The sequence below is a fragment of the Puniceibacterium antarcticum genome, assembly GCF_002760615.1.
In the GTDB taxonomy this organism is placed as follows: Bacteria; Pseudomonadota; Alphaproteobacteria; order Rhodobacterales; family Rhodobacteraceae; genus Puniceibacterium; species Puniceibacterium antarcticum.
This window is the reverse complement of record NZ_AWWI01000182.1, coordinates 57,672-219,556: the sequence shown is the minus strand read 5'-3', so window position 1 is coordinate 219,556 and position 161,885 is coordinate 57,672. Positions and strand designations below refer to the sequence as shown.

Below are 161,885 nucleotides of genomic sequence, written 5' to 3'. Positions count from 1 at the left end.
GCGGGCGGCCACCCCGATCTGCCTCTGCCCGATGTGCACCTGGCAGAGGATATTGCCCTGGCCCGTGCCCTTGGCGCGCGGTTCACGAGCCTTCCGATCAATGCCGCAATCAGCGCCGCCGCCTACGCTCCGCAGGGCCTGGTGCGGCGTGAGGCGCGCACCGCGCTCAGCCTGCTGCGCAGTCGCTGCACCGGGCGGGGCTGAACCGCCGCGGGGGCGTCTTCAGGCGGCGTCGAACTGCAGGCTGTGCAGATCGGCATAGACGCCGCCGCGCGCGATCAGCTCGTCATGGGTGCCCTGATCGACCACACGGCCCTGATCCATCACCACAATCTTGTCGGCATTGCGCACGGTGGACAGACGGTGCGCGATGACCAGCGTGGTGCGGCCCTCGGACAGCCGGTCCAGCGCCTTCTGCACCACCGCCTCGGATTGCGCATCAAGGGCCGAGGTCGCCTCGTCCAGCAACAGCACCGGTGTGTTGCGCAGAAGGGCACGCGCGATGGCCACGCGCTGGCGCTGACCGCCCGACAGGTTGGTCCCACGCGGCCCGACCGGGCTGTCCAGCCCATCCGACAACCGTGGCAGGAAATCCGACACATGCGCCGCATCGAGCGCCGTCTTCAGCATCTCTTCGGTGACATCGCTTCGCCCCAGCAGGATGTTTTCCCGCAGGGTCTCGTCGAACAGCAGCGAATCCTGTGACACGACAGAATAAAGACTGCGCAGATCGCCCAGCCGCATCGCCGCCACCGGCACCCCACCGATGCTGACCTCGCCGGACTCCGGATCGACCAGCCGTGTCAGCAGGTTGAACACCGTCGATTTCCCCGCACCCGACGCCCCGACCAACGCTGTGGTCTTGCCCGCCTCTGCGACAAAGGTGGCCCCGCGCAGGATCGGGGTGTCGCCATATTCCATATGCACATCGTTCAGCACGATCCCCGGCACGCCTTTTGGCGCCGGTTGCGGGATCGCGGGATCGCGCAGCTCGGGCACCATCTCCAGCAACTCCTTGATCCGCTCAAGGCTCGCCGCGGCAACTTGCCAGACGCCGCTGAACGCGCCCAGACGGCGCAGCGGTTCGAAGGCCAGACCCAGAGCGGTAAAGAACGCCATCGTGTCTCCGACGGTCTTTTCACCCGACAGGATTTCCGATCCGCCATACATCAGCACAACCACGAACCCGAGGCCGGACATGATGTCGATCAACCCGGGCACCGCCGCCTGACCCAGGCTCGACTTGACCTCAAGCTCGATCCGCTGGCGGGTCAGCTTGCGATAGCGTTTCGACTGATAGGCCTCCAGCCGGTTCAGCTTGACCGGGACGATGCCGTGAAACACCTCGTTCAGGCGTGTGGACAGCCGGGCAGAGACATCGCGCGAAATCCGCGCATTGCCGCGCACGTAGCGCTGCAGCAGAAAGGTCGGCAAGACCAGCAGCGGCACGCCGGCCAGTGCGGCAACCGTCCAGCGCCAGTCGACGTTGATCGCCACAGCAAACAGCGAGATCAGCGCAATCACATCGCGCCCGGCGCCGGTGATGATGGTCTTCCAGACCTTGTTCACGGCTTCCACGTCACCCTCGATGCGCTGCATCAGATAGCCGGGCGGGTAATTCTGGTGAAACGTTCCGTCGAGCGTCATCAGATGCGCCATCATCTCCATGCGCACATCAGAAACCGTCAGCTGGGAAATCCGCGTCAGCAGCACCTTCTGCAGCACGCTGGAAATGGCGCGCAGTGCGAAGATGCCAAAGATCGCCGCCGCCACCCAGATCAGCGCGGTTTGCGACCCGCCCACCAGCACCTGATCGAACATCGGCTTCATCATGTAGCTGAGAAAGCCGAACATCGACCCTTCCAGCATCATGAAGGCCAGCGCCACCAGCAATAGCCCGGTGTGCCGTTTCAGATATCCGTTCCACAGCCACAGCAGCAGACCGGTGGCGCTGGGGGTCACGCTTTCGGTCTGGGACGTCTTGGCGGGCTTGGACGCGCCTGCGGTTTTGAATGTGCCGCTCATTGGGAGTTTGCCATTTCTGCCGCGATGCTCGCCGGGTCGGTCTTGGTGTCAAACCCACGCTGCAACGGCTTGTTTGCGTATTCGGTGCGGATCCACTGTTCGAACCCGATCTTGCCCTGCGCCACACGGGCTGCATAGACGTCCAAGATATAGTCCTGAATGCCGGTCTTGGTGAAATCCAGATGGATGTATTTCAGTCCCAGCTGTTTGCGCGCCACCTCGACCGGCTGATCCTCGAAGACCATCAGATACATGGCGGCGACAAATCCCGCCCGGTCGGCGCCGGATTTGCAATGAAACAGCAGCGGCTTTTGCGCCGCGCGCAGCACGTCGATGGCATGCACGATATTGTCGCGCTTGGCGGCATGGCGCGCCCAGAGCTTGGCAGTCACCATAGTGATGCCCAGCCCCTCCAGCGTCTCTTTCTCGAACAGGTAATGGGAAAACTTCTCTTCGCCGCGCAGGTTCACCACCGTGCGGATGCCAAGGCGCGCATATTTCACGAACCGTGCATGGGTCGGCTGGTTCGACCGGTAAACGCCCGGGGCGATCTCGAAAAAGTTGGTCCAGAATTTGCGCAGAAAGGCGTGATCGAACACATTATAGTGCAGCACAGACCAGCGCCGCGCCACGGGGTCGGTGATATCCTTGCCAAAGGATCGCCGAAACCGACGTTCGCCCCGCTCTATCCGACTCCAAAGCTGTGAAAACATCATGATCCCTTTTCCTCATGGCGGTTTAAGGGCTGAGGCCCAAGCTGGCAAGCGTCGCAGGGGCGATTGACGCGGCGCTGTGGTTGGCTAGTGTCGCGCCGTCGGGCGACAGGCCCGATGTTCATCAAAAGGAATTGCGCATGTCATTGGCCAACGGTCGCCCTTATCTGGCCATTCCCGGCCCGTCTGTCATGCCCGATGCCGTGCTGCGCGCGATGCATGCCGCCTCACCCAACATCTACGAAGGCGAACTGCCAGAAACGGTGGCTGGCATCATCACCGACCTGCGCCGCGTGGCGCGCACGGACGGCCATGTCGCGATCTACATCGCCAACGGCCACGGCGCATGGGAGGCAGCACTCTCCAACGTCGTCGCCCCCGGCGAGTCCATTCTCGTCCCCTCTACGGGCCGGTTCGGCATGGGCTGGGCGGACACCGCCACCGGCATGGGGATCGATGCGACCATCCTCGACTTTGGCCGCAAGGACCCGATTGACCTCGACCGCGTGGCAGAGGCGCTCAAGGCAGACACCGCTCACAAGTACCGCGCCGTGCTGGCACAGCACGTGGACACCTCCTCTTCGGTGCGCAACGACATCGCGGGCCTGCGCCGCGTGCTTGATGATCTGGGCCACCCCGCGCTGCTCATGGCGGACTGCATCGCCTCGCTCGCCTGTGACCGATTCGAGATGGACGCCTGGGGCGCCGATGTCATGGTCGCGGCCTCGCAAAAGGGGCTGATGGTCCCCCCTGGCCTGGGCTTTGTCTTCTTCAACGACCGTGCCGCCGCACAGCGCGAGCAGATGCCCCGCGTCACGCGCTACTGGGACTGGGTGCCGCGCACCAATCCCGAAATGCTCTATCAGTATTTCAACGGAACGGCGCCAACGCACCATATCCTCGGGCTGCGCGCCTCACTCGACATGATCCATGCCGAAGGGATGGAAGCTGTCTGGAACCGGCACGCTCATCTGTCCCGCGCCATATGGGCCGCGTGCGATGCCTGGGGGCAGGGCGGTCCGCTCAGCCTGAATGTGACCGACCCGGCCAACCGAAGCCACGCTGTCACCGCCCTGCGCGTCGGCGCGCCCTATGGCATGAAACTGCGCGAATGGACCAACTCAAAGGCCGGTGTCGTGCTGGGCATCGGCCTTGGCATGTCCGAAGAGGCTGATCCCGACGGCACCGGCTTTTTCCGGTTCGGCCATATGGGTCACATCAATGCCCATATGATCATGGGCCTGCTCGGCGTGGTCGAGGCGGGTCTGATCGCGCTGGGTGTTCCTCACGGCAAAGGCGCACTTTCCGCCGCGGCCGAGGTTATCTCTCAGGCCTGACAGGTCTGTGGGGCCTGAAAAACTTTTGGGGTCTGAAAAATCTGCGGGGCTTGATCATCAGGCCCCGCCTGCCGCTTCAGTTCGCGGGGGTGATATCCTGTTTGGCCAGCCAGTCGGTCATCCAGGCAATCTCGGCCTCCTGCGCGGCAATCACCTCTTCGGCCAGTTTGCGCACATCGGGGTCGGATCCATGCTCCAGCACCACACGCGCCATGGCAACGGCGCCCTCGTGATGCGGAATCATGCCTTGGATGAAATCGACATCCGCATTGCCGGTCATCGGCATCATCATCTTCTCATGCATTTCGGTATTGGCATCCATGTAGGCCTGCGTGGCTTCGGATGCCGATGCCGGTTCCTGCATGGTGCTGTGGGCGCTGTGATCCATGGTTTGCGCCCAGGCCGGCAGGGTCGGCAGGCAGCACAGCAGGGCGAGCGAGAACGAACGCATGGCAGTCTCCGGTTATCGTTTGTTTCTGCCGCAACACTCGCCGCAAACCGGCTCACGCGCACGTCACATCCTCGTGTCGGACGCCGTTCAGGCAGAAACCCCCGCCCGCGCCTCCTCCAGCGCCAGCGGCAGCACCTCAGCCAGTGCGTCGAGATCCTTGGGCGTTCCCGCGCTGATGCGGATGCAGCGATCCTGTGGCGCCACAAACGGCATCCGCACGAATATCCCGCGCGCCACCAGCGCGCGCAGCACAGCCCGGGCAAAATCGCCGTCCCGCCCGCAATCCACCGCCACGAAATTGGCCGCCGACGGCAGCGCGTTCAGCCCGTTCGCCGCTGCAATCTGTCCGATCCGCACCTTCGCCGCATTTACCTGCGCAATCACATCCTGCAACCAGATCTCATCCTGCAGGGCCGCCAGCGCGCCAACCTGTGCCGCGCGGTTCATGCCAAAATGGTTGCGGATCTTGTCGAAACTGCGGATCAGATCCGCCGCCCCGATGCCATAGCCCACGCGCGCCCCGGCCATGCCGTAACCCTTGGAAAAGGTGCGCATCCGGATCACGCGCGGATCCTGCACATCAATGGCTGGCACCGCATCGGCTGGTGCGAATTCCACATAGGCCTCGTCCAGAACCAGCAGCGTGCCGTCGGGCAATGTCTCCACCGCCGCTTCGATCTCGGCGCCACTGTGCCAACTGCCCATGGGATTGTCGGGATTGGCCAGATAGACGATCTTGGCATCGACCTCCACCGCCTTGGCGATCAGCGCGGGCAGATCCTCGCGGTCGTCGCGATAGGGCACCTTGACCAGCGCGCCACCGAATCCGGTCACATGATAGTTGAAGGTCGGATAGGCGCCGTCGGATGTCACCACCCGGTCGCCCTGTGAAACCAGCAGACGGACAAGATAGCCCAGCAGCCCGTCGATTCCCTCGCCAAAGATCAGGTTTTCGGGCGAACAGCCCAGCTTTGCCGACAGTGCGGCCTTCAGATCAAAATTGGTCGCATCGGCATATTTCCAGATCTGCGCCGCTTCCCGCTCCATCGCGACAATCGCATGGGGCGAGGGGCCAAAGACGTTTTCATTCGCCCCAAGCCGGGCGCGAAAGGTCTGGCCCATGTCGCGCTCCTGCACCTCGGGGCCGACAAACGGCACGGTTGCGGGAAGGGTCTGAACAAGCGGGGTGTATCGAGGATCTGTCATGGCGCGCAGTATGCTGATCCGCCGTGCGCTGGGCAAGAGGGCCTGCGCGCGGCCTCTGCTTCTTCTCTTTCCAAATACGCAAAATCCTCCCTGTCCGCCGGAACTGCCCGCGCCGCATCGCCGCCATACGGATTCCATATCAAAACCATACGCTTTCCATACGGGTCAAATCCGCCTAAACACGCCCTCTGCCCACCGGCAGAAATCCCCACCCCGGCTTGACCTTGTGGCCCTCAGCGACCACGTTCCAGCCCGACCAGACACCGCGAAAGGCACATAGATTGGCCCGTACCCCACCGCCCTTTGCCGCATTCGAATGGATGATCGCCTGGCGCTATCTGCGCGCCAAACGGGCCGAAGGCGGGGTCAGCGTCATGACCTGGATCAGCCTTGCCGGCATCACCCTCGCGGTCTTTGCCCTGATCGCGACCCTCGCCGTAAGGTCTGGATTTCGCACGGAATTCGTTGACACCATCGTCGGCTCCAGCGCCCATGTGACCGTCTATTACACGGGGGAGCAGGATGATCTTGGCCGCGTGACACGCACCATTTCCGACTACGATGCCCTCGCCGCCAAACTCGCGCAGGTCCCCGGTGTCACCCGCGCGACGCCCACCGTCAAAGGGCAGGTGATGACCACCGCCGACGGGCGCAATTCGGGTGTCGAAGTCTTTGGGATTTCCGAACAAAACCTCGAATCCATCCCCCGCATCGCCGATCCCGAAACATCGCAGGGCGACATCGCCCGCTTCAACGACGGCGTCGCCATCGGCTCGGGCGTGGCCCGCGAACTGGGCGTCGGCATTGGCGATACGATCAAGCTGATCTCGCCCGATGGGGTCAAAACTGCCTTTGGCACCAGCCCCCGGGTCAAGTCTTATGATGTGGTCTATATTTTCACCGCCGGGCGCTATGACATTGATCGCACACGGCTTTACATGCCGATCGCCGAGGCGCAGCTGTATTTCAACCGCGAAAATGCCGTCGATGAAATCGAACTCGCGGTCAAGAATCCGGATCAGGTCGACCAATACGCCGCCCCCTTGCTGCAAGCGGCCGGCAACCGCGCCTATCTCTGGACGTGGAAGGATGCCTCGGGCAGTTTCCTCAACGCGCTGCAGGTCGAGGACAATGTGATGTTCATCATCCTGTCGATCCTCGTGCTGATCGCGGCGATGAACATCGTCTCGGGCCTGATCATGCTGGTCAAGAACAAGGGCCGCGACATCGGCATCCTGCGCACAATGGGCCTGAGCGAAGGCTCTGTTCTCAGGGTGTTTTTCATCTGCGGCGCCTTCACCGGGCTGATCGGCACGGCGCTTGGCGTGATCTTTGGCTGCCTCTTCGCACTTTACATTGATCCGATCTTCAGCCTCGTGAATTACATCTCTGGCGGCGGTGTCTGGGACCCGTCCGTGCGCGGCATCTACCAGCTTCCGGCCGAGCTGAAATTTGGCGATGTGATGTCTGCCGTATCTTTGTCCCTTGGGCTGTCGTTTGTTGTCACCATCTTTCCCGCCCGCCGTGCCGCGCGGATGAACCCTGTTGAGGCGCTGCGCTATGAATGATGTGACATTGCAGCTTGAGGGGATCGAAAAGATCTATTTCAAGGGCCTCCCGAACGAGGTGCAGGTTCTGCGCGGTGCGGACCTCACCGTGCACCGGGGTGAAATCGTCGCGCTTGTGGCCCCTTCGGGCGCCGGCAAATCGACGCTGCTGCACATTGCAGGTCTGCTCGACACACCCGATGCCGGGACGGTCGCCATTGGTGGCACTGACATGACCGGGCTGAACGACCGCAAGCGCACAGCGGTGCGCTGCAACGATGTCGGCTTTGTCTATCAGTTCCACCACCTGCTGCCGGAGTTTTCGGCGCTGGAAAACATCACCCTGCCGCAGCTTGCCAATGGCACGTCGAAAAAGGCGGCCGAGGCACGCGGGATGGAGCTGCTGGCCAGCGTCGGTGTCGCGGACCGCGCCAGCCACCGCCCGGCAGCCATGTCCGGCGGCCAACAGCAGCGCGTCGCGTTCTGTCGCGCCATGGCCAATGCGCCGCGCCTGCTGCTGGCGGATGAGCCTACCGGCAATCTGGACTCAGACACCTCGGATCAGGTGTTCGGCGCGCTGATCGCGCTGGTGCGCGACACCGGCATGTCGGCGGTGATCGCGACTCATAACCTTGAACTCGCCGCACGGATGGACCGGACTTTGCGGCTGGATCAGGGGTTGCTCAGGTATATTTGATATTTAATATCAATAACTTAAGAAAAAATCCTGCACAGCGGGTCACGCCCGCTGCGTCACCCAGACCCCCAGCGCCATGATGGAAATGCCCGTCGCCCGCGTCAGGGTCAGCGGGCTGATCCGCGCGCCGAACAGGCCGAAATGGTCGATGGCGGCGGCGCTGAACAACTGGCCCAGCAGGACACAGAACACCGCATTCCCGATCCCGAATGTGGGCGCGATATAGGTGATCGACAGGATATAAAACGCCACGAACAACCCGGCTGCGAACAGGTGCTTGGGCGTCCCTGCCAGCCGGGTCAGCGCCTGTGGTCCGGTCACCAGAACCACCAGCGATGTCGCGGTCAGCGCCACGCAGAACAGGATTGCCGCCGCGGCCGAGGGCGAGCCCAGCCGCGTCCCCAGCGCCGCATTCAGCGCGGCCAGAACGGGAATGCCAAGTCCGGCGGCAAGCATGGTCAGGGCAGCAAGGGGCATGGCAGAATCTCCGCATCAAAGGGGGCTAGAGGCAGGGCGGACAGGGCACAGCCGGTCGATCCGCGCCCCCTTTTGATCTGGTCCCTGATCCAGATCAAGGCGCCTTGTCCCGAATAGGGCTTGAATCGTCACGTCCTGCGGGCAAGACATGTCGGCAACAAGAACTTACACAAAAGGTCACAATCATGGTTCGGATATCCTTTGCTCTCAGCGCCGCCGCCGCCCTGATGATCGCGGCCTGCGCGCCCTCCAACACCATGCCCAGCCCCGAAGACGGGCGTACCCTCTATCTGTCCTATTGCGCTGTCTGCCATGGCAAAGATGCCAAGGGGGACGGCCTCATGGCCCGCGCGATGGCGAAACCGCCCAAGGATCTGACGCTGATTTCCGTCCGCCATGGCGATAAATTCCCCCGCGCGCGCGTCATGTCCACCATCGACGGCTATGCCCGCTCGACCAAGATGGCCGGGCCGAACATGCCCGAATTCGGCGAACTGCTGAAAGGCGATCTGGTGCCCTACGATTCCGGGGACGGCAGGATGACCCCGACACCGCGCAGGCTGGTGGCACTGGCGGAATATCTCGAAACAATCCAGATGACCCGCTAAGTCGCCCTGCACCCCGCCGGACATATCGTTCAAGGACCTGAGATGATGCGCTTTTTGCCTGCCCTGTTGCTGCTTTGCGCCTGCGCCCAGTTCCCTGAACTGGACAGCACCCAGACCCCCGGCGTGGACAGCATGCCCTATCCGCGGCTTGTCCCTGTCGACACGCTGCTGACCGGGGATACGCCAGAGGCGACGCCGGAAATGCGCGACGGGGTGCTGGGGCGCGTCAGTGCGCTGCAATCGCGGGCCGATGGGCTGCGCGCGCCGGTGGTGGATGCCGCAACACAGGCGCAGATGGCGCGTGGCGTGGCTGATCCGCAGTAGGGGGCGCCAAAGCACCCGGTCTGCGGCGAACCGCTCCTGTTGTGCGAACTGTTGCACCGCCTCGGCGAACACACTACAGCAACGCCTGACGAAATTCCCGATCCCGGACCCCATCTCAGGAGATATGCCATGACCGAACCCCTGCGCCTTGGAATTGCGGGTCTTGGCACGGTTGGCGCCGGTGTGGTCAAGATCATCCGCCAGAAGGCCGCATTGCTGACCGAACGCACCGGTCGGCCGATCACCATCAGCGCCGTTGCCGCCCGCAACCGCGACAAGGATCGCGGCGTGTCGCTGTCCGACTATGCCTGGGAAGATGACGCCGTTGCCTTGGCAAAGCGTGACGATGTGGATGTCTTCGTTGAATTGATCGGCGGCAGCGACGGCCCGGCCAAGGCCGCGACCGAAGCCGCGCTCACAGCAGGCAAGGATGTGGTCACCGCCAACAAGGCGATGCTGGCCCACCACGGTCAGGCGCTTGCGCAACTTGCCGAAGACAACGGCTGCGTCCTGCGGTTCGAGGCGGCTGTCGCCGGCGGTATCCCGGTGATCAAGGCCCTGACCGAAGGTCTGGCCGGCAATGATATCACGCAGGTGATGGGTGTGATGAACGGCACCTGCAACTACATCCTGACCCGCATGGAAAATGCCGGGCTCAGCTATGATCAGGCCTTTGATGAGGCGGACAAACTTGGCTACCTTGAGGCCGATCCCGAACTGGACGTGGGTGGCATCGACGCCGGTCACAAGCTGGCGCTGCTGGCCGCCATCGCCTATGGCACTCAGGTTGCCTTTGACGCGGTTGAACTTGAAGGCATCGGCAAGGTCTCCATCGCCGACATCCGTCAGGCCGCCGATATGGGCTACAAGATCAAGCTCTTGGGTGTCTGCCGCATGACGGGCCGGGGGCTGGAACAGCGCATGGCGCCTTGCCTCGTGCCGGCGACCTCTCCCCTTGGCCAGCTGGACGGCGGCACCAATATGGTGATGATCGAGGGGGATCAGGTCGGCCAGATCGTCATGCGCGGCGCCGGTGCAGGCGAAGGCCCGACCGCCAGCGCCGTGATGGGGGATGTCATGGACATCGCCCGCGGCACCCGCCTGTCGACCTTTGGTCAGCCCGCCTCCTCGCTCAAGCTGGTGACGGCGGCCCAGGTCGCGACACCCGCGCCCTATTACCTGAGGATGGGCCTGATCGACAAGCCGGGCGCCCTTGCCAAGGTCGCGACGGCGCTGGGCGAGGCCGGGATTTCCATCAACCGGATGCGCCAGTACGACCAGACCAACGATGCCGCACCGGTTCTGATCGTCACGCACAAGACGACCCGCGCCGCGCTGGACATCGCGCTGGTCGCGATGAACGCCACAGGCGTCGTTGCCGGCGATCCGGTGGCGCTGCGCATCGAAAGTGTCTGACACACCCGTTCCGGCGGTGCTGGCGGTGGTTCTGCGCGGGGCAGCGGTGCTGCTGGTGCGCCGCCGCAACCCGCCCGACGCCGGGCTCTGGGGCTATCCCGGCGGCAAGATTGACCGGGGTGAGACGCTGGAAGAGGCCGCCTTGCGCGAACTGCGCGAAGAAACCGGTGTCACGGCGCGGATGCGCGCCCCGCTCGGCCATCTGGACATCGCCGCCGAAGGTTTTCGCTTCCGGCTGCATATCGCGCTCTGCGACTATGTGGCAGGCATGGCCTGCGCCGCAGATGATGTGGACGCGGCATGCTGGTACCCGGCCCGGGACGTGATCGCTGGTCGGCTGCTGGCCAGTCGGGATGTGGACCGGATCTGCCTGCGCGCCGCTGCCACGCTCAGTTAAGACATTTCGGTTTTAACCTCAGACAGTGAAAAAATCCGGAAGGTCAAAGTCGAAATACTCTGGCGGTGACACTGGCGCCGCGCTGGCTTGCACCAAAGCCTTGGGCCGGGGTAGGTGTGGCGCGAAAAACAAATGCACAACGGAACGCATCATGCCCCCGCCCACAGATTTCAACGACCGGATGCTGTCCCTCGGCCTTGCCCGTGTGTCCGAGGCTGCGGCCATCGCCGCCGCCCCGCTGGTTGGGCGTGGGGATGAGAAAGCGGCAGACGAGGCTGCTGTGAGCGCCATGCACAGCCAGTTGAACCTGCTCGACATCGCCGGTGTTGTGGTGATCGGCGAAGGCGAGCGCGACGAGGCCCCCATACTGTTCATCGGCGAAGAGGTCGGCACCGGCACCGGGCCCGGCGTCGATATCGCGCTGGACCCGCTTGCCGGAACCACGCTGACCGCCAAAGACATGCCCAACGCGATGACGGTGATCGCCATGGGACCGCGCGGATCAATGCTGCAGGCGCCTGACGTCTACATGGACAAGCTGGCCGTGGGGCCGGGCTTCGCCGACGGGGTGGTGACGCTGGACATGTCGCCCGCCGAACGTGTGGCGGCGCTTGCCAAGGCAAAGGGTTGCACTCTGTCGGACATCACCGTCTGCATCCTCGAACGCCCCCGGCACGAGGATATGATCGAAGAGTTGCGCAGCACAGGTGCCTCGATCCGGCTGATCACAGATGGAGATGTGGCCGGCGTCATGCATTGCGCGGATCCGCTGGTGACGGGCATCGACATGTACATGGGATCGGGCGGCGCGCCCGAGGGAGTGCTGGCCGCCTCAGCGCTGAAATGTATGGGTGGGCAGATCTATGGTCGGCTGATCCTGCGCAATGACGATGAAAAACGCCGCGCCCACAAGGCCGGGATCACCGATTTCAGCCGGATCTACGCACGCGACGACATGGTGACGGATCATGTGATCTTTTCCGCGACGGGGGTGACCTCGGGCTCTCTGGTGGCGGGAATCAAGCGCGAGGTCGGGTATCTGACCACCGAAACGCTTCTGATGCGGTCCAAGACCGGGTCGGTGCGGTGTATGATCTATCGCAACCCGACGAGCTGACCTGTCGGCGGCTGCACCTGTTGCAGTGTCGGATTTTGCGTATTTGAAAAGAGAAGAAGCAGGGCCTTGCGCCCGGTTTGGGGCAAGTATGAGCTTTCTGGGTGTTGAGACATCATTGACGGGGCGGCGCTGGGTCGGCCCGGCAGCAGACGTGACACGGCTGGCCGAAGCGATGGCGCAGCAGACCGGGTTCGTCCCGGCACTGTGCCAGACGCTTGCGCGGCTGGGCGTTCCGGCAGAAGAGGCAAAGACCTACCTTGCGCCCACCCTGCGCGATCTGCTGCCCGACCCCCGCTCGCTGCGTGATATGGAAACAGCCGCGCGCCGGGTGCTCGCATCGGTGGAACGCCGCGAACGGGTGGCGGTCTTTGCGGATTACGATGTGGATGGCGGCACCTCGGCGGCGCTCCTGATCGACTGGTTCCGCCAGCAGGGCCGCGAGGTGACCCTGTATATCCCCGACCGGATCGACGAAGGCTATGGACCGAACGATGCCGCGATGTCCGATCTTGCCGCGGGTCACGACCTGATCATCTGCGTTGATTGCGGCACGCTCAGCCACGGGCCGATTGCTGCGGCCAAAGGCGCGGATGTGGTTGTGCTGGATCACCATCTGGGCGGAGAGACCCTGCCAGAGGCGCTGGCCGTGGTGAACCCGAACCGGCAGGACGAATCCGGCGATCTGGCGCATCTCTGTGCTGCGGCCGTTGTCTTTCTGATGCTGGTCGAGGCCGGGCGCCAGATGCGCGAGGCGGGGCGCAGGGGGCCGGACCTCATGGCCATGCTGGATCTGGTGGCGCTGGCGACCGTGGCGGATGTGGCGCCGCTGATCGGGGTTAACCGCGCGCTGGTACGCCAGGGGCTCAAGGTCATGTCTCGGCGCGAACGGGTCGGGCTGGTGGCGCTGTCGGATGTGGCGCGTCTGGATACGGCGCCGACCTCCTACCATCTGGGATTCGTGCTCGGCCCGCGGGTCAATGCCGGCGGGCGCATCGGTCAGGCCGATCTGGGCGCACGGTTGCTTGCCAGCACCGAAGTGCACGAGGCGCAGGCCATGGCCGAGCGGCTGGATCAGCTGAACACCGAACGGCGCGAGATCGAGGGCGCGGTGCGCGCCGCCGCGCTGGAACAGGCCGAGGCGCGCGGTCTCGACGGTCCGCTGGTCTGGGCCGCAGGCGAAGGCTGGCATCCCGGCGTCGTGGGCATCGTCGCCTCGCGGCTCAAGGAAATGACCAACCGGCCGAGCGTCGTCATTGGTTTGGACGGGGCCGAGGGCAAGGGGTCGGGCCGCTCAGTTGCCGGGGTGGACCTAGGTGCCTCGATCCAGCGGCTCGCGGCAGAGGGGCTGCTGGTCAAGGGTGGCGGGCACAAGATGGCCGCCGGTCTGACTGTTGCCCGAGACAAGCTTGACGCGGCGATGGAGCGTCTGGGCGAACTTTTGGAACGGCAGGGTGCGGGGCAGGGCGGTGCGGTCGATCTGCGGCTGGACGGCATTCTGATGCCGGGTGCTGCCAGTCTGGAGCTGATGGAGCAGATCGAGGCCGCAGGCCCCTTTGGCGCCGGTGCCGCCGCACCGCGCTATGTTTTTCCCGATGTTCAGATCCTGCTTGCCAAGCAGGTCGGTCAAAGTCACCTCAAGATCTCGTTCGGGGACGGTCTTGGGGCGCGGATCGAAGCGATCTGCTTCGGTGCGCTCGACGGCCCTCTGGGGCCCGCGCTGCGGGATCACGGTGGCAAACGATTCCATCTGGCAGGCCGACTGGAGGTTAACGAATGGAACGGACGCCGTTCGGTGCAATTGCGGCTGGAAGATGCCGCCGCGGCAAGTGACGCCGCGTGAGCCATGCCGTTTAAGCCGTTGTTATGCCTTGTTTCCCGCGAAAATTCTGCTGCGTATTCTGTCTCTCTAAAAAACTTTCGATCAGATGCGTTTTTTGCAAAATTAGCGCTTGCGCATGTAGCGCGCTTTCCTTAGAACCCGGCTCACGCCACGAGCTGGCCCGTTCGTCTATCGGTTAGGACGCCAGGTTTTCAACCTGGAAAGAGGGGTTCGATTCCCCTACGGGCTGCCACGTCGTGTCTTTTCCCCTCTAGGATCAGTCACTTACGGGGCGGTGTTTCCCTTTATATTTACAGTGTTTCGGATGCGCGTTCCGCGTGTGTTGCCTTGCACTGCTGCTCGACGGTTCATCTCGCGAGTGTAGTCGACGATCTCCGATAGGCTGCGATGGCCTGTGCATGATCCAATTTCCAACTCTGTTGCACCGCTCTCTGCCAGAACTGCTGCTCGCGCCTTGCCGATGGGGGGAGGCAGCAATCATCCGGCCTCGCCGTAACGCCAGATCATGGAAACCGACAACCGCCGGTTCAAATGCCCGCAACGACAGAGTAAGGCTCATCGAGAATGGCGTCTCGAGGCGAAGATGAATTGTGTGAAAGGTCTCGCTCAACGCCCCATGACGCCAACTGCGCCTCCGGCTGAAAGGGCCGGTTCAGGGCAAAAACCGCAGAGATTGAAAACATGTCTGTAGCAGATACTTAGCTTCTGACCGGTTGGTGCGGATTGCGATCGTTGCCAGAGACGTAAATATATGATCAAGCAATCATGAATGGTAAAGGTCGAGCTTTCTGAACCCGTTGTCCTTAGCCCCGGCGATTGCGCCTACTTCGCCAGCACCCTGAAACATGGGCTGCCCACTGTGGATGACACCGAAACCTATGTATTCTGGGCCTGCACCTATCTTAATATGGACAGATGAGCCGTCAGTGGGGCTGATACGTCGAGCGCCTTCTGCAATGATAATCTGGCCGCCCACGGCGGCAGTCCTCTCCCAAAATTCCCTTCCGCAAAGGACATCGCTGACCAATGGCAGATACGCATATGATATCGGTGGAAACGCTGCAAAACCGCGTCCAGAATATTTTTGAAACCTGTGGTGTGCGCGCCCAGGCAGCCGAGGTTGTGGCGCAGGTTATTGTTGCTGGCGAACGCGATAACTGCAAATCGCATGGGATATATCGCATCGAAGGCTGCCTGCGCGTGCTCAAGGCCGGAAGGGTCGACGGGCAGGCCATCCCCGAACTCCATGATTCGGGCAAGGCAGTGATCGAGGTTGATGCCGGGGGAGGTTTCTCAAATCCGGCTTTCGACGCGGCGAAAGCGCTGCTGGCCGCGCGCGCGCGCGAAACGGGTCTGGCCGCGCTGGTGATCCGCGACTGCCTGCATTTTTCGGCCCTGTGGCATGAGGTCGAGGCTCTGGCGGGCGAGGGGCTTGCCGCGCTGTCCATGTGTCCGAGCTACGCATTCGTCGCTCCTGCGGGGGGCAAAGAGCCTCTTCTGGGCACCAACCCGATGGCCTTTGGCTGGCCGCGCGCGGGGGACTACCCCTATGTCTTTGACTTCGCGACCAGCGTCGCCGCCCGGGGCGAGATCGAGCTACACCGTCGCGCGGGCACCCCGATCCCCGAAGGCTGGGCCGTCGATATCGACGGCCGGTCGACAACCGATCCTGACGCTGCCCTCGCGGGCGCGATGCTGCCCTTCGGAGCCCACAAGGGGTCGGCCATTTCGACGATGATCGAACTGCTTGCAGGGGCGATGCTGGGTGAATTCATGAGCAAGGAGGCGCTAGACTTCATGGGCGGGGGTGGCCTGCTGCCGCGCCACGGGGCGCTTGTTCTGGCGCTGGACCCGCAGGTCTTTGCCGCGCGCAGCGGCCGCGATCCGATTGCCGAGGGCGAGAAGCTGTTTGCAGCCTTCGCGGATCAGGGCGCGCGCCTGCCCTCTCAACGCCGCTTCGCCGCCCGCGTAAAGGCTCAGCGCGACGGCATCGCCCTGACAACCGCCGAAATGGACCAGATCAGCCGTTTCGAAACCCTGGGGCTCGACGCGCTCATCGACTGAGATTATGTGAAAGGGGGCCGGACAATCCGGCCCCTCAAACCATTGCCTAAAGCGTTTCGGGTTTAACCTGATACACCGGCAATCGGATTTCGCGTTCGACCAAAGGGAGAGACAGCGAATATCCGATTCAAGGTTAACCCGAAACGCTGCAAAAACAACTAACTCAGCCCAGTGAAAAGCGTTTGCGGCATGTCTGGCATGTGCAGCAACCCGATACGGCCAGAGATCCGCTTTCGTGTAGTTTCAGACAAGGGATGTCTTGTCTGACGTCAGTGCGTCGCGTGACCGGAATGGGCATCCGACGCGGGTGCGTCTTCTGTGCGCGCTTCGACGTTGAATTCCACGTCAATTCGGCCCGCGTGCTCGAATACCAGTGTGGCGGGAACGTGCTCTCCGGCTTTGAAGGCTGCACCGTTCAAGCCCATGAACATCACATGATAGCCGCCGGGGGCAAATGCGACGCTGGCGCCAGGCGCGATCTCAAGCGTCTCGACATGCTCCATGGTCGCAATGCCGTCCTTTTCGAGCGACTGGTGCATCATGACCTTCGGGAAATCCGCCTCGACAGCCAAGAGGGTATCGGGCGTCTCACCGGTGTTGGTCACGGTCAGATAGCCTGCAGCGGTCTGGGCCATGGGGGCGGTTTCAAAAGCATAGGGGTGGCCGACGGTGATATCACCCGACTTAAATTCGTGTGCAGACAGAAGGGCGGGCAGGACGCAGAACAGCGCCGCAGCAAAAAACGGTTTCATTGGATCTTCTCCGGGAAAATGCGGGCGGACAGGGCCGACCCGTTTGTGCAGATTTGGATTGTGACAGACTGGCTCAGGCTTTCGGGGGGGCCCTTGGGCGGGCGTCCAGACCGGGCACCTGCCGTGGCCCCTTCGCCGTCAGACGGGATTTCACGCCCCCTTGCACAAGATCCATACGGATCGGGGAGGGCAGGATCGCTGTCGCCGTGTCGGTGGCATGGACCAGAAGACATTGATGGGCGTTGTGCGTGACCTCGACCGGGGTTCCGTCAGCATTCAGGATCAGCGTCTGAAGGCCGTCACCGGTGCAGATCACCAGCACCTGGCCTCGGATCAGGCCAAGCTCTGCCAGCACCACCGAAGATTTCGGCAGCACGATGCCGGTGAGGACACCAATCACAAGAAGGAAGCGAACCACGCTTTTGATCATAATCGATCTTTAAACGCTGGAGCCACAGTGAGGGAAGCACTTGCGACTGCGACATTCTCGCCCGCGCGCAGATTGCGTCCCGTTCACTTGGTAAGGATCAGCTTGCCCGCCCGTGTGATGCGCAGCGTATAAAGTTGGCCGTCAAGCGTCAGATATGCCTGACCCAGCTCGCCCGTCAGCTCACGCGCATCATAGCTCGCGACATCCTCGGGTGCGCCAGTACGCGGCGGGTTTTGGCGGGTCGTGGTGGTCATGAAGGATGCACCCTCTGTGCGCCAAGAATGCGGTCGGTGAAATCCACACGCTCTCGGCCGCGCGAAGTTGTTGGGGCCAATCTGATTTTCATCATGCACTCCTTGCAATCCTAAAATGTCCTGGCTTCCGAAGGGTGGCTGGGAGTATTTATACCTTAGAGAAATGCTATGGTTAAGCGGGGCGAACTGCAAGAGTGGAGTGGCTGTGTCTTGGTGGACTCTGCTTCTGGAAAGGTTGGTGCCACCCTGCGCCATGATCGTGAAGCCGATGTCGATGGTGTGCTGTTCGGGCACCCTGTCAATGGTGCGCGACAGCAGTGTACTTCCATCGGTCGCGCTCTTTCTCCTGAAAGCCGGAGAGTCAGTTATCGCGCACTCCGTAGCGAGGCTGGATTTGAAGTCACAGGTGAACGGAATTTAGCCCTACGACTTGGACCGGCTCAGCGGGCGAATGCGGCCCCGGTGTGATCTTTATCGCGCATGATCTGACCGTGATGCACGATTTTGCCAACAGGGCTGTCGTGATGCAGGCTGGACGTATTGTACAACAGGGTGCGACACGCCAGATATCCGAGGCCCCGCAATAGGTTTACACCAAAGGCTGCTCGCGGCCTCGCTCGATCCAGACCCTCAAATACAGACCCGCCGCCGCAAGACCCGGCTGGTGCAGGAGACTCTCTGACATGACCAAACCCGATGTGCTGATGCTTTACCCGCAGCGACCCAAGGCGATGCAGCAGCTCGAAGACCGCTACACCCTGCACCGTTTCGACCTTGCCGATAACAAGGACGCCTTTGTCGCGCAACACGGCCCCAAATGCCGCGCAATCGTGACAAACGGCCATGAGCCAGTGACCCGCAATATGATCGTGCATATGCGGGATCTTCGGCTGGTGTCCTGCTCCTCTGCCGGCTTCGATGGCTTTGACGTTGCAGCGATGGCCGAACATGGTGTTGCGCTGACCAACACGTCACAGGCGCTGTGTGACGATGTGGCGGACACGGCTATCATGCTGCTGCTCGCCGCGCGCCGCGGCCTTGTCCCGGCCGAGGCTTACGTGCGTTCTGGCGACTGGGCCGCCAAGGGGGCCTTCCCGCTGCAACGCAGCCTCAAGGGCGGCAAGCTTGGTATCGTTGGCATGGGCACCATCGGTCAGGCGATTGCAGGCCGCGCCATGGCTATGGGCCAGCAGGTCACCTACTGGAACCGTCGGCCCAAGGATCTGCCCTGGACCTTTCAGCCGGATCTGATCCAACTGGCACGCGACAGTGATGCGCTGGTGGTGATCGTCGCAGGCGGAGAGGGGACCCGCCACCTCATCAACAGCGACGTGATGGAGGCACTTGGGCCCAATGGTCTGCTGATCAACGTCGCGCGCGGATCCGTGGTGGACGAAGAGGCGCTGATCGCCTGCCTGTCGGACGGTCGGCTGGGATCGGCAGCGCTGGATGTTTATGCGTCAGAACCCGACGCCGATCCGGCACTGACGCAGCTTCTCAATGTGACCAACTACCCTCATCATGCTTCTGGCACGGTTGAGACGCGCGATGCGATGGCGCAGCTTCTGGTCGACAATCTCGATGCGTTTTTCGCGAATGAACCGCTGCTGAGTCCGGTGGACCTGTCCGGTTACCTTCCTGCTGAAAAGGTCTGATATGTTAAGATATTTTGGATGGGCCTATGGCGTGACCCTGCTGGGTCTGATTCTGGCCTTCTGGCTGGGCTGGACCTATTCCGGCACGCTGTCCGGTGCCCTCGGCTTTCTGATGATTGGCGCGATCCTCGCCGTGCTGGAAATCTCGCTGTCCTTCGACAATGCCATCGTCAATGCCAACAAGCTGGAAAAGATGTCGCCGGTCTGGCGTCGGCGGTTCCTGACCTGGGGCATTGTGATCGCCGTCTTTGGCATGCGCATCCTGTTTCCGCTGCTGGTGGTCGTGGTCGCCGCCCAGATCAACCCGCTCGAGGCAATACGTCTCGCTGCCACCGAACCTGCGCGCTATGCCGAGATCATCAATGGCGCGCATCTCTCCATTGCGGCCTTTGGCGGGGCCTTCCTCATGATGGTCTCGCTCAGCTGGTTCATCGACGCGGAAAAAGAGGTCGACTGGATACAAGGGATTGAGGCGATGATGCGCAAATTCGGTGCCGTGCGTGGGGTCGAGATTGCCATCGTACTGCTGCTTGTACTGGTCTTCTCGATGGTGCTGCCGCCCGCAGAGTCCGGCACATTCCTGTTCGCCGCCATCTTTGGCATCGTGACTTTCCTTGCGGTCGAGATTCTGGGTCATGTGCTGGACAGCTCTGACACCGCCGATCAGGTTGCCAAAGGCGGACTCGGGGCGTTTCTCTACCTCGAAGTCTTAGATGCCTCCTTCAGTTTTGACGGCGTGATCGGCGCCTTTGCCCTGACGCAGAACCTGTTCCTGATCGCGATCGGCCTTGGGATTGGTGCGATGTATGTGCGTTCGATGACCATCATGCTGGTCGAGCGCAAAACACTGGCCGAGTTTCGCTATCTTGAGCACGGCGCCTTCTGGTCCATCCTGATCCTGTCGGTGATCATGTTTGCACAAACGCTGGTTCACGTGCCAGAAGTCATCACCGGCCTGCTGGGTGCGGGCTTCATCGGGTTGTCGCTGATGTCGTCGCTGCGCCACAACCGCCTGCACAGTTCTGGCCAGTGAGGGGGCTGTGCGGCGCCGGACCACGTACCGCGGGCGCGGCTTTCACGCGCCTTTCGGGCCATCTGCGACTCGGCTGCGTTCAGCCGATCGCCGAAAGGTGCTTGACCACATTGGCGACGACTGCAGGCGGTTCGGCTTCGCTGGCGGTGTGGGGTGTCACAAACACTTTGGGATGTGACCAGAACGGATGCTCCGCGACCAGTGGTTCGGGGGCAAAGACATCCAGAGAGGCGCCTGAAATCTGGCCCGTTTCCAGGGCCGACAGCAATGCGCTTTCATCCAGCTGCGCGCCGCGGCCCAGATGGATGAAGGCCGCACCGACAGGCAGAGCGGCGAAAAGATCTATGTCGAACAAACCCTTGGTTGCGGGTGTCATCGGCAGCACGTTGATCAGGATGTCCGTACGGGCCAGAAAGGCCGCCCGATGCGCATCGGTGAAATGCGCCATCCCGGCCTCAGGCTTTGGGGGCAGGTTGCGCGACAGCGTAGCGACGGGATACCCCAAGGCCCGCGCCCCCAGCGCCACAGCCCGGCCCATGAGGCCAAATCCCATGACGCCGACGCGTACTCTGGCGGGTGAGCGGCCCGAGGCGGGGCGTTTCCACACACCTTTGGCCTGATTTTCCAGATGCAGTCCCATCTGGCGGTGATGCCAGACGATATGAAACGCGGCAAACCCGGCCATCTGCGCCGCCTGATCCGGATCTTCGACCCGGATCACCGGCACATTCTTTGGAAGAGACGGGCACGCCAGGATTGCATCCATCCCGGCGGCGATGGAAAAGATGCCGCGCAGGTTGGGATAGGGGCTAAAGGCGTCCTTGGGCGGCACCCAGCTCAGCACAAAATCCACCGCTGCTGGGTCTGTCACCTCATCCGGTGTCAGCAGCGTGATCTCGGGCGCAAGTTCGGTAAAGGCCGCACCAAAGCGCGCACGCAGATCCAGCGTGCGGCAGGTCACAACGCCCGTCCAGCGGGATTGACTCATGCAGTGGCATCCTCTTTTTCCATGGCCCATCCGGCGCCTGGGACGGCGGCCAGCAGTTCGCGCGTATAGGCCTGTTTCGGGGCGTGAAAGACATCGCGCACCGGGCCGACCTCGACCAATCTGCCATATTGCATGACGGCGATCCGGTCGCAGACCTGCGCCGCGACGCGCAGATCATGGGTGATGAACAGGATCGACAGGCCCATCTGGCGCCTCAGATCCGCGAGCAATTCCAGCACCTGCGCTTGGATTGACACATCAAGTGCCGAAACGGCTTCGTCCGCGATGATCAGTTCGGGGTCCATGGCGAGGGCCCGGGCGATGCCGATGCGCTGGCGCTGCCCGCCCGAGAATTCGTGCGGAAAGCGGGTGGCGGCATCGGCGCCCAGCCCGACGATCTCCAGCAGGTCCAGCGCGCGTTTATGGGCCTGCTGTTTGGAAACGCCTTTGGCCATCGGCCCGTCTGACAGTGTCCGCAGGATCCGGTGGCGCGGATTGAGCGAGGCATAGGGGTCCTGAAAAACCATCTGCACCCGGTGGCGCTGCTTGCGCAATTCATTTTCATCAAGCGCGGCCATGTCCACGCCACCCACCAGCACCTGCCCGGAATCCGGAGTGACCAGCCGCACAACGGCGCGGCCCAAGGTCGATTTTCCCGACCCGGATTCTCCTACCAGCCCCACCACTTCGCCCTTGGCGATGGTGAGCGAGACATCGTTGACCGCCCGCACCTCGCGCGCTGCGCGAAATGGGCTGCCACCGGTGCGGTAGATCTTGTTCAGATGGCGGATTTCCAGCGCCGGCGCCGTGGTGATGGGGGCCAGTTCAGGCACGGTCCCGGTCGGGATCGCATCCAGCAGGGCGCGGGTATATTCGTGCTGAGGGCTTTCCAGCACCTGTTTTGCGATCCCAGCCTCAACAATCTGACCGTAGCGCATAACAATTACCCGGTCGGCGATTTCGGCCACTACGCCAAAGTCGTGTGTGATGAACATCACCGCCATGCCGTGTTTTTCCCGCAATGCCAAGATCAGCCGAAGGATCTGTGCCTGCGTGGTCACATCCAGCGCGGTGGTGGGTTCATCCGCAATTAGGATTTCCGGCTCCAGCGCCAGCGCCATGGCAATCATCGCGCGCTGGCGCTGTCCGCCGGACAGCTGAAACGGATAGGCGCGGATGATTTTTTCGGGATCGGGCAGGCCGACCTCTTTCACTAGCGCCAGCGCGCGGGCGCGCCGTTCGGATCCGCTCAGCAGGTTGTGGGCGGCAAAGACCTCTGCAATCTGATCACCGATTCGCATCAGCGGGTTGAGCGCGGTCATCGGTTCCTGAAAGATCATGCCAATCCGCGCGCCACGCATTGCTTGTTTTTGCGCCTCGGGCAGGGTCAGAACGTCCTTGCCGTCAAACATTGCGCGGCCTTTGCCGACGGTCACACCATCTGGCAGCAGACCCATCAGCGCATTCGCGGTCATCGACTTGCCCGAGCCGCTTTCGCCCACAACACAGAGGATTTCACCCTTGTTGAGGTCAAAGCTGACATCCTCGACCGCGTGCGGGCGGTCGGCGCCGATGGGCAGGTCGATGGTCAGGCTGTCTATGGAGAGGATGGCGTCTGTCATGTTCGGCCCTTCTTCAGATGCGGATTGAAGGCATCGTTCAACCCTTCACCGATCAGGTTAAGCGCCAGCACGGTCAGCAGGATCGCAACGCCGGGCATGAAGGACAGCCACCACGCCGATCGGATCACCGTGCGTGCAGCACCAATCATATAGCCCCAGGACATGATGTTGGGATCGCCCAATCCCAGAAAGGACAGCGAGGATTCCAGTAGGATCGCCGTTGCGACCATCAGCGACGCCATCACGATGATCGGCGAGATCGCATTTGGCAGCACTTCACTGACCAGAATTCGGGTATTCGACAGGCCGGCAAGATGCGCCGCCTCGACAAACTCACGCCGCTTCAGCGACATCACCTCGGCCCGGACCAGCCTTGCGACGGGGGGCCAGGAAACTATGGCGATTGCAAGGGTGATGGAACCCAGCGTCGGCTCCAGGATCGCGACAAGCACGATGGCGAGGGCGAAGTTCGGGATCGTCTGGAAGAATTCGGTAAAGCGCATCGCGCCTTCGTCCACGTACCCACCATAGAACCCTGCGAGGGCGCCCAAAGGCACGCCGATCAGCAGCGCCATCACGGTCGAGACCAGCCCGACCAGCAGGGACACTCGCGCGCCATGAACGAGCCCGGCAGCCACGTCGCGGCCCAGCGTATCGGTGCCCAGCGGCAGATCGCCGTTTGTGAAGGGAACAAGGAAGGGGCGTTGCACCATCTTCCACGGGCCGCCGGGGTAGATCACCGGTGCGAGCAGGGCGATGGCGATGACGCAGAGCAGGATGATCAGCCCGATCACCGCGCCCCGGTTGGTGGCAAAGCGTTTCCAGAGGGTCATGATTTTGCTCCGATCCGCGGGTCGACGATGCGGTAAACGATGTCGGTAAGAATGTTGAACACGATGACCATTGCGGCGGACACAAGGAAGACCCCGAGGATTGTGTTGTAGTCGCGCGCCTCAAGGCTTTCGAACATCAGCCGTCCTATGCCGGGCCAGGCAAAGACGGTTTCGGTCAGAACCGCGCCGCCAATCAGCTGCCCGGCCTGCAGGCCCGCTAACGTCACGACAGGCAACAGCGCGTTGCGCAGGATGTGGCGGCGGCGGATGACCGGGCCGGACAGGCCCTTGGCCCGTGCGGTTTTCACGAAATCCATCTGGCTGACCTCAAGCATCGAAGCGCGGGTCATGCGCATATAGACGGCCATGAAGAAAAGCCCCAGCGTCAGCGCCGGCAGGATAAGGTGCTGCAGGATGTCCCAGGCCCGGGCAAGGCCGCTGTAGCCACTGCCCACCGTTTCATAGCCAAAGCCCGGCAGCCAGCCCAACTGAACCGAGAACACCAGAACGGCCATCAGCGCCGCCCAGTAGAGCGGCGTTGCATAGAACAGCAGCGCTATGGTGGTCAGGACGCTGTCAGAGGCCTTGCCCACCCGTGCTGCCGCAGCAACACCAAAAGCGATGCCAAGGCTGAGCGAGATCACGAAAGACGACAGCGTCAGCAGCAGTGTCGCAGGCAGGCGCTGAGCGATCAGATCGTAGACCGGCATGCCCTGACGAAAGGAATACCCAAGGTCGAGCGTAAGGACATTTTTCACGTAGGACCAGAGCTGGACATAAAGCGGTTGATCCAGACCAAAGCGTTCGCGCAACTGGGCGATGAACAGCGGATCAGCGGCACCCGCCTCTCCGGCCAGAACGGCAGCGGGGTCGCCGGGGGCGGCGTGGATCAGAAAGAAGTTGAGAACGGCGATGGCCAGCAGCGTGATCGCTGCTTTGACCAGTCGCCCGAGGATTGTGGTGATCAGGGACATCTGTTGGGGGGGTCCTCAATGACGTCAGGTATGTATCGCGGATATGGCACCAGCGGGTTCAGAACAGGGCACCGGAACTTCCGGCGCCCTGCACGGTGCTATTCCTGCTTGATCCAGGCGTCGCGCAGACCGTCCGAGACACCGATGCCGGTGGTCACGAGATCCTGCACATTGCAATTGTAGATCGTCGGAAATTCGATTTCGAGCAGCCATGCCACCGGCACGTCATCGACGATTTCCTTCTGGATCTCCGAATAGATCTTGGTGCGCTCATCGGGGCTGGGTGAGACGGCGGCAGCTGCCCATTTCGCGTCCATTTCAGGATTGCGGTAACCTTCGACGTTGTTCCAAGGGCTGCCTTTTTCTATCTGGGATTCCACATAGTTGCGTGACACCCCCAGAGCCGGATCGCCGTATTGGTAGAGATAGGTGAAGGCCATGTCGTAGTCCCACTGGGACGTCTTTTCGTTCCAGCCCGCGACATCAGCCGAGTCGATATCAACCGTTATACCGACCTCTTGCAGGTTCTGGCGCACTGCTTCTGCCCAACGCTGCCATGTCTCCCCATAAGGCAGCGGCAGAATGCTGACTGGGGTGCCGTCATAACCCATTTCGGCCAGAAGTTCCTTGGCCTTTTCCGGGTTGTAATCGTATTGCGTCACATCATCGGAATAGAAGTTGGTCTTTGAGGACACAGGTCCCGTCGCGACCTTGCCAAAGCCGTTCCAAACCACGTCTTTGACGAATTCGCGGTCCATGGCGTACATCACCGCCTGGCGGAAACGTACATCAGCAGTCGGCCCTTCGCGATTGTTCAGCCACATGAAGGCGTGCGGCGCAAAGAACTCCCAGCCCTTGCCGGTCGAGCAGGTGTTGTCCAGTTCCGTCAGGCGCTGCACGTCCCAGTTTTCGACAGATCCGCCGGGCAGCACGTCCACTTCACCCGTTTCAAACGCCACGGCGCGCGAGGCCGCGTCGGGAATGACGCGGTAATAGACCTCATCCAGATGGGGCTTGCCCTCAAGGTAATAGTCTTCGTTCTTAACCAGATGGATGTAACTGCCCTTCTCCCAGGATTCAAACTTGAAGGGTCCGGTGCCGATCGGTGTCGCGTTCATTGGGTTGTTGGCGTAATCGGTGCCTTCATAGATGTGCTTGGGGATCATTGGCATAGTGCCTGCCTCGAACACGCCGATGAAGGGGCCGAATGGCGTCTTGAGCTTGAAGACCACGGTCTGATCATCCGGCGCCTCGATGCTGTCCACATAGGCTAGCGAAGAGCGCATGCGTGCATGCGTTTCACGCAGGAACACATCTGCCGAGAACACAACATCGGCCGAGGTGAAGGGTTCGCCGTCATGCCACTTCACACCGTCCTGCAGATGGAAGGTATAGGTTAGGCCATCTTCTGAGATTTCCCAGGATTTGGCGAGGCTGGGCTGCGGTTCAAGATCGGTATTATAGCGCAGCAGGCTTTCGTAGATGTCGCCGGCGACCAGCTGCGTGGGGCCGTTCTGCACAAGACCCAGCATCAGGCTGGGCGGTTCCGGCTGCACGACAATGTCGATCCGCCCGCCAGCGTCTTGCGCCAGCAAAGGCGTGGCCAGGCCCGCCGCAATCAGAAATGTGGTGGTTTTCAAAAAGTTCATCAGTCTTCCCCGTTGTGGTTTATAGTCTTCTAAAGGCGCCCCGGTTGATCCGGGGTCAGTCTGCGTAGTCAGGTGCGGCACGGTTCAGGCGGCGCAGCATGGCGTCCCATTCCGGATCGACGCCTTTGGCGTGGATGCCGTCATAGGCCTTTTCGTATTGGCGAGCAGTGTGTTCGGCCACGTCATCGGGCAGAACCAAAGGCGTCAGCCCCATGCCAAGTGCTGCGATCTGCGCCCGGCAGGACCGTTCCAGATTCATCACCATGGCGACAGCCTCACCAACCGACCGGCCCAGGACCAAAACGCCGTGATTGCGCAGCAACATCACATTCTTTTTGCCCAGATCGGCCACGATGCGTTCGCGTTCGGCAAGGTTCAGCGCGATGCCTTCGTAGTCATGAAAGGCGATGCGATTGTAAAACTGCGCCGACCATTGGTTGAGCGGCAAGAGCCCCTCTTTCACCGAAGAGGTGGCAACACCCGCCACCGTATGGGTGTGCAGCACGCAGGTCGCATCGTGGCGCGCCATGTGCACGGCGGAATGGATGGTGAATCCAGCCGCATTCACGCCCGAACCATAAGGGTCGTCGATCACCGCGCCAGTTTCGTCCACGGTGACCAGATTGCTGGCTGTCACCTCATCAAAACGAAGGCCGTAAGGGTTCAGCAGAAACCGCTTTTCCCCATTCGGGCCATCGGGCAGGCGGGCCGAGATGTGGGTGTAGATGCTGTCGTCCATCCCTTCGAGTGCGATGAGGCGGTAGGCCGCCGCAAGGTCGCGGCGCAGGGCGGAAACAGGTCGGTCGGTCGTGCCATCCGGCATGAAGTCATCCTTGGTCCGATTACGATTTCTGTAAGCATTGCGGTTCCGGACCACGAGTCAAGGAAATTGTCGACAATCGACATTCCTGCAGTTAGGCTTTTTTCCAACGTGCTTTCCATATGGACGCCCACTGCCGTGTTTGACCCGTCGAACCCAACAGCCTCGAAAAAATCGCGGTTTCAGCCGCTCAGCCGTGATGGCCTGGTGGATCGCGTGGCCAATCTGCTGGCCGAGGCGATCATGGCGGGGCGAATCCGACCCGGCGCGCCTTTGTCCGAATCGGCCATTGCCCGAGACATGGGTGTCTCTCGTGCCCCGGTTCGCGAAGCGGCGCGGCTGCTGGAAAGTTCCGGACTGGTTGAATATCGCACAAATCGCGGATTTTTTGTGCAATCGGTCTCTTCTGCCGCACTCGATAACCTGTACGAATTTCGCATCGTCATCGAACGTGCAGCGATTGCCCGTCTGGTGGCAACGGGCGCAGAGGAGACCTTGCCACTGCTGCGCGGCCAACTCAGTGAACTTTACCGTGTCGCTGATGCGGGCGAGGATATGGTGTGCCAGGTCGAGGCGGACATGCACTTTCACCGGCTGATCTGTCAGGGGTCGGGCAATCCGCGCTTTTTGACCGTTTTCGACCAGATCGCCAATGAAACCAAGCTGGGACTGATCCTGATCGGGCGGCTCTATGATGACGCGCACCGGATGGCCGAAACCCACGAGCCGATCATTGATGCCATCGCAGCGGGTGACACCGACGCTGCGGTTGATGCCATAGATTATCACATCGGAACCGCGCGGACGCTTGTCTGCCAACAGTTTCGCTTATTGGAGGACAAATCTGCCCCATGAAGTGCTATTATGCCAAAGAGACCGAGGCCCATGATCCCAAGTTCCGCCTGACCAACGGCGCGCTGATGCGCAATGCCGAACAGGCCGAGCGGGCGACGCTGCTGATTGCCGGACTGGTTCAGCTTGGCCTGAGCACCGAAGAACCGCCCGAGGCGCCGCGCGCCTGTCTTGAGGCGGTGCATACACCGCAATTGCTGACGTTTCTGGAAACTGCCTGGGAGCAGTGGCAGAAACTGCCAAATGCTGGGGCCGAAGTGGTACCCAACGCGTTTGCGCAGAGATATTGGGCAACTTATCCTGACAGCATCGTCGGTCGCGCGGGCTGGCATATGGGCGACACCTCTGCGCCGATGGGGTCAAACAGCTGGACCGCGACCCGCCGCGCTGCAGATTGTGCGGTCGCCGCAGCGGATGCCGTGCTGGGGGGGGAACGCGCCGCATACGCGCTGACACGCCCGCCCGGGCACCATTCCGATGCCGAAACCTGCGCCGGACATTGCTTGATGAACGTCTCGGCCATCGCCGCTGAACGGCTGCGCAGCAAATACGATCGGGTGGCGATTCTTGATATAGATGTGCACCACGGCAATGGCACCCAGTGGATATTCTATGAACGCGACGATGTGCTGTTCATCTCTGTTCACACTGACCCGCACCAGTATTATCCGTTCTTTGCAGGTCATGCTCACGAAACTGGCCGCGGCGCGGGTAAGGGGTTCAACCTCAACCTGCCGATGCCGGCCACCACCGGTGACGATGCATGGTGCGCTACCATTTCCGACGCGCTGGCGCAGATCAAGCAGTTCGATCCGGGCGCGCTTGTGATTAGTCTGGGACTTGATGCACACGAGAACGATCCGCTAAAGGGCATGAAGGTCACTTTTGACGGTTTCCGGCAAGCGGGCGCTTTGATCGCCGGTGCGGATCTGCCCACTGTGCTTGTTCAGGAGGGTGGCTATCTTTCACCCGATCTTACCACATCGCTTGCCTCCTTCCTTGGGGGATTCCTTGGCCGCGACGCGCGCGCCTGATTTTCGGAGAGACTTATGAACGACCTGTCCAACTCGCTTGCCGCGGCCGATATCGCGCACAGCATGCACCCCTATACCAATATGCGCCTGCACGAAAAGCAGGGGCCGATGATCATGGCGCGCGGCGATGGCGTCCGCGTCTATGATGATCAGGGCAAGGAATATATCGAAGGCCTGGCTGGGCTGTGGTCTGTCGCCGTCGGTTTTTCCGAACCGCGACTGCGAGACGCAGCCGTTCGGCAGATGGATCTGCTGCCTTATTACCACAGCTTTGCGCACAAGGCGCATGAGCCAGCGATCCGTCTGGCCGAAAAGCTGGCCGAGATGGCGCCCGAGGGCATGAACCGCGTGTTCTTCACCAACTCCGGTTCCGAAGCAAACGACACCGTCATCAAGATGCTGTGGTTCATGAACAACGGTCTGGGCCGCCCGGAGAAGAAGAAATTCCTCGCCCGCAACAAAGGCTATCACGGGATCACCATCGCCTCGGGGTCGCTGACCGGTCTGCCGGGCAACCACAAGGATTTCGACCTTCCTGCGATTCCCGTCACGCATCTGACCTGCCCACATTTCTGGCGCTGGGGCGAAGAGGGCGAAACCGAGGCTGAATTTACAGCACGTCTGCTGAAAGAGGCCGAGGATGTGATCTTGGCCGAAGGTCCCGAAACCATCGCCGGTTTCATCGGCGAGCCGGTGATGGGTGCCGGCGGCGTGATGACACCGCCCGAAGGCTACTGGCCGGGGATCGAAGCGCTATGCCATAAATACGACATTGTGCTGATTTCGGATGAGGTGATCAACGGTTTTGGGCGTCTTGGCACCACGTTCGGTTGCCAGAAATACGGCTTTACCCCCGATATCATGGTGACGTCGAAGCAGCTGACATCGTCCTACATGCCGCTGGCCGCGATCATCATGAACGACAAGGTTTACAACGCCATTGCCGACAATTCGGAAAAGCTGGGCACATTCGGGCATGGCTATACCGGGTCGGGCCATCCGGTGGCCTGCGCCGTCGGTCTGGAAAACCTTGCCATCATCGAAGAGCGGGATCTGATCGGGAATGCCGCCCGGCTTGAGGCGCAGTTCCAGGGCGGTTTGCGTAAGTTCGCCGACCATCCGCTGGTGGGCGAAGTGCGCGGCGTCGGTCTCATCGCCGGGCTCGAGATGGTGGCGGACAAGGCGACCAAGCGCAGCTTCACTCCGACCGGCAAGGTGTCGGGACAGGTTGCGAAATTCGCCGCGCAGGAAGGTCTGATCTGTCGCGCCGTCTATGACACGGTTGCGCTGTGTCCGCCGCTGATCGTGACCGAGGATGACATCGACCAGATTCTTGCCCGCATGGGCCGCGCGCTGGATCTGACTTGGGATTGGGTGCAGGCTGAGGGTCTGAAGTAAGCTTTCGCTGAGATACGACTATAGGCGCGTCACCCTAGGGGCGGCGCGCCTTTTTATTGCGTAGGGCGCTGTTCATACGATGCCGCCGCCCGCGCCGGTGACCGCGGGACGCTTTGCTGCCACTTTCGCGCGATAGCCGGACTGCCGATAGGCCGCGAGCGGATCGATGGCTGCACCTTTCTCCAGCCGTGCCATGGCGAATATCGGTTGAACATCCGTCCTAAACGCCCGCTTTAGTGTGTTGGAGGCCATCAACGCATCGTTGCTGTCCTAGCACCCGGACAGCGCCACACGATCCACGAGCAGCGCCTGCGCATGGGCGCGCTGAACCTCCGTGGCGCTTTTCTATAGGGTCTGTGACATTGTGGCTCTGGTCCAGCATATGTGCCGGGTCAAATCCGGGTGTGTCGGCGGCATCCACCAACTCGTTGAAGACGAGGAAAAGCCGGTAGGGATCGATGGATCCGGTATCCAGATCATCATCGCCATATTTGGAATCGTTGAAGTGAAAGCCGCCGAGCTTGCCGAACTGGATCAGACGGGCAACGATCATCTCGATATTCGCATTTGGCGCGTGGTGGCCCAGATCGACGAGGCAGAAGTCCCGTACGCCCAATTCCTTGGCGATCAGACAATTGGTGCCCCAGTCCTGCACGATGGTGGAGTAGTTGGCAGGTTCGTACAATTTGTGTTCGGTGAACAGGCGCCAGTCGTCGGGCAGCCCCGCATAGATCGACTGTGCGCTGTCCAGATAGCGTTCGAAAGCTCTGGTGAAATGGCTTTGCCCCGAAAAGTTCGACCCGTCCCCCACCCAGATGGTCAGCGCCTTGGATCCGATCTGCCGCCCCAACTCTATACATGCGAGGTTGTGTTCCACCGCTTGTGTCCGCGTCGCCGCGTCGGTGTGGGAGAGCGAGCCAAACTTGTAGCCGTGCGCCTGATCGCTCTGGTCCTGAAAGGTGTTCGAATTCAGAGCATCAAAGCTCAGGACAACTGCTTCGCCCTTGCTCAGCAGATCCGCCAGAGCGGCGCTGTCCCAGGAAATGTGCAGCGATACCGATGGCGTTGCTGCAGTCAGTTGATGGATCAGGCCGCACTCGTCGAGCTTGTCAAAGATCCTGCGCGGTTCGCCCGCGCCGGGAAAACGCGCAAAGCGGGTGCCCCCCGTACCCACGCCCCAGGACGGGACAGCGTTTCCATAGGCCGCCACCTTATTCTTGATTCCGGCGATGTCGATGCCGCGCCGGTCCAGATGCGCGCCCAGAGCGTCATAATCTGCGCGCAAGGTTTGGGCGGCCTCAATGGTTGAGGTGTCGATCATGTGTCCCCTCCCTCGGGTCACTCAGCGCGTGAACGCCTGCGCATTGCCAGCATCCACGTTGATGATGTTGCCCGTCGATTTGGACGAGAGGTCCGAGGCGAAGAAATAGCAGGCCTCGGCGATATCTTCAGGCAGGACAGAGCGTTTGAGCAGCGAGCGTTCGCGGTACATTTCCTCAAGCCCGCCCTTGTCGGTGCCATAGGTTGCGGCGCGCTGATCGAGCCACTCCCCGGACCAGATCTTTGATCCGCGCAGAACGGCATCCAGGTTTACCACATTGACGCGGATGCCTTCGGGCGTACCTTCGAGGGCGAGACACCGTGCAAGATGGATTTCTGATGCCTTGGCGGTGCGATAGGCTGCGGCCCCGGGCGAGGCGGCAAAACCGTTCTTGGAAGCGACAAAGACAATCGCGCCGCCGATGCCCTGTGTCTTGAGCAGTTTGAATGCCTCGCGGGCGACAAGGAAATAGCCCGTCGACTGGATCGACATATTCTTGTTCCAAAGTTCGAGCGAGGTATCCTCGACCTTGGCCGACGACGCGATTCCGGCATTTGATACCACGATGTCGACGCCGCCGAATTCCACCGCCATATCGGCTTAGGCCCCAATGAAGGCGTCTTCGGAGGTCACGTTCATTTCGACCGTGCGCACGACGTCGTTGCCAAACGTGGTCGACAGCGTCTGCGCTGTGTCGGCCAAGGCTGCCTTGTCGATATCCGCCACCACCACGCAAGCGCCTTCGGTCAGGTACCGCACGGCAGTCGCGGCACCGATGCCACCAGCGCCGCCAGTGACGATGGCCATCCGTCCGGCAAGCGCCTTGGGTTTGGTCATCCGCTGAAGCTTGGCCTCCTCCAGAAGCCAGTATTCGATATCGAAAGATTCTTGTTCCGGCAGACCCTGGTAGTCACTGACCGCATCCGCGCCGCGCATCACGTTGATTGCGTTGACTTAGAATTCACCCGAGATCTGCGCCGTCGCCTTCTCCTTTGCAGAGGTGATCATGCCCACACCGGGGACGAGGTAGACCACCGCGTTTGGGTCCCGGATCGTCGGGCTGTTGTCGTGTTTGCAGCGTTCGTAATATGCGGTGTAATCCGCTCGATATGCCCCGACCATCTCGGTCAGACCCGCAATCGTCGCGTCGATGTCGGGGTTCGCAGGATCGAAATCCACGACCAACGGGCGAATCTTGGTGCGCAGGAAGTGGTCGGGGCAAGAGGGTCCAAGGGCCGCAAGGCGCGGCATGTCCTGCGCACCGACGAATTGCAGCACGGCGTCCTGATCATCAAAATGGTCAACCTTGTGACTGTCACCCGAGATCATTCCGCGAATTGCGGGCATCAGAGCGGTGGCAACGCGGTGACGTTCTGCCGCCGACAGGGTGGGGTGCTTTTCGCCAGCAAGGGCCGGGATATCGGCGGTCTGTTCTTCGAACCAGGCGATGGCGCGGTTGATCGTGTTCAGAGTGGTGGCATAGCAGGTTTCAGCGTCATCATCCCAGCAGAACAACCCGTGGCTTTCCAACACGACGCCCTTGGCATCGGGGTTCCTGAGGCAGAAATCCTCCAACCAGAGACCGAGTTCATATCCGGGCTTTTTCCAAGGCAGCCAGCCGATGGTGTCGCCAAAGATTTTTTGCGTCAGCTCTTTGGAATTGGACGCAGCTGCAATGGCGATGATCGCATCAGAGTGAATGTGATCCACATGCTTTTGGAACATAAGCGTGCAGGGGCGTGTAGATCAACGCCGCACGCGGGTTCAGAGCGAACGTGCAATGGGGCAGATAGGCCACCATCTCATCCTCGAACGCCACACCGCGGTAGAGACCCTTCAGCGCGGTCAGCTTGTTCATGTAGAGCGTCGCAAACTCAGCTTTGTCAATGGTGCCACTGCCGCCACCGTAATTGGTCACCCGCTTGTCTGACCCCAGACGGTTGGAGCGATACAGCAGCTTGTCGGATTCGCTGAGTGTGTCCGCGTGGGTCGCATCCCACAGGTTTTTGATCTGCGATCCGGAGACAGTCTTGAGCATGGAAACTCCTCCCCATGGGGCGAAAAGCGCCCCGTGCCGTTTGATCGCAAGCTTGCGTATTTGCCACAGGATCACTCTATCCGCCATTCAGGCCAAGCCGTTTGTCACGGTGGTCGAAATGGTTGAATTGACGGAGTCCTCTGGAGCCACGATCCGGCGTGACATTGCAACGCTGCGCATGGCCAAGAAGTTGCGCCGGGTGCGGGGATGGGCCGAATCCAATGCGCCGCCTGAATTTGTCGGGTTGGCCGGACGGCCGTTTTCTGTCAATCAAAGCAAGCATGCGCGACAGAAACAGGCGATTGCAAAGGCGGCTGTGGCCCTGTGCGAAGACGGGGATAGATCATCATCAACGGTGGGACGACCACGTTTCAGATGGTCCATCCGCTGGAAACAAACGCTGTCAGGTCTTCACCAACTCGTTTCCGATTGCGGAACATCTGCTCAAGCAGACCAAGAATACGGTCATGCTGTCGGGTGGCACGATCTACCGCGAACAGAACATCATCCTATCTCCGTTCGACAACGATGTGACCCGCAACTTTTATGCGCGGCGCATGTTCACGGGATGTCAGGGCATTGCGCCACTGGGGATCATGGAGGCCGATCTGCTGGTCATTCAGGCCGAACAAAAGCTGATTGGGCAGGCGGATGAGTTGGTTGTCCTGGCGGACAGTTCGAAATTCGACATACGGTCCAGCCTGATCCTGTGCGGGCTGGAAAAGGTCGGCAAGATCATCACGGATGAGGGGATCGAGGATCGCCATGCCGCCATGATGAACGCAGCAGAAGTGACCCTGATCGTCGTGCCCGTGGGCGCGGATGCATCAGCAGTGGAGGCGGGCTATCCATTTACGGAGCGGTGGATGCGGACGACCCCGCAGCGCAGAGGACAATTTGTCAAACTTTGGGAGGAAGATCATGACATTTACCAGAAGGCTTGCCATCGGCGTGTCGCTTGCCGCGACGCCCATGGCGCAGGAGGGCCAGATCGAAGTGATCAACAGGCTGATCGCGCAGCGTGTCGACGCCATTGCGATCTCTGCCAATGACCCGGACGCTGTTGTGCCAGCACCACAAAAGGCGATGCAGCGCGGGATCACCTTGATTTCCTAGGATTCCGGTGTTGCCCCCGAGGGGCATCAGATGCACCTTGCCCCGTCCTCGGACGCGCTGATCGGCAAGACGATCATCAAGCTGGCGGCGGACCATTTGCCCGACGGCGGCAAGGTGGCGGTGCTGTCCGCAACCTCGACCAACCAGAACACCTGGAACGCCGAGATGAACATGGTGATGGGCGACAATCCCAACATCGAAGTGGTCGCGACCGTCTAAGGTGACGATCTTGCCGATAAAACCTGCCGTGAAACACAGGGCTTTATCCAGCCGCACCCTGATCTGGATGCGATCATCGCGCCGACATCCGTTGGGATCGCCGCAGCGGCGCAAGCCGTGGCGGATGCAGGCATGATCGGCAAGGTCAACGTGGCCGGTCTTGGACTGCCGTCGGAAATGGCGGGGGCGGTGGAGTCCGGGGCTTCGCAATCTTTTGCGATCTGGAATCCGGTCGATCTTTGCTACAACACCGCGATGATCGCCCATGCTCTGGCCGCCAAAGAGGTGACGGCAGAGCCGGGCGCCACGATCAGCACAGACCGGATGGGCAGCGTCACGCTGGAAGATACCAACACCGCCGCGATGTCCGAGACGTTCACCTATGACAAGAGCAATATGGAAGAGTTCAAGAGCCTCTTCTGATTGCCACAGGGTCGGCCAGCGCGGCCGACCCGCACCACCTCTTTGCGGCACGTCCGCAAGATGTATCACATTGGGGGCCAGATGAATTTCACAACCCAGATCGCAGAGTCGGCAACGGCGGCTGCAGACCCTGTTCTGCGCCTGTCGGGCATCACCAAGACCTTTCCGGGGGTGCTCGCCCTGTCCGCCGTCGAACTGTCGCTTTATCCGGGGCAGGTGACCGCGCGGGTTGGTGAAAACGGCGCCGGGAAATCGACGCTGGTCAAGATCCTGACCGGGACATACCAGCCGGACGAGGGCCGCATCGAGGTCGACGGGACCGAGACCCGATTTCCCACCGCGACCGCCGCCGCTGACGCTGCCGTCACTGCGTTCCATCAGGAAACGGTGCTGTTCGATGATCTGTCGGTGGCCGAAAACATCTTTCTGGGCCACGCCCCGCGCGGACGGTTCGGCCTGATCGACTGGGCGCGCATGACGGCTGATGCGACCGGGATTCTGACGCGCATCGGGGCACGCCCTGATCAGTGCAGGCAGTTGGGTGATCTGGGCATCGCGAGCAAACATCTGGTCGCCATAGCCCGCGCTCTGTCGGTTCAGGCGCGGGTGGTGGTGATGGACGAACCCACCGCCGCCCTGAGCCGAGCAGAGATCGAAGAGCTTTACGAGCTGGTGAATCGGCTCAAGGCTGAGGGTAAGGCGATCCCGTTCATCAGCCACAAGTTCGACGAGATCTTTCGCATTGCCGACCGCTACACCGTCTTTCGTGATGGAGAGATGGTCGATGCAGAGATGATCGCGGATGTGATCGAAAACCAGCTGGTGGAAAAGATGGTGGGCCGGTCGGTCGATACGATCTTTCTCGAACGCATCCGGTCGGTGGGGGATGTGATCCTGACCGTTGCGGGCTATGCCCATCCGACCGAATTCGCGGACATCAATTTCAAACTGCGCCGGGGCGAGATCCTTGGATTCTACGGCCTTGTCGGGGCAGGGCGGTCGGAGTTCATGCAGGCGCTGTTCGGTGTCACCAAGCCTTCAAATGGTGCGGTCAGGATTGATGGCAAGATCGCCGTGATCCGCTCGCCCGCCGAGGCTGTGGCCAAGGGCATCGTCTATGTGCCCGAGGATCGTGGCAAACAGGGCGCGGTCACCGCCATGCCGATCTTTCAGAATGTCACCCTGCCGTCTCTGTCACGCAGCACGCAACCGATTCCTGAATATGGCTGCGGACTTCGCGCTGGCCCGCACCTATACAGAACGGCTGGAACTGCGCGCCGCCGCACTGGATCAGAACGTGGGTGAGCTGTCTGGCGGCAACCAGCAAATGGTTGTCAGTGCCAAATGGCTGGCGACAAGGCCCAAGGTCATCATTCTGGACGAGCTGACCAAAGGCATCGACGTCGGCTCCAAAGCGGACGTGCACGCCTTCATGGCCGAACTCGCTGCCGAAGGTCTGTCGGCGATCATGGTCAGCTCGGAAATCCCCGAGATCTTGGGCATGTCCGACCGCGTCATCGTCATGCGCAAGGGCCGCATTGCCGCCGAATTTGACCGCGACGGGCTGACGCCCGAAAAACTGGTCCGCGCCGCTGCCGGACACGAGGAAAGTGCCGCATGATCCTGAGATTCCCGAAATCGCGCGAAGCGATCCTGCTTGGCGCGCTTTTGGCGCTATTGGTGCTGGTGGAAAGCCGGTTTTCCGGATTTGCTGCGCCGGGCAATCTGGCAGCGGTGTTCAACGACACCTCGATCCTGATCATTCCGGCGCTGGGTCAAACTTTGGTCATCCTTACCCCCTGCATCGACCTGTCGGTGGCGTCGAATCGGGCGCTGACGGGGATGGTGACGGCAAAGCTGAACGCGGCCTTTCCGGGCATCCATCATCGCGCTTGCCTCGACCGCCATGGGCTGGGCTTTGCAGTACGGCGTTGGCACGCCGGGGCTGATCGTGATCGGGCTGTCAGTTGGCCTGCTCTGTGGTGCATTCAACGGTGTGTTGGTCACGCGCCTCGGCCTACCGTCCATCGTCGTGACCATCGGCACGATTAGCCTTTTTCGCAGCATCAGCTATATCGTGCTGGGGGATCAGGCGTTTAACGGTTAACCGGAAAGCTTCGCCTGGCTCGGGCGCGGCGACGTCTTCTGGGTGATCTCCTCCGAGCTGGTGCTGTTTGTGGCCTTTGCGCTGATCTATGGCGTGATCTTGCATTTCACCAACTTTGGCCGACACGTCTTTACCATCGGCAATAACGCGACCGCCGCCACCTTCAGCGGCATCCGGGTCGGGCGGGTTAAGATGACCCTGTTCCTGCTCACCGGCCTGATGTCCGGCATTGCGGTGGTGTGCCTGACCGCGCGGCTGGAATCGACGCGGCGCTCTATCGCGTCAGCCTGGGAACTTGAGATCGTGAACATGGTCGTGCTGGGCGGGTCGGGCCGCATTTTGGGCGTGGTGATCGCGGCGCTTGTCATGGTCATGGTCACCTTTGGTCTGAGACTGCTGAACGTGCCGGGGATCGTCATGTCGATCTTTATCGGGGCGCTGCTGATCGGGGTGATTGCCCTGCCGCGTCTGATCCGGCTGATCCGGACGGGGACGGCCTGATGCAAAAATACGCCTTTCGCATGACCTTGCTGCCGAGTATCACCGCCGCCACGATGAGATATGGCCCGAACTGTCCGATCTGCTGCGCGACGCGGGTGTCACGGATTATTCGATCCACCATGATTCTGAGAGTAACGCCTTGTTTGCCGTGCTCTGGCGGCACGATGATCATGGCATGGCCGCGCTGCCGGGCCACCCCGTGATGCAGAAATGGTGGGCTCATATGGCGGATCTGATGGAGGTCAACGCGGATCATTCGCCCAAGGTGGTTGTGCTTGAGACGATGTTTCACCTGCCATGAGGATGTCCCGCCATATTGCTGTGATCGACGTTGGCAAGACGAATGCCACGCTGGCGCTGGTCGACGCCGCCACGCTGAACGAGATTGCCGTGGTTACCCGCCCAAATCGCATCCTGCACGGGCCACCCTGGCCGCATTTCGATCTTGAGGGGCATTGGGGTTTTTTCATTGAGGGTTTGCGCACCGTTCGCACCGAACACGGCGTCGATGCCATTTCGATCACCACCCACGGCGCGGCGGCTGTGCTGCTGGACGCCGCCGGTGGATCGGCTGCGCTGATGCTGAACTACGAACATGACGGGCCGGATGCCTTGGCGGCTGAGTATGACACCCTGTGGCCACGGTTCGAACAGACCGGGGCGCCGCGTCCGGGGGCGGGGCTGAACCCTGGCGCACAGTTACATTGGATGCTGCGCACCGATCCCGGGCTGGAAGCGCGGCTGGCGCATGTGGTGACCTATCCGCAGTATTGGGGCTACCGGCTGACCGGGGTGCTGGCGAGCGATGTGACTTCACTGGGCTGTCACTCCGATCTTTGGCAGCCTTTCGCGGCCCGTGCTTCGGATCTTGTGGCGAAGCTGGGAATGAGCGGACGGCTGGCGCCGCCGCGACCGGCGTCTGACGTTCTGGGTGTTGTGACGCCTGATATTGCCGCGCTCACCGGGCTTGCGCCCGACACACCCGTGGCTTGTGGCATCCATGACCCAACGCTTCGCTCTATCCGCATGTGCTGAGTAAGTCTGCTCCGTTTGCGGCGGTGTCGACCGGGACCTGGGTCATTGCCATGGCGGTGGGGGGGGCTGCGGTGCAGCTTGATCCCGACCGCGACACGCTGGTCAATGTCAGCGGCACCGGCGCGCCTGTCCCGTCGGCACGGTTCATGGGCGTGCGTGAATTCGAAATGATCCGCGACGGGTCTGAAAGTCTGGGTACGGATACAGATGCGCAGCGCGTTCTGGAATGCGGAGTCATGCTGCTGCCTGCGGTTGAACCCGGGTTGGGCCCGTTCCGGGGCCGGGCAGGCGGCTGGACGGTAACGCGAGAAAGTGATGGGCAGAAAATGTTTGCGCCGGGCTATCATGTTGCGCTCATGACCGACAGCTGCCTGTCCCTTTCCAGCGCGCGGGGGCCGGGGATCGTCGAGGGGCCGTTTGCCCGCAATCCCTGGTATCTGCAGATGCTTGCGGCATTGCGCCCGGACGGGGTCGAGGCGACGCTTTCCGCCACCGGAACGAGCAGCGGTGCCACGCTGTTGTTTGCCAAGGACCATGTTGTGCGGCGGGGCGAGGAAGAGGTCCGATTGTCATCGGCAAGCTCTTCTGGATGCGCGACGGCGCTGTCATAAAGCCCGGGAAATACAATCGATTCGGAGGAAGCCATGCAGCATCTGCTGGTCATGGGCGTGTGCGGCACGGGGAAATCCACCGTGGCGAAAGCGGTGTCAGACAGCCTTGGCGCAACATTTATCGAGGCGGATGACCATCATTCGCCCGAGGCAAAGGCGCGAATGACCTCTGGCTTGCCGCTGACAGATGCGCATCGCTGGGGCTGGCTGGACCGGATCGCAGGCGCCGCCGATGCTCGGCCGGGCAGGGTGGTTATTGCCTGTTCAGCGCTCAAGGAGGCTTACAGGGAGCGTCTGCGCGTCACGCTGAACCCGATGGGGATCATTCACCTATACGGCGACAAGACGCTGCTAGCCGCGCGTATGGCCGCACGGCGCGATCATTTCATGCCTGTCAGTCTTCTGGAGAGCCAGTTCGCCGATCTTGAAACACCCACGGGCCCCGAGGTTCTGGCCCTTGACGTGGCGCTGTCGCGCAGCGATGTCATTGCCCGGGCCTGCGATTTCTCCAGGACCATGCTGGATAGGGCGTGAACAACATAAGACGTCATCCGATGCTGGAACGACAGGGGCTATTCTGCAAGCGGGCAGGCGGATATCTTTTTCGGCGGTCTGACCGGTCAAAGCCCGTCAGGCGAGCACTGGAGGAGACTTTTCGAACGCCAGAAAGGTCATCGTGCCCATCGGCGGAAGCGTCTTTCGTTCTATCACGGTCAGGGCAGGCTCTCCCATCACGGTAGAAATGCTGAAGTCGGAATGCCAGCCTAGAAATTCCGAGAAAGGCGCGCTGAGCCGTTCGATCACGGCCAGAATGCCCTTGTCGCTGGCGAAATGGTTGGTGATCACGATCTTGCCGCCGGGTTTGCAGACCCGCGCCATTTCGGCCACAACCCGTTCGGGTTCGGGAACAACTGACACGATGTGCATGGCGGCGACCACGTCGAAATGATTGTCGGGAAAATCAAGCGACCGGGCATCCATCTGAAGCAGTTGATCCACATGGCTGAGCTGCTGTGCCTGCACCCGGCGCCGGGCTTTCTTCAGCATGTCTGCGCTGAAATCGATGCCGGTGACCTTCAGATCCTTGCGATAATGCTGCAGCGCCAGCCCGGTGCCGACCCCGACCTCAAGAACACGCTGGACGGGCTGGCTGTTGATATACTGCACCGTCGCGCGGCGTCCGACCTGTGTGATCGCCCCGAAGGTACGGTCGTAGACCGGCGCCCAGCGGGCGTAAGAGGATTTGATTGCGTCGATGTCCATGGGTTATCCTTGCCCGCGCGTCCTGTTCTTGCCGGGCCGTAAGGCCCAGATCACAGTGAGGGCGTAGCCGATACTCAGGAAAGCCAGAGTTGCCCAGAGATAGGTCAGCAGGGCGGTGATCAGCAGCACGAAGCCCAAGACCACAAATTTTGCATTGCGGCGTGAGATCGCGATCTTCTTGAAGGAATAGGTACGGATGTTGCTGATCATCAGCAGCCCCACGGCCACCACATAGCCTGCCAGAACCTCTACCGGCAAGCGCGGCATGTCGGGAAACAGGAAGGCCACGAACATCGGCAGCATCACCAGAAACGCGCCTGCGGGTGAGGGTACACCGACAAAGTAGCCCTTGTCCGCCGCATCATCGCCTTCTTTGCTCGTCACGTTGAACCGCGCCAGACGCAGCACGCAGCAGATCGTGTAGATGAGAACAGCCATCCAGCCCGCCCCGCGCCAATCCTGCAGCGCCCAGACATGCACGATCAGCGCCGGTGCAACGCCGAAATTCAGAAAGTCGGCAAGAGAGTCGAGCTCTGCGCCGATCTTTGATTCACTCTTGAGCATGCGGGCAACGCGCCCGTCCATACCATCGAGCACGCAGGCCAGAAGGATCAGTCGCACGGCGCGTTCAAAATCTGACTGAAAGCCAAACCGGATGGCGGTCAGACCGGCACAGATCGCGGCAATTGTCATGAGGTTGGGGATCAGCTGTGCGAGCTGAAGATCACCTTTCTGACCCGGAAGATCCTCTCTCATCGATCAGCCCGTCCGCCCGCTGCGACGCGGCTCGTCAGAGGTGAGGTCGGCGAGCACGGTTTCGCCTGCGACCATGGTCTGGCCGATGCTGACAAGCGGGGCCACGCCATCGGGCAGGTAGACATCGAGACGCGAGCCAAAGCGGATCAGACCGAACCGCCCACCCGTTGCGATTTCTGTCCCCGGTGTGACAAAGCAGACGATCCGGCGCGCAACCAGACCGGCGATCTGGACCACGGCAATCTGGCGGCCATCCGCCATGTCAATGCACAGGCTGTTGCGTTCATTGTCTTCACTGGCCTTGTCTAGCGAGGCATTGAGGAACTTGCCCGGACGATAGGCGATAGCGCTGATGCGCCCGCCGATCGGAGCGCGGTTCACATGACAGTTAAAGACGTTCATGAACACACTGACCCGGGTCAGCGGCGCGTCGGACATCCCGAGTTCGGCCGGTGGAACCGCTGGTTCGATGAGCGAGATCACGCCATCCGCCGGGCTGATGATCAGCCCGGCGCGTGTGGGCGTGGTCCGCTGCGGGTCGCGAAAGAAGTAATAGCACCAGACCGTCAGGCCAAGTCCGACCCATCCAAGGGGGTCCCAGATCAGAAACAGCACAAGGCTGATCGCGGCAAAAATAGCCACAAACCGGCGCCCTTCCGGGTGCATGGGTTTGATAAAGGTGTCGCGCATCTTCATGTCAGCATGTCGCCCGCTCTCGAAACATGGTCGCTTCCTACCCCGATGTGGCGATCAGATACAACGCGATTGTGCCAATGGGGCGGAGTAAGCGAGGGTGCAGCGTGCCGTGGCAGAGCCATGGAGCGTTAGATGGTGACACGCGCCTGTGTATTGGCGCAAGCGGTTGAGGGGGCTGAGCACGCTTTGCGTCAGATGCAAGGCACAAGCCACCGCGAGAGCGCTTGCGCAGGATCATCTGGTCCCGTGTGCTGACGGCGTGCGGTTGATGAAACACATCACGGCCTTTGCAGAGCGCTCTGTCAGGCAGAGCGCGTCTGTCTTTCGTCCGTCTCCTCCCACGTGCCGCCAGACGGTGTTTGCCCTGCCGTATGAACATCGACCATGCCCGTCAGGCGGAAGCCCGAGACGGCATCGGCCAGGTTGCTGGCTTCGGAATTCAGCGTCATGCTGGCCGCGCTGGTTTCTTCGAACATGGCGGCGTTTTGCTGGGTCACCTGATCGAGTTCGTTGACGGCGGTGTTCACTTCGGAAATGCCGACCGCCTGCTGCTTGGCAGAGGCCGCGATGTCAGACGCCTGCTGAGATACCTCGATCACTGCGCCCGAGATGCGATCCAGCGCAAGTTCCGTCTTGCCCACAAGGGCAACGCCCTGATCAACCTGAATGGTACTTTCGGAAATCAGGCTGTTGATCTCTTTCGCGGCCTCAGAGGAACGCTGCGCAAGGCCGCGGACTTCGGAGGCGACGACGGCAAAGCCGCGCCCCGCCTCGCCGGCCCGGGCCGCCTCGACTCCGGCGTTGAGCGCCAGAAGGTTTGTCTGGAAGGCGATGTCATCGATCACGCCGATGATCTTGCTGATCTTCATAGCCGAATCCTCGATCAGGCGCATCGCGACCACAGTCGATTCGACGATTGTCTTGCCTTCTTCTGCGCTGCTGCGTGCAACGCTCACCACCTGCAGCGCACTTTCGGCACGTTCGGCCGAACCTTGAACCGAAATAGTCATCTGGGCGAGCGCGGCTGCTGTTTCGGCCAGGGTGGCGGCCGCGTGTTCGGTGCGTCGTGCCAGATCGTCCGAGGCGTTCGAAATTTCCGAACTTGAATCGTTGACCGAGGCGGCGCTGTTTGCGATCCGCTGGATCGCGTCATGCAGGGTGCTGGTGGCCTGATTGAAATCCCGGCGCAGCCGTTCGTAGTCTCCGGGGAAGGTCTGGGTGATCTGCACGGCAAGGTCGCCGTCGGCAAGCCGGTTCATGCCCTCGGCCAGCGAGGAAACGATCAACTCCTGTTCTTGTTGGCGCAGCGTGCGCTCTTCTTCTTCTTTCGCCTGCATCTGCTGTTTTTCTACCAGCCCGTCGCGGAAGATCAGCAGGGCGCGGGCCATGCGTCCGACTTCACCGCCTTTCTGCGCAAAGGGGACGTCCTGTTCGAGATCACCCGAGGCCAGTGCTTCGGTCGCGCCGGTCAGGCGTTGCAGAGGCCGCACGAGCGTGAGGAAGGTCAAGGCGATTGCGCCGAGGAAAACGCCCAACGAAATCCAGCCGATGTTCAGAAGCTGGACGCCGGCGCGCTTGGCCTGATCGAGGACCGCAAGACTGTCGGTCTTGATCTGGGATCGGGTTGCCTTGCCAGCCTCGGCCGCAGTTTTGCCGACGCTGCGTACGCTCTCTACGGTCTTTTTTAAAGCGTTTTCGCTTTCGGCGACCGAATCATTGATTGCTTTGCGGTGTTTGAAAATCCCGGTGTCTGGGTCAGAAAATGTGATCAACTGCGCCACTTTTCCGGCCAGCACCACCTCTGAATCGGGGATCATCTGGGTCAGGGATTGCGCCAGTTTCGCAAGTTCGGTGTTAAGAGCGGCAGAGTGTTTCTGGTTTTCCGAAGCGGCCAGTTCAAGAGCCCCGCCGACATAGGCCCAGACGGCCACATCAACACTGGCGAGCATCTTGATCCGGGCAACCGGGCCATCAAGGAGGTTCTGGATCGTTGTCGAGGTGTTTTCTGAGGCTGTTTCGCTTTCTATGGCGAGGGAAAAGATGAGGTCATCCACCTGTGAAGCGACGAGCAGGCCGAGGTCACGCTGTGCCGCCACGATGTTATCCTTTTGGCCCTTGATGACAAAGGTCGAGCTGCTCAGCACCTTTTCGAACAGGGCATAACTGTCTTCGATAGGGGTGGTGTCGAAGGAAAGCGATGTGTTGGCATTTGCCTCGTCCACGGCTAAGCGCAGATCACCCAGCGCGCTTTTCGAAAGATCCTTCAGGATCGATATGAGGGAGTCGTCTGCCGTCTGTGTCAGGGCAAGCGCCACGCCAGTGAGCAGGTTCACGTCTGCATTTATGCGGTAACGATTCTGCAGTGCAGCCACCACCCCATCCACAAGATGGGTCAGCCTGTCGTCCAGCGCGCTGACGGTGTCATCGCCGCCCACGACCAGATCGAAATACGCGGTGGTGCTGACGGATTTGAGGTGGCGATTGGTTTCTGCGGCCGCCGCGCGCAAAGCGGTGATCCGATCTCTAAGGTCGTCAAGGTTGCTGAAATTCGCGGCACGCATCTGGTCCAGCTCTTTGAAATCACGCAGGGCCGCGCCAATTTGCGTGTTCAGGATATCGCCGAGTTCCGGTGGAAAGCTGGCCGAAAGTTCGGTCATTTCCGCCATATGTTTCGCGACCGTGCCAGTTGCCTCTGCCAACGCGGCCTGATCGGACGCAAGAAGAACATCGACCAGTTCGGATTTCAGCTGATCGGCGTTTGTCACAAGCTCTGAAATTGTCGTCAATTCTTCCAGTCGCTGGTTGGCCAGAGTATCCAGGCTGGTCACGGTCTGGCGAAAGACCGAGTTGGATACCAAGATCGAAACACCCACCATTGCCCCCATGGCAACCAGTACGAGCGTGATTTTAAAGGCAATGCTGCCAATAATGGATTTCATTCCACAGACTTTCCAAAAGGGCAGAGAATGGAAGCGGTCAGCCGACCCAGGCTGTGCTGACCCGCCTTCCTCTTGTGTTCAGAGAGGCTCGAAAGTGCCATCCGCCTTCATGCTGGTCAGGAAGACGCTGTCCATTCCCTGATTGTCGCCCGGTCCAAAGGTCATCTCGGCGCCGCCGAAATCCACTGTGCCAAGGTCGAGCATGGTCGCGAGGAACGCTTTGCGAGAGAGATTTTCCCCGGTGCGGTTCAAGATTTCAATGACGAGGCGCCCCGCAAGATACCCTTCGAGAGAGATGAAATCCGGATTGGCCGAGGCATCCACTGCAGTCAGGGCCGCCTGATAGGCCGCAACCACCGGAACGGAAGCATCCCACGGGAAGGGCACGACCTGCGATATGATCACACCTTCGCCCTCGGGGCCGAGTTCGTTTGCGAGCGCCGTGGAGCCGACAAAGGAGATGTTCACGAATTCGGGAGTGAATTTGAGTTTGCGCGAGAGCTTGATGAACTCGGCGATCGGTTTGTAGGCGCCGACCATCACAACCGTGTCCGGTTTTGCCTTGCGGATATCGAGCAGGGCAGATTTCACCGCAACGGTATTGCGGGTATAGCTGCCGGTTGCGGCAAGGGTCATTCCGCGACGTTCGAGGGCCTTGGTCACACCGTCAAGGCCAACACGGCCAAAGCCGTCGTCCTGATAGAGAATGGCGATCTTCTTGAAGCCCTTGTCATCGACAAGATATTTGATCCATGCCTCGGTTTCGGCGTCATAGCTGGCGCGGATGTTCAGGACATTGCCAAGACCGCCATCCCGCAGGAAACCGGCGCCGGTGAAGGCACCGATATAGGGAATGTCGCTCGCGGTGGCGAGCGGCTGGGTCACGGCAGCGGTCGGGGTGCCGACCGCGCCGACCAGTCCCAGATGGTCATCCGCGTCGATGATTTGCTGCACTTCCTTGGCGGATCGGTCGGGTTCATAGCCGTCATCCACGCTGTCAAGCGTCAGCAGCCGACCGTAAACGCCCCCCGCGCGGTTCGCCTCTTCAAAGGCGGCGCGGAGTCCCAGCTGCATTCCGGTGCCAAGGGCGGCGGCGGGCCCGTCAAGGGCAGCAACCTGAGCGAATTTCACGCTCTCCTTGGTGATACCCTCTGCCGCGGAAGAGGCGCCCGCCAGCGACAGGAGGGCGGCGGCGCTGAGCGCCAGGATTTTAAGAGACATCAGCATCCAATCCTCGATTCGTGGTAACGAGTCATGGTCGTCTCAAAGAATGACTATTCCCTTTATTGGCGGGCTTTTGTCGGATGCCGCGTCCCTGCATGGGCAAGCGCAGCGACGTTTGCCTGCCTCAGCGCAGGGTATCGGTCTGCAGCAGATGAATGCGCAGCCCGCCGTGCGAGACGGGCGCAAGCGGGGTCGAAAATGGCAAGGCAGAGGCCTTGGCAAGACCCAGATCGGTGGTCACCATGCCGACGCGCCAGCCGCGGAACCGTTCCAGCAGCGTCTTGCCAAGCGCGCCATAGACCGCGAACAGCAGCTTTTTCTCGCCGATGCGGGTGCCGTAGGGCGGGTTGACCATGACCAGACCCGGGGGACCTTCGGGGCGGATCAGGTCGCTGACAGCATTGTGGCGAAAGTTCGCGATGTCACTGACGCTGGCGCGTTCGGCATTGGCGGTGCTCATGCGGATGGCGCCGGTGTCGCGGTCGCTGCCGTAATAGCGGCTGTCGGTGTGGCGCGGCGTGTTGGCGGTGCGCATCTGCTGCCAGAGGTCGGGATCAAAGCTGGCGAATTGTTCGAACGCAAAGGCGCGGGAGCGGCCTGGGAACAGGCCCTTTGCGATCTCGGCCGCTTCGATCACGAAGGTGCCGGAGCCGCACATAGGGTCCACCACGGATTCGGTGCCAGTATAGCCGCACTGGCGCAGGAAGAGGGAGGCGAGCGTTTCGCGCATCGGGGCCTTGCCCACAGCCTCTTTATGGCCGCGCTTGTGCAGCGGCTCGCCCGAGGTGTCGAGCGAGAAGGTGCACAGATCATCCTCGATCCGCGCCATCAGGCGCAGGGGGGCGTCGGGGGCGATGGTGGCGCCGAGGCTTTCGCGCAGGGCGGTTTCGATGCGCTGGGTGGCGGCACCGGCGTGATAGATGCGCGAGGCCTTGCAGGTGACATCGACGCGGATCGGGATGTCGGGGCGCAGGATGTCGGCCCAGGGAAACTTGCGCGCGCGTTTGTCGAGCTGGGCCAGATGCATGACCCGGATCGCGCCGATGCGTGCCAGCACGCGCGAGGCGCCGCGCAGGGTCAGATTGGCGCGCCAGACCTCGGGCCAGCCGCCGGTCAGGGTGACGCCGCCGGGCGTTATGGTTGCATCGGCAAACCCCTGTTCCAGCGCCTCGGCGCAGAGCAGGGATTCAAGGCCCGGAGGCGCGACGAGAAATATCTCGAATGGGGTGTCTTTGGTCATGGCGCCCTGACTAGCCCCAAAGCGAGGCGCGTTCGAGCGCTATCTTGCGGCCATCAGGCGGGCCATGTCGATCATCCGCGCGGAAAAGCCCCATTCGTTGTCATACCAGCCAAAGATCCGCGCCTGCATGCCGTTCTGGATCGTCTCCGGCAGGGCGATGACCAGCGATTCGGGTCGTGCGCGCAGATCGGTGGACACGGTCGCATCCTCGGTGACGCCAAGTACACTGGACGATTGGGCGAGGTGGTGCAGGTGGTCCCTAAGCGGCTGATCTGGAAGGGTTTCCAACGTCACCACAAGGTCGACGGCAGAGACGCTGATCACCGGAACACGCACTGCGGCGCCGGTGACACGGCCCGCGATATCGGGCAGCACGCGGTCGATCAGGCGGGTGGCGCTGGTGGTGGTGGGCACCATGGAGACAGCACCGGCGCGGCTGCGGGCCAGATCGCCGCGCGGGGCGTCGACCATGGGCTGGCTGCCGGTATAGCAGTGGATCGTGGTCATATGGCCCTGAACCACACCGCAGCTGTCATGCAGGGCGCGCAGCAGGGGCGCGAGCGCATTGGTGGTACAGGAGGCGTTGGAGACGATGCGCGCATCGCCAAGCTGATCCTCGTTCGCGCCCAGCACGATGGTTTGTTCAGCCTCATCACAAGGCCCTGAAATCAGGACATTTTTCGCCCCGGCTGTCAGCCCGCGTGCGGCATGGGCGCGGGTGTTGATGATGCCGGTGCAATCCATCAACACGTCGATGCCCGAAAGATCCAGCTCGGCCAGATCTCTTTTCTGGCTGAACGGGATGAACAGGTCATTAACGGCCAGCGCCCCCGTCTCGGCACGCACGGTCCCGGCAAAGGGGCCGAAGACGGAATCATAGCGAAACAGATAGGCGCAGGTGTCCAGCGGCGCGATGTCGTTGATCAGCGCGATCTCGATATCCGGGTGAGAGGCGAGAAGCTGGCGCAGGATCGTGCGGCCGATCCTGCCAAAACCATTCAGAGCGACGCGCATGTCATTGCCTTTGCGTTAGAAATCGACGTTGATCGCAACGCCGCTTTTTTGCGCAAGCTCCACCACTTTGGCCGCGACTGCAAGGTCTTGCAGGCCGACTCCGGTGCCATCGAACAGGGTGATTTCATCGGCACTGGTGCGGCCCGGGTGGGTCGCGTTGATCACGGCGCCGATTTCCGTGATGTCGGTGTCCTTGATCAGACCCGCAGTGACGGCATGCTGTGCCTCGCCAATGCTGATGCTTTGGGCGATTTCATCGGTAAACACCGTGGCGCGTTGGAGCAGCGCCGCCTCAACCTCTTGTTTTCCCTTGGTATCCGTGCCCATGCAGGCGATGTGCGTGCCGGGGGTGACATGGGCGTCCAGCAGGCTGGGCGCAAAGCTGGAGGTGATCGAGATGATCACATCCGCGTCGCGGCCCAGGGTTTCAAGGCTGGCTTCCTCGAACGGCAGTCCAAGCTGGGCGGCGCAATCGGCAAGGCGCGACAGCATTTCGGGGTGGTAGTTCCAGCCGATGACTTTCTTGAAATTACGTTGCTTTACAGCGGCCTGCATCTGAAAGATCGACTGATGCCCGGCGCCGATCATGCCAAGCACCTGTGCATCGGGCCGCGCGAGGTGTTTGATCGACACGGCAGAGGCGGCGGCGGTGCGCAGCGCGGTCAGCAGATTGCCCCCGACGATGGCGCTGCATTTTCCGGTGTCCGCGTCGAAGAGAAAGATCGTGGACTGGTGGTTGGTCAGGCCCTTGTCGGCATTCCCGGGCCAGTAACCGCCTGATTTCAAACCCAAAGCCAGACTTTCGCGGTCGAACCCGGATTTGAAGCCATAAAGTGCGTCGGCATGTCCGATCGCCTCGCGGATGACCGGAAAGTTGTAGGCGGACTTGCGCGACATGGCGGCAAAGGTCGCTTCGACCGCGTCAAACGCGGCTTCGGGGGTCATCAGGGCGGCAATTTCAGCTTCGGGAACGATCAGCATTTTGGGGTCTTTCTATGGGGCGGTCAGGGCCGGAAAAGCCCGTATGGAAGGCGTCTGGAAAGCGTATGGTTTTCGTATGGCGGAGGTGCGGATTTTGGCAGCCCCAGATGAGGGGACTGCCGGGGCTGTCAGTACGCCTTGCCACGGGCCGAGACGGGCCAAAGGGTTTCGACCTTGCCGCCCCGCACACCGACATACCAGTCGTGCACGTTGCAGGTCGGATCGCAATGGCCGGGGACAAGGCGCAGGGTGTCATTGACCCTGAGCACGCCGTCAGGGTCGGAGACGACGCCATGTTCGTCGGAGCATTTGACATAGGTCACATCGGTGCGGCCAAAGATCACCGGCAGGCCGGAGTCGACCGACTGCGCCTTGAGGCCCGCATCGACGATGGCCTTGTCCGCCTTGGCGTGGCTCATGACGGTGGTCAGGATGAACAGGGCGTTTTCCCATTCGCCCTCGTCGATCCGTTTGCCGTCCTTGTCATGGATCCGGCCATAATCGGCGTCCATGAAGGCGTAAGAGCCGCACTGCAGTTCGTTGAACACGCCAGAGGCGGATTCGAAGTAGTAGGACCCGGTGCCGCCGCCGCCGACGATGTCACAATCGAGGCCTTCGGATTTCAGCGCCGTTATCGCGGCGGTGACCATGTCGATGGCGATCTGGGTCTTGCCTTTGCGGTCCTCATAGCTGTCGAGGTGCTGCATGGCGCCCTGATAGGCCTGAATGCCGGCGAATTTGAGGCTTTGTGCGGCGTCGATGGCCTTGGCCAATTCCACCACCTGCGGTGTTGTCGTCACACCGCAGCGCCCGGCGCCGCAGTCGATTTCCACCAGACATTCGATCTGGGTGCCATGTTTGACGGCAGCGGCCGACAGGTTCGGGATGTTGTCCAAGTCATCGACGCAGCAGATGGTGCGCGCGCCGAGCTTTGGCAGGCGGGCGAGGCGGTCGATCTTGGCCGGGTGCGTGACCTGATTTGATACCAGCACATCCTTGATGCCGCCGCGGGCAAAAACCTCGGCCTCGGACACCTTCTGGCAGCAGACGCCGACGGAGCCGCCAAGGCGTTCCTGCAGCAGGGCCACATCGACGGATTTGTGCATCTTGCCGTGGACGCGGTGGCGCATGCCGTGGGATTTTGCGAAGTCGCCCATCTTGGTGACGTTGCGTTCCAGTGCGTCGAGGTCGAGGATCAGGCAGGGCGTCTGGATGTCGGATTCATCCATGCCGGGCAGGGCAGGAACGTCATAGCCGACGTCGAGGTCGGTAAACTCCGTGATGTCTTTCATGGTCTCATCTCCCGTTGAGAACGTTGAAGTCAGGAAGGTGCGTGAATCACGCACCCTACGGCGCGGGTAGGGTGCGTGATTCACGCACCCGTGGGGTCATTGCATCCAGGGCAGGCTGTCGAGGTCGACATTGCCGCCGGTGATGATCACGCCGACACGTTTGCCCCGGAACAGCTCTGGGTTTTTCAGGATCGTGGCGAGGGGGACGGCGCAGGAGGCTTCGATCACGATCTTCATGCGCTTCCAGGTCAGCTTCATCGCCTCGATGATTTCGTCCTCTGACGCGGTGAGAATGTCGGTCACATGGTGGCTGACAAAGTGCCAGGTGTTTTCCTTGAGTGGCACCTTGAGCCCGTCGGCCACCGTGTCGGGCGCATCGTCGGCGATGATATGCCCCGCCTTGAACGATCGGTAGGCATCGTCGGCCTGTTCAGGCTCGGCCGCATAGATCTGCACCTGCGGCGCGAGGGTCGAGAGGGTCAGACAGGTGCCCGAGATCATGCCGCCGCCGCCGATAGGGGCGATGACCGCATCAAGGTGTTCGACCTGCTCCATCAGCTCTTTCGAGCAGGTGCCTTGGCCCGCGATGACGCGCGGGTCGTTGTAGGGGTGCACAAAATCCGCGCCGGTTTTGGCATGGATCTCGGCAAAGACCGCCTCGCGGCTTGTGGTGGACGGCTCGCATTCGGTGATGATGCCGCCATAGCCGCGCACGGCGTCCTTTTTGGCCTGCGGTGCGGTGCGGGGCATGACCACATGGCAGGGGATGCCCCGCCGACCCGCCGCATAAGACAGCGACAGGGCGTGGTTGCCGGAACTGTGCGTGGCCACACCCTTGGCGGCCATATCCTCGGGCAGGCCGAAGACGGCGTTCGACGCACCACGCACCTTGAAGGCGCCGGCCTTCTGGAAATTCTCGCATTTGAAGAACAGCTCGGCGCCGGTGAGGTCGTTGAGATAGCTGGAGGTCAGCACCGGGGTGCGGTGAATATAGGGTTTGATCCGCTCATGGGCGGCCAGCATATCCTCGTAGGTGGGCAGATGGTCGGGGTGATCCCTCATGCGGCTTTCTCCTGTGCGACGCGTGTCCCCCGGCGATAGACGCCCTGTGCGGCGGCAACGCCGGAACCGAGGGTGACGGGCAGGCCGAGATCAACCATGACCATTTCAGCGGTGGCAATGCCCGAGAGCGCCATGGCGTCGGTCAGCATGCCCAGATGGCCGATACGGAACACCTTGCCCGCCACATCGCCAAGGCCGGTGCCAAAGGCCATGCCATAGTCCAGCGCTGCGCGGTCGACGATTGTCGAGGCGTTGAAACCTTCCGGCGTGCGGATCGCCGTCACCGTGTTGGAATAAAGGTCGGGCGAGACGGCGCAGGGCGTCATGCCCCAGGCCTGCACGGCGGCGCGCACCCCGTTGGCGATGCGGGCGTGGCGTGCAAAGACGTTGTCCAGACCTTCGGCCAGCAGCATTTCGGTGGACAGCTTCAGCCCGTTCAGCAGGCCAACGGAGGGGGTATAAGGATAGGCATTGGCGGCGTAGCCCTTGCGCATGTCATCAATGCTCCAGAACGTGCGGGGCAAGGTGGCTGTCTTGCTTGCCGCCACAGCTTTGGGCGAAAAGCAGGTGATGGCAAGGCCGACGGGCAGCATGAAGCCCTTTTGACTGCCGGTGACCGCAACATCGACGCCCCATTGATCAAATTCGAACGGCATGGAGCCGATGGAGCTGACGCCATCGACCATCAGCAGCGCGCCATGTCCGGCGGCGTCCATGGCGCGGCGCAGGCCCGCAATGTCGGACACCACGCCGGTGGCGGTTTCGTTATGGGTGGCAAGCACCGCCTTGATGCGGGCGTCCGGATCGGCGCGCAGGATCTCCTCGAACTTGGCGACGGGCAGGCCTTCGCCCCAGGGGACATCGACCTGCACGACGTTGAGGCCGAAGCGGTGGCACATGTCGATCCATTTGTGGCTGAACATGCCGTTGCGCGCGGCCAGAATCGTGTCGCCGGGGCTGAGCGTGTTGGACAGCGCGGCCTCCCATCCGCCGGAGCCGGTGGCGGGAAAGATGAACAGCTCGCCTTCGCTGGTTTTAAGAACCTTGCGGCAGCCGTCGATGGCCGGGTGCAGGATCGTTGCAAACAGTGGCGAGCGGTGGTCGATCGTGGGCATATCGCAGGCCTTGCGGATCGCCTCGGGGATGTTGGTGGGGCCGGGAATGAAGACCGGGTTCTGAAGGCTCATGGCGTGTTCTCCTCGCTATGACACAGGTTTACGCCTTGCCTGTTTCCCGGGCAATTTTTTTGAAATTGTTTTTCATAATTGGATAAGGCACAAAAATTACGTTGAATCAGGGGTTTGCATTTTTCATAATGCGGAGGTGTTTTTTATAAAACCGGAGGGTAACAGTGGAGCGGGATGTGGCAGAGCCGGCACGGGGGCGGGGCAGGCCACGCGCCTGGCATGACAAGTCCGAGCAGAACACGATCAAGTCGCTGGACCGCGCGATGGAGGTTCTGGAGCGGCTGAGCGAGATGACAAAAGGCGCCACCCTGTCGCAGCTGGCGGGGGATCTGGGCCAGTCGCCCGCCAGTGTCTACCGCGTGCTGTTCACGCTTGAGGCGCGCGGGATTGTGGATTTCGACGGCGGCCCGCAGACCTGGCATATCGGCGCCGGGGCCTTTCTGATCGGGTCGCGGTTTTTGCGCCGCACCTCGCTGATCGAACGCGCGCTGCCGGTGCTGCGCGCGCTGATGGAGGCCACCGGAGAGACGGCGAATCTGGGTGTGCAGCAGGCGGGGCAGGTGCTGTTTCTGAGCCAGGTCGAAACCCATGCCACAATCCGCGCGTTTTTCCCGCCGGGAACCGTGTCGCCGATGCATGCGAGCGGAATAGGCAAGGCGCTTCTGGCGCAGCGCGGAGCGGGACAGGTGGCACGGATTCTGGACGAGCACGGGCTGGCGCGGTTCACCGAGTTCACGTTTGTGACGCGCGATGCCCTGCTGGCCGATCTGGCCGAGACCCGCGCGCGGGGCTATGCGGTGGATGGTGAGGAAAAAAACATCGGCATGCGCTGCGTGGCGGCGCCGATCTTTGACATGCATGGCGAGGCGGTGGCCGGGATTTCCGTCTCTGGCCCGTCGAGCCGGATTCCGATTGAGGCGATCCCGGCCTTTGGCGCACAGGTGATCGCAGCGGCCCTGCAGGTGACACAGGGGATCGGCGGGCGCGGAGCCGGGTGAGCCGGGACAAAAGTCTTTTAAAGACTTTTGACAAGAATTTTCAGAAAATTCTTGGCCCCGGCGCCACCGTCAGAGCGTGTTGCGTCACACTGACTTCAGGCGACGTTTTCCAGCTTTGCCTCGGGTGTCACGCCCAGGGCGAAACAGACATCGCGGGTCAGTTCCGGGCGGTTAAGCGTGTAGAAATGCAGCTTGTCCACACCGCCCTCGATCAGTTCCGAACAAAGCTCGGTGCACATGGCTGTGGCGAGCAGATCCTGACTGCCGTCGCGCGTGGCGGTTTCGAACGCGTCGATCACCCAGTCGGGGATATGGGTGCCGCAGCCTTCGGCAAAGCGGCGCGCGCCTTTCCAGTTTTCGACCGGAAAGATCCCCGGCACGATCGGCTTGTCGATCCCGGCCTTCACGCAGGCATCGCGAAAGCGAAAGAACGTCTCTGCCTCGAAAAAGAACTGGGTCAGCGCCTCGTCCGCGCCGGCGTCGAGCTTGCGCTTGAGATAGTCCACATCGGCGGTGGCGCTGGGCGCTTCGGGGTGTTTGTCGGGATAGGCGCCGACACGGATGGTGAAATCACCGGTTTCCTTCAGCGCCTCGATCAGCTCAACCGAACTGTGAAACCCCTCGGGGTGGGGCACGAAGCCGTTTGCGCCCTTGGGCGGGTCGCCGCGCAGGGCGACGATGTCCGTGACACCGGCGGCAGCAAAGTCGCGCGCGATCTGCAGGGTTTCTGCGCGGGTGGCATCGACGCAGGTCAGGTGCGCGGCGGTGCGCAGGCCGGAATGTTTGTGCAGGGTCGAGACGACATCGCGGGTCAGATCGCGGGTGGTGCCGCCCGCGCCATAGGTGACGGAGACGAATCGTGGGGCCAGCGGGGCCAGAACCTGCACGGTGTCCCAGAGGCGGAATGTGGCTTCGATATTCTTGGGCGGGAAGAATTCAAAGGAAATCTCGGGGCGGGTCATGGGGTGGTCCTTGTGTTCGATTTCACGTCTTGTCGCATATTGGCCATTGTGAGACAAACTCATATAACTCATCAACAACATGAGGCGGACATGCTTAAAACGTCCTGCCTTCAACGTGACTCGCGTGTTCTCTGCCAGTCGGCTGCGCCTCTGGCGTGAAAAGCGATGCGTGTGTTTTGGTAAAAGGCGGGACGCTATCATGCATATCGAATTCCGGCATCTGCGCACGATCAAGGCGATTTATGAGGCCGGCGGCGTGGCCAAGGCCGCCGATCAGCTGAACATCACACAAAGCGCGCTGAGCCATCAGATCAAGGGGCTGGAGGATCAGGCGGGGGTCGAGCTGTTTGTGCGCCGCTCCAAGCCGATGACCCTGTCGGCGGCGGGGATGCGGCTGTTGCGGCTGGCGGAACAGGTGCTGCCGCAGGTCGAGGCGCTGCAGGATGAATTCAGCGGGCTGCGGGCCGGATCGACGGGGCGCATGCACATCGCCATTGAATGCCACGCCTGTTTTGAATGGCTGTTCCCGGTGCTTGAGGCGTTTCGCAAGATCTGGCCGGATGTGGATGTGGACATCCGCCCCGGGCTGGCCTTTGACGCGCTGCCCGCCCTGTTGAAGGAAGAGGTGGATCTTGTGGTGTCCTCTGATCCCGAGACGATCCCGGGCGTCACCTTTACCGAGCTGTTTGATTACAAGGCCGTCTTTGTTGCGGCCTCGGTGCATCCGCTGGCGCAGAAGCCGTTTGTCGAGGCGCAGGATTTTCGCGGTCAGACGCTGATCACCTATCCGGTGGAACGCTCGCGGCTGGATGTGTTCAGCCAGTTGCTGACCCCCGCCAAGGTGGAGCCCGCCGCGATCCGGCAGGTCGAGCTGACGGCGGTGATCCTGTTGCTGGTGGCCAGCAACAGGGGGGTGGCGGTGTTGCCCGACTGGGTGGTGCGCGAGGTCAAGTACAATTCGGACTACGTGACACGGCCCCTGACCAAGACGGGAATCACCCGCCGGTTGTATGCGGCAACGCGCAGTGCCGATGTGGACAAACCGTTTGTGCGTGATCTGATCGGCCATGCCCGCACCGAAGCGGTGAAGCTGCAGATGGCTTGAAGCGGTCAGCCCGAAAAGGATGGTGGGGCACCGATGGCCGGTCCGGCGCAGTCCCGGCCATCTGTTGCAGAGTTTGGGGTGGGGATCAGAGCAAGGTCAGATCCGCGGCCATTTCCCGACCGTCGCGGCCTTCGCGCATTTCGAACCGGACTTTCTGGTTGTCGGCAAGCCCGGTGAGGCCCGAGCGTTCCACGGCTGAAATATGAACGAACACATCCTTGCCGCCATCATCGGGCGCAATAAACCCGTACCCTTTAGTGGTGTTGAACCATTTCACGGTGCCCGTCGGCATGTCCCGTGTCTCCTTCATGTCTTGCTTTTCCCTGAAAGTGTCAGGGTTTCGGCGCGGCCCCATCGGGTCTGAACGCGGTATGTGCGGCGCGCAGAATACCTGTCCTGGGGCGACCTTTTGGGGCCACGTGAGAAAAAGGATTACATGGGATATGTAAAAAGCAAGCAAAACAGGGTCGCAATGGCCAGACTCTGTGAATAAGTGGACGGGATGATACAGGAGCGGGCATGATCCTTTACGGTTTGAAGACGTGTGACACCTGCCGCAAGGCGCTCAAGGCGCTGGATGGGGTGGAATTTGTGGATGTGCGCGCCGAGGGCGTGCCGCAGGAGGTGCTGGAACGTGCGCTGCTGCTGTTCGGGGACGGTGTGGTGAACACCCGTTCGACCACTTGGCGCGGGCTGGACATGGAGGAGCGGGCGGGCGCCCCGCTGGACCTGCTCAAGGCGCATCCAAGCCTGATGAAGCGGCCTCTGATCGTTGACGGCGACGAGATGTGGCTGGGCTGGGGCAAGGACGTGCAAAGCGCCCTTCAGGGACGCGGCTGAGATGCGCGGTGCTGCGTCAACCTTGGGCATCATTGCGGGCGTGTTCGGGATGATCGTCGGATTCTTCGGGTTCGGCTATACCGAGCTGACGCGCCATTTTGTCGAGATCGAACAGAGTTTCGGCATGTTCGACAACCCCGAGCTGGTGCGCATCGTGTCCATCCTGTCGCCGATGCTGGCGATTGCAGGCGGGGCGATGGCAGTGTCGCGCGCGCTATGGGGTGGGGTGCTGTTGCTGCTGTCGGCGGCGGGGATGTATCTGGCCTTTGGCTTTAACGTCTTTACGATGTTCCCGATTGCCTTTGCCGGGCTGGGCGGCGTTTTGGCGCTGGCGGCGGGCAAGCCGGACGCGCCCACCGCGCATTTCTGACATCCCACTTTGAAAACGCCATAAAAAAGGGCGCCGCGCCTGAGGTCAGGTTCGCGGCGCCCCTTTGGTTTCAGGTCTTAGCGCAGATCGGGCGCGGTGGCCTCGGCGGCAAGGGCGGCAACAGTGTCGTCCAGCGCCACGACAGAGGTCTGCTTTTCCCCCAGACGGCGCAGGGTGAGGGTGCGTTCCTCAACCTCGCGTGCACCGACGGCGAGGATGACAGGCACCTTGCCGACCGAATGTTCACGCACTTTGTAGGTGATCTTTTCGTTGCGAATGTCCGCCTCGGCCCGCACGCCTGCCTTTTGCAGGGCGGCGACGACCTCGTGCACATACTCATCCGCATCGGAGACGATCGATGCGACAACCACCTGACGCGGGGCAAGCCAGAACGGCAGCTTGCCGGCATGTTCCTCGATCAGAATCCCGATGAAGCGTTCGAAACTGCCCAGAACCGCGCGGTGCAGCATGATCGGGCGATGTTTGGAGCCGTCCGCGCCGATGTAGTTGGCATCCAGACGTTCGGGCAGGTTGGGGTCCAGTTGCAGCGTGCCACATTGCCAGTCGCGCCCGATGGCGTCGGTCAGCACAAATTCCAGCTTGGGCGCATAAAAAGCGCCTTCGCCTTCGAAGATCTCGAAGGCGCGGCCGGCGGCGCGGCAGGCATTGCCCAGAGCCTCTTCCATGCGGTCCCAGCTTTCTTCGGAGCCGACGCGCTTTTCGGGACGGGTGGACAATTTAACCCGCCAGCTCGCAAACCCGAGATCGGCATATATTCCAGCGAGGAAGTCGATGAATTTCTTCGACTCCGCCTCGACCTGGTCCATGGTGCAGAAGATATGCGCGTCATCCTGCGTGAATCCGCGCACCCGCATGATGCCATGCAGCGCACCGGAAGGCTCGTAGCGGTTGCACGATCCAAATTCGGCCATGCGCAGGGGCAGGTCGCGATAGCTCTTCAGGCCGTGGTTGTAGATCTGCACATGGCAGGGACAGTTCATCGGCTTGAGCGCGTTGATGGTCTTTTCGCGAGCATGCTCTTCGTCCACCTCGACGATGAACATGTGCTCCTGATAGTTCTCCCAATGCCCGCTTTCTTCCCACAGCTTGCGGTTCACCACCTGCGGTGTGTTCACCTCGACATAGCCGTCGCGGGTCTGCTGGCGGCGCATGTAATCCTGCAGGGTGGTGTAGATCTTCCAGCCGTTGGGGTGCCAGAAGATCTGACCGGGGGCCTCTTCCTGCATGTGGAACAGGTCCATCTCGCGGCCCAGCTTGCGGTGGTCGCGTTTGGCAGCCTCTTCCAGCATGTTCAGATGGGACTTGAGCTCTTCCTTGTTCTGAAAGGCGACGCCGTAGATCCGCTGCAGCATCTGACGGTTGCTGTCGCCGCGCCAATAGGCCCCGGCCACGGACATCAGCTTGAATGAATCGCCCGGCACCTGACCGGTGTTCTGCAGATGCGGACCCCGGCACAAATCCTGCCAGTCGCCGTGCCAGTACATGCGCAGGGCCTCGTTGCCCGGAATCGCGCCGATCAGCTCGACCTTGTAGGGCTCGCCCCGGTCTTCGTAATACTTGATCGCAACGTCGCGGTCCCAGACTTCGGTGCGGACGGGATCGCGTTTGTTGATGATCTCGCGCATCTTTTTCTCTATCAGCCCCAGATCTTCGGGGGTGAAGGGATCGGCGCGGTCGAAATCGTAATACCAGCCGTTGGCGATGACCGGGCCGATGGTGACCTTGACGTCGGGCCACAGCTCTTGCACCGCGCGGGCCATGATATGGGCGAGGTCGTGACGGATCAGCTCCAGCGCGGGCGCGGCATCGGCCAGCGTGTTGATCGCGATCGAGGAATCGGCGTCGATGGGCCATTGCAGATCCCAATGCGCACCGTTCACGGTGGCCGAGATTGCCTTTTTCGACAGGGATTTGGAAATGCTTTCCGCAACGGCAGCAGGGGTCACCCCCGCGTCATAGTCGCGTGCGTTGCCATCGGGAAAGGTGAGGGAGATCTGGGCCATCTGAGGCTCCTCGTCGGTTTGGCGCCTACGGGACGCCCGGTTGCGGGTTATGATGTGCGGCCTAAGTGGCAAAGCGGGAACCGGGTGTCAAGCGCGTGCGTTTCTCGTGGATCAAATTCAAGCAAGCAGAATTGCCAGCCAAAACGAAAGGGCCCCGATGGCCGATTTGAGCAAGGATCTTTACGGAACCGTCACCGATGATGATGGACAGGCCACCCAGCGCGAGGCGCGCAATGGTGGCAAACACATGGTGTCGCTGAGCCTGACCAAGGTGGCCGACGGGCTGATCGACCCCAAGCTGGTGCTGAGCTGGCTGATGAATGCGCTGGGCGCGCCTGCGGTGCTAATCGGCCTGCTGGTCCCGGTGCGAGAGGCGGGCGCGCTGCTGCCGCAGATGCTGATGGCGGGCTGGGTGCAGTCGCTGGAGCATCGCAAATGGGCCTGGGTGCTGGGCTGTCTGGGGCAGGGCGTGGCGGCGTTTGTGATCGCTTTGGCCGCGCTGATGCTGCAAGGCTGGATCGCGGGCGGTGTCATTGTCGCCGCACTTGCGGTGCTGGCGGTCAGCCGCGCGCTGTGCTCGGTCAGCTACAAGGACATTCTGGGCAAGACGATCCCCAAGACCCGGCGCGGCGCGGTCAAGGGGGTGGCGGGGTCCGTGTCTTCGGCGGCGGTCATCGTCTTTGCGCTGTTGCTGATGTCGGGGCTGTTGCAGGATGTGACGCCGCTGGCGCTGGCGGTCGGGTTTGCCGCCTGCCTCTGGCTGCTGGCGGCACTGCTGTTTTCACGGCTTGAGGAAGAGGCGTCAGAGCGCGGCGCGCGGGATACCCTCGATTTCACGCCGATCCGCGAGGATGCGCAGTTTCGCCGGTTCGTGGCTGTGCGTGGCCTGCTGACCGTGACCGCGCTGGCGCCGCCCTATCTGGTGCTGCTGGCGGGCGACAGTGCGTTGCAGGGGTTGGGGGCGATGGTGCTGGCCTCATCGCTTGCCGCTTTCCTCAGCTCTTATGTCTGGGGACGGCTGTCGGATCAGTCGTCGCGCCGGGTGCTGGCGCTGTCGGGTTTTGGCGGGGCGGTTGCGATGGCGCTGGCGGTCGCGGTGTCGCTGGCGGGCTGGGCCGGGCCGATCTGGGTTCTTCCGGTGATCCTTTTTGTGCTGATGATCGCCTATCAGGGGGTGCGCAGCGGGCGCGGCATCTATCTGGTCGACATGGCGCCCGAGGATGGCCGCGCGTCTTATGCCGCCCTCGCCAATACGCTGATCGGCGGGCTGCTGCTGGTCACCGGTCTGATCGGCGGCGGCCTCAGCTTTATCGGTCCCGTGGCGGCGCTGGCGGGGTTTGCCCTGCTCAGCCTTGCCGGGGGGGCGCTGGCGCTGGGGTTGAAAGAGGTCGAACAGGGCTGAAAAAGTTTGCCGCCCGCTCTGGCCTTGGCCTGTGCCGGTTGGCATGGTGCGCCAAAAGACAAAGGAGCGAGCATGGCAGAGGTCACCTATCTGGACAGCGCGGCGGGCCGGCGGCTTGCCTATGCCTACACCCCCGGACGCGGCCCCGTTGTGGTGTTCCTGTCGGGCTACAAATCCGACATGCAAGGCACCAAGGCGGTACATCTTGAGGCTTGGGCACAGGCGCAGGGCCGCGCCTTTCTGCGGCTGGATTATTCCGGACATGGGGTGTCGGACGGTGTGTTCGAAGACGGCTGCATCGGTGACTGGTCGGCGGATGCGCAGGCGGTGATCGAGGCGGTGACGGAGGGGCCGCTGGTGCTGGTCGGCTCCTCCATGGGGGGCTGGATCGGCTGTCTGTTGGTCAGGCGGCTGAGCCGCGTCGCGGGCTTTGTCGGCATCGCCCCGGCGCCGGATTTCACCGAAGACGGGTTCTGGGCCAGCTTTACCGAAGATCAGCGTGAAACCGTGATGAATGACGGCGCGGTGTCGCTGCCGTCTGATTACGGCGATCCCTATGTGATCACCCGCCACCTGATCGAGGATGGGCGCAATCATCTGGTCCTGCGGGGCGCGCTGGTGATGCCCTTTGCAGTGCGGCTGATGCAGGGGACCGAGGATACCGCCGTGACCCGCGACACGGCGCTGCGCTTGCTCGATCATATCGAGTCAGATGATCTGCGGCTAAGTTTCGTGAAAGGCGTCGATCACCGCTTTTCCGACCCCGCCTGTCTGCGGATGATCGAACAGGCGGTGGACGAGGTTTGCAGCGCTTGAAGTCCTTTGCAAACTGCAAAGGCGCATATTTGCAAATCGTAGGAGGGGGCCATGGAACAACGGATCAGTCTGATCACACTCGGCGTGCGGGATGTGGCACGCGCAGCGGCGTTTTATGACGCGCTGGGCTGGAAACAGGTCGAAACGTCAGATGCCATCAGGGTCTATGACCTGATCGGCCAAACCCTCAGCCTCTATCCGCTGGCGGATCTGGCCCGGGATATGGGCGTGCCGGTTGACCGGCTGGGCACTGGCGCGGCGACCTACAGCCACAATGTGCGCCAGCGTGATGATGTGTCTGTGCTGCTGCAGCGGGCAGAGGCGGCGGGGGCCGAGATCCTGAAACCGGCGCATGACGTGTTCTGGGGCGGGCATATCGGGTATTTTGCCGATCCCGAAGGGCATATCTGGGAAGTGGCCTGGAATCCTGCCTCGCCTCTGGCCGAGGATGGACGGTTTCGCTGGGAAGGGCACTGAGCGCGCCTGCCTTTGGTTGGGCAAGGTGACAGTTTCCTGAGCCGTTTTAACCCTTAATCAACCTTAATGGCGGGTTATGGGCCGGGTCGGTCCTGTGTTGTGGCCGGTACGATTTCGGCCAGGACAAGGGTGCGGGCAGTGCAGAATTTTGACCGGAAATTCCGGGACTTCCCCGATTACGTGCTGGGCACCACGGAAGAAATCTGGGAACGGCGCGGGCTTGGTCAACGGTTAAGCCATTATTGCCACCCAGAGGTAATCCAGCGCAGCCCGGCGGGGATCCTTTCTGGCACGGCGGCGGTTGCGGGCGAGCTGGTGGCGCAGCATTTTGCCTTTCCCGACCGGCGGGTGTTGGGCGAGGATGTGATCTGGTGCGGCAATGAAAAGGTCGGCATGCTGGGGTCACATCGCGCGCTGGTGGTGGCGCAATATGGCGGGATGGGGGCGTTTGCAGCCCCGGCAGGGCAGAAGCTGCAGTATCGTGAAATCTCTGAAATTTATGCCAAATCCAATTTGATCAGCGATATCTGGCGGGTGACCGACCGCGCGGCGGTCTGCACGCAGCTGGGCACGACCCCCCGCGATTGGGCACAGGGGCAGCTGGCGGCGCTGGACCCGGAAACCCAGCCCTTCCGCCCCGAGGTGGATGTGACGGGACCCTACACCGGCGGGGGCAACAAGAACCAGTGGGGTGCGGCCTTTGCCGATATTCTGGGGCGGATCATGTCGGGTGATTTTTCCGTGATCGCGGACCAGTATGACCGGGCCTGCCATCTGAACTATTCCGGCGGCCTGTCCGGCCATGGCTTTGAAGAGGCCGAGGTGTTCTGGCTGGGGCTGCGGGCATCGTTCCCGTCTGCCATATTTGAGGTGCATCACCAGATCGGGCTGGAGGCGCCGCATATGCCGCCGCGCGCCGCACTGCGCTGGTCGCTGAGCGGGGCGCATGACGGCTGGGGCCGTTTCGGGCGGCCGAGCGGCGCCCATGTGCATGTGATGGGTATGAGCCATGCGGAGTTCGGCCCCTGGGGGCTGCGGCGGGAATGGAGCCTGCTGGACGAGGTGGCGATCTGGACCCAGATCCTGCAGCATCAGGGGGGATGAGGTCGCTTGCGGTGCGCCGCCGCGATGGCGCGGATGTCCAAGAGGCCGCTCACCCCGCAGGCGTTGCGGGAGCGGGGCCGTTTTGACGGGCTGATCCGCACATAATCGGCCAGACGCGCTTTCCATTGCCGCGATCTTTGTTAGGGTTGCGCAAACACCGGGCATAACCCGGGATCAGGAGCGCGCCCATGACCAAGCACTGCACAGCGCCGCGATGCGGCCTGTCCCCGCAGGACGTTCGCCCGAACGTCTTTCTGGCGTGTGGGCAGAGTTGCGGGATGCACCGGTGAAGGAGCCTCTGGTCCTGTTGCCCGACATGATGTGTGATGCGCGGCTGTTCGCGCCGCAGATCGCCGCCTTTTCCCGCGACACCGCCGTGATGGTGGCCCCGATCACCGGGGGAGAGCGGATCGAGGAAATCAGTTCGGATCTGCTGTCGGTGCTGCCGGCAAAATTTGCACTGGCCGGGGCAGGGATGGGTGGGGCCATCGCGATGGAGCTGCTGCGCCGCGCGCCAGACCGGATCACGCGGATCGCGCTGATCGCCACCACACCGCTGGCCGAAACGCCGCAAGAGGCCGCCGCGCGCGAGCCGCAGATGATCGCGGCCAAGACCGGACGACTGGGCGAGATCCTGCGCGAGCGGCTCAAGGCTGCGGGGATAGGTCCGGGGGCGGGGCGGATGCCGGCGCTGAACATGGCGCTGAGCATGGGGGCCGATCTGGGGGCAGAGATTTTTGTGCGCCAATCGCGCGCGATGCAGCGGCGGCGCGATCAGCAAACCGTGCTGCAGCGCTGCGCGATACCCGCGCTGGTGCTGTGTGGCGCGCATGACACGGTGACCCCGGTCAAGCGGCACGTGTCGATGGCGGATTTCCTTCCTGCGGCCGAGCTTGTCGTGATCGACGCCGCCGGACATCTGCCCAGCCTGGAGACGCCGGAAGAGACCACAGAGGCGCTGGCCGACTGGCTGAAGCGCCCCGGCGCTGCCCGGCGCTAACGTGCCCGCGCCGCCCGGCGCTGACTCTGCGCTGATCTGGCAACGCGCCTTGCGCAGGCAGGTGTCGCCGGCCCCGCCCTGTGGCGATGCTTCGCGGCGGGCAAAGGACCGCTTGCAGGGGCTGACAGAGCTGGCTGCCGCCTGTTTCCTCTGGCTTGCGGTTCGCAAATTCGCTAGAGTTCTGCTCAGACCCGGAAAACCGGGCGTTTTGAGGCAGTGATGGCGGTATTTCCATGACCGAGATGGTTTACGGCACGGTTTCCGTGCGCGACAGCGAACCCGTGTTGCCCAAGTGGTGGCGCACCGTCGACCGATGGTCGCTGTCCTGTATCCTGATGCTGTTCGGCATTGGGATCCTGCTGGGCCTTGCGGCGTCGCCGCCGCTGGCCGAGCGCAACAATCTGGCCCCCTTCTACTATGTGGAACGTCAGGCCTTCTTCGGCTTTCTGGCGCTGACGGCGATGTTTCTGACCTCGCTCGCCTCTCCGGTGTTTGTGCGGCGCATGGCGGTGATCGGCTTCCTGTGTGCCTTTGTGGCGCTGGCGCTGCTGCCTTTTTTTGGGACGGATTTCGGCAAGGGGGCGATCCGCTGGTATTCGCTGGGCTTCGCTTCGCTGCAGCCGAGCGAATTCCTCAAGCCCGGCTTTGTTGTGGTGGTCGCCTGGATGATGGCGGCGAGCCAAGAGGTCAACGGCCCCCCGGGAAAGCTCTGGTCCTTTGCGCTGGCGGTGGCGATCGTGCTGATGCTGGCGCTGCAGCCTGACTTTGGTCAGGCCTGTCTGGTGTTGTTCGGCTGGGGTGTCATGTATTTCGTCGCCGGGGCGCCGATGCTGCTGCTGCTGGGCATGGCGGGCATGGTCGTCTTTGGCGGCACCTTTGCCTATGAGCATTCCGAACACTTTGCGCGGCGCATCGATGGCTTTCTGAGTCCCGAAATCGACCCGAACACCCAGATCGGCTATGCCACCAACGCCATTCAGGAGGGCGGCTTTTTCGGGGTCGGTGTGGGCGAGGGTCAGGTGAAATGGTCGCTGCCCGATGCGCATACGGATTTCATCATCGCCGTTGCGGCCGAGGAATACGGCCTTGTTCTGGTGCTGTGCATCCTTGCCATCTACGCCGCCATCGTGGTGCGCAGCCTGATCCGGCTGATGCGCGAACGCGATCCGTTCATCCGGCTGGCCGGGACCGGTCTTGCCTGCATGTTCGGCGTTCAGGCGATGATCAACATGGGCGTCGCCGTGCGCCTGCTGCCCGCCAAGGGCATGACGCTGCCGTTTGTGAGCTACGGCGGGTCTTCGCTGATTGCGGGGGGGATTGCCGTCGGGATGCTGCTGGCCTTTACGCGGGCACGCCCACAGGGTGAAATCGGCGACATTCTGAGAGGACGCACAAGATGACGACACGATCGAACAGGGCGCCATGTTGCGCCCTCTGGTTGGGCCATGCCTGAGCAGAAACAACCGCTGCTGGTGATCGCAGCGGGCGGAACCGGCGGCCATATGTTCCCCGCACAGGCGCTGGCCGAACTCATGCTGCGGCGCGGCTGGCGGGTGAAGCTGTCGACCGATGCGCGCGGCGCCCGTTACACCGGCGGCTTTCCCCATTCGGTCGAGATCGAGCAGGTCGCGTCAGCCACCTTTGCGCGGGGCGGTGTGATGGCAAAGCTGGCTGTGCCGTTCCGGGTGGCGCAGGGTGTGCTGTCGATGGCGGTAAACATGCTGCGCGACCGCCCGGCGGTGGTGATCGGCTTTGGCGGCTATCCCAGCATCCCGGCGCTGGGTGCTGCGCTGCTGATGGGGCGGCCGCGGATGATCCATGAACAGAACGGCGTGCTGGGGCGGGTGAACCAGATCTTTGCCAAACGTGTGAACACCGTCGCCTGCGGCACCTGGCCGACCGCCCTGCCCGACGGGGTGGCCGTCGTGCATGTGGGCAATCCGGTGCGCCTGTCGGTGCATGAACGCGCTGGCGTGCCCTATATTCCGCCGGGGAATTATCCGATGTCGATCCTGGTGATCGGCGGTTCGCAGGGTGCGCGCATTCTGTCCGATGTGGTGCCCCCCGCCATCGCCGCCCTGCCGATGGAGGTGCTGCAGCATCTGCGCATCTCGCATCAGGCGCGTGACGAAGACGGCGAACGGGTGGCGACGTATTACGCCGAACACGGCATCAATGCGGATGTGCAGCCTTTCTTTCACGACATTCCCACCCGGATGAGCGAGGCACAGCTGGTCATCTCGCGCTCTGGCGCGTCCTCGGTCGCGGACATCAGCGTGATTGGCCGCCCCTCGATCCTCATCCCCTTTGCTGCCGCCACCGGCGATCACCAGACCGCCAATGCCCGGGGTCTGGTCGATGCCGGCGGCGCGATCTCGATCCCCGAGAGCAAGCTGAGCGTTGAGAGCCTGTCGGACTCCATCCTGGCGGTGCTGGATAACCCGGCGGGCGCTTTGCAGATGACACAAGCTGCGTTGTCGGTGGGCCGCCCCGACGCGGCATCAGACCTCGCGGCCCTGGTCGAGGAACTGGCAGAGCAGGAGCCAAGAACATGAACAAGACAGTCAGAGGATCCGAGATGATGCTTGCTGCAACCAAGCTGCCCGGCGATGTCGGGCCGATCCATTTCGTCGGCATCGGCGGCATCGGCATGTCCGGCATTGCCGAGGTGCTGCTGAACCTCGGCTATGTGGTGCAGGGCTCTGACCTCAAACGTTCCAAGATCACCGACCGGCTGGAAACACTGGGCGCCGAGATCTTTGAGGGGCAGGCGGCGCAGAACCTGCAAGGGGCCGAGGTTGTCGTGATCTCGTCCGCCATCAAGCCGGGCAATCCCGAACTGGACGAGGCGCGCCTGCGCGGCCTGCCGGTGGTGCGCCGGGCCGAGATGCTGGCCGAACTCATGCGGCTGAAATCCAACATTGCCGTCGCGGGCACCCATGGCAAGACGACCACCACCACGCTGGTGGCGGAACTGCTGGTGGCCGGTGGGATCGACCCGACTGTGATCAACGGCGGCATCATCCACAACTATGGCTCGAACGCCCGCATGGGCGAGGGCGAATGGATGGTGGTCGAGGCGGACGAAAGCGACGGCACCTTCAACCGGCTGCCCGCCACCATCGCCATCGTGACCAATATCGACCCCGAACATATGGAGCACTGGGGCGATTTCGACGCGCTGCGCAAAGGCTTCTATGACTTTGTGTCGAACATCCCGTTCTATGGCCTTGCCGTCTGCTGCACCGACCATGCCGAGGTGCAGGCGCTGGTGGGCAAGGTCACCGACCGCCGCGTGATGACCTATGGTTTCAACGCGCAGGCCGATGTGCGCGCCGTGAACCTGACCTATGCCAAGGGTGTGGCGCATTTCGACATCGCCTTGCAATCCGAAGGGCTGCGGATCGACGGCTGCACCCTGCCGATGCCGGGGGATCACAACGTGAGCAACGCCCTGTCGGCGGTGGCCGTGGCGCGCCATCTGGGCATGGCGCGGGACGAAATCCGCACGGCGCTTGCGGCCTTTGGTGGCGTCAACCGGCGCTTTACCCGGGTGGGCGAGGTGAACGGTGTCACCATCATCGACGATTACGGCCATCACCCGGTCGAGATTGCCGCTGTGCTGAAAGCCGCGCGTCAGGCAACCGAGGGCCGCGTCATCGCCGTGCACCAGCCACACCGCTATTCGCGCCTGTCCGCCTTGTTCGAGGATTTTTGCACCTGTTTCAACGATGCGGATGTGGTGGCGATTTCCGATGTCTATGCCGCCGGAGAGGAGCCCATTCCCGGCGCCACCCGCGACGATCTGGTGGTCGGTCTGATCCGCCACGGCCACCGCCACGCCCGCGCCCTGCATGACGAGGCGGATCTGGAGCGGCTGGTGCGCGAACAGACCCAGCCGGGCGACATGGTGGTCTGCCTTGGCGCCGGGTCGATCAGTGCCTGGGCCAATGCGCTGCCGGGCAAGTTGTCTGTCTGACACTCGCGTCTGAGTGCCCTGTGGCAGGGGGGCGCTGCCCCCCGTCCTTGCGGACTCCCCCCGGGATATTTTTGGGCAGATGAAGGCGGGGGGCTGCTGCGCGCAGGGGGCGGTTTCGCTGGACGCGGGCGCAGGGCCGGGGCAGTCTGCGGATATGGTTGAGATTTCGGATATCACGGACGAAGAGAGCCTGAAGGCCTGGCTGGAGGCTTTGCCACAGGAGACCGAGGCCGAGCAGGCCGAGGCGCGGCGGTTTGCTGTGACGCTGGCCGTACGGGCGGCAGCGCGGGTGCTGCCGCTGTATTGGCGATGGAGTCTGGGCGCGGATTTGCGGAAACGTGATCTGACCGCTTTGCCGGTTTTGCGGTGTCTTTTGATATCATCCGTTGCGGCTCTTATACCAACAGCTAATCTCTGGGCTAAACCCGCCGCCGACGCCGTCATCTACGTTGCCTACAATAACAATGTCGATGATGCCTCCCGCGCCGCCGAAGGCGCCGCTCTTGCCGTTTTCCACGCTGCCGAAGCCGCTGCTGCCGTCAAAGAACACGCCGCCACCGCCGCTGAAGCCGCCGCCCATGACCAAGCCGCCGACGCTGAATCCAACGCCGCCCTCATCTACGGACATGCGGTCGTCGTCTATTCCTCCGCCTCCAACTCCACCTTCCAATCCGTCAAATCTGTTGCCTTGTCCACCTCCTCCGCCGACGCCGGTTTGAGGGCTGTGCGGCATGATTGTCTGGCTTTGAGCCGAGGTCAGGATGTGTTCGCGCAGAGGCTCTGGCCTGAAGAGTCGCGCTTTGCCGAAGAGTGGGATGACATCAAGCAGGCGCTTGCCACGGGCGGCACAGATCCGACGCCCGAAGATGACTGGCGGTTCTGGTTGGCGTGGTATGATCATGCGCTGAACCCACAGGGCCAGCCGCCGAACTGGACCATGCTCGAAGAGATCGCGCTGATCGACGCAAACATCTGGGACGCCGGGCCGAAAGAGGCGCTGCCGGTGATCAATGCGATCTGGGAGCGGTATCAGCTCGTTGGCGAGGCTATCGATTTGCGGGAGGCATTTTCGTCAGTAAGGTCAGCCAACGCATCGGCCATTCAACGCTCGCACAACAATCCGCCAGAATTGCTGGATGCTTCGCAGCCCGTTGCACACGCTGTCAGTTCAGTTGCGCAGAGCCTTGATGAGACAATTGAGGGATTGTCAAACCCGTCGCCGGACAAGACGCGGCTGGCCAAAATTGCACATGAAATGCTCGCAGCGCTTAAGGCAATCGGTTCATATTGTGGCAAGGTTCTCGATACTGTGACGATGGCGGGCGCGCAGGCGGTTGGGACCGGCAGCGGAGTCTATATTGTTGATCATTACCTGCTGAGCGGCAGGCTTTTGGAATTTGCTCACCGGCTGCTGCAATATTCCAGCGGGCCTTAGAACAGGCTGAAGTTCCACAAGGTGGGTGGTGTTTGGCACAGTCATGGACTTGCCTAGTCGCGTTCCGCCGTTTAGCACCCGTCTCATGACCCAGACCCTTCCCCCTGTGCGTGGCACTCTGACTGCGCAAAAGCCGCTTGCTGATCTCACCTGGCTGCGCGTGGGCGGGCCGGCGGACTGGGTGTTTCAGCCTGCGGACCTGGACGATCTGCAGGCGTTTCTCCGGGAGCTGGCGCCGGGGATCGAGGTCTTTCCCATGGGGGTCGGGTCGAACCTGATCGTGCGGGACGGGGGCTTGCGGGCTGTGGTGATCCGTATGGGGCGGGGGTTCAACGGGATTTCGGTCGACGGCAATCGCGTGACCGCCGGTGTGGCCGCGCTGGATGCGCATGTGGCGCGCCGCGCGGCAGAGGCGGGGGTGGATCTGACCTTTCTGCGCACCATTCCCGGGGCGATCGGCGGGGCCTTGCGCATGAATGCCGGCTGTTACGGGTCCTATGTCAAGGATGTGCTGGTGTCGGCGCAGGCGGTGACACGGCAAGGCGCGCTGGTGACGCTGAGTGCGGATGATCTGAACCTGCGCTACCGGGACAGCGATCTGCCTGAGGGCTGGGTGCTGATCAGCGCGACCTTTGAGGCGCCCTTGGGTGAGCCCGACGCGTTGAATGCGCGGATGACCGCCCAGATTGCCAAGCGTGATGCGACCCAGCCGACCAAAGACCGCACGGCGGGCAGCACATTCCGCAATCCGGCGGGGTTTTCCAGCACCGGGCGGGCGGATGATGTGCACGACCTCAAGGCCTGGAAGGTGATTGACGATGCGGGCATGCGCGGCGCACGGCGCGGCGGGGCGCAGATGAGCGAGATGCACAGCAATTTTCTGGTCAATACCGGCGGCGCAACAGCGGCAGATCTGGAAGGGCTGGGAGAAGAAGTCAGAAAAAAGGTTTTCTTACAGAGCGGAATAGAGCTAGAGTGGGAAATTATGCGTGTCGGCGAAACGACACGCGTCAAAGAGGCCGAAACAGACCTCTGACAAGAAAAGACGCGGCCACAGGCAGGCCGCAGCCAAGAACAAGGGCAACAAGCCCGGGACAGAATGAGGCGGTTTGGGATGTCGAGCAGGACACTCCCGAAAGTGGTGGTGCTGATGGGCGGGCCCTCGGCTGAGCGCGATGTTTCGCTCAGCTCTGGGCGCGAATGCGCGGCTGCTTTGAGGGACTATGGATATCATGTGATCGAGGTCGATGCCGGCCCGGATCTGGCGCAGCGTCTGACGGATGCAGCACCCGACGTGGTGTTTAACGCACTGCATGGGCGCTGGGGCGAAGATGGCTGTGTCCAGGGTCTGCTGGAATGGCTGCGCATACCTTATACCCATTCCGGTGTTCTGGCCTCGGCTCTCGCCATGGACAAGGACCGCAGCAAACAGGTGTTTCGCGATGCCGGACTGCCGGTGGTGCAAAGCGTGCTGGCCCTGCGCGACGAGGTGCGCCGCGCCCATGTGATGGCGCCGCCCTATGTGGTCAAACCCAACAACGAAGGATCCTCGGTCGGCGTCTATCTGGTGAACGAGGCCGCAAACGGCCCGCCGCAGCTGTCTGATGACATGCCAGAGATGGTGATGGTCGAGGCTTTTGCGCCGGGGCGCGAGCTCACCACCACGGTGATGGGGGACCGCGCGCTGACGGTCACCGATATCCTGACCGACGGCTGGTATGATTACGACGCGAAATACAAACCCGGCGGGTCGCGCCACGTGGTCCCGGCAGAGATCCCGCCTCAGATCTTTGAGGCCTGCCTTGACTATTCCCTGCGCGCGCACCGCGCACTGGGGTGTCGCGGGCTGAGCCGGACAGATTTCCGCTGGGATGAAAGCCGGGGCCTTGACGGGCTGATCCTGCTTGAGACGAACACCCAGCCGGGCATGACGCCGACCTCACTTTCGCCCGAACAGGGGCAGGTGCTGGGCATCAGCTTTCCCGAGCTGTGCTCCTGGATGGTCGAGGATGCCTCTTGCCACAGATAAGCCGGTCTGACCCTGCACCGTCGCGGTTGCGCTATCGTCTGCAACGCATGATGCTGACGCCGCTCTACCGGCGTCTGCTGCGGATCGGTCTGCCTCTTGCCATCGTCTTTGGCGGCGCCGCCCTCTGGTTCTCGGATCAGGGCAACCGCGACACGGTGTTTGGCATGGTCACGGAACTGCGCACCGCTTTTGAACAGCGTCCCGAATTCATGGTGACGGAAATGGCGATCAGTGGCGCGAGCGCAGGCGTGGCCGAAGAGGTGCGCCGGGTGCTGACCGTGGCATTGCCGATCTCGTCCTTTGAACTGCCGCTGGATGCCATGCGCGAAAAGGTCAATGGGCTGGACGCGGTCGAAAGCGCGCGGCTGCGCATTGCCCAGGGCGGCATTCTGCAGGTCGATGTGGTGGAACGGCTGCCGGTGGTGGTCTGGCGCTCTGAAGACGGGCTGGAAATTCTGGACAAGAACGGCGTGCATGTGGGCAGCCTTGTGCATCGCGGCGAATATCCGGATCTGCCGCTGATCGCCGGACTCGGCGCGGACAAATATGTGGGCGAGGCGCTGGCGTTGCTGGCGGCGGCGCAGCCGCTCTTGCCCCGGCTGCGCGCGGTGCAGCGGATCGGGCAGCGGCGCTGGGATGTGGTGCTGGACCGCGATCAGCGCATCCTGCTGCCCGAAACCGGCGCGGTGCAGGCGTTGGAACGCGCCATTGCGATGGATCAGGCGGTGGACCTGCTCAGCCGGGATTTGCAACTGGTCGATCTGCGCCTGTCGCAGCGGCCGACCTTGCGGCTGACGGAATATGCAATTCAGGAATTGCGCGAAATGAAGACGATGAAAGTTGGGGATAACAGATGATCGAGCTGTATGAATCGCAGCGCGCCATGCGCAACATGCGCAAGGCCGCGATGCAGAGGGGCGTGATTGCAATTCTGGATGTCGGATCGTCCAAGATTGCCTGCCTGGTCCTGCGATTTGACGGCTCGGAAAAGGGCGGGGACACTGACGGCATCGGCTCGCTGGCCGGGCAGTCGGGTTTTCGCGTGATCGGCGCGGCGACCACCCGGTCGCGTGGTGTGCGCTTTGGCGAAATCGACGCCATGGGCGAAACCGAACGCGCCATCCGCACCGCCGTTCAGGCCGCGCAGAAGATGGCGCAGATCCGGGTTGACCACGTCATCGCCTGCTTTTCTGGGGCCGAGCCGCGCTCTTACGGGCTCGATGGCAAGGTCGAGCTTGAAGGCACCACCGTGTCCGAACAGGATATCGCCCGCGTGCTGAGCGCCTGTGACGTTCCCGATTTCGGCCATGACCGCGAGGTGCTGCACGCCCAGCCGGTGAACTTTGCGCTCGACCACCGCTCTGGACTTGCCGATCCGCGCGGTCAGCTGGGCCAGACGCTGAGCACCGACATGCACATGCTGACGGTCGAAGGCATGGCGATCCAGAACCTTGCCCATTGCGTGAAACGCTGCGATCTGGAACTGGCGGGCATTGCGTCCTCGGCCTATGTCAGCGGCGTCTCGGCGCTGGTCGAAGATGAACAGGAACTGGGGGCCGCCTGCATCGATCTGGGCGGTGGCGCAACCGGCGTTTCGATCTTCATGAAGAAACACATGATCTATGCAGATGCGGTGCGCATGGGCGGCGATCACGTGACCGGCGACATCTCTATGGGCCTTCAGGTGCCGATGGCGACGGCCGAACGGATCAAGACCTTTTACGGCGGCGTCCATGCCACCGGCATGGATGATCGCGAAATGATCGAGATCGGCGGCGACACAGGTGACTGGCATCACGACCGCCGCACCGTCAGCCGGGCCGAACTGATCGGCATCATGCGCCCCCGGGTCGAGGAGATCCTCGAAGAGGTCCGCGCCCGTCTGGACGCCGCCGGGTTCGAGTACCTGCCCAGCCAGCAGATCGTGCTGACCGGCGGGGCGTCGCAGATCCCGGGGCTTGACGGTCTGGCAAGCAAGATCCTTGGCCAGCAGGTCCGTCTGGGCCGCCCGATGCGCGTGCATGGTCTGCCGCAGGCGGCAACGGGACCGGGTTTTGCCAGCGCGGTGGGCCTGTGCCTGTTCGCAGCACATCCGCAGGACGAATGGTGGGATTTCGAAATCCCGGTCGAACGGTACCCGGCACGGTCCCTGAAACGGGCGGTGAAGTGGTTCCGCGACAACTGGTAAAGGCCACGGGGCGTGCCCGGCGCAGGCGGTTTTTGGCCCCTGGCGGGCAAGACGCGCCTGGCGGTGCGCGGCGGGGGGCGGGACGGCTTGCAAAGAACCGCCGAAGGGGCAATTCGCCGTCACAAAGCGCATGACTTTCCCCTGAAAGTAAGCGATATTGCCCAAGACGCCCGACAGAGGCGTGGTGCACAGCACGATGAGGCGACTGGCGGTCGAGCAGCGACCCCTGACAAGAAGACAGAATTCGGGCGCTCCGGGCGTATCTCTGGGGTGTCGATAGGTGTGTCAGGCCCTCAAACCACTACCACTAGTCATAAACCCAAGCAGTTGGCAGAAAATAGCCTGAATAAGCTACAATTTGTGGTATTTTCTAAGTTTTTGCGTGACGTGAGGGCGCTGTCTTGTTAGAATTTAACAAAACCGATGGCAGCAAGCCCGATGAAATCGGGCGGTAAATACAGGCGGACAACTTAAATGGCACTTAACCTTACAATGCCCGGACAGGAAGACTTGAAACCCCGCATCACGGTGTTCGGCGTTGGTGGGGCCGGTGGCAACGCGGTCAATAACATGATCGAGAAAGAGTTGGACGGCGTCGATTTCGTGGTCGCGAACACCGATGCTCAGGCTCTGCAGCAAAGCAAGTCCATCAGCAAGGTCCAGCTGGGCATCAAGGTGACCGAAGGTCTGGGGGCAGGGGCCCGCGCAAGCGTTGGCGCCGCCGCAGCCGAAGAAAGCATCGAGCAGATCGTCGACCATCTGGCGGGTGCGCATATGTGTTTCATCACCGCCGGCATGGGCGGTGGCACCGGGACGGGCGCGGCACCGATCATCGCGCAGGCTGCGCGTGAATTGGGTGTACTGACCGTCGGTGTTGTGACCAAGCCCTTCCAGTTCGAAGGCAACAAGCGGATGCGTCAGGCCGAAGCGGGCGTCGAGGCGCTGCAAAAGGTCGTCGATACGCTGATCATCATTCCCAACCAGAACCTCTTCCGTCTGGCGAATGAAAAGACCACTTTTACCGAAGCCTTCTCGCTGGCCGATGACGTGCTTTATCAGGGCGTCAAGGGCGTGACCGACCTTATGGTGCGTCCGGGCCTCATCAACCTCGACTTTGCGGATGTGCGCGCCGTGATGGACGAGATGGGTAAGGCGATGATGGGCACGGGCGAAGCCGAGGGCGAAGATCGCGCCATCCAGGCCGCCGAAAAGGCCATCGCCAACCCGCTGCTCGACGAAATCAGCCTGCGCGGCGCCAAGGGTGTTCTGATCAACATCACCGGCGGTCACGACCTGACGCTGTTCGAACTGGACGAAGCCGCCAACCGCATCCGCGAAGAAGTGGATCAGGACGCGAACATCATCGTCGGCTCGACTCTCGACAGCACGATGGAAGGCAAGATGCGCGTCAGCGTTGTTGCGACAGGCATCGACGCTATGGATGTGAACACCGAAGTTCCAGTGGCGCGCCGCTCGCTTGCCCAGCCGCTCAAGCAGCAGGTCGATGCGCCGCTTGCCGCCGCACCGGCACCCGCGCCCCTGCAGCCAAGGCCGGCTGCCAAGCCCGCGCCGAAACAACCCGTCGCCGCACAGCGCGCAGAGCTCGAGTATGAGGACGAGGACGAGCACACAGCGCCGTTCAACGGCGTCACCGCTCAGCAAGAGCGTCATCAGGCGTCGTTCGAGCAAGAGGGACGCTACAAGTCCGCAGCTCAGGATGACGGTCTGCCGCCCCCGGCCTACAAGCCCAAGGTTGCGCAGTTCCAGCCCCGCTCCGATATCGAGGCAGAGCCGGACACTTTTGTCGCCCCGCGCGCCCCGGCCCCCGGCACCCCGTCGCAGGAAACAATGTCACGCCTTCAGGCCGCTGCCGCCCGCGTCCGTCCGAATCAGCCCCAGGGCATGGGACGTGCCGCAGCGCCAGCTGCACCGGAACCTGCGGAAAGCGATCGCAACCCGCGCTTTGGCATCAACTCTCTGATCAACCGCATGACCGGCCACGGCCAGGACACACAGGCGCACCGCCGTCAGCAGCCGCCGGTTCAGGCGCGCCAGACCCAGCAGCCGGACCCGATGATCGACCAGGAACCCGACCCGGATCAGGAGCGGATCGAGATCCCCGCATTCCTGCGTCGTCAGGCAAACTGATCTAAGGCGTTTCGGGTTTAACCTCAGGCAACGGGCATCGGATTTCGCGTTCGACCAAACGGATAGACAGTTAATATCCGATCAAAGTTTAACCCGAAACGTTATGGATCACGAAAAATCAACACGTTGTGACGAAAGCGCCCCCAAATTCCGGGGGCGTTTTTATGTTTGAGATCAACAGGTTCCCTAGGGGTTTACGGTCTTGCGCAACTAAGCGCCGACACGCACACAGCGATGTTTCAGTCCGTTGCAATCTTTGATTTGAGACAACAGGCTTGACCCTTTATCTGAAGTCCAAGCGTTAACGGACCTTTGCCGTGCGACGCAATGACGTGAGGATAAAGCCGTGCAGACAACCATCAGATCAGCGATTTCGTTTACGGGTGTGGGACTCCATTCCGGCAAACCCGCGCGTCTGACCATTTGTCCCGCTTCGGCCGAATACGGTGTCTGGTTCAAACGCACCGATATCGCCGTCGGGGATGCCATGGTTCCGGCCCGCTGGGACGCAACCGAACACACCCCGCTGTGCACCCGCATCTGCAACCGTCTCGGGGTATCCGTCTCGACCATCGAACATGTGATGGCCGCGCTTGCAGGCTGCGGCATCCACAATGCGCTGATCGAAATTGACGGCCCCGAAGTACCGATCCTTGACGGATCCGCCGCCCCCTTTGTGCGCGGCATTCTGGCACGCGGCGTGCGCGAGTTGAACGCCGATGTGCGTGTGATCGAGATTCTGAAAAAGGTCGAGGTCAAGACCGATCAGGGCTGGGCGCGGCTGGAACCGGGTTCGGGCGGTCTGACCATGGATTTTCACATCAACTTTGCCGACCGGGCCATCGGGACACAAAATAAATCGCTCGACATGCGCAACGGCACCTTCGTGCGCGAACTCTGTGACAGTCGCACCTTCTGCCGTCAGGCGGATGTCGATGCGATGCGCGAAAAGGGCCTGGCCCTGGGTGGCACAATGGACAACGCCGTTGTTGTCGATGGCGACCGCGTGCTCAGCCCCGGTGGTCTGCGCCACAAGGACGAGGCTGTGCGCCACAAGATGCTGGACGCGCTTGGCGATCTTGCGCTGGCCGGGGCACCCATTCTGGGCCATTACACCGGCCACAAGGCGGGTCACACGCTGACCAACCTGCTGCTGCGCGAACTGTTCAACACCCCCGGCGCCTATCGCATGACCTTGGTTTCTCAGGAAACTGCAGCGCGTCTGCCCGGTGCAGGCGTGGAGCGGGCCGAGATTCCGGCAGTGGCCTGAACCGGTCAGTACAGTTTCAGTCATCACCAGAACGGAAAACGGTGCAAAGGCGTTTTGCACCAGAATTTTCTGTGCTAGGACCGGGGCAACAGCGGGGCGTGAACCCTCGCAATCGGCAATCAAGGGTGAGCAGGCATGACAGGCGGCAGGTCGCGACTTTCTGTGATCGGGGCAGTTCTTGTGGTGGGCCTGTTATCAGGCTGTGGCGGAAAATCGGCTACAACCACGCTGGGCGGTGATCCCGAACTTGAGAATTTTACCGCAGAGCAGATCTATGAGCGGGGCGAATTCGAACTGGATCGCAATGATGCGACAAAGGCCGCCTTCTATTTTGGCGAGATCGAGCGCCTTTATCCCTATTCCGACTGGGGCAAACGTGCGCTGATCATGCAGGCCTTTGCTTATCATCGCGACAAGGATTACGAAAACAGCCGCTCTGCCGCACAGCGCTACATCGACTTCTATCCGCTGGAAGACGATGCCGCCTATGCGCAATATCTGCTGGCCCTGTCCTATTACGACCAGATCGAAGAGGTTGGTCGTGATCAGGGACTGACCTTTCAGGCGTTGCAGTCACTGCGCACGGTCATCGAACGCTATCCCGACAGCGAATATGCCCGCTCGTCGATTCTCAAATTCGATCTGGCCTTTGATCATTTGGCCGGCAAGGAGATGGAAATCGGGCGCTACTATCTCAAGCGCAAGAATTACGCCGCAGCCATCAATCGGTTCCGCACAGTGGTTGAGGATTTCCAGACCACGACTCACACCCCCGAGGCGCTGCACCGGCTGGTCGAATCCTATCTCTCGCTGGGCCTGACCCAGGAGGCACAGACCGCTGGTGCGATCCTTGGTTACAACTACCGCTCGACCCAATGGTACGATGACAGCTACAAGCTGCTCACCGGGCGCGGGCTTGAACTCGAGGCGGCGGGCGACAGCTGGCTGGCACAGGTCTATCGTCAGATGGTCAAGGGCGAGTGGCTATAGGTTCACTGGTCCCCAAAGGTGCACTGGCCCCAAAGGGTGTACGGGCCCCAAAGCTCGCCTTTTTAGGAGCGTTCCATGCTGCGCGCGCTTGAGATTCGCGACATGCTCATCATCGACCGGCTGGAACTTGCGTTTCAGCCGGGTCTGAACGTGCTGACCGGCGAAACCGGTGCTGGCAAATCCATCCTGCTTGATTCGCTTGGCTTTGTTCTGGGCTGGCGCGGTCGCGCCGAACTGGTGCGCGCCGGCGCCGATCAAGGCGAGGTGACGGCGGTCTTCGAGCTTGGCCCCGATCACGCCGCCCGTCTGGTGCTTGAGGATGCAGGCCTGCCCGTCGGTTCGGAATTGATCCTGCGGCGCGTCAATGCGCAGGACGGACGCAAGACGGCCTGGGTCAACGACCGCCGCTGCTCGGGTGAGGTGCTGCGCGCCCTGTCTGAAACCCTTGTGGAGCTGCATGGTCAGCATGACGATCGCGGTCTGCTGAACCCGCGCGGACATCGCGCCCTCCTCGACACCTATGCCGGGCTTGAGGGTATGCTGGAGATCGCCCGCAAGGCCTGGACCCGCCGCGCCCGCGCCGAAAAGGCCCTGACCACGGCCGAGGCCGCTCTGGACGCGGTGCGCGCCGAAGAGGATTTCCTGCGCCATGCCATGGCCGAAATGACCTCCCTCGATCCCCAGCCCGGCGAAGAGGCGCAGCTTGATGCGCAGCGCCGCCAGATGCAGGGGGCCGAAAAGATCCGCGAGGATATCAGCCGCGCCCGTTCCGCGCTGAATGATGGCGCCGAACAGTCCATGGGCGACGCGCTGCGCTGGCTCGAAGGGGTGGCAGACCGGGCCGAGGGCGCTCTGGATGCACCGCTGGCAGCACTTGAGCGCGCCATGGTCGAACTGGGTGAGGCCACTGTCGGGGTGGAAAGCTGCCTTGATGGGCTGAACTTTGACCCGCACGCACTGGAAAATGCCGAAGAACGCCTGTTTGCCATCCGCGCCTTGGCGCGCAAACACCAGGTCGCGCCGGATGAACTTGGCGACTTTGCCGCCGGGCTGCAGGCGAAACTGACGGCTCTGGATGCGGGGGCGGCGGATCTGGCCACGCTCAAGGCGGATCTGCAGGCGGCAAATACCGACTACGCCGCCGCCGCTGATGCCCTCTCGACCGCCCGACACGACTCTGCGGGCCGTCTGGACGGCGCCGTCTCCGCCGAACTTGCCCCGCTGAAGATGGAGCGTGCGGTGTTCCGCACCGCCCTCAGCGATGGCCCGGAAGGCCCCGAGGGGCGTGACACCGTGGCATTTACCGTGGCCACAAACCCCGGTGCCCCGGCCGGCCCGCTGGGCAAGATCGCCTCGGGCGGCGAACTTAGCCGCTTTCTGCTCGCGCTCAAGGTTTGCCTCTCCAAGGAACGCAACCGAGGTGTGACGATGATCTTTGACGAGATTGACCGTGGCGTCGGTGGCGCCACCGCTGATGCCGTTGGCCGTCGCCTCTCGGCCTTGGCGGATGGCGGTCAGGTGCTGGTCGTCACCCATTCGCCACAGGTTGCAGCGCTCGGCGCGCATCACTGGCGGGTGGAAAAACGCGTTGACGGCGATGTGACCACCTCGACCGTGGTGCCGCTGGACAAGGGCGCGCGCGAAGGCGAAATCGCCCGCATGCTGGCCGGCGACACGGTCACTGCCGAAGCCCGCGCCGCTGCGCGCGCCCTTTTGGCGGGGTAGGGCGGGGGCGCTGCCCCCGTCGCCTGAACGGCGACTCCCCCGGGATATTTTAATACAGGTGAAGACATAAGAAGAACGGACTACTTCTGTCTTCATCTGCCCCTAAATATCCCGGGGAGCGCGAGGGGCTGGCCCCTCGCTCGTGCCGTATCAATCCGTGCTGAGGTCAGAAATCAGCGTGGGCGAATCAGTTTGCCCGGATTCAGGATCCCCTGTGGGTCCATTGCCTGTTTCAGCGTGGTCATCACATCCCAGCCCGCCCCGTGTTCGCGCTGCATATAGCCGAGCTTGCCCATGCCTACGCCATGTTCGCCTGTCGCCGTGCCCCCCAGATCGAGCGCGCGCTGCACCATTCGGTGCGACAGGGCCTTGGCTTCGGCCAGTTCCGCGGGGTTTTCCGGGTCGAACATCAGGATGCTGTGAAAGTTACCGTCCCCCACATGGCCCAGAATAGGTCCGGGGATCGAGGCCTGCGCCAGATCTGCCTGAGTTTCGGTCACGGCGCGAGCGAGGCGCGAGATCGGCACGCAGATATCCGTGACCAGCGCCCGCGCGCCGGGGCGCGAGGCGAGGATGGCGTAATAGGCATTGTGGCGCATGGCCCAGAGCGCGCGGCGGTCTTCCTCCAGTGTCGACCACTGAAATCCCAGCCCGTCGTGATCTTCGGCAATTTCGCCAAAGCGGGCCGAATCCTGTGCCACGCCTTCGGGGCTGCCGTGAAATTCGACCATAAGATGCGGACATTCCGGCAGGCTGGTTCCGGCATAGGCGTTGAAGGCCGCAGCTGTTGCCGCATCGACAAATTCGATGCGTGCGACCGGAATGCCCATCTGGATTGTGTCCAGAACCGCATCCACCGCATCCTCGATCCGGCCAAAGGCGCAGACCCCCGCTGACACCGCCTCGGGCACGCCATGCAGGCGCAGGGTGAGTTCGGTGAGCAGGCCCAAGGTGCCTTCGGAGCCGACCATCAGCCCGGTCAGGTCATAGCCCGAGGCGGATTTACGCGCCTGATTGCCGGTGCGGATCACCCGCCCGTCGGCCAGCACCACCTGCAACGCCAGCACGTTTTCGCGCATCGTGCCGTAGCGCACCGATGTCGTGCCGGACGCCCCGGTGGCCGCCATGCCGCCAAGCGAAGCATTCGCGCCGGGATCGACGGAAAAGAACAATCCTGTCGCGCGCAGCTCTTGGTTCAGGGCCTCGCGGGTCACACCGGGCTGCACGGTCACATCCATGTCGGCGGCGCGGATTTCCAGCACCTTGTCCATTTGGCTGAAATCCACCACCAGCCCGCCCTGCACCGCCAGCGCATGACCCTCAAGCGAGGTGCCCGCGCCCCAGCCGGTGACCGGCACCCCGTGCTCGGCGCAGATACGCACGATCTGCTGCACTTCTGCGGTGGTTTGCGGATAGGCGACAGCGTCGGGCGGAGTCAGCGCAAAATACGACTCAGATCGACCGTGCAGGTCCAGATCGTGCTTGGACGTGCTAAGCCGTTGGCCTAGGAGAGAGCCGAGGGCGTTCAGGGCCTGGGGCAAGTGCATACATAAGTCTCCGGTCAGATCAGGCGCGATCCTAGCCCGGGCGTTCAGCGCGCGAAACCCTGATGACGGAGGTGGCATGGCGGCGGATCTGCTGGTGAAACGACAGTGGCGCGCAACTCTGGCCAGTTGCGGGCGCGGCTGGCAATTGCTGCGTCGTCAGGGACCGGGGCAGATCCAGTTCTGGTTCATTGCGCTGGCCATCGGTATTGCGGCCGGAACCGCGGCAGTGCTGTTCCGCAAGGCCATCGAATGGTTGCAGACCACGCTTTACGGCACGCAGGATGTGAACCTTCTTGCCAGCTTTGCCCAGACCCTGCCGTGGTATTCGGTGATGCTGATCCCGGTCATGGGCGGCCTCGTCGTGGGGGGAATCGTGCACTACTTTACACCCGACGGGCGGGTCCGCTCGGTCGCGGACGTGATCGAGGGGGCGGCGCTTTATAACGGGCGGGTCGAACGCAAGGCGGGAATCGCCTCGGTGCTCGCCTCCTGGATCACGCTGTCGACCGGCGGCTCCTCGGGGCGCGAGGGGCCAGTGGTCCACATGGCCGCGATGATGTCGAGCTGGGTCAGCAATCTCATCCGCGCCGATGGCATCACCGGGCGCGACCTGCTGGGCTGCGCCGTGGCGGCAGCTGTCTCGGCCTCGTTCAACGCACCCATCGCCGGGGCACTTTTTGCGCTAGAGGTGGTGTTGCGCCACTTCGCGCTGCACGCCTTTGCACCCATTGTCATCGCCTCGGCTGCCGGGACGGTGATCAACCGGCTTGCCTTTGGCGATGTGACCGAATTTCGCCTTCCCGGCACCACCACGGTCGAATTTTATCTGGAACTGCCGGCCTTTCTGTTGCTGGGGCTGGTCTGCGGGCTGATGGCGGTGCTGACCATGCGCAGCATCTTCTGGGCCGATGATCTGGGCAACCGCCTGCAGCGCCGTCTGGGCCTGCCCAATCTGCTGCGCCCGGCGACGGCGGGACTGCTGCTGGGGGCACTGGCGATCTGGTTTCCCCATATCATCGGCGTCGGATACGAGACGACAAGCCGTGCGCTGACCGGCGATCTGATCCTGAACGAGGCGATCGTCTTTGCCGCGCTCAAGGTCGTTGCGGTGGCGATCACCTTTGCCGGGCGCATGGGGGGCGGGATATTCTCACCCTCGCTGATGATCGGAGCGCTGACCGGCACGGCCTTTGGGCTGATCGCGACCGGGCTGTTTCCGGACAATTCCGGTGCCTCGACGCTTTATGCGCTGGCGGGCATGGGGGCGGTGGCGGCGGCGGTGCTGGGCGCGCCCATTTCGACCACGCTGATCGTGTTCGAGCTGACCGGGGACTGGCAGACCGGCCTTGCCGTGATGGTGTCGGTCTCGCTCTCGACCAGCCTCGCCTCGCGTCTGGTGAATCGGTCGTTTTTCCTCACCCAGCTGGAACGGCGCAAGGTGCATCTGGCCGCCGGGCCGCAATCCTATCTGTTGCGAATGTTCCGTGTCAGTGGCGTGATGCGCAAGAGCGAGGATCTGCCGCCCGAGGATTCAGAGGCCTGCGCCGGGATGATCCAGCAGGCACTGTTCGTCACCGCCTCCTCGACTCTGGACACGGTGCTGCCGCTGTTCGAGCGGACCGGAAAGACTTTTCTGCCGGTGGTCATCCTGCAGGGCACGGACAAGCTGCCGGTGATCCAGGGCGCGCTTTATCATCTCGATGCGCTCAAGGCCTATAACCGCGCGCTGGCCGCCACGGCCGCGGAAGAGCACAGCTGAAGGGGGAGCGCGGGAGGCATGTCTCTGATCGCTGCCGGGGCCGCCCGTAGGCCGCCCCGTATCGTCGTGTCAGACCTGTTCGACCATCACGCCGTCCTGGACGTAAAAGGCGATGTAGCCCTTGATTGCGGCCGCCTCGGGTTTGGGGTCTTCATAAGACCAGGCCGCGTTGATATAGGTACGGCTCTTGGACATGATCGAGAAGTAGGACGCTTCGCCCTTGTGCGGACAACTCGTCTTGTGATCCGTCGCGTCCAGCATCGCCATGGCGATGTCGGCTTTCGGGAAATAGATCACAAAAGGCATCTCGCCTTCGCTCAGCTCAAGCGCGTCATGGCTTTCGCCCAGAACCGCCCCGCCAGCGCGGACAACCCATGTGCCCTCGGCAGGTCGGATGGTGATGTGTTTCGTCATGTTATGTCTCCCCAGAGCTTTGTCTTTGTCGGGCGCCCGTGTAACGGGCACATGTCAGATGAAGACCGTCACAGCGGTTCTGTTGCCGCGATCAGCCAGTCTTTTGTAGCGCCCTCAACCAAGGGCTCCAGCCGCGCGCGGCATGTCGCATGATAGGCGTTCAGCCAATCCGTCTCGGCCCGGGTCAGCATCTCTGTCACGATCAGCCGCCGGTCGATGGGTACATAGGTCAGTGTCTCAAACGACAGCATTTCCGGCACTGTCGCCCCGGCCAATAGCGGGGCACCGCTCACCACAATAAGGTTCTCGATACGGATACCATAAGCGCCCTCCCGGTAAAAGCCCGGCTCGTTGGACAGGATCATGCCCTCCATCAGCGGCACCGTGCCTGTGCGGGCCAGCCGTTGCGGCCCCTCATGCACACATAGATAGCTGCCCACGCCGTGCCCGGTGCCATGGCCGTAATCAAGACCCGCCTCCCACAGCGGCACCCGCGCAAGCGCGTCCAGATCGCGCCCCGCGAGCCCCTTGGGCCAGCGCGCCCGGCTGATGCCGATCATGCCGCGCAGCACCCGGGTAAAGGCGTGGGCCTCCTCCTCGCCCACGCGCCCAACGGCCACGGTGCGGGTGATGTCGGTGGTGCCGTCCACATATTGCCCGCCGGAATCCACCAGCAGCAGATGCCCGTCCTCAACGCGCGCATTGGTCTTTTCCGTCACGCGGTAATGCACGATGGCCCCATGGGCCCCGGTGCCGCTGATCGTCTCGAAACTGATGTCGCGCAGGGCATTGGTCGCCCGCCGCTCGCCCTCCAGCGCCGTCACCACGTCGATCTCGCTCAGGCTGCCGGGGGGCTGGGCATCAAGCCAGGCCAGAAACCGCACCATTGCCGCCCCGTCGCGCAGATGCGCGGCGCGGCTCCCGGCAATCTCGACCTCGTTCTTGCAGGCCTTGGGCAGCACGCAGGGATCCTGCGCCTCGATCATCTCCACACCGGCCTCGGCCAGCGTATCGGCCACGATCACCGGACAGGTGGCCGGATCAATCGCCACAGGCCCGCCCAGGGTCGCAATCGCCGCAAGAAAACTCTCTGGCGGGGCCACCGACACCTGCGGGCCAAGGTGATCCCCCAGATCGCTCAACTTCTCATGCTCCATGAACAGCGTCAGCGTGCCGTCGCTGTGCAGCAGCGCAAAACCATGCGCCACCGGGTTGCGCGCAATATCGGACCCGCGGATGTTCAGCAGCCAGGCAATGGAGTCCGGCAGCGTGATCACCGCCGTCTTCGCCCTCCCCAATGTGCCCGCCAGCCGCGCAATTTTGTCGCCATGCGCCTCCCCGGCCAGCTCCAGCGACTGTACAAACACCCGTCCCATGGGGGGCGCGGGCTGATCCTCCCAGATCCGGTCCACCAGATTGTCGCAGCGCTCCAGCGTCACGGACTCGAGCTTGCCCTGCAGCGCGCGCAGCGGCTCGACGGCCTGCAGCCAAGGGTCAAAGCCGACGCGCCCGCCCTCGGGCAGCGCCTCACCGATCCATTCCGCCAGCCCGACCTCGGGCCAGTCCACCGGCGTGTAGACATCCGCCACCTGCGCCTTCACTTGCACGCGATACCGGCTGTCGACAAACACCCCGGCGCTGTCGCGCAGGGCCACACAATAGCCTGCCGATCCGGTAAACCCGGTCAGCCAGGCCAGACGATCATCGCGCGGTGCAACGTATTCCCCCTGATGTGCATCCGATCGCGGCACGATGAACCCGTGCAGCGCTTCCGCCGCCAGAACGTCGCGCAGCGCCGCCAGCCGACCGGGTCCCTGCTCGGGTGCGGCGGTTTCTTGAAATTTCTGGAACATGCTTTCCCCCGTTTCTGCGCCGCAGAGTACGCCTTTGCGCATCCTGCACCAGTGCAACCTGTCAGCTCTACGCACAGGCCCAATGTATCCTTTCAAAAAGGTCTCGCCGACGGTGCCAAATATCCAGACCGGCGCGATCCCGGGACCGTGCCCCGGTTTCACCTGTCCAAAAATATCCCGGGGAGCCCGCCAAAGGCGGGCAGGGGCAGCGCCCCAAAATGCGCGGCCCGCAGGGCCGCGCCGGTCGGACCGGCAGAGCCGGTCCGAAACCAGATCAGGACGCGCGTCTGACGTTCTTGATGCCCATGACCCGGGCCCGCGCCCGCGGATCAGAATCAAACAGCGACGCCAACTGCTCGGTCATCGCACCTGCCAGTTGCTCCACATCGGTGATCGTCACCGCGCGGTTGTAATAGCGCGTGACGTCATGGCCGATGCCGATGGCCAGCAGTTCCACTTGACGGCGCCGCTCGACCATGGCGATCACATCGCGCAGGTGTTTCTCAAGGAAATTCGCCGGGTTCACGCTCAGCGTCGAATCATCCACCGGCGCGCCGTCGGAAATCACCATCAGGATCTTGCGCGCCTCGGGGCGGTTCACCATGCGGCGGTGCGCCCACTCCAGCGCCTCACCGTCGATGTTTTCCTTCAGCAGACCCTCTTTCATCATCAAACCCAGATTGGCCCGCGTCCGCCGCCAGGGCGCATCGGCGCTCTTGTAGATGATGTGGCGCAGATCGTTCAGCCGCCCGGGCTGCTGTTCGCGCCCCGCCCCCAGCCACTTTTCGCGCGCCATGCCGCCTTTCCACGCCTTGGTGGTAAAGCCGAGGATCTCGACCTTGACGTTGCACCGCTCCAGGGTGCGCGCCAGAACATCGGCACAGATCGCGGCGATGGAAATCGGTCTGCCCCGCATAGAGCCAGAGTTGTCCAGCAGCAGCGTCACCACCGTGTCGCGGAACTCGGTGTCTTTCTCGATCTTGAAGGACAGCGGCGTCGTCGGGCTCACCACCACACGCGCCAGCCGCCCGGCGTCCAGAATGCCCTCTTCCAGATCAAACTCCCAGGACCGGTTTTGCTGCGCCTGAAGACGGCGTTGCAGCTTGTTCGCGAGGCGCGACACAGCACCCTTCAGCGGGTCCAGCTGCTGGTCGAGATAGGCGCGCAGGCGCTCCAGCTCGACCGGCTCGGCCAGATCCTCGGCCTTGATCTCTTCGTCATGGGTGCTGTCGTAGACGGTGTAATTCGGATCGGCATCGGAAAACGGTTGCGGGGCAGGCGGCTCCATCGGGGCCTCACCCTCGGGCATCTCGGCCTCGTCGCCCATCTCCTGATCAGCCATCTCGTCCATGCTGACCTGCGCCTGCGAGCTGTCCTGAGTCTCGTCCTGCGACGATTCGGGCGAGGCGTCTGAATCCTCTTCGCCCTCTTCATCGTCACCGGTGCTGTCGGGATCCTGCTCGTCTTCGCCGCCATCCTCGGCCTGATCGTCGCTCTGGTCGTCCATATCGTCCGGGTCATCACCCAGCTGGTCGCCGTAGCCGAGGTCGGAAATGATCTTGCGCGCGAACTTGGCAAAGTCGCTCTGGTTGGCCAGCTTGTCCTGCAGCCCCTCCAGCGATCCGCCGGCCTGGTCCTCGATAAACCCGCGCCACAGATCCATGACGTTCTGCGCGCCAGTGGGCAGGGTGCGCCCGGTCGCCAGATGCCGGATCAGATAGCCCGCCGCCACCGACAGCGGCACATCCGACGCCTGTTTGACCTGATCATAGCCGCGCCGCGCCGAATCATGCGCGATCTTGCTGTCGATATTCCCGGCGGTGCCCGGCATGTCGCGCGCGCCCATCGCCTCGCAGCGGGCGGTTTCCATCGATTCATACAATTCACGCGCCATGTCGCCCGGGGGGGCGTACCGGCTGTGCGTGCTGTCATCGTGATAGCGACGATAGAGCGCCAGCGCATCCGCCGTGCCACGCGCCAGCAGAACTTCGTCCCGGGTCAACCGGCGCGAAATCTGCGGCAGGCGCATCGAATCGCCAGAGACGCCAGAGGGATCGACCGAATAGCTGACCGTCAGTTCACGGTCATGCGCCATGACTTTGGTCGCCTCGGCGAGGGCTTTCTTGAAGGGATCTGCGGGGTTGTCGGAATGCTGAGCCATACCCTGACTAATTGGACATCAGACGCCCTTTGACAAGGGCTGATCTGTTCACGCCATCCGTGACAGGGGCTGATCTTTTCACGCGACCCGGCGGCGCGATCACTGCAACAGCAGCGTTTTGCACTGGTTCAGATACTGCTCTGCCATCTGGGCCGCATGTACGCGCAGGCGCGGATCCTGACCAAAGGCGGCAAGGTTCAGCAGCCGTGCCTGCGCAATCTTCGCATCGATCCGCCAGCCCATCAGCTGGCGTCCGGTGATCTCTGGCCCCATCACCGCCTCGATCAGCACATCAAAGCCGTTGACCGACCGGTCCGTGCGTTCCGATTCCGGTCCGTCGAACATCCACTGATATTCCATGGTTGCCGACAGGCGCCCGGCGCAGGTGGCAAAAGTGCGCAGCAACTCGTTGCCTTGGGTTTGCGGCAGGCTGCGGGCTGGGCTGACAAGCAGACCCATCCAAAGCGCGGCGGCACAAAGCGCACCAAGATATGTGAAAATCCTGACCATGCCGGGCAGATTGCGCGCCCAACACCCACCGAAGGCTTAAGCCACCGCGCGGTTCTTTTTAAAACTGTAGGGAAGGGGGGATCAGTCCGCCGAACCGGGCAGACCTTCGCACAGCTGCATCTGGCGCTCTAACAAATCCCGGCTCATCTTGTCGCCGTCTTCGATTGTGGCGCGCACCAGCAGGAACATCCCGTCGCGTTGTGCGGCAATCTGATGATCCACAATTGCGGGCGACAGCCCCTGCCGGATCGCCTGCGCGCGAAACTCTGAAGCCTGATCACGGGACTCGCCGATATCCAGATAGGCCGACACACGCGCGAATTCCGCATATCCCGACCAAAGCGCGGCGCAGGTGACCTCAGCTTCCTGCGCCGCCGCCGGGCCTGCGCCCAGCAGCAGCAAAGCGGCGGCCCGGATCACCCGATGCTGATCGAGGCGGCGCTTTCCGGCAGCTCTTCGTCAAAGCAGCGCTGATAGAATTCCGCCACCGTCTGGCGCTCCAGCTCGTCGCATTTGTTCAGGAACGACACGCGGAACGCATAGCCAAGGTTATGGAAAATCTCGGCATTCTGCGCCCAGGCGATGACAGTCCGGGGCGACATCACCGTGGACAGATCCCCGTTCATAAACGCCGTGCGCGTCAGATCCGCCACCGTCACCATCTGGCGCAGGGTCTTGCGGCCCTTTTCGGTATTGTAATGCGGGTTCTTGGACAGAACGATCGCGGTTTCTGCGTCGATCGACAGATAGTTCAGCGTCGCAACCAGCGACCAGCGGTCCATCTGGCCTTGGTTGATCTGCTGCGTGCCGTGATAGAGACCGGTCGTATCGCCCAGACCCACGGTGTTGGCCGTGGCGAAGATGCGGAAATACTTGTGCGGCGTCAGCACCTGGTTCTGATCCAGCAGCGTCAGTTTGCCGTCGGTTTCCAGCACCCGCTGGATGACGAACATAACATCGGCGCGGCCCGCATCATATTCGTCGAACACGATGGCGCAGGGGTTGCGCAGCGCCCATGGCAGGATGCCCTCCTGAAACTGCGTGGTCTGCTTGCCGTCGATCAGCTTGATCGCATCCTTGCCGATCAGGTCGATCCGGGAGATGTGCGAATCAAGGTTCACCCGCACCGCAGGCCAGTTCAGCCGTGCGGCCACCTGTTCGATATGGGTCGATTTGCCCGTGCCGTGATAGCCTTGGATCATCACGCGGCGGTTGTTGCGAAACCCTGCAAGGATCGCCAGCGTTGTATCGGGATCAAACTTGTAGGTGCTGTCGACATCGGGCACGCGTTCGGTCCGCTCGGGGAAGCCGTGCATGACCATATCGGTATCAATTCCGAAAACCTCACGCACGTCGATCTCTTCGGTTGGTCTTGCATTGATGTCGATCATCGTACCGTCAGCCATGGTGGAACCGTCCTTTAGCATCGCGCATTTCCTGTTCAGACCGTCGTGCAACATAACGCGGCAAGGGGCAAGAGGAAGCGGCGAAGTTCTGCGTATGGCGGCACCCGGCGCCCTGCGACGCGGCACTCTCGCAGCAATATATGTAAAGTTTTTTGTTCGCGTCTGAAACTATGCGCCGATGCGTCCCGTGGTTGCTAATGACCCAGCGATCACCGCCGGGGAAATCGGAGGACACCATGACAACACTTAGGATCACCCTTGCCGCCCTGCTGGCCAGCACTCTTGCGACAGGCGCCTTTGCCGCCGCGCATTCGATGAATGCCAACCCGATGGTCGGCGGCGCCGAAATGTTCGCCGACAAGAACATCGTCGAAAACGCCGTGAATTCGGCCGATCACACCACACTGGTCGCTGCCGTGAAGCAGGCCGGCCTGGTCGAAACGCTGATGGGTCCGGGCCCCTTCACCGTCTTCGCCCCCACCAACGAAGCGTTCGACATGATCTCTGACGATTCGCTCAGGGCGCTGATGATGGATGAGAACAAGGCCCAGCTGACCAAGATCCTGACCTGCCATGTGGTTGCCGCTGATGTGATGTCCGGCGCCATTGCCGGCATGATCGCGGATGATGGCGGGGAACATGACGTTCCCACCGTCGGCGGTTGCGTTCTCAAGGCCAAGATGACGGGCGACACGATCACCCTGACAGATGAACAGGGCCGCCTTGCAAATGTCACAATTGCTGACGTGAAACAAAGCAATGGCGTCATCCATGTCATTGATCGGGTACTTTTGCCCGCGATGTAAGCGTGAGCTGTAGCGAACTTGCGTCTATCTGACACATTTTTGCCGTAATTTGCACCCCGCTCTTGAAATGTGGAGGTCGGGGTGCGATTGTAAAAAACTGTAAAGACTCGGTTCGGGAGGATCGATTGAAAAGACGCCATTTCCTGTCTGCGGCGACTATCGCCCTTGGGTTCAGCCGACAGACTGCTTTGGCAGAGCAGTCTTTTGAAGTGACACGCACCGACGCCGAATGGCGCGCGATGCTCTCAAGTTCCGAATACAAGGTGATGCGAAAAGAGGGCACTGAACGCGCCTTTACATCACCTCTGAATGAAGAAAAGGGCACAGGGACATTCCACTGCAGGGGATGCGATCTGGCGCTCTACAAGTCAGAGACGAAATTCGACAGCGGCACCGGATGGCCCAGCTTCTATGCGGCGGTTGACGGCGCTGTGGGGAACAAATCGGACATCTCGTTGTTTGGTGTGCGTACAGAAGAACACTGTATTCGATGCGGATCGCACCTGGGGCACGTCTTTGATGACGGACCGAAACCTACAGGCAAGCGCCATTGCATCAACGGAGTGTGCTTGGTGTTCAGACCGGCCTGATGTTCAGGTGTGGGATGGTCATCGGCCACGGTCCTTGTGCGTCCGATTTGAGCGGATGTGCCGGGGGGTAGTGTTGTAACGAGTTGAGTTTTTGACGAGTACAACTTTAAAGAGTGCGCGGCGTGCTCCGCAATATCACGGGGTGCGCCGTTTTACTCCGGCTTCTGGTTTCGGCGCGCTTGCCTGAGGTGCCAGTTTCCTCGACACAACGGGTGAAGTCATCAGGCTGTGATTCGCTCAGCGATCCAATGTCCGGGACCTGTCCTCCCGAACTCACAGACCTTCCTTCATCATCTCCCGGATCTTCACAGCCTTCTCGAAATGATCGAGTCTGTGGCGCCGGATCCACCAGTCCGCAGCTTCCATAAGACGCTCCGGATCATCATTCCGGTTCGCAAAGAACGCGTAGAATGACAGGCCGACCCCTTCTCCCTTTGCCGCAATCTTCGCATCACACACGGCAATCGCCTTGGCTCTCAGGCTGTCTCTCATCTGTCTGACGCGTCCTTGCAGGCCTCAGTGCTATGGCAAGCAGACCCCGCGCTCGGGGCCAAATGAAATGGCCGGGCAGGGGCTACCCCGCCCAACCGTGCACATCATTTGAAGTTGCGGCTTTCCTTGATCTGATCCCAGGCCCAGACAACTTCCTGCAGTTGCTCCTCTTGGGACCGGTCGCCGCCGTTGATATCCGGGTGCAGCACCTTGATCAGCGACTTGTAGGCCTTGCGCACTTCGGCCTTGGTCCAGTGGTCCTTGGCTTCCAGAATCTCGATCGCCCGACGCTCGGTCGGGGGCAGGCGGCGGGTGCCGGTGATCGACTTGCCCGGATTGCGCGTCGCGTTATCCCCCAGCACCTGATGCGGATCCTCAATGCCCAGACGGGACCAGGCCCGCGTCTCAGGATCACGGTAATCTTTGGTCTTGCGCTCCCACACCTTGTCGGATGTGGCCTGCGCGTTCATCTCCGCCTCAGTCTTGCCCTGGAAAAAATTCCACTTGAGGTTGTAGTCGCGCACATGGTCCTTGCAGAACCAGAAATAGTCGTCCAGCACGTCGGGGGCTTTGGGCGCACGGAACTTGCCCGGCTCATTACAGCCCTCATGTTCGCACAACCGGACAGAAGTATCGCTTGCACCCGACAGGCTGCGGCGTCCGCGTGGGTTTTTCTTCTTCGAATTCGACACGGACATGTCGAAACCGAACGGATCTGATTTGCTCATGGGAACACCTTTTCGACTCGGACGCCAAACCCTAGACTATCCACCGACAGATGACAGAGGTTGAACGGTAAAAAATGACAAAGACACAGGAAATCGAATCCCGACTGCGCGACGCCTTCGCCCCAAGCGAACTTTTGGTGCGCGACGACAGCGAAAGCCACCGCGGCCATTCCGGCTTTCAGGAGGGCGGCGAAAGCCACTTTCATGTGGTGATCCGCAGCTCCGCTTTTCAAGGCCAGTCGCGTCTGCAAAATCACCGCGCCGTGCACAGCGCGCTCGGGGCGGATCTCATGGGACGCATCCACGCACTTTCAATGGATCTGGGGGCCTGAGCACATCCTTTGGTATAGGTGTGTTGTAATATTGCATCCTTGACGTGCAATAAGTCCGAGGATCGCAAGATATGGGCAATTCCAGCCAAGTTACGCACACAACAATTTATGGTTGAGTTGCGCTGAGCTGCCTTAACGTATCTGTACGGGGCAGGGCAGGTAAAGTCACCTGAGGGAGGAAAGCGAGACGCGGCAAGCCCGCGTCATCGCGTCAAGAGTGTGAAGGTTTCCTTTTCAATTCGAAAGGCTAAGACCATGAAACACTTAATGCTTCCGGCCCTTCTGGCCGTATCGACTGCTGCGCTCTCGCTTCCCGCGATGGCGCAGACGACCGAGGCGCCGCAGCCAGATATTAGCGGCCTTGGTGGCCTCGGAAATGGCCCGTCACTGTTCGATGTGCTGCTCACGACAATGGCGACAACCTCGACATCGAGCACCAGTGCGACGAGCACAAGCGGCACAACCACCTCGAACTGATCCGCAAATGAAGGGGCCTCCTTCCTTTGGGGCCTCCCTGCGATCCTCGGGGGCGGCGCATCTTTTCGCGCCGCCCTCACCCTTACCTTGCAAAGCCGCCCCCAGACCGTACACGGGCCGCCCCACGGGGCAGTTGCGGCTGACCCCATCGGGTATCGACATGCGCCGGGTCAAGACCATCCGCCCGCTCAGCAGTCACCGTTTCCTTGATTAAGAACGCCAGCCTCTGCCGCGCAAATGGCTGTCTGCTCACCGATTTCCCTGCGCTCTACGCACCAATGGTATTTCTAATGCCTTGCTTGCGCTGCGGGGATGACAACGCAACAGGCCGCCGGACTGCCCCGGCGGCCTGTGTTTGTATATTTTCGCGAATGCGCCGTCAGCCATACGCAATCCATATGGTTTCCATACGCCGTCTGGCGAGGGTCAGAGGCCCAGTTTGGACGCCACAATCTCGTTCACGGCCGCCGGGTTCGCCTTGCCGCCGGTGGACTTCATCACCTGACCGACGAACCAGCCCGCAAGTTTAGGGTTCTGTTTCGCCTTTTCCACCTGCGCCGGATTGGCGGCGATCACCGCGTCCACAGCCGCCTCAATGGCGCCGGTGTCGGTGACCTGCTTGAGGCCTTTTTGCTCAACAATATCAGCCGGATCGCCACCTTCGGAGAAGGTGATTTCGAACACGTCCTTGGCGATCTTGCCGTTGATGTCGCCCGATTTGATCAGCGTGATCAGCCCGGCCAGCTGCTTGGGCGAGACGGGTGAGTCGGTGATGTCGCGGTCGTCCTTTTTCAGACGGCCGAACAGCTCGTTGATCACCCAGTTCGCTGACAGTTTCCCATCGCCGCAAAGGCCGACAACCTCTTCAAAATAAACGGCATTTGCCGTGTCCGCCGTCAGCACAGAGGCGTCATATTCCGACAGGCCGAAATCCTTGACGAACCGCGCCTTCTTGGCATCCGGCAGCTCGGGCAGCGAAGCTTCGATCGCATCAACCCAGGCCTGCTCGATCTCCAGCGGCAACAGGTCCGGATCGGGGAAGTAGCGGTAATCATGCGCTTCTTCCTTGGACCGCATCGACCGGGTTTCGCCCTTGTCGGCATCATACAGCCGGGTTTCCTGATCAATCGAGCCGCCGGCTTCAAGGATTGCGATCTGGCGCTTGGCCTCGTAATCAATCGCGGCCTGGATGAACCGCATGGAGTTCATGTTCTTGATCTCGCAGCGCGTGCCGAGGTGCGAAAAGTCCTGCGTTTCCTGATACTTCTCATACTGGCCGGGACGGCAGACCGACACGTTCACATCCGCGCGCAGGTTGCCGTTCTGCATGTTGCCATCGCAGGTGCCAAGATACCGCAGGATCTGGCGCAGCTTGACCACATAGGCGGCGGCTTCTTCGGGACCGCGGATATCGGGCCGGCTGACAATCTCCATCAGCGCCACACCGGTGCGGTTGAGATCGACAAAAGACATGTTGGGATCCATGTCATGGATCGATTTGCCCGCATCCTGTTCGATATGGATCCGCTCGATCCGCACCAGACGCGCGATGCCGGGTTCCATGTCAACCAGCACTTCGCCTTCACCCACGATGGGGTGGTAAAGCTGGGAGATCTGATAGCCCTGCGGAAGGTCCGGGTAAAAATAGTTCTTGCGGTCGAAGGCGCTGAAAAGGTTGATCTTTGCCTTGAGGCCAAGGCCCGTCCGCACGGCCTGTTCGACGCAGAATTCGTTGATAACGGGCAGCATGCCGGGCATGGCCGCGTCCACAAAGGCGACGTTGGAATTTGGCTCGGCGCCGAATTTTGTCGACGCGCCCGAGAACAGCTTGGCTTGGGTTGCGATCTGGGCATGGACCTCCATCCCGATCACCAGTTCCCAGTCGTGTTTGGCCCCGGCGATGACCTTGGGTTTGGGGGAGTCGTAGCTCAGATCCAACATGCCTTGCGTCCTCATTCGTATGAACGCTCCGGTCTTAGGGCAGGTGTCGCTCCGGGGCAAGGGGGGGACCGTTCGGATTGGCCTGTGCTATGACGGCTCAGCCGGTGATGTGCAGCCCGTCCGGGTCGAACCGGATGTCGCGGTTCTTGCGGATATCCTCTGCGAACAGGCCGCTCAGGACCGCCATCGCGCGCGCCTTGCCCCGTGCCAGTGGCTCTGGTGAACTTGCGAATGGCTGCAGCGTGTCGAGGGGCGGGACGTTTGCCCAGACCATAGGGTGAACTTCGCGCAGGTGGTCGCGCACAACACAGTCGAAACAGGCGGCAACTCGGGCCAAAGTACCGCCGAGGGGCGATCTGCGGCTTTGGATAAACGCGAGCGACGCGGCCAGAAGGTTGACGGTGTGCTGATCCGGGCGACGCTCCAGAATGTCATGCAGACCTTCTGCGAACAGCGCGCCGTCCAGATGCTCGAGCGTACCGGGATCGCTGGCAAGGGTGTCAAGATACACCCAGACGTAGGCGCCGCCGCCCCAGATGTCATGGGTGCGGGCTGTGGTGCGCCGCGCCTCAAGATCCAGCCGGGCATAACTGCCGTACCAGCGCGGCAGCAGGTGGCGGCCCAGATCGCGCATGTGGCGCGCGCACTGCGGGTCGAGGTCGATCAGATCCTCGTAATCATCCGCTACCCTAGAAGAGGGGCGCGGCTCTGCGGGCAGCAGCGCGCAGCGCGCAGCGGCCACTGCCGGGGACTGCTGTGCGAAGGGATCAAACTGATCAATGATCTGCGACGCGCTTCGGAAATGGGCGTAAAAGGCGGCACGCCGCTCTGGCGGCATTTCCTCTGACAGGGCTTTGCCGCGCCAGACCCATCCGACGTCGATATGGGCCATAGCAACCACCAGCCCGACAGTGTGATCGCCGGGGTGGTCGGCCAGCACCTCCTCCAGCGCGGCCAGCGGCGCCAAGGCGCCCTGCACATCGCCTTGTTGCACCGCCGCGCGGGCGCAGTCCACGGCATCGGCGCGCGCAGCCTGGGCCAGCACCTCTGCCACGGGTGTGCCGCCGGGTGTGGTGGCGCGCTGGTGATCAAGGCTACGCAACATCAGCGCAAGGTCGTCCCACCGTTCCTGACGCGCCAGAAACTGGCCTTGGGCAAAGTGATACTCCATCGCCTGTTCTTGCGGCGTTCTTTCGCAGATCGCGATGCTGAGCTTCCGGGTGTCCGCCTCGGGATGCAGGGCGTTTGGCGCAGGCAACTTCAGGCTGAACGCGCAGCGCAATCCAGCGAGGGTCTGGCGCAAATAGCGCAGGGCATTATCAAGATACGGGTTTTCCATTACGCGACAGTGCCCGCGCATTCCGGCCCAAGAATGGCAGTTTTAGAGCCGTTTGGGGCCTTTCTTTCGGCATTTCCACGATCAATATCTTCAAGTTTTACTATTATGGTCACCGGGTCCCTAGCAGCGTCGCCTGTCAGGCTTGCGCGCGCGCTGATATCTGGGCAAGGTCGCTGCCATGCTGCGCATTACCCTCCTTTTAGCGATGATCCTTTCGCCCCAACTGGCGTGGGCGACGACGTCAGAGCAATTTCCCTCGCTCTCGCCCTCTGCGGTTGTTCAAACCATGCGGCCCGTCGCACGTCCGGATGGGCCGCCTCCGATGCGGTGGAGCGATCGAGAACGGGGAAGGTTGTGGACCCTTGCCGCCGTTTCTGCTTTGCGCGGACACGCGAAAACCCTGCCTAGGCTTGTGCCGCGCGACATCGATGCTTGGTGCCCGGCGTATCGTCATGCAGACAAGGCCGAACGCGAGGCGTTCTGGATCGGCCTTCTGTCGGCCATGGCCAAACACGAAAGCACCTATCGCCCCAACGCTGTGGGCGGCGGAAGATGGTATGGGTTGCTGCAGATCTTTCCTGGAACGGCGCGTAACTACGGCTGTCGTGCGCGCAGCGGGGATGAGCTGACCTCTGGCCCGGCCAACCTGTCCTGTGCCCTGCGCATCATGTCCAAGACGGTGGCCCGGGATGGCGTGGTGTCAAACGGAATGCGCGGCGTTGCCGCCGACTGGGGTCCCTTCCGCAGCGAGGAAAAGCGCGAGGACATGATGTCCTGGACCCGATCGCAAAGTTATTGCCAGATGCCCGAACAGGATCCGCCCGAGAATTAGGTTCTGCCTCAGTACGCCTTGAGCCAGGATGGTCTGCGTGTGCTGTCCACCAGTGACACCGCAGGCGCGCGCGCTCCACCCAATGCCAGTGTGGCACGGCGCAGCATCTGGATGCTCTCTTCGGATTTGGCGGGCAGGGCGCTGGCCGAAATCGGCTCGCCCACCGTCACGCGGAAAGGCTGGCGGTGCTTGTTCAGCGTTTCATGGAACAGGGTGATGTCGCGCAGAGTAGGGTGAATGAGGTCGAATAGATAGAACAGCACCGAATTGCGCGCCTGAATGTTGACCGGAATGACCGGCAGATCAAATTTCCGCGCGATCATCGCGGCCGAGGCCATCCAGGGCCGTTCGTGCAGGGACAAACCCTGCCGCTTGGCCAGACGTCCTGAGGGGAAAATCACGCCCAGACGACCCTCTTTGACCGCCTTGCGGGTAAAGGCCATCGTTTCGCGTGTCTTGCCATGGCTGCGCTTGTCCTTGCGCCATTCGACGGGCGCGATCATGTCGGACATCTGCGGCAACAGGCGCAGAATATCGTGATTGGCAAAGAAATAGGCATCCGGGCGCACCTGGTTCAGCAGGTGGTTCAGGATGATCCCGTCGGCAATGCCGGTGGGATGGTTTGCGACGATCAGTGCCGCACCGTGACGGGGAACGTGGCCAAGCCCCGCGACCTCAACGTCGCGCGCCAACAGCTTGCCAAGCGCTCCCATTATCTGATTAGAGGGCATTTCCTCGAATGCGGATGCCAGCGATACGGTCTTGTCGTACCCGAGCAGGAAATTCAGTGTCGCGCGGGCGTGACGTGTTCCCGGCCTTTTGGCAAAAAGCCACGGCGCGCGTTCTTGGATCAATGGGTCGATACGGTCCTGCATAGGTCACTCAGAACAGGTCATTGCAACACATCTGTGACAGGGTCGCGCAGCCTGCTCTACTGCGCAAACCCCTGAATGTACCGTTCCCGAATTGCACGGAAATTTGGCATATCCGACTGCCCAACGCGGAAGGGTGCCGGCTGGTTCCGTCGAATTATCGAAAAAACTTGGCATTGAACAGGGACAGCGGGCTTTTTTAACGTCGAATTAATAGTCGTCTGTTTTGGCGGCGCTAGCAGTACGACTCCTACGCAAGGACGCTACGCCTGTGGCCGCGCCGATTTTGGCGCAGCCACAGGACCGGAAGCCTTGGTTATCCGAGGATGCGGCTCACCATCTCGGTTGTATCGCGTGACAGCTTGGGCTGGCTTGCGATCCGCTCCAGCGCGGCCTTCATTTTCGCCTGGCGGTCGGTGTCATAGCGTTTCCATGTCTGGAAGGCCGAACACATCCGCGCCGTGGTCTGCGGGTTCATCGCATCAAGCTTGATCAACCAGTCTGCCAGCAGATCATAGCCCGCGCCATCCTTGCGGTGGAACCCGGCGTGGTTCATCGCCAGCGCGCCAAAGACGGCGCGGAATCGGTTGGGGTTCTTCATGTCGAATGCCGGATGTGCGCTCAGCGCTTTGGCACGGTCCACCACCTGATCAGGCTGGGCTGCACCGATCTGCAGGCCGAACCATTTGTCGATGACCAGGCGGTCATCTTTCCACTGGTCGTGGAACGCCTGCACCGCTTCTGCATCCTTGCCTGCCTGAATAAGCTGGCTGAGCGCGGACAGTTGCAGCGTCATGTTATCGGCCTTGTCGAACTGCTTTTGCGCCGCTTCGCCGCCGTCCAGGCGGGTCATCAATGACAACGCTGCCGCCCCCAATGCCCGCTTGCCGGATTGCTCGGCGTTGGGCTCATAGGCGTCCGTCACCTTGCCTTCGAACGCCAGCTTGGGCAGCAGGTCGCGGAAGGTTGCGGCCATGGTGTCGGCCATGGTTTCCTTGGCCTGCCAGATCGCATCGGGGTCCGGAGTGACGCCATCCTCGAACAGCGCCTGCGCCAGTTCGGATTGCGACGGGCCGGACAACATCAGCGCACGGAAGGCGGGATCGAGATCGTCATCGCGCAGCAGCGCGCCCAGACCGTCAAGATAGGCCTGATCGGGGGCTGCGCCGTCCCGGACCATCGCCATCAGGCTGTTGCGGGCCAGATTACGACCTGCCTCCCACCGGTTGAATGCGTCGGTGTCGTGGGCCAGCAGGAACACCTGTTCCTCGCGGCTTGCTGTGCGGTCCAGCACCACCGGCGCGGAAAAACCGCGCAACAGCGAGGGCACGGGTTTCGACGCAAGATTGTGGAACTCAAAGCTTTGTTCGGCCTCTGTCATTTCCAGCAGCGTGGTTTTCACCACCTCATCGCCATTGGGGTTCAGCAGGCCGACCGCGATGGGCAGAACCTGCGGCAGCTTTTCATCCTGACCGGGGGTGGGGGGCGTCATCTGGGTAAAGGTCAGCGTATAGGTGCCGTCGCTGTAATCCTCGGCCACTTTCAGGCGCGGGGTGCCAGACTGGGAATACCAGCGCTTGAACTGGGTCAGATCGCGACCTGTCACATCCTCGAACACCTTCAGCCAGTCCTCGATCGTGCAGGCCTGACCGTCGTGGCGGGCGAAATACAGCTCCAGCGCCTCGGCATAGCCCTCATCGCCAACCAGCCGCTTGAGCATGCCGATCACCTCGGCGCCCTTTTCATAGACGGTGGCGGTGTAGAAATTGTTTATTTCCTGAAAGCTTTCTGGCCGGACCGGGTGGGACAGCGGCCCCTGATCCTCGGGGAACTGACGGCCGCGCAGATCGATCACATCACTGATGCGTTTGACCGGGGCCGAACGCATGTCAGAGGTGAACTGCGAATCGCGGAACACCGTCAGACCCTCTTTCAGGCACAGCTGGAACCAGTCGCGGCAGGTGATGCGGTTGCCGGTCCAGTTGTGGAAATACTCATGCGCGATGATCGCCTCGATGCGTTCAAAGTTCATGTCCGTGCTGGTTTCGGGAGAGGCAAGGACGGCAGAGGAGTTGAAGACGTTCAGCCCCTTGTTCTCCATCGCGCCCATGTTGAAATCATCGACCGCGACGATGTTGAAGATGTCGAGGTCGTATTCGCGCCCGTACACCTCTTCATCCCAGCGCATCGACTTTTTCAGCGCCTCCATGCCAAAGGCGCATTTGCCTTCATCGCCGGGGCGGATCCAGATGTTCAGTTCGACATCCTTGCCCGAGCAGGTGGTGAATGCACCGGGGAAGTTGACCAGATCGCCCGCGACCAGCGCGAACAGATAGGACGGTTTCGGCCAGGGGTCGCGCCATTCGGCCCAGCCATCACCCGAATCCTTGGGGTTGCCGTTGGACAGCAGCACGGGATGCGGGCCTTCGATACGGACGGTAAAGACCGACATCACGTCGGGGCGGTCGGGATAATAGGTGATCTTGCGGAAGCCCTCGGCCTCGCACTGGGTGCAGTACATGCCGTTGGACATATAGAGCCCCTCAAGCGCGGTGTTCGTCTGGGGCGAGATTTCGACCTCGGCCTCCCAGACAAAGGGCTTGTCGGGCACGGGGCATGTCAGCCCCTCGGGGGTTACCTTGGGATCGGCGGGCTTGCCGTCGATCTTGGCCGCGATCAGTTTCAGATCTTCGCCATGCAGAAAAAATGTCTTGTCTGTCGCATCGGGGTTCGGCGCGAATTTGATGCGGCTCAGAACCCGGGTGCTGGTGGGGGCGAGGCGGAAGGTCAAGTGCACCTCCTCAACCACGAAACCAAAGGGGGTATAGTCGCTCAGATAGATGGTCTGGGGGGCGGCATCTTTCATTTCGGGTCTCTCCTGTTCGCTCCGCAGGCCCGTTTTTATTGGAACCGCGTCATTTGTCTGAGTGTTAGGACTGTGAAACCGACGCTGCAACAGCGTTGATCGTGTTTTTCAGAAAGGAGAGCCGATGTCTGCTCCCGATACGAATGTGAAAAGCGAAGAGAAAAAGCATAAAGCGTCCCTTCTGGGGATAAAGGCTGTGATGGTCTATGTCGCGATCCTCTTGGTGGGCTTCGTCGCTTGGACGTTTATTCAGTCGGACGGACCCGAAGGCGCAGAGACACAGATCGACGGGCGTACCGGCGCGGTGGTCGAGACCGAGTGACACCAGCAAATGGCGCGACGACGGTGGCCCGGGCGTGATGACGCCTTGGGCCCTTTTTCATGTCAGAGCGTCGGAACTGCCCATTTGCTGCCACTCAAGCGATGGATGCGCCGCCGGTGTTCAGGTTTTCCGGGACAGGACCCGCAATTTCGGGCAGGCTGAGCGGCATATTCGCAGAGATGAAAGGCGCTGAGGCTCCAGTCCTCCTGCCATGAAAAGAGCCAGAAAATCGCGATCCGTGCAGCGAAAATGGTCATTGCGGTAAAATTTAATAACCAATCCAGTTGCCTATCGGAAACACATTTTCTAATGATGCACACGATTGCATACTGTTTCACGCCAAGGGGAGGCCGCCATGACAACCCGCATCACCCGATCCGATCTTCAGATCGACGAAATTCTTTGCACCTTTATTGAAGAAAAAGCGTTGCCCGGGACGGATGTCGAGCCCGAAGCCTTCTGGCAGGGGCTGTCAGAGCTGATCCATGATTTCGGCCCGCGCAACCGCGCGCTGCTGGAGCGGCGCGAAGAGCTGCAGACCCAGATTGATGGCTGGCATATCAATCACCGCAACCAGCCGCATGATCACGAAGCCTACAAGGCGTTCCTGAGCGAGATCGGCTATCTGCTGCCCGAGGGAGATGATTTCGAGATCGACACGACCAATGTCGACCCCGAGATCGCCACCGTGCCGGGGCCGCAGCTGGTCGTGCCGATCACCAATGCCCGTTATGCGCTGAACGCGGCGAATGCGCGCTGGGGGAGCCTTTATGACGGGTTCTATGGCACGGATGCCATGGGATCACCGGCCCCCAAAGGGGGATATGACAAGGGCCGCGGTGCGCGGGTCGTGGCGCGGGCGCGGGTGTTTCTGGACGAGGCGTTCCCGATTGACGGTGGCAGCCACGCCGATGCGCGCCGCTACCATATCAGCAACGGTGCGCTGCTGGTGGATGACATGCCGCTGGTCGATCCGTCGAAGTTCGTCGGCTACAAGGGCCACCCCCGCGCGCCAGAGGCTGTCGTGCTGCGCAACAACGCGCTGCATGTGGAGCTGGTGTTCGACCGTACCCACCGCATCGGCAGCCGCGATCAGTGCGGGCTGGCCGATGTGCAGATGGAAAGCGCGATTTCCGCAATCATGGATTGTGAGGATTCCGTTGCCTGCGTCGATGGTGAGGACAAGACACAGGCCTATGCCAACTGGCTGGGTCTGATGAAGGGTGATCTGGAAGAGACCTTTGAGAAGGGTGGGCAGTCTCTGACCCGCGCGCTGAATCCGGACCGGGTCTATACGGCACCCGATGGGGGCTCCGTGTCCCTCAAGGGGCGGGCGCTGATGCTGGTGCGCAATGTCGGGCATCTGATGACCAACCCCGCGATCCTTGACCGCGACGGCAACGAGGTGTTCGAGGGGCTGATGGATGCCATGATCACTGCGCTGATCGCCAAACACGATCTGGCGCGGGACGGCGGCAATTCGGTCACCGGATCGGTCTATGTGGTCAAGCCCAAGATGCACGGACCCGAGGAAGTGTCCTTTGCCGATGAAACCTTCAGCTTTGTCGAAAAGGTGCTGGGCCTGCCGCAGAACACCGTGAAGCTGGGGATCATGGATGAGGAGCGCCGCACGTCGGTCAACCTCAAGCAATGTATCCGCGCCGCCAAGAGCCGGGTTGCCTTTATCAACACCGGCTTCCTTGATCGCACCGGGGATGAGATTCACACCTCGATGGAGGCCGGGCCATTCAGCCGCAAGGATTTCATCAAGCGCAAGGCCTGGATCGGCGGCTATGAGAACCGCAATGTGGACATCGGTCTGGAATGTGGGCTGTCGGGCCGCGCGCAGATCGGCAAGGGCATGTGGGCCATGCCCGACATGATGGCCGCGATGCTGGAACAGAAAATCGACCATCCGAAGGCCGGTGCCAACTGTGCCTGGGTTCCGTCACCGACCGCCGCGACGCTGCATGCGCTGCATTATCACAAGGTCGATGTGTTCGCTGTGCAGGCAAAACTGCGCAAGGGCGGACGGCGTGCGCATGTGGATACGATCCTCGATATCCCGCTGGCGACCTTCCAGAAATGGTCCGACGATCAGGTGCTGCGCGAGGTCGAGAACAACGCCCAAGGCATTCTGGGCTACGTTGTCCGCTGGATCGATCAGGGGGTCGGCTGTTCCAAGGTGCCCGACATCAACAACGTCGGGCTGATGGAAGACCGCGCGACCTGCCGGATTTCCGCCCAGCACATCGCCAACTGGCTGCACCATGACGTGGTGAGCGAGGCCACAGTGATGGAGGTGCTGCGCAAGATGGCCGTGGTGGTGGATGGTCAGAACGCCGTGGATTCCGAATATCGCGCCATGGCGCCCGACTTTGGCGGGATTGCGTTTCAGGCGGCCTGTGATCTGGTGTTCCGGGGCCGTGTGCAGCCGTCAGGCTATACCGAACCGGTGCTGCATGCGCGCAGGCTGCAGCTGAAGTCCGCCTGACGGCGGGCTTTGAAGTAAGGGGAATGAGGGGGCTTTCCGCCCCCTCAAACTCCCCCGAGCGTATTTGAAAAGAGAAGAAGCAGGGAAGACAAGAACATGGCAGGCATTTCGCTGAGACGGGCGCGAACGATCATCCGCAAGGCACTGGAGCATGGCAAGGCGGAGGGGATGAAGCCGCTGTCGGCGGTCGTTCTGGATGCGGGCGGGCATGTGATTGCCTTTGAACGCGAAGACGGGGCGAGCCCGGGGCGGTTTCAGATCGCGCAGGGCAAGGCCTATGGCTGTATCATGCTGGGCATCGCGGGCACAGCGCAGATGAAGCGGGCCGAGGCGCAGGCATATTTCATTGCCGCCGCAGGGGCGGCCTATGGCGGGCAGATGATCCCGGTGCCGGGTGGGGTTCTGGTGCGCGATGCCAAGGGCGCTGTGCTGGGGGCTGTGGGCGTCACCGGCGATTCGTCGGAAAATGATGCAGCTGCCGCGAAAGCGGGCATTGATGCCGTCGGATTGACCGCAGAAATCTGAGCTGCCCTTTTCCATTCCTTCACTCTGGCATATGTAACCTGCGTTGGACTTATCCAAAGAGGGCATCATGAGCCGTCCGATCATCGGCATTATCGGCAATCAGCATCTGTTGAACGACCAGTATCCGGCCCATGCCGGCGGGTCGATGAATTCGGAGGCGGTGGCCACAGTCGCGGATTGTGTGCCGCTGCTGATCCCCGCCGATCCGAGGTTCATGTCGGTCGCGGAATTGCTGGAGGCCTGCGACGGTTTTCTGCTGACCGGCGGGCGGCCCAATGTGCATCCTGAGGAGTACGGCGAAGAGGCGACAGAGGCGCATGGCGCGTTCGATCGCGCCCGCGATGCCATAGTGTTGCCGCTGGTGCGGGCCTGTGTTGAGCGTGGGCAGCCCTTTATGGGGATCTGTCGCGGGTTTCAGGAGGTCAACGTCGCGATGGGCGGATCGCTGTACCCCGAGATTCGCGATCTGCCCGGGAGGCTGAACCACAGGATGCCGCCGGACGGCACGCTGGAGGAAAAATTTGCCCTGCGCCATGTTGTGACCTTTACCGAAGGCGGGCCGTTTGCGCGGCTGATGGGCGCGCAGGAGGTCATGACCAACACGCTGCACGGGCAAGGGATCAAGCGGGCCGGGGCGCGGATCGTGGTGGATGGTTATGCCCCCGATGGCACGCCCGAAGCGGCCTATATCGAGGGGGCGGCTGGGTTCACCCTGTCGGTGCAGTGGCACCCGGAGTGGGACGCGGCGAATGATCCGGTGTCGCGGCCGCTGTTCGCCGCCTTTGGCGATGCGGCGCGGGATTGGGCTGTGGCAAAGACTCTGCCGGGGCGCAAATCGGCCTGAGCGGATTTCTCTGAACCATCTGGTTTTAAATAGAAAAAGGGGGCAGGTCCGGATCGTCGGACCTGCCCCCTTTTTTGTGCCTGCGCTGGGCATGGGAGGTGCTTGGTGCACCGCGCGCTGCGTTAGGGGAATGGTAACGCGGGCAGGGCTGCCCGCGCCAACCTCACTTTGGTGTCAGGTGACGGCCTTGCGTTCCAGGAACTCGGGCTTGTCCCAGAGCGCGCCGCGCAGGATGCGGGTGAGGATTTCAATCGCCTCGTCCACATCCTTGTCGGTGGTGTAGAGCGGCGTGAAGCCGAAGCGCATCACGTCGGGGGCGCGGAAATCGCCGATCACGCCTTCGGCGATCAGGGCCTGAATGACCGCATAGCCGTTGTCGAATTTGAACGAGACCTGAGAGCCGCGCACGTCGGCGTCGCGGGGCGAGCAGAGGGTGAGCTGCGGGCAGTTTTCTTCCACACCGGCGATGAAGCGTTCGCAAAGTTCGACGGAGCGCGCGCGGATGTCGGCCATGTCGACCTTGTCCCAGACGTCGAGCGATGCCTCAAGCGCGGTCATGGCCAGCACCGGCGGGGTGCCGACGCGCATGCGTTCGATGCCCTTGCCGGCATCATAGTCTTGTTCAAAGGCAAAGGGGCGGGCATGGCCCATCCAGCCGGCCAGCGCAGGTTGTGCGACCTCGGCATGGCGGGGGGCGACGTAGATGAAGGCCGGGGCGCCGGGGCCGCCGTTGAGGTATTTGTAGGTGCAGCCGACGGCGAAATCGGCGCCGGCCCCCGCCAGATCCACCGGGACGGCGCCGGCGGAATGCGCCAGATCCCAGACGGTGATCACGCCCATCTTATGCGCGCGGGCGGTCAGTTTCGCCATGTCGTGCTTGCGCCCCGTGGTATAGCCGACCTCGGTGATCAGGGTGACGGCGATTTCTTCTGTGATGGCATCCTCGATGTCTTCGGGGGCGACGATGCGCAGCTCAAGACCGTTGCCCAGAAGGTCGATCAGGCCTTCGGCGATGTAGAGATCCGAGGGGAAATTGCCGGAATCCGACAGGATCACCTTGCGGTTGGGGTTGAGCCTGAGCGCGGCGGCGAGGGCCTGAAACACCTTGATCGACAGGGTGTCGCCCATGACCACATGGCCCGGCTCGGCGCCGATCAGACGGGCGATGCGATCCCCGACGCGAGTCGGCTGCGCCATCCAGCCCGAGGCGTTCCAGCCGGTGATGAGCTGTTCGCCCCATTGGCGCTCCATCATCTCCACCACGCGGGCGGGGGCCATTTTTGGCAGGGGTCCCAAGGAGTTACCGTCAAGGTAGATCATGCCCTGCGGGATGTGGAATTGGTCTCTGGTCCAGTTGAAATCGGTCACATTTCACCTCCTGCGATCTGGATCGCCTGTCCGTTGACGCTGCCTGAATGCTCGGCACAGAGCCAGAGTGCGGCCTCGGCCACCTCTTGCGGGGCGATCAGGCGGCCATGCGGGTTGGCACCATCGACGATGGCGTGGGCTTCGGCTTCGGACATGCCGGTGCGGGTCATGATACGCTCGATATTCTGGGGCACGATGTCCGTGTCCACATAGGCCGGGCACAGTGCGTTGAAGGTATAGGGTTTGCCCAGATAGTCTGCTGCGAGCCCTTTGATCAAGCCGATCAGCCCGTGTTTGGACGCAGAATAGCACGGCGCGCCCTTGAGCCCCTTGACCCCCGCGATGGAGGAGACGGCAATCACGCGGCCCCAGTCGGTTTCGCGCATCGACAGCAGGGATTCGCGGATGGTGAGGAAGGCGCCGTCGAGGTTGGTCGCCATCATGGTGCGCCAGAAGTTAAGATCGGTCTTGTGCAGCGCGCGACCTTCGGCGATGCCGGCGTTGGGCACACAGATCTGCACCGGGCCGCGGGCCTGAACGGCGGTGGCGATGCCGTCGACCACCGATTTTTCGTCCATCACGTCAATGACTTGCGTATAAAGCCCCTTGGTTTGTGCGGCGTCTTCCAGTTTTGATTTGCGCCGACCGGTGATGGTGACCTGTGCGCCCTCAGCCGCCAGAGCGCGCGCGATGGCCAGGCCGATGCCCGTCCCGCCGCCCGTTACAAGTGCATGTTTCCCCGCGATATTCATCCGTATCCTCCCTTGATCCGGGGCAGGTTAACGCAGACTGTGGCGGGGACAAGCGGTGCTGGAACGGGGCGGCTGGAGCGGATATGGAAGGCGTATGGAAACCGTATGGTTTGCGTATGGCTGACGGGCAGGGCGTTCGGCGCGTGCGGGTGCGACCCAGCGTCGCGCAGATCCGGTGAACCGTGCGGATCAAGCGGGTTTTGACACCGACAAAGGGATCGGGTTGTAGCGTTTCCTTTCGGAAACAGGTGAAATTAAAAGCAAGGATGTTGCGAGGGCTGACGCCTATGCGCAACATACGTATGGGTGGCTTTAACTTTGCGACAGTCTATGGTCTACAACCGCAAGAAAGCTTGTCTGAGCTAGGTCAGCACGGTAGACCCATCATGGAATGGGCTGCCGCTGCTTGAATGGGCATCGTCTGACGCAAGAGGGGACAGAAGACGTGAAAATTGGAACGCCAAAGGAAGTGTTCGAGGGCGAGGCACGGGTTGCCATGACGCCGGACTCGGCACGCATGCTCCAGAAACTGGGTTATGATTGTGCCATCGAAACCGGGGCCGGTGTGGCTGCTGGGTTCACCGACGAGGCTTATGCCAACGCCGGGGTCGAGATCTTCAACACGGCTGCAGGCCTGTGGAAAGAGGCGGATGTGGTCGCCAAGGTGCGCCCGCCGACCGATACGGAAATCAAGCGGCTGAGCGACGGCAAATTGCTGATCTCGTTCTTCTGGCCCGCCCAGAATGGCGAGCTGATGGAGGCCGCGGCCAAAAAGGGCGCGTCGGTCATCGCCATGGACATGGTGCCGCGCATTTCGCGCGCCCAGAAGATGGATGCACTGTCGTCGATGGCCAATATCGCGGGTTACCGCGCGGTGATCGAGGCGGGCAACAACTTTGGCCGCTTCTTCACCGGGCAGATCACGGCGGCGGGCAAGGTGCCCCCGGCCAAGGTTCTGGTGGTGGGTGCCGGTGTGGCAGGACTTGCCGCGATTGGCACGTCCACGTCGCTGGGCGCGATCACCTATGCCTTTGACGTGCGCCCCGAAGTGGCCGAGCAGGTCGAATCGATGGGCGCCGAGTTTGTCTTCCTCGATTTCGAGGAAGCGGCGAAGGATGGGGCTGAATCGGGCGGTTATGCGTCTGTATCAAGCCCCGAGTTCACCGCAGCCCAGCTGAAGAAATTCCGCGAGATTGCGCCGGATATCGACATCGTCATCACCACGGCGCTGATCCCCAACCGCGAGGCGCCCGAGCTTTGGACCAAGGATATGGTCGAGAGCATGAAGCCCGGGTCGGTGATCATCGACCTTGCCGCCGAAAAGGGTGGCAACTGCAAGCTGACGGTGATGGATCAGAAGATTGTCACCGACAATGGCGTGACGATCATCGGCTATACCGACTTCCCCAGCCGGATGGCGACGCAGGCGTCCACGCTGTATGCGACCAACATCCGCCACATGATGACGGACCTTACCCCCGGCAAGGATGGTGTGGTCAATCACAACATGGAGGATGATGTGATCCGGGGTGCGACGATCACGCATGCCAAAGAGGTCACATTCCCGCCGCCGCCGCCCAAGGTAAAGGCGATCGCTGCACAAAAGCCCAAGGAAAAGGTCAAGGAAAAGACCCCCGCGGAGAAGCGGGCCGAAGAGGTTGCTGCGTTCAAGGCGCAGACGAAATCTCAGGTCACGTTGCTGGCTGTTGGTGGCGCGCTGGTGCTGTTCGCGGGTCTGTTTGCCCCGGCGAGCTTTATGCAGCACCTGATCGTGTTCGTGCTGTCTGTGTTCATCGGCTTCCAGGTGATCTGGGGGGTGGCGCACAGCCTGCACACGCCGCTTATGGCGGTGACCAATGCGATCTCGTCGATCATCATTCTGGGCGCGCTCATGCAGATCGGATCGGGCTCTGGCCTTGTGATTCTGCTGGCGGCGCTGTCGGTCTTTATGGCGGGCATCAATATTTTCGGCGGCTTCCTCGTGACACGGCGCATGCTCGCCATGTTCCAGAAGTCGTAAAGCGGGGTAAGAGCAATGGAATTCGGATTTACAACGGCGGCCTATGTGGTCGCGGCGGTGCTCTTCATCCTCTCGCTCGGGGGGTTGTCGGGCCAGGAAAGCGCGAAACGTGCCGTGTGGTACGGCATCACCGGCATGGCGCTGGCGGTGTTTGCAACGATTGTCGGACCTGGCGCAGGTCTGTGGCCTGCCTCGCTGATCCTGATCATCCTGGGTGGCGCGGTCGGCTATCAGCTGGCGACCAAGGTCCAGATGACTCAGATGCCCGAACTGGTGGCAGCGATGCACAGCCTTGTCGGTCTGGCGGCGGTCTTTGTGGGCTTTATCGCGCATATCGAACTGGGCCGGGTTCTGGCGATGGATCCCGTTCAGCGTGAGGCGCTGCATGGCTTTGCGGCACTTCTGGCCCACAAGGAACCGGTCGAACTGGCCATCCTGCGGGTCGAGCTGTTTCTGGGTGTCTTCATCGGCGCCGTGACCTTTACCGGGTCGGTCATTGCCTATGGAAAACTGGCGGGCAAAGTGTCGTCGGCGGCGACCAAGCTGCCGGGTGGTCATCTGCTGAACATCACCGCAGCGGCGCTGTCGCTGATCTGTCTGGTCTGGTATTTTAACACCGGTGGCCTGCTGCCGCTGATGCTGATGACGCTGGCGGCGCTGTTCATCGGCTATCACCTGATCATGGGCATCGGCGGGGCGGATATGCCCGTCGTTGTGTCGATGCTGAACAGCTATTCCGGCTGGGCGGCTGCAGCGATTGGTTTCTCGCTTGGCAACGATCTGCTGATCGTTGTGGGCGCGCTGGTCGGATCGTCCGGTGCGATCCTGAGCTACATCATGTGCAAGGCGATGAACCGGTCGTTTGTGTCGGTCATTCTGGGTGGCTTTGGCGGCCCGGCGGGTGAGCAGATGGCGGTTGAGGGCGAACAGATCGCCATCGACGCCGAAGGTGTGGCAAGCGCGCTGGAAGAGGCGGATTCGGTCATCATCATCCCGGGCTATGGCATGGCCGTGGCACAGGCGCAGCAGAACGTGGCCGAGCTGACCAAGCGTCTGCGCGCCAAGGGCAAGACTGTGCGTTTCGCCATCCACCCGGTGGCGGGCCGTCTGCCCGGGCACATGAACGTGCTGCTGGCCGAGGCCAAGGTGCCCTACGACATCGTTCTGGAAATGGACGAGATCAACGAGGACTTCCCGACAACGGATGTTGCCATCGTGATCGGGTCGAACGACATCGTGAACCCCGCAGCCCAGGACGATCCCAACAGCCCCATTGCCGGGATGCCGGTTCTGGAATGCTGGAAGGCCAAGCAGGTCTTCGTGTCCAAGCGCGGGCAGGGGACCGGCTATTCGGGGATCGAGAACCCGCTGTTCTTCAAAGAAAATACGCGGATGTTCTATGGCGATGCGAAAAAGTCGCTGGAAGAGCTGCTGGCCAAGATATCTTAAACGCTCGAGGTCAGGACAGGTTTGAAAAGCCCCGCCCGAAACGGCGGGGCTTTTTGCATTCGGGCACGTGGTGTGCCGACCCCGTCCGCCGGGCGGTGCCGCAGGTTTGCCCGCGACGGGGCGGTATGCGGTTGCGTACCGCCAAACCCATGAAACACAAGAGACTTTTTCTTTACAAGCGGCAGGGCCGGGGATACGCCAGAGCCATTCCCAGCGGACTGAGTGGACTGCCCATGCCCCCGATCCAAGATCACCCCCTGCGGTTTCAGCTGGCCAATGAACTGCACGCCCGCCCGTTCCCCGCGCTCAAGGCGCCGTGCCGGGCGGTGTTTCTGGCCATCAAGAAATCGCATCAGGCAGCGTCGCGGGACAAGGCGCTGGACCTCAGGCACCTGACCGATCTGCTGGACCGCTACGGCACTGCCCATCCCCAGCCGGGTGCGACGCATTTTTCCGACCGCATCGGTCAGCATGTGCTGAAATGGGAACAGCATACGGAATTTGTGACTTATACGGTGTTCCTGAGCGGGCTGTCCTCAAGGGTGTTCGACCCTGCGGATTTCGAGGTCTTTCCCGATGAATGGCTGGCCAAAGCGCCAGGTGTGCGCATCACCTCGGCGCTGATCCGGGTCTGCGAACGCGACAGGGATGATGATATCAGCGCCATGGTCGATGACTGGTTCGTGCCCGAAAGCCTGGCCGTCAGTTCGGTGATTGACGATCAGGCGGTGATGGCGGGGGATTTCCGCATCGACCCCGCCGGGCATCTGCGCTTTGCCGTCTTTCCGCGCCCCCATGTGGGCGAACGGCGGATCGGACGGATCGTCCAGCGCCTGTGCGAGATCGAGACCTACAAGACGATGTCGATGCTGGGCTTTTCGCGGGTGCGCGAACTGGCGCCGCGGATGAGCGAGATTGACACTGAACTCTCCAAACTGATGGTCGCGATGACTGAAGGCACCGGCCCGGCAGAGGATACGCTGAAATCCCTGCTTTCCGTCTCGGCCGAGCTGGAGGCACTGTCAGCCCAGGCATCGTTCCGCTTTGGCGCGACCGGGGCTTATGAGGCGATTGTCGGCCAGCGCATCCAGGTCCTCCGCGAGGCGCGCTGGCACGGGCGGCAGACATTCGCGGAATTCATGATGCGCCGGTATGATCCTGCCATGCGCACGGTGAAATCCAGCGAGCAGCGGCTGGAAAGCATGGCGAACCGGGCAATGCGCGCCGGCGATCTGCTGCGCACCCGGGTCGAGGTCGAACGCTCGGCCCAGAACCAGCAGCTGCTCGAAGGCATGAACGAGCGCGCCGAGATGCAGCTGCGCCTGCAGCGCACGGTCGAGGGGCTGTCGGTGGTGGCGATCAGCTATTACGCGGTGTCGCTATCGTCTTATCTGCTTTACCCGCTGGCCGAGGTGGTGGCTCTGTCGAAAGGCCTGCTGACGGCGCTGGTGACCCTACCGGTGGTACTGACAGTCTGGCTGATGATCCGCCGTATCCATCACAAGATTGAAAAGCAGGACCCTGACATGTGAGTTGCGCGCCTGATGGGCGCGCCGGAGTGAGGGGCCAGCCCCTCACACTCCCCGGGATATTTGGGGGCAGATGAAACAGGGAAAGATTCTGTTAACAAAGATTTGCTTATCTGAGGGCACGGTACAGGCGGGGACGCCGATGACCGTGGCAGGTGAAGCGCGGCTTCATCTACGGCCCGTGGCGATTGCTGCGGGCCATTTTGTGCAGAACTCCCGGTTTCATCTGCCCTTAAATATCCCGGGGAGGCCGCGCTTGCGCGGTCGGGGCAGAGCCCCATGCGACCTTTGCCGTTATACGATGCGTTAAGGTCGCAGGCGCGGCGCCGCAGCAGGCTGTCCAAGGGCGGCATTCATGCCCAGAGCGCCTGCGGTGATTGAGGCCAGCGCCAGCAGGGCGGCGAGTGAGAGGGTGGGGATGCCGGACAGCCCCGCGCCCACGGTGCAGCCGCCGGCGAGCACGCCGCCGAGTCCCATCATGACGGCTCCGGCAGCGTAGCGGCCGGTTTCGCGCGGGGTCGAGAAGGCCTGCCAGCGAAAGCTGCGGAAGATCATCGATGCGATCCAAGCCCCCAGCAGGGTACCGCCGATCAGGCCGACGCCGAAGCCTGCGGGGATCGAGGTCGAGGCCACGGTCCAGAACAGCGTGTCGGCATAGGAAGAGGTGAAGGAGAGCGATTCCATCGCGATCGGGTCAAAGTCATCATACAGCACAAATCCCGTTCCGACCCAGGCCAGCGGCACCAGCGCGCCGAGCAGGGCGGCGAGCACCAGCGTGCCGGGGCGGTTGCGTGAGGTGAGGGCGATGCCAAGCGCCACCAGCGCCAGCAGGGCGGTCCAGAGCAACGCGCCACCGGGCAGGGCGGCGAGAGAGATCGCGTCCCCCATGTTCAGGGTCACGGCACCGAGGGTGGTGCGGACGGGGGCGAGGATGCCCTTGAGCGTGGCATGGGCGGTGACGGCAAAGACTAGCAGCACGAAGAGGCCGCGCAGGTTGCCGCCAGCGGTCAGCACGGTCAGCCGCGAGACGCAGCCGCGTGTCAGCACCATGCCCGCGCCGAACAGCAGGCCACCGATGGTGATGGCGAGAATGGGCATGTCCTGTGCCATGAAGCGGTGGGCGGAAAAGTCGATCCAGCCCTGAAATACCGCAAATTGTGTGCCGAGAATGGCTACGGCAAGCGCAGTCATCCACACGCCCATGGCCTGTTTGCGATCCTCACCCACAAGGCTGCGGCGAAAACAGAATTTGGTGCGCTCGGCGAGAATGCCGAAGGCGGCGCCCAGCATCAGGGCAAGGAGGACAGCCGCCTGATGGGCGGTCAGGGTGTCGAACCCTAGGTCTTCGAACATGGCGGATCCCTGCTGCGTTGTGTCTTTCCTGTGATGCAGAGAGGGGCGCCGGGATGCAAGCCTTGAGGTGTGCGTTCGAGTGCTTTGGTGCGCAACGCCTTCCAAAAGGCAGCGCGGTGCGGAACGCATGTCACTGCAGGCCATAGCTGCTTGGCTGTTCGCGGTCTGCAGGCCGGGGTCGCGCGGGGCCTTGGGTCTTATTTCGCCCCGGCGTTTGGGTTCAGCTGCGGTTCAGCCGTGCAGCGCGCCCGCCCCGGTGTTTGGTGATCTGGCCCTGACGGGCGGGCAGATCTGCCATGACGCTGCGGCGGCCTTCGGGGGGCATTTTCGACCAGCGGGTGATTTCGTCGATCGAGCGCAGGCAGCCGGTGCAGAGGCGGGAGTCGGGATCTATCACGCAGATCTTGATGCAAGGGCTTTCGACTTCGTTGCGGGTCCAGATCTCGTCAGTCATGTTTCAGCACCTGTTTGCTGCCGGCGGATATGGCCCATGCGGTCCAGAACGCCCTGAAGGATGTAGGAGGCGGCGACGTGGTCGATCACCTCGGCGCGGCGCTTGCGCGAGGTGTCCGCTTCGAGCAGGGCGCGGGTTGCGGCGACGGTGGAGAGGCGTTCATCCCAATAGGTGATCGGCCCGGGCCAGAGCCGTTCGAAATTGCGTGCGAAAGCGCGCGTCGACTGGCAGCGGGTGCCTTCAGATCCGTCCATGTTGCGCGGCAGACCCAGCACGATGCCGGCCACGTCGCGCCCGGCGATGATGTCCTGCAGGCGGGCTGCGTCCAGCGTGAATTTCTTGCGCCGGATGGTTTCAAGCGGGGTTGCGACCGAGAGCATCCCGTCGGAGGTGGCAACGCCGATGGTCTTTTCGCCAAGGTCGAGGCCAAGGATGGGCCTGCCGCGGGGCAGCAGGGGGGCGAAGTCGTCGATGGCTTCCACGATCATGGGCGGTCTGCCTTTGTGCCGCGTGGCAGGGGGGCGCCGCCCCCCGTCCTGCGGACTCCCCCCGGGATATTTTGAGACAGGTGAAGTCTGGGCGTGGGCGCGATCATTGGGCGATCCCGGCGTTGGTGGCACCTTCGCGCACGATCTTCAGCGCCTCTTCATTGCCGTCGAAGACCTGTTTGGCATTGTCCCAGATCGCAATGGCCTGTGCCTGATTGTTCAGCACGCCATAGGCGGCGATCAGACGGGCCCATTCCTGCGGTGTGCCGCCTTCGGTGGCGAGCCGGTCGGAGAGGCGTGCGACCATGCCCTGGATCATCTGTGTGCGCTGTTCTGGCGTCATGTCGCCGGCGGATTGCATGTCCTGCTGGCTGGGGCCAGGCAGCGGTGTGGCCGTTTGCGGCAGGGGCAGGGCGGTTTCGGGCAGGCGGTAGCCGGTGACGCCGGCGCGCAGGGCCATCTCCTCGATCTGGCCGGTGATCGGCGGAACCCAAGGGTCAGTGGCGCTGCTTTCGCGCAGAAGGTTGTCCCAGAGGCGGAAGGCTGCATCGGGGCGCCCGGTCTGGGCCAGCATCAGCCCGCCATAGTAGCGCGCAACGCCGTTCTGCGGATCGCGCGACATGGCGGCGTCCAGCGCGGCTTCGGCCTGAGGGGAGACATAGCCGCCTGCCGCCAGCACCATCATGTCGGCAAGGTCAGCGTAATCCTTGGCGGTGGCCGTATCACCCTTGAGTCGCAGGATCTGTTCCTGCGCCTTGTAGGCATTGACAAAATTGCCAAGCGCCGCCTCGCTGCGGGCGAGCAGGACATGGCCCTGCAGATCGTCGGGGCGTTCGGCCACGGCGCCGCGCAGCCGGGTCACCAGTTCGGCATATTCGGCCGGGGCATCGGGGGGCGTGGTGTCTGGGACCTGCACTTCAGCCTCTTGCTGGCTTGGGCGGTTTTCGCGCGCCTGGTCGGCGGCGGCAATCCGGTCCTTCAGGCCAAGGTCCCCATAGCCGGGCGCACCGAGCCGGGAGTAAAGCCAGTAGCCCCCCCCAAGCAGCGATGCGGCGATGAGCACGGCGGCCACGATCGCGACGCCGCGTGGCTGGGCCACATCCCCGGTGTCGCCCCGCACGCTGGCATCCGCGCTCAGCAGGCGGCGGGACACTTCGGCGCGCAGACGATCTGCATCTTCGGCGCTGATTGTGCCACGGGCGAGGTCGCGTTCGACCTCGCGCAGCTGGTCGCGGTAGACGCGCATGTCAAATGCCTGCACCGGGCCGGTGTCGCGCCGCCCGCGCAGCAGCGCCGTCAGCAAGAGGGCGGTCATCGCAAGCGCCAGCGCGGCGCAGAGGCTCCAGAAAAGTGTCATGCGGTCTCCTCAACCGTAATCGATCTGAGGGATACCTAATCTGTGGGCGCGCGCGACAAAAGGGCAAATACCCGACATCGTGACGCATGTCGCAACTGTGCGATGTTGTGACGGTTGCAGCCGTGGGCAAAGACGTGCACCGGTCCACATATCGCCAAAGCTCCCCGTGGATCAGAATCGAGTGCCATGAAACGCTATTCCACCTTTGCCATCGCCCGAGAGGCGCTTCGCCACCACACCGGATGGGAGCGCGCCTGGCGCAAGGCCACGCCCAAGAAGAAATACGACGTGGTGATCGTCGGCGCGGGGGGGCATGGTCTTGCCACGGCTTATTACCTTGGCAAAAATCACGGGATCCGCAATGTCGCGATCCTGGAAAAAGGCTGGCTGGGCGGTGGCAACACCGGGCGCAACACGACGATCATCCGCTCGAACTATCTTCAGGATCCGTCGGCGGCGATCTATGAAAAGGCGCGTTCGCTGTACGAGACGATGAGTCAGGACCTGAACTACAACGTCATGTTTTCCCCCCGGGGTCTGCTGATGCTGGCCCAGACCCATCACGAGGTGCGCGGCTATGAGCGCACGGCCCATGCCAATGCGCTGCAGGGGGTCGACACGCAGTTCATCGGGCCACAAAAGGTCAAGGAGCTGTGCCCGATCATCCGTCTGGACGGGCCGCGCTATCCGGTGCTGGGCGCGCTCTATCAGGCGCGCGGCGGCACGGCGCGCCATGATGCGGTGGCCTGGGGCTATGCGCGGGCCTGTTCCGACATGGGCATGGACATCATCCAGCAATGCGAGGTGACGGGCGTGCGCTCTGACGGCGGGAAGGTGCGCGGGGTCAGTACGACGCTGGGCGAGATCGATTGTGACAAGCTTGGCATCGTCGTTGCGGGCCATTCCGGGGTGCTGGCCGAGATGGCCGGGTTCCGCCTGCCGATCGAATCGGTCGCGTTGCAGGCGCTGGTGTCTGAGCCGATCAAGCCCGCGATGGATGTGGTGATCATGGCAAATACGGTGCATGGCTACATGTCGCAATCCGACAAGGGTGAGATGGTCATCGGCGGCGGCACGGACGGCTACAACAACTACACCCAGCGCGGATCTTTCCAGCATATCGAGGAAACTGTGCGCTCGCTGATCGAGACCTTTCCGATGTTGTCGCGGCTCAAGATGCTGCGCCAGTGGGGCGGGATCGTCGATGTGACCGGCGACCGTTCGCCCATCCTGTCGAAAACCCCGCTGGGCAATTGTTTCATCAACTGCGGCTGGGGCACGGGCGGCTTCAAGGCGATCCCCGGTTCCGGCTGGGCCACGGCCGAGATGATCGCCCAAGGCGAGCCCGGCCCGCTGGCCGCCGCCTTTGGGCTGGAACGGTTCCGCGAGGGGCGGTTCATTGATGAATCCGTGGCGGCGGGGGTGGCGCATTGAGGGTGCCTTCCGTCCAAAATCTTTCAGAAAGATTTTGCCAAGAGTTTTCAGAAAACTCTTGGTCCCAGCCCCAAATCTCCGCGCAAAGGGATCCGATGTCATGCTAATCCTCACCTGCCCCTATTGCGGCGTCAAAGCCGAGGAAACCGAACTGCACGGCGGAGGAGAGGCGCATCTGACGCGCTTTGGCCCCGAGAGTTCCGACGAAGCCTTTGAGGGCTATCTGTTCCAGCGCGAAAACCCCAAGGGCGTGCATTTCGAACGCTGGCGCCACGCCCAGGGTTGCGGCAAGTGGTTCCATGCCGCGCGCTGCACTGTCACGCTCGAAGTGTTCGGCACCTACAGCGCGCAGACCTCTGAGCCGCCGCAGAACATTCGCGATGCCATCAGCGCAAAGCGCCCCGGCTGGACATGGCGGAGCTTCGCATGATCCGTCTTGTCTTTGCCAGATACGCAAAACCCCAACTTCCCCCCAAGTGCAGAGGTCTGAAGACATGAGCACCCGTCTTGCCACCGGCGGCCGCCTGACCGACCGCTCCAAACAGGTGAAGTTCCAGTTCAACGGCCAGCATATGCGCGGCGTTGCGGGGGATACTTTGGCCTCGGCCCTGCTGGCCAATGGTCAGCTGATGATGGGGCGCAGTTTCAAATACCACCGCCCGCGTGGTCCCGTCGCCAGTGGCGCGGAAGAACCCAATGCCCTGGTCAATCTGGGCAAGGGCGCGCGGTTCGAACCCAACCAGCGCGCCACCACGACCGAACTCTTCGACGGGTTGACCGCGAGCAGCCAGAACCACTGGCCCAGCCTGCAGTTCGACATCGGCGGCATCAACACCCATCTCAGCCGCGTTCTGCCCGCCGGGTTCTACTACAAGATGTTCATCCATCCGCGCCCGTTGTGGAAGCATGTCTATGAACCCTTCATCCGCCGCTCTGCCGGCCTTGGTGCGGCACCGGATGCGGAAACGGTGGACGGCGACACCTACGAACATTTCTACGCCTTCACCGATGTGCTGGTCTTGGGCGGCGGCGTTGCCGGTCTGCAGGCCGCGCTGACGGCGGCGAGCTCGGGCGCGCAGGTGCTGCTGCTGGAACAGAACGCCCATTGGGGCGGTCGCACGCCGGTTGATGGCGGCGAGATTGACGGCAAGCCTGCCGCGGTCTGGATCAGCGACACGGTTCAGGCGCTTGAGGCGATGGAAAACGTCACCCTGCGTCTGCGCACCATGGGCGCGGGCGTCTATGACCACGGCTATGTGCTGGGCTATGAACGCCTGACCGATCACGCGCCCGAAACGCCGGGACCGCGTCACCGGCTGTGGCGCATCCGCGCGCAGCAGATCGTGACCGCGACCGGGGCCATCGAACGCCCGCTCAGCTTTGCGGGCAATGATGTGCCAGGGGTTTTGCTGGCCTCGGCCGTGCGCGATTACGTGGTGAACTATGGCGTGTCGATCGGGGATCGCACCGTTGTGGTCACCAACAACGATGATGCCTATCGCACCGCGATCTGCCTGCACGAACACGGGCTGACCGTGCCCGCGATCATCGACGCGCGCCAGAATGGCGGCGGCGCGCTGATGGCGCAGGCCGAGGCGCTGGGGATCAAGGTGCTGAAGGGCCGCGCGATTGCCAAGGTCAAAGGCAGCCGCAAGGTCACCGGCGTTGCGATCTGTGCGCAGGCGGGTGAGGGCGGCGTGCTGGATGTCATCCCCTGCGATGCGGTGGCGATGTCCGGCGGCTGGTCGCCGGTGGTGCACCTGTGGTCCCATTGTGGCGGCAAGCTGACCTGGGACGACACAAACGTCTTTTTCCGTCCGGACCTTGCCAAGGCGCCGACCAGCCATGACGGCGCGCCTTTTGTCATCCCGGCGGGGGCGGCCAACGGCCATATGCATCTTGGCGCAACGCTGACCGATGCCACAACGGCGGGGTCCTCTGCCGCCAGTGCCGCCGGGCACCAGCCCAGAAGCACCGTCCTGCCCAAGGCTGTGGCCGAGGCGGAAGCGGCGATCATGGCGGTCTGGCTGATGCCGCAGGGTGCCACTGTCGCGTTGCGTTCCAAGGCCTGGCTTGATTTCCAGAACGATGTGAAAGTGTCCGATATCCAGCTTGCCGCGCAAGAGGGCTATGAATCGGTCGAACATGCCAAGCGCTATACCACGCTGGGCATGGCGACGGATCAGGGAAAGCTGAGCAACATCAACGGCCTGGCGACGCTTTCTGCAGCGTTGGGTGAAGCGATCCCAGCGGTTGGCACAACCACCTTCCGCCCGCCCTATACGCCGATTTCCATGGGATCTATCGCGGGTCAGGCGCGGGGCGAGATTTTCCAGCCCGTGCGCCAGACCCCGCTGCACTCCTGGCACGAGGCGCATGACGTCAACTGGGAACCTGTGGGCCAGTGGCGCCGCCCCTACAGCTTTGTGCGCGCGGGTGAGACTGTCGAACAGTCTGTGCACCGCGAGGTGACGGCGACCCGTGACAGTCTTGGTCTGCTCGACGCTTCAACCTTGGGCAAGATCATCGTGAAGGGTCCGGATGCGGGCAAATTCCTTGACATGCTTTACACCAACATGATGTCGACCCTGCCGGTGGGCAAATGCCGTTATGGGCTGATGTGCACCGAAAACGGATTCCTCATGGATGACGGCGTTGTGGCGCGGATGTCCGACGACACCTGGCTGTGCCACACCACCACCGGCGGGGCCGAACGGATCCATGCCCATATGGAGGAATGGCTGCAGACCGAATGGTGGGATTACAAGGTCTGGTGCGCGAATGTCACCGAACATTATGCCCAGATCGCGGTCGTCGGCCCCAATGCGCGCAAGCTGCTGGAAAAGCTTGGCGGGATGGATGTCAGCCGCGAAACGCTGCCTTTCATGCAATGGGTCGAGGGTACGCTGGGTGGTTTCCCGGTGCGGATCTTCCGCATCTCTTTTTCCGGTGAGCTGAGCTATGAAATCGCCGTTCCAGCCTCGCAGGGCCTCGCCCTGTGGAGCAGGCTGCACGCGGACGGCGCCGAATGGAATGCGACGCCCTATGGCACAGAGGCGCTGCATATCATGCGGGCCGAAAAGGGGTTCATCATGATCGGTGATGAAACCGATGGCACGGTGATCCCGCAGGATCTGGGCCTGTCCTTGGCCATTTCGAAGAAAAAGGCCGACTACCTTGGCAAACGAGCCCATGCCCGCAGCCACATGACAGACCCGGCCCGCTGGCAGCTGGTGGGTCTTGAAACGGTGGATGGCTCGGTTCTGCAGGATGGCGCTCTGGCGGTTGCTGCGGGCAAGAACCTGAACCAGCAGCGCCACACGCAGGGGCGCGTCACCTCGACCTATCATTCGCCGACGCTGAACAAGGGCATCGCCATGGGGCTGGTGCTGAACGGGCCGGATCGCATGGGGGAGGTGCTGGACTTCACCAAACTTGACGGCACCACCGTCAAGGCAACGATTGTCAGCCCGGTGTTCTTTGACCCGGAAGGGGAGAAACAGAATGTCTGAACCCGTGAGTGCGCTGAACCGCGCCACCTTTGACGGTCTGGCCCATGTTCAAGAGGCTGGCCTGCAGGGCATGATCACCCTGCGCGGCACTGTCTTGGACGAGGGGTTTGCAAAGGCGGTCAGCGATGTGACCGGCCTGGCCCTGCCGGGACAACGCGGCGTCGTGTCGGGCGGCGACAGCACCCTTGTCTGGATGTCCCCGGACGAGCTGCTGCTGCTGTGCCCGCATGGTGACACAAGCGACAGGGTGGCAAAGCTGACCGCCGCGCTGGGGGACACCCATGCGCTGGTGGTGGATGTGTCCGATGCACGGGCAATCTTTACGCTGAGCGGGCCGCAGCTGCGCGAGGTGGTTGCCAAGCTCGCCCCGGTGGATATGTCGCCAGCGGCATTCCAGCCCGGTACCGTGCGCCGCACCCGGTTTGCACAGGTCGCGGCAGCGGTCTGGCTGAGCGATGCAGAGACGGCGCAGATCATCTGCTTCCGTTCAGTCGCGCCTTATATGTTCGCGCTGCTGTGCAACGCGGCGACGCCGGGCACGGCGGTTGGGATCTTCTGATCCGCCCAATCCAAACGCAGCCGCGGCGCAGGGCGTAAAGAAAATCCAGCCTGCGCCCGGCGTGGCTGTTCACTGCCCGCGGATCTCCTTAAGGTTGCCCAAAGCCGCCCTTGCGGCCCGCAGCCGCGTTCACCAGGAGACTTTCTTGCTCAGAGGTATCATTCTAGCGTTCTGCCTGTGCAGCGCGCCCATGGCAGAGGCCGCACAGATCTACATCTGCAGACTCACGGAAACCGGCAACAGCGGCTGGATTCCTGAAGTTCTGTTCGTGGGGCGTGAAGACGGCGCTGAGACTGTGACCGTGTCTGACCCGCTGATCCTGTATTATAACGACGGTGCCCCGCTACAAGGAAAGGTTGCGGCGGATAACGCAAAGCGGACCACATTCGTCTGGACCTTCGCGATGACGACCACGGGGGGGCAGTATGTGGGCAAGTTCCAATACACCGCGACCTACCTCAAGGGCGCGAAGAAAATGCTGCTGTCCGCGATCCCGATCGGCTATGCAAACCAGTTCAACGGCGCGGGAACATGTAACGTCGAGACGCGTTGATCCCATGACAGGGCTATACCTCGGACTTGACGTCCGTGCCGCAAGGCATCAGGTAACGGTCAGCGATTTTCATAACCGAGAGGGGTCACACCATGGCTTTCGAACTTCCGAATCTTCCCTATGCACATGACGCGCTTGCCAGCAAAGGCATGTCCAAGGAAACGCTCGAATTTCACCATGACATCCACCACAAGGCCTATGTCGACAACGGCTCCAAGCTGATTGCCGGGACCGAGTGGGAAGACAAGTCGGTCGAAGAGATCGTAAAAGGCACCTATGACGCGGGCGCCGTCGCACAGTCGGGCATCTTCAACAACGCCTCGCAGCACTGGAACCACACCCAGTTCTGGGAAATGATGGGCCCGGGTTCGAACGCCCTGCCGTCCGAGCTGGAAAGCCGTCTGGCAGAGGCCTTTGGGTCGGTCGAAAAGTTCAAGGAAAACTTTGCAGCCGCCGGCGGCGGTCAGTTCGGGTCGGGCTGGGCATGGCTGGTTGTCGACACCGATGGCACGCTGAAAATCACCAAAACGGAAAACGGCGTGAACCCGCTGTGCTTCGGTCAGACCACGCTGCTGGGCTGCGATGTGTGGGAACATTCCTATTACATCGACTTCCGCAACAAGCGTCCCGCCTACCTCACGAACTTCCTCGACAACCTCGTGAACTGGGAAAACGTGGCAGAGCGCCTGTCCAAGGCCTGAGGCCTGACTGGACCGTAAAATCTGCGCCGACATATGTTGACGCCCGAACGCCCCGTAGGATTTGCGGGGCGTTTTGCGTTTCTTCTCATAGCTTTCGGAACACCCGGCGCGGCCCTTGCGTTGATTTGATACAACGTCAAAAGGAGGCATCCCATGGCAGAGCGTCACAGATCCAGCGATGGCAGAAGCGAAACCAGTGCAATACTGGGGAACGCAGCGCCACAGACCGCAGGCCAGCAGAGGCGCGCCGGAGGAGAGCTGCAGCGCAAGGTCGCCACCCGCGACGACGGCAAGCGGTATGACGAAACCTCGTCCGGGGCGACGCGGCCCCTGAACCAAGACAAGACCGACAGCGGCGACAAGGAGAAGGTCTGATGGGTATTCTGACCAGAGGCACCTGGGTTCTGGTGGCTGACAGCGAAAAGGCGCTGTTGCTGCGCAATGATCTTGATGACATGAACCCGGATCTGAACGTGGTGCGCATCGAACAGCAGGAAAATCCGTCAGACCGCGCACAATCCGCAAACCGGCCCGGCCGCGTGGCTGATGGCGGCCCCGGGCAGCGCTCTGCGCTGGAGGATACCGACTGGCACGAACTGGCCAAGGAACGGTTTGCTGATGACCTGGCTGATCTGCTGTACAAGCAGGCCCACAAGGGCGCGTTCGAGCGCATCGTTCTGGTCGCCTCCCCCAACATTCTGGGGGACCTGCGCGGCAAGCTGCACAGCGAGGTGAGGTCGCGCGTGGTGGCTGAGGTGAACAAGACCCTGACCAATCATCCGATCGACAAGATCGAAACGCTGCTGCGCGACACGCTGGCAGCGGGTTGAGCCGACCACAGGTTTGCGCGCCCAGACAAACGGTCTCTGCCCAAGTTCCTGCCCGGTGCCAGAAGAGGGCGCCGGGCAGGAACGTCTGAAATTCCGGCAACTCCGACCGCGCTGACGGCAAACAGCGGTGATCGCCTTGATGCCCCTTCCTGCGCAGACTAGACAGCGCCCAACGGACAAGGGGAAAGATCATGCAATCTGCACGCGCCGGGGTGCTTGCCATGGTGGCTTGCTGCACCATCTGGGGCCTGTCCCCGCTGTATTACAAACTCCTGTCCCATGTGCCGCCGCTTGAGGTGCTTTCGCATCGCACGCTGTGGTCGGCGGCATTCTTTACCCTTGTCCTGCTGTTTCAGGGCAAGATCACCCGGCTGCGCGCTGCGCTGGGATCAGTGCAAAGCATCGCGATTCTTGGCTTTGCGGCGCTGGCAATTTCGTCCAACTGGTTCCTGTTCATCTTTTCGGTGACCAACAACCATGCGACCGAAGCGTCGCTTGGCTATTACATCTATCCGCTGGTGGCAGTGCTGCTGGGGGTTGTGGCTTTTGGCGAACGGCTGGGGCAGCTGCAGAAACTGGCGGTGGGACTTGCCACGCTTGCGGTGCTGATCCTGTCCGTCGCAGCAGGGGTGACGCCGTGGATTTCGCTGCTGATCGCGCTGTCCTTTGGCCTTTACAGTCTGGCCAAGAAACGCCTGACCGTCGGCCCGATCGTGTCCGTCACCGCCGAGGTGCTGCTGTTGTCACCGCTGGCGCTGGGCTGGCTCTGGCACATGCACGCGGGGGTGGGCGGCGCCTTTGGCACCGACATCGGCACCTCTGCGCTGCTGATGCTGTCGGGGCCGCTGACCGGCGTGCCGCTGATCCTGTTTTCCTTTGCCACCCAGCGCGTGACCATGTCGACCATCGGGCTGGTGCAATACCTCAACCCGACGCTGCAATTCCTGCTGGCCGTGCTGCTGTTCGGCGAACCCTTCGGGCTGGTGGATGCGGTGGCTTTCGGGCTGATCTGGACGGCGCTGGGCCTTTATTCCACCGCCGCCCTGCGTCAGGAAAACGCCCGGCGCAAGGCGGCCAGAACGGCATCGGCCGACGCTTCGCTCTGAACAAAGCCCAGCAGGCTCTCATCGGCAAAGCCCTGCTGGACCACGTGATCCAGCAGGCCCTGCAACGGGTCCCAGTAGCCTGCGACATTCATCAGCAGGATCGGCTTGGCATGCAGGCCCAGCTGGCGCCAGGTCAGCACCTCAAAGAATTCATCCAGCGATCCTGCACCACCTGGCATCACCACGATGGCATCGGCATTCATAAGCATCACCTTCTTGCGCTCATGCATCGTCTCGGTGACGATAAAGCGGGTGAGGTCGGTCTTGCCCACCTCCCATTTCAGCAGATGTTCGGGGATCACGCCAAAGGTGTCGGCCCCGGCGGCCTGTGCGGCGCGTGCCACCACCCCCATCAGCCCCACATCCCCGGCGCCGTACACCAGACGCCAACCTTCTTGTGCGATACCCCGACCCAGGGCGGTGGCCTGTTCGGCAAAGGCGGGATCGGCGCCGGAACGGCTGCCACAGTAGACACAGATGGATTTCATGGACATGATTGGGATCCTGACCGGATTTGACATTTTGAGTGGTCATATCGTGCTTGATATCGACGCTCAACTGCGCAGGGTGTCATGAGACATGATGAGACGGGTAAAAGGGAGCAGATGACGGGATGGCAAGTTTGCAGGGGGCAGGCGGCATCGCCTTGGGGGCAGGTGCGGCGCTGGCCGTGGTTCTGGCGGGGCTTGTCTTTTCGGGGCGCCTGACAGTGCGACAGGACGGTCCGACGCCGCCCGCACCGGTGGCGCAAACTGGTGCGGTCGCGGTGCAGGCCGACCCCGCTGCCGCGCAGGCCGACCCTGCGGCCGCTGCCACGCCCGCGCCAGCGTCAGATTCCGTGCCAGTATCAGACCCCGTACCAGCACCGGCGGTGCAGGCGCAGCAATTGCCGGCGGATCCGACCCTGCCCAGCTTTGACCTCGTGCGGGTGCAACTTGATGGCGAAACCCTTGTGGCCGGGGCTGCGGCCCCGGGGGCAGAGGTCGAACTGCGCATCGACGGCGTGCTGGCCGATACGGCGCGGGCCGATGCCTCGGGGCGGTTCGTGAGCTTTCTGAGCCTGCCGCCCAGCGACCGGCCCCGGAGCCTGAGCCTGCATGCTGAGGGCGACGCGGGCAGCCGCGATGCGCTGGAACAGGTGATCCTAGCCCCAACGCCCGAACGGGCGCTGTTCGGGGACGGGGCCGCGCCGCAGATCGCGCTGTCTCAGGACAACTTGTCCGAAACCGCGCCGCCACAGTTGAGCGTGGATGCGCCGCCGGGTCCGGCCTCTTCCGGCTCCGCGCCGGAAGTGACGAGCGTCGCCGCCCCCGATCCGGCGCAGGCATCCCTTACCCTTGCCGGGGAAACCCAGAGCCCGGCCTTGGCCTCTGGTGCGGGCAGCGGTCTGTCCACAGCGCCAGCGCCCTCTGATCCGGCGCGGACCCCGGCGGTGATCCTGTCGAACCGGGACGGTGTCGATCTGCTCCAGCCTCCCGGTGACCCGGCAGCCCCCCCGGGCGTGCAAAACCAGGTCGCGTTGGATGCGATCACTTATGAGGCGGATGGCGCGGTGGTTCTGAGCGGTCGCGGCACGGGGGAGGAGGCGGTGCGCCTCTACCTCGACAACCGCCCGGTCAGCGGCGGGCCCATCGGTGCTGACGGCCGCTGGCGCCTGACGCTGCAGGATGTGGACAGCGGCACCTACCAGCTGCGTATCGATCAGATGGATACTGCCGGCGGCGTGACCTCGCGCGTGGAAAGCCCGTTCCTGCGCGAAACGGCAGATGCGCTGGCCGCCGCCGCCGCACAGGCCGGATCCGCGCCGGTGCGGGTCCTGACCGTGCAGCCGGGCAACACGCTCTGGGCCATCGCACGCGACCGATATGGCGAAGGCACCGCCTATCTGCGCGTCTTCGAGGCGAACCGGGAATCGATCCGCAATCCCGATCTTATCTATCCGGGGCAGGTGTTCAGCATCCCGGACTGAATGCGGGAGGGCAGGGAGCAGGGGGCGCTGCCCCCGTCGCCCTGACGGGCGACTCCCCCGGGATATTTTTGGGCAGATGAAGCCGGGGCAAGGCGACGCAGGGCGAGGGCCCCGGCTGCGGCTGGCCATTCCGGGGGGCGCGCGCTATCTGAGACGCGGACAGATCAAGGACAGACGATGCCCCCCGACAGCTCTCAGGACGCCGACAGCGCAGACCTTGCCCGCGAAGAGCGCGCCTCGGGCTGGCGCACGATTCGTCGCGTGGGTCCATACCTCTGGCCCAAGGACACACCCTGGGTGCGGCATCGGGTGACGCTGTCGCTGGTGCTGCTGATGGTGGCCAAACTGATCGCCGTGGGCACGCCGCTGCTGTACAAATCCGCCGTCGACACGCTGGGCGGCGATGTGCCGGACCTCGCGCTGGGGGCCATCGGGCTGACCGTGGCCTATGGCATGGCGCGGCTGATGAACGTCGGCTTTCAGCAGCTGCGCGACGGGGTGTTCGCCCGGGTAGGGCAGCGCGCCCTGCGCGCGCTGGCGCTGGAGACGTTCACCCATATCCACCGCATGTCCATGCGCTATCACATCACGCGCAAGACCGGCGGGCTGTCGCGCATCATTGAACGCGGGGTGAAGGGGGTCGATTTCCTGCTGCGCTTTTTGTTGTTCAGCATCGGGCCGCTGGTGCTGGAACTGATGATGATCGCGGGCATCCTGTTCTACCTGTTTGATGTCTGGTATCTGGTGGTCGTGGGCGGCACCATCGCGCTATATGTCTGGTTTACCTTCAAGGTCACCGAATGGCGGGTGAAACTGCGCCGCGAGATGAATGCGCAGGACACCGATGCCAACCAGAAAGCCATCGATTCCCTGCTCAACTTTGAAACGGTCAAGTATTTCGGGGCCGAGTCGCGTGAGGCGCGCCGCTATGATCACGCCATGCAGCACTACGAGGCGGCGGCGGTCAAAACCGCGACCTCGCTGGCGTTCCTCAACTTTGGCCAATCGGTGCTGATCACCTCGGGTCTGGTGGCGGTCATGGTCATGGCGGCGATCGGGGTGCAGAAGGGGGCCATGACCGTCGGCGATTTTGTCATGGTCAACGCCTATATGATCCAGATCACCATGCCGCTGAACTTTCTTGGCACCGTCTATCGTGAGATCCGCCAGAGCCTTGTGGACATGGGTCAGATGTTCGACCTGCTGGGCCAGCCGCCGGAAGTGACCGATAGACCCGGCGCAAAAGATATCGTTGTCACCGGGGGCGTGGTGGAGCTGCACGACATCCGCTTTGGGTATGACGCGACGCGCCCGATCCTGAAGGGGGTGTCTCTGAAGGTTGGTGCGGGCGAGAATGTGGCGCTGGTCGGCCCGTCGGGATCGGGCAAGTCGACCATCGGGCGCTTGTTGTTCCGGTTTTACGATGTGACCGGCGGGGCGCTGACCATCGACGGGCAGGATCTGCGCGATGTCACGCAGAACAGTCTGCACCGGGCGATCGGCGTCGTGCCGCAGGACACTGTGCTGTTCAACGACACGATCCGTTACAATATCGCCTATGGCCGCGACGGTGCCACCGAGGACGAGATCATCGCCGCCGCGCGCTCCGCGCAAATCCACGATTTCATCTCCCGTCTGCCGGAGGGGTATGAGACGATGGTGGGCGAGCGTGGCCTGAAGCTGTCGGGTGGTGAAAAGCAGCGGGTGGGCATTGCGCGCACCCTGCTCAAGAACCCGCCGATCCTGTTGCTGGACGAGGCGACGAGCGCGCTGGATACCGAGACAGAGGCAGAGATCCAGTCGGCCCTGCGGGTCGCGGCCGAGGGGCGCACGGTGATCACCATCGCCCACCGGCTCAGCACCATCGCTGATGCGGACCGCATCGTCGTGTTGCAGGACGGTGCAGTGATGGAAAGCGGCACCCATGACGATCTGCTTGCCCGGCAGGGGCGCTATGCCCAGCTCTGGCAGCGCCAGCAGGCCGAAGATGCAGAGGACGCCGCCTGAGAGGGTCGGCGCAGAATTTTCTCGAAAATTCTGGCTTATCGAAAATTCTGGCTTCGCGAAAACTGTGGCGCGGTCAGCACGCGGCCCGGAGCGGGACCTGTGCTGGCGGGGTGTGCCGTGGCGGTCCGACAGGTAATCTGGCCACCGGTGCGGAATTTTCGCGAAAATTCCGGCGGCGGCGCTATTCTGCCGCGCGCAGCGGGTGGCCTTTTTGCACGATGTCGGGCGCAGTCGTCTCTTCTTCCCACAGGATTTCGGGCGCACGGATGCGGCGGGCGGCGCGGTGCAGCGCCCAGTCCCGCGCGGCGCGACTGGAGCGTCCCAGCGACAGGCGTGCCAGCAGCCGGGCGAACCAGCCCGCATAGGTGACAAGCCAGACCCGCAGCGCCAGCATCGACGGGGTGAACACCAGCGTCAGCACCGTCGCGATCCCCAGACCGAACACCACCGCCGTCGCCAGCTGTTTCCACCACAGGGCTGTCGGCGAATCGATGGAATAGCCGCCACCGAAGAAATCAAGGCTGAGGCCGAACATCATCGGTGCCAGCCCCGCCATGGTGGTGATCGTGGTCAGCAGAACCGGGCGGATGCGGTCCTCTGCGGTGCGGATGATCGCCTCGATCCGTGGCATGAAGCGTTCGTATTCCTGATAGGTGTCGATCAGCACAATGTTGTTGTTCACGACGATTCCCGCCAGCGCGACGATCCCGGTGCCGGTCATGATGATGCTGAAGGTCTGCCCCATCACCAGCATCCCGATCAGCACGCCGGCGGTGGACAGCACCACCGCCAGCAGCACCAGCGTGGCATTGTAGAAGGAATTGAACTGCGCCAGCAGGATGATGAACATCAGCCCCAGCGCCGCGCCAAAGGCCTTGCCCAGAAAGGCGGTGCTTTCCTCCTGTTCCTCCTGATCGCCGGTCCATTCCGTGGTGATCCCGGCGGGCAGCGGATTTGTGGCCAGCCAGTCGTTCATCACAGCGATGCGTTCATTGGCATTGACCGGCACCGCGCGCAGATCGCCGCCCTGCGCTGCGGCCTGCAACGGTTGCAGCAGTTCTGGTGCCACCGCGTAGTCGCCGCCGTCAAAGGCAAAGGAAACCAGACCGGCGCTCGGGTTCGTGCCTGCCAGTGCAAGGGTCTGCACAGAGGCGCCGCTGCCGGTGACAAGGCTGACCAGACCGGGGCTCACATCCGCCTTGACGTCAAAGTAGCGCTTCTGGTCGATCCGGTTGATCTCGGCCAGTTTGGCCACCGGCTTGCGGGTGACAAAGTTTGACAGCGGCACAAGCCCGTCCGCCGTGCGCACCTTGAGCGTGTCCAGTGTCGAGAGCAGCCGGTCCCGTTCGGGCAGGCGCACGCGGATGTCGATTTCCTCGTCCGACGAATCGACCCGCATCGTGTCAAGCAGCAGCCCGCGCGTGACCAGCTGCACCATGGCGCCCACGGCGGCGACGTTGGCACCGTAGCGGCCGGCCTTTTCCACATCCACGTCGATCTGCCAGTCGATGCCGGGCAGGGGCAGCGTGTCTTCGATCTGGGTCAGCCCGGGTGTTTGCTCGAACTTTGCGCGCGTCCGCGTGGTCGCCTCCAGCAGGGTCTGCCAGTCATCCCCCTTGAGGCGCAGATGCAGCGGCTTGCCACTGGCAGGCCCGCCCTCCAGCGCGGTAACCTCGGTCTTGATGCCGGGGATCTTCGCCAGCGCGCTGCTCAACTCCTGAATGACAAGATTGCCGTCCAGATCGGGACGGTCGGCGCGCTCTTCCCAAGGGATCATCTCGAACTGGATCTGGCCGATCTCGTCCTTGGGGCCCTGTGCACCGCCATTGTTGGAATCCAGCCCGCCCTGACCGGCAAAGGCAAAGCTGCTTCTGACGCCGGGATGGGCCAGCACCACCGCCTCGGCCCGCTTCACCAGCGCATCCTTTTCGGTCAGGCTGAGGTTGCCGCGTGCGCGGACATAGACAATCGCCTGTTCCGGTTCGGAATCGACAAAGAATTCAACGCCGTTGTTATGCGCGCCGTAATAGCTGAAGGTGCTGACCACAAACACCCCGACCAGCCCGATGGTGACCAGCGGCATGATCGGATTGGCGGTCAGGGCCGCGATGCACCAGCCAAACGCCGTCCGCCGGTACCGCCCGTCGATGCGGCCTCTGCGCCGCTCGATCCGGGCGGCATCCATCACAACCGACGCGCAGACGGCAAACAGGGTGAACACCACAACACCCGGCAGCCGCCCCAGCGGGCCGGGGGCGATGGGCGCAAACAGATAGGCCGGGTTCAGCACCATCATTGCGCCGACAAACATGCCAAACAGCACCAGCGGCACCAGGGCGGCGCGCACAATCCAGGGCAGGCGACGTTTCAGCACCTCTGTTGCGCGGTCCAGCTGGCGGGAAAACCGTCCCGACACGCCCCCCATCACCGGCAGATAGATCAGCGCCACCACAAGCGAAGCCGAGAGCACGAAGATCAGCGTGACCGGCAGCATCCCCATGAACTGCCCCGGCACACCCGGCCAGAACAGCATGGGCATAAAGGCGCATAGCGTGGTCGCGGTGGACGACACCACCGGCCAGAACATCCGCTTTGCCGCCTCGACATAGGCGCTCATGGGGCCGACCCCTTCGGAAATGCGCTTGTCGGCATATTCCACCACCACGATGGCCCCATCGACCAGCATGCCCACCGCCAGAATCAGGCCGAACATCACGATGTTGGAAATGCTGATTCCCATCAGCGCGAGGAAGGCAAAGCACAGCAGGAAAGACGTCGGAATGGCGAACCCCACCAGCAAGGCGGGCCGCGTGCCAAGCGAGGCAAGCACCACGATCATCACCAGCGCGATGGCGGTCAAAACCGACCCCTCAAGCTGGCTGACCATGCTTTCCACTTGCCGGGACTGGTCGTTGGACGTGCCCAGCTTCACCGCCGCGCGCAGATCGGGCGGCCAGGCCTGTTCGGCCGCCGCCACCTCGGCCTTGATCTGATCCACCGTGTCGATCAGGTTGAACCCCTTGCGCTTGACCACCTGCAGGGCAATCGCATTTTCGCCGTTGAACCGTGCGGTGCCGGTGCGGTCCTCGAAGGTCAGCGTGATGCGCGCCAGATCCCCCAGCGTCACCACCCTGTCGCCGTTCACCTTGACCGGCAGGGCATAGATGTCCTGCGGGGTGCTGAAGCTTGACGGGATCTTGACGGAAAACGTGCCGTTCTGGGTCTCGACCTCACCCGCCGCGATCAGCTGGTTGTTGTTCTGCACCACATTGATCAGCTCACCCGCCGTGACATTGTAGGATTCAAGCCGCAGCGGATCGATCTGCACCTCGATCATCTCGTCACGCTGCCCGGCGATCCCGGCCTCCAACACCGCGTCCAGCCCTTCAAGGCGATCCTGCAGATCCTTGGCCACGCGGGCCATGGTGCGTTCGGGCACTGCGCCGGTCAGGTTCACGATGATGATCGGAAATTCGGAAAAGTTGATCTCGGTGATCGTGTACTGTTCGGCTCCGGCGGGGAATTTCGCCTGCGCCTTGGTCATGGCGTCACGCACATCGGCCATGATCTTGGTCTTGTCCCAGCCGAACTCGAACTCCATCTGCGCGCCGGCATAGCCTTCGGCGGCGGTGCCACCCAGCGACTTCAGCCCGTCCAGATCCGACAGTTCCGTTTCCATCGGCTTGACCAGCAGCGTCTCGGAATCCTCTGCGGAAATGCCCGGAAAGGGGACAGAGACGAACAGCGCCGGGATTTCGATATCCGGCTCGCCCTCCTTGGGCAGGGCGATATAGGCATAGGCGCCGACCACAAGGCTCAGCAGGATGAAGGCCATCACCATCCGCGCGCGGCTTGCGGCCCAGTCGACCAGACCGGTCATTGAATCACATCCTCAAAACTCGGGGCGACGGGCACATCGTCGATGACATATTCCTGACCCACGGTGATGATGTCGACCTGATCCGGCAGCCCGGTCAGCAACATGCCCTGCGGCGTGTCGCGCAGCACCTCGACCGGCAGGAACTGCGCGCGACTGTCGCCATCCACCCCGCGCACACCCAGGGCGCCGTCATCGTTCAGCGTCAGCGCCGATTGCGGCACCAGATGCGCAAGCGCCCCGGCGGCAGAGATCATGATTTCCGCCGTCTGCCCGGCGCGCAGGGCACGGTCGGGGTTGGGCACGGTGATTTCCACCCGAAAGGTGCGTGTCACCGGATCAGCGCTGCGTGACAGAAAGGTCACCTGTCCCGCAACATCGCCGCCTTCGGTCAGGCGGGCCCCGGCGGGGGCGCCGACCTTGACGCGCGCCACGCTCAGCTCTGGCACAAAACCCACCAGCTTGATCGGGTCAAGCTGGATGATCGTTGCGCACAGCCCGCTGCCCCCCTGCGACTGCATCAGGCTGCCCAGCTCGGCGGTGTCGGTTTCCAGCAGGCCGGAAAACGGCGCATGGATCGTCAGGCGGTCAATCTCGGTCTGGGCGCGGGCCACGGCGGCCTCGGCGCTCTGGATTGCGGCATCGACGCCCTGCATGCCCGATTGCGCCGCCTTCAGCCCCGCCTCGGCACTGCTGACCGCCGCCTCGGCGCTGCGTTTGGACGCCTGCGCGCCGGCCACGCGGGTGTCGCTGGCGAATCCACCCTGCGACAGCTTGGTTGCGGCATTCTCGTTGATCTGGGCCTCCTGCAGCAGGGCGCGCGCCTCTTCGACGCGGGCGCTGGCCTCTGGCACGCGGGCCTCTGTTTCTGGAATACGGGCGCGCGCCTCGGACAGCATGCCCTGCGCCTCGGCCAGATTGGCAAGGCTGGTGCCGGGGTCAAGCTTGCACAGAACCTGTCCGGCCTCGACAGAACTGCCCTTGCGCAGCGGATCTGAAATCACCTTGCCGCTGCTTTCCGCCAGCACATCCACAGCGCGCAGCGCCTGGGTTTCGCCACGCAGCACAACGGCGCTGTCCACCTCTTGCGCAATCGAATGCATCGCCATCACCGCAACAACGCCCGCCGCCGTGCCGGGCGCGGGCGCGCTCTCAGCCTCGGGCGCGGCGACCGGTTCGGCCGTGTCCCCCGGGCTCATCGCCTGCGCGAACTGCATCAGCCGGTCCCGCTCGATCACCAGGGCATAGAGCACGATGGCGACGGTCAAGGCGGTCAGGATCGGAAGAAGACGCATGGCAAAGGGTCCTGTCTGGCTTGGAATCCGGCCCGCAGGCCCGGCAGTCTGGTCTGATCTCCCCCTGCTTACGCGCGAAAGGCCGTTTCAGACTAAAATCTGCATCATCTTCACTCAAGCCGCAGTGTGACGCGAAGTCAATTTAGATGCCACATCCTGTCGGGGATGTCGCAGCCGTCACAGCGCAGCGCCGGTCGGGGCAGGCAGCGGTGCACACGGGGGTGCACACGGGGGTGCAGGCGGGGAATGCCGCGCCGGGATCAGATGGCTTGGCAGTCACCGGCAGGCGGGTTAAGAGGGGGCCAACCGGATAACCCGATGCGAGGCGCCCCTTGAGCAATACCGACAGTTTCATCAACGAAGTGACCGAAGAGGTCCGGCGCGACCGGCTGTATGGCGGGCTTCGGAAATATGGCTGGATCGCTGTCCTGGGGGTGATCTTGATCGTCGGCGGGGCCGCCTGGCGCGAATATCAGAAGGTGCAGGATGAGGCCGCAGCGCAGGCCTTTGGGGATGCGATCACCGCCGCTCTCGAAGAGCCGGATACAGCGGCGCGCATCACAGCACTTGAGGCGATCACACCCGCTCAGCCCGGCGCAAAGGCCGTTCTGAACATGCTGCTCGCCTCGCAACAAGGCGACGCCGATCAGGGCGCTGCCGCGACGCAGACGCTCGAATCCGTGGCCAATGACAATGCCGTGCCGCTGATCTACCGCCAGATCGCCAGCTTCAAGGCGATGACAAGCGCGCACAGCACCCTGACCATCGACGAACGCCGCGCCGGGTTTCAGGATCTGGCGACACCCGGCTCTGCCCTGCGGCTTCTGGCCGAGGAACAGCTGGCCCTGCTGGACATCGAAGCGGGCGATACCGACGCTGCAATCGAAAAGCTGAAGGTGATTCTGTCCGACAGCCAGACCACGACAGGCTTGCGCCGCCGCGCGTCGCAGTTGATTGTGTCGCTGGGCGGAACGCTTGATGCAGCCTGACAAAATCCGCCCCGGTCCGGTTGGACGGGGCAGCCCCGCCGCACCGGCAGGGCACAGCAAGACGATGACGGACCACGGGGGCAGAGCTTTGCGCAATTTCACGATACTCGCCGGACTGCTGGGGGCGACCCTGCTGGCCGCCTGTGGCGAAAACGAACCGATTCTGCCCGGCGAACGCCTTGGCATCCGCGAAGTGCTGCAATCGCGCGGCGCCGAACCTGCGCCGCCGCCCAACAGCGCCCGGGCGATCAGCCTTGCGGGACAGGTCGCAAACACCTCCTGGCCGCAAAGCGCGGTCAGCCCCTTTGTGCGCACGGAAAATGCAGCACTTGCCGCCAGCCTGTCGCCGCTCTGGGCGGTGAACATCGGGCAGGGTGACAGCAGCCGGTACAAGCTCAACACCGATCCGGTGGCGCTGGACGGGCGCATCTTCACCATGGACAGCGCCAGCAAGGTCACAGCCGTGTCGACGGCGGGGCGGGTGCTCTGGACCCATGATCTGACGCCGCTGCGCGATGCGGATGACCAGGCGCAGGGCGGCGGATTCGCCGCCGCAAACGGGCGGCTTTACGTAAGTTCCGGCTTTGGCACGCTCAGCGCACTTGATGCCGCCACAGGCGCCGAAATCTGGACCCAGCGGCTCGACAACACCGCCACCGGTGCACCGACCTACCGCGACGGCGTGATCTACCTCACCTCGGGCGACACACTGGGCTGGGCGATCGAGGCGCAGGATGGACGCATCCGCTGGCAGATCGAAGGTGTCGGCAATATCAACAACGTGGCAGGCGCCCCGGCCCCGGCCGTGGATGATCAGCGCGTGGTCTTTGCCTATGGCGACGGCACCGTTCAGGCGGCCTTCCGTCAGGGCGGCCTGCGTCTGTGGAACGCGGCAATCGTGGGCGGGCGCACGGGGTCTGCCATTGCGCTGATCAACGATGTGACCGGCGATCCGCTGATCGCGGGCGACAGCGTCTATGCCGGCAATTTCTCTGGCCGCACGGTCGCCTTTGACAAGGCGACGGGCGAACGGCGCTGGACGGCCCAGCAGGGCGCGCTGGGTCCCATGTGGCCCGCAGGGGATTCGGTGTTCTTTGTCTCTGACCGAAACAAGCTGGTGCGGCTCGATGCCCGCGACGGCACCCAGATCTGGGAAGTGGACCTGCCGGGATACCTGCAGCGCAAGAATCCGCAGAAACAGCGGGACCGCACCTATGCCAATCTTGGCCCGATCATGGCGGGTGGTCGGCTGATCGTCGCTTCGACCGACGGGCAGATTCGCGGCTTTGATCCGGCCAGCGGCGCGCTTGTCTCCTCGACCGCCATAGACGGCGGCGCGACCACCCGGCCCATCGTTGTGAACGGCGTGCTCTACGTGGTCTCGGGCAAGGGGCAATTGCACGCTTTCCGTTGACGGCGCTTTACGATAGAGGGACGGCTTGAAACGGGCGGCATGCCGACCCGAGGAGCCTGACCATGACATTTTCCCTCGCCATCGTGGGACGCCCCAATGTGGGCAAATCTACCCTGTTCAACCGCCTTGTGGGCAAACGTCTGGCTTTGGTCGACGATCAGCCGGGTGTGACCCGCGATCTGCGCGAAGGTGCGGCGCGCCTCGGCGATCTGCGATTCACCGTGATCGACACCGCCGGCCTTGAAGAGGCAACTGACGAATCGCTGCAGGGCCGGATGCGCAAGCTGACCGAACGGGCCGTCGATATGGCGGATATCTGCCTGTTCTTGATCGACGCACGCGCCGGTGTGACGCCCATGGACGAAGTTCTGGCCGAAATCCTGCGCAAACGTGCCAAACATGTGATCCTTGCCGCAAACAAGGGCGAAGGATCGGCGGCGGACGCCGGTGTGCTTGAGGCCTATGGCCTTGGCCTTGGCGAACCCATCCGCCTGTCGGCAGAACATGGCGAAGGTCTGAACGACCTTTATGCCCAGCTCATGCCGCTGTCGGACGCCTATGAAGAGAGCGCCGAAGAAGAAGCGCCCGAAATCGATGTGGATGTCGGCGAAGAGGATGTTGATTCGCCCCGCCCCATCACCAAGGCAAAGCCGCTGCAGATCGCCGTCGTGGGCCGCCCCAATGCGGGCAAATCCACCCTGATCAACCAGATCATGGGAGAAGAGCGCCTGCTGACCGGGCCAGAGGCCGGGATCACCCGCGATGCGATTTCCGTGCAGATCGACTGGGAAGGTGTGCCAATGCGCATCTTTGACACGGCCGGCATGCGCAAAAAGGCCAAGATTCAGGAAAAACTGGAAAAGCTGTCGGTCTCTGACGGGTTGCGCGCGGTAAAATTCGCCGAGGTGGTGGTTATTCTGCTCGACGCAGCCATTCCGTTCGAACAGCAGGATCTGCGCATCGCGGATCTGGCCGAACGCGAAGGCCGCGCCGTGGTCATCGCGGTCAACAAATGGGACATCGAAGACGACAAGCAGGACAAGCTGAAAATGCTGCGCGAGGAATTCACGCGCCTGCTGCCCCAGCTGCGCGGCGCGCCGCTTGTCACGGTTTCCGCCAAGACTGGCAAGGGGCTGGACCGCCTGCATGCGGCAATCATGAAAGCGCACACCGTCTGGAACCGCCGCGTGACCACCGCCCAGCTGAACCGCTGGCTGTCGGGCATGCTGGAACAGCACCCGCCCCCCGCGCCGCAGGGCAAGCGGATCAAGCTGCGCTACATGACGCAGGCCAAGACCCGTCCCCCAGGCTTTGTGGTGATGTGCTCGCATCCCGACAAGATGCCGGAAAGCTATTCGCGCTACCTCGTGAACTCTTTGCGCGAAGATTTCGACATGCCCGGCACGCCGATCCGCCTTTATATGCGCGGCCAGTCGGATCAGAATCCCTATAAGGGCCGCCGCAAGACCAATGCCGGCGCTTTGACCAAGCACCTTGGGAAGCGGCCAACCAACAAATGAGCCAGGCCTGATCCCATTGAGCGCGCGTGCCGCGCGCGCTCTTTTCTGGTGCCCGTGGCGGGCGCGAGCCCGGATTTCAGGCACGTTGAGGTTTGACAGTGCTCAATACGTATTCTTTTTTATGAATACGTATTGAGTTGGCAAGCTATTCAAAATAGATACGCCCTGCGCCGCGCCCCCTTTCGGGGGCCGCAACCCGCAGGGGATCCCGCCATGAGCAGCTCAAAATTCGCCCGTTACCTGCCAATCCTCGACTGGGGGCGCCGTTATGACCGCGCCGCCCTTGGCAGTGACCTGCTGGCGGCGGTGATCGTCACCATCATGCTGATCCCGCAATCGCTGGCCTATGCGCTGCTGGCGGGCCTGCCGCCCGAGGCGGGGCTTTACGCCTCGATCCTGCCGATCCTGCTGTATGCCATCTTTGGCACCAGCCGCACGCTGGCGGTGGGGCCGGTTGCGATCGTGTCGCTGATGACCGCCGCCGCCATCGGTAAGATCGCAACCCAAGGCAGCGCCGATTACGCCAGCGCCGCGCTGACGCTGGCGCTGCTTTCGGGGGGGATCCTGCTGATTATGGGGGTGTTCCGGCTGGGCTTTCTGGTCAACTTCCTGTCGCATCCGGTGATTTCCGGCTTTATCACCGCCTCTGGCATCCTGATCGCCGCGAGCCAGCTCAAGAACATCCTTGGCATTCCCGCAACCGGCCACACCCTGATCGAAACGCTGATCTCACTGGCCCGCCATCTGGGGGCGGTCAACCTCTGGACGCTGGCGATAGGTGCCAGCACCACCGCCTTTCTGTTCTGGGTGCGCAAGGGGCTGAAGCCGCTGCTGCGGGGCTGGGGCCTGTCCCCCGCCGTGGCGGATGGCATCGCCAAGGCCGGTCCGGTTCTGGCGGTTGTCGCAACCACCCTGCTGGTCTGGGCGCTGGGGCTTGAGGCGCGCGGCGTCAGCGTGGTCGGTGCCCTGCCGCAAAGCCTGCCGCCGCTGACCCTGCCGGGGCTGTCGCTGGACCTGATGCGGCAATTGCTGATGCCCGCGCTGCTCATCTCGGTCATCGGCTTTGTCGGCTCGATTTCTGTGGCGCAGACGCTGGCCGTGCGCCGCCGCCAGCGCGTCGATGCGGATCAGGAACTGATCGGCCTTGGCATCGCCAACCTTGGCGCGGCCTTCACCGGCGGCTTTCCGGTGACCGGCGGTTTTGCCCGTTCGGTCGTGAACTATGACGCGGGCGCGCAAACCCCCGCCGCCGGGGCCTATACCGCCGTGGGTCTGGGGATCGCTGCGCTGATGCTGACGCCGCTGATCCATTACCTGCCGAACGCCACACTGGCCGCGACGATCATCGTGGCGGTGCTGGGGCTGGTGGATCTGAACATCCTGAAAACCGCCTGGTGCTATTCCCGCGCCGATTTTGCTGCCGTCGCCGTAACAATGGCCGCGACCCTGCTCATCGGGGTCGAGGCGGGCGTATCTGCCGGTGTGCTGCTGTCGATCCTGCTGCATCTGCAAAAAACCTCGCATCCTCATGTGGCTGAGGTGGGGCTGGTCCCGGGCACGCAGCATTTCCGCAACATCCTGCGCCACAAGGTTGAAACCGACCCCAGCGTGCTGACCCTGCGGGTGGATGAAAGCCTGTATTTCGCCAATGCCCGGTTTCTTGAGGATTACATTTCCAACCGCGTGGCCGAAGATACGCCGCTGCGCCACGTGATTCTGATGTGTTCGGCAGTGAACGAGGTTGATCTGAGCGCGGTTGAATCGCTTGAGGCGATCAACACCCGCCTGTCGGAGCTGGGAGTGAAATTGCACCTGTCCGAGGTGAAAGGCCCCGTCATGGACCGCCTCAAACGGGGTCATCTGCTGACCTGTCTAACCGGGCAGGTGTTCCTGTCGCAATACGATGCCTACCGCAGCGTTGTGGCGCAGGGCGCCGCCGCGGCAGAGTGATTCATGCCAGACGGGGCCGCGCCGGGCGCGAGCCCAGCCAGACACAGACCACAACGATTGCCGCACCGCTCAGCTGCGCCGGGCTAAGGTTTTCGCCCAGGATCAGCCAACCCAGCAGAACCGCCGTCAGCGGGCTGAGGAAGCCAAAGGCGGTGACCCCTGCAGGTCCCAGCCGCTCGATCCCGCGAAACCACACAAAATAGGTATAGGCGCCGCCGATCAGGCAAAGCCAGACAAACCCCGCGATGTTTAGCACGTTCAGCGCGGGCAGGGGTGGTTCCACCCACAGCGCCACGGGTAGCAACAGCAGGCCGCCTGCGGTCAGCTGCCAGGCGGTAAAGGTCAGTGCTGCCACCGGAGGTTGCCATTTGCGCGTCAGCACCACGCCGCAGGCCATCGACACCGCCCCGACCAGCGCGGCGACAAGGCCCGGCCCATCCAGCGCCGCACCGGGCCCCAGCACCAACAGCGCTACGCCAAAGATGCCCGCCATGGCCGCGATCAGCCCCCGCGCCGTCAGCGGTGTCCCCAGCGCGATGCGCGCCAGAAACAGCACCAGCAGCGGTTGGATCGCACCCAGCGTCGCCGCCACCCCGCCGGGCAGGCGGTAGGCGGCAAAGAACAGCGCCGACAGGAAAATGGCAAAGTTCAGCGCCCCCAGCACCGCCAGCCGCCCCAGCCAGTCCACCGGCGGCAATTTCCGCGTCACCAGCAGCAACAACAGCCCCGCAGGCAGGGCGCGCAGCACGCCATCCGTGAGCGGATAGCCCGGCGGCAGCAGTTGCGAGGTGACGATATAGGTGGTGCCCCAGATCGCCGGGGCAGAAGCGGCAAGCAGGGCGTCAACGGTTCTGGACATCTTGTCTTCCTTAATCTTGACGTCAAGGTATGTCCGGAAATCTTGACGTCAAGATAAAATCGCGCTAGCCCCGGGGCCATGGATCATGTGGATCACATTCTTGCCCAATGGCACCGTGAACGCCCGGACCTTGACGTCGGGCCGATGGGCACGTTCGGGCGGCTCAAACGGCTGACCGATCATCTCTCGGACGGTCTGTCGCAGGTGTTCAAGGCGCATGATCTGACCGCGGCCAGCTTTGATGTGCTCGCCACCCTGCGCCGGGCGGGTGCGCCTTATGCGCTCAGCCCCTCCGACCTTATGGGCTGGACCATGGTGACCTCGGGCACGATGACCAACCGGCTCGACCGGTTAGAGGGGGCAGGCCTGATCGAACGCCGCCCCAACCCGCAGGACGGGCGGGGGTCGGTTGTCGCCCTGTCGGACCGGGGATTTGCACTGATTGATCAGGTGGTCACGGACCATGTGGCGCGTCAGCATCAGCTGATCGCGGCCCTGCCGCCGGAAATGCGCGCCGCCCTGGACGCCGCGCTGAAAAGCTGGCTCTCGGGATTTGAGACGCCTTAGGACGCCTATTCCGTGTCCGTACCGCGCAGCGCCAGAATGGCAAAGATGCCCAGCACGGCCAGCCCCGCGACGGCAATGTTCAGCGGCTGGTAATTCGCCACGATCACCCCGACCAGCGCCCAGATCACCGTGATGCCGTAGCTTGGCGCGCGGTGCAGCCGGAACTGCACCACAACCGCAATGATCAGCCCGATCGTCAGCGCCAGCAGCGCCGCCGGGGTTTGCGGCAACACGCCATAGCCCGCCAGCATCAGCCCAACCGAAACGGCACTCGCCGCCGTCAGCCAGCCCGCATAGATCGCAACCGGCGTCTGTTGCAGCCACCGGTCAGTGTCCCCGACCCGGAACAGCGCCACCAGCGCCGCCCCCAGCATGACCCAGATCAGCACCGTCGCCAGTGCGGGCGACACCATCGCCACGGGCAACCAGACCGTCCCGACCGCAAGGCTGACAAACAGCGGCGGGCGCATGGCCGCCCAGTCCGCATCATCGCCCCGCCGCAGCGCCCCAAACACTGCGCCGACCAGCAGCCAGGCATAGATCAGCCCCCAGATAGCAAAGGCATAGCCCGCAGGCTGCACCGGCGGGTTCTCTTGCGGTACGGGAAACTGATCCGCCCGAAAGCCGTTGAATCCGTCGACCAGGAAAGGCGACGCGGCAAAGGCCAGCGTCGCCACAAGCACCAGAATGGACCAGATCCGCGCCATGAATTAAACCAGTTCGCCGGCGGCGGTGATCCGCGTCTTGCCGCGCAGCCAGGGGTGCAGCGCCTCGGGCAGATCGACCGATCCATCCGCCTGCTGGCCATTTTCCAGCACCGCGATGAGGCAGCGCCCGACGGCCAGACCAGAGCCATTCAGCGTATGCACGAACTCTGGCTTGCCACCACCGGCGGGCTTGAATCGCGCATTCATCCGACGCGCCTGAAAATCGCCGCAGACCGAGATCGAGCTGATCTCGCGATAGGTGTTCTGCCCCGGCAGCCAGACCTCAAGGTCATGGGTGCGCCGTGCGCCGAACCCGATGTCACCGGTGCACAGGACCATGGTGCGGAAGGGCAGGCCCAGACGGCGCAGGATGCCTTCGGCGCAATCGGTCATGCGGTCCAGCTCGGCCCGGCTGTGATCGGGGCGGGTGACGCTGACCATCTCGACCTTCTCGAACTGGTGCTGGCGCAGCATGCCTGCCGTGTCGCGGCCCGCCGATCCGGCCTCGGAGCGGAAGCATTGGGTGTGGGCGACGTAGCGGCGCGGCAGGGTGCCTTCTTCGACCGTCAAGCCATTGACGATATTGGTCAAAGTCACCTCAGCCGTCGGGACCAGCCACCATCCGTTTGTGGTACGGTAGGAATCCTCGCCGAACTTCGGCAGCTGCCCGGTGCCCAGCATCATCTCGTCACGCACCAGAACCGGCGTCCAGGTCTCGGACAGGCCGTTTTCTTCGACATGGGTGTCGAGCATGAACTGCGCGAGGGCGCGGTGGACGCGGGCGACGGCGCCCGACAGCACCACAAAGCGGGCACCCGAGAGTTTGGCCGCCGTCTCGAAATCCATGCCGGGGATCACGGCGGGGATGTCGTAATGCTCTTTCGGGGCGAAATCGAGCGTGCGGGGGGTGCCCCAGCGGCGCATCTCGACATTCTCGCTCTCGTCCTTGCCATCGGGCGTGTCGTCAAACGGCAGGTTCGGAATGGACATCAGCAGCGCGGTCAGCTCCTCGTCCAGCTCTTTGGCGCGGGTCTGCATGGCCGCCACTTCGGCCTTCTTGTCGCCCACCAGCGCGCGCAGCCGCTCGAATTCGGCCTCATCGCCGCTCGCCTTGGCACGGCCCACATCCTTGGACGCGGCGTTCTGTTCGGCCTGCGCCGTTTCGGCGGCATGGATCGCGCCGCGCCGCGCTTCGTCAAGGCTCAGGATCTGGCCCGACACACCCTCGGCCCCACGACGAGAGAGCGCTGCGTCAAACGCAGCCGGGTTGTCGCGAAGGGCACGGATGTCATGCATGGGATCAGTCCTTGGAAGGCTAAATTGAGTCGTCGGGGTCTTATGCAACAGAATCTTGCCAAGGTGTAGGGCGGGGATGCAGGAGTGGCCATTGACGCAGACAATGTCAGGGGATGCCGAAAGCAAAAGCGCCCAGACTGGGCGTGCCTTTCGCATCAAAGCGGAGCACTGGCAAGACGGTCCTAAGCTATTGGCTGGCTGTCTTAAAAAAGCTTTGCCACGACGCTAGAGGTTCCAGATGTGACAAGATGCAAACTGCGCGGGCAGGCGCGTTTCGCCATCGCCAATGGCACTACGCAGCGCGTCGATATCCAGATTTTCCACCTCAGAGAGGTCAGCGCCGTTCAGCACTGCGCCTTTCAAAATCACGCCCTGCATGTTTGACCCGTTCAACCTTGCAAATTGCAGGTCAGCGTTTGTAAAGTTTGCGCCCCCCAAATCCGCTTTTCTGAGATCGGCATGAGACAGTTGCGTCTCTATCAATGTGGCCAGCCGCAAATCGGCTTCACGCAAATCGACACCTTCCGCGTTGGCATAGCTGAGGTCTGCACCGCGCAAAGATGCTCTCGCGAGATTTGCAGCCGCGAAGTTGAGTTCAAAGCCGCCGTATATTTTCTCAGCAACTGTCAAGTTTGCGCCCTCCACTTCAGAATTACGTCCAGTGCAGCTTGCACATCTACACCCAAATCCTTCACATCCTCTGTACCGGTTCGGTCATGTGGTGGCTGTCTGTACTTTAGATAGGCGTTCAGCGTCCTTAGCACCATAACACGATCCACAATTGAATCGACCATAATCCTGTCCAAAAGATGAATGGCACCCATTCTGACAGCGGTGTCTTCATGGCCGAGTTGTTCTATCGCCTTGCTCAGCCGCTCAGTGATAAGCCCTTCTTCGGCGGCGATTGTTTGACGTCTTGAAAACAGAAGTTTCAGCAGGCTGAAGGGCAGGGCGGTCACCGCCCCCAGCACCCCGGTCAGCGCTGTGATCTGCACCAGCTTGAACCGCCAGTTCCAGACTTCCTCGGTCTGGCCTTGCACCGGTACCGCATGGATGAGGATGTCAAAGATCAGCCCGAACAGCCCGGCGGTCAGGGTCAGAAACAGCAGCCCCCACAGCGTCACTAGCATCAGGACCAGACCGGGGTTCAGTGCGCTGAGGCCCAGCCGTTCCTGCAGCGGCCCAAGCGGATTGATCGCCGTGCGCCCCATCTGCCAGAGCGCCAGAAACACCACCCCCATCAGCAGCGTCACCCCCAACAGGGTGGCCAGACCCCAAAAGGTGTCGGACGGCAGCGGCAGGATCAAAAGGGTCTGGTTCATATCCGTGCCAGCATGACGCCGGGCACGACCTCTGCCAAGGGGGATCGCACCGCCTGTGCCAGCGGCGACGCCCCCCCCTGACAATCCGCCGCAACCCGGCCCCCTGCGGCTGCCATATCAAATCCATACGCAATCCATACGGGTTCCATACGCGCTCTGGCAGCCCTAACCCGGCTTGCAAAGACCGCCGGCACGTCATAGGTAACGGCCAATTCGAGCGGGGGTGCCCCGCGTTACGCCATAAGGAGCCCCCATGGATACCAGTGCCATCGCGCAATTCGTCCCGCTGATCCTGATCTTTGCGATCATGTATTTCCTGCTCATCCGTCCGCAGCAGAAAAAGCTCAAGGATCACCAGAAGATGGTTGCCGCCCTGCGCCGTGGGGATCAGATCGTGACGCAAGGCGGGCTGATCGGCAAGGTCGTGAAAGTCAAGGAAAACAACGAAGTAGAGGTCGAACTGGCCGAAGGCGTCAAGGTGCGTGTGGTGCAGTCCACCATCGCTCAGGTCCTGTCCAAGACTGAGCCCGCCGCGAACAGCTAAGCTGACGCCGCCCCCCGTTTTCCCGTATCCAAGTAGGCCCAGCCATGTTGCAGATTGATCTATGGAAGCGCGTCGTCATTTGGGGACTCGTCGCCCTGGGCATTTTCTATGCCCTGCCGAACGCCTTTTATTCCCGTGTCGAGATGCACAATGATGCGGTGAAAACCATTGAAAAACAGGGCTCTACACCCGAGCTTGAGGCGCAGGCCGCTCTGTGGCCCTCCTTTCTGCCTTCTGGTCTGGTGAACCTTGGGCTTGACCTGCGGGGCGGCGCGCATCTGCTGGCTGAGGTCAAGGTGGCGGATGTCTATGCCGCCCGGCTCGAAGCGCTCTGGCCCGATGTCCGCGATGCCCTGCGCCCCGAGCGGGACACAGTGGGCACTGTGCGCCTGCAGCCGTCCAACCCCATGGAATTGCGGGTAAAAATCTCCAACCCCGAGGGAATGGCCCGCGCGATGGAGGTTGCGCGCGGTCTGGCGCAGCCAGTGGTTTCCCTGACCGGTGCGGGGTCAAGCGACCTTGTGGTGACCGGCGCGGGGGATGAAATGACCATCACCCTGTCCGAGGCGGAACAGCAGGCCACGGACGAACGCACAGTACGCCAAAGCCTTGAAATCATTCGCAGACGGATCGACGCTGTCGGCACACGCGAACCCACGATCCAGCGTCAGGGCAGCGACCGCATCCTGATCCAGGTGCCCGGTATCGGTTCGACGGCCGAACTCAAGGCGATCATTGGCACCACCGCCCAGCTGACCTTTCAGCCGGTTGTTGGACGCGGCTCTGACGCGAGCGCGTCTGCAGGTGTCGGAAACGAAGTTCTGCCCGCCGCCGATCAGGAAGGCGTCTATTATACATTGGAACAGGCCCCCGTAGTGACCGGTGAAGAGCTGACCGATGCGCAGCCGACCTTTGATCAGAACGGACGGCCTGCGGTGAACTTCCGCTTCAATCCCGCAGGCGCGCGCAAATTCGGCGATTATACGGCCAACAATATCGGATCCCCCTTTGCCATCGTTCTGGACGGAGAGGTGATTTCTGCCCCGGTGATCCAGAGCCATATCCCGGGCGGGTCCGGGATCATCACGGGCAATTTCACGGTCGAGGAATCGACCAATCTGGCCGTGCTGCTGCGCGCCGGTGCCCTGCCTGCGGCGCTGAATTTCCTTGAAGAACGTACCATCGGGCCGGAACTGGGGCAGGACAGTATTGATGCGGGCAAGATCGCTTCGATCGTTGCCGGTGGTGCCGTGCTGTTGTTCATGCTGCTGACCTATGGTTTGTTCGGGGTGTTTGCGAATATCGCGCTGGTGATCAACATCGCCATGCTGTTCGGCGTGCTGAGCATGATCGGTGCCACGCTGACCCTGCCGGGGATCGCGGGGATCGTGCTGACCGTCGGGATGGCGGTGGATGCCAACGTGCTGATCTTTGAACGGATCCGCGAGGAACTGCGCACGGCCAGAGGTCCGGCGCGGGCGATCGAGCTGGGCTATGAAAAGGCACAGAGTGCGATTGTCGACGCCAACCTGACCACGATCATCACGGCAATCATTCTGTTTGTCATGGGGTCCGGTCCGGTGCGCGGCTTTGCCATCACCCTGGGGCTGGGTATCGTCACCTCGGTCTTTACCGCGATCTTTGTGACGCGGATCATGATTGCGATGTGGTTCCACCGCACGCGTCCCAAAACCATCGAAGTCTGAGAGGTTCATCCAATGCGCATGCGACTGGTGCCCGACTATACAAACTGGGACTTCTTTGGCCGATCCAAGCTGTGGCTCGGGATTTCGGGCGTGATGATGGTGATCGCGCTGATCTCGTTCTTTGTGCAGGGTCTGAATTACGGCATCGATTTTCGGGGCGGCACGACGATCCGCACGGTCAGTGCACAGCCGGTGGATGTGGGGGCGTATCGTGACGCGCTGCAGCCGCTGAACCTGGGCGATGTGAGCATCACCGAAGTGTTCGATCCCAACTTTGCCGAAGATCACAACGTGTCGATGATCCGCATTCAGGCACAGGATGAAGAAGAGGCGATCACCGCTGACGCGACCGAGCAGGTGCGCCAGGCGCTGGCGACGGTTGCGCCGGATATCACCTTTGCCTCGGTCGAATCGGTGGGGCCGAAGGTGTCGGGTGAGCTGATCCAGACGGCGGTGATTGCCGTTGTCCTCGCCATCGGGGCGGTGCTGATCTATATCTGGCTGCGGTTCGAGTGGCAGTTTGCGGCGGGTGCCGTGCTGGCGCTGGTGCATGACGTGGTGCTGACCATCGGCGTGTTTTCCGAGGTGCAGATCAAGTTCGATCTGGCCATCATCGCGGCGCTGCTGACCATCGTTGGCTATTCGCTGAACGATACCGTGGTCGTTTTCGACCGGGTGCGCGAAAATCTGGTCAAGTACAAGAAGATGGAACTGAAAGAGGTTCTTAACATCTCGATCAACGAGACGCTGAGCCGGACGATCATGACTTCGCTTACCACGATGCTGGCGCTGATTGCGATGTTCGTGCTGGGCGGCGATGTGATCCGGGGCTTTGTGTTCGCGATGATGTGGGGCATCTTTGTCGGCACCTATTCGTCGATCTTTGTCGCCTCGGCCCTGCTGCTGCGCTTTGGGGTCAAGCGGGACTGGACCCGGCCGGATGCCAATTCCGGCAACCAATACGCCAATATTGATGCCTGATCTGCTGGCCCAGACCCTGGCGATGCCGGGGCTCTGGGCGCTGATCGGTGTGGTGTTCGTCGCCGGCGTTGTCTATGGCTTTGCCGGGTTCGGATCGGCGCTGGTTTATATGCCACTGGCGGCGTCCCTGATGCCGATGAAGGTCGCCGTGGCGGCCTTTGCCATTTCTGCGCTGTCGTCGTTTTTCACCGTGGTGCCGCGCGCCTGGGGGCAGGTGAACCGCCGTGCCGTGGGCGTGATGGTGGTCTGTGCGACGCTGTCTGCCTCGCTGGGGCTGTGGGTGCTGCGGGTGGCGGATCTGACACTGCTGCGCTGGGGTGTGGTGTCGGTCACGGCACTGACCCTGCTGGCGCTGGTGGCCGGGTGGCGCTATGCCACCGCGCCGACGCTGGCAGGACGGTCCGCCATCGGGTTGGCAACCGGATTTGTCGGGGGCGCCACGGGGCTGCTGGGGCCGGTGATGGTGTTGTTTCAGCTGGCCGGGCAGGAGCCTGTGGCAACGTCACGGGCGACGACTCTGGTTTTTCTGACGGTCACGAGCCTGTTGCTGCTGCCGCTTATGGCGTTTCAGGGGCTGCTTACTCTGCCTGCAGTTGCTCTGGGGCTGGTTTTGCTGCTACCTTATGGCGCGGGAACGCATCTGGGGGCTTATTTGTTCCGTCCCGGACTTGAAAAGTTTTATCGAACCGTGGCCTATGTCATCATCTTGTTGGCCGTCCTGCTGGGGCTGCCGGTGTGGGACTAGGAGTTTGACACCATGCGCATGAATGAAGTCGTCTATACTGACGCTCTGCCGATCGAGGGCTATGGCCCCGGTTTCTTTCGAATTGACAGCAAACCGGTGCATGGGGCCCTCTGCGTGTCGCTGCATGGGGTGCAGCCCTGGGGGGGGCTGGAGGATCAGGACACCCTGATGAAGCTGGCCAGTGAGGTTGATGTGCTGTTTGTCGGCACCGGTGCCGAGATTGCGCATCTGCCGCGTACGCTGCGCGAGCGGCTTGAGGCGGCGGGGCTGGGGGTTGAGGTGATGAATTCGCCCTCGGCCTGCCGGACCTACAACGTGCTGCTGTCCGAGGGACGGCGCGTGGCCCTGGCGGTGCTGCCGGTCTGAGTTTCGCGCCTTTGGCCAGTGCCGGAGCGAGGGGCCAGCCCCTCGCACTCCCCGGGATATTTAGGGGCAGATGAAGACAGGCGCTTTCACGCTTTTGTCGCGGGCGCGGCTGGGCTAGGTCTGGGCCATGGTTTTACGGGTTTCCAATCTTGAGATTTCGCGCGGCGGTCGGGCCGTGCTGGAGGGGGTCAGCTTTGCGCTGGCGCCGGGGGCCGCGCTGATCCTGCGCGGGCCGAACGGTGTGGGCAAGACGACGCTGCTGCGCACGGTGGCGGGGTTGCAGGAAGCCGAGGCGGGCGAGATCACCGGGGCTGGTGAGTCCATGGCCTATGCCGGGCATTCCGACGGGTTGAAATCCATGCTGACGGTGGCCGAGAATCTGCAGTTCTGGGCGGCGGTGTTCGGTCGGTCGGAGATTGAGGCGGCTTTGGCGGCCTTTGATCTGCGCGAGCTGGCGGGACGGCTGGCGGGGTCGCTGTCGGCGGGACAAAAGCGGCGGCTGGGTCTGGCGCGGCTGATGGTGACCGGGCGGGCGATCTGGGTGCTGGACGAGCCGACCGTGTCGCTGGACGCCGCGTCGGTCGGGTTGTTTGCGGCGGCGGTGCGCGGGCATCTGGCGCAGGGGGGATCTGCGCTGATGGCGACGCATATTGATCTGGGGCTGGAGGAGGCGGCGGTGCTGGACCTGTCCGCCTTTCGTGCGCGGCCCCGCGCGGCGCAGGGTGACGAGGCGTTTTTATGATGGCGCTGCTGGCACGGGATCTGAAGCTCGCGGTGCGGGCCGGGGGTGGTTTCGGCCTTGGCCTTGCGTTTTTCCTGATCGTGACGGTGCTGGTGCCCTTTGGGGTCGGGCCGGAGACGGCACTGCTCACACGGATCGCGCCGGGGGTGTTGTGGATCGGGGCGCTGCTGGCCTGTTTGTTGTCGCTGGACCGCATCCTTGCGCTGGACTGGGAAGACGGCACGCTGGATTTGCTGGCCACCGCGCCGCTGCCCATGGAGGGGATCGTGAGCGTCAAGGCGCTGGCCCATTGGATCACCACCGGATTGCCGCTGGTGCTGGCCGCCCCCGTGCTGGGGGTGTTGCTGAACCTTGCGCCGGGCGGATACCTCTGGGTGCTGGTGTCGCTGGCGGTGGGCACGCCGGCGCTGTCGGTGATCGGCACCTTTGGCGCGGCGCTGACCATTGGCCTCAAGCGCGGCGGGCTGTTGTTGTCGCTGCTGGTGCTGCCGCTTTATGTGCCGACGCTGATCTTTGGCGCTGAGGTGGCGCGGCGCGGGGCGGAGGGGCTGGAGGTGGCGACGCCGCTGCTGTTGCTGGGCGGAATCAGCTTTGGCGCGATGGCGCTGTTGCCCTTTGCCTCGGCCGCGGTGCTGCGGATCAATTTACGCTAGCGCATATGTGCGCATCTTACCCCTTGCCATTCCGGGCAGGGCGGTTTGATTTGTCAGGGACGAAATGGGGAGATACGTCAGGTTCATGTCGCTTTGGGAATATGCAAATCCGGTCAAGTTCATCCGCACGACGGATGTGGTGCTGCCGTGGGTGTCGGTGCTGGCGGTGCTGTGCCTTGTTGTTGGGCTGATCTGGGGGTTCTTTTTCACGCCCGAGGATTATCGGCAGGGATCGACGGTCAAGATCATCTATCTGCACGTGCCTGCGGCGCTGATGGCGATCAATGCCTGGATGATGATGCTGGTCGCGTCACTGATCTGGATCATCCGCCGCCATCACGTGAGCGCGCTGGCCGCGCGGGCGGCGGCGCCTGTGGGGGCGGTGATGACTTTGATCGCGCTGGCAACCGGGGCGCTTTGGGGGCAGCCGATGTGGGGGACCTGGTGGGCCTGGGACCCCAGGCTGACGTCGTTCCTGATCCTGTTTCTGTTTTATCTGGGCTATATGGCGCTGTGGTCGGCGATCGAGGATGACGATACGGCGGCGGATCTGACGTCGATCCTGTGCCTTGTCGGGTCGGTTTTTGCTGTGCTGAGCCGCTATGCGGTGAATTTCTGGAATCAGGGGCTGCATCAGGGGGCGTCGCTGAGTCTCGACAAGGAAGAGAATGTGGCGGACGTGTTTTATTTCCCGCTGCTGGTCTGTATTGCGGGTTTTGTGCTGTTGTTCATCGCGCTGGTGTTTTTGCGCACGCAGACGGAGATTCGCGCGCGGCGCACGCGGGCACTGATCGCGAGGGAGCAGCAGGGATGATGCCGGATCTGGGAAAATATGCGGGCGCGGTGCTGTCGTCTTATGCGGTGGCGCTGGGTCTGATCGTTGTGCTTGTGGCCCTGAGTATCTGGCGCGCGCGGCGTGTAAAGGCGGCGCTGGATCTGGTCGAGAAACGGAACAAAAGACATGGCTAAAATCTCACCTCTCATGATTGCGCCGCCGCTGATCTTTGCGGGCTTTGCGGCGCTGGCCTATGTGGGCATGTTCCGCGATGACCCTCAGGGGTTGCCGTCGACGCGGGTTGGCCAGCCGGCCCCGGCGATCACGCAGGACGTGCTGGGCGATTATCCCGCGTTTGCGCCGGAGATGCTGAAGACCGGTGAGGTGACGCTGGTGAACTTTTGGGCGAGCTGGTGCCCGCCGTGCCGTGCCGAGCATCCGAGGCTGCTGCAGATGCAGGCCGAGGGGGTGCCGATTGTGGGCGTGAATTTCAAGGATCAGGCGCGGGATGCGCTCTCCTATCTGGCGGATGAGACCAGCCCGTTCGAGGCTGTTGCCTTTGATCCCAAGGGGCGCACGGCGATTGAGTGGGGGGTGACGGCCCCGCCCGAGACATTCATCGTGAGTGGTGAGGGAGAGGTGCTGTTCCGCTTTGCCGGGCCGCTGGTGGGCAGCGATTATGAACAGCGGTTCCTGCCCGCGCTGGAAGCGGCGCAGGCAGACTGAGCACGCGCCGCTGATGTCTGGGGGTGTCAGCGGGTGTTCTGGCGGTGTCAGCGGGTGTTGTGCCGTGCGTGGCCTAGCCCCCTTGGGACTCCTTGCAAAACTTCAGAGTTCGCACTGCACCTTGGTCGTCTGCGCGGCGCAGGTTGCCGGAGTGTGCGACGAGGCGTAGGCGCCTGCGACGGTCAGCAGCGCCAGAATAGACGCCTGCAGAATTGTTGTGAGCTTGAATTTCATGATCGTGCCTCTGTTCCCCCTCCTCTAATCGGGAGGCGTTAACAGATACTTAACGTCGCAAAGCCGAAACTGTTTCTTCACACTTTGGTTATTGGCGGAACTTTGCACAGGTCGCGCCGAGGGCCCGGATAGAAAAACCGCCGGAGGCTGGAGCCCCCGGCGGTTCTGTTTTTCCGACATCTGAACCGGAGTTCAGGAGGCGGCGAGGTTGCGCAGCACGTAGTGCAGAACGCCGCCGTGTTCGATGTATTCAATCTCGATCGCGGTATCGATCCGGCACTTGATCATGATTTCCTTGACCGAACCGTCGGCCATGGTGATCGAGCAGGGAACTTCCTGCTGCGGTTTGATCGTGTCGAGACCGCTGATCGAAACGGTTTCCTCACCGGTCAGGCCCAGCGTCTTGCGCGTGTCGCCATTGGTGAATTCGAACGGGATGACGCCCATGCCAACGAGGTTGGAGCGGTGGATACGCTCGAACGATTCAGCGATGACCGCCTTGACGCCCAGCAGGGCCGTGCCCTTGGCCGCCCAGTCGCGGCTGGAGCCGGCGCCGTACTGTTCACCACCGAAGATCACCAGCGGAGTGCCGGTTTCCTCATAGGCCATGGCGGCATCAAAGATCGCCATCTGATCGCCGTTCGGGCCCTTGGTGTAGCCGCCTTCGACACCATCGAGCATCTCGTTCTTGATGCGGATGTTGGCGAAGGTGCCGCGCATCATCACCTCGTGGTTGCCGCGACGCGACCCGTACGAGTTGAATTCGCGCGCCGGCACCTGACGTTCTACCAGATACTTGCCTGCGGGTGTCGTATCCTTGAACGAACCAGCGGGCGAGATGTGGTCGGTGGTGATCATGTCGCCGAGAACTGCCAGAACGCGGGCATTTTCAAGGTTGGTGATCACGCCCGGCTCTTTGGACATGTTCTGGAAGTAGGGCGGGTTCTGAACGTAGGTGGAGGACACCGGCCAGTCATATGTCTGGGCATCGGTGGTTTCGACCGCCTGCCATTTTTCGTCGCCCTTGAAGACGTCGGCATATTTTTCCTGGAAGGATTTGCGCGTCACGGTCCGTTCGACCAGATCAGCGATTTCCTTGCTTGTCGGCCAGATGTCCTTGAGGAAGACGTCGTTGCCGTCCTTGTCCTTGCCGAGGCTGTCCTTGGTGATGTCGACATTCATGTCGCCCACGAGGGAATAGGCCACAACCAGCGGCGGGGAGGCGAGGTAGTTGGCGCGCACATCGGGGCTGATACGGCCTTCGAAGTTGCGGTTGCCCGACAGGATCGAGGTGCCGATCAGGTCGTTGTCGGTGATGCACTTGGAAATTTCCGGCGCGAGGGGGCCGGAGTTGCCGATGCAGGTGGTGCAGCCGTAGCCGACGAGGTTGAAGCCGATGGCATCCAGATCTTCCTGAAGTTCAGCCGCTTCGAGATAGGCAGAGACGACCTGCGAACCGGGGGCGAGCGATGTCTTGACCCAGGGTTTGCGGGTCAGACCCAGCGCACGTGCCTTGCGGGCAACGAGGCCTGCGCCGATCATCACATAGGGGTTCGAAGTGTTGGTGCAGGAGGTGATCGAGGCGATCACGATCGAGCCGTCATGCAGCTGGTAGTTGCTGTCGTCGGTCGACACATAGCCGCGCTTGTGGTTGCCTTCGTCACCCGGGATTTCGGTCGGTTCGGGCTGGCCGCCTTCGCCTTCCCAACGGACTTCTTCCTTGGGGGTGGCATCGGTGCCGCCGCGCAGGCCGTTGACATATTTGCCAAAGGCGGATGCGGCAGAGGTGAGCGCGATGTAGTCCTGCGGACGCTTCGGGCCCGAGATCGCGGGAACGATGGTGCCCATGTCGAGTTCGAGCGTGTCGGTGTAGACAGGATCGTAGGAAGCGTCACGCCAGAAGCCATTTTCCTTGGCATAGGCTTCGACCAGCGCGATGCGGTCGGTTTCGCGGCCCGTCATCTCCATATAACGCAGGGTTTCCTGGTCGATGGGGAAGAAGCCACAGGTCGCGCCGTATTCGGGCGCCATGTTGGCGATGGTCGCACGGTCGGCCAGCGGCAGGTGATCCAAGCCTTCGCCGTAGAATTCGACGAACTTGCTGACAACGCCCTTGGCGCGCAGCATCTCGACCACCTTGAGCACGAGGTCGGTACCGGTGGTGCCTTCCATCATGCGGCCGGTTAGCTTGAAGCCGACAACCTCGGGGATGAGCATGGAAATCGGTTGACCCAGCATCGCGGCCTCAGCCTCGATCCCGCCAACGCCCCAGCCAAGAACGGCGGCGCCGTTGACCATGGTGGTGTGGGAGTCGGTGCCGACCAGCGTGTCGGGATAGGCGACTTCGTCACCGTTCTGGTCCACATCGGTCCAGACAGTCTGAGCGAGGTATTCGAGGTTCACCTGGTGGCAGATGCCAGTGCCCGGCGGCACGACGCGGAAGTTGTTGAACGCCTTCTGACCCCATTTGAGGAAGACGTAACGTTCCATGTTCCGCTCGTATTCACGGTCCACGTTCATCTGGAAGGCGCGCGGGTTGCCGAATTCGTCGATCATCACCGAGTGGTCGATGACGAGGTCAACGGGGTTCAGCGGGTTGATCTTTTGCGGATCGCCGCCAAGCGCCTTGATCCCGTCGCGCATGGCTGCAAGGTCGACAACGGCGGGAACGCCGGTGAAATCCTGCATCAGCACGCGGGCGGGGCGATAGGCGATCTCGCGGTTTGACTTGCCGTTGTTCTTGGCCCAGTCGGCAAAGGCCTTGATGTCGTCAATCGTGACGGTCTTGCCGTCCTCGAAGCGCAGCATATTCTCAAGCACAACCTTGAGTGCGACGGGAAGTTTCGAGAAATCACCCAGACCGGCGGCTTCGGCGGCTGGGATCGAATAATAGCTAAATGACGTGCCGTTGACGCTGAGCGTCTTGCGCGTCTTGGCGGTGTCCTGTCCGACGGAAATGGGCATGGGGTCTCCCTTGAGGTATCAATGGACTTCGACTGGGTCTGCTATGCTATTTGCCTCATGCCCGGCGCCCGATCAAGGGGGGTGCGACAATTTTTGTATACCATTGCACACAATTACCCGATAAGCGCAGATCATCCAAGGGCCGCCGGTTGGTTGGGAAATGGCAAAAATGCGGGTGAAAGATGGCGGGGCTATCGCAAAACCTTGATTGGTTATTTCAATCCCATAGCGTTAACGCTGCTCTCAGGAAAAGTAACAATCGGAACCACAATGCGCCATTTTCTAAGCAGCTTCACAGGGGCATTGATGCTGTTTGCCGCTCCGGTCTTTGCCCAGCAAAGCCCCGTTGTGGTCGAACTCTATACCTCACAAGGCTGCTCTTCCTGCCCGACCGCGGATGCGCTGCTGGCCAGTCTAGAAGACCGCGACGATGTCATTCCGCTGGCGCTGCACGTTGACTACTGGGATTATATCGGCTGGGCCGATAAATTCGCCAAACCGGCCTTCACAGCCCGACAGCAGGGATATGCGGTCGCATTGGAAAACCGCTCGGTCTATACGCCTCAGATGATCGTGAACGGCAAACACGATGTGGTGGGCAATCGATCAAAAGACGTGGCTGCCCTGATCAACGCGCATAAGGGCGCGGAAACCTTTGTCACACTTCAGATTTCACGCGATGGTGGAAGGCTGAGCATCCGGGCAAATAGCCTGCGCGAGGTCGGCCCGACGGATATCGAGCTGGTGCGCTACCTGCCGCAGGCATCGGTCATGATAGAGCGCGGCGAAAATGCCGGACGCACACTGCCTTATTCCCATATCGTCAAAAGTTGGGAAGTGATCGGGCAATGGGACGGGCAGGGCAGCTTTGAAACCTCCACCCCAATCAGCGGCACGGATCCGGTTGTCGTTCTAGTGCAGGGCGCGAATTATGGCCCGGTCTTCGCCGCAGCCCGCTTGCGCTGACGGCGCGGCTTCCAGCGGCGGTGAATCCAGAACCATTGTTCAGGGTGATCGCGTATATGCGATTCCAGCCGTGCCGTGGCGGCGCGCATCATTTCGACAGGATCGCCGTGTGGTATGGGAGCCTCGAACACTGCTTCAAAGCTTTCTCCATCGGGTTGGCGGATGCCAAAAAACGGCACCATCAATGCCCCGGTCCGTAGGGCGATATCGGCGGCTGAGGTTAGCGTGGGCGCGGGTTGTCCCATAAAGTCAATCACCGTGCCTGCACTGTCATAGACATCGAAGAGCAGCACGCCCATGCCTCCATCCTTGATGTGGCGGAGCAACCCCATGGTGCCACGTCGGCCCTGTTCGAACACCGGGCCAGACAGCCGGTGCATGTTGCGGGCGTAATGATCATTGAAAAACGGGTTGGACATTGGCCGGTAGAGGCCGCCAATTTTGTAGCCTTGCGCAACAAGGGCCGCGCGGGGCGCTTCGAAGTTACCGAAATGCCCGGTGACGAACAGAACAGGGCGGCCTTCGGCGCGGGCCTCTTTGATCGCCTTTAGTCCATCCCCTGTCACCTTTGCCGTGCGCATCCGGTCGCGCAGACCGTTCACTTCGTAATTCTCGATCATTGTACGTCCGGCGTTGTCGGCCACACCGTCAGCGATCAGGGCTTTTTCCGCGTCAGACATGTCGGGCCAGACATGGGTTAGATTTTCGATGGCGCGTGCTCGGTATCCCGCCAGAGGTGCAACAATGCGTGACACGAACCGTCCCATCAGCAACAGCCGCAGCCGCAGGGGAACCCTGAGCATCAGCCAGATCACGGCGCGTAACACCCGATCCGTGATCCAGTCGGACCAGTCGCCGCTGATCTGCTCTTCTATCGGGGCCTTGCTCAATCGACGCTCCTGCAACAATCAAGTCTAGAATTATGCCGGTGCGTCGCGGATCACAACCCTGTGGCGGGATCAGTCATTCGCCTCTACGTCTTCTGGATTGAGCAGCTCGATCTCACCTGATGCGATCAGGTCGCGGATCGCGGCAACGACGGCGTTCATCGCATCCTCGGCGACGCGCGCCTTGACCTTGCCGCGCTCTGCCGCCTCGTCTCGCATCGTCTGGGCCATGCGCTTGGACATGTTGTTGAGCAGGAATTCGCAGGCGTTGTTTTCCTCTGTTGTACTGGCTCCAGCAATTGCGGTGACCATGACCGTGGCATCCACGTCGCGGGTGACCTTTGGCACGTCGATCGCGTTGAGACGAAGGGGAATGTTTGCAAAAGTAAAGATCGCCTTGCGCACGGCTTCGGCAAATTCGCTGTCGGTTTCGTCCAAGCCCTCAAGCACATCATCGCGGATTTCAGAGGCAGAATAGTTCAGGATTGCCCCCACGCGATCCACCGGGCCAGAGGCAAAGGCGCGGGGTGGTTCTGCGTCCAGCTGGCTGGCGAGGCTGAGCCCGATGCGGTCCACCGCTTCTGGCGTAACGCCGCCTGTCATCGACATCGCATAGGTGATGCGCCGCGCCTTGGCGCCGGGCAGGCGACCCAACAGCGCTGCCGCTTTCGACACGTCAATCTTGGACAGCATGACGGCGGCAATCTCTGTGCTTTCCGAGAGGACGACTCGCTGTAACCAATCCACGTCCTGCGCCCCGATACGCACCCAAGGATCCCCTGCCTGACGCACGCCGGCCTCCTTGCGCAGACGGGCGGAGGTCCGGGCGCTGATCTTGCCATCCAGGGCAGACAGGGCACCGGCGATGTTTCCCGGAAAGGATATGCCAACTGATTCGAGTTCGTCAGCGAACTCCTGAACCACTTCGGCCATAATGTCCCGGTGCACGTAGCGCATGGAACCCAGTTGCTGCGTCAGTTGCTCCTGAAGCGGTTCGGGAAGTGCAGAAAGCGGCACATCGGCGCCTTCGTTCAGGATGAACTGGACGATGATCGCGGCCTTTGCCTTGCGGGTCAGCGGCTGCGTCCTACCGGGGGAGGGTAAAGAGGCGAAGGGGGTAAGGCTGCTCATGAAACGCTCCGTTGGATCTTGACCAAAGAGCTAGCGCATCGCAGTTAATTTAGGCTGGAGTTATTCCATAAAAACCAGCGTATTTTTCGATTGGGTCCCGCCCTTCTCAGAGCCTGTGTTTACCGCTCGCGAATGATCGGAATGGTTCGCCGCCTGCCAACCCTTGTTGCCGAAGGCTTCATACGGAAAAAAGGCGGCCAGCACGACCGCCTTCTGACATTGGGATATGCCGCAGGTTCAGCCGCTTACGACCTTACAGCTGTTGGATGCACCGTCATAGACCATGCCGTCCGTACAGGTCATTGCCTGTTTCGAATGACCCATGCAGGACGCACCGGCAAGGGTTGGTGCAATGACGAGAAGTGTTGCCGTCAGAAGTGCCTTGATTTTCATAGAGTACCTCCGCTTGATGAAGGAAAATCATAACACGGAATTGCGGTTTCCTTCGGCGGGAAGGCTTCACGAATGCGTGAGATTATCAGGTGGCTGAACTCTGTGCTGAAAGCGAAGGCAGGTAATTGTAAGAGGTGGACGGAGCCTGTGCGCTCCGCCCGCTTGTTGTCTCAGTCCTTGCCGAACACGCGGGCAAAGATCGTGTCGACGTGTTTTGTGTGATAGCCAAGGTCGAACTTTTCCTCGATCTGCGCGGGGCTCAGCGCGGCGGTGACTTCGGGATCGGCCAGCAGCTCGGTCTTGAAATCTGCGCCCTTTTCCCAGACCTTCATGGCGTTGCGCTGCACCATCTTGTAGCTGTCTTCGCGGCTTACCCCGACCTGAGTGAGGGCGAGCAGGACGCGCTGGGACATGACCAGACCTTTGAACTTGTTCATGTTCGCGAGCATGGTTTCGGGATAGATCACCAGCTTTTCGATCACACCGGCCAGACGGTTCAGCGCGAAGTCGAGCGTGATGGTGGTGTCCGGGCCGATCGTGCGTTCCACTGAGGAATGCGAGATGTCGCGTTCGTGCCAGAGCGCCACGTTTTCCATGGCAGGGATCACCGACATGCGCACAAGACGGGCCAGACCGGTGAGGTTTTCGGTCAGCACGGGGTTGCGTTTGTGCGGCATGGCCGACGAACCCTTTTGACCGGCCGAGAAGAATTCTTCGGCTTCCAGAACTTCGGTGCGCTGCATGTGGCGGATTTCGGTGGCGATGTTTTCGATGCTGGAGGCGATCACGCCGAGGGTTGCAAAGAACATCGCGTGACGGTCACGGGGAATGACCTGCGTGCTGATCGGCTCGGGGCGCAGGCCAAGCTGTTCGCAGACATGTTCCTCGACCTCGGGGTCGATATTGGCGAAGGTGCCGACAGCGCCGGAAATGGCGCCGGTGGCGATTTCCCATTTGGCCTTTTCCAGACGGTTCTTGTTGCGGTCCATCTCGGCATAAAAGCGGGCAAAGGTGAGGCCCATGGTGGTCGGCTCGGCGTGGATGCCGTGGGAGCGACCGATGCGGACGGTGTCCTTGTGTTCGTAAGCGCGGGTTTTCAGCGCGGCGAGCACACGGTCAACCCCGGCAAGCAGGATGTCGGTGGCGCGCACAAGCTGCACGTTGAACGTGGTGTCGAGCACATCCGATGAGGTCATGCCCTGATGCACGAAACGCGCTTCGGTCGAGCCGATGTGTTCGGCAAGGTGGGTGAGAAAGGCGATGACGTCATGTTTGGTGACGGCTTCGATCTCGTCGATGCGGGCCACGTCGAATTCCACGTCCTTGGCCTTCCACACGGCATCGGCGCTTTCCTGCGGGATCACGCCAAGCTTGGCCTGGGCGTCGCAGGCATGGGCTTCGATCTCGTACCAGATGCGGAACTTGGTGGCGGGTTCCCAGATGGCAACCATTTCGGGGCGGGAATAGCGGGGGATCATCGGTGGCGATCCTTTCTCGGGGTTGTGAGGATGTCGAGAGGGGTCATAGACTGCACCTGCCGCAGCGACAAGGCTTGCGATGGAGTGCATGATACGGGACGAGGCGGCGATGGAACATGATGTATCAGGACCTCCCCAAAAGAGCGATGCTGCTCTGAGGCGCCCGGAGAGTTTGCAGGACTTTGCCGGTGTCTGGCGCCTTGAGCGGCGGATTGAGGACCAGCGCGCCGGGCAGGTGGCCCATGCCACAGGGCAGGCGATGCTGAGCGCTGAGGGGGCCGGGCTGATCTATGAGGAAACGGTGCTGCTGCATCTGCCGGGGCAGGCGCCGCTGGAGGGGCGGCGGCGGTATCTTTGGCGCGCGGCGGCGCGGGGGATTGCGGTGCTGTTCGACGACGGGCGCGATTTTCATGTGATCCCGCTGGGGAACGGCGCGCCCGAGGCGGCGCATTGGTGTGATCCGGATCAATATGATGTGCGCTATGATTTCTCGGCCTGGCCGCAGTGGAGCAGCGTCTGGGATGTGTGCGGGCCGCGCAAGGATTACCGTATGGAGACCGGGTATGAACGTCTGCCCGAAGCTTAAGACCGCTTAGCCCTTGCAGCATTTGGGGCCTTCGGGCAGAATTGTCACCAGCAGAATTTCAAAAAAAGGGGACAGGCAGATGAACCTGACACTGAACCGTAACGTACTGGTCGACATGTTCGGCGCAACCGAAGGGCTGGGCCTGCGGGTCAAGCAGGCCGCTCTGGTCGTGGTGGGGATCGCCGTTCTGGCGCTGGCCGCCAAGATCAAGGTGCCGGTGCCCGGATCGCCGGTGATGATGAGCATGGGCACCTTTGCCGTGCTGAGCGTCGGTGCGGCCTTTGGCGCGCGGCTGGGGCTCGTGACCATGCTGGGCTGGATGCTGGTGGGGATGCTGGGATTTGACGTGTTCCAGAGCTCGACCGCTGATCTGAACGGTCTTGAGTACATGATGGGCGGCACTGGCGGCTATCTGGTGGGCTATGTTCTGGCGACTGTGGCGCTGGGTGTGCTGGCACGGGCCGGCTGGGACCGCACGGCGCCCAAGATGGCCGGTGCGATGCTGCTGGGCAATGTGCTGATCTATGTGCCCGGCCTGATCTGGCTCGGCATGCTTTATGGCTGGGACAAGCCGATCCTGCAGTGGGGTCTGACGCCGTTCCTGCTGGGCGATGCAGTGAAACTGGCGCTGGCGGCGATGATCCTGCCGGCGATCTGGAAAATGGTCGGCCGCGCGCGCGGCTGATTTTGGTACCACAGCGCTTCGGGCTGCGGGCCTGATCCGATTGTGAGGCGCAGAGCGATGCTCTGCGCCTCACTTGTTTCTGGTGCCTGTGGAGGGGTGAGCCAGAGTTTCGGCGTTGCGCTGGTGGGAGCGCCGGATGTGCGTATTTGGAAAGAGAAGAAGCGGGCAGACGGGAGTTTTGCCCCTGTCAGACCAGTTCGGTTACGACACGTGCGCTGGTTTCCAGGGTGCGGTGCACCGGGCAGTGATCGGCGATTTCCAGCAGGCGCTGGCGTTGTGTCGCGTCAAGTGGCCCGTCAAGCGTGATACGACGACGGAACAAGTCGATTCTGGTGTCGGTGCAGGGGGCCGCGTCCTGCGCGTGTACCTTGTCATGGCAGACTTCGACCCGGACATTTGCGAGCGGCCAGCCCTTGCGTCGGGCATACATGCGGATGGTCATCGAGGTGCATGCCCCGAGCCCTGCGGCCACGAATCCATAAGGGGACATGCCGCGATTGGTGCCGCCATAGGCCATCGGTTCATCCGCCAGCGTATGATGGAAGGGGCCGGATTGCACATCCTGAAGAAAGCCAT

147 protein-coding genes, 1 tRNA gene and 7 pseudogenes (1 of these 155 only partly in view) are annotated in these 161,885 nt (G+C 62.4%); 90 read left to right on the top strand and 65 right to left on the bottom strand.

Translation table 11 applies throughout. From position 1 onward, the window contains the following. A pseudogene (locus P775_RS28325) lies at positions 1-204 on the top strand (hypothetical protein); the annotation flags it as partial. 18 nt (positions 205-222) lie between these two features. Here the strand turns inward: P775_RS28325 and P775_RS26685 are convergent. Both P775_RS26685 and P775_RS26680 read right to left on the bottom strand, forming a co-directional pair. Continuing rightward, positions 223-2,025 carry an ABC transporter ATP-binding protein gene (locus P775_RS26685; RefSeq protein ID WP_099913821.1) on the bottom strand — a complete coding sequence of 601 codons (1,803 nt, stop codon included), beginning with the start codon at positions 2,023-2,025 and terminating at the stop codon, positions 223-225. Beyond that, positions 2,022-2,741 carry a phosphatase domain-containing protein gene (locus P775_RS26680; RefSeq protein WP_342749694.1) on the bottom strand — a complete coding sequence of 240 codons (720 nt, stop codon included), beginning with the start codon at positions 2,739-2,741 and terminating at the stop codon, positions 2,022-2,024. The genes P775_RS26685 and P775_RS26680 overlap by 4 nt, the downstream gene beginning before the upstream one ends. Positions 2,742-2,878: 137 nt before the next feature. Here P775_RS26680 and P775_RS26675 point away from each other — a divergent pair, with 137 nt between their 5' ends. Beyond that, on the top strand, positions 2,879-4,075 hold the full coding sequence (locus P775_RS26675; RefSeq protein ID WP_099913820.1) for a pyridoxal-phosphate-dependent aminotransferase family protein: 1,197 nt from the start codon (positions 2,879-2,881) through the stop codon (positions 4,073-4,075). Between the two features lie 76 nt (positions 4,076-4,151). Here the strand turns inward: P775_RS26675 and copM are convergent, their stop codons facing one another. Together copM and P775_RS26665 are read right to left on the bottom strand one after the other, a co-directional pair. After that, positions 4,152-4,526, bottom strand: coding sequence for a CopM family metallochaperone (gene copM, locus P775_RS26670; protein WP_099913819.1), 375 nt, complete (start codon positions 4,524-4,526; stop codon positions 4,152-4,154). An 87-nt stretch (positions 4,527-4,613) separates the two neighbouring features. Continuing rightward, positions 4,614-5,732, bottom strand: coding sequence for a pyridoxal phosphate-dependent aminotransferase (locus P775_RS26665; RefSeq protein WP_099913840.1), 1,119 nt, complete (start codon positions 5,730-5,732; stop codon positions 4,614-4,616). Between the two features lie 281 nt (positions 5,733-6,013). Here P775_RS26665 and P775_RS26660 point away from each other — a divergent pair, with 281 nt between their 5' ends. Together P775_RS26660 and P775_RS26655 are read left to right on the top strand one after the other, a co-directional pair. Then, a complete protein-coding gene (locus tag P775_RS26660) occupies positions 6,014-7,300 on the top strand; it encodes a lipoprotein-releasing ABC transporter permease subunit (RefSeq protein ID WP_099913818.1) in 1,287 nt (428 codons plus the stop codon). Next, positions 7,293-7,976 (top strand): ABC transporter ATP-binding protein, encoded by a 684-nt coding sequence (locus tag P775_RS26655; RefSeq protein ID WP_099913817.1) that lies wholly within the window; start codon positions 7,293-7,295, stop codon positions 7,974-7,976. Before P775_RS26660 ends, P775_RS26655 begins: the two co-directional genes overlap by 8 nt. A 42-nt stretch (positions 7,977-8,018) precedes the next feature. Here the strand turns inward: P775_RS26655 and P775_RS26650 are convergent, their stop codons facing one another. Beyond that, positions 8,019-8,453, bottom strand: coding sequence for a DMT family transporter (locus P775_RS26650; RefSeq protein ID WP_099913816.1), 435 nt, complete (start codon positions 8,451-8,453; stop codon positions 8,019-8,021). Positions 8,454-8,638: 185 nt separating this feature from the next. Here P775_RS26650 and P775_RS26645 point away from each other — a divergent pair, with 185 nt between their 5' ends. The 10 genes and pseudogenes from P775_RS26645 to P775_RS26610 all read left to right on the top strand — a co-directional run bounded on the left by P775_RS26645 (position 8,639) and on the right by P775_RS26610 (position 16,219). Then, a complete protein-coding gene (locus tag P775_RS26645) occupies positions 8,639-9,061 on the top strand; it encodes a c-type cytochrome (RefSeq protein ID WP_099913815.1) in 423 nt (140 codons plus the stop codon). A gap of 42 nt (positions 9,062-9,103) precedes the next feature. Continuing rightward, on the top strand, positions 9,104-9,385 hold the full coding sequence (locus P775_RS26640; RefSeq protein WP_245875878.1) for a hypothetical protein: 282 nt from the start codon (positions 9,104-9,106) through the stop codon (positions 9,383-9,385). Between the two features lie 129 nt (positions 9,386-9,514). After that, the gene (locus P775_RS26635; RefSeq protein WP_099913814.1) at positions 9,515-10,801 is read left to right on the top strand and encodes a homoserine dehydrogenase; all 1,287 of its coding nucleotides are present in this window, start codon (positions 9,515-9,517) and stop codon (positions 10,799-10,801) included. Continuing rightward, positions 10,794-11,198 carry an NUDIX domain-containing protein gene (locus P775_RS26630; protein WP_099913813.1) on the top strand — a complete coding sequence of 135 codons (405 nt, stop codon included), beginning with the start codon at positions 10,794-10,796 and terminating at the stop codon, positions 11,196-11,198. Before P775_RS26635 ends, P775_RS26630 begins: the two co-directional genes overlap by 8 nt. A 151-nt stretch (positions 11,199-11,349) precedes the next feature. Continuing rightward, positions 11,350-12,315, top strand: coding sequence for a class II fructose-bisphosphatase (gene glpX / locus P775_RS26625; RefSeq protein ID WP_099913812.1), 966 nt, complete (start codon positions 11,350-11,352; stop codon positions 12,313-12,315). An 88-nt stretch (positions 12,316-12,403) separates the two neighbouring features. Next, positions 12,404-14,155, top strand: coding sequence for a single-stranded-DNA-specific exonuclease RecJ (gene recJ, locus P775_RS26620; RefSeq protein ID WP_099913811.1), 1,752 nt, complete (start codon positions 12,404-12,406; stop codon positions 14,153-14,155). 157 nt (positions 14,156-14,312) lie between these two features. Further along, positions 14,313-14,387 (top strand) — tRNA-Glu (locus tag P775_RS26615). A 232-nt stretch (positions 14,388-14,619) separates the two neighbouring features. Further along, a pseudogene (locus P775_RS29320) lies at positions 14,620-14,765 on the top strand (IS5/IS1182 family transposase); the annotation flags it as partial. A gap of 159 nt (positions 14,766-14,924) precedes the next feature. Continuing rightward, a complete protein-coding gene (locus tag P775_RS28320) occupies positions 14,925-15,074 on the top strand; it encodes a cupin domain-containing protein (protein ID WP_180287599.1) in 150 nt (49 codons plus the stop codon). 107 nt (positions 15,075-15,181) lie between these two features. Continuing rightward, positions 15,182-16,219, top strand: coding sequence for an Ldh family oxidoreductase (locus tag P775_RS26610; protein WP_099913810.1), 1,038 nt, complete (start codon positions 15,182-15,184; stop codon positions 16,217-16,219). A gap of 269 nt (positions 16,220-16,488) precedes the next feature. On the opposite strand, the gene P775_RS26605 is transcribed toward P775_RS26610, so the two are convergent. The 3 genes from P775_RS26605 to hemP form a co-directional block, all read right to left on the bottom strand. Then, on the bottom strand, positions 16,489-16,971 hold the full coding sequence (locus tag P775_RS26605; RefSeq protein ID WP_099913809.1) for a copper chaperone PCu(A)C: 483 nt from the start codon (positions 16,969-16,971) through the stop codon (positions 16,489-16,491). Between the two features lie 73 nt (positions 16,972-17,044). Continuing rightward, complete coding sequence (locus P775_RS26600; RefSeq protein WP_099913808.1) at positions 17,045-17,401, bottom strand: hypothetical protein; 357 nt, start codon at positions 17,399-17,401, stop codon at positions 17,045-17,047. Positions 17,402-17,484: 83 nt separating this feature from the next. Then, entirely contained in the window at positions 17,485-17,655 is a 171-nt protein-coding gene (gene hemP / locus P775_RS26595) for a hemin uptake protein HemP (protein ID WP_099913807.1), read from the bottom strand. Between the two features lie 683 nt (positions 17,656-18,338). Here hemP and P775_RS26585 point away from each other — a divergent pair. Both P775_RS26585 and P775_RS26580 read left to right on the top strand, forming a co-directional pair. Further along, positions 18,339-19,310: a 2-hydroxyacid dehydrogenase gene (locus P775_RS26585; RefSeq protein WP_099913805.1), complete on the top strand. Its 972-nt coding sequence runs from the start codon at positions 18,339-18,341 to the stop codon at positions 19,308-19,310. 1 nt (position 19,311) lies between these two features. Then, a complete protein-coding gene (locus P775_RS26580) occupies positions 19,312-20,343 on the top strand; it encodes a DUF475 domain-containing protein (protein ID WP_099913804.1) in 1,032 nt (343 codons plus the stop codon). Between the two features lie 79 nt (positions 20,344-20,422). Here P775_RS26580 and P775_RS26575 read toward each other — a convergent pair whose 3' ends face one another. The 6 genes from P775_RS26575 to P775_RS26550 form a co-directional block, all read right to left on the bottom strand. Then, a complete protein-coding gene (locus tag P775_RS26575) occupies positions 20,423-21,331 on the bottom strand; it encodes a 2-hydroxyacid dehydrogenase (RefSeq protein ID WP_099913803.1) in 909 nt (302 codons plus the stop codon). Then, complete coding sequence (locus P775_RS26570; protein WP_099913802.1) at positions 21,328-22,953, bottom strand: ABC transporter ATP-binding protein; 1,626 nt, start codon at positions 22,951-22,953, stop codon at positions 21,328-21,330. Before P775_RS26570 ends, P775_RS26575 begins: the two co-directional genes overlap by 4 nt. Next, complete coding sequence (locus P775_RS26565) at positions 22,950-23,786, bottom strand: ABC transporter permease (protein WP_099913801.1); 837 nt, start codon at positions 23,784-23,786, stop codon at positions 22,950-22,952. Before P775_RS26565 ends, P775_RS26570 begins: the two co-directional genes overlap by 4 nt. Continuing rightward, positions 23,783-24,760, bottom strand: coding sequence for an ABC transporter permease (locus P775_RS26560; protein WP_099913800.1), 978 nt, complete (start codon positions 24,758-24,760; stop codon positions 23,783-23,785). The genes P775_RS26565 and P775_RS26560 overlap by 4 nt, the downstream gene beginning before the upstream one ends. 98 nt (positions 24,761-24,858) lie before the next feature. Further along, entirely contained in the window at positions 24,859-26,409 is a 1,551-nt protein-coding gene (locus P775_RS26555) for an ABC transporter substrate-binding protein (protein ID WP_099913799.1), read from the bottom strand. 55 nt (positions 26,410-26,464) lie between these two features. Next, a complete protein-coding gene (locus P775_RS26550; RefSeq protein WP_099913798.1) occupies positions 26,465-27,232 on the bottom strand; it encodes a class II aldolase/adducin family protein in 768 nt (255 codons plus the stop codon). 135 nt (positions 27,233-27,367) lie between these two features. Between P775_RS26550 and P775_RS26545 the strand changes: the two genes are divergently transcribed. Genes P775_RS26545 through P775_RS26535 form a run of 3 tightly spaced genes read left to right on the top strand, consistent with a single transcriptional unit; the run spans position 27,368 to position 30,513 of the window. Further along, the gene (locus P775_RS26545) at positions 27,368-28,084 is read left to right on the top strand and encodes a GntR family transcriptional regulator (RefSeq protein WP_245875877.1); all 717 of its coding nucleotides are present in this window, start codon (positions 27,368-27,370) and stop codon (positions 28,082-28,084) included. Beyond that, on the top strand, positions 28,081-29,115 hold the full coding sequence (locus tag P775_RS26540) for a histone deacetylase family protein (RefSeq protein WP_099913797.1): 1,035 nt from the start codon (positions 28,081-28,083) through the stop codon (positions 29,113-29,115). The genes P775_RS26545 and P775_RS26540 overlap by 4 nt, the downstream gene beginning before the upstream one ends. Before the next feature lie 15 nt (positions 29,116-29,130). Then, positions 29,131-30,513, top strand: coding sequence for an aspartate aminotransferase family protein (locus P775_RS26535; RefSeq protein WP_099913796.1), 1,383 nt, complete (start codon positions 29,131-29,133; stop codon positions 30,511-30,513). Positions 30,514-30,585: 72 nt separating this feature from the next. On the opposite strand, the gene P775_RS29535 is transcribed toward P775_RS26535, so the two are convergent. From P775_RS29535 to P775_RS26525, 3 genes and pseudogenes are all read right to left on the bottom strand, one after another. Further along, the gene (locus P775_RS29535) at positions 30,586-30,708 is read right to left on the bottom strand and encodes a hypothetical protein (protein ID WP_281256136.1); all 123 of its coding nucleotides are present in this window, start codon (positions 30,706-30,708) and stop codon (positions 30,586-30,588) included. Positions 30,709-30,733: 25 nt separating this feature from the next. Continuing rightward, positions 30,734-31,834 carry an apurinic/apyrimidinic endonuclease family protein gene (locus P775_RS26530; protein ID WP_245875876.1) on the bottom strand — a complete coding sequence of 367 codons (1,101 nt, stop codon included), beginning with the start codon at positions 31,832-31,834 and terminating at the stop codon, positions 30,734-30,736. A gap of 21 nt (positions 31,835-31,855) precedes the next feature. Continuing rightward, a pseudogene (locus tag P775_RS26525) lies at positions 31,856-33,872 on the bottom strand (bifunctional rhamnulose-1-phosphate aldolase/short-chain dehydrogenase). Positions 33,873-33,924: 52 nt separating this feature from the next. On the opposite strand from P775_RS26525, the pseudogene P775_RS26520 reads away from it, so the two are divergent. From P775_RS26520 to P775_RS26490, 8 genes and pseudogenes are all read left to right on the top strand, one after another. Further along, a pseudogene (locus P775_RS26520) lies at positions 33,925-34,690 on the top strand (DeoR/GlpR family DNA-binding transcription regulator); the annotation flags it as partial. A 4-nt stretch (positions 34,691-34,694) separates the two neighbouring features. Beyond that, positions 34,695-35,630: pseudogene (locus tag P775_RS26515) on the top strand (substrate-binding domain-containing protein). Between the two features lie 81 nt (positions 35,631-35,711). Beyond that, a pseudogene (locus tag P775_RS26510) lies at positions 35,712-37,251 on the top strand (sugar ABC transporter ATP-binding protein). Beyond that, a pseudogene (locus P775_RS26505) lies at positions 37,248-38,238 on the top strand (ABC transporter permease). Before P775_RS26510 ends, P775_RS26505 begins: the two co-directional pseudogenes overlap by 4 nt. 7 nt (positions 38,239-38,245) lie before the next feature. Then, positions 38,246-38,539 (top strand): L-rhamnose mutarotase, encoded by a 294-nt coding sequence (locus tag P775_RS26500; RefSeq protein WP_099913795.1) that lies wholly within the window; start codon positions 38,246-38,248, stop codon positions 38,537-38,539. Positions 38,540-38,541: 2 nt separating this feature from the next. Further along, positions 38,542-39,273 carry an FGGY family carbohydrate kinase gene (locus tag P775_RS29315; RefSeq protein WP_245875875.1) on the top strand — a complete coding sequence of 244 codons (732 nt, stop codon included), beginning with the start codon at positions 38,542-38,544 and terminating at the stop codon, positions 39,271-39,273. 50 nt (positions 39,274-39,323) lie between these two features. After that, positions 39,324-39,884, top strand: a complete 561-nt coding sequence (locus tag P775_RS29310) for an acetate and sugar kinases/Hsc70/actin family protein (RefSeq protein WP_245875874.1) — start codon at positions 39,324-39,326, stop codon at positions 39,882-39,884. A gap of 33 nt (positions 39,885-39,917) precedes the next feature. Next, positions 39,918-40,418 carry a gluconokinase gene (locus tag P775_RS26490; protein WP_099913794.1) on the top strand — a complete coding sequence of 167 codons (501 nt, stop codon included), beginning with the start codon at positions 39,918-39,920 and terminating at the stop codon, positions 40,416-40,418. A gap of 96 nt (positions 40,419-40,514) precedes the next feature. Here P775_RS26490 and P775_RS26485 read toward each other — a convergent pair whose 3' ends face one another. The 11 genes from P775_RS26485 to bhcA form a co-directional block, all read right to left on the bottom strand. Then, entirely contained in the window at positions 40,515-41,147 is a 633-nt protein-coding gene (locus P775_RS26485; protein ID WP_099913793.1) for a class I SAM-dependent methyltransferase, read from the bottom strand. Positions 41,148-41,150: 3 nt separating this feature from the next. Continuing rightward, the gene (pssA, locus tag P775_RS26480; RefSeq protein ID WP_099913792.1) at positions 41,151-41,903 is read right to left on the bottom strand and encodes a CDP-diacylglycerol--serine O-phosphatidyltransferase; all 753 of its coding nucleotides are present in this window, start codon (positions 41,901-41,903) and stop codon (positions 41,151-41,153) included. 3 nt (positions 41,904-41,906) lie between these two features. Further along, positions 41,907-42,599 (bottom strand): phosphatidylserine decarboxylase, encoded by a 693-nt coding sequence (locus P775_RS26475; RefSeq protein WP_099913791.1) that lies wholly within the window; start codon positions 42,597-42,599, stop codon positions 41,907-41,909. A 302-nt stretch (positions 42,600-42,901) separates the two neighbouring features. Further along, complete coding sequence (locus tag P775_RS26470) at positions 42,902-45,538, bottom strand: methyl-accepting chemotaxis protein (RefSeq protein WP_099913790.1); 2,637 nt, start codon at positions 45,536-45,538, stop codon at positions 42,902-42,904. Between the two features lie 78 nt (positions 45,539-45,616). After that, positions 45,617-46,759 carry an ABC transporter substrate-binding protein gene (locus P775_RS26465; protein WP_099913837.1) on the bottom strand — a complete coding sequence of 381 codons (1,143 nt, stop codon included), beginning with the start codon at positions 46,757-46,759 and terminating at the stop codon, positions 45,617-45,619. 127 nt (positions 46,760-46,886) lie between these two features. Further along, positions 46,887-48,002 carry a THUMP domain-containing class I SAM-dependent RNA methyltransferase gene (locus P775_RS26460; RefSeq protein WP_099913789.1) on the bottom strand — a complete coding sequence of 372 codons (1,116 nt, stop codon included), beginning with the start codon at positions 48,000-48,002 and terminating at the stop codon, positions 46,887-46,889. A 39-nt stretch (positions 48,003-48,041) separates the two neighbouring features. Further along, positions 48,042-49,016 carry a type I glyceraldehyde-3-phosphate dehydrogenase gene (locus tag P775_RS26455; protein ID WP_099913788.1) on the bottom strand — a complete coding sequence of 325 codons (975 nt, stop codon included), beginning with the start codon at positions 49,014-49,016 and terminating at the stop codon, positions 48,042-48,044. 15 nt (positions 49,017-49,031) lie between these two features. Further along, positions 49,032-49,997 (bottom strand): iminosuccinate reductase BhcD, encoded by a 966-nt coding sequence (bhcD, locus tag P775_RS26450; RefSeq protein WP_099913787.1) that lies wholly within the window; start codon positions 49,995-49,997, stop codon positions 49,032-49,034. A gap of 128 nt (positions 49,998-50,125) precedes the next feature. Further along, on the bottom strand, positions 50,126-51,289 hold the full coding sequence (bhcC, locus tag P775_RS26445) for a 3-hydroxy-D-aspartate aldolase BhcC (protein WP_099913786.1): 1,164 nt from the start codon (positions 51,287-51,289) through the stop codon (positions 50,126-50,128). Between the two features lie 96 nt (positions 51,290-51,385). Next, positions 51,386-52,351, bottom strand: a complete 966-nt coding sequence (gene bhcB, locus P775_RS26440; protein WP_099913785.1) for a beta-hydroxyaspartate dehydratase BhcB — start codon at positions 52,349-52,351, stop codon at positions 51,386-51,388. Beyond that, entirely contained in the window at positions 52,348-53,538 is a 1,191-nt protein-coding gene (bhcA, locus tag P775_RS26435) for an L-aspartate--glyoxylate aminotransferase BhcA (protein ID WP_099913784.1), read from the bottom strand. Before bhcA ends, bhcB begins: the two co-directional genes overlap by 4 nt. A gap of 176 nt (positions 53,539-53,714) precedes the next feature. Here bhcA and bhcR point away from each other — a divergent pair, with 176 nt between their 5' ends. Continuing rightward, positions 53,715-54,536: an HTH-type transcriptional regulator BhcR gene (gene bhcR, locus P775_RS26430; protein WP_245875873.1), complete on the top strand. Its 822-nt coding sequence runs from the start codon at positions 53,715-53,717 to the stop codon at positions 54,534-54,536. A 95-nt stretch (positions 54,537-54,631) separates the two neighbouring features. Here bhcR and metF read toward each other — a convergent pair whose 3' ends face one another. Then, a complete protein-coding gene (gene metF / locus P775_RS26425; RefSeq protein WP_099913783.1) occupies positions 54,632-55,498 on the bottom strand; it encodes a methylenetetrahydrofolate reductase [NAD(P)H] in 867 nt (288 codons plus the stop codon). 199 nt (positions 55,499-55,697) lie between these two features. Here metF and P775_RS26420 point away from each other — a divergent pair, with 199 nt between their 5' ends. Then, the gene (locus P775_RS26420) at positions 55,698-56,603 is read left to right on the top strand and encodes a LysR family transcriptional regulator (protein ID WP_099913782.1); all 906 of its coding nucleotides are present in this window, start codon (positions 55,698-55,700) and stop codon (positions 56,601-56,603) included. Positions 56,604-56,688: 85 nt separating this feature from the next. On the opposite strand, the gene P775_RS26415 is transcribed toward P775_RS26420, so the two are convergent. Further along, positions 56,689-56,895, bottom strand: a complete 207-nt coding sequence (locus P775_RS26415) for a cold-shock protein (protein WP_099913835.1) — start codon at positions 56,893-56,895, stop codon at positions 56,689-56,691. A 227-nt stretch (positions 56,896-57,122) separates the two neighbouring features. Here P775_RS26415 and P775_RS26410 point away from each other — a divergent pair, with 227 nt between their 5' ends. After that, a complete protein-coding gene (locus tag P775_RS26410; RefSeq protein WP_099913781.1) occupies positions 57,123-57,443 on the top strand; it encodes an arsenate reductase family protein in 321 nt (106 codons plus the stop codon). 1 nt (position 57,444) lies between these two features. Next, complete coding sequence (locus P775_RS26405; protein ID WP_099913780.1) at positions 57,445-57,813, top strand: hypothetical protein; 369 nt, start codon at positions 57,445-57,447, stop codon at positions 57,811-57,813. Positions 57,814-57,890: 77 nt separating this feature from the next. Here the strand turns inward: P775_RS26405 and thrS are convergent, their stop codons facing one another. Then, positions 57,891-59,837: a threonine--tRNA ligase gene (gene thrS / locus P775_RS26400; RefSeq protein ID WP_099913779.1), complete on the bottom strand. Its 1,947-nt coding sequence runs from the start codon at positions 59,835-59,837 to the stop codon at positions 57,891-57,893. A gap of 157 nt (positions 59,838-59,994) precedes the next feature. Here thrS and P775_RS26395 point away from each other — a divergent pair, with 157 nt between their 5' ends. The 17 genes from P775_RS26395 to recN all read left to right on the top strand — a co-directional run bounded on the left by P775_RS26395 (position 59,995) and on the right by recN (position 80,400). Continuing rightward, entirely contained in the window at positions 59,995-61,239 is a 1,245-nt protein-coding gene (locus P775_RS26395; RefSeq protein ID WP_099913778.1) for an MFS transporter, read from the top strand. A gap of 72 nt (positions 61,240-61,311) precedes the next feature. Next, positions 61,312-62,055: an alpha/beta hydrolase gene (locus tag P775_RS26390; RefSeq protein WP_099913777.1), complete on the top strand. Its 744-nt coding sequence runs from the start codon at positions 61,312-61,314 to the stop codon at positions 62,053-62,055. A 51-nt stretch (positions 62,056-62,106) separates the two neighbouring features. Continuing rightward, positions 62,107-62,532 (top strand): VOC family protein, encoded by a 426-nt coding sequence (locus P775_RS26385; protein WP_099913776.1) that lies wholly within the window; start codon positions 62,107-62,109, stop codon positions 62,530-62,532. A 138-nt stretch (positions 62,533-62,670) separates the two neighbouring features. Further along, entirely contained in the window at positions 62,671-63,636 is a 966-nt protein-coding gene (locus tag P775_RS26380) for an ester cyclase (RefSeq protein ID WP_099913775.1), read from the top strand. Between the two features lie 286 nt (positions 63,637-63,922). Then, positions 63,923-64,636 (top strand): alpha/beta fold hydrolase, encoded by a 714-nt coding sequence (locus tag P775_RS26375; protein WP_099913834.1) that lies wholly within the window; start codon positions 63,923-63,925, stop codon positions 64,634-64,636. Positions 64,637-64,869: 233 nt separating this feature from the next. Continuing rightward, on the top strand, positions 64,870-66,036 hold the full coding sequence (gene ftsW / locus P775_RS26370) for a putative lipid II flippase FtsW (protein ID WP_099913774.1): 1,167 nt from the start codon (positions 64,870-64,872) through the stop codon (positions 66,034-66,036). Between the two features lie 45 nt (positions 66,037-66,081). Further along, positions 66,082-67,191, top strand: coding sequence for a UDP-N-acetylglucosamine--N-acetylmuramyl-(pentapeptide) pyrophosphoryl-undecaprenol N-acetylglucosamine transferase (locus P775_RS26365; protein WP_099913773.1), 1,110 nt, complete (start codon positions 66,082-66,084; stop codon positions 67,189-67,191). Positions 67,192-67,217: 26 nt separating this feature from the next. Beyond that, positions 67,218-68,615 (top strand): UDP-N-acetylmuramate--L-alanine ligase, encoded by a 1,398-nt coding sequence (gene murC, locus P775_RS26360; RefSeq protein WP_099913833.1) that lies wholly within the window; start codon positions 67,218-67,220, stop codon positions 68,613-68,615. Between the two features lie 79 nt (positions 68,616-68,694). After that, positions 68,695-70,050, top strand: coding sequence for a hypothetical protein (locus P775_RS28315; RefSeq protein WP_180287598.1), 1,356 nt, complete (start codon positions 68,695-68,697; stop codon positions 70,048-70,050). Positions 70,051-70,135: 85 nt separating this feature from the next. Further along, positions 70,136-71,086, top strand: coding sequence for a UDP-N-acetylmuramate dehydrogenase (gene murB, locus P775_RS26350; RefSeq protein WP_099913772.1), 951 nt, complete (start codon positions 70,136-70,138; stop codon positions 71,084-71,086). Positions 71,087-71,200: 114 nt separating this feature from the next. Next, positions 71,201-72,079, top strand: a complete 879-nt coding sequence (locus tag P775_RS26345; protein ID WP_245875880.1) for a D-alanine--D-alanine ligase — start codon at positions 71,201-71,203, stop codon at positions 72,077-72,079. Continuing rightward, positions 72,067-72,936 carry a cell division protein FtsQ/DivIB gene (locus P775_RS26340; RefSeq protein ID WP_245875872.1) on the top strand — a complete coding sequence of 290 codons (870 nt, stop codon included), beginning with the start codon at positions 72,067-72,069 and terminating at the stop codon, positions 72,934-72,936. The genes P775_RS26345 and P775_RS26340 overlap by 13 nt, the downstream gene beginning before the upstream one ends. Then, on the top strand, positions 72,933-74,267 hold the full coding sequence (gene ftsA, locus P775_RS26335; RefSeq protein ID WP_099913770.1) for a cell division protein FtsA: 1,335 nt from the start codon (positions 72,933-72,935) through the stop codon (positions 74,265-74,267). The genes P775_RS26340 and ftsA overlap by 4 nt, the downstream gene beginning before the upstream one ends. 474 nt (positions 74,268-74,741) lie before the next feature. Beyond that, complete coding sequence (ftsZ, locus tag P775_RS26330) at positions 74,742-76,415, top strand: cell division protein FtsZ (RefSeq protein WP_099913769.1); 1,674 nt, start codon at positions 74,742-74,744, stop codon at positions 76,413-76,415. Positions 76,416-76,761: 346 nt separating this feature from the next. Further along, the gene (gene lpxC / locus P775_RS26325; RefSeq protein WP_099913768.1) at positions 76,762-77,685 is read left to right on the top strand and encodes a UDP-3-O-acyl-N-acetylglucosamine deacetylase; all 924 of its coding nucleotides are present in this window, start codon (positions 76,762-76,764) and stop codon (positions 77,683-77,685) included. Positions 77,686-77,820: 135 nt separating this feature from the next. Further along, positions 77,821-78,675, top strand: a complete 855-nt coding sequence (locus tag P775_RS26320; protein ID WP_099913767.1) for an outer membrane protein assembly factor BamD — start codon at positions 77,821-77,823, stop codon at positions 78,673-78,675. Positions 78,676-78,750: 75 nt separating this feature from the next. Beyond that, positions 78,751-80,400 (top strand): DNA repair protein RecN, encoded by a 1,650-nt coding sequence (gene recN / locus P775_RS26315; RefSeq protein WP_099913766.1) that lies wholly within the window; start codon positions 78,751-78,753, stop codon positions 80,398-80,400. A 173-nt stretch (positions 80,401-80,573) separates the two neighbouring features. On the opposite strand, the gene P775_RS26310 is transcribed toward recN, so the two are convergent. Beyond that, on the bottom strand, positions 80,574-81,947 hold the full coding sequence (locus P775_RS26310) for an FAD-binding oxidoreductase (protein ID WP_099913765.1): 1,374 nt from the start codon (positions 81,945-81,947) through the stop codon (positions 80,574-80,576). Between the two features lie 76 nt (positions 81,948-82,023). Here P775_RS26310 and P775_RS26305 point away from each other — a divergent pair, with 76 nt between their 5' ends. Continuing rightward, entirely contained in the window at positions 82,024-83,706 is a 1,683-nt protein-coding gene (locus tag P775_RS26305; RefSeq protein WP_099913764.1) for a chloride channel protein, read from the top strand. 69 nt (positions 83,707-83,775) lie between these two features. On the opposite strand, the gene P775_RS26300 is transcribed toward P775_RS26305, so the two are convergent. The 6 genes from P775_RS26300 to cobS all read right to left on the bottom strand — a co-directional run bounded on the left by P775_RS26300 (position 83,776) and on the right by cobS (position 90,050). Next, the gene (locus P775_RS26300) at positions 83,776-84,120 is read right to left on the bottom strand and encodes a DUF427 domain-containing protein (protein WP_099913763.1); all 345 of its coding nucleotides are present in this window, start codon (positions 84,118-84,120) and stop codon (positions 83,776-83,778) included. A 68-nt stretch (positions 84,121-84,188) separates the two neighbouring features. Further along, positions 84,189-85,973: an aminopeptidase P family protein gene (locus P775_RS26295; protein ID WP_099913762.1), complete on the bottom strand. Its 1,785-nt coding sequence runs from the start codon at positions 85,971-85,973 to the stop codon at positions 84,189-84,191. A 274-nt stretch (positions 85,974-86,247) separates the two neighbouring features. Beyond that, positions 86,248-88,134 carry a cobaltochelatase subunit CobT gene (gene cobT, locus P775_RS26290; RefSeq protein WP_099913761.1) on the bottom strand — a complete coding sequence of 629 codons (1,887 nt, stop codon included), beginning with the start codon at positions 88,132-88,134 and terminating at the stop codon, positions 86,248-86,250. 99 nt (positions 88,135-88,233) lie between these two features. After that, the gene (locus tag P775_RS26285; protein WP_099913760.1) at positions 88,234-88,644 is read right to left on the bottom strand and encodes a hypothetical protein; all 411 of its coding nucleotides are present in this window, start codon (positions 88,642-88,644) and stop codon (positions 88,234-88,236) included. Between the two features lie 81 nt (positions 88,645-88,725). Further along, entirely contained in the window at positions 88,726-89,064 is a 339-nt protein-coding gene (locus P775_RS26280; RefSeq protein ID WP_099913759.1) for a hypothetical protein, read from the bottom strand. Further along, a complete protein-coding gene (cobS, locus tag P775_RS26275; protein WP_180287596.1) occupies positions 89,061-90,050 on the bottom strand; it encodes a cobaltochelatase subunit CobS in 990 nt (329 codons plus the stop codon). Before cobS ends, P775_RS26280 begins: the two co-directional genes overlap by 4 nt. A gap of 236 nt (positions 90,051-90,286) precedes the next feature. Here cobS and P775_RS26270 point away from each other — a divergent pair, with 236 nt between their 5' ends. Next, a complete protein-coding gene (locus P775_RS26270) occupies positions 90,287-90,856 on the top strand; it encodes a fasciclin domain-containing protein (protein ID WP_099913757.1) in 570 nt (189 codons plus the stop codon). Between the two features lie 125 nt (positions 90,857-90,981). Next, positions 90,982-91,446 (top strand): peptide-methionine (R)-S-oxide reductase MsrB, encoded by a 465-nt coding sequence (gene msrB / locus P775_RS26265; protein ID WP_099913756.1) that lies wholly within the window; start codon positions 90,982-90,984, stop codon positions 91,444-91,446. Positions 91,447-91,719: 273 nt separating this feature from the next. Here msrB and P775_RS26260 read toward each other — a convergent pair whose 3' ends face one another. Continuing rightward, positions 91,720-91,938, bottom strand: a complete 219-nt coding sequence (locus P775_RS26260) for a DUF6500 family protein (RefSeq protein WP_099913755.1) — start codon at positions 91,936-91,938, stop codon at positions 91,720-91,722. Positions 91,939-92,042: 104 nt separating this feature from the next. Beyond that, positions 92,043-92,666 carry a DnaJ domain-containing protein gene (locus tag P775_RS26255; protein ID WP_099913754.1) on the bottom strand — a complete coding sequence of 208 codons (624 nt, stop codon included), beginning with the start codon at positions 92,664-92,666 and terminating at the stop codon, positions 92,043-92,045. A gap of 74 nt (positions 92,667-92,740) precedes the next feature. Here P775_RS26255 and P775_RS26250 point away from each other — a divergent pair, with 74 nt between their 5' ends. After that, positions 92,741-92,998, top strand: coding sequence for a BolA family protein (locus P775_RS26250; protein WP_099913753.1), 258 nt, complete (start codon positions 92,741-92,743; stop codon positions 92,996-92,998). A 255-nt stretch (positions 92,999-93,253) separates the two neighbouring features. Next, on the top strand, positions 93,254-93,475 hold the full coding sequence (locus P775_RS26245; protein ID WP_143521009.1) for a hypothetical protein: 222 nt from the start codon (positions 93,254-93,256) through the stop codon (positions 93,473-93,475). A 426-nt stretch (positions 93,476-93,901) separates the two neighbouring features. Here the strand turns inward: P775_RS26245 and gatB are convergent, their stop codons facing one another. Next, on the bottom strand, positions 93,902-95,416 hold the full coding sequence (gene gatB / locus P775_RS26240; protein WP_099913751.1) for an Asp-tRNA(Asn)/Glu-tRNA(Gln) amidotransferase subunit GatB: 1,515 nt from the start codon (positions 95,414-95,416) through the stop codon (positions 93,902-93,904). A gap of 97 nt (positions 95,417-95,513) precedes the next feature. Beyond that, positions 95,514-96,755: a hypothetical protein gene (locus tag P775_RS26235; protein WP_099913750.1), complete on the bottom strand. Its 1,242-nt coding sequence runs from the start codon at positions 96,753-96,755 to the stop codon at positions 95,514-95,516. 178 nt (positions 96,756-96,933) lie between these two features. Between P775_RS26235 and P775_RS26230 the strand changes: the two genes are divergently transcribed. Then, on the top strand, positions 96,934-97,587 hold the full coding sequence (locus P775_RS26230; RefSeq protein ID WP_342749693.1) for a transglycosylase SLT domain-containing protein: 654 nt from the start codon (positions 96,934-96,936) through the stop codon (positions 97,585-97,587). A gap of 8 nt (positions 97,588-97,595) precedes the next feature. Here the strand turns inward: P775_RS26230 and P775_RS26225 are convergent, their stop codons facing one another. Continuing rightward, entirely contained in the window at positions 97,596-98,462 is an 867-nt protein-coding gene (locus P775_RS26225; RefSeq protein ID WP_099913749.1) for a lysophospholipid acyltransferase family protein, read from the bottom strand. Positions 98,463-98,775: 313 nt separating this feature from the next. Beyond that, a complete protein-coding gene (gene pepN / locus P775_RS26220) occupies positions 98,776-101,325 on the bottom strand; it encodes an aminopeptidase N (RefSeq protein WP_099913748.1) in 2,550 nt (849 codons plus the stop codon). A 124-nt stretch (positions 101,326-101,449) separates the two neighbouring features. Between pepN and P775_RS26215 the strand changes: the two genes are divergently transcribed. The 4 genes from P775_RS26215 to P775_RS26200 all read left to right on the top strand — a co-directional run bounded on the left by P775_RS26215 (position 101,450) and on the right by P775_RS26200 (position 105,510). After that, complete coding sequence (locus P775_RS26215; protein WP_099913747.1) at positions 101,450-101,647, top strand: hypothetical protein; 198 nt, start codon at positions 101,450-101,452, stop codon at positions 101,645-101,647. A 355-nt stretch (positions 101,648-102,002) separates the two neighbouring features. Beyond that, positions 102,003-104,141 carry a malate synthase G gene (locus P775_RS26210; RefSeq protein ID WP_099913746.1) on the top strand — a complete coding sequence of 713 codons (2,139 nt, stop codon included), beginning with the start codon at positions 102,003-102,005 and terminating at the stop codon, positions 104,139-104,141. 96 nt (positions 104,142-104,237) lie between these two features. Further along, on the top strand, positions 104,238-104,666 hold the full coding sequence (locus P775_RS26205) for a GlcG/HbpS family heme-binding protein (protein ID WP_099913745.1): 429 nt from the start codon (positions 104,238-104,240) through the stop codon (positions 104,664-104,666). Positions 104,667-104,733: 67 nt separating this feature from the next. Then, a complete protein-coding gene (locus P775_RS26200) occupies positions 104,734-105,510 on the top strand; it encodes a gamma-glutamyl-gamma-aminobutyrate hydrolase family protein (protein WP_099913744.1) in 777 nt (258 codons plus the stop codon). A gap of 174 nt (positions 105,511-105,684) precedes the next feature. On the opposite strand, the gene kynU is transcribed toward P775_RS26200, so the two are convergent. Then, positions 105,685-106,878, bottom strand: coding sequence for a kynureninase (kynU, locus tag P775_RS26195; RefSeq protein WP_099913743.1), 1,194 nt, complete (start codon positions 106,876-106,878; stop codon positions 105,685-105,687). Next, positions 106,875-107,630, bottom strand: coding sequence for an SDR family NAD(P)-dependent oxidoreductase (locus P775_RS26190; RefSeq protein WP_099913742.1), 756 nt, complete (start codon positions 107,628-107,630; stop codon positions 106,875-106,877). The genes kynU and P775_RS26190 overlap by 4 nt, the downstream gene beginning before the upstream one ends. A gap of 445 nt (positions 107,631-108,075) precedes the next feature. Between P775_RS26190 and P775_RS26185 the strand changes: the two genes are divergently transcribed. The 3 genes from P775_RS26185 to P775_RS26175 all read left to right on the top strand — a co-directional run bounded on the left by P775_RS26185 (position 108,076) and on the right by P775_RS26175 (position 112,631). Beyond that, positions 108,076-109,650, top strand: coding sequence for a Re/Si-specific NAD(P)(+) transhydrogenase subunit alpha (locus tag P775_RS26185; RefSeq protein WP_099913830.1), 1,575 nt, complete (start codon positions 108,076-108,078; stop codon positions 109,648-109,650). Between the two features lie 15 nt (positions 109,651-109,665). After that, entirely contained in the window at positions 109,666-111,099 is a 1,434-nt protein-coding gene (locus tag P775_RS26180) for an NAD(P)(+) transhydrogenase (Re/Si-specific) subunit beta (protein ID WP_099913741.1), read from the top strand. A gap of 233 nt (positions 111,100-111,332) precedes the next feature. Further along, positions 111,333-112,631, top strand: a complete 1,299-nt coding sequence (locus P775_RS26175; protein WP_099913740.1) for a DUF3422 family protein — start codon at positions 111,333-111,335, stop codon at positions 112,629-112,631. A 303-nt stretch (positions 112,632-112,934) separates the two neighbouring features. On the opposite strand, the gene P775_RS26170 is transcribed toward P775_RS26175, so the two are convergent. From P775_RS26170 to ccmI, 4 genes are all read right to left on the bottom strand, one after another. After that, positions 112,935-113,981 carry a YeeE/YedE family protein gene (locus tag P775_RS26170; RefSeq protein ID WP_099913739.1) on the bottom strand — a complete coding sequence of 349 codons (1,047 nt, stop codon included), beginning with the start codon at positions 113,979-113,981 and terminating at the stop codon, positions 112,935-112,937. Between the two features lie 220 nt (positions 113,982-114,201). Next, positions 114,202-114,435 (bottom strand): DUF1289 domain-containing protein, encoded by a 234-nt coding sequence (locus P775_RS26165; protein ID WP_099913738.1) that lies wholly within the window; start codon positions 114,433-114,435, stop codon positions 114,202-114,204. After that, entirely contained in the window at positions 114,432-114,923 is a 492-nt protein-coding gene (gene ruvX, locus P775_RS26160) for a Holliday junction resolvase RuvX (protein ID WP_099913737.1), read from the bottom strand. The genes P775_RS26165 and ruvX overlap by 4 nt, the downstream gene beginning before the upstream one ends. A gap of 103 nt (positions 114,924-115,026) precedes the next feature. Next, positions 115,027-116,280, bottom strand: coding sequence for a c-type cytochrome biogenesis protein CcmI (ccmI, locus tag P775_RS26155; protein WP_099913736.1), 1,254 nt, complete (start codon positions 116,278-116,280; stop codon positions 115,027-115,029). Positions 116,281-116,466: 186 nt separating this feature from the next. Here ccmI and P775_RS26150 point away from each other — a divergent pair, with 186 nt between their 5' ends. From P775_RS26150 to rarD, 9 genes are all read left to right on the top strand, one after another. After that, positions 116,467-117,714 (top strand): sarcosine oxidase subunit beta family protein, encoded by a 1,248-nt coding sequence (locus tag P775_RS26150; RefSeq protein ID WP_099913735.1) that lies wholly within the window; start codon positions 116,467-116,469, stop codon positions 117,712-117,714. Positions 117,715-117,814: 100 nt separating this feature from the next. Further along, entirely contained in the window at positions 117,815-118,144 is a 330-nt protein-coding gene (locus P775_RS26145; protein WP_099913734.1) for a sarcosine oxidase subunit delta, read from the top strand. A 64-nt stretch (positions 118,145-118,208) separates the two neighbouring features. Then, a complete protein-coding gene (locus P775_RS26140; RefSeq protein WP_099913733.1) occupies positions 118,209-121,226 on the top strand; it encodes a sarcosine oxidase subunit alpha family protein in 3,018 nt (1,005 codons plus the stop codon). Beyond that, positions 121,219-121,785: a sarcosine oxidase subunit gamma gene (locus tag P775_RS26135; RefSeq protein WP_099913732.1), complete on the top strand. Its 567-nt coding sequence runs from the start codon at positions 121,219-121,221 to the stop codon at positions 121,783-121,785. The genes P775_RS26140 and P775_RS26135 overlap by 8 nt, the downstream gene beginning before the upstream one ends. 145 nt (positions 121,786-121,930) lie before the next feature. Next, positions 121,931-122,338 (top strand): hypothetical protein, encoded by a 408-nt coding sequence (locus tag P775_RS26130; RefSeq protein WP_143521008.1) that lies wholly within the window; start codon positions 121,931-121,933, stop codon positions 122,336-122,338. A gap of 92 nt (positions 122,339-122,430) precedes the next feature. Continuing rightward, positions 122,431-123,039: a superoxide dismutase gene (locus tag P775_RS26125; protein ID WP_099913730.1), complete on the top strand. Its 609-nt coding sequence runs from the start codon at positions 122,431-122,433 to the stop codon at positions 123,037-123,039. 153 nt (positions 123,040-123,192) lie between these two features. Continuing rightward, positions 123,193-123,414, top strand: a complete 222-nt coding sequence (locus P775_RS26120; protein WP_099913729.1) for a hypothetical protein — start codon at positions 123,193-123,195, stop codon at positions 123,412-123,414. After that, positions 123,414-123,869: a baeRF12 domain-containing protein gene (locus P775_RS26115; protein ID WP_099913728.1), complete on the top strand. Its 456-nt coding sequence runs from the start codon at positions 123,414-123,416 to the stop codon at positions 123,867-123,869. The genes P775_RS26120 and P775_RS26115 overlap by 1 nt, the downstream gene beginning before the upstream one ends. 191 nt (positions 123,870-124,060) lie before the next feature. Beyond that, complete coding sequence (gene rarD / locus P775_RS26110) at positions 124,061-124,975, top strand: EamA family transporter RarD (RefSeq protein ID WP_099913727.1); 915 nt, start codon at positions 124,061-124,063, stop codon at positions 124,973-124,975. Here the strand turns inward: rarD and P775_RS26105 are convergent. Further along, the gene (locus P775_RS26105) at positions 124,918-125,469 is read right to left on the bottom strand and encodes an LOG family protein (RefSeq protein WP_099913726.1); all 552 of its coding nucleotides are present in this window, start codon (positions 125,467-125,469) and stop codon (positions 124,918-124,920) included. The genes rarD and P775_RS26105 overlap by 58 nt on opposite strands. Positions 125,470-125,588: 119 nt before the next feature. On the opposite strand from P775_RS26105, the gene P775_RS26100 reads away from it, so the two are divergent. Together P775_RS26100 and P775_RS26095 are read left to right on the top strand one after the other, a co-directional pair. Next, positions 125,589-126,944, top strand: a complete 1,356-nt coding sequence (locus P775_RS26100; RefSeq protein WP_099913725.1) for a LysM peptidoglycan-binding domain-containing protein — start codon at positions 125,589-125,591, stop codon at positions 126,942-126,944. Positions 126,945-127,121: 177 nt separating this feature from the next. Continuing rightward, a complete protein-coding gene (locus P775_RS26095) occupies positions 127,122-128,951 on the top strand; it encodes an ABCB family ABC transporter ATP-binding protein/permease (protein WP_099913724.1) in 1,830 nt (609 codons plus the stop codon). A 181-nt stretch (positions 128,952-129,132) separates the two neighbouring features. Here P775_RS26095 and P775_RS26090 read toward each other — a convergent pair whose 3' ends face one another. Together P775_RS26090 and P775_RS26085 are read right to left on the bottom strand one after the other, a co-directional pair. Further along, a complete protein-coding gene (locus P775_RS26090; RefSeq protein WP_099913723.1) occupies positions 129,133-132,831 on the bottom strand; it encodes an efflux RND transporter permease subunit in 3,699 nt (1,232 codons plus the stop codon). Beyond that, the gene (locus P775_RS26085; protein ID WP_099913722.1) at positions 132,828-134,123 is read right to left on the bottom strand and encodes an efflux RND transporter periplasmic adaptor subunit; all 1,296 of its coding nucleotides are present in this window, start codon (positions 134,121-134,123) and stop codon (positions 132,828-132,830) included. Before P775_RS26085 ends, P775_RS26090 begins: the two co-directional genes overlap by 4 nt. Positions 134,124-134,455: 332 nt before the next feature. Here P775_RS26085 and P775_RS26080 point away from each other — a divergent pair, with 332 nt between their 5' ends. The 4 genes from P775_RS26080 to P775_RS26065 all read left to right on the top strand — a co-directional run bounded on the left by P775_RS26080 (position 134,456) and on the right by P775_RS26065 (position 139,996). Further along, positions 134,456-135,112, top strand: a complete 657-nt coding sequence (locus P775_RS26080; RefSeq protein ID WP_099913721.1) for a tetratricopeptide repeat protein — start codon at positions 134,456-134,458, stop codon at positions 135,110-135,112. Next, entirely contained in the window at positions 135,102-136,526 is a 1,425-nt protein-coding gene (locus tag P775_RS26075; protein ID WP_245875871.1) for a PQQ-like beta-propeller repeat protein, read from the top strand. Before P775_RS26080 ends, P775_RS26075 begins: the two co-directional genes overlap by 11 nt. Before the next feature lie 62 nt (positions 136,527-136,588). Continuing rightward, positions 136,589-138,046, top strand: a complete 1,458-nt coding sequence (gene der, locus P775_RS26070) for a ribosome biogenesis GTPase Der (protein ID WP_099913720.1) — start codon at positions 136,589-136,591, stop codon at positions 138,044-138,046. 213 nt (positions 138,047-138,259) lie between these two features. Next, positions 138,260-139,996, top strand: a complete 1,737-nt coding sequence (locus tag P775_RS26065; protein WP_099913719.1) for a SulP family inorganic anion transporter — start codon at positions 138,260-138,262, stop codon at positions 139,994-139,996. Between the two features lies 1 nt (position 139,997). Here the strand turns inward: P775_RS26065 and P775_RS26060 are convergent, their stop codons facing one another. Beyond that, positions 139,998-140,855, bottom strand: a complete 858-nt coding sequence (locus P775_RS26060; protein ID WP_099913718.1) for an EamA family transporter — start codon at positions 140,853-140,855, stop codon at positions 139,998-140,000. A 78-nt stretch (positions 140,856-140,933) separates the two neighbouring features. Here P775_RS26060 and P775_RS26055 point away from each other — a divergent pair, with 78 nt between their 5' ends. After that, positions 140,934-141,422 carry a MarR family winged helix-turn-helix transcriptional regulator gene (locus tag P775_RS26055; protein WP_099913717.1) on the top strand — a complete coding sequence of 163 codons (489 nt, stop codon included), beginning with the start codon at positions 140,934-140,936 and terminating at the stop codon, positions 141,420-141,422. 5 nt (positions 141,423-141,427) lie between these two features. Here P775_RS26055 and P775_RS26050 read toward each other — a convergent pair whose 3' ends face one another. The 4 genes from P775_RS26050 to P775_RS26035 form a co-directional block, all read right to left on the bottom strand. Then, positions 141,428-142,129 carry a hypothetical protein gene (locus tag P775_RS26050; RefSeq protein ID WP_099913716.1) on the bottom strand — a complete coding sequence of 234 codons (702 nt, stop codon included), beginning with the start codon at positions 142,127-142,129 and terminating at the stop codon, positions 141,428-141,430. Between the two features lie 3 nt (positions 142,130-142,132). Further along, entirely contained in the window at positions 142,133-143,425 is a 1,293-nt protein-coding gene (gene serS / locus P775_RS26045; RefSeq protein WP_099913715.1) for a serine--tRNA ligase, read from the bottom strand. A gap of 225 nt (positions 143,426-143,650) precedes the next feature. Next, positions 143,651-144,055 carry a pentapeptide repeat-containing protein gene (locus tag P775_RS26040; protein WP_180287595.1) on the bottom strand — a complete coding sequence of 135 codons (405 nt, stop codon included), beginning with the start codon at positions 144,053-144,055 and terminating at the stop codon, positions 143,651-143,653. Further along, complete coding sequence (locus P775_RS26035) at positions 144,052-144,747, bottom strand: hypothetical protein (RefSeq protein ID WP_099913713.1); 696 nt, start codon at positions 144,745-144,747, stop codon at positions 144,052-144,054. Before P775_RS26035 ends, P775_RS26040 begins: the two co-directional genes overlap by 4 nt. A 253-nt stretch (positions 144,748-145,000) precedes the next feature. On the opposite strand from P775_RS26035, the gene yajC reads away from it, so the two are divergent. The 10 genes from yajC to P775_RS25985 all read left to right on the top strand — a co-directional run bounded on the left by yajC (position 145,001) and on the right by P775_RS25985 (position 151,985). Then, positions 145,001-145,291: a preprotein translocase subunit YajC gene (gene yajC, locus P775_RS26030; RefSeq protein ID WP_099913712.1), complete on the top strand. Its 291-nt coding sequence runs from the start codon at positions 145,001-145,003 to the stop codon at positions 145,289-145,291. Positions 145,292-145,335: 44 nt separating this feature from the next. Beyond that, positions 145,336-146,997: a protein translocase subunit SecD gene (gene secD / locus P775_RS26025; protein ID WP_099913711.1), complete on the top strand. Its 1,662-nt coding sequence runs from the start codon at positions 145,336-145,338 to the stop codon at positions 146,995-146,997. Between the two features lie 12 nt (positions 146,998-147,009). Then, on the top strand, positions 147,010-147,978 hold the full coding sequence (gene secF / locus P775_RS26020) for a protein translocase subunit SecF (RefSeq protein WP_099913710.1): 969 nt from the start codon (positions 147,010-147,012) through the stop codon (positions 147,976-147,978). Beyond that, on the top strand, positions 147,971-148,723 hold the full coding sequence (locus P775_RS26015) for a sulfite exporter TauE/SafE family protein (RefSeq protein ID WP_099913709.1): 753 nt from the start codon (positions 147,971-147,973) through the stop codon (positions 148,721-148,723). Before secF ends, P775_RS26015 begins: the two co-directional genes overlap by 8 nt. Before the next feature lie 12 nt (positions 148,724-148,735). After that, positions 148,736-149,089, top strand: coding sequence for an Mth938-like domain-containing protein (locus tag P775_RS26010; protein WP_099913708.1), 354 nt, complete (start codon positions 148,736-148,738; stop codon positions 149,087-149,089). A 127-nt stretch (positions 149,090-149,216) separates the two neighbouring features. Further along, complete coding sequence (ccmA, locus tag P775_RS26005) at positions 149,217-149,831, top strand: heme ABC exporter ATP-binding protein CcmA (RefSeq protein WP_099913707.1); 615 nt, start codon at positions 149,217-149,219, stop codon at positions 149,829-149,831. Beyond that, entirely contained in the window at positions 149,828-150,484 is a 657-nt protein-coding gene (ccmB, locus tag P775_RS26000; protein WP_099913706.1) for a heme exporter protein CcmB, read from the top strand. The genes ccmA and ccmB overlap by 4 nt, the downstream gene beginning before the upstream one ends. A gap of 85 nt (positions 150,485-150,569) precedes the next feature. Beyond that, the gene (locus P775_RS25995; protein WP_099913705.1) at positions 150,570-151,298 is read left to right on the top strand and encodes a heme ABC transporter permease; all 729 of its coding nucleotides are present in this window, start codon (positions 150,570-150,572) and stop codon (positions 151,296-151,298) included. Further along, positions 151,295-151,453, top strand: coding sequence for a heme exporter protein CcmD (gene ccmD, locus P775_RS25990; protein WP_099913704.1), 159 nt, complete (start codon positions 151,295-151,297; stop codon positions 151,451-151,453). Before P775_RS25995 ends, ccmD begins: the two co-directional genes overlap by 4 nt. After that, positions 151,446-151,985: a DsbE family thiol:disulfide interchange protein gene (locus tag P775_RS25985; RefSeq protein ID WP_099913703.1), complete on the top strand. Its 540-nt coding sequence runs from the start codon at positions 151,446-151,448 to the stop codon at positions 151,983-151,985. Before ccmD ends, P775_RS25985 begins: the two co-directional genes overlap by 8 nt. A gap of 102 nt (positions 151,986-152,087) precedes the next feature. Here the strand turns inward: P775_RS25985 and P775_RS29530 are convergent, their stop codons facing one another. Further along, positions 152,088-152,219 (bottom strand): hypothetical protein, encoded by a 132-nt coding sequence (locus P775_RS29530; RefSeq protein WP_281256133.1) that lies wholly within the window; start codon positions 152,217-152,219, stop codon positions 152,088-152,090. A 192-nt stretch (positions 152,220-152,411) separates the two neighbouring features. Beyond that, a complete protein-coding gene (acnA, locus tag P775_RS25980; RefSeq protein ID WP_099913702.1) occupies positions 152,412-155,183 on the bottom strand; it encodes an aconitate hydratase AcnA in 2,772 nt (923 codons plus the stop codon). Positions 155,184-155,204: 21 nt separating this feature from the next. On the opposite strand from acnA, the gene P775_RS25975 reads away from it, so the two are divergent. Beyond that, the gene (locus tag P775_RS25975) at positions 155,205-156,149 is read left to right on the top strand and encodes a DUF1223 domain-containing protein (protein WP_342749692.1); all 945 of its coding nucleotides are present in this window, start codon (positions 155,205-155,207) and stop codon (positions 156,147-156,149) included. Here P775_RS25975 and P775_RS25970 read toward each other — a convergent pair. From P775_RS25970 to purB, 4 genes are all read right to left on the bottom strand, one after another. Continuing rightward, entirely contained in the window at positions 156,113-157,039 is a 927-nt protein-coding gene (locus tag P775_RS25970; protein ID WP_245875870.1) for a lysophospholipid acyltransferase family protein, read from the bottom strand. The two genes, P775_RS25975 and P775_RS25970, sit on opposite strands and share 37 nt — an antisense overlap. 69 nt (positions 157,040-157,108) lie before the next feature. Beyond that, positions 157,109-158,167, bottom strand: a complete 1,059-nt coding sequence (locus P775_RS25965; RefSeq protein WP_099913700.1) for a flagellar motor switch protein FliG — start codon at positions 158,165-158,167, stop codon at positions 157,109-157,111. Positions 158,168-158,404: 237 nt separating this feature from the next. Next, complete coding sequence (locus tag P775_RS25960) at positions 158,405-158,560, bottom strand: adenylosuccinate lyase (RefSeq protein ID WP_099913699.1); 156 nt, start codon at positions 158,558-158,560, stop codon at positions 158,405-158,407. A 170-nt stretch (positions 158,561-158,730) separates the two neighbouring features. After that, on the bottom strand, positions 158,731-160,038 hold the full coding sequence (gene purB / locus P775_RS25955) for an adenylosuccinate lyase (RefSeq protein WP_099913698.1): 1,308 nt from the start codon (positions 160,036-160,038) through the stop codon (positions 158,731-158,733). 88 nt (positions 160,039-160,126) lie between these two features. On the opposite strand from purB, the gene P775_RS25950 reads away from it, so the two are divergent. Together P775_RS25950 and P775_RS25945 are read left to right on the top strand one after the other, a co-directional pair. Further along, positions 160,127-160,624 carry a DUF6314 family protein gene (locus tag P775_RS25950; RefSeq protein ID WP_245875869.1) on the top strand — a complete coding sequence of 166 codons (498 nt, stop codon included), beginning with the start codon at positions 160,127-160,129 and terminating at the stop codon, positions 160,622-160,624. 79 nt (positions 160,625-160,703) lie between these two features. Next, positions 160,704-161,309, top strand: coding sequence for a biotin transporter BioY (locus tag P775_RS25945; protein ID WP_099913697.1), 606 nt, complete (start codon positions 160,704-160,706; stop codon positions 161,307-161,309). A 187-nt stretch (positions 161,310-161,496) separates the two neighbouring features. On the opposite strand, the gene P775_RS25940 is transcribed toward P775_RS25945, so the two are convergent. Then, positions 161,497-161,885: the final stretch of a bifunctional alpha/beta hydrolase/OsmC family protein gene (locus P775_RS25940; RefSeq protein WP_099913696.1), read on the bottom strand. 823 nt of this gene lie beyond the right edge of the window; 389 of the gene's 1,212 nt are visible here — the last part of the coding sequence; the start codon falls outside the window, past its right edge — the gene reads right to left on this strand; the stop codon is at positions 161,497-161,499.

Coding starts and splice junctions, on each gene's coding strand:
- P775_RS26685 (WP_099913821.1), bottom strand. CDS start 2,025: ATGAGCGGCACATTCAAAACCGCAGGCGCGTCCAAGCCCGCCAAGACG.
- P775_RS26680 (WP_342749694.1), bottom strand. CDS start 2,741: ATGATGTTTTCACAGCTTTGGAGTCGGATAGAGCGGGGCGAACGTCGG.
- P775_RS26675 (WP_099913820.1), top strand. CDS start 2,879: ATGTCATTGGCCAACGGTCGCCCTTATCTGGCCATTCCCGGCCCGTCT.
- copM (WP_099913819.1), bottom strand. CDS start 4,526: ATGCGTTCGTTCTCGCTCGCCCTGCTGTGCTGCCTGCCGACCCTGCCG.
- P775_RS26665 (WP_099913840.1), bottom strand. CDS start 5,732: ATGACAGATCCTCGATACACCCCGCTTGTTCAGACCCTTCCCGCAACC.
- P775_RS26655 (WP_099913817.1), top strand. CDS start 7,293: ATGAATGATGTGACATTGCAGCTTGAGGGGATCGAAAAGATCTATTTC.
- P775_RS26650 (WP_099913816.1), bottom strand. CDS start 8,453: ATGCCCCTTGCTGCCCTGACCATGCTTGCCGCCGGACTTGGCATTCCC.
- P775_RS26645 (WP_099913815.1), top strand. CDS start 8,639: ATGGTTCGGATATCCTTTGCTCTCAGCGCCGCCGCCGCCCTGATGATC.
- P775_RS26640 (WP_245875878.1), top strand. CDS start 9,104: ATGATGCGCTTTTTGCCTGCCCTGTTGCTGCTTTGCGCCTGCGCCCAG.
- P775_RS26635 (WP_099913814.1), top strand. CDS start 9,515: ATGACCGAACCCCTGCGCCTTGGAATTGCGGGTCTTGGCACGGTTGGC.
- glpX (WP_099913812.1), top strand. CDS start 11,350: ATGCCCCCGCCCACAGATTTCAACGACCGGATGCTGTCCCTCGGCCTT.
- recJ (WP_099913811.1), top strand. CDS start 12,404: ATGAGCTTTCTGGGTGTTGAGACATCATTGACGGGGCGGCGCTGGGTC.
- P775_RS28320 (WP_180287599.1), top strand. CDS start 14,925: ATGGTAAAGGTCGAGCTTTCTGAACCCGTTGTCCTTAGCCCCGGCGAT.
- P775_RS26610 (WP_099913810.1), top strand. CDS start 15,182: ATGGCAGATACGCATATGATATCGGTGGAAACGCTGCAAAACCGCGTC.
- P775_RS26605 (WP_099913809.1), bottom strand. CDS start 16,971: ATGAAACCGTTTTTTGCTGCGGCGCTGTTCTGCGTCCTGCCCGCCCTT.
- P775_RS26600 (WP_099913808.1), bottom strand. CDS start 17,401: ATGATCAAAAGCGTGGTTCGCTTCCTTCTTGTGATTGGTGTCCTCACC.
- hemP (WP_099913807.1), bottom strand. CDS start 17,655: ATGACCACCACGACCCGCCAAAACCCGCCGCGTACTGGCGCACCCGAG.
- P775_RS26585 (WP_099913805.1), top strand. CDS start 18,339: ATGACCAAACCCGATGTGCTGATGCTTTACCCGCAGCGACCCAAGGCG.
- P775_RS26580 (WP_099913804.1), top strand. CDS start 19,312: ATGTTAAGATATTTTGGATGGGCCTATGGCGTGACCCTGCTGGGTCTG.
- P775_RS26575 (WP_099913803.1), bottom strand. CDS start 21,331: ATGAGTCAATCCCGCTGGACGGGCGTTGTGACCTGCCGCACGCTGGAT.
- P775_RS26570 (WP_099913802.1), bottom strand. CDS start 22,953: ATGACAGACGCCATCCTCTCCATAGACAGCCTGACCATCGACCTGCCC.
- P775_RS26565 (WP_099913801.1), bottom strand. CDS start 23,786: ATGACCCTCTGGAAACGCTTTGCCACCAACCGGGGCGCGGTGATCGGG.
- P775_RS26560 (WP_099913800.1), bottom strand. CDS start 24,760: ATGTCCCTGATCACCACAATCCTCGGGCGACTGGTCAAAGCAGCGATC.
- P775_RS26555 (WP_099913799.1), bottom strand. CDS start 26,409: ATGAACTTTTTGAAAACCACCACATTTCTGATTGCGGCGGGCCTGGCC.
- P775_RS26550 (WP_099913798.1), bottom strand. CDS start 27,232: ATGCCGGATGGCACGACCGACCGACCTGTTTCCGCCCTGCGCCGCGAC.
- P775_RS26540 (WP_099913797.1), top strand. CDS start 28,081: ATGAAGTGCTATTATGCCAAAGAGACCGAGGCCCATGATCCCAAGTTC.
- P775_RS26535 (WP_099913796.1), top strand. CDS start 29,131: ATGAACGACCTGTCCAACTCGCTTGCCGCGGCCGATATCGCGCACAGC.
- P775_RS29535 (WP_281256136.1), bottom strand. CDS start 30,708: ATGGCACGGCTGGAGAAAGGTGCAGCCATCGATCCGCTCGCGGCCTAT.
- P775_RS26530 (WP_245875876.1), bottom strand. CDS start 31,834: ATGATCGACACCTCAACCATTGAGGCCGCCCAAACCTTGCGCGCAGAT.
- P775_RS29315 (WP_245875875.1), top strand. CDS start 38,542: ATGTCCCGCCATATTGCTGTGATCGACGTTGGCAAGACGAATGCCACG.
- P775_RS29310 (WP_245875874.1), top strand. CDS start 39,324: ATGGCGGTGGGGGGGGCTGCGGTGCAGCTTGATCCCGACCGCGACACG.
- P775_RS26490 (WP_099913794.1), top strand. CDS start 39,918: ATGCAGCATCTGCTGGTCATGGGCGTGTGCGGCACGGGGAAATCCACC.
- P775_RS26485 (WP_099913793.1), bottom strand. CDS start 41,147: ATGGACATCGACGCAATCAAATCCTCTTACGCCCGCTGGGCGCCGGTC.
- pssA (WP_099913792.1), bottom strand. CDS start 41,903: ATGAGAGAGGATCTTCCGGGTCAGAAAGGTGATCTTCAGCTCGCACAG.
- P775_RS26475 (WP_099913791.1), bottom strand. CDS start 42,599: ATGAAGATGCGCGACACCTTTATCAAACCCATGCACCCGGAAGGGCGC.
- P775_RS26470 (WP_099913790.1), bottom strand. CDS start 45,538: ATGAAATCCATTATTGGCAGCATTGCCTTTAAAATCACGCTCGTACTG.
- P775_RS26465 (WP_099913837.1), bottom strand. CDS start 46,759: ATGTCTCTTAAAATCCTGGCGCTCAGCGCCGCCGCCCTCCTGTCGCTG.
- P775_RS26460 (WP_099913789.1), bottom strand. CDS start 48,002: ATGACCAAAGACACCCCATTCGAGATATTTCTCGTCGCGCCTCCGGGC.
- P775_RS26455 (WP_099913788.1), bottom strand. CDS start 49,016: ATGCGCGTCGCTCTGAATGGTTTTGGCAGGATCGGCCGCACGATCCTG.
- bhcD (WP_099913787.1), bottom strand. CDS start 49,997: ATGCTGATCGTTCCCGAAGCTGAAATTGCCGCCCTGATGACCCCCGAA.
- bhcC (WP_099913786.1), bottom strand. CDS start 51,289: ATGAAAGACATCACGGAGTTTACCGACCTCGACGTCGGCTATGACGTT.
- bhcB (WP_099913785.1), bottom strand. CDS start 52,351: ATGAGGGATCACCCCGACCATCTGCCCACCTACGAGGATATGCTGGCC.
- bhcA (WP_099913784.1), bottom strand. CDS start 53,538: ATGAGCCTTCAGAACCCGGTCTTCATTCCCGGCCCCACCAACATCCCC.
- metF (WP_099913783.1), bottom strand. CDS start 55,498: ATGACCCGCCCCGAGATTTCCTTTGAATTCTTCCCGCCCAAGAATATC.
- P775_RS26420 (WP_099913782.1), top strand. CDS start 55,698: ATGCATATCGAATTCCGGCATCTGCGCACGATCAAGGCGATTTATGAG.
- P775_RS26415 (WP_099913835.1), bottom strand. CDS start 56,895: ATGCCGACGGGCACCGTGAAATGGTTCAACACCACTAAAGGGTACGGG.
- P775_RS26410 (WP_099913781.1), top strand. CDS start 57,123: ATGATCCTTTACGGTTTGAAGACGTGTGACACCTGCCGCAAGGCGCTC.
- P775_RS26405 (WP_099913780.1), top strand. CDS start 57,445: ATGCGCGGTGCTGCGTCAACCTTGGGCATCATTGCGGGCGTGTTCGGG.
- thrS (WP_099913779.1), bottom strand. CDS start 59,837: ATGGCCCAGATCTCCCTCACCTTTCCCGATGGCAACGCACGCGACTAT.
- P775_RS26395 (WP_099913778.1), top strand. CDS start 59,995: ATGGCCGATTTGAGCAAGGATCTTTACGGAACCGTCACCGATGATGAT.
- P775_RS26390 (WP_099913777.1), top strand. CDS start 61,312: ATGGCAGAGGTCACCTATCTGGACAGCGCGGCGGGCCGGCGGCTTGCC.
- P775_RS26385 (WP_099913776.1), top strand. CDS start 62,107: ATGGAACAACGGATCAGTCTGATCACACTCGGCGTGCGGGATGTGGCA.
- ftsW (WP_099913774.1), top strand. CDS start 64,870: ATGACCGAGATGGTTTACGGCACGGTTTCCGTGCGCGACAGCGAACCC.
- P775_RS26365 (WP_099913773.1), top strand. CDS start 66,082: ATGCCTGAGCAGAAACAACCGCTGCTGGTGATCGCAGCGGGCGGAACC.
- murC (WP_099913833.1), top strand. CDS start 67,218: ATGCTTGCTGCAACCAAGCTGCCCGGCGATGTCGGGCCGATCCATTTC.
- P775_RS28315 (WP_180287598.1), top strand. CDS start 68,695: ATGAAGGCGGGGGGCTGCTGCGCGCAGGGGGCGGTTTCGCTGGACGCG.
- murB (WP_099913772.1), top strand. CDS start 70,136: ATGACCCAGACCCTTCCCCCTGTGCGTGGCACTCTGACTGCGCAAAAG.
- P775_RS26345 (WP_245875880.1), top strand. CDS start 71,201: ATGGGCGGGCCCTCGGCTGAGCGCGATGTTTCGCTCAGCTCTGGGCGC.
- ftsA (WP_099913770.1), top strand. CDS start 72,933: ATGATCGAGCTGTATGAATCGCAGCGCGCCATGCGCAACATGCGCAAG.
- ftsZ (WP_099913769.1), top strand. CDS start 74,742: ATGGCACTTAACCTTACAATGCCCGGACAGGAAGACTTGAAACCCCGC.
- P775_RS26320 (WP_099913767.1), top strand. CDS start 77,821: ATGACAGGCGGCAGGTCGCGACTTTCTGTGATCGGGGCAGTTCTTGTG.
- recN (WP_099913766.1), top strand. CDS start 78,751: ATGCTGCGCGCGCTTGAGATTCGCGACATGCTCATCATCGACCGGCTG.
- P775_RS26310 (WP_099913765.1), bottom strand. CDS start 81,947: ATGCACTTGCCCCAGGCCCTGAACGCCCTCGGCTCTCTCCTAGGCCAA.
- P775_RS26305 (WP_099913764.1), top strand. CDS start 82,024: ATGGCGGCGGATCTGCTGGTGAAACGACAGTGGCGCGCAACTCTGGCC.
- P775_RS26300 (WP_099913763.1), bottom strand. CDS start 84,120: ATGACGAAACACATCACCATCCGACCTGCCGAGGGCACATGGGTTGTC.
- P775_RS26295 (WP_099913762.1), bottom strand. CDS start 85,973: ATGTTCCAGAAATTTCAAGAAACCGCCGCACCCGAGCAGGGACCCGGT.
- cobT (WP_099913761.1), bottom strand. CDS start 88,134: ATGGCTCAGCATTCCGACAACCCCGCAGATCCCTTCAAGAAAGCCCTC.
- P775_RS26285 (WP_099913760.1), bottom strand. CDS start 88,644: ATGGTCAGGATTTTCACATATCTTGGTGCGCTTTGTGCCGCCGCGCTT.
- cobS (WP_180287596.1), bottom strand. CDS start 90,050: ATGGCTGACGGTACGATGATCGACATCAATGCAAGACCAACCGAAGAG.
- P775_RS26270 (WP_099913757.1), top strand. CDS start 90,287: ATGACAACACTTAGGATCACCCTTGCCGCCCTGCTGGCCAGCACTCTT.
- P775_RS26260 (WP_099913755.1), bottom strand. CDS start 91,938: ATGAGAGACAGCCTGAGAGCCAAGGCGATTGCCGTGTGTGATGCGAAG.
- P775_RS26255 (WP_099913754.1), bottom strand. CDS start 92,666: ATGAGCAAATCAGATCCGTTCGGTTTCGACATGTCCGTGTCGAATTCG.
- P775_RS26250 (WP_099913753.1), top strand. CDS start 92,741: ATGACAAAGACACAGGAAATCGAATCCCGACTGCGCGACGCCTTCGCC.
- P775_RS26245 (WP_143521009.1), top strand. CDS start 93,254: ATGAAACACTTAATGCTTCCGGCCCTTCTGGCCGTATCGACTGCTGCG.
- gatB (WP_099913751.1), bottom strand. CDS start 95,416: ATGTTGGATCTGAGCTACGACTCCCCCAAACCCAAGGTCATCGCCGGG.
- P775_RS26235 (WP_099913750.1), bottom strand. CDS start 96,755: ATGGAAAACCCGTATCTTGATAATGCCCTGCGCTATTTGCGCCAGACC.
- P775_RS26230 (WP_342749693.1), top strand. CDS start 96,934: ATGCTGCGCATTACCCTCCTTTTAGCGATGATCCTTTCGCCCCAACTG.
- P775_RS26225 (WP_099913749.1), bottom strand. CDS start 98,462: ATGCAGGACCGTATCGACCCATTGATCCAAGAACGCGCGCCGTGGCTT.
- pepN (WP_099913748.1), bottom strand. CDS start 101,325: ATGAAAGATGCCGCCCCCCAGACCATCTATCTGAGCGACTATACCCCC.
- P775_RS26215 (WP_099913747.1), top strand. CDS start 101,450: ATGTCTGCTCCCGATACGAATGTGAAAAGCGAAGAGAAAAAGCATAAA.
- P775_RS26210 (WP_099913746.1), top strand. CDS start 102,003: ATGACAACCCGCATCACCCGATCCGATCTTCAGATCGACGAAATTCTT.
- P775_RS26205 (WP_099913745.1), top strand. CDS start 104,238: ATGGCAGGCATTTCGCTGAGACGGGCGCGAACGATCATCCGCAAGGCA.
- P775_RS26200 (WP_099913744.1), top strand. CDS start 104,734: ATGAGCCGTCCGATCATCGGCATTATCGGCAATCAGCATCTGTTGAAC.
- P775_RS26190 (WP_099913742.1), bottom strand. CDS start 107,630: ATGAATATCGCGGGGAAACATGCACTTGTAACGGGCGGCGGGACGGGC.
- P775_RS26180 (WP_099913741.1), top strand. CDS start 109,666: ATGGAATTCGGATTTACAACGGCGGCCTATGTGGTCGCGGCGGTGCTC.
- P775_RS26175 (WP_099913740.1), top strand. CDS start 111,333: ATGCCCCCGATCCAAGATCACCCCCTGCGGTTTCAGCTGGCCAATGAA.
- P775_RS26170 (WP_099913739.1), bottom strand. CDS start 113,981: ATGTTCGAAGACCTAGGGTTCGACACCCTGACCGCCCATCAGGCGGCT.
- P775_RS26165 (WP_099913738.1), bottom strand. CDS start 114,435: ATGACTGACGAGATCTGGACCCGCAACGAAGTCGAAAGCCCTTGCATC.
- ruvX (WP_099913737.1), bottom strand. CDS start 114,923: ATGATCGTGGAAGCCATCGACGACTTCGCCCCCCTGCTGCCCCGCGGC.
- ccmI (WP_099913736.1), bottom strand. CDS start 116,280: ATGACACTTTTCTGGAGCCTCTGCGCCGCGCTGGCGCTTGCGATGACC.
- P775_RS26150 (WP_099913735.1), top strand. CDS start 116,467: ATGAAACGCTATTCCACCTTTGCCATCGCCCGAGAGGCGCTTCGCCAC.
- P775_RS26145 (WP_099913734.1), top strand. CDS start 117,815: ATGCTAATCCTCACCTGCCCCTATTGCGGCGTCAAAGCCGAGGAAACC.
- P775_RS26140 (WP_099913733.1), top strand. CDS start 118,209: ATGAGCACCCGTCTTGCCACCGGCGGCCGCCTGACCGACCGCTCCAAA.
- P775_RS26135 (WP_099913732.1), top strand. CDS start 121,219: ATGTCTGAACCCGTGAGTGCGCTGAACCGCGCCACCTTTGACGGTCTG.
- P775_RS26125 (WP_099913730.1), top strand. CDS start 122,431: ATGGCTTTCGAACTTCCGAATCTTCCCTATGCACATGACGCGCTTGCC.
- P775_RS26120 (WP_099913729.1), top strand. CDS start 123,193: ATGGCAGAGCGTCACAGATCCAGCGATGGCAGAAGCGAAACCAGTGCA.
- P775_RS26115 (WP_099913728.1), top strand. CDS start 123,414: ATGGGTATTCTGACCAGAGGCACCTGGGTTCTGGTGGCTGACAGCGAA.
- rarD (WP_099913727.1), top strand. CDS start 124,061: ATGCAATCTGCACGCGCCGGGGTGCTTGCCATGGTGGCTTGCTGCACC.
- P775_RS26105 (WP_099913726.1), bottom strand. CDS start 125,469: ATGTCCATGAAATCCATCTGTGTCTACTGTGGCAGCCGTTCCGGCGCC.
- P775_RS26100 (WP_099913725.1), top strand. CDS start 125,589: ATGGCAAGTTTGCAGGGGGCAGGCGGCATCGCCTTGGGGGCAGGTGCG.
- P775_RS26095 (WP_099913724.1), top strand. CDS start 127,122: ATGCCCCCCGACAGCTCTCAGGACGCCGACAGCGCAGACCTTGCCCGC.
- P775_RS26090 (WP_099913723.1), bottom strand. CDS start 132,831: ATGACCGGTCTGGTCGACTGGGCCGCAAGCCGCGCGCGGATGGTGATG.
- P775_RS26085 (WP_099913722.1), bottom strand. CDS start 134,123: ATGCGTCTTCTTCCGATCCTGACCGCCTTGACCGTCGCCATCGTGCTC.
- P775_RS26075 (WP_245875871.1), top strand. CDS start 135,102: ATGCAGCCTGACAAAATCCGCCCCGGTCCGGTTGGACGGGGCAGCCCC.
- der (WP_099913720.1), top strand. CDS start 136,589: ATGACATTTTCCCTCGCCATCGTGGGACGCCCCAATGTGGGCAAATCT.
- P775_RS26065 (WP_099913719.1), top strand. CDS start 138,260: ATGAGCAGCTCAAAATTCGCCCGTTACCTGCCAATCCTCGACTGGGGG.
- P775_RS26060 (WP_099913718.1), bottom strand. CDS start 140,855: ATGTCCAGAACCGTTGACGCCCTGCTTGCCGCTTCTGCCCCGGCGATC.
- P775_RS26055 (WP_099913717.1), top strand. CDS start 140,934: ATGGATCATGTGGATCACATTCTTGCCCAATGGCACCGTGAACGCCCG.
- P775_RS26050 (WP_099913716.1), bottom strand. CDS start 142,129: ATGGCGCGGATCTGGTCCATTCTGGTGCTTGTGGCGACGCTGGCCTTT.
- serS (WP_099913715.1), bottom strand. CDS start 143,425: ATGCATGACATCCGTGCCCTTCGCGACAACCCGGCTGCGTTTGACGCA.
- P775_RS26035 (WP_099913713.1), bottom strand. CDS start 144,747: ATGAACCAGACCCTTTTGATCCTGCCGCTGCCGTCCGACACCTTTTGG.
- yajC (WP_099913712.1), top strand. CDS start 145,001: ATGGATACCAGTGCCATCGCGCAATTCGTCCCGCTGATCCTGATCTTT.
- secD (WP_099913711.1), top strand. CDS start 145,336: ATGTTGCAGATTGATCTATGGAAGCGCGTCGTCATTTGGGGACTCGTC.
- secF (WP_099913710.1), top strand. CDS start 147,010: ATGCGCATGCGACTGGTGCCCGACTATACAAACTGGGACTTCTTTGGC.
- P775_RS26015 (WP_099913709.1), top strand. CDS start 147,971: ATGCCTGATCTGCTGGCCCAGACCCTGGCGATGCCGGGGCTCTGGGCG.
- P775_RS26010 (WP_099913708.1), top strand. CDS start 148,736: ATGCGCATGAATGAAGTCGTCTATACTGACGCTCTGCCGATCGAGGGC.
- ccmA (WP_099913707.1), top strand. CDS start 149,217: ATGGTTTTACGGGTTTCCAATCTTGAGATTTCGCGCGGCGGTCGGGCC.
- ccmB (WP_099913706.1), top strand. CDS start 149,828: ATGATGGCGCTGCTGGCACGGGATCTGAAGCTCGCGGTGCGGGCCGGG.
- P775_RS25995 (WP_099913705.1), top strand. CDS start 150,570: ATGTCGCTTTGGGAATATGCAAATCCGGTCAAGTTCATCCGCACGACG.
- ccmD (WP_099913704.1), top strand. CDS start 151,295: ATGATGCCGGATCTGGGAAAATATGCGGGCGCGGTGCTGTCGTCTTAT.
- P775_RS25985 (WP_099913703.1), top strand. CDS start 151,446: ATGGCTAAAATCTCACCTCTCATGATTGCGCCGCCGCTGATCTTTGCG.
- P775_RS29530 (WP_281256133.1), bottom strand. CDS start 152,219: ATGAAATTCAAGCTCACAACAATTCTGCAGGCGTCTATTCTGGCGCTG.
- acnA (WP_099913702.1), bottom strand. CDS start 155,183: ATGCCCATTTCCGTCGGACAGGACACCGCCAAGACGCGCAAGACGCTC.
- P775_RS25975 (WP_342749692.1), top strand. CDS start 155,205: ATGGACTTCGACTGGGTCTGCTATGCTATTTGCCTCATGCCCGGCGCC.
- P775_RS25965 (WP_099913700.1), bottom strand. CDS start 158,167: ATGAGCAGCCTTACCCCCTTCGCCTCTTTACCCTCCCCCGGTAGGACG.
- P775_RS25960 (WP_099913699.1), bottom strand. CDS start 158,560: ATGAAAATCAAGGCACTTCTGACGGCAACACTTCTCGTCATTGCACCA.
- purB (WP_099913698.1), bottom strand. CDS start 160,038: ATGATCCCCCGCTATTCCCGCCCCGAAATGGTTGCCATCTGGGAACCC.
- P775_RS25950 (WP_245875869.1), top strand. CDS start 160,127: ATGATACGGGACGAGGCGGCGATGGAACATGATGTATCAGGACCTCCC.
- P775_RS25945 (WP_099913697.1), top strand. CDS start 160,704: ATGAACCTGACACTGAACCGTAACGTACTGGTCGACATGTTCGGCGCA.